Source organism: Pedobacter miscanthi (assembly GCF_003315595.1).
Taxonomy (GTDB): domain Bacteria; phylum Bacteroidota; class Bacteroidia; order Sphingobacteriales; family Sphingobacteriaceae; genus Pedobacter; species Pedobacter miscanthi.
The window spans coordinates 1-230,686 of sequence record NZ_QNQU01000003.1 but is presented as its reverse complement, the minus strand read 5'-3'; the positions used below and the strand labels follow the sequence as shown (position 1 = coordinate 230,686).

General features: G+C 38.9%; 205 protein-coding genes, 3 tRNA genes and 1 pseudogene (1 of these 209 cut by a window edge). 109 read left to right on the top strand and 100 right to left on the bottom strand.

Translation table 11 applies throughout. The features are described from left to right. From atpG to DRW42_RS04720, 8 genes are all read right to left on the bottom strand, one after another. On the bottom strand, window positions 1-284 hold the 5' portion of the coding sequence (gene atpG / locus DRW42_RS04755) for an ATP synthase F1 subunit gamma (RefSeq protein WP_113947681.1). It extends 610 nt beyond the left edge of the window; only the first 284 of its 894 coding nucleotides appear in the window; its start codon is at window positions 282-284; its stop codon lies beyond the left edge, outside the window. Window positions 285-369: 85 nt separating this feature from the next. Beyond that, on the bottom strand, window positions 370-1,944 hold the full coding sequence (atpA, locus tag DRW42_RS04750) for a F0F1 ATP synthase subunit alpha (protein WP_113947680.1): 1,575 nt from the start codon (window positions 1,942-1,944) through the stop codon (window positions 370-372). A gap of 202 nt (window positions 1,945-2,146) precedes the next feature. Then, window positions 2,147-2,686, bottom strand: coding sequence for an ATP synthase F1 subunit delta (gene atpH / locus DRW42_RS04745; protein ID WP_113947679.1), 540 nt, complete (start codon window positions 2,684-2,686; stop codon window positions 2,147-2,149). 61 nt (window positions 2,687-2,747) lie between these two features. Beyond that, complete coding sequence (locus DRW42_RS04740) at window positions 2,748-3,242, bottom strand: F0F1 ATP synthase subunit B (protein ID WP_113947678.1); 495 nt, start codon at window positions 3,240-3,242, stop codon at window positions 2,748-2,750. A gap of 87 nt (window positions 3,243-3,329) precedes the next feature. Beyond that, complete coding sequence (atpE, locus tag DRW42_RS04735; RefSeq protein ID WP_113947677.1) at window positions 3,330-3,545, bottom strand: ATP synthase F0 subunit C; 216 nt, start codon at window positions 3,543-3,545, stop codon at window positions 3,330-3,332. Between the two features lie 42 nt (window positions 3,546-3,587). Beyond that, a complete protein-coding gene (gene atpB / locus DRW42_RS04730; protein ID WP_113947676.1) occupies window positions 3,588-4,757 on the bottom strand; it encodes a F0F1 ATP synthase subunit A in 1,170 nt (389 codons plus the stop codon). A gap of 14 nt (window positions 4,758-4,771) precedes the next feature. Continuing rightward, window positions 4,772-5,161 carry a hypothetical protein gene (locus tag DRW42_RS04725; protein ID WP_167437788.1) on the bottom strand — a complete coding sequence of 130 codons (390 nt, stop codon included), beginning with the start codon at window positions 5,159-5,161 and terminating at the stop codon, window positions 4,772-4,774. A gap of 353 nt (window positions 5,162-5,514) precedes the next feature. Then, window positions 5,515-5,739, bottom strand: coding sequence for an AtpZ/AtpI family protein (locus DRW42_RS04720; RefSeq protein WP_113947675.1), 225 nt, complete (start codon window positions 5,737-5,739; stop codon window positions 5,515-5,517). A 109-nt stretch (window positions 5,740-5,848) separates the two neighbouring features. Here DRW42_RS04720 and porW point away from each other — a divergent pair, with 109 nt between their 5' ends. From porW to DRW42_RS04695, 5 genes are all read left to right on the top strand, one after another. Further along, a complete protein-coding gene (gene porW / locus DRW42_RS04715) occupies window positions 5,849-8,614 on the top strand; it encodes a type IX secretion system periplasmic lipoprotein PorW/SprE (protein WP_113947674.1) in 2,766 nt (921 codons plus the stop codon). Between the two features lie 367 nt (window positions 8,615-8,981). Beyond that, the gene (locus tag DRW42_RS04710; protein WP_113947673.1) at window positions 8,982-11,201 is read left to right on the top strand and encodes a transglycosylase domain-containing protein; all 2,220 of its coding nucleotides are present in this window, start codon (window positions 8,982-8,984) and stop codon (window positions 11,199-11,201) included. A 166-nt stretch (window positions 11,202-11,367) separates the two neighbouring features. Continuing rightward, on the top strand, window positions 11,368-13,170 hold the full coding sequence (gene uvrC, locus DRW42_RS04705) for an excinuclease ABC subunit UvrC (RefSeq protein WP_113947672.1): 1,803 nt from the start codon (window positions 11,368-11,370) through the stop codon (window positions 13,168-13,170). A 130-nt stretch (window positions 13,171-13,300) separates the two neighbouring features. After that, entirely contained in the window at window positions 13,301-13,699 is a 399-nt protein-coding gene (locus tag DRW42_RS04700) for a nuclease A inhibitor family protein (protein ID WP_113947671.1), read from the top strand. A gap of 37 nt (window positions 13,700-13,736) precedes the next feature. Beyond that, on the top strand, window positions 13,737-15,107 hold the full coding sequence (locus DRW42_RS04695; protein WP_113947670.1) for a DNA/RNA non-specific endonuclease: 1,371 nt from the start codon (window positions 13,737-13,739) through the stop codon (window positions 15,105-15,107). Window positions 15,108-15,512: 405 nt separating this feature from the next. Here the strand turns inward: DRW42_RS04695 and porN are convergent, their stop codons facing one another. From porN to DRW42_RS04655, 8 genes and pseudogenes are all read right to left on the bottom strand, one after another. Further along, window positions 15,513-16,427, bottom strand: a complete 915-nt coding sequence (gene porN / locus DRW42_RS04690; RefSeq protein ID WP_113947669.1) for a type IX secretion system ring subunit PorN/GldN — start codon at window positions 16,425-16,427, stop codon at window positions 15,513-15,515. 7 nt (window positions 16,428-16,434) lie between these two features. Then, window positions 16,435-17,967, bottom strand: coding sequence for a type IX secretion system motor protein PorM/GldM (gene porM / locus DRW42_RS04685; protein ID WP_113947668.1), 1,533 nt, complete (start codon window positions 17,965-17,967; stop codon window positions 16,435-16,437). 41 nt (window positions 17,968-18,008) lie between these two features. Next, window positions 18,009-18,812 carry a type IX secretion system motor protein PorL/GldL gene (gene porL, locus DRW42_RS04680; protein WP_113947667.1) on the bottom strand — a complete coding sequence of 268 codons (804 nt, stop codon included), beginning with the start codon at window positions 18,810-18,812 and terminating at the stop codon, window positions 18,009-18,011. A 42-nt stretch (window positions 18,813-18,854) separates the two neighbouring features. Beyond that, window positions 18,855-20,180 carry a T9SS ring complex lipoprotein PorK/GldK gene (gene porK / locus DRW42_RS04675; RefSeq protein ID WP_113947802.1) on the bottom strand — a complete coding sequence of 442 codons (1,326 nt, stop codon included), beginning with the start codon at window positions 20,178-20,180 and terminating at the stop codon, window positions 18,855-18,857. A gap of 225 nt (window positions 20,181-20,405) precedes the next feature. Then, on the bottom strand, window positions 20,406-21,176 hold the full coding sequence (locus tag DRW42_RS04670; protein WP_025143998.1) for a uroporphyrinogen-III synthase: 771 nt from the start codon (window positions 21,174-21,176) through the stop codon (window positions 20,406-20,408). A gap of 14 nt (window positions 21,177-21,190) precedes the next feature. Next, window positions 21,191-22,168 carry a DUF4271 domain-containing protein gene (locus tag DRW42_RS04665; RefSeq protein ID WP_113947666.1) on the bottom strand — a complete coding sequence of 326 codons (978 nt, stop codon included), beginning with the start codon at window positions 22,166-22,168 and terminating at the stop codon, window positions 21,191-21,193. 91 nt (window positions 22,169-22,259) lie between these two features. Then, a pseudogene (locus tag DRW42_RS04660) lies at window positions 22,260-22,811 on the bottom strand (mobile mystery protein B); the annotation flags it as partial. 35 nt (window positions 22,812-22,846) lie between these two features. Continuing rightward, a complete protein-coding gene (locus DRW42_RS04655; RefSeq protein ID WP_113947665.1) occupies window positions 22,847-23,305 on the bottom strand; it encodes a mobile mystery protein A in 459 nt (152 codons plus the stop codon). A 170-nt stretch (window positions 23,306-23,475) separates the two neighbouring features. On the opposite strand from DRW42_RS04655, the gene hemW reads away from it, so the two are divergent. The 3 genes from hemW to DRW42_RS04640 all read left to right on the top strand — a co-directional run bounded on the left by hemW (window position 23,476) and on the right by DRW42_RS04640 (window position 26,436). Next, entirely contained in the window at window positions 23,476-24,600 is a 1,125-nt protein-coding gene (gene hemW / locus DRW42_RS04650) for a radical SAM family heme chaperone HemW (protein WP_113947664.1), read from the top strand. 183 nt (window positions 24,601-24,783) lie between these two features. Beyond that, the gene (locus tag DRW42_RS04645; protein WP_113947663.1) at window positions 24,784-25,566 is read left to right on the top strand and encodes an SDR family oxidoreductase; all 783 of its coding nucleotides are present in this window, start codon (window positions 24,784-24,786) and stop codon (window positions 25,564-25,566) included. Window positions 25,567-25,884: 318 nt separating this feature from the next. Then, window positions 25,885-26,436, top strand: coding sequence for a fasciclin domain-containing protein (locus tag DRW42_RS04640; RefSeq protein ID WP_113947662.1), 552 nt, complete (start codon window positions 25,885-25,887; stop codon window positions 26,434-26,436). Here the strand turns inward: DRW42_RS04640 and DRW42_RS04635 are convergent. Next, a complete protein-coding gene (locus DRW42_RS04635) occupies window positions 26,429-26,611 on the bottom strand; it encodes a hypothetical protein (protein ID WP_113947661.1) in 183 nt (60 codons plus the stop codon). The two genes, DRW42_RS04640 and DRW42_RS04635, sit on opposite strands and share 8 nt — an antisense overlap. A gap of 57 nt (window positions 26,612-26,668) precedes the next feature. Between DRW42_RS04635 and DRW42_RS04630 the strand changes: the two genes are divergently transcribed. From DRW42_RS04630 to DRW42_RS04615, 4 genes are all read left to right on the top strand, one after another. After that, complete coding sequence (locus tag DRW42_RS04630; protein ID WP_113947660.1) at window positions 26,669-27,550, top strand: cupin-like domain-containing protein; 882 nt, start codon at window positions 26,669-26,671, stop codon at window positions 27,548-27,550. A gap of 88 nt (window positions 27,551-27,638) precedes the next feature. Further along, window positions 27,639-28,424 (top strand): DUF3050 domain-containing protein, encoded by a 786-nt coding sequence (locus DRW42_RS04625; RefSeq protein WP_113947659.1) that lies wholly within the window; start codon window positions 27,639-27,641, stop codon window positions 28,422-28,424. Between the two features lie 126 nt (window positions 28,425-28,550). Continuing rightward, window positions 28,551-29,429, top strand: coding sequence for a cupin-like domain-containing protein (locus tag DRW42_RS04620; protein WP_113947658.1), 879 nt, complete (start codon window positions 28,551-28,553; stop codon window positions 29,427-29,429). Window positions 29,430-29,533: 104 nt separating this feature from the next. After that, window positions 29,534-30,148: a sugar O-acetyltransferase gene (locus tag DRW42_RS04615; protein ID WP_244215185.1), complete on the top strand. Its 615-nt coding sequence runs from the start codon at window positions 29,534-29,536 to the stop codon at window positions 30,146-30,148. A 477-nt stretch (window positions 30,149-30,625) separates the two neighbouring features. Here the strand turns inward: DRW42_RS04615 and DRW42_RS04605 are convergent, their stop codons facing one another. Continuing rightward, window positions 30,626-31,051 carry a YybH family protein gene (locus DRW42_RS04605; protein WP_113947656.1) on the bottom strand — a complete coding sequence of 142 codons (426 nt, stop codon included), beginning with the start codon at window positions 31,049-31,051 and terminating at the stop codon, window positions 30,626-30,628. Window positions 31,052-31,145: 94 nt separating this feature from the next. Here DRW42_RS04605 and DRW42_RS04600 point away from each other — a divergent pair, with 94 nt between their 5' ends. The 5 genes from DRW42_RS04600 (at window position 31,146) to DRW42_RS04580 (ending at window position 36,476) form a co-directional block, all read left to right on the top strand. Continuing rightward, window positions 31,146-32,027: a carbohydrate kinase family protein gene (locus DRW42_RS04600; RefSeq protein ID WP_113947655.1), complete on the top strand. Its 882-nt coding sequence runs from the start codon at window positions 31,146-31,148 to the stop codon at window positions 32,025-32,027. A gap of 124 nt (window positions 32,028-32,151) precedes the next feature. Beyond that, complete coding sequence (locus DRW42_RS04595) at window positions 32,152-33,249, top strand: vWA domain-containing protein (RefSeq protein WP_113947654.1); 1,098 nt, start codon at window positions 32,152-32,154, stop codon at window positions 33,247-33,249. A gap of 61 nt (window positions 33,250-33,310) precedes the next feature. Next, window positions 33,311-33,604 (top strand): DUF3861 domain-containing protein, encoded by a 294-nt coding sequence (locus DRW42_RS04590; RefSeq protein ID WP_113947653.1) that lies wholly within the window; start codon window positions 33,311-33,313, stop codon window positions 33,602-33,604. A gap of 21 nt (window positions 33,605-33,625) precedes the next feature. Beyond that, entirely contained in the window at window positions 33,626-35,113 is a 1,488-nt protein-coding gene (locus tag DRW42_RS04585; protein WP_113947652.1) for a MoxR family ATPase, read from the top strand. Window positions 35,114-35,207: 94 nt separating this feature from the next. Next, the gene (locus DRW42_RS04580; protein ID WP_113947651.1) at window positions 35,208-36,476 is read left to right on the top strand and encodes a metallophosphoesterase; all 1,269 of its coding nucleotides are present in this window, start codon (window positions 35,208-35,210) and stop codon (window positions 36,474-36,476) included. 112 nt (window positions 36,477-36,588) lie between these two features. Here DRW42_RS04580 and DRW42_RS04575 read toward each other — a convergent pair whose 3' ends face one another. The 3 genes from DRW42_RS04575 to DRW42_RS04565 form a co-directional block, all read right to left on the bottom strand. Beyond that, entirely contained in the window at window positions 36,589-37,278 is a 690-nt protein-coding gene (locus tag DRW42_RS04575) for a response regulator transcription factor (RefSeq protein ID WP_025143982.1), read from the bottom strand. A 213-nt stretch (window positions 37,279-37,491) separates the two neighbouring features. After that, window positions 37,492-39,165 carry a sensor histidine kinase gene (locus tag DRW42_RS04570; protein ID WP_113947650.1) on the bottom strand — a complete coding sequence of 558 codons (1,674 nt, stop codon included), beginning with the start codon at window positions 39,163-39,165 and terminating at the stop codon, window positions 37,492-37,494. 2 nt (window positions 39,166-39,167) lie between these two features. After that, entirely contained in the window at window positions 39,168-41,051 is a 1,884-nt protein-coding gene (locus DRW42_RS04565) for a S9 family peptidase (RefSeq protein ID WP_113947649.1), read from the bottom strand. Window positions 41,052-41,279: 228 nt separating this feature from the next. Here DRW42_RS04565 and DRW42_RS04560 point away from each other — a divergent pair, with 228 nt between their 5' ends. Continuing rightward, a complete protein-coding gene (locus DRW42_RS04560) occupies window positions 41,280-43,103 on the top strand; it encodes a tetratricopeptide repeat protein (RefSeq protein WP_113947648.1) in 1,824 nt (607 codons plus the stop codon). Window positions 43,104-43,258: 155 nt separating this feature from the next. Here the strand turns inward: DRW42_RS04560 and DRW42_RS04555 are convergent, their stop codons facing one another. Both DRW42_RS04555 and DRW42_RS04550 read right to left on the bottom strand, forming a co-directional pair. Next, window positions 43,259-43,873 (bottom strand): hypothetical protein, encoded by a 615-nt coding sequence (locus tag DRW42_RS04555; RefSeq protein WP_113947647.1) that lies wholly within the window; start codon window positions 43,871-43,873, stop codon window positions 43,259-43,261. Window positions 43,874-44,056: 183 nt separating this feature from the next. After that, on the bottom strand, window positions 44,057-44,320 hold the full coding sequence (locus tag DRW42_RS04550) for a hypothetical protein (protein ID WP_113947646.1): 264 nt from the start codon (window positions 44,318-44,320) through the stop codon (window positions 44,057-44,059). A gap of 106 nt (window positions 44,321-44,426) precedes the next feature. On the opposite strand from DRW42_RS04550, the gene DRW42_RS04545 reads away from it, so the two are divergent. Further along, window positions 44,427-44,729: a DUF4286 family protein gene (locus tag DRW42_RS04545; protein WP_113947645.1), complete on the top strand. Its 303-nt coding sequence runs from the start codon at window positions 44,427-44,429 to the stop codon at window positions 44,727-44,729. A 112-nt stretch (window positions 44,730-44,841) separates the two neighbouring features. On the opposite strand, the gene DRW42_RS04540 is transcribed toward DRW42_RS04545, so the two are convergent. Further along, window positions 44,842-45,168, bottom strand: a complete 327-nt coding sequence (locus DRW42_RS04540) for a nucleotide pyrophosphohydrolase (protein ID WP_113947644.1) — start codon at window positions 45,166-45,168, stop codon at window positions 44,842-44,844. A gap of 108 nt (window positions 45,169-45,276) precedes the next feature. On the opposite strand from DRW42_RS04540, the gene DRW42_RS04535 reads away from it, so the two are divergent. After that, on the top strand, window positions 45,277-46,686 hold the full coding sequence (locus tag DRW42_RS04535) for a hypothetical protein (protein ID WP_113947643.1): 1,410 nt from the start codon (window positions 45,277-45,279) through the stop codon (window positions 46,684-46,686). Between the two features lie 14 nt (window positions 46,687-46,700). Here the strand turns inward: DRW42_RS04535 and DRW42_RS04530 are convergent, their stop codons facing one another. From DRW42_RS04530 to dtd, 4 genes are all read right to left on the bottom strand, one after another. Further along, window positions 46,701-47,189, bottom strand: coding sequence for a hypothetical protein (locus DRW42_RS04530; RefSeq protein ID WP_113947642.1), 489 nt, complete (start codon window positions 47,187-47,189; stop codon window positions 46,701-46,703). Window positions 47,190-47,218: 29 nt separating this feature from the next. Then, window positions 47,219-48,406, bottom strand: coding sequence for a hypothetical protein (locus DRW42_RS04525; protein ID WP_113947641.1), 1,188 nt, complete (start codon window positions 48,404-48,406; stop codon window positions 47,219-47,221). 113 nt (window positions 48,407-48,519) lie between these two features. Then, window positions 48,520-50,061, bottom strand: coding sequence for a glycosyltransferase family 39 protein (locus DRW42_RS04520; protein ID WP_113947640.1), 1,542 nt, complete (start codon window positions 50,059-50,061; stop codon window positions 48,520-48,522). A gap of 91 nt (window positions 50,062-50,152) precedes the next feature. Continuing rightward, entirely contained in the window at window positions 50,153-50,605 is a 453-nt protein-coding gene (dtd, locus tag DRW42_RS04515) for a D-aminoacyl-tRNA deacylase (RefSeq protein ID WP_113947639.1), read from the bottom strand. Between the two features lie 29 nt (window positions 50,606-50,634). Here dtd and DRW42_RS04510 point away from each other — a divergent pair, with 29 nt between their 5' ends. Together DRW42_RS04510 and DRW42_RS04505 are read left to right on the top strand one after the other, a co-directional pair. After that, window positions 50,635-51,660, top strand: a complete 1,026-nt coding sequence (locus tag DRW42_RS04510) for a hypothetical protein (RefSeq protein ID WP_113947638.1) — start codon at window positions 50,635-50,637, stop codon at window positions 51,658-51,660. Then, window positions 51,626-54,076, top strand: coding sequence for a hypothetical protein (locus tag DRW42_RS04505; RefSeq protein ID WP_113947637.1), 2,451 nt, complete (start codon window positions 51,626-51,628; stop codon window positions 54,074-54,076). The genes DRW42_RS04510 and DRW42_RS04505 overlap by 35 nt, the downstream gene beginning before the upstream one ends. Before the next feature lie 290 nt (window positions 54,077-54,366). Here DRW42_RS04505 and DRW42_RS04495 read toward each other — a convergent pair whose 3' ends face one another. After that, window positions 54,367-55,413: a 3-oxoacyl-ACP synthase III family protein gene (locus tag DRW42_RS04495; RefSeq protein WP_113947636.1), complete on the bottom strand. Its 1,047-nt coding sequence runs from the start codon at window positions 55,411-55,413 to the stop codon at window positions 54,367-54,369. A 172-nt stretch (window positions 55,414-55,585) separates the two neighbouring features. Here DRW42_RS04495 and DRW42_RS04490 point away from each other — a divergent pair, with 172 nt between their 5' ends. After that, window positions 55,586-55,867 (top strand): ATP-dependent Clp protease adaptor ClpS, encoded by a 282-nt coding sequence (locus DRW42_RS04490; protein WP_025143968.1) that lies wholly within the window; start codon window positions 55,586-55,588, stop codon window positions 55,865-55,867. Window positions 55,868-56,001: 134 nt separating this feature from the next. Here DRW42_RS04490 and DRW42_RS04485 read toward each other — a convergent pair whose 3' ends face one another. Both DRW42_RS04485 and rsmA read right to left on the bottom strand, forming a co-directional pair. Continuing rightward, window positions 56,002-56,607, bottom strand: coding sequence for a thioredoxin family protein (locus tag DRW42_RS04485; RefSeq protein ID WP_113947635.1), 606 nt, complete (start codon window positions 56,605-56,607; stop codon window positions 56,002-56,004). A gap of 329 nt (window positions 56,608-56,936) precedes the next feature. Then, window positions 56,937-57,722, bottom strand: a complete 786-nt coding sequence (gene rsmA, locus DRW42_RS04480) for a 16S rRNA (adenine(1518)-N(6)/adenine(1519)-N(6))-dimethyltransferase RsmA (protein ID WP_113947634.1) — start codon at window positions 57,720-57,722, stop codon at window positions 56,937-56,939. A gap of 193 nt (window positions 57,723-57,915) precedes the next feature. On the opposite strand from rsmA, the gene pdxA reads away from it, so the two are divergent. The 19 genes from pdxA to ade all read left to right on the top strand — a co-directional run bounded on the left by pdxA (window position 57,916) and on the right by ade (window position 76,828). Continuing rightward, a complete protein-coding gene (pdxA, locus tag DRW42_RS04475; protein ID WP_113947633.1) occupies window positions 57,916-58,995 on the top strand; it encodes a 4-hydroxythreonine-4-phosphate dehydrogenase PdxA in 1,080 nt (359 codons plus the stop codon). A gap of 285 nt (window positions 58,996-59,280) precedes the next feature. Then, window positions 59,281-60,462: an MFS transporter gene (locus DRW42_RS04470; protein ID WP_113947632.1), complete on the top strand. Its 1,182-nt coding sequence runs from the start codon at window positions 59,281-59,283 to the stop codon at window positions 60,460-60,462. 54 nt (window positions 60,463-60,516) lie between these two features. After that, window positions 60,517-61,092: a hypothetical protein gene (locus DRW42_RS04465; protein ID WP_113947631.1), complete on the top strand. Its 576-nt coding sequence runs from the start codon at window positions 60,517-60,519 to the stop codon at window positions 61,090-61,092. Window positions 61,093-61,104: 12 nt separating this feature from the next. After that, a complete protein-coding gene (locus tag DRW42_RS04460; protein ID WP_113947630.1) occupies window positions 61,105-61,947 on the top strand; it encodes a sulfurtransferase in 843 nt (280 codons plus the stop codon). Between the two features lie 305 nt (window positions 61,948-62,252). Next, the gene (locus tag DRW42_RS04455) at window positions 62,253-62,783 is read left to right on the top strand and encodes a YceD family protein (RefSeq protein ID WP_113947629.1); all 531 of its coding nucleotides are present in this window, start codon (window positions 62,253-62,255) and stop codon (window positions 62,781-62,783) included. Window positions 62,784-62,798: 15 nt separating this feature from the next. After that, complete coding sequence (gene rpmF / locus DRW42_RS04450) at window positions 62,799-62,990, top strand: 50S ribosomal protein L32 (protein ID WP_025143959.1); 192 nt, start codon at window positions 62,799-62,801, stop codon at window positions 62,988-62,990. Window positions 62,991-63,091: 101 nt separating this feature from the next. Then, the gene (plsX, locus tag DRW42_RS04445; RefSeq protein WP_113947628.1) at window positions 63,092-64,030 is read left to right on the top strand and encodes a phosphate acyltransferase PlsX; all 939 of its coding nucleotides are present in this window, start codon (window positions 63,092-63,094) and stop codon (window positions 64,028-64,030) included. Window positions 64,031-64,048: 18 nt separating this feature from the next. Then, entirely contained in the window at window positions 64,049-65,047 is a 999-nt protein-coding gene (locus tag DRW42_RS04440; RefSeq protein ID WP_113947627.1) for a beta-ketoacyl-ACP synthase III, read from the top strand. 172 nt (window positions 65,048-65,219) lie between these two features. Then, window positions 65,220-65,696, top strand: a complete 477-nt coding sequence (accB, locus tag DRW42_RS04435) for an acetyl-CoA carboxylase biotin carboxyl carrier protein (protein ID WP_113947626.1) — start codon at window positions 65,220-65,222, stop codon at window positions 65,694-65,696. Between the two features lie 217 nt (window positions 65,697-65,913). Beyond that, window positions 65,914-67,254 carry an acetyl-CoA carboxylase biotin carboxylase subunit gene (gene accC / locus DRW42_RS04430; RefSeq protein ID WP_113947625.1) on the top strand — a complete coding sequence of 447 codons (1,341 nt, stop codon included), beginning with the start codon at window positions 65,914-65,916 and terminating at the stop codon, window positions 67,252-67,254. Between the two features lie 94 nt (window positions 67,255-67,348). Beyond that, window positions 67,349-67,546: a DUF2683 family protein gene (locus DRW42_RS04425; protein WP_113947624.1), complete on the top strand. Its 198-nt coding sequence runs from the start codon at window positions 67,349-67,351 to the stop codon at window positions 67,544-67,546. Continuing rightward, on the top strand, window positions 67,537-67,803 hold the full coding sequence (locus DRW42_RS04420) for a Txe/YoeB family addiction module toxin (RefSeq protein ID WP_113947623.1): 267 nt from the start codon (window positions 67,537-67,539) through the stop codon (window positions 67,801-67,803). Before DRW42_RS04425 ends, DRW42_RS04420 begins: the two co-directional genes overlap by 10 nt. Window positions 67,804-67,919: 116 nt before the next feature. Next, entirely contained in the window at window positions 67,920-68,801 is an 882-nt protein-coding gene (tatC, locus tag DRW42_RS04415) for a twin-arginine translocase subunit TatC (protein ID WP_113947622.1), read from the top strand. A gap of 45 nt (window positions 68,802-68,846) precedes the next feature. Then, window positions 68,847-69,284 carry a ribose 5-phosphate isomerase B gene (gene rpiB / locus DRW42_RS04410; RefSeq protein WP_113947621.1) on the top strand — a complete coding sequence of 146 codons (438 nt, stop codon included), beginning with the start codon at window positions 68,847-68,849 and terminating at the stop codon, window positions 69,282-69,284. 27 nt (window positions 69,285-69,311) lie between these two features. After that, window positions 69,312-70,946: a M28 family peptidase gene (locus DRW42_RS04405; RefSeq protein WP_113947620.1), complete on the top strand. Its 1,635-nt coding sequence runs from the start codon at window positions 69,312-69,314 to the stop codon at window positions 70,944-70,946. Window positions 70,947-71,099: 153 nt separating this feature from the next. Then, window positions 71,100-72,485 (top strand): LutB/LldF family L-lactate oxidation iron-sulfur protein, encoded by a 1,386-nt coding sequence (locus DRW42_RS04400; RefSeq protein WP_113947619.1) that lies wholly within the window; start codon window positions 71,100-71,102, stop codon window positions 72,483-72,485. A gap of 305 nt (window positions 72,486-72,790) precedes the next feature. After that, window positions 72,791-73,096, top strand: a complete 306-nt coding sequence (locus DRW42_RS04395) for a PIN domain-containing protein (RefSeq protein ID WP_113947618.1) — start codon at window positions 72,791-72,793, stop codon at window positions 73,094-73,096. Between the two features lie 23 nt (window positions 73,097-73,119). Beyond that, window positions 73,120-75,096: an alpha-ketoacid dehydrogenase subunit alpha/beta gene (locus DRW42_RS04390; protein WP_113947800.1), complete on the top strand. Its 1,977-nt coding sequence runs from the start codon at window positions 73,120-73,122 to the stop codon at window positions 75,094-75,096. A 94-nt stretch (window positions 75,097-75,190) separates the two neighbouring features. Then, window positions 75,191-76,828, top strand: a complete 1,638-nt coding sequence (ade, locus tag DRW42_RS04385) for an adenine deaminase (protein ID WP_113947617.1) — start codon at window positions 75,191-75,193, stop codon at window positions 76,826-76,828. A 156-nt stretch (window positions 76,829-76,984) separates the two neighbouring features. Here the strand turns inward: ade and DRW42_RS04380 are convergent, their stop codons facing one another. Then, complete coding sequence (locus DRW42_RS04380) at window positions 76,985-77,593, bottom strand: SprT-like domain-containing protein (protein ID WP_113947616.1); 609 nt, start codon at window positions 77,591-77,593, stop codon at window positions 76,985-76,987. 289 nt (window positions 77,594-77,882) lie between these two features. Next, on the bottom strand, window positions 77,883-80,150 hold the full coding sequence (locus tag DRW42_RS29365; RefSeq protein WP_113947615.1) for a helix-turn-helix domain-containing protein: 2,268 nt from the start codon (window positions 80,148-80,150) through the stop codon (window positions 77,883-77,885). A 348-nt stretch (window positions 80,151-80,498) separates the two neighbouring features. Here DRW42_RS29365 and DRW42_RS04370 point away from each other — a divergent pair, with 348 nt between their 5' ends. Then, window positions 80,499-82,082, top strand: coding sequence for a peptide chain release factor 3 (locus DRW42_RS04370; protein ID WP_113947614.1), 1,584 nt, complete (start codon window positions 80,499-80,501; stop codon window positions 82,080-82,082). Between the two features lie 81 nt (window positions 82,083-82,163). Here DRW42_RS04370 and DRW42_RS04365 read toward each other — a convergent pair whose 3' ends face one another. Beyond that, a complete protein-coding gene (locus DRW42_RS04365; RefSeq protein ID WP_113947613.1) occupies window positions 82,164-83,198 on the bottom strand; it encodes a helix-turn-helix transcriptional regulator in 1,035 nt (344 codons plus the stop codon). Window positions 83,199-83,488: 290 nt separating this feature from the next. Between DRW42_RS04365 and DRW42_RS29190 the strand changes: the two genes are divergently transcribed. The 5 genes from DRW42_RS29190 (at window position 83,489) to DRW42_RS04345 (ending at window position 89,226) form a co-directional block, all read left to right on the top strand. Beyond that, a complete protein-coding gene (locus DRW42_RS29190) occupies window positions 83,489-83,779 on the top strand; it encodes a hypothetical protein (protein WP_244215184.1) in 291 nt (96 codons plus the stop codon). Window positions 83,780-83,786: 7 nt separating this feature from the next. Continuing rightward, a complete protein-coding gene (locus DRW42_RS04360) occupies window positions 83,787-85,007 on the top strand; it encodes a TROVE domain-containing protein (RefSeq protein ID WP_244215183.1) in 1,221 nt (406 codons plus the stop codon). 970 nt (window positions 85,008-85,977) lie between these two features. After that, window positions 85,978-86,739 (top strand): nucleotidyltransferase domain-containing protein, encoded by a 762-nt coding sequence (locus tag DRW42_RS04355; protein ID WP_113947612.1) that lies wholly within the window; start codon window positions 85,978-85,980, stop codon window positions 86,737-86,739. Further along, window positions 86,699-87,790, top strand: coding sequence for a DNA polymerase beta superfamily protein (locus tag DRW42_RS04350; protein WP_244215182.1), 1,092 nt, complete (start codon window positions 86,699-86,701; stop codon window positions 87,788-87,790). The genes DRW42_RS04355 and DRW42_RS04350 overlap by 41 nt, the downstream gene beginning before the upstream one ends. Window positions 87,791-87,801: 11 nt before the next feature. Then, entirely contained in the window at window positions 87,802-89,226 is a 1,425-nt protein-coding gene (locus tag DRW42_RS04345) for an RtcB family protein (protein ID WP_113947611.1), read from the top strand. Between the two features lie 299 nt (window positions 89,227-89,525). Here the strand turns inward: DRW42_RS04345 and DRW42_RS04340 are convergent, their stop codons facing one another. From DRW42_RS04340 to DRW42_RS04240, 22 genes are all read right to left on the bottom strand, one after another. Beyond that, the gene (locus tag DRW42_RS04340; protein ID WP_147243664.1) at window positions 89,526-89,810 is read right to left on the bottom strand and encodes a type II toxin-antitoxin system RelE/ParE family toxin; all 285 of its coding nucleotides are present in this window, start codon (window positions 89,808-89,810) and stop codon (window positions 89,526-89,528) included. A 5-nt stretch (window positions 89,811-89,815) separates the two neighbouring features. Next, complete coding sequence (locus tag DRW42_RS04335; RefSeq protein ID WP_113947609.1) at window positions 89,816-90,022, bottom strand: DUF2683 family protein; 207 nt, start codon at window positions 90,020-90,022, stop codon at window positions 89,816-89,818. Between the two features lie 296 nt (window positions 90,023-90,318). Next, window positions 90,319-91,572, bottom strand: coding sequence for a pyridoxal phosphate-dependent aminotransferase (locus tag DRW42_RS04330; RefSeq protein ID WP_113947608.1), 1,254 nt, complete (start codon window positions 91,570-91,572; stop codon window positions 90,319-90,321). A 30-nt stretch (window positions 91,573-91,602) separates the two neighbouring features. Beyond that, window positions 91,603-91,935, bottom strand: coding sequence for a type II toxin-antitoxin system RelE/ParE family toxin (locus DRW42_RS04325; RefSeq protein ID WP_113947607.1), 333 nt, complete (start codon window positions 91,933-91,935; stop codon window positions 91,603-91,605). Further along, window positions 91,935-92,123 (bottom strand): hypothetical protein, encoded by a 189-nt coding sequence (locus DRW42_RS04320; protein ID WP_113947606.1) that lies wholly within the window; start codon window positions 92,121-92,123, stop codon window positions 91,935-91,937. Before DRW42_RS04320 ends, DRW42_RS04325 begins: the two co-directional genes overlap by 1 nt. 20 nt (window positions 92,124-92,143) lie before the next feature. Then, complete coding sequence (gene argH / locus DRW42_RS04315; protein WP_113947605.1) at window positions 92,144-93,475, bottom strand: argininosuccinate lyase; 1,332 nt, start codon at window positions 93,473-93,475, stop codon at window positions 92,144-92,146. A gap of 94 nt (window positions 93,476-93,569) precedes the next feature. Then, on the bottom strand, window positions 93,570-93,902 hold the full coding sequence (locus tag DRW42_RS04310) for a DUF5615 family PIN-like protein (protein ID WP_113947604.1): 333 nt from the start codon (window positions 93,900-93,902) through the stop codon (window positions 93,570-93,572). Then, window positions 93,902-94,126 (bottom strand): DUF433 domain-containing protein, encoded by a 225-nt coding sequence (locus tag DRW42_RS04305; protein WP_208643495.1) that lies wholly within the window; start codon window positions 94,124-94,126, stop codon window positions 93,902-93,904. Before DRW42_RS04305 ends, DRW42_RS04310 begins: the two co-directional genes overlap by 1 nt. Before the next feature lie 310 nt (window positions 94,127-94,436). After that, the gene (locus DRW42_RS28685) at window positions 94,437-94,697 is read right to left on the bottom strand and encodes a hypothetical protein (protein ID WP_113947602.1); all 261 of its coding nucleotides are present in this window, start codon (window positions 94,695-94,697) and stop codon (window positions 94,437-94,439) included. Beyond that, a complete protein-coding gene (locus tag DRW42_RS28680) occupies window positions 94,681-94,830 on the bottom strand; it encodes a hypothetical protein (RefSeq protein WP_158544277.1) in 150 nt (49 codons plus the stop codon). The genes DRW42_RS28685 and DRW42_RS28680 overlap by 17 nt, the downstream gene beginning before the upstream one ends. A 76-nt stretch (window positions 94,831-94,906) precedes the next feature. After that, window positions 94,907-95,971 carry a M20 family metallo-hydrolase gene (locus DRW42_RS04295; protein WP_113947601.1) on the bottom strand — a complete coding sequence of 355 codons (1,065 nt, stop codon included), beginning with the start codon at window positions 95,969-95,971 and terminating at the stop codon, window positions 94,907-94,909. Window positions 95,972-96,081: 110 nt separating this feature from the next. After that, on the bottom strand, window positions 96,082-96,894 hold the full coding sequence (proC, locus tag DRW42_RS04290) for a pyrroline-5-carboxylate reductase (protein WP_113947600.1): 813 nt from the start codon (window positions 96,892-96,894) through the stop codon (window positions 96,082-96,084). Between the two features lie 191 nt (window positions 96,895-97,085). After that, window positions 97,086-97,922, bottom strand: coding sequence for an acetylglutamate kinase (argB, locus tag DRW42_RS04285; protein ID WP_113947599.1), 837 nt, complete (start codon window positions 97,920-97,922; stop codon window positions 97,086-97,088). Then, window positions 97,912-98,964, bottom strand: coding sequence for a PDDEXK nuclease domain-containing protein (locus DRW42_RS04280; protein ID WP_113947598.1), 1,053 nt, complete (start codon window positions 98,962-98,964; stop codon window positions 97,912-97,914). The genes argB and DRW42_RS04280 overlap by 11 nt, the downstream gene beginning before the upstream one ends. 10 nt (window positions 98,965-98,974) lie before the next feature. Then, the gene (locus DRW42_RS04275; protein WP_113947798.1) at window positions 98,975-99,949 is read right to left on the bottom strand and encodes a Rossmann-fold NAD(P)-binding domain-containing protein; all 975 of its coding nucleotides are present in this window, start codon (window positions 99,947-99,949) and stop codon (window positions 98,975-98,977) included. A 171-nt stretch (window positions 99,950-100,120) separates the two neighbouring features. Continuing rightward, complete coding sequence (locus DRW42_RS04270; protein WP_113947597.1) at window positions 100,121-101,251, bottom strand: aspartate aminotransferase family protein; 1,131 nt, start codon at window positions 101,249-101,251, stop codon at window positions 100,121-100,123. A gap of 94 nt (window positions 101,252-101,345) precedes the next feature. Beyond that, on the bottom strand, window positions 101,346-101,702 hold the full coding sequence (locus DRW42_RS04265; protein WP_113947596.1) for a four helix bundle protein: 357 nt from the start codon (window positions 101,700-101,702) through the stop codon (window positions 101,346-101,348). Between the two features lie 126 nt (window positions 101,703-101,828). Continuing rightward, the gene (gene argC / locus DRW42_RS04260) at window positions 101,829-102,812 is read right to left on the bottom strand and encodes an N-acetyl-gamma-glutamyl-phosphate reductase (protein ID WP_113947595.1); all 984 of its coding nucleotides are present in this window, start codon (window positions 102,810-102,812) and stop codon (window positions 101,829-101,831) included. Window positions 102,813-102,814: 2 nt separating this feature from the next. Further along, complete coding sequence (locus DRW42_RS04255) at window positions 102,815-103,285, bottom strand: GNAT family N-acetyltransferase (RefSeq protein ID WP_113947594.1); 471 nt, start codon at window positions 103,283-103,285, stop codon at window positions 102,815-102,817. Beyond that, entirely contained in the window at window positions 103,278-103,628 is a 351-nt protein-coding gene (locus DRW42_RS04250; protein ID WP_113947593.1) for a cupin domain-containing protein, read from the bottom strand. The genes DRW42_RS04255 and DRW42_RS04250 overlap by 8 nt, the downstream gene beginning before the upstream one ends. A gap of 89 nt (window positions 103,629-103,717) precedes the next feature. After that, on the bottom strand, window positions 103,718-104,911 hold the full coding sequence (gene argG, locus DRW42_RS04245) for an argininosuccinate synthase (RefSeq protein ID WP_113947592.1): 1,194 nt from the start codon (window positions 104,909-104,911) through the stop codon (window positions 103,718-103,720). Between the two features lies 1 nt (window position 104,912). Further along, on the bottom strand, window positions 104,913-105,611 hold the full coding sequence (locus DRW42_RS04240) for a GNAT family N-acetyltransferase (protein ID WP_113947591.1): 699 nt from the start codon (window positions 105,609-105,611) through the stop codon (window positions 104,913-104,915). 580 nt (window positions 105,612-106,191) lie between these two features. On the opposite strand from DRW42_RS04240, the gene DRW42_RS04235 reads away from it, so the two are divergent. From DRW42_RS04235 to DRW42_RS04195, 9 genes are all read left to right on the top strand, one after another. After that, window positions 106,192-106,893, top strand: coding sequence for a DUF4397 domain-containing protein (locus tag DRW42_RS04235; protein ID WP_113947590.1), 702 nt, complete (start codon window positions 106,192-106,194; stop codon window positions 106,891-106,893). A gap of 301 nt (window positions 106,894-107,194) precedes the next feature. Then, on the top strand, window positions 107,195-109,630 hold the full coding sequence (locus tag DRW42_RS04230; RefSeq protein ID WP_113947589.1) for a TonB-dependent receptor: 2,436 nt from the start codon (window positions 107,195-107,197) through the stop codon (window positions 109,628-109,630). A 23-nt stretch (window positions 109,631-109,653) separates the two neighbouring features. Continuing rightward, entirely contained in the window at window positions 109,654-112,083 is a 2,430-nt protein-coding gene (locus tag DRW42_RS04225) for a TonB-dependent receptor (RefSeq protein ID WP_113947588.1), read from the top strand. A gap of 61 nt (window positions 112,084-112,144) precedes the next feature. Continuing rightward, window positions 112,145-112,855: a DUF4198 domain-containing protein gene (locus DRW42_RS04220; protein WP_113947587.1), complete on the top strand. Its 711-nt coding sequence runs from the start codon at window positions 112,145-112,147 to the stop codon at window positions 112,853-112,855. A gap of 74 nt (window positions 112,856-112,929) precedes the next feature. Further along, window positions 112,930-114,132 carry a PepSY-associated TM helix domain-containing protein gene (locus DRW42_RS04215; protein ID WP_113947797.1) on the top strand — a complete coding sequence of 401 codons (1,203 nt, stop codon included), beginning with the start codon at window positions 112,930-112,932 and terminating at the stop codon, window positions 114,130-114,132. A 23-nt stretch (window positions 114,133-114,155) separates the two neighbouring features. After that, entirely contained in the window at window positions 114,156-115,094 is a 939-nt protein-coding gene (locus DRW42_RS04210) for a DUF6607 family protein (RefSeq protein WP_113947586.1), read from the top strand. 410 nt (window positions 115,095-115,504) lie between these two features. Beyond that, a complete protein-coding gene (locus tag DRW42_RS04205; protein ID WP_113947585.1) occupies window positions 115,505-116,644 on the top strand; it encodes a M28 family metallopeptidase in 1,140 nt (379 codons plus the stop codon). Between the two features lie 178 nt (window positions 116,645-116,822). Continuing rightward, window positions 116,823-117,899: a DUF5694 domain-containing protein gene (locus DRW42_RS04200; protein WP_113947584.1), complete on the top strand. Its 1,077-nt coding sequence runs from the start codon at window positions 116,823-116,825 to the stop codon at window positions 117,897-117,899. 270 nt (window positions 117,900-118,169) lie between these two features. Continuing rightward, the gene (locus tag DRW42_RS04195; protein WP_113947583.1) at window positions 118,170-120,944 is read left to right on the top strand and encodes an outer membrane beta-barrel protein; all 2,775 of its coding nucleotides are present in this window, start codon (window positions 118,170-118,172) and stop codon (window positions 120,942-120,944) included. A gap of 91 nt (window positions 120,945-121,035) precedes the next feature. Here DRW42_RS04195 and DRW42_RS04190 read toward each other — a convergent pair whose 3' ends face one another. The 4 genes from DRW42_RS04190 to DRW42_RS04175 all read right to left on the bottom strand — a co-directional run bounded on the left by DRW42_RS04190 (window position 121,036) and on the right by DRW42_RS04175 (window position 124,717). After that, window positions 121,036-122,040, bottom strand: coding sequence for an LLM class flavin-dependent oxidoreductase (locus DRW42_RS04190; RefSeq protein WP_113947582.1), 1,005 nt, complete (start codon window positions 122,038-122,040; stop codon window positions 121,036-121,038). A gap of 71 nt (window positions 122,041-122,111) precedes the next feature. Further along, window positions 122,112-122,798, bottom strand: a complete 687-nt coding sequence (locus DRW42_RS04185) for a class I SAM-dependent methyltransferase (protein ID WP_113947581.1) — start codon at window positions 122,796-122,798, stop codon at window positions 122,112-122,114. 226 nt (window positions 122,799-123,024) lie between these two features. After that, window positions 123,025-124,425 (bottom strand): MBL fold metallo-hydrolase RNA specificity domain-containing protein, encoded by a 1,401-nt coding sequence (locus tag DRW42_RS04180; RefSeq protein ID WP_113947580.1) that lies wholly within the window; start codon window positions 124,423-124,425, stop codon window positions 123,025-123,027. Window positions 124,426-124,489: 64 nt separating this feature from the next. Further along, window positions 124,490-124,717 (bottom strand): YtxH domain-containing protein, encoded by a 228-nt coding sequence (locus tag DRW42_RS04175; protein WP_113947579.1) that lies wholly within the window; start codon window positions 124,715-124,717, stop codon window positions 124,490-124,492. A 78-nt stretch (window positions 124,718-124,795) separates the two neighbouring features. Here DRW42_RS04175 and DRW42_RS04170 point away from each other — a divergent pair, with 78 nt between their 5' ends. Then, window positions 124,796-125,419: an HAD family hydrolase gene (locus DRW42_RS04170; protein ID WP_113947578.1), complete on the top strand. Its 624-nt coding sequence runs from the start codon at window positions 124,796-124,798 to the stop codon at window positions 125,417-125,419. Window positions 125,420-125,602: 183 nt separating this feature from the next. On the opposite strand, the gene DRW42_RS04165 is transcribed toward DRW42_RS04170, so the two are convergent. After that, complete coding sequence (locus tag DRW42_RS04165) at window positions 125,603-127,315, bottom strand: DUF6600 domain-containing protein (protein ID WP_208643494.1); 1,713 nt, start codon at window positions 127,313-127,315, stop codon at window positions 125,603-125,605. A gap of 279 nt (window positions 127,316-127,594) precedes the next feature. Between DRW42_RS04165 and DRW42_RS04160 the strand changes: the two genes are divergently transcribed. Next, window positions 127,595-128,296: an SAM-dependent methyltransferase gene (locus DRW42_RS04160; protein WP_113947577.1), complete on the top strand. Its 702-nt coding sequence runs from the start codon at window positions 127,595-127,597 to the stop codon at window positions 128,294-128,296. 210 nt (window positions 128,297-128,506) lie between these two features. Continuing rightward, entirely contained in the window at window positions 128,507-128,686 is a 180-nt protein-coding gene (locus tag DRW42_RS04155; protein ID WP_090765130.1) for a hypothetical protein, read from the top strand. A gap of 90 nt (window positions 128,687-128,776) precedes the next feature. On the opposite strand, the gene DRW42_RS04150 is transcribed toward DRW42_RS04155, so the two are convergent. Continuing rightward, complete coding sequence (locus tag DRW42_RS04150; protein ID WP_208643493.1) at window positions 128,777-129,301, bottom strand: DinB family protein; 525 nt, start codon at window positions 129,299-129,301, stop codon at window positions 128,777-128,779. Between the two features lie 323 nt (window positions 129,302-129,624). Here DRW42_RS04150 and DRW42_RS04145 point away from each other — a divergent pair, with 323 nt between their 5' ends. Further along, complete coding sequence (locus DRW42_RS04145) at window positions 129,625-130,398, top strand: M57 family metalloprotease (protein ID WP_113947576.1); 774 nt, start codon at window positions 129,625-129,627, stop codon at window positions 130,396-130,398. A 77-nt stretch (window positions 130,399-130,475) separates the two neighbouring features. On the opposite strand, the gene DRW42_RS04140 is transcribed toward DRW42_RS04145, so the two are convergent. Together DRW42_RS04140 and DRW42_RS04135 are read right to left on the bottom strand one after the other, a co-directional pair. After that, window positions 130,476-131,147: an NAD-dependent epimerase/dehydratase family protein gene (locus DRW42_RS04140; RefSeq protein WP_113947575.1), complete on the bottom strand. Its 672-nt coding sequence runs from the start codon at window positions 131,145-131,147 to the stop codon at window positions 130,476-130,478. Between the two features lie 90 nt (window positions 131,148-131,237). Next, window positions 131,238-133,373 carry a S9 family peptidase gene (locus tag DRW42_RS04135; RefSeq protein WP_113947574.1) on the bottom strand — a complete coding sequence of 712 codons (2,136 nt, stop codon included), beginning with the start codon at window positions 133,371-133,373 and terminating at the stop codon, window positions 131,238-131,240. A gap of 390 nt (window positions 133,374-133,763) precedes the next feature. Here DRW42_RS04135 and DRW42_RS04125 point away from each other — a divergent pair, with 390 nt between their 5' ends. Both DRW42_RS04125 and DRW42_RS29185 read left to right on the top strand, forming a co-directional pair. Beyond that, window positions 133,764-134,393, top strand: coding sequence for a DMT family transporter (locus DRW42_RS04125; RefSeq protein ID WP_244215181.1), 630 nt, complete (start codon window positions 133,764-133,766; stop codon window positions 134,391-134,393). Continuing rightward, entirely contained in the window at window positions 134,372-134,626 is a 255-nt protein-coding gene (locus DRW42_RS29185) for an EamA family transporter (protein WP_244215180.1), read from the top strand. The genes DRW42_RS04125 and DRW42_RS29185 overlap by 22 nt, the downstream gene beginning before the upstream one ends. A gap of 52 nt (window positions 134,627-134,678) precedes the next feature. On the opposite strand, the gene ppsA is transcribed toward DRW42_RS29185, so the two are convergent. After that, window positions 134,679-137,318 carry a phosphoenolpyruvate synthase gene (gene ppsA / locus DRW42_RS04120; RefSeq protein ID WP_113947795.1) on the bottom strand — a complete coding sequence of 880 codons (2,640 nt, stop codon included), beginning with the start codon at window positions 137,316-137,318 and terminating at the stop codon, window positions 134,679-134,681. Between the two features lie 489 nt (window positions 137,319-137,807). On the opposite strand from ppsA, the gene DRW42_RS04115 reads away from it, so the two are divergent. Beyond that, the gene (locus DRW42_RS04115) at window positions 137,808-139,142 is read left to right on the top strand and encodes an ATP-binding protein (protein ID WP_208643492.1); all 1,335 of its coding nucleotides are present in this window, start codon (window positions 137,808-137,810) and stop codon (window positions 139,140-139,142) included. Window positions 139,143-139,188: 46 nt separating this feature from the next. On the opposite strand, the gene DRW42_RS04110 is transcribed toward DRW42_RS04115, so the two are convergent. From DRW42_RS04110 to DRW42_RS04100, 3 genes are all read right to left on the bottom strand, one after another. Next, window positions 139,189-139,275, bottom strand: a tRNA-Ser gene (locus tag DRW42_RS04110). An 89-nt stretch (window positions 139,276-139,364) separates the two neighbouring features. Continuing rightward, the gene (gene pyk / locus DRW42_RS04105) at window positions 139,365-140,795 is read right to left on the bottom strand and encodes a pyruvate kinase (RefSeq protein ID WP_113947571.1); all 1,431 of its coding nucleotides are present in this window, start codon (window positions 140,793-140,795) and stop codon (window positions 139,365-139,367) included. A gap of 152 nt (window positions 140,796-140,947) precedes the next feature. Continuing rightward, window positions 140,948-141,367: an IPExxxVDY family protein gene (locus tag DRW42_RS04100; RefSeq protein ID WP_113947570.1), complete on the bottom strand. Its 420-nt coding sequence runs from the start codon at window positions 141,365-141,367 to the stop codon at window positions 140,948-140,950. Window positions 141,368-141,525: 158 nt separating this feature from the next. Here DRW42_RS04100 and DRW42_RS04095 point away from each other — a divergent pair, with 158 nt between their 5' ends. The 3 genes from DRW42_RS04095 to rnc all read left to right on the top strand — a co-directional run bounded on the left by DRW42_RS04095 (window position 141,526) and on the right by rnc (window position 143,860). Then, window positions 141,526-141,762 carry an acyl carrier protein gene (locus tag DRW42_RS04095; RefSeq protein WP_008508386.1) on the top strand — a complete coding sequence of 79 codons (237 nt, stop codon included), beginning with the start codon at window positions 141,526-141,528 and terminating at the stop codon, window positions 141,760-141,762. 20 nt (window positions 141,763-141,782) lie between these two features. Continuing rightward, the gene (gene fabF, locus DRW42_RS04090; protein ID WP_025145352.1) at window positions 141,783-143,036 is read left to right on the top strand and encodes a beta-ketoacyl-ACP synthase II; all 1,254 of its coding nucleotides are present in this window, start codon (window positions 141,783-141,785) and stop codon (window positions 143,034-143,036) included. Window positions 143,037-143,131: 95 nt separating this feature from the next. Beyond that, window positions 143,132-143,860 carry a ribonuclease III gene (gene rnc, locus DRW42_RS04085; RefSeq protein WP_113947569.1) on the top strand — a complete coding sequence of 243 codons (729 nt, stop codon included), beginning with the start codon at window positions 143,132-143,134 and terminating at the stop codon, window positions 143,858-143,860. A 347-nt stretch (window positions 143,861-144,207) separates the two neighbouring features. Here the strand turns inward: rnc and DRW42_RS04080 are convergent, their stop codons facing one another. Together DRW42_RS04080 and DRW42_RS04075 are read right to left on the bottom strand one after the other, a co-directional pair. Continuing rightward, window positions 144,208-144,918 (bottom strand): hypothetical protein, encoded by a 711-nt coding sequence (locus tag DRW42_RS04080; protein WP_113947568.1) that lies wholly within the window; start codon window positions 144,916-144,918, stop codon window positions 144,208-144,210. 7 nt (window positions 144,919-144,925) lie between these two features. Then, window positions 144,926-145,645 carry a hypothetical protein gene (locus tag DRW42_RS04075; protein ID WP_113947567.1) on the bottom strand — a complete coding sequence of 240 codons (720 nt, stop codon included), beginning with the start codon at window positions 145,643-145,645 and terminating at the stop codon, window positions 144,926-144,928. Between the two features lie 231 nt (window positions 145,646-145,876). Between DRW42_RS04075 and DRW42_RS04070 the strand changes: the two genes are divergently transcribed. From DRW42_RS04070 to DRW42_RS04040, 7 genes are all read left to right on the top strand, one after another. Then, a complete protein-coding gene (locus DRW42_RS04070; RefSeq protein ID WP_113947566.1) occupies window positions 145,877-146,605 on the top strand; it encodes a lysophospholipid acyltransferase family protein in 729 nt (242 codons plus the stop codon). A 393-nt stretch (window positions 146,606-146,998) separates the two neighbouring features. Beyond that, window positions 146,999-147,862 (top strand): YicC/YloC family endoribonuclease, encoded by an 864-nt coding sequence (locus DRW42_RS04065; protein ID WP_113947565.1) that lies wholly within the window; start codon window positions 146,999-147,001, stop codon window positions 147,860-147,862. 58 nt (window positions 147,863-147,920) lie between these two features. Continuing rightward, on the top strand, window positions 147,921-148,487 hold the full coding sequence (gmk, locus tag DRW42_RS04060; RefSeq protein WP_113947564.1) for a guanylate kinase: 567 nt from the start codon (window positions 147,921-147,923) through the stop codon (window positions 148,485-148,487). Window positions 148,488-148,556: 69 nt separating this feature from the next. Further along, on the top strand, window positions 148,557-148,925 hold the full coding sequence (locus tag DRW42_RS04055; protein WP_113947563.1) for a four helix bundle protein: 369 nt from the start codon (window positions 148,557-148,559) through the stop codon (window positions 148,923-148,925). Window positions 148,926-148,986: 61 nt separating this feature from the next. Then, window positions 148,987-149,580, top strand: coding sequence for a nicotinate (nicotinamide) nucleotide adenylyltransferase (nadD, locus tag DRW42_RS04050; protein ID WP_113947562.1), 594 nt, complete (start codon window positions 148,987-148,989; stop codon window positions 149,578-149,580). A 63-nt stretch (window positions 149,581-149,643) separates the two neighbouring features. Beyond that, the gene (locus DRW42_RS04045; RefSeq protein WP_167437787.1) at window positions 149,644-151,377 is read left to right on the top strand and encodes a glycoside hydrolase family 3 protein; all 1,734 of its coding nucleotides are present in this window, start codon (window positions 149,644-149,646) and stop codon (window positions 151,375-151,377) included. Window positions 151,378-151,570: 193 nt separating this feature from the next. Further along, window positions 151,571-151,777, top strand: a complete 207-nt coding sequence (locus DRW42_RS04040) for a hypothetical protein (RefSeq protein WP_113947561.1) — start codon at window positions 151,571-151,573, stop codon at window positions 151,775-151,777. A 94-nt stretch (window positions 151,778-151,871) separates the two neighbouring features. On the opposite strand, the gene DRW42_RS04035 is transcribed toward DRW42_RS04040, so the two are convergent. Next, complete coding sequence (locus DRW42_RS04035) at window positions 151,872-152,405, bottom strand: thioredoxin family protein (protein ID WP_113947560.1); 534 nt, start codon at window positions 152,403-152,405, stop codon at window positions 151,872-151,874. Window positions 152,406-152,665: 260 nt separating this feature from the next. On the opposite strand from DRW42_RS04035, the gene DRW42_RS04030 reads away from it, so the two are divergent. The 14 genes from DRW42_RS04030 (at window position 152,666) to DRW42_RS03965 (ending at window position 169,196) form a co-directional block, all read left to right on the top strand. Further along, window positions 152,666-153,319: a TatD family hydrolase gene (locus DRW42_RS04030; RefSeq protein WP_113947559.1), complete on the top strand. Its 654-nt coding sequence runs from the start codon at window positions 152,666-152,668 to the stop codon at window positions 153,317-153,319. 154 nt (window positions 153,320-153,473) lie between these two features. Beyond that, window positions 153,474-154,268, top strand: coding sequence for a tRNA threonylcarbamoyladenosine dehydratase (locus DRW42_RS04025; RefSeq protein WP_113947558.1), 795 nt, complete (start codon window positions 153,474-153,476; stop codon window positions 154,266-154,268). A gap of 143 nt (window positions 154,269-154,411) precedes the next feature. Further along, window positions 154,412-154,927, top strand: a complete 516-nt coding sequence (locus tag DRW42_RS04020) for an endonuclease domain-containing protein (RefSeq protein ID WP_113947557.1) — start codon at window positions 154,412-154,414, stop codon at window positions 154,925-154,927. Between the two features lie 73 nt (window positions 154,928-155,000). After that, window positions 155,001-158,219, top strand: coding sequence for a UvrD-helicase domain-containing protein (locus DRW42_RS04015; RefSeq protein WP_113947556.1), 3,219 nt, complete (start codon window positions 155,001-155,003; stop codon window positions 158,217-158,219). A gap of 1 nt (window position 158,220) precedes the next feature. Then, window positions 158,221-161,082: a PD-(D/E)XK nuclease family protein gene (locus DRW42_RS04010; protein ID WP_208643491.1), complete on the top strand. Its 2,862-nt coding sequence runs from the start codon at window positions 158,221-158,223 to the stop codon at window positions 161,080-161,082. Window positions 161,083-161,215: 133 nt separating this feature from the next. Further along, a complete protein-coding gene (gene tnpA / locus DRW42_RS04005) occupies window positions 161,216-161,656 on the top strand; it encodes an IS200/IS605 family transposase (RefSeq protein ID WP_113947555.1) in 441 nt (146 codons plus the stop codon). 2 nt (window positions 161,657-161,658) lie between these two features. After that, on the top strand, window positions 161,659-162,216 hold the full coding sequence (locus DRW42_RS04000; RefSeq protein ID WP_113947554.1) for a GNAT family N-acetyltransferase: 558 nt from the start codon (window positions 161,659-161,661) through the stop codon (window positions 162,214-162,216). A gap of 29 nt (window positions 162,217-162,245) precedes the next feature. Further along, window positions 162,246-162,446 (top strand): hypothetical protein, encoded by a 201-nt coding sequence (locus DRW42_RS03995; RefSeq protein ID WP_113947553.1) that lies wholly within the window; start codon window positions 162,246-162,248, stop codon window positions 162,444-162,446. After that, window positions 162,446-162,895 carry a nucleotidyltransferase gene (locus DRW42_RS03990; protein WP_113947552.1) on the top strand — a complete coding sequence of 150 codons (450 nt, stop codon included), beginning with the start codon at window positions 162,446-162,448 and terminating at the stop codon, window positions 162,893-162,895. The genes DRW42_RS03995 and DRW42_RS03990 overlap by 1 nt, the downstream gene beginning before the upstream one ends. A gap of 334 nt (window positions 162,896-163,229) precedes the next feature. Then, window positions 163,230-164,216: a pyruvate dehydrogenase complex E1 component subunit beta gene (locus tag DRW42_RS03985; RefSeq protein ID WP_113947551.1), complete on the top strand. Its 987-nt coding sequence runs from the start codon at window positions 163,230-163,232 to the stop codon at window positions 164,214-164,216. A 155-nt stretch (window positions 164,217-164,371) separates the two neighbouring features. Next, the gene (locus DRW42_RS03980) at window positions 164,372-164,944 is read left to right on the top strand and encodes a pentapeptide repeat-containing protein (RefSeq protein WP_113947550.1); all 573 of its coding nucleotides are present in this window, start codon (window positions 164,372-164,374) and stop codon (window positions 164,942-164,944) included. Between the two features lie 43 nt (window positions 164,945-164,987). Next, entirely contained in the window at window positions 164,988-165,362 is a 375-nt protein-coding gene (locus tag DRW42_RS03975; protein WP_113947549.1) for an iron chaperone, read from the top strand. 73 nt (window positions 165,363-165,435) lie between these two features. Beyond that, on the top strand, window positions 165,436-166,779 hold the full coding sequence (locus DRW42_RS03970) for a DUF4419 domain-containing protein (RefSeq protein ID WP_158544276.1): 1,344 nt from the start codon (window positions 165,436-165,438) through the stop codon (window positions 166,777-166,779). A 125-nt stretch (window positions 166,780-166,904) separates the two neighbouring features. Further along, window positions 166,905-169,196: a Tex family protein gene (locus tag DRW42_RS03965; protein WP_113947547.1), complete on the top strand. Its 2,292-nt coding sequence runs from the start codon at window positions 166,905-166,907 to the stop codon at window positions 169,194-169,196. A 144-nt stretch (window positions 169,197-169,340) separates the two neighbouring features. Here the strand turns inward: DRW42_RS03965 and DRW42_RS03960 are convergent, their stop codons facing one another. Next, window positions 169,341-170,417, bottom strand: coding sequence for a mechanosensitive ion channel family protein (locus tag DRW42_RS03960; RefSeq protein ID WP_113947546.1), 1,077 nt, complete (start codon window positions 170,415-170,417; stop codon window positions 169,341-169,343). Between the two features lie 148 nt (window positions 170,418-170,565). Here DRW42_RS03960 and pnuC point away from each other — a divergent pair, with 148 nt between their 5' ends. The 7 genes from pnuC to tsf all read left to right on the top strand — a co-directional run bounded on the left by pnuC (window position 170,566) and on the right by tsf (window position 175,864). Further along, entirely contained in the window at window positions 170,566-171,228 is a 663-nt protein-coding gene (pnuC, locus tag DRW42_RS03955) for a nicotinamide riboside transporter PnuC (RefSeq protein ID WP_113947545.1), read from the top strand. Then, a complete protein-coding gene (locus DRW42_RS03950; RefSeq protein ID WP_113947544.1) occupies window positions 171,225-172,190 on the top strand; it encodes an AAA family ATPase in 966 nt (321 codons plus the stop codon). The genes pnuC and DRW42_RS03950 overlap by 4 nt, the downstream gene beginning before the upstream one ends. 44 nt (window positions 172,191-172,234) lie before the next feature. Next, window positions 172,235-172,774: an ORF6N domain-containing protein gene (locus tag DRW42_RS03945; protein WP_113947543.1), complete on the top strand. Its 540-nt coding sequence runs from the start codon at window positions 172,235-172,237 to the stop codon at window positions 172,772-172,774. A 429-nt stretch (window positions 172,775-173,203) separates the two neighbouring features. Further along, complete coding sequence (gene rplM / locus DRW42_RS03940) at window positions 173,204-173,647, top strand: 50S ribosomal protein L13 (protein WP_010602007.1); 444 nt, start codon at window positions 173,204-173,206, stop codon at window positions 173,645-173,647. A gap of 3 nt (window positions 173,648-173,650) precedes the next feature. After that, complete coding sequence (gene rpsI / locus DRW42_RS03935) at window positions 173,651-174,037, top strand: 30S ribosomal protein S9 (protein ID WP_029279076.1); 387 nt, start codon at window positions 173,651-173,653, stop codon at window positions 174,035-174,037. A gap of 18 nt (window positions 174,038-174,055) precedes the next feature. Continuing rightward, window positions 174,056-174,889 (top strand): 30S ribosomal protein S2, encoded by an 834-nt coding sequence (gene rpsB / locus DRW42_RS03930; protein ID WP_113947542.1) that lies wholly within the window; start codon window positions 174,056-174,058, stop codon window positions 174,887-174,889. Window positions 174,890-175,018: 129 nt separating this feature from the next. Beyond that, on the top strand, window positions 175,019-175,864 hold the full coding sequence (gene tsf, locus DRW42_RS03925; protein ID WP_113947541.1) for a translation elongation factor Ts: 846 nt from the start codon (window positions 175,019-175,021) through the stop codon (window positions 175,862-175,864). Window positions 175,865-176,159: 295 nt separating this feature from the next. Here tsf and DRW42_RS03920 read toward each other — a convergent pair whose 3' ends face one another. Continuing rightward, entirely contained in the window at window positions 176,160-177,365 is a 1,206-nt protein-coding gene (locus DRW42_RS03920; RefSeq protein WP_113947540.1) for a metallophosphoesterase, read from the bottom strand. A gap of 85 nt (window positions 177,366-177,450) precedes the next feature. On the opposite strand from DRW42_RS03920, the gene nagA reads away from it, so the two are divergent. The 4 genes from nagA (at window position 177,451) to frr (ending at window position 180,978) form a co-directional block, all read left to right on the top strand. Then, window positions 177,451-178,542, top strand: a complete 1,092-nt coding sequence (gene nagA, locus DRW42_RS03915) for an N-acetylglucosamine-6-phosphate deacetylase (protein WP_113947539.1) — start codon at window positions 177,451-177,453, stop codon at window positions 178,540-178,542. Between the two features lie 10 nt (window positions 178,543-178,552). After that, window positions 178,553-179,515: an MBL fold metallo-hydrolase gene (locus DRW42_RS03910; RefSeq protein ID WP_113947538.1), complete on the top strand. Its 963-nt coding sequence runs from the start codon at window positions 178,553-178,555 to the stop codon at window positions 179,513-179,515. 153 nt (window positions 179,516-179,668) lie between these two features. Further along, window positions 179,669-180,373, top strand: coding sequence for a UMP kinase (pyrH, locus tag DRW42_RS03905; RefSeq protein WP_025145390.1), 705 nt, complete (start codon window positions 179,669-179,671; stop codon window positions 180,371-180,373). Between the two features lie 41 nt (window positions 180,374-180,414). Continuing rightward, window positions 180,415-180,978, top strand: coding sequence for a ribosome recycling factor (frr, locus tag DRW42_RS03900; RefSeq protein ID WP_113947537.1), 564 nt, complete (start codon window positions 180,415-180,417; stop codon window positions 180,976-180,978). Window positions 180,979-181,034: 56 nt separating this feature from the next. On the opposite strand, the gene DRW42_RS03895 is transcribed toward frr, so the two are convergent. Then, window positions 181,035-182,051 carry a LacI family DNA-binding transcriptional regulator gene (locus DRW42_RS03895; RefSeq protein ID WP_113947536.1) on the bottom strand — a complete coding sequence of 339 codons (1,017 nt, stop codon included), beginning with the start codon at window positions 182,049-182,051 and terminating at the stop codon, window positions 181,035-181,037. Window positions 182,052-182,190: 139 nt separating this feature from the next. Continuing rightward, a tRNA-Asp gene (locus tag DRW42_RS28675) sits at window positions 182,191-182,335 on the bottom strand. 348 nt (window positions 182,336-182,683) lie between these two features. Between DRW42_RS28675 and DRW42_RS03890 the strand changes: the two genes are divergently transcribed. Next, window positions 182,684-183,160: an Lrp/AsnC ligand binding domain-containing protein gene (locus DRW42_RS03890; protein ID WP_025145395.1), complete on the top strand. Its 477-nt coding sequence runs from the start codon at window positions 182,684-182,686 to the stop codon at window positions 183,158-183,160. Between the two features lie 417 nt (window positions 183,161-183,577). Here DRW42_RS03890 and feoB read toward each other — a convergent pair whose 3' ends face one another. The 24 genes from feoB to DRW42_RS03770 form a co-directional block, all read right to left on the bottom strand. Continuing rightward, a complete protein-coding gene (gene feoB / locus DRW42_RS03885) occupies window positions 183,578-185,692 on the bottom strand; it encodes a ferrous iron transport protein B (RefSeq protein WP_167437792.1) in 2,115 nt (704 codons plus the stop codon). A gap of 5 nt (window positions 185,693-185,697) precedes the next feature. Next, window positions 185,698-185,913: a FeoA family protein gene (locus DRW42_RS03880; RefSeq protein ID WP_025145397.1), complete on the bottom strand. Its 216-nt coding sequence runs from the start codon at window positions 185,911-185,913 to the stop codon at window positions 185,698-185,700. Between the two features lie 97 nt (window positions 185,914-186,010). Then, on the bottom strand, window positions 186,011-188,782 hold the full coding sequence (locus DRW42_RS03875; RefSeq protein WP_113947534.1) for an outer membrane beta-barrel family protein: 2,772 nt from the start codon (window positions 188,780-188,782) through the stop codon (window positions 186,011-186,013). Window positions 188,783-189,221: 439 nt separating this feature from the next. Further along, complete coding sequence (locus DRW42_RS03870; RefSeq protein WP_113947533.1) at window positions 189,222-192,038, bottom strand: outer membrane beta-barrel family protein; 2,817 nt, start codon at window positions 192,036-192,038, stop codon at window positions 189,222-189,224. Window positions 192,039-192,359: 321 nt separating this feature from the next. Then, a complete protein-coding gene (locus tag DRW42_RS03865) occupies window positions 192,360-192,716 on the bottom strand; it encodes a VanZ family protein (protein ID WP_167437786.1) in 357 nt (118 codons plus the stop codon). Between the two features lie 79 nt (window positions 192,717-192,795). Next, window positions 192,796-193,176, bottom strand: coding sequence for a glycine cleavage system protein GcvH (gcvH, locus tag DRW42_RS03860; RefSeq protein ID WP_113947792.1), 381 nt, complete (start codon window positions 193,174-193,176; stop codon window positions 192,796-192,798). 346 nt (window positions 193,177-193,522) lie between these two features. Next, window positions 193,523-200,725 carry a T9SS outer membrane translocon Sov/SprA gene (gene sov / locus DRW42_RS03855; RefSeq protein WP_113947531.1) on the bottom strand — a complete coding sequence of 2,401 codons (7,203 nt, stop codon included), beginning with the start codon at window positions 200,723-200,725 and terminating at the stop codon, window positions 193,523-193,525. 11 nt (window positions 200,726-200,736) lie between these two features. Beyond that, on the bottom strand, window positions 200,737-201,321 hold the full coding sequence (gene ruvA / locus DRW42_RS03850) for a Holliday junction branch migration protein RuvA (protein ID WP_113947530.1): 585 nt from the start codon (window positions 201,319-201,321) through the stop codon (window positions 200,737-200,739). 6 nt (window positions 201,322-201,327) lie between these two features. Beyond that, window positions 201,328-203,646 (bottom strand): NADP-dependent malic enzyme, encoded by a 2,319-nt coding sequence (locus DRW42_RS03845; RefSeq protein WP_113947529.1) that lies wholly within the window; start codon window positions 203,644-203,646, stop codon window positions 201,328-201,330. A 121-nt stretch (window positions 203,647-203,767) separates the two neighbouring features. After that, entirely contained in the window at window positions 203,768-206,287 is a 2,520-nt protein-coding gene (locus DRW42_RS03840; RefSeq protein WP_113947528.1) for a phosphocholine-specific phospholipase C, read from the bottom strand. 138 nt (window positions 206,288-206,425) lie between these two features. Beyond that, entirely contained in the window at window positions 206,426-207,829 is a 1,404-nt protein-coding gene (locus DRW42_RS03835; RefSeq protein WP_113947527.1) for a lytic transglycosylase domain-containing protein, read from the bottom strand. A gap of 168 nt (window positions 207,830-207,997) precedes the next feature. Continuing rightward, window positions 207,998-209,416 (bottom strand): Asp-tRNA(Asn)/Glu-tRNA(Gln) amidotransferase subunit GatA, encoded by a 1,419-nt coding sequence (gatA, locus tag DRW42_RS03830; RefSeq protein ID WP_113947526.1) that lies wholly within the window; start codon window positions 209,414-209,416, stop codon window positions 207,998-208,000. An 18-nt stretch (window positions 209,417-209,434) separates the two neighbouring features. Further along, window positions 209,435-209,635 (bottom strand): Sec-independent protein translocase subunit TatA/TatB, encoded by a 201-nt coding sequence (locus tag DRW42_RS03825; protein WP_029986031.1) that lies wholly within the window; start codon window positions 209,633-209,635, stop codon window positions 209,435-209,437. 11 nt (window positions 209,636-209,646) lie between these two features. Further along, window positions 209,647-210,009 (bottom strand): Sec-independent protein translocase subunit TatA/TatB, encoded by a 363-nt coding sequence (locus tag DRW42_RS03820; protein WP_113947525.1) that lies wholly within the window; start codon window positions 210,007-210,009, stop codon window positions 209,647-209,649. A gap of 42 nt (window positions 210,010-210,051) precedes the next feature. Then, window positions 210,052-211,347: a murein hydrolase activator EnvC family protein gene (locus DRW42_RS03815; RefSeq protein WP_113947524.1), complete on the bottom strand. Its 1,296-nt coding sequence runs from the start codon at window positions 211,345-211,347 to the stop codon at window positions 210,052-210,054. Window positions 211,348-211,532: 185 nt separating this feature from the next. Then, entirely contained in the window at window positions 211,533-212,324 is a 792-nt protein-coding gene (gene lolB1 / locus DRW42_RS03810) for a lipoprotein insertase outer membrane protein LolB1 (protein ID WP_113947523.1), read from the bottom strand. After that, entirely contained in the window at window positions 212,302-213,963 is a 1,662-nt protein-coding gene (locus tag DRW42_RS03805; RefSeq protein ID WP_158544275.1) for a tetratricopeptide repeat protein, read from the bottom strand. Before DRW42_RS03805 ends, lolB1 begins: the two co-directional genes overlap by 23 nt. Before the next feature lie 196 nt (window positions 213,964-214,159). Continuing rightward, window positions 214,160-214,594 (bottom strand): dUTP diphosphatase, encoded by a 435-nt coding sequence (gene dut, locus DRW42_RS03800; protein WP_113947521.1) that lies wholly within the window; start codon window positions 214,592-214,594, stop codon window positions 214,160-214,162. A gap of 100 nt (window positions 214,595-214,694) precedes the next feature. Continuing rightward, complete coding sequence (locus DRW42_RS03795; protein WP_113947520.1) at window positions 214,695-216,173, bottom strand: lipopolysaccharide biosynthesis protein; 1,479 nt, start codon at window positions 216,171-216,173, stop codon at window positions 214,695-214,697. Between the two features lie 78 nt (window positions 216,174-216,251). Continuing rightward, a complete protein-coding gene (locus DRW42_RS03790; protein WP_113947519.1) occupies window positions 216,252-216,524 on the bottom strand; it encodes an acylphosphatase in 273 nt (90 codons plus the stop codon). A gap of 66 nt (window positions 216,525-216,590) precedes the next feature. Beyond that, the gene (locus tag DRW42_RS03785; RefSeq protein WP_113947518.1) at window positions 216,591-217,547 is read right to left on the bottom strand and encodes an NAD(P)H-dependent flavin oxidoreductase; all 957 of its coding nucleotides are present in this window, start codon (window positions 217,545-217,547) and stop codon (window positions 216,591-216,593) included. Window positions 217,548-217,598: 51 nt separating this feature from the next. Then, window positions 217,599-218,561, bottom strand: a complete 963-nt coding sequence (locus DRW42_RS03780; protein WP_113947517.1) for a D-2-hydroxyacid dehydrogenase family protein — start codon at window positions 218,559-218,561, stop codon at window positions 217,599-217,601. A gap of 347 nt (window positions 218,562-218,908) precedes the next feature. Further along, window positions 218,909-220,075 (bottom strand): amidohydrolase family protein, encoded by a 1,167-nt coding sequence (locus DRW42_RS03775; protein ID WP_113947516.1) that lies wholly within the window; start codon window positions 220,073-220,075, stop codon window positions 218,909-218,911. A gap of 117 nt (window positions 220,076-220,192) precedes the next feature. Further along, a tRNA-Thr gene (locus tag DRW42_RS03770) sits at window positions 220,193-220,265 on the bottom strand. A 406-nt stretch (window positions 220,266-220,671) separates the two neighbouring features. Here DRW42_RS03770 and DRW42_RS03765 point away from each other — a divergent pair. The 4 genes from DRW42_RS03765 (at window position 220,672) to DRW42_RS03750 (ending at window position 223,168) form a co-directional block, all read left to right on the top strand. Then, the gene (locus tag DRW42_RS03765) at window positions 220,672-220,986 is read left to right on the top strand and encodes a hypothetical protein (protein WP_113947515.1); all 315 of its coding nucleotides are present in this window, start codon (window positions 220,672-220,674) and stop codon (window positions 220,984-220,986) included. An 80-nt stretch (window positions 220,987-221,066) separates the two neighbouring features. Then, window positions 221,067-221,378 carry a hypothetical protein gene (locus DRW42_RS03760; RefSeq protein ID WP_113947514.1) on the top strand — a complete coding sequence of 104 codons (312 nt, stop codon included), beginning with the start codon at window positions 221,067-221,069 and terminating at the stop codon, window positions 221,376-221,378. A gap of 74 nt (window positions 221,379-221,452) precedes the next feature. Further along, window positions 221,453-221,767: a hypothetical protein gene (locus DRW42_RS03755; protein WP_113947513.1), complete on the top strand. Its 315-nt coding sequence runs from the start codon at window positions 221,453-221,455 to the stop codon at window positions 221,765-221,767. A gap of 69 nt (window positions 221,768-221,836) precedes the next feature. Further along, window positions 221,837-223,168: a sigma-54-dependent transcriptional regulator gene (locus tag DRW42_RS03750; protein WP_113947512.1), complete on the top strand. Its 1,332-nt coding sequence runs from the start codon at window positions 221,837-221,839 to the stop codon at window positions 223,166-223,168. 44 nt (window positions 223,169-223,212) lie between these two features. On the opposite strand, the gene DRW42_RS03745 is transcribed toward DRW42_RS03750, so the two are convergent. Beyond that, window positions 223,213-225,690, bottom strand: coding sequence for a hybrid sensor histidine kinase/response regulator (locus DRW42_RS03745; RefSeq protein ID WP_113947511.1), 2,478 nt, complete (start codon window positions 225,688-225,690; stop codon window positions 223,213-223,215). 140 nt (window positions 225,691-225,830) lie between these two features. Here DRW42_RS03745 and DRW42_RS03740 point away from each other — a divergent pair, with 140 nt between their 5' ends. The 5 genes from DRW42_RS03740 (at window position 225,831) to rlmN (ending at window position 230,157) form a co-directional block, all read left to right on the top strand. Further along, the gene (locus DRW42_RS03740) at window positions 225,831-226,520 is read left to right on the top strand and encodes a helix-turn-helix transcriptional regulator (RefSeq protein ID WP_113947510.1); all 690 of its coding nucleotides are present in this window, start codon (window positions 225,831-225,833) and stop codon (window positions 226,518-226,520) included. A 311-nt stretch (window positions 226,521-226,831) separates the two neighbouring features. Next, window positions 226,832-227,368 (top strand): DinB family protein, encoded by a 537-nt coding sequence (locus DRW42_RS03735; protein ID WP_244215179.1) that lies wholly within the window; start codon window positions 226,832-226,834, stop codon window positions 227,366-227,368. 177 nt (window positions 227,369-227,545) lie between these two features. Next, window positions 227,546-228,010, top strand: a complete 465-nt coding sequence (locus DRW42_RS03730; RefSeq protein ID WP_113947508.1) for an NADPH-dependent FMN reductase — start codon at window positions 227,546-227,548, stop codon at window positions 228,008-228,010. A 27-nt stretch (window positions 228,011-228,037) separates the two neighbouring features. Continuing rightward, window positions 228,038-229,012: a 23S rRNA pseudouridine(2604) synthase RluF gene (rluF, locus tag DRW42_RS03725; protein WP_113947507.1), complete on the top strand. Its 975-nt coding sequence runs from the start codon at window positions 228,038-228,040 to the stop codon at window positions 229,010-229,012. A gap of 89 nt (window positions 229,013-229,101) precedes the next feature. Further along, a complete protein-coding gene (gene rlmN / locus DRW42_RS03720; protein ID WP_113947506.1) occupies window positions 229,102-230,157 on the top strand; it encodes a dual-specificity RNA methyltransferase RlmN in 1,056 nt (351 codons plus the stop codon). The last annotated feature ends 529 nt before the right edge of the window (window positions 230,158-230,686 follow it).

Below are 230,686 nucleotides of genomic sequence, written 5' to 3'. Positions count from 1 at the left end.
ACGTTCATGTTAAAAGCACCAGCCAAACCACGGTTTGAAGATACAGTAACAATTAAAACCTTATTGGGCTCACGCTCCTGGATAAAAGGCGATGACGATCCCTCTAAACTGGCAGATAGATTACCTAAAATCTCTTTCAGTTTAGTTGCATAAGGACGTAAAGCGATAATTGCATTGGTAGCACGTTTCAACTTTGCCGCCGAAACCATTTTCATAGCTTTGGTAATCTGCTGTGTTGATTGTACCGACGCAATCCGGTTTCTTACTTCTTTTAAATTAGCCATATTTTAGTATCTAGTACTTAGAGTATCAATTATCAAGACAAGATTATATCTTGATACTTGATAATTGATACTCCAATACTTCTATCTAGTATTTACTTGAAATCTCTTTTGCTACAGTATCTAAAACGCCTGTAATGGTATCATCGAATTTACCAGCTTTTAATGCTGCCAAAGTTTCTGGATGACGTAATTCCAATTGGGTTAAGAATTCAGTTTCAAATTCTTTTACTTTATTGATTGGAACACTACGCATTAAGTTTTTAGTACCGGCGTAAACAATTGCAACTTGTTTCTCAACAGTAAATGGAGAGAATTGCGCTTGTTTTAACATTTCTACGTTACGTGCACCTTTATCTAACACTGATTTAGTTGCAGCATCTAAGTCAGACCCGAATTTAGAGAAAGCCTCTAACTCGCGGTATTGAGCCTGATCTAACTTTAAAGTACCCGCTACTTTTTTCATTGATTTGATCTGCGCGTTACCCCCCACACGTGATACCGAGATACCTACGTTAATTGCCGGACGGATACCTGAGTTGAATAAGTTCGACTCTAAGAAGATCTGGCCATCAGTAATTGAAATTACGTTGGTTGGGATATATGCAGAAACGTCGCCTGCCTGAGTTTCGATAATTGGAAGTGCAGTTAATGAACCACCACCTTTAACGATATGTTTAATCGACTCTGGCAAATCATTCATGTTTTTAGCGATATCATCATTAGCGTTGATTTTCGCAGCTCTTTCCAATAAACGACTGTGTAAGTAGAAAACGTCTCCAGGATAAGCTTCACGGCCCGGTGGACGACGAAGTAATAGAGATACCTCACGGTAAGCTACAGCCTGTTTAGATAAATCATCATAAACAATTAAAGCTGGTTTACCTGTATCACGGAAAAATTCACCAATTGCAGCACCTGCAAACGGAGCATAGAACTGCATTGGAGCAGGATCTGCAGCCGAAGCAGCAACAACAACTGTATATGGTAAAGCGCCGTTTTCTTCTAATGTACGTACAATGTTGGCAACGGTAGAGTTTTTCTGACCGATAGCCACATAAATACAGAACACAGGCTGGCCTGCTTCATAAAATTCTTTCTGGTTGATAATGGTATCGATACAAACGGCAGTTTTACCAATCTGACGGTCGCCGATAACCAACTCACGTTGACCACGACCGATTGGAATCATCGCATCGATTGCTTTAATCCCGGTTTGTAAAGGCTCGTTTACCGGCTGACGGTAAATTACACCTGGTGCTTTACGCTCTAAAGGCATTTCGTAAGTTTCGCCTAAGATTGGTCCTTTACCATCCAAAGGCTCACCTAAGGTGTTAACTACACGGCCAAGCATACCTTCACCAACTTTAATAGAGGCAATTTTTTTGGTACGTTTAATGGTATCACCTTCTTTGATCTCGTCTGAAGCACCCAAAAGTACCACACCAACGTTATCTTCTTCAAGGTTTAATACAATACCTTGCAGGCCGTTTGCAAATTCAACTAACTCTCCCGATTGAACTTTAGTTAAACCGTAAACACGGGCAATACCGTCGCCCACTTGCAACACGGTACCAACTTCTTCCAGTTCGGTTTCTGATTTGAAGCCCGCCAATTGCTGTCTGATAATTGCCGATACTTCGTCTGGTCTTACCTCTACCATAATTTTACTTTATATCTTTTTATAAATGTTTAGTGCTTAGCGCATGGCGCTTGGCATTTATTCGCCATCCGCTTATCGCAATACTCTTTGCGTTTGGCGCTTCGCGTTTGGCGTTGTATTGCCCCACACTCACGCTTCACTATGTTTTTTTTCAGGCATTTTGCAAATCAACGCTTAACGCCCTACGCAAAACGCTATTCGCTTATTGCGCAAATTCTTTTTTAAGTTTACTTAAACCACTGGCGATACTCGCATCAAATTGCTTATCGCCAACTTTCAATATAAAACCGCCGATTAATTTCTCGTTAATTTTTTCGTTAACAATAACCTGGTTGGCGCCTAATTCTTTTTTTACAATCGCTATAATCTGCTCTTTAGCTGCAGGGCTTAAAGCACTTGCAGTAGTTACATCAGCAGTAACAATACCTTTAATTAAATTATATTGTTGTATAAACTGTTTTGCTGTGGCAAATAAAATCGCAGAACGACCTTTGCTTACTACAATCTTGAAAAACGAGATGGTTAGTTTGCTTACTTTATCAGCAAAAATTCCGTTTAAAATACCAGTTTTCTTATCTAAAGGTACAATCGGGTTTTTTAATATTGCTTCTAGTTCAGGGGTTTCATCAACCACTTTCTCAAACAAAACCATATCATTATAAGAAGCTTCCAGCGCGTTGTTTTCAACGGCTAAGTCTATTAACGATTTGGCGTATCTGCCTGCAACTTTAATTTCTGACATATCTTTTGGGTTGGCGTTCGGCGTTTGGCGTTTGGCACGCTTACCGCTTTACGCAATACGCTTAGTTTAATTCAACGTCTTTTAATAAGTTAGCCACTAAAGCTTCCTGTTTTGTTTTATCATCTAACTGCGTACGTAAAACACGTTCAGCAATTTCTAATGATAAAGAAGAAACCTGATCTTTAACTTCTGCCAAAGCTGCTTTCTTTTGGTTTTCGATCTCGATTTTAGCTTTCTCGATCAATTTAGCACCTTCAACCTGAGCCTGTTTTTTAGCTTCGTTTAAGATACCATCTTTCAAGGTTTTAGCTTCCTTTAAAATCTCATCACGTTCAGCACGGGCCTGTTGCATCAAATCCTGATTCTGGCTGGTTAAACGTGCCATTTCCTGCTTGGCTAATTCAGCTTTGTTAAGGGCTTCATCAATGTTTTGCTCACGTTCGTGAATTGCACCCATAATTGGGGTCCAGGCAAACTTCCTAAGCAATAATAATAATAGTAAGAAAGCAACAAAGGTCCAGAAAACTAATCCTATACTTGGGGTAACTAATTCCATTTTATCTAATTTTTTTAATCTTGATCTTTTAATAAAGACTGGAAAATAACCAATCGTTAAATTCCAGTCTTATCTCTTTCAGTGTAATTACGCTGGATTGTTTCCTAAGAACGCAACTACAACACCGAATAAAGCAGCACCCTCGATAAGGGCAGCAGCGATAATCATTGCAGTCTGAATTTTTGATGCAGCTTCTGGTTGACGAGCAATACCTTCCATTGCTTTACCACCTACTTGACCGATACCGATACCTGCACCGATTACTGCTAAACCGGCACCAATTGCCGCGATTGAACCTACCATAACTAATTTAATTTATATTAATTTGTAAAAAATAGTTTTCTATTAATGATGCTCTTCTACTGCCATACCAATAAAAAGGGCAGTAAGTAATGTAAAAATAAAGGCCTGTAAAAACGCTACCAGTAATTCCAATACATCCATAAACAATACGAATGCAACTGATACCGGTGCAATCCCGAAGCTTTTGAAAATAAAGATTAGCGATACTAAACTTAATACGATAATGTGACCTGCTGTAATGTTTGCAAACAAACGGACCATTAAGGCGAAAGGTTTAGAAATTACACCAATCAACTCAACTGGAATCATAATGACATACATCCATTTCGGCACATCAGGTAATAAAATGTGTTTCCAATAATATTTATTACCATTGATGTTAACAATAATCATGGTACAAAAAGCTAAAACAAAAGTTACAGCTATATTACCTGTTACGTTAGAACCACCTGGAAAAATCGGAATCAGCCCCAATAGGTTGTTAATCAAGATAAAGAAAAATACACTTAAAAGAAAAGGTAAAAATTTAGCATATTTATGACCAATATTTGGTTTAGCAATATCATCTCTTACAAAAACCATAATTGGTTCTAAGAAAGACTGCAAACCTTTTGGCGCTTTATTAACACGTTTTTTATACGCACCTGCAACTGAAATGAATATCACCAACAAAAGAACAACACCCAAAAATAGAGCAGCTACGTTTTTTGTAATAGATAAATCAATCAGTTTTGCTGTTGCAATTTCATCAACATTTCCATCAGCTCCAACAATTTTAATATTTTTATTAAAGAAATTCTGCCCCATAGCTTGCTTAGAAGCATCAGCTACATAACGATATTTATTATAGGCACCTTGATAATCTTCCTCGCCATGATGAAAATGACCTGAAGAGAAAACCTCTAAGCCATTAGGAGTGTATAATATTATTGGCAGAGGCAATGAAGTATGTCCCCAAAGGTGCCACACATGCGAATCGGCAATGTGTTCCATAATTACCTCTGTAGGCTCGAATTTTTTTTCTTCGTGACCAGATGCACCGTGCTCACCAGAAACTGCGTGGGCAGATTCGGCAACTACACTATCAACAGGTACAACAGCGCTATCAACTTGAGCGAAAGTATCAATTTTGATAGATAAAAACGCGATTAAAAGCGTAAAAACAATAGTTAGCCTTTTAACTTTAGACACAAAAACTCGGTTACAATCCATTTATTGGCAGTTTTTTACTTTAAATTTTGGTGGCGCAAGTTACGTAACAAACAGTAAACTTCAAAGACCGAAAACAATAAATATAAAGAAAAAAAATTAAGCAGAAATACAAGCCCAATTTCCTTTGCTTTTATACTGTAAATCAGCACAAAAGCCATACAAAAAATCATCTTCACTGCAATTGATCCCATAATAGCCATAATACCCACTTCAGGATCGCGTTTTATCCCTATATCAACAACCATGTAAGCGATATAAGTAATACCGGCCAAAAAGCCGAACATTACCCAAAAGTTGTTCACAAGAAGCTGTTTGTCGGGAAATAATAAAGGTAAAACGGCAACAACGCCTATCAATAAGCCTACGAAAATGAAATAGATACTGGTAAATTTGGCTAGAGTCAATGGAATAATTTCTTAGCAGATAAAAACTTTTGCAAAGATAAGGTTTTTAGTATCAAGTAACTAATGAAGATGCTTAATTGTTATTATTGTTTTATTGCTGGATTGTTTGTTGGTTAACTGTTTAAATTGGTTAACCGGTTAACTGGAGCAAGTGCTTAATTGCGCTATTGTTTTATTGCTAAATTGTTAGGTGCTTTAGGCCAACAATAAAATCATCAAACAATTTAACAATACTTTAAAGGGTAAAGAAATGGAACGGTCAACAATAAAACCACCAAACAATTTAACAATGCTTTATAAGGTAAGGAAATGGAACAGCCAACAATAAAACCATCTAACAATTTAACAATGAACTAATTCCGAGTAACCTGCCTAATCGCCTGATACAACGCAATCCCTACCCCTGCCAATGCGAAAGCGGCAGTAATCAAATTGGTTTTACTATTCCGATGTTCATCAATCTTATAACCGATAAAGGTAAGCAGGCCTATTGTTGCGATCATCTGGAAACCAATAGCAGAATATTTAGCTGCCGCATTTACCTTTTTCTTTGTATCTTCTTCTTTTGGATTTTCCATTTTTTATGCAATAATTAAATTAACTTTGGATAATTAAAATTTGTTGCCGGATAAAATATTTTTCTATATATATTGTTTATTGTATATCAACTTAAGAGATTTATCATAATTGAAAAAAAACGCTAGCAAACACTTAAGTCGCTTCACCATCTTTTTTAGTGCCCTCCTCATTTATGGCTGCGTCGCAAATAAAGATACCGCTGTAGACCGCAGGTTCCAGAACCTAACGGCAAGGTATAATTATATCTATAACTCCAATGTTCTGCTTACCGAATACAACGAAAGCCAATTGCAAAGTTATGCAGATAATTATGAAAAAATACTGCCTGTTTATCTCGATCCTGAACCACAGGTAAACCTGGTGCTTACCCCTGGCGTTGCCAACAAACAGCTTGATGATGTAATTACCAAAGGACAAACCATCATTAATGAAAAAAGTTTCAGTAACTATATTGATGATGCCTATATGCTTTTGGGTAAGGCAAATTACCTGAAAGGCAATTATTTTATCGCTTCGGAATATTTTGATTATACCGCAAAAACCTATAATCAGGATCTGAAAACATTCATTATGGCGATGAACTGGAAAGCACGCAGTCAGATGCAGTTGAACAACATGGCGCTGGCCGATAAAATACTTGATACCATGCTGCGTGCTTCGGATGAACTTAAAAAAGACCTCGCCGAACCGCTGGCAACAGCAGCCCAGATGCGTATTTATCAGAAACGCAATAAAGAAGCCATTTTATTTTTAGAATCGGCTATTGGCCTGCCGGCAGAAAAACAGCTGCGTATCCGTTGGAGGTTTATCCTCGCCCAGTTACAGGAAAAAGAAAAAAATATTCAGGATGCTTATGCCAATTTCACAAAGGTTGAAAAAAGTAATGCACCTTTCGAGATGTATTTCCATGCCAATTTGAACCGTATTAAGCTAAAGGCATTATTAAGTGGCGTAAAGCTGAATAAGGAAGATCAGCTGCTTGCTTTATTAAAAGACGATAAAAATATCGATTATACCGATCAGATTTACTACCAGGTAGGAGAACTGTTTTCTGCCGAAGGAAATTTTGTAAAAGCGGAAGAAAATTACAAAAAATCGGTTGCAAAAAGTACGCGTAACCAAACACAGAAAGCATTATCTTATTTAAGGATCGCCGATTTAAACTTTAAAGAGTTTAACAATTACATTAAAGCAAAACTTTATTACGATAGTACGGTAATGATTTTGCCGAAAAATTTCCCGGATTATGATAACATTGTTAAAAAGGCCGATAACCTTCAATATTTAACAGATCGTTATACCATTATTGCCAAAGAAGATACCGCACAGGTCATTGCCAAACTTCCGGCAGGTGAGCGCGAAGCCAAAGTAAAGGCCTATTTAACACCAAAGGTTGAAGTGGCAAATACAAGTGGTGTAATCAACAACCAATTTTTAAATGATCCTGATTTTCCAAACAGAAGTTTAAATACGCCAAACAGTACAGTGGGAAACACCTTTTACTTTAGCAACAATGCGGCGATAAGCAGCGGTTTCGGCGACTTTAAAAAACGATGGGGCAATCGTCAGTTAGAGGATAACTGGCGCCAGAGTGTACGTTCATCTGCACAGGAAACCAACCAGATTTTAGCCGGAGGAAATGTTGCTACCGGAATTACACCTGCAAATGGCGCCACCAGCCAGGCTGCGCTTGACCAGACTTCGCTCGAAAAACAGTTTTTAGACGCTTTGCCTACCACGCCGGCACTATTGGCCACTTCCGACCAAAAAATTATTGATGCCTATTTCGAAATCGCCAGTTTTTATCAGCAGGAATTGAATGATAAGCCTGAGGCAAATAAAATCTACCTGGAGCTGATTAAAAGATATCCCGACAATAACCACCTGGTTGCCATTTACTACAGCTTATACCTTAACTATAAAGGTATTGATGAAGTAAAATCTGATCAGTACAGGCAATTGGTATTGACTAAATTCCCGGAATCTAACTTTGCAAAGAATATTTTAGACCCTTCGTACTCGGCCAAACAAACACAGATGGAAAACCTTGCCATCAACAATTATAATGCGGCATTTGAGGCTTATGCTAAAAAAGATTATCCGAATGTGGTAAAACAGGCTGATGACAACATTACGGCTTTCCCTGAAAATGATCTTGCACCACAGTACGCCTATTTAAAAGCCATTGCTGTTGGCCGTACTGCTAAAGTTGATGCCCTGCTTACCGAATTTAACCTGATTACCACCCGTTATCCGAACGATAAAATTATTACACCGTTGGTGCGCGATCACTTAAAATACATTGAGGCCAACCTTGATGAATTTAAACAACGGCCTGTTGCACTGATCGATTTTGATGCTAACGAACCACGTTTTGTAGCCCAGGCTACTCCGTCTGCCGCTCCAAGCAAACCTTTGGTAGTCGACAATCCTGTAGCAAAAACAGCTGAACCGAAACCAGTGGCAAAACCTGTAGAGGTTAAACCGGCAGACCCAACCAAACCTGTAAGTATTTTCAGTTCCGAAAAATCAGAAGAATATTATTATGTAATCGATGTAGCTGATGCTACTTTAACATTAAGTTCATCGCGTTTCGGGATTGGTCAGTTTAACCGTGGCAATTACCCGGATAATGATTTGGAACATAAATTGGTAGAGTTGGATAACGACCAGTTGATTTATATTACGAGTTTTATCGATCTGGAAGATGCGAAAATTTACGAATCGAGTATTACAGGCCAGTTAAAGAACATTATGAAGGTTCCTGCCAACCTGTATAAAGGCTTTATTATTAGTAAAGAAAACTTCCAGAAGCTTACAGACCGGTCGCGAATTAACGAATACCTGGAGTTTTTAAAAGACAATTATAAGTAAAAGACCAAAGCTGAAAGACTAAAGACCAAAGCTGAAAGACTAAAGACCAAAGCTGAAAGACTAAAGCTGAAAGACTAAAGACAAATGCTTAAAACTTAGATGCTCTCAGGTGACTTAGGTGGTTAAAAAAGGCAGAGGGCTGAAAGACCAAAGCTTAAAACTTAAATGCGCTCAGGTGACTTAAGTGATTAAAAAAGGCAGAAGACTGGAAGGTTAAGGGTTTAAGGGAAGGGCTAAAAGTTTAAGATTCAAAATAACCGCTAGACTTTTATCCAGCTTTATGGCTTAAAATTTGATTCCATAAAAAATTAATAAATTTGCATCCAAAATCGCCTATCCCGGTGGTTTTGGAAAATAACAACACAAAATGAATAAATCCCTTTCTGCACAGGATACAAAAAGATACAGTTTACTCATCTGGAAATTATTGATCGGGGGAATTGCCCTTTTCGCTATTTTTATCTCGATGATTGGCCTGGGCCTGTTCGGTGCCCTACCCTCTTTCAGGGATATCGAACACCCGAAAAGCAACCAGGCTTCAGAAATTATTGCCGAAGACGGTCGCCCTTTAGGTACCTATTTTGTACAGAACAGATCTAACGTTACCTATAAAGATATTTCAGAAAATGTAATTAACGGATTAATCGCTACAGAAGATACTCGTTTTAAAGAACATTCGGGGATCGATTTTAAACGTACTTTTTCCATTATCGGTTACAATTTAATCGGCAAAAAACAGGGTGCGAGTACCATTACCCAGCAATTGGCAAAAAACCTTTTCCCGAGGGAATCTAACCTTAACTTTTTCTCTTTGGTGCTCACCAAGTTTAAAGAATGGATTGTAGCGGTTAAACTGGAGCGTAACTACACCAAGGAAGAAATTATCACCATGTATTTAAATACGGTCGATTTTGGAAACCAGGCTTATGGCATTAAATCGGCAGCAAGGGTTTATTTCAATACTACTCCGGATAAACTGACTTTAACGCAGGCCGCAACTTTAGTGGGCATGCAAAAAGGGATTACCATGTATTCGCCAACGCGCCACCCTGAACGTTCGAGAGACCGCAGGAATACCGTAATGGCCCTGATGGTTAAATCAGAACTATTAACGCAGCAAGAGTTTGACGAGCAAAAGGATAAACCTTTAAACCTTCATTTTAATGCAGCAACTGTTAACGATGGTATTGCACCTTATTTCCGTTCGGTACTAAAGAATGATATCAAAACTATTTTTCAGGAACAATCTATAACCAAACCTGATGGAACACCTTACGATTTAGACCGTGATGGTTTGAAGATTTATACCACATTAAACTACGATATGCAGGTATATGCTGAAGAAGCTCAAAAAGAATATATGAAAGTACTGCAGGCACAGTTTATTGCCAGCTGGAAAGGTAGAAATCCTTTTAAAGATAAAACATTACAGATTGAACAGGGGATTAAAAGGTCCGATCGTTATAAATCATTAAAACTCGAAGGCAAATCGGACGAGGAAATTACCAGCGATTTCAATACTAAAACTGAAATGACCATTTTTACCTGGAAAGGTAATATCGATACCGTAATGAAACCCATTGATTCGGTACGTTATTATAAAATGTTATTACGTAATGCCATGATGACGATGGACCCGACCAATGGACACGTAAAAGCATGGGTGGGCGGAATTAATTACGAACACTTTAAATATGATCAGGTTAAAATGGGAACCCGCCAGGTAGGTTCTACAGCAAAACCATTTACCTATGCCGTGGCCATTGAGAATGGTTATTCACCCTGCTATACCGTGCCGAATGTTCCGGTAACGATTGAAGGTTATGGCGATCCATGGACGCCGAGAAACTCAGGCAAACCTTTACCAGGCAATATTACCCTGCAAAAGGCACTGGCTTATTCGCAAAATTTTGTTACGGCTTATTTAATGAAACAGGTTGGTCCTGTGGCGGTATCTACCCTGGCCACCAAAATGGGGATCCCAAATGTTCCGGCATTTCCTTCTATCTGTTTAGGTACTTTCGATTCGTCAGTTTTTAATATGGTAGGTGCTTATGGTGCATTTGCCAATAAAGGAACTTACACGAAGCCGATTTACCTGTTAAGGATCGAAGATAAAAATGGCGTGGTATTATTCTCTCAAAAGGAAATACCAAAACCGATTATGAGCGAAGAAGTGGCTTATGTAATGACCAGGATGCTAAAAGGTGTGGTAACCAACGGAACCGGATCGAGGCTGAATTATAAATATAAGGTTAATGCACCGATTGGAGCCAAAACCGGTACCACCCAAAATAACTCTGATGGTTGGTTTATGGCCATTACTCCCCAATTGGTAACTGGTATATGGACAGGTTGTGAAGACAGGGCTTTCCACTTTATCAGCACCAATCAGGGTGAAGGTGCGAATACGGCCCTTCCTATTTTTGCAGGTTTTATAAAAAGGGTGTATGCCAATCCGGCTTTAAGAATCAGTCATGCCGATTTCGAAGCACCAAAATCAGGTGTTTCCATCACTTTCGATTGTAACCAGTATCAGCAGCAGGAAGAAGGTACCACTGAACTGGACGAGAAGCTGGGATTTTAATCATCCGCTCCTGTTTGAAAGATAGCAGTAGGAATAAAATTTAGCGTAGCGGAAACGCAGCGAAAGATTGTAACGCCGCCTGCTGTACAGGCACGCCCAAATTATAAACACACTAAATTGGTTCATTATTCAAAATTTTCCCTCTCGAATCCTATTTTTGTAAATAATGAGCAGTTTCGACCATAAAACAGCATTAACCGCAATTCCACATAAACCCGGCGTGTACCAGTATTGGGATGCCGATGGAAAGCTAATGTACATTGGTAAAGCAAAAGATCTGCGTAACCGTGTAGGTTCGTATTTTAACAGCGACAGAAACCAGTTTAATGGCAAAACAAGGGTATTAGTATCCAGGATCCGTAAAATTACCTTTACTATTGTAGATACGGAGATTGATGCCTGGCTGCTGGAAAACAGTCTGATCAAAAAGCATCAGCCGAAATTCAACATCAATTTAAAAGATGATAAAACCTATCCATGGATTATCGTAAAAAATGAAAATTTTCCGCGAATTTACTGGACACGTAAGGTAATAAAAGATGGCTCAACCTATTTCGGGCCTTATGGCTCCATAGGCATGATGCATACCATTCTGGATCTGATTAAAGAAACCTACCCCTTACGTACCTGTAGTTTGCCCCTAACAGAGAAAAATATAGATGAAGGCAAATTTAAAGTCTGCCTCGAATACCAGATCGGAAACTGTAAGGGTCCATGTCAAAACTACCAGACGGAAACCGATTACGATAAAAACATCGCTGAAATCAAGGAAATCCTGAACGGTAAAATCGGGAATGTGATCCGTGATGTAAAGAGCGTAATTAAATCTGCCTCTGAAGATTTAAACTTCGAACTGGCGCATCAGTATGCCCGCAGATTGCAGGTTTTAGAGAAATACCAAAGCAAATCGACCGTGGTAAACAGTGCCATTACCAATGTGGATGTGGTGAGCATTGCCTCTGATGAACGTTATGCTTTTGTGAATTACCTGAAGGTAATGAATGGAACCATTATCCAAACGCAGACCATAGAAGTTAAAAAACAATTGGACGAAAGCGACGATGAGATTTTAACCCTGGCGATGCTGGAGTTCAGGACAAAATTTAACAGTACTTCAAAAGAAATCATTGTTCCTTTTGAGCCTTCGTTAGAAGACGAAAGCTTAAAATTTACCGTTCCGAAACTTGGCGAAAAGAAAAAACTTTTAGAGCTCTCGCAGAAGAATGTGCTGTTCTTTAAAAAAGAGAAGCTCAATCAATATGAAAAGTTAAATCCAGATTTACGTACCGACCGGATTTTAAGTACCATGCAGAAAGATCTGCGGTTAACGCAGCTTCCGAAACATATCGAATGTTTTGATAACTCCAACTTTCAGGGAAAATATCCGGTTTCGGCAATTGTGGTGTTTAAAGATGCCAAACCTTCGAAAAAAGATTACCGCCACTTTAATGTGAAAACAGTAGAAGGACCTAACGATTTCGCGACGATGGAGGAAGCAGTTTTCCGCCGTTACAGAAGGATGCTGGATGAAAATCAGACTTTGCCTCAATTAATCATTATCGATGGTGGTAAAGGCCAGCTTTCGTCGGCAGTAAAGAGTTTAAAGTTATTGGGCATAGAAAATAAAGTTACCGTAATCGGTATTGCTAAACGTTTGGAAGAACTTTTCTACCCAGGCGATTCGTATCCACTATACCTCGATAAAAAATCAGAAACTTTAAAAGTGATTCAGCAGCTCCGTGATGAGGCCCACCGTTTTGGAATTACCTTTCACCGTAAAAAGCGCGATCAGGGTACCCTCAAAACCGAACTCGAACAGATTGAAGGTATTGGTAAAACCACAGCTGATAAGCTGCTTACACACTTCAAATCCGTTAAAAAAATAAAGGAAGCTACAGAAAAAGAACTTTCGGAGGTGCTGAACAAAAAACAGGTTGTTACCCTCCTCGCACATTTCAAGGAAGTGTAAATCCGATATGTAAACAATAACAGACGGATACGTAAAAATGTTAACACTTTATTAATCTTGATTTGGCATAACTTAAATACTTTTTCTATATTTTAGGGTTGTTAATACTCGTAAAAACATCCCTATTTACATGAATAACAACATCCTGGCCACCATTACCAAACTTTTGTTGGGCGTATTGTATTTTACTGAATCGGAAAGCCCATTTATAGGGGCCGATTGGGGCAAAATCACACCTGCAGAACTTTTGCATAAAATTGCAATCCAATATCAGTCTGATCCTTCTAACCTCAAACAAATTGATCAGGCAGCCTTTTTCGACCGCCTCATATCAAAAGTTGATCCTTCCGATGCACCAATGGTCGAAAATGCACGCAAAATAGCAGCTGTTCATGCCTTTTTAAAGCAAAACCTATCCAACATTACGGTAATAAGAGTAGAAGGCTCCAGCAAGATCCCTGTGCTCGTTGCCGGCTATTTGCCAGATGGCACCTGTATCGTGATAGAAACTTTTGCTGTCGAAACCTAAAATTATCCCATCCATTAAATAATCCCAAACCAAAACAATGAAAGCATTAAAAAAACTAAGCTTACTGGCCGTTTTATGCCTCGGCCTGGCTGCCTGTAAAAAAGACAATCAAATACAGCCGGATAGCAACCTGTTTGAACAAAAATTAAACAGTAAAGCAATCGCCGCAAGTGCACAGTCTGTAACCGCCGGTTTCCCGGAAACGTTTGAATCGGGTACCAAAGGTAGTTACACCACAGCATCAGTTACCTTAAGCAGCGGAAGCTGGAGCCTGAACGATGCCCTGATCGGAAACCTGGCTGCAGATGCAAAAAACGGTAATCAATCAGTTCGTATCCGAAACACGGGTATGTTGAGCATGAATTTCGACGTAAACGGAGCGGATGTAGTAACCATTGCCCACGCCAAATATGGTACTGATGCCAACAGTACCTGGCAGCTTTGGTACTCTACCAACGGTGGCTCGAGCTGGCAACAAAGCGGTAGCACTGTTACCAGTAGTTCAACTACGTTAACAACCGCAACCTTTAATACAGCAATTTCCGGAAATGTACGTTTTCAGATCCGTAAAATCAGCGGAGGTACTGCCCGCATCAATATCGATGACTTCAGTATTTCTACAGGTGGTGGCACTACTCCTCCAACAACAACACCTGGTGATAACAGTCACCTTTTGTTGGGTAATCCAAGCAACGCGGTTGCCAGTACATCTTTCCCTGAAAACTACTTAATGGAGCGCACCTATTATACAAGTTCTTACAGCAGAAGCAGGGCTACACCTAACTGGGTAAGCTGGCATGTTGGATCAGCTGACTTAGGCTCTACACCACGTCAGGACGATTTCAGGGCTGATAATACTTTACCTGCAGGCTGGTATCAGGTATCGAACAGCAGTTACTCAGGTTCGGGCTTTGATCGTGGCCATAACTGTCCTTCGGCTGATAGAACGGCTTCAGTGGCATCAAACTCTTCTACCTTTTTAATGAGCAACATGATGCCACAGGCACCTAATAATAACCAGGGACCATGGGCCGATCTTGAAAACTATACGCGCTCTTTGGTAACAGCCGGTAACGAAGTCTACATCATCTGTGGTTCTTATGGTTCGGGCGGAACAGGAAATAATGGAGGTACTACCTTTACCATCGATAACGGCCGCGTTAATGTGCCATCAAACACCTGGAAAGTTATTGTGGTATTACCAAACGGAAATAATGATTTAAGCAGGATTACTTCTTCTACCAGGGTAATTGCGGTAAACATGCCCAATACAAACGGCTTAAATACAAACTGGAAAACATTCCGCACCACAGTTAATTCAATTGAATCGGCCACAGGATACGATCTGTTATCGAATGTGTCTACTTCAATTCAGAATGTAATCGAAGCAACTACTGATAACCAATAAATAGAACTCAGTTCTTTATATCATAAGACGGTAATCCATTGATTTGGGTTACCGCTTTTTGTATGATGTTATTATGTCATTCTGAACGCAGTGAAGAACCTAGTAACCTGAGTTCGATTATTAATTTTTGTTTAAAAGTCTCCTGCGAATACTTTAAACTCACAGTCGTCACCCTGAATTTATTTCAGGTTCTATCTTGCACGAAAGATCTTGACCACGAAGTAGCTATTAGGCAATTAAAAACAACAGAAATAGCTAAGAAAAGAAGTTTAAGGGCGATAATATGCTAGAGAGATCAAACCCTAGACAGATTTCTCGGCTACGCTCGAAATGACGGCATCGCACGAAGAAAGAAACAAATTGAAAACAAAAAAGCTCCGATTTACATCGAAGCTTTTAATAATATTAGTATTCCCAAAGACCTTGTTCATAATCGAGAACAGATTTTTTAATCCTTTCAGATTCGTATAACCTTTCTTTAGGATCTGAAATAATGTCCCTGATTTTGTTATCTCCGGGATTAGATTCTTTAACTATATAGCTGCTGAATAAGCGGCGGATAAAGAAATCATCAAAACTCAATGAAGATGCATCATTATTGGTATTGATTAAACGTTTCTTAGTCAGAATCTCCCTTGCTTCGGGATAATACACCCAAAATACCGGTTGCCACTGTTTAGAAACTTCGTTAAATTTTAAAGGAGCAATCCCTACAATACGTGGTTCGAAAATGGAACGTTTAGTATCAAAAATCCAGTCTTCTTTAATCCTGAATTTCAGGAACAAATCCGCGTTAAAATCATTTACAACTGTGGTAACAGTTCCTGTTTTATTGTTCGAAACCTCTGCTGTTCCTGAAGCTGCTTTATTTGCAGAATCAGCAGACATTGGATTTAAGAAAGCGTCATCTTCATTTAGTGCACTATCGATAGGAGAATAAGCGGTTAACTCATCTTTTTTAATGGCACTGATCAATACATCGATCAATCTTGATTTTGGCGATCTTAAAGGTGAGTTTACAGTATCACGTAAATCAATTTCTCTCCAAATCCTTTTTGCGTAAAAAACATCCTCTTCCCTTACATCGGCCAAAGGCACCATTTCAGTACTGTCAATGTCCTTACGGGCATAAAAACCATCTTTAGGCGGTACTTTCAGTTTCTTTTTAGCCGTTTTCACCGGTGCTTTCACCGTATCAACTGCAGCAGGTGCAGCTACTACAGGTGCAGCTTTTTTGGGCGCTAACTTAGTCGGCTTTTTCTGTGCAAAAGCAAACGAGGTTAACAAAACTAAAATGGCAATACTTAAAATCCTTTTCATCTTCTTATTATTTTACACTAAACGCCAATGAAGGTAAAATCTTCTGACGTCCATCAGGGCCAACAGAAACAATATCTTCAAAAAACACCCTTGTACCAGGTGTAATCGAATTAATAGCACCTTTTACCGCACCTGCAAAACTTCCACCGGAACCCGGAATGGTAACCGCATCAGAACGTGGTTTGATAATGGTTAACTTATAACGCTGAATCTTAAATTTAACATCGAAAGGAAAATCATCCAGATCTGCTTCAATTTCTGATTCGCTTTTCAATTGTACCGAAGCGATATCACCACCAGCACGGCCGCCAACTTTTGCTACCGGTGTAGGAATACCTTTAACCCTGAATTTTTGTGAACCTAAACTCACGGTTTTGCCGGCATTATTTGCAGATACGTTGATTGATACTTCTGAACCAACCAAACTACCTGGTACGTTAACATTAAAGTTTCCGTTACCACCCGACATTGAACCACCCGATATTGAGGCCCGGATGCTCTCTAACGGAAATCCTGCTGCCGATACGGTAAATGGATTTGGGATACCTGCATAAATTACGTTCAACTTAGTTGAAGAAACAGATGCTGAAGGTTTTGCCACCTGATAAGTTTGTGGCTGGGTTTTGTACTCTTTAACCTGTCCATCAGTTTGACGAACACGAACAGTACCAACCCAGGTAAACTGACCAACAGTACTTGTACCACCGGTATAGGTTCCTTTACCATCTTTAACTGATAGTTTACTGCCGTTAACGGTGATATCAGGAGTTGATCTCGAATCACTTGCAGTTAAAAATACTTCAGCGGTATATGGCTGCCCCTGGATGACGTAAGAAGTAGGCGCAACTGCAACTGCTGCAAACTGATCGAGGTTAACCTGTGCTTTATCCATATTCCCGAATAACTTTTTCACTACTTCTGCTTCAGCATTTTTAGTATCTGTTTGTAGTTTGGTTAAAATCGTCATTGCTGCAGTTAATGGGGTTCCCTCACCAAAGTAAGTTTCCTGCCAGTTGCCTTTTCTTTTTCTTTCAGGATCTTTTGCTTCAAGCGAGAAAGAAACGTTAGCCCTATCAGCCGGATCTAATAAAGAAATCAATTTTTCGCGTGTTGCGTTAATTTTTTCCTTTAATTTATCTGCTTCTTTTTGATTGATCATGATATTTTGGGCAATATCCTGATTAGATCTGTTTACCAGGTCACCAGTTTCAGGATCAATTCCATCACCAGCCTGGGTAAATTGTTTTTTAATACCTTCGATATAGTTATTTAATTCATCTGCTGTAGCCTTTGCCTGTTTTGCCTTTTCATAAATAGGCTGTGCACGCGCCGGCTCTTCTTTCAACTTCGAATTTTCGAATGCAGAAAATAACTGGTTAATGCTTGTGTTTACATTATTTTTAGAAGTATCCAAACTATCATTGATATTTTTGAATGCATCCAAAATGGTATCTGATACGTTTAAGGCGAGCATAGCCAACAATACCAAATACATGATATTGATCATCCGCTGCCTTGTTGTTTCTTTTCCGCCTGCCATGTTTGATGTAGCTTTCCTTTAAAAATTAAAAACTAAACAAATTATACACGTGGGCCGTTCATAGCCGATAACATATTACCGTAAATTGCATTAAGTGATGAAAGGTTTTTGGCCAGTTTGTTCACTTCTTCTTTAAACTGTTTCGAATCTTCCATCGATTCGTTAAAGTTCTGCATGGTTAACGATAAGTTTGAATAGAATTTATTCATCGATTTTAGGTGTGCGCTCGAATCCTGCAATTCTAATTCATATACTGCATTTAGAGCAGATAAGTTTTTAGCCAGGTTGTTTACCTGATCGTGGTAAGCCTGCGAATCTACATTGCTTTCGCCCATTGCCTTTAAATTAGCTGTTGCTTTCTCGAAAGATGCACTTAAATTATCAAAACCGGCCGAAGCGGTTTTAATTTTACCCGTTAATTCATTTGTTGCGGAAGAGGCATCAGCAACATTAGAAATTGCCGCTACTTTATCACCAAACGTACGTAAACCTGTACCTAAACTTTCAATCAATTCAGGTCCGATTTTAGCATCTGATAACATTTTGTCTAAAGCCGCAGTATTAGCAGGTGCCACTGCTGCAGGTCTTGCAGTTGCTGTAGGTAACTCTCCTTTGAAATCCGTTCTTAGTTCAGGATAAACTTTTTCCCATGCAGGTTCTGGTTCTGGCGGGAAAAATCCGGTTAAGAAGAATAAAAATGCTTCAACTCCTAGACCAAGCCCAATCATGTAGTTACCTACAATTCCACCGATGTGTAGAATTTTAAATAACGCTCCGATAATTACAATACTTGCTCCCCATGAAATCGCTACGTGTAACCAGCCTGGTTGTTTTTTTGCTGCCATAAAATTTGATGTTTTTCTTGATTTTTTTTTAGTTTGTTTGGTTTATCTTCTTAAATCGGTACCTGGGTAAGATGAAACACATCTAAAACCAATATATGACCTTTGGGTATCCTGATATTCGTATGTGGCTACAGCATTTTGTAAGAAATAGCCGGTATCTTTCCACGAACCACCTTTTACTACTTTACGTTTTTTGTACTTGCTGTCGTTCGCGCCTGCATCGTAAGTAAAGTTAGGATTCAGATCGTGCAATAACGGGCTGGCACCTTTGTTATATGCTGTAATTGTCCATTCGGCAACGTTACCTGCCATATTATATAATCCGTAATCGTTAGGAAAGTAAGATCTTACACCAACGGTATAAATACCACCATCACTTGAATAATCACCACGACCTGGTTTAAAGTTAGCCTGTAAACAGCCTTTGGTATTTCTGATATAAGGCCCGCCCCATGGATATTTGGTTTTGGTATTACCACCCCTTGCTGCATATTCAAATTCAGTTTCTGCAGGTAACCTGTAATCAGATCTCGATCCTACCGGTAATTTTCTTGCAGTAGCTACGCCATCATATAATCTGGTTCTCCAGTGAGAAAAAGCTTTTGCCTGCTCCCAGCTTACACCAACAACCGGATAATCATCATAAGATGGGTGATTGTAATATCCACGAACCATTGGATCGTTCTGCGAATAAGAATAATCCGTTTTCCAAACCATGGTATCAGGGTAGATGGCAACGGTATAACGGTCGATATAATCCTGGCGTTTGCTGTTCGGATCTTTATGTCCGATAGCAGCTTTTTCCATATTTAATTCGGCATAAGAATACACGAATTTACGTACATCAAGTTCTTTTTTTCCTGGAAGCGCATCAAGGCCCGAATAATACATGCCATCTAACTGACTTACCTGGGCAGCAGCAGCGCCTCTTCCTTTATTTCTCCAGATATTAGCCCCGTTAGGTCCAACTTTTTTCCAGTCGATGTATTTTTCGCCACCAACTGCAGCCGCCGCATTACCCCTCGGTGTAACCATAAACTGTTGCGGGTTGCCCATCATTCCGATTGCGATAGAATCGCGCACCCAGTTGGTAAACTGACGGTATTCGGCATTCGAAATTTCGGTTTGGTCCATAAAGAATGCACTAACAGTAGTCATCCTACCCGGCAGATTCTGAGAAAATGTAATATCCTCATCTGCTCCTCCAAGTACTGTATGCCCTGGCGGGACATAAACCATTCCTAAGGGAATTCTATCGTTTTTAAATTTTCGGTTATAAGCACCAACCAGCTCACCTTGACCACCATGGCCGCAGCTCGCTAGCATTACAGTTATACCTACAATAGCTAGAAGGTAAATTTTCTTCATATTTTTTATGTTGTGCAGCGCACGATTAGGAGCAATTTTATCAAAAATCACTGAAATTATCAACAAAAACAAATATTTTACATTAAATCATTACTATCAAGCGGTTAAAGTTACTTTAATGATTTATCAAGCTTCTTCTATTTTGTTAAAAAAAATGCGTAACTCTCTTAATAACAGCAAAGTTACGCATTTATTGTGTTGACTTAAAATAATTTATCGAATGTATTATTTATTAGATATTTTGATATAGTTTTCAATGGCCATAGTCATCGAAGGCACTCCAGGGGTTGGTGCTGCAATATCAACAATAAGATCCATATCGGCACAAGCTTTACTGGTATTAACACCAAAAGCAGCAATACGTGTATTATTTTGTTTAAAATCAGGGAAATTTTTAAATAATGACTGAATGCTTGAAGGACTAAAGAAAGCAATTACATCATAAAAAACTTCAGCCAGATCAGAAAGATCACTCACTACAGTTCTGAATAATACTGCAGGGGTAAAATTATATCCGCTTTTTTCCAAAAATTTCATGGTATCTTCTGTAGCCACATCAGAACAAGGGTATAAAAACTTTTCGCCTGCATGCTTTTTTAACACCTCTGCCAAATCGGCTGCAGTTTGTTTACCGAAGAAGATTTTACGCTTCCTGTATTGAATATATTTTTGAAGATACAGGGCAATCGTTTCGGAAAGACAGAAATATTTCAATTCTGCCGGTACATCATAACGCATTTCCTCACAGATCCTAAAAAAATGATCTGCTGCATTACGACTGGTAAAAATCACGGCCGTAAAATCGGCCAGGTTGATTTTATCCTTCCTAAAGTCTCTTGCCGGCACGCCTTCAACATGAATAAAAGACCTGAAATCAACTTTTAAGTTGTGTTTTTTGGCCAAATCATAGTAGGGAGATTTTTCGGTTTCAGGTTTTGGTAAAGTAACCAAAATACTTTTAACCTTGCGAATTCTAGAGTCGTTCTTTTCTTGCATTTTCCTTTTTCCTGCTACAGTCCTATCGTTTTAATTAGTATAAGGATAGGACATATTTCGAGGGCGCAAAAGTACAAAATTAAATGCATTTTAGAAAACTTATTATTAGAAAGTATTGTAATTCCTGCCCTCAATAGCTGAAAAGCAAAAATTACACCTAACAGCAAGAACGCCAACACAATATAAACAGCCCCATATTTAAGTGGCGACAGCGCAAAAGCCACAACCAGGGGAATAAACAACAGCGATGCATTAAAGTAGCTGAGGTATAATATAGAGATATATTCCCCTACCGGTTTCTGCACATTAAACAGGTAACCTAAAAAGCGTAAAAGCACCAATTTTAATGCATAAAACAATATGATGGTGATGGATATGCTAAAGAAAAACTTAAACCCATCCTTTGCCTGGTACATATCGTTCCACTGCGCCACCAGGAAAAAAAACATCCCAAATACAAACCCAAACTGCACAAAAAGCAGCAAAAAAGGCCATGAACTGAAAAGATTGTCTTCTTTGTTGATATTATTTAGTACCCTGTTGCTAAAAAACGACTGAACAATGGCATATAACTGTTTTGAAAATGCATTTTTCAAAATGGCAAAAATAACCAGCATCCCAAAAATAAACCCCAGTAAACCCACATTGCCCTTGGGTATTTTGGTACCCAGCTGATAAGGATTTGCTTTTTTCTTTAAATGCTGATACTTTTTTTGCCAGGCCAGTAAATCGAGCTTGGGGAAAAGATATTCTTTCTCGATGGTATCCAGCAGGGCATTTTTATTGATCAAACTATCAGGCAAAACCCATGTATGGCGAACCAGCGAGTCGGTAGAGAACTTCTGCCGGACCAATGTAGCCGAATCGGGTTGGTACCTCCTGTACTGATATTGATTGACTACTGCACTATCTGTTTGAACAGGAACCTGCTGCGCTATTGCAAAATCTGCAGACCATAATAAGGCAAACAAAATGAAAATGAATTTCGGCATGCTGTAAATCAAAACTTAAGGATGCAAAAGTAACCGAATAATCATTGTTTACCTAAAGAAAATAAATGGATTGATGAATATATTAATCTGTTTACGACCTTGCAAACAGAAGAAGTTCTTCATAATGGCCTTTGTCTGCCAATTTCAGTGCATCAAGGTAAGTTTTCCTATCCCCACTTTCTTTCGAGAGGCTTGCAGCTCCCCACGTATATACCGGCTTATCAAATAGTTTTTCAATAATAATATCTGCCAATAACCTGCTATGCCTGCCATTTCCGTTAGAAAAACAATGGATGCTCACTATGCGATGTTTAAAGCGGATGGCTATTTCATCAGCAGAAAAAGTATTATTTTCAATCCAGAACCTGGCATCCTCTAATAAATTCTTTAATTCGATAGCTACCTGCCATTTATCAACCCCAATATTTTTATTTGTATTTCGGAATTTCCCTGCCCATGCCCAAACATCTTTGTACATACGCTTATGTATATCTTTAATAAAAGCTTCGGTAAATATTTTTTCAGCTTTAAATCTTCTTCCTATAGTCCACTGTATTGCCTCCTCTATATTTTGTTGCTCAAATTCATCCAGCTCTTCTCTTGTGGAAATGGAAGAAATGATCAGACCCTCTTTTTCTTCTTCATCTAAAGGCGTCTACCCATCAATGTAAATTAAATTTAATCCCATAAAATTTTAGGCACTTCATTTTTAATTTCCTCGGTTCTTTCCCTTATGGCTTTTTCAATCCTTTCTTTAGAATTTTCCTGATCTTCCAATTTCATAGTATTTGATGTACGAAGTACAATTTTTGTGGCAAGTTCATTTGCTTTTTTCTCGATCATGGCATCCAATGAGCCATCTTTGGGCACAAAACCATAAACAAGTTCCATATCTAAAACCCTTCCCAGTTCACGCAGTGATTTTATTGTGATTGAACCATCAGCCTCTCTTTTTTCAATATCTAAAACCCCTTGTTTGCTTATGGATAATTTATTGGCCAATTGCTGCATAGACATGCCAAGGGTATTGCGGATTGCCTTGATCCATCCACTTGCCGGAATTGCAATTCTACCTAAAGTGGCAAAACTTAAAAGCTTACCGTTTAACTGCTGTAACATTAATGATTTCTTTCCCATACCAATATAAGCAAAGCTATTACTTTACTAAAACAATGCAAAAGTAAAGCTATTACTTTACAAAAACAACATTATAGTAAAGCTATTACTTTACTTTTATAAATACAGGGTAAAAGATTGCCAGATATTTATGACAATAAAGAAAAATTAACTTCGCTATCTTTGCAGCAATGTCTGGTATCTATATCCATATTCCTTTCTGTAAAAAGGCCTGTCACTATTGCGATTTCTATTTTAGCACTTCTTTAAAATATGCTGATGAAATGGTTGATGCGATTTGCAGGGAAATTACCATGAAAAAAGACCGGATCACCGGGCAGGTTGGAAGCATTTATTTCGGCGGAGGTACACCTTCTATCCTATCGCAGGCCGCTTTGCAAAAGATTTTCGATACCATTAACCATACTTTTTCGGTTGATGCCGGTGCAGAAATCACCATCGAAACCAATCCCGACGATTTAACCAGCCAGAAATTAAAAGAGCTGAAACAATTGCCGGTTAACCGCTTTAGTGTGGGCATTCAGTCTTTTTATGATGAAGATCTGATCTGGATGAACAGGGCGCACCAGGCCAGGGAAGCGGAAGATTGCATTAAAAGAAGCCAGGATGCAGGTTTTGAAAACTTAACACTGGATCTGATCTACGGCTATCCTTTATTAACTAATCAAAAGTGGTTAAACAACATCCAAAAGGCGATTGAACTGGAAGTACCGCATATTTCTGCTTATGCCTTAACTGTTGAACCAAAAACAGCCTTAGCGCATGCCATTAAAAATAAAAAACAAAGCCCGGTAAGCGATAACCAAAGTGCTGCACAATTTGTAATTTTAATGGACAAACTGGTTGAAGCCGGATTTGAACATTACGAGATTTCTAATTTTGCCAAACCTAACCATTATGCAGTACACAATACCAATTATTGGAAAGGTGTAGATTACATTGGCATTGGTCCGTCGGCGCATGGCTTTAACGGGCAAAACCGTTACATGAATCCGGCAAACAATGCTTTATACATCGAAACCCTGGCGCAGCATAAACTACCCGAAATTGTTGAGGAACTGAGTTTGAACGATCGGTTTAACGAATATATAATGACCTCCTTAAGAACCATGTGGGGCACTGATCTTCAGAAAATAAATGCTGATTTCGGGAAAGATTTTTTAGAAGAAACAAAATACAACCTTAAAAATTTTGAGGATAAAGATTGGCTGATTATAGATGAAGATAAAATCCGGTTAAGTCAAAACGGGAAATTATTTGCCGATCATATTGCTTCGGAATTGTTTGTTGTTTAAAATGAGGAATTTTGAATGACTGAAGGAAGGAATTAGTGAAGGAATGAATGAATTAGTATAGGATTGAATTAAGGAAGGATTGACTTTTGAATATTTTATCATTCTCTCATTCAATCAATCTCTCAATCAATCAATCTCTCATTCAATAATTCTTCCACTTAATAATTCTCAAATTAAAAATATATGTCAAAAATTGTATGGATTACGGGCGCTTCATCAGGTATTGGCGAGGCCCTTGTATACGAATATTTTAAAGCAGGGAATAAACTGATTATTTCAGGAAGAAACCGCGATGAACTTTTCCGCGTTAAAGGAAATTGCCAAAACTCCTTCAATGTACATGTTTTACCATTCGATTTAAGCGAAACTGCAACGCTGGAGAGTAAAGCTGCAGATGCCATTCGTATTTTTGGAAAAATAGATTTACTGATCAATAGCGGTGGTGTGAGTCAGCGCAGTTTAGCCCTCCAAACCAACCTGGAAACTGAACAGCAGATTATGGACACCAATTTTTGGGGAACGGTTGTATTAAGCAAAGCGGTTTTACCATTGATGATAAGCAACGGCGGCGGACAAATTGCCGTAATCAGCAGTTTGGTTGGAAAATTCGGCACAAAATTCCGTTCTGCTTATGCAGCTTCTAAACATGCATTGCACGGTTATTTCGATTCGCTAAGATCTGAAGTTTATGATCAGAACATTGATATTACCATTATATGTCCTGGTTTTATCAAAACGCAGGTAACCTACAACGCACTAACTGCCAACGGACAACCATTGAACATGATGGGCGATGCACATGAAAATGCGATGAGCCCGGCCGATTGTGCCAAACAAATTGTACAAGCCATCAGCAATAAAAAAGAAGAGGTTTATATCGGTGGAAAAGAAACAAAAGGTGTATTACTTAAACGTTTTTTTCCTAAGTTTTTCTCAAAAAAAATCCGGACTGCGAAGGTGAATTAGGAAAGTGTTTTGCGGTTGGCGTTAAGCGTTTACCAGCGATTTTCAAAAGCGCTATGGATCGGTCAAATCGCGAGTCAGGGTAAGAACAGACCTTTTTTAAATAAACCCGATTGAAGCGGTTTCGATTCTTCATCGAAAGTAGCGAAAAGCGGGGCTGCTCTTCCAAAAGAACTACAACAGCACCTTTTCAAAACAAAAAAATAAAAATTAAAAAACTAATAATCAACAAGTTAAATAATAATTTTCATTTCTAAAAACCAAGTATCTGTAAGCCGTCGTAAATGGAATCAAATAACAGAAACTTAAAAATTAGAAATAATGAAAAATTTAATCCTATCAGTTTTTGCCGTAATTACCATGGCATTTACAACCCAAGTTTACGCTCAAAAAAATCCGATGGTTGGTGGCGCAGCTATGTATCCTACCAAAGATATTGTTGATAATGCGGTAAACTCGAAAGACCACACTACATTGGTAGCAGCAGTAAAAGCAGCTGGTTTGGTAGAAACTTTAAAAGGCGCTGGTCCATTTACCGTTTTCGCTCCAACTAATGCAGCTTTCGACAAACTTCCAGCCGGAACGGTTGATAACCTGGTTAAACCTGAAAACAAAGCAACCCTTACCAAAATTTTAACCTACCACGTTGTTGCCGGTAAAATGGATAGCAAAGCAATTGCAGCAGCCATTAAAGCTGGTGGTGGCAAAGCAGAATTAACAACCGTACAAGGTGGTAAACTTTGGGCATGGATGGAAGGTAAAAAATTGGTTTTAAAAGATGAAAAAGGCGGGATGAGCACAGTAACCATTGCAGATGTTTACCAAAAAAATGGCGTAATCCACGTGGTTGATACCGTTTTAATGCCTAAATAATATTTGAGATATCCTTATCATTCATATAAAACGTTCCGGCAAATTGCGGGAACGTTTTTGTTTTAAGCGAATCAATACGCTGTTTAACCATACAAACACAATTGGCAATCATTAAAACGACTATACTATTTGACTTTTTTTGATGAATTGTCAGTTTTTTTTCAAGTTTTGCCATTTCTGCTGCTTACTGTTTTTTAACTATTTAATTTTGCTACATTAATAGTTATTTAACATGAAATTCAATTTATCTCCGATAGATGTAGTTGAAGACATATCTAAATCAGATTTCGAGCTGAACTACCTTAATCCCCGCAAACCTTTGGTAATAAAAAACATGGCCAGAAAGTGGCCGGCTTATCAAAAGTGGACAATGGAATATATGAAGGATGTGGTTGGTGATAAAACAGTTCCACTTTACGACAGTTCGAAAGCCGATCCATCCAAACCAATAAATGCATCTGCTGCCGAAATGAAATTTGGCGATTATATCGATCTGATTAAAGAAACCCCTACAGATCTGCGTATTTTTTTATTCGATCCTATAAAATTTGCCCCGAAATTACTGGAAGATTATATTGCACCTAAAGATTTAATGGGCGGCTTTTTAGACAGCTACCCCAATATGTTTTTTGGCGGAAAGGGTTCAGTAACGTTTTTGCATTACGATATTGATCTGGCACACATCTTCCACACACATTTTAACGGCCGCAAACATGTAATCCTTTTCGATTATAAATGGAAAGAACGTTTGTACCAGATTCCTTATGCCACGTATGCCCTGGAAGATTATGATGTAGAAAATCCTGATTTTGATAAATTTCCGGCTTTAAAGGGTGTGCAGGGAGTAGAAGCATTTTTAGAGCACGGCGATACCTTGTTTATGCCTACAGGTTACTGGCACTGGATGAAATACCTCGACGGATCTTTCTCTATCAGTTTAAGGGCATGGGACAAAAGCTGGGCAGTAAAAGCAAAAAGCTTGTATAACTTAACTTTACAGCGTAAATTTGACGACTTTATGAAAGCAAACTACCGCGAAAGGTATATGCACTGGAAAGAAGAACTCGCCATTAAAAGGGCAAGTAAAGCGTTAGAAAAGAATTTACCAAGATAATAATGATAGAATTATTGAATGATGGAATGAGAGAATAAAGCTCTTAAACCCTTCACTCATTCAAAACTCAATCATTCAATAATAAAATATGCATCCCAACATTATAAAAATACAAGAAAGCATTACTCCGCTTAAGCAGCAAATTATTAACCATAAAGTTTATTCGGCAATCAGCGAATTAGAAGATCTCCGCGTTTTTATGGAACACCACATTTTTGCCGTTTGGGATTTTATGTCGCTGCTTAAAGCCTTGCAGATCAACCTTACCTGTACCAGTTTGCCCTGGTTTCCGGTTGGCGATCCGGTTACAAGGCAGCTGATCAACGAAATTGTAGCTGGAGAAGAATCGGATGTTGATGCGGATGGCGCCATTAAAAGTCACTTCGAACTGTATTTAGATGCCATGGATCAGTGCGGGGCGAATACAAAACCCATTAATGATTTTTTAAATGTCTTAAAAAATGGTAAAAGTTTTAAGGAAGCTTTTGAAATTGCCGATGTACCTACAGCAGCAAAAGATTTTGTAAATGCCACTTTCGAAACCATTAATAGCGGTAAAACACACTTACAGGCAGCCAGTTTTACCTTTGGGCGCGAGGATTTAATTCCAAACATGTTTTACAGCATGGTAAACGACCTTAACAGTACTCAGGCCGATAAAGTATCGATTTTTAAATATTATTTAGAACGCCATATTGAAATAGACGGCGATCACCACAGCCACCTGGCACTCTCGATGACGGAGAAACTCTGCGAAAAAGATATAGCTTTTTGGGCAGAAGCAGAAGAAACCACAAAGCAGGCTTTACAAAAGCGTATCGACCTTTGGGATGCCGTTTATGCCGAAATTGTTAAAAATAAAGTTGAGGCGTAATTATTAAATTGTTAAGTATTTGCTAATTTAGATTACGTGATTTTAGTCACATTTACCTGTTAACTTCAATTTTGTAAAATAAAATTTACACATTTGTTGTTCGGCACAAATAACCGATTTAAGCGCATGAGTTTCATTTTAAAACCTGTTGATATTGTCGAGAATATCACTCCTGAAGATTTTAAGAAAAATTATCTGAAAACTAAACGTCCGTTGGTAATCAGGGGCCTTACCAAAGATTGGCCTGCGAGAGAAAAATGGACGACTGAATATTTAAAAGAAATTGGCGGTGAGCTGGAAGTTCCGCTTTACGATAACTCTAAAGCAGACCCATCGAAACCGATTAATGCGGCTACTGCACACATGAAATTTGGCGATTATCTCGACCTGATCAAACGTGAGCCAACTGAACTTAGGATTTTCTTTTTTAACCTGTTTAAAAAAGTACCTAGTTTAATTAACGATGTAAAAATTCCTAAAGATTTAATGGGTGGTTTTATCGAAAGCATGCCGGCCATGTTTTTTGGCGGTTCTAACTCAGTAACCTTTTTACATTACGATATCGATTTGCCACATATTTTCCATACCCACTTTGGCGGCAGGAAACACATTGTTTTATTCGATAATAAATGGAAAGACAGGTTGTATTGCTTACCAAATGCAACGTATGCTTTGGAAGATTACGACGTTGCCAATCCTGATTTCGAAAAATTCCCAGCACTAAACGGTGTTGAGGGGTATGAAGTTTTCTTAGAGCATGGCGATACCTTATTTATGCCAACCGGTATGTGGCACTGGATGAAATACCTGGATGGTTCATTCTCCTTAAGTTTAAGGGCTTGGGATCAATCAATTACCAGAAAAGTGGCCAGCGTTTGGAGTTTATTTACCCATGGCGCAATTGATAGTTTGATAAAAATGACTTTCAAAGAAAAATATGCCAACTGGAGAGAGAAAAAAGCAGTTAAAATTGCAGAAAGGGCTTTAGCCAAAGGCAGACCATAAAAAAATTAAAAGATAAAAATACAACGGGGCATCGGTTACGATAGCCCCGTTTTTTGTTATTATTGCATACATAGTTTTATTACCGATCAAAAAATAAGATACCCATGGAAATCAACATACTTACCGAAAAACAAAAAATGCTTGCCGGCAAGGCTTATCAGGCAGGCGATACAGAACTGGCAAAAGAAAGATTAAAAGCCCGCGAAATTGTTTTCGAGTTTAACAACCTGGCTCCAAAATTCATAAAACAGCGTAAAGAATTACTAAAAAGGCTGTTCGGTAAAACAGAAAAGATGTTTTATGTAGAACCACCGTTTAGATGCGATTATGGTTACAACATCGAAATCGGTGATAACTTTTATGCAAATTTCAATTTAGTTATTCTAGATTGCGCCAAAGTGAGCATTGGCAACAACGTTTTTATTGCGCCAAACGTAGCCATATACACCGCGGGCCATCCCATCCATGCACATTTGCGTGATCAGGAATATGAATGGGCACAGGAAATTACGATTGGCAACAGCGTGTGGATTGGTGGTAACGTAGTAATCAATCCCGGCGTAAAAATCGGATCAAATGTAGTAATTGGATCGGGCAGTGTGGTTACGAGGGATATCCCGGATAATGTTTTCGCCGCAGGAAACCCATGCAGGGTAATCCGCCAGTTAACCGATGCAGATAAAGATTATTATTATAAGGATTTTAAGTTGGGGGAGTAGATAAATCATTGCTCGTGCCCTTTGACAGACCTTAATAAAAAAACAGCGTCATCCCGACAGAAGCATAGCGGAGTGGAGAGATCTATCTAAACAGATTTCTACACTCCGTTATCATTAACGCTATCTAGTAATTCATTAATAATAAACTATTTATCGACCACATGCATTTCCACTCAGCTAGGCCACAGCAGAGCATCTCCGTTCTGCTTAATTCCGGCCTAACAAATTTTTCGGGCTCCACTGACCCAGCCAACCCAATGACTTCCAAAGAAAAATTTTCAGCCGGCATTTTTTGTTTCTTTTTGATGCCAAAAAGAAAGAGCCCTTCGGCGGCGGCGAGCCGAGGAAAGACTGTGCTACAGGGCAAAAAAATCAATTACAGATGTCACTCATGTTGATTTTTATGCAATAAATTCAGACTCGAAATGACGACAAGGAGGCAACTTTTCCCCCTCATCCATTTCACATCATCCATCTCTAACTGCTATGATCAACAATCACTTTCCACTCGCCTTTTATTTTTTTGATCAGCAAAGTAAAGTAACCTTTTAGTTCATCTTTTTCGCGTTTTACGTTCCAGCTACCCAATACAAAGGCAAGATCAGGTTTTAAAAATTCGACTTTTTTTATTCCGAATACCAAAAAGCCCATGGCAGATTTATCGGGATAGCCACGTTTGTAATTATCCAGTGTTTTTTGCCAGCCATAGGTCGGTCCGCTTTTACCTACAAAAAGTAAACTGTCTGATTTTGCGTAACCCTGCATATAAGCTTCAACATCGCCTTTGTTCCAATCGCTGCGCTGTTTCTCGAGCAGGTTGAGAACAGCCTGTTTATCTTTTGCATTTTGAGCATAAGTGCTGAAAGAAATAAAAAACAGGGCGATAAGCAGTATTTTTTTCATGATTATTACAATTTTGGTAAAAATTAAAGATATGAAACAAATTATTTTGTTCCATCGCTAAAAATTGGTTATTTACATTTTTTATCAAGCTACCATGCAAAATAAGGTAATTACAATTGGCGAAATACTTTGGGATGTTTTTCCCGAGGGAAAAAAAGCTGGCGGTTCGAGTATGAACGTTGCGCTTAATTTACACAAACAAAGTATCGAAAGCAGTTTCATCAGTGCTGTTGGTGATGACGATAATGGCAAGGAATTACTGAGCTTTTTAACCGGCCATCATTTTTCAACAGATCTGATCCAGGTGAACACCGAATTACCGACCAGTACTGTTGTGGTACAGCTTGATGAAAACCATCAGGCCACCTATACCATTAAACAGCCGGTAGCATGGGACGATATTAAAATTACGGATGAAAACGTAGCTGCTGTAAAACAGGCCGATGCTTTGGTTTATTGCAGCTTAACGTGCAGGGAAGAAAAATCTAAAAAAACAATTCTCGAACTTTTAGACCATGCGAAAACCAAAATATTCGACATTAATCTTCGCGCTCCGTTTTATGAGAAAGAATTAATCGGAGCGCTTTTAGCCAAAGCCGATATCCTTAAAATAAATGAAGATGAAATTGTTTGGGTAAAAAAATCATTCGGTTTAACCGGAAATACCGATGAGCAGCTTTTGAAACAACTTTCTAAGCAATTCAATATCGAAATCATCTGCCTTACACTTGGCGATAAAGGCGCCTGTGTTTTAAAAGACGGGAAATTATTTAAACATGAAGGTTACAAAGTTCAGGTTGCCGATACTGTTGGTGCCGGCGATGCCTTTTTAGCTACGTTTATTGCCTGCTATTTACAAGGCTACCCAATGGAAACCACTTTGGATAATGCCTGCAAAGTAGGTGCATTTGTAGCTTCTCAACCTGGTGCTAACCCTGATTATAATAAAAAGATTTACCATATGGCATTGGGATAAGTTTTCATAGACCTTATAGGTTTTTGAAACCTATAAGGTCTGTTGAGTTGTCCCAAATATGACATGGCGCTTAAATTAATGCAAACCGAAACTTTTATCTTCGGTAAATCGTTAATATAAGCACATGAGAGGTTTTCGTTTTTCTGATTATAAGCCGGGCGATGCGCCTAAGGGAGGTTTTGATGAGTTGCTGAAATTATTTAGCGAATTGCTAAACTATACGGCAGGAGATGCAGCAGAGGCTTTAAGCTGGCTGAACGAACTCGACAAACAATATAAATTAACCAATAACGATTATGGCATCGGTAATTTTATCGACGACCTGAAAGATAAAGGTTACCTGACGGAAGACAATCAATCGGGAGAATTTAAAATTACGGCCAAAACGGAACAGACCATCCGAAAATCTGCCCTGGATGAAATTTTTGGTAAACTGAAAAAATCTGGTCGGGGTAACCACAACAGCAACCAATCGGGCATAGGCGAAGAAAAAAATGCCGATAGGCGTGAATATAATTTTGGTGATAGTTTAGACCAGATCGATATGACTGCTTCGATCCAAAATGCACAGATTAATCATGGTATCGGCGATTTCACCCTAACCGACCGCGATCTGGAAGTAGAAGAAAAAGATTTTAAAACATTAACTTCTACAGTACTGATGATCGACATTTCGCACTCGATGATATTGTACGGTGAAGACCGGATTACGCCAGCTAAAAAAGTGGCAATGGCGCTGGCCGAACTGATTAAAACAAAATACCCTAAAGATACTTTGGATATTGTTGTTTTTGGAAATGATGCCTGGCCGATTAGTTTAAAAGACCTGCCTTATTTACAGGTTGGCCCTTACCATACCAATACTTATGCAGGTTTGGAACTCGCAGCAGATTTACTCCGTCGCCGGAAAACCCACAACAAGCAGATTTTTATGATTACGGATGGAAAACCAACCTGCCTGAAAGAAAATGGCAAATATTATAAAAACAGTATGGGTTTGGACAGAAAAGTGATCAACAAAACCTTAAATATGGCGGCACAGTGTAAAAGGTTAAAAATTCCGATTACTACGTTTATGATTGCCAAGGATCCTTATTTGCAGCAATTTGTGCGTCAGTTTACTGAAATTAATGGCGGAAGGGCTTTTTACAGCTCATTAAATGGCTTAGGTGAATATATTTTTGAAGATTACATTAAAAACAGACGGAAAACAGTGAAATAGTCGGGAGTCCGAAGTCTTTAGCCCTGAGTTGGAAGATATAGGGCATTAAAATAAATCAAGCATGGCCAAACGTACAAATAAATATAAATTAACATTAGAAGAAATATCTTTAGCAAAAGAGGATGATGTAAAAAATGATCCTTTAACGCTTGAATTTGACAACCACGACAATATATTTAACATTATCAATGCCATTAAAAGCAAAAACATTTTTGATGATGAAAATCAAAGTACCGAGTTTGCCATTGGTTTGAAAATGTTTACAGAAGTAGTTTTAAAAAACAGAGACCAGGAACTTTTTAAAGAACTTCAACCTGCAATTGGTGAGTTTATGAAAAAACTGAAGAGTAAATAACGAATAGTATACATCCGATATATGCAAAATACAACATTAGGCCAGTTAAAGGCTACAAATTATACACCAAGAAGCGTTAAGCAGGAACTCAGGGAAAATTTGATTAAAGTTCTCCGCGACAAAAAAACCGAATTTGAAGGCATTATCGGTTATGATGAAACGGTTATCCCCGAATTACAGACCGCAATTTTATCACGCCATAACATTTTACTGTTGGGTTTACGCGGACAGGCAAAAACACGTATTGCCCGTTTAATGGTAAACCTTTTAGACGAATATGTTCCTTATATTGCCGGAAGCGAAATTTTTGACGATCCATTGGATCCCATTTCGTGGTATGGCAAAAACGAAATCGCTACAAAAGGCGATGATACCGAAATTGCCTGGTTGCACCGCAGCGAAAGATATACCGAGAAACTGGCCACGCCAGATGTTACGGTAGCTGATTTAATCGGAGATGTTGACCCCATAAAAGCGGCTACGTTAAAATTAACCTACAATGACGAACGTGTAATCCACTTTGGTTTAATTCCGCGTGCACATCGCAGTATTTTTGTAATTAACGAGCTACCCGATTTACAGGCACGTATACAGGTGGCCTTGTTTAACATGTTGCAGGAAAAAGATATCCAGATTCGTGGTTTCAAATTACGTTTACCATTGGATATCCAGTTTGTTTTTACGGCAAACCCTGAAGATTATACCAACCGCGGAAGTATTGTTACGCCACTAAAAGACAGGATTGAAAGTCAGATTCTGACCCACTATCCAAAAAGCATCGAAATTTCGCGTAAAATTACTTTCCAGGAAGCGAAACTTACCCCAGAACAAAAAAGCAACATTGAAGCCGATGGTTTAGTGAAAGATCTGGTAGAACAGATTGCCTTTGAGGCCCGTAAAAGTGAATATATCGATCAAAAATCGGGTGTTTCGGCCAGGTTAACCATTTCTGCCTACGAAAACCTGATCAGCACGGCCGAAAGAAGGATGTTGATTGCTGGCGAGAAAAATACGTTCGTACGTTTATCTGATCTTGCCGGAATTGTTCCGGCCATAACCGGTAAAATAGAACTGGTTTACGAAGGTGAGCTGGAAGGTCCGGCACATGTTGCAACCACATTGATCGGTAAAGCCGTAAAAACTTTGTTTGCGCGGTACTTCCCAGATCCTGAAAAGGCTAAAAAAAGCAAAACTGCCAATCCTTATACCGAAATAACCGAGTGGTTTACCGAAGGCAACAACGTTGATGTTACCGATACTTTAAGCAATTCGCAGTATAAAAAAGCATTGATGCTGGTACCGGGACTTTATGATCTCGTAAAGAAATTCCATCCAAAACTGAGTGAAAACCAAACTTTGCTGTTAATGGAATTTGTATTACATGGCTTAGCTGAGTACTCGCAATTGAGCAAAAACTTTTTAAACGGTGGCTTCGGCTTTTCTGATATGTTTGGCAGCTTATTTAATGCCGAATTTGACGAAGAAGAGGACGAAGACGACTTCAGATAATTATTTTTAGACAATTTTACTAGCTTTGACAATATTCTATTTAAATGAATAGCATATTGTCGAAGCTTTTTTAATATCAACCATCCTGCTTAACATGGGAAGATTACCTTTTATTATTGTCGCCTGCATTTTCATTATTGCATTTGATATTTACTGTTATAAAGCCATTGTTTCTGTTTTTAAAAAATGGAAACCGGGTACAAAAAAAGCATTTGGCATTGCTTACTGGACTTACAGCGCGCTATTAATTATAGGCGTTTTCTGTGGCATTTACCTTAATCTTTTCCTCACGTTAAGGGCAATTATCTTAGTGGCTTTCTTTTTAACGGTAGCCTGTAAACTGGCCATGTTGCCCTTTCTGGTACTGGACGATCTACGCAGATTGTTCATCCACATTTTCAGGAAAAATAAAACGGTTCAACTTTCTAATAATTCTGTACAACAAGAAACAGCGGCAATTCCAGGAGAGCCAATCACACGTTCAGCGTTTTTGGTAAAAGCCGGATTGGTGGCAGCTGCTGTGCCTCTAACCTCGTTAAGCTGGGGCATTATTTCTGGTGCTTACGATTATCAGGTGCGAAGGGTAAATTTAATCCTTCCTAACCTGCCAAAAGCTTTTGATGGCATTACCATGGGGCAAATTTCGGATATCCACTCAGGCAGTTTTTACAACAAAACAGCAGTAAAAGGCGGTGTAGAAATGTTGTTGGGTGAAAAGCCGGATTTTATCTTTTTTACAGGTGATTTAGTAAATAATCTCACGAACGAAGTAAGGGATTATCAGGATATATTTTCGAAGGTAAAAGCACCGCTAGGTGTATTTTCGTCACTCGGAAACCACGATTATGGTGATTATTATTTCGGCAAGGAATCTTCTCCGGCCAAAGTAAAAAACCTGAAAGATATGGTTGATGTGCATAAAATTATGGGTTACGACCTGTTAATGAACGAAAACCGCAGGTTAAAGGTAGACGGAGAGGAAATCGGGATTTTAGGCATCGAAAACTGGGGTATGGGCCGTTTCCCTAAATATGGAAAAATGGAACTTGCTGTTCAAAATACAGATGATTTACCGGTTAAACTTTTATTAAGTCACGATCCTTCACACTGGCGCGGAGAGGTTTTACAAAAATATCCGCAGATAGATGCCATGTTCAGTGGCCATACGCACGGAATGCAGTTTGGCGTTCGCCTAAAAGAATATCAATGGAGCCCTGTGCAATATATCTACAAAGAATGGGCAGGTTTATACCAGGAGCAAAAACAACAGCTTTATGTAAATGTTGGCTATGGATTTTTAGGCTATCCGGGCAGGGTTGGCATTTTACCGGAGATTACGATTTTTACGTTGAAAAGAGCGTAGGCTAAAATGAATGAATTTAAAATGAATGAATTATTGATTTATTGAATGAGAGAATGGGCATTATCCCTAAAAACATTCTCTCATTCACTCATTCTTTCATTCAATCATTAGCCTATCCCGCGTTAAAGCGATAGCCTACTCCCCTAACAGTCTGTAACAACTGCGGATTATCAGGATTCAGTTCTATCTTTTTACGCAAGCGCACAATGTGCATATCGAGTGTACGGGTGTTTACATCAGAGTTATAACCCCAAACCACCAGCATCAATTCGTCACGGTTGATTACTTTGCCCGGATTACGCAGAAAATAAAGCAAAATACGGTTTTCTAATATCGTTAACTCAATTTTCTTTCCATCCCTGAATAACGTATGGATGTTCGGGTGATGTTCCATATTGCCAAAACGATGGATTTCGGCAGAATCTTTATTCACGATGAATTTAACCTTGCTCTCTAACATGGCCACTAAAACGTCCATATTAAAAGGCTTGGTAATATAATCAGATGCACCAAAGTTATAGGCATCGATTTTATCTACATCCTGTGCCTTGGCGGTCATCATAATCACCAGGTTTTCGAAACCTTGCTTACGCACATTTTCGCAAACTTCGGCACCTTGTTTACCCGGCATCATCCAGTCCAATAAAACAATATCGGGCTGATCGGCCAAAATCATTCTTTCGCCTGCCTCGCCATCATTTGCCTCAAGCACAGTATAACCCTCGGCTTTTAAACGGTGGGCCACAAGAAAGCGAAGATTTTCATCATCTTCTACGATTAATATTTTTACTTCTTTAGACATTATGTGTGTGTATTTACATGGTAATGTTGGAAAGTTGCAATGTTATTCAACAGCTTTACTATGATCCAACTTTTTTAATTGTTGCAATATTGAAATGTTTTGAGGTTTAACCTCTCAACGTGTAACATTTCAAGTTTCTATTTATTTTTTTAATGTTAAAATGTTTGAAGATTAAGTCTAACTTTTCAATCTTCCAACCTTTAACCTTCCAACCTAATTATTATATGGCAGTACGATCTTAAACTCCGTACCACTTCCTACTTTACTCTTTACGGTAATTTCTCCATCCATAAAGTTAACCAGTTCTTTGCAGAATGCCAAACCCAGGCCTACACTGCCCATTTGGTTATATTCATTCTGTATCCTGAAAAACTTCTTAAATATATTGTTTAATTCTGATGATGCGATACCAATACCTTTATCGGTAAAACGGAACACCAATACACCTTTGATAAGCTTGGCACTGATATGCAGTTTCTTCTGATCGGGCTTTGAATATTTGTAGGCATTCTCGGCCAGGTTATCGAACAAACTCCCCAATAACACCGGATCGGTAATAAAAGTTTTAAAACCGGCCACCTCGTAGGTAATTTTAAAATCAGGGTGTTTCAAGGTATGCGATTCGATGGTGCTTTCGATAAAATCCACAATATTAACTTCCTCCTGGTTTAATTTAATCGCTTTGTTTTCGATCTGCGTAAAGGCCAGCAGTTTGTTCATTAAACCATTTAATTTATCGGCTTCTTCATCCAATATTTTACCATAAAGCTGCTGTTCCCTCGCGCTTAACGATGGAGCACTTTTAATGTTGTTCCCGGCAATTTTAATCACACTTACAGGCGTTTTAAACTCGTGTGTAAGGTTGTTTACGAAATCGTACTGCAGCTTAAACATTTTGCTGTTGATGTTCAGGTTACGGTAAATTAAAAAGGCCACCAGCAACAATACGCCGTATACCAATAAGAGCAATAGGGCAATGGGCATAAAGTAGATAAAAATCTCCTTTTTGATATAAGATTTAGATGAAACGAGGTATAATTTAAAATCAGAAAATGCACCCGGAAGCGCAATTTCTGTGGTAATGTTTTCATCAGAGGTATCAATCGGATCATAAGTTAATGGTTCGATCCTGATGGTTTGATACAATAATGGCCGGGTATTAACGATTTTTATCTGATTGGCATCGAGCTTAAAAACCAGTACATCCTGCTGGTAAACAGGCGACGGGCTAAGCTTCCGCCTTATCATGTCTTTATAAGTCCTTAAATCATCACGACTTGGAATATTAAGGTAAGTAATTTTATTTTCGTTGGAATTTACAATTGAAAAATTAGTAAACAATTCTTCCTGCTTAGGAACAGATACAGTATCCAAATCTTCTACAAAAGTAGCCAGTTTAATGGCAATGGCATTAAAATCGCTCCCTACATTAAAAGAGCGCGTATCGTCTTCCGAATAGAGTTTTACCGAATCGGGTTTTACCCCTTTTCCGAACTGATAAATTGATTTTGGACCAATCCCCAGGTGGTTTGCATTAATACCATCTTTAACCGGCACATTTTTGACCTCCGTATCGTAAAAAGTAACTTTTGAGATAAAAGGATATTTCAGCATTACCGTATCCACAAACTTAGCGGCTGTAGATGAATCCAGAAAGCCGTTATAATAAGAAACTTCGGGCATTTTGTTCTGAAAAAAATCATTATATGGCTTAATACTCTGTTCGAGCACATTTACCTTCTCCGAAACAAAATCATTCTCGATCGATTTTTTACTGTAATTAAACGCTAAGAAAAGCGAAAGGATAAAAAGAATGGAAATGAGTACAATAAAAGTTATACCAAGTGAGGAATTTTTACGGTAACTGCTTTTTTTATCTAAGGCCATACCTATTTCTTACCTAGATTATCCTGCAAAAATTCTTCAAGGGCTTTGTACAGCGCCGTTCTGCTCTGTTGGCGCACCACAGGATCGGGCCCTTCTTCTTTTTCGATATAGGTAACCTGAACGTTGCGCTTTTTAAGCTCTTTAATAAACTGTACACCCTCTGCTACGTTTACACTTGGATCTTTAGGGTTTTGGGCTATAAAAATAGGTGCCTTAAACCTGTCGGCATGGAATACAGGTGATGCAAAGCGCATGTAATCGGTTTCGGTTATCGGATTGCCTACAATTTCGTAATACATCTGCAGTTTTGCCTTTAAAAAGGGTGGAAAGGTTTTCAGGTAACTAAACAGGTTAATTACACCCGAATTTGATCCGCCACATTTATAAAGATCGGGATTTTTATACAAACAATTTAAGGCAATATAACCGCCAAAACCATTACCATAAATGGCAATTTTTTTAGGGTTGGCAATTTTTTTGGCAATTAACCATTTTACGCCATCATTAACATCTTCCTGTATCTTATCGCTCCATTGTTTAAAACCAGCAGCATAAAATGATTTTCCATATCCGGTAGACCCACGATAATTTACCTGTAAAACGGCATAACCACGGTTAGCGAGAAACTGTACCTCTGCATTATAGCCCCAGCTGTTTCTCGATTTTGGTCCGTTGTGCGGAAATACGACTACAGGCAGGTTGACAGCTTTTTTATTTTTAGGCAGCGTTAAATAACCATTAATGGTTAAACTATCGCGGCTTTTAAAGCTAATGGGTTTCATGGCGCACATATCCTCCGGTTTTATCGAAGGACTTACATCAGTAAGTTTTTTTAGTCTGTTATCACCTGCGGTATATAGATAATAAGAACCAGGGTTTTTATCCGTGAAAGTACGTATTACAAACACTTTATCGGTTTTATCCTTATCCATAATTACCCACTCGGTGCCCGGCAAAAACTGATCTATCCTCGAGTAAGCCGTTTTCGTGCTGTCGTCAAGATAATATTTTTCCCTTTTCCAGGTTTCGCAGGTTGCAAAAAGCATTTTTTTGCGGAAACGCGAATAGGTTGCATCAACTACGTTCAGTGTATCGTTTGCAAAAAGAGCTTTTTTTTCCTTACCAGTTTTTAAATCAAGTGCTACCAGCGCATTTTTATCGCGGTTAATACCTGAAATGGCGTAAAGTACGTTTGGCTCACTTTCTGAAAAGGCAATGGGCTGTAGCGTAGTCTCAAAGTTATTGGTGATGACCGGGGCAAAAGCCTGGTTTTCATTCTCACGATACATTAAGGTTTCGTTTACCCCATCGCTGGCAACGGCAATTTTAAGCACCCCTTTACTATCTGTCATCCACTTGGTAACATTGCCCGGGTTTTTAGCTGCAATTTCCATTGCGCCGTTGCGTACATTTAGGCGATATACATCAAACAGTGTCGAATCGCGTTTATTGGAAGCTACAACAATGTATTTATCATCAATCAGCTGATCTTCAATTACCCTCAGCCTGCTTTTCTCGTTAGCACTTAACTGTACCTGTTTACTTCCATCCTTATTAATAACGAATATATCTGACCTGCGTTCTTTCGATCCGTCTTCGGTGTAATAAATCAGTTCGTTATTGCTGGTCCAGAATTGGAAGCTGATATTTTTTCCGTTTAAATGTGTAAGCTGAAAGCTGTTACCTGTAGCCAGATCTTCTACAAAAAGATTGAGTTTTTTATCCTGAAGTTTTAAATAAGAAAGACTTTTCCCGTCCGGAGAGATTCGGTAATAAGCTTTATCCTGCGTTTTAAAAAAATCATCCACGGGAATAGTATTATTGTTTGAACCATTACAGGCCCAGATCAATACAACCATTAGCAATAGGGAAACTCTCTTCAGCATAAATAAATCCTTCACCGGATGACAAAAATAAGTAACATATCAACTTTACTGCGATTTACACCAACAATGTTACTTATGCAAATAATAATAAGTTGTGGTTCAATTTAGTATTTATAAAATTTACACAAAATAAAATACAGGTAACATTTAAAATACGTTTTATATGCCTGAGCGTTTTAGCTAAAGATGTATTAAAATGTTACATTTAAAACTTATAATTTAGGGTTTATGAACCGTTTGCTTTTCTTCATATTCTTATTGCTAACACTCGGGGCCGGCGCACAAACATTCCGTCCCAACCAGCAGGTTACGCCTGATGAAAGCACTCTGGCCATTCAGTATTACCAGGATGGAGATTATGAAAAAGCAGTTGTGCTGTTAGAAAAACTTTATGCCATCCCCAATAACGAAGCTTATTTCGATATTTACTTTAATACGCTGTTAAAATTAAAGCGTTACGATGTAGCCGAAAAAGTTGTTAAAAAGGAAATTAAAAAAAGTCCGCAGAGCGAGCTTTATCCTATAGCGCTGGGCAAGCTTTACCAGGAAAAAGGCGATGCACAGGCGGCCGGTAAAATCTTTAACGATGTAATAGCCAAACTCCCTAAAGAAGAATTTAAAATCCGTAACCTGGCCAATAGTTTTTACCGTTTCGAAAATTACGATTTTGCCGTTTTAACTTTTAAACAGGGAAGAAAACTGCTGGGCAACGATCAGGCATTTGTTTTCGAGCTGTTGAACATTTACCGTTTTAAAAAAGATAAGCCCATGCTAATGCAGGAATACCTGGATGCAATGGCAACTATGCCGCAGCTTTTGCCACAGGCGGAGGCGGTACTTTCTACCATTTTTGAAGATAAAAATGATTACCAGACTTTTCAGGCAGCTATTTTAAAGAAGATACAGAAAGAACCTGATGCCGAAATTTATATCCAGCTGCTAACCTGGAACTATATCCAGCAACAGGAATTTGACATGGCCCTTCGTCAGTTAATTGCCTTTGATAAACGCACCAAGGCTGATGGCGGAACTTTATTTAATGCCATTTACACTTTTGTAGATAATGGTGCTTACGAAACGGCAATTAAAGCTTATGAATACCTGCTCACCAAAGGGAAGGATAACCAATACTACCTGCAATCAAAGATTGAAATGCTGAATACCAAATATAACCTGCGTACAAACGGGAAATATGCGGTTGCCGACCTCGATCTTTTGGCGAAAGATTATGAAGCTTTATTGGAAGAAAATGGCAAAAACAGAAATACGCTTTTCGCGATTAAAAAACTGGCCAACCTGCAGGCTTATTACCTCAATCAGCCTGCTAAAGCAGAAAAAGAACTGGAAAACGCGATTAAAATGCCGGGAATCAACGATATGGAACTCGGCCAGCTGAAACTTGATTTAGGCGATATTTACATCTTAACCAACCAGCCCTGGGAAGCCTTTTTGGTTTACGAGCAGGTGAGCAAACAGTTTGAAGGCCAGCCGGTGGGAAACGAGGCCCGTTTCCGCAGCGCAAAGCTTTCTTTTTACCAAGGTAATTTCGAATACAGTAACGGGCAATGTTTGGTTTTAAAAGCAGCTACCTCGCAATTAATTGCTAATGATGCGCTAAACCTGAGTTTATTAATCAGCGATAACATCCAAACCCCTGCAGATAGTAATGCCTTAAAAATGTATGCTGATGCAGAAATGCTACTCTTCAGGAACCTGCCCGAAAAAGCGGTAAAAAAAATGGACAGCATTGCAGTTGCCTTTCCGCAGAACAGTTTGGCTGATGCCATTATGATGAGCAAAGCGAGGATTTTTATAAAACAGAACGATTTTCAGAAAGCAGCCGATATCCTTAAAAAAGTAACGGAAGAATTTAAAGACGGAATCTGGACGGATGATGCACTTTTTACTTTAGGCGACCTGTATGAAAAAAAACTGAATGACATTGCCCAGGCAAAAATTTATTTCCAGAAACTGATCACAGATTATCCCGGTAGCATGTTCAGTGCCGAAGCTAGAAAAAGGTTCAGGAATTTACGCGGAGACGGAGTTTGATTCGTTCATTAGTCATTATTTCATTGGTTTATTGGGAACTGCAAATTGTCAACTGAGAACTGCATTGTTGGTTAATCGGTTAACTGTATTGCTCTGATTGTTTTATTGTAATGATTGCTGCCGGCGAAGCGCCAATCGACAAACACCAAACCAGATTAAATATACTTCATAAACTGGTACGCAGCAGAAAGTACTAACGCTAAAATACCTATAATCAAAATTCTTTCGCCATGTGCCCGGTCTGCCGGAGCGTAATTAAATACATGTTCTCCGTTAGGCAATGTTCTTTTATGCGTTCGTAAATAAGCTCCGATAATAATGGCTATTAATCCGCCAACAACAGCCAAAATATAGCCCGCTACAATCAGCACCTTCGGACTTTCTTCAGGTTCAGCTAACGCTTCTAACCTTTTTTCTTTAAGTGTTTGGATTTGACTAACATTTACTTCTACACCACGCTCTTTTAATATTTTCTTTGACAGTAAAAAATCTAAACTGTTCCATTCATCCTGTTTTTCAATAATTTCTTTCAGTTCTTCGTCACTGAAATCAAAAATATAGTACCCCGGATCGATATCTGCTAAATCTTTCTCCGCCAGTTGCAGCAGCAAAGTGTCGGCCCGTTCAAAATCTGCAGGCTTCAACTTTATTCTAAAATCTTTATTGATTTCATTATTGGCAAACGAGACATCAAAATTTTCAGAAACATCTTCCAACCCGCAATATCCCATTTTCTCTGAATGTTTCGGCCAGTGCCAAAGCTGCTGCATTATCATTAAATCGCTGGAAGGTTACAAAATCAGGCATGTAGCAGATTAATTAGTTCATTTGTCATTGGTAACTGCAAATTGCTAACTGAGAACTGCATTCTTGGCTAATCGGTTAACGGTATATCCTTCGGCTACGCTCAGGGGGGTAATTGTGCCCAAACGCTTGTTGCCTAACGCTCAACGCTAAGCATCTAGTGCAATAATAGTCAGTGTTAATAATAGAATGAAACAGATACCGGCTAAAATCAGGATTCTTGCTCCGTGCTGCCGGTCGGTTAACGAATAAGAGAACACTTTTTCACCTGTAATCAGTGTTTTCCGCTTTTTCATTAAATCCCATCCAATTACCAAACCTAAAATACCACCGAAAATGGCAGTAAGGTAACCAGTGTAGATGTAATTGCGCGTAGAGTTATCTATTTTTTGAGAGGCGTTATTGCGTATCATGCTTAAAAAATGGGTGTTACAAATTTAGTTGAATAACACCACTTAAAAGAATAAAAAGCTTAATCCATACATTTTTTAACGTTTATATATTATTTACCTTTGCAGCATGTACTTATATAATGTTACGCTCATCCTCGAAGATGCAGCAGCCGAAGAATGGTTACAATGGATGCAGGATGTTCATATCCCTGAGGTAATGGCAACAGGTTTGTTTGTTTCTAACCGCTTATTAAAGGTGGTAGATTCGCCTAACGAAGGGGTAACTTATTGTGCACAATACGTTGTAGAAACACTCGAACAGTACAATAAATACCAGGAAGAATTTGCACCAGCTTTACAGGCTGTATTAAACGAAAGATACAAAAACCGTTTTGTGGCTTACAGGAGTTTGATGGAGTTTGTTGCTTAAAGTTAAAATGATTGAATTTTAAATGAGTAAAATCTGAATGAAGGAATTTTGAATGAGTGAATTGAATGGAAATAATAACATTCAATCACTCAATAATTCTTTCATTCAATAATTATCTTAACTTCTCGTTATCCTTGTGCCTGTTGGCATCGCGGATACTCTTTTTTTCGAGGTTTTTTTCCAGTGCATCGGTCAGGTTTATACCGGTTTGATTGGCCAAACAGATCAGCACAAACATAACATCTGCCATCTCATCGGCAAGGTTTACTTCTTCATCACTTTTTTTAAACGATTGCTCTCCATATTTACGGGCCATAATCCGCGCTACTTCTCCAACTTCTTCCATCAAAATGGCTGTATTGGTGAGTTCGTTAAAATAACGGATACCTGTAGTTTTAATCCAGCGATCTACTGTCTCCTGTGCTTCGTTAATGGTCATTTTCTTTAAAAAGTTATTTTGCTACCGCAAGATTTGATATATTAGCCATAATGTAATCATCATATCATTACAAACGCTACATCACAATACTAAATAAAAATTATCTAAATGACCTCTATTTTCAGTAATCAGCAGCAAAAAGCCATTAATTTTATTTGGGTATTGGGCATTATTATTGCCATTCTTCAGATTAGCAATTATTTTATAAACAACTACGGTCCTGAAACTCCATTTTACAATTATTTATGGGAAACACAGAACTGGTTTCTGGAAAGCCTGGTTTTTGCGTGGTATTTCTACAGGAATAAACTCATCACTAAAGGAATAATTATCCAAGTATTGTTTATGCCCTACTATATTTTTAAATCAGATTGGGCCGGTTTTTTAGATTATCATCTTGAAATCGAAAATAGCGAGCAGATTTATACCATTGTAAATTTTGCCACGTTTATAATTCCCCTTATTTTATTTACCATTTTTTATTACCGGGCCGAAATCAAACCTGCCGGGACATCGAAAATAAAAGCAATTATTACACAGTTTGTTTTCACATTCATTTTCAGCTATATCCTGTCATCTGATCCCGATTCGCTCTACAACTTCGTCGGCGGTATTGTGGGTACTTCGCTCTATCAGAAAGATATTGCAGTATGTGCAATTTTCTTGTTGATTGCTTTTAAAACTGTTTCTGTTTTAATTGCATTTTTTTACTTGTCAAACCGTATCTATAACTTAAAGGAACTGGTAAACCCGATAGATGTACAACCAATTTCTGCTCATTTCTTTAAATGGGGCTTTTTGATCAGTTATCCGATATTACTTTTATTGATCGTAGAAATGGGCGTTTCGGTTTTCACCATGTCTTTTTCCTCTTCGGGGCTCAAAATCCCGACAGTACTTAACGTAGTTTCGGGTTTAATTTTTCTTTTTATAACCGCGAGGTTCTTCGCCAACCTGATCCAGTTCCGGAATTATACGCTAAAAAATTATTTCGGGGTTATCAATGCTTTCTCGGTTCTACCTGTTCTAAATCTGGCGCCGTTTTTTCTGCTCATTTTCGCTAAAATAAACACGGCACCAATCAGTAATTATATCCAAAGCCTAAAACAGAAGCGTAACATCCATCTGGCTATTTATTGCGCTTTACTGGTGGTTTATTATGTTTATCAATATTTTTCGAAAGAAAAGGAAATACGGGATTTTTCGGTGTTTTACAAACTGATTGTTTTTGTAATTTCGATCATATTACTGGCCAGATTTAAACTAAGCACTAAAATTGTTCCTTTTTTAGCTGTAGCTGTTTTATATTTTTCGGAGATAAAAGACCTTTTTGATTTTACTGATGGCTTTTTATCATTCCTCAAAAACAAAATAATATCTTTTGTATGGCTGGGAACGCTTGCTACTTTTATACTATATTATGTTACCGATTATATCCTTCATAAATGTTTTTATACCGAATATTTTGAACAAAACGATGAGGATAAATTTAAAGCCTATATTGAAAGGTTTCAGTAAATAAAAATTTGCTGCTATTTTGTTTTCCTCAAGATGATCAACATATCGTTATTGAATAATCCATAGTCACCATTTACAAGTTTAAAATCAAAGTTGTATTTGCCATCGTGTGGAATGGTGATTTTTTTGTTCTCGATTTCAAACTGTTTTAAGGTATAATACTTTGTACTATCGCCGGCCGAGCTGCTTTGCGTATAAGATTCGGTAGTTTTTTCGGCATTGATCTTATGATTGCCTTCGTTTACCCTTAAAGTATCGAACACGATGTTTTGTCCGTTGCTTTCTACATTATATTTTATTTTAAACGCTGCCCCGCCCTCTTTATCACTTCTTTCGGCAATTTTAGACCATATCGTAATCACATCACCCTTTTTTAAATCAATGGGATTAGTACTGCCGATTTCACCTGCCGACAAAGGTATTTCGGCAACTTTTTCCCCTATCGGGTTGCATGATGCCAGGCTTAAAATAACCAAAGCGGCAAGTATATTTTTTTTAAACATGTGCATAGTGTTAAGGCGTTAAATGAATTCTATTTAATATCAAGGGTATAGTTTTTACTAAAATAGCTGAACATCTTAACATAGATATCGGTATCAGATGCGGGAACTTCGTCTGCAGTTTGAATAAAGAAACTTTTGTTTTTATAATTTATCGGACAAATGACGGTTACCCCGCTTTTAAAAATTTCACCGCTATATCTTTTTGACGAAAAATCGATCAGGTAAGATCCCTCCTGCTGTTTTACCTGGTAATCTGCCTCCCTGTTAATGCTATATATTTCACTGCCGAAATCGTAACCACTGATCTGGCTAACCTGATTGGTTTTTACGGCATCAACAAACTTATAAAAGTTTTGTTCTTTGGGTTTAGTGGCACGGTATAACGATACGAAAGTGTAATTTCCAGGGGTTCGTGGCGAAACTTTTTCATCCTCGCCTAAAAATATTTTAAGCTCTTTCTCCAGTTTTTTAAATACGCCATTTACTAATTCAGTTTCTATTACAGGGATATTTTTTACATAATCATCCCATGACTTAAATGGTATATTGGTATAACTGTGGTTGGTTAAATTTTTGGCTTGTTTAAGCAAATGTAAACAGAGATCTACTTTTTGCTTTTTAGGGTATTTTTTACTCCAGCTCATTTCCGATTTGTAAAAAATGTAGCTCTTATTTGCTTCGTCGTAATCAAAATGAATGGTGCAAAAACTATCGCCCTGATCGAAAACTAAACTATTATCGTCTTCAAAATAAACAAAGTTGATTTCTCCATAACTTTCCTTAATTTCCTTAATACTTACCTTTTTAGTGTCGTTTTCCTTAAATATCACAATGTATTCGTTGTACAATTCATCGTGGCGGGTAAAAGTATTGTTCAGGGTAACATATAAATAGGGCTCTGCTAGTTTAGTGAGATCAACATTGCCGATTTTACCAATCTTGGTCTCATCGTTGGGTTCTACTTTGCTAACCTCAAAATTTGCAGATTGTGGAATGGTTAAATTATAGATTTTATCTATTGTAACTGTTTTCAGGGGCAACTTCATTGCCATCACCTTTTGCAGCTGGGCATCAGAAACCGCTTCAATATTGTCGCTTTCAGCAGTTTCTTCTCCATCAGTTTTAACTATCCTTTTACAACTTGAAGCAAATAAACATAATAATGCAAAGTACAATAAACTGGTATTCTTTAAGTTGAGATTGTTAATTATGCCCATAATATTCTATTATCTAAATCAAATATATCATTTAACCGATCAATCTCTCTTATTTTTTGGTATCAATCAAAAATGTTAACTAATATATCCGTTCAGAAAATAAACAGCCGAGTTTAATAATCGTTTTTCTCTTCTTCAATTTCCGACTTGATGATCTCCGTTACTTCGGGTTTTGCTTCTTCAAGTAAAAATACGCCTGCTCCCCTTTCTCTCGCATAGGATGTTGTTATTTCCCCGATTTTAGTTATCCTGCCAAAATAGGGCTGCTCCCGCTTGCGTAACGGGTCTTCATCTTTCCATTCGGTAATCATTATTAACACTTTGATCGGTTTGTCGATTTTAAACCAATACAAATAATCGGCATTGTACGATACGGCATTTATATTTTTGTATTTCGAATAATAGTTAATCGCACCAGCTTGTCCGTAATTATCGGCACGTATCACTAGTCCCGATTTATCTTTAACCTTTGCGTATGCGGAATCAACAAGTGCAGCCAGTTCTTTCCAGCCCTGCATATCTGCATAATCCTGAGGTAACTCATGATTTTTGCCATCTTCCCAGCGTAAGGCACCCACCCGCTCGAACCTTTTATGATGGGCAACAATTTGCGCTGGACTGTAAACCGGCATTAAAAGTGGCAGCAGATAAATAAACGAACCTATATTAAAAACGAACAATAATCCGGTTAATACATACTTCTTTGATAAAACCCTGCCCAAATAAGCAGCTCCGAAAGCAAGCAAAACCGGGTATAAACCTAAAGCATAATAATCTTTCGCCTTGAAATAGCTAAATACAATGAGGGTAATGATGTAGGTAATAATAATCCAGCTGTGTTTGCGGAAATCTTTATAAAAAACCAAACTTCCAATTCCTGCTAAGAGAATAAAAATAGAACTGATAAAAAACAGGAACTGGCCGATAAAAAAATCAATCCTATTTACATGCACCAATTGTGTTGCCTGTAAAATTTTCATGTGTGTAAGCACCGGAAAATGATTGTTGATCTGCCAGATTACATTCGGTGAAATAATTAAAAGCGCCAATAAAACAGCAAAATAAAGATGTTTATTGGCAAATACTCTTCTGTTTGAGGTAATAAGTATAGCAGGTAATAAACCAATGATAAGAAAAAGGACATTATATTTATTTAAAAACCCTAATGCCACAAAAATGGCAAATGCATAAAGGTATTTCGCCTCATTTTTATCAAAATACTTTAAAAGATAATAAAATATAGCTGTCCACGCTAAAACATCAAATGAATTGGGTTGATAAAGCGTATTTAACCTAAGCAGAGAGGAACATAAACAGGCCACGGCAACCAAACACTTGGCCAACAGGTTTCCTTTTAAAAAACCGACTATTTTCCAACAGTACCATATCGTTACCGCGCCCATTAAAGCAGGAACAAGCTTTACCACAAAAACGCTATTGCCACAGGCTTTAATAAGCCATGAAAACAATGAAGTTAAAGGCGGAACAGAAGTAAAACCGGCGGCTAAATGACTGGCCTGATCTAAATGCAGAAATTCATCACGATGTAATTCATAAACTGAATTAACCAATACAAAAGATAAAACTAATTTTAAAACCAGGAAAAATATCAGAAAACTGTACTCCGTTAACCTGTTCGGGATTTTATCATTCATATTAGTTTAGTGCAAAATTTATTGAAATAGATTAATTAAGAATTTTGACAGTCCAAAGCCCAATTGGTTACGTCTGTTATTTAAATTTTGCCTATTCCTTATCTTTCGTGTCAATTACTATCGTAACAGGTCCGTCGTTTAAAAGTGCAATTTTCATATCGGCACCAAAAATTCCGGTTTTTACCTCTTTACCCAACAAGGCAGCTAGTTTTTCAATCATTTTTTCATAAAGCGGAATGGCCACATCTGGTCGCGCCGCCCTCGTAAAACCCGGACGGTTGCCCTTTTTTGTAGAAGCAAATAAGGTAAACTGGCTGATCAGTAAAATATCTCCCCCAACATCGGCAAGTGCTTTATTCATCATTCCGTTTTCATCGCCAAAAACACGCATGCCGATAATTTTTTGAGCCAGCCAATCCAGATCTTCAACCGTATCGGCATCTTCGATACCCAATAAAACCAAAAATCCATTTTCTATTGCACCTGTTATTATTCCATCAACTGTGCAACTTGCCTGAGTAACCCTTTGTAAAACTGCCCGCATTTTGTATACTTTTGTTCAATAAAATTGATATGCGCAAGATAAGTATTTTAGCGATTTCTGTATTTCTCCTGATTGGTTGCAAGCAAAAATCGGTTATTCATCCTAACTTTTATTACTGGAGAACAGATTATCAGAATAAGAAGGACGAAACCGCTTATCTCAATCAATTTAAATCAAAATCATTATATGTGCGGATTATGGATGTGGATTTTAATCCCGATCTGCAACTTCCGGTACCTGTTTCGCCCATTAAATTTTCAGATCCCCTGCCCAAAGAGACCGACATTATACCTGTTGTATTTATTGTGAATGAGGTTTTTAATAAAATCGATACCATACAAACAGCAGTTATGGCCGATCGTATTGCCAAATTTGTGAAGGCAAAGGTTAAACAATCGGGAAAACCGGATTATAAGGAATTGCAGATCGACTGCGATTGGACCAAAGGCACCAGAAACAGGTATTTTAAATTTCTGGAACAATTAAAGGCTAATCCACTCTTAAAGGGTAAAAGCCTATCGGTGACTTTACGATTGCATCAGGTTAAAAACATTGTATCAAGTGGTGTGCCACCTGCAGAAAAGGCTATGTTAATGTGTTATAATATGGGTAACCTGCGCAAATTCGGCGATCAGAATTCTATCCTGGATCAACATGAAATGGATACTTATCTTAAAGATTACCTGCCACAATACCCATTGCCCCTTGATGTTGCCTTACCGCTGTTCGAATGGGCAGTAGTATTCAGAAATGGGCAATATGCAGGTATTTCGAAACGGATCAGTAAAGCACAAATCGACGATAAAAGGCTTTTTAAACAAAGAGGAAATTCCATTCTCTACGATTTACAGGTAGATTATCCGGCTGCTGGTTTAAAACAGGGCGATGTGGTAAGGTGGGAACATGTTTCTACTGAAGATTTACTTGCTACCTCTAAATTTTTATCCCGATATTTAGCCCCCAGAGACCGGAATCTCCTTTTCTACCATTTAGACACCGACCTATTAAAACATTTTACCAATGAAAACCTTCAAAAAGTTATCGCTAATTTTTAGTATATTCCTGATTACCTTTTTCGGCGAAATTGCCGTAAATCTTGCCTGTGGTGGCGAGATCGATCCTTACGACTACTACATTTCTTATTTCCATAATAACATCGAAGGAGATGAATATACGCCATTTGCCTACAATGAAATGGTTTATCTGAACAGCGAAACTGATATAGAAAGTGAACCCGATATTAACAGTCGCGAATGGGCAAAATACCTCAATGTGAAAAAAGAGGATGTACTAAAAGTAATGTACAAAACCGATAGCGCCACCAATGTAAAACTGATCAATTTTGATGGCAATCTTTCGCCATTACCCGATAGTTTAAAGCAGAACAGCTTTATGCAGGCTTTGGGCAGACGTAAAGAATCTTTAAAATATTACCTTTTTGCCAAAAGCTGCGAACCATTGGCCAATGTTGAATTCAGCCTATGGGATGCCACTCCCCGCGATACCGCTGCAATGGCTAACCAGGCTAAAGAAGGACTAAAATTAACAGATGGCGAAAAAGACGATTTTCTGAAATTGCGTTACGCTTACCAGACTGAGCGCATGTTTCATTTTGCCGGAATGCACACCGAAAGCAAATCGACCTACGAAAAGTACATTAGAACCAGCAAGGTAAACAGTGCGGTTAAAGGCTGGGCATTGGCTCTATATGCCGGATCAGTCCGCAGATTGGGAAATCCCGAAGAATCGGCTTTCTTATTTTCTAAAGTTTTTGCAAGCAACCCCGAGCGCAGGGTGCAGGCCTATAAAAACTATTATTACACCAGCTCGCCAGTTCAGGGTGCGTTAAAATATGCCAAAACCAATAATGAAAAAGCCAATATATGGGCTATAAACGGTTTCGGCAATGCCGATTCGGGTATAGAAAGCATCAATAAAGTTTACACCTACGAGCCCAAAAGCCAAATGAATGGCACATTACTGGTACGTGAAGTAAATAAGCTGGAGCAGGATCTGATACAGGCTAACGATATTGCCAAAATAGGCTACAATTATTATTTCTCGGATAACGACAAGCCGAAATACAGAGATAGTATAAAAAACATCAACCTGAAACGTTTAAACGAAATCAGGACTTTTGCTGTAAAACTGGCAACCGAAAAGAAATACCCGCAGCCAGAATTGGGTACACTAACCGCAGCCTATTTATCGTGGATGGAAAATAAAGATTTTCTGGCTTCAAACTACCTTGCCATTTTAAAACCTGATAAGCTGCCAGAAAGGTTGCGCGATCAATACCGTATTGTTGATTTATTGATCAAAGCAAAAAACATTAAAAAAGGCAATCCATTTAACGAGAACGACCTATTGCCAACTTTAAAATGGCTGGATGAGAAACGTTTTGCCGAAAATAAAACCCTTCCGGCAGGGCAATATGATTACGACCAGGCTGAAAAGCGTTTCACCAGAACTACCAGAAATTTTTACCAGCAAATATTGGCTCCTGCTTACCTCAATATGGGCGATACAGCCAAAGCAGCACTGGCCATGGTTAAAGGTGATATGGCAAACAAAACAATAAAAGAAAACGCTCTTTTTCAGAATATGAGCTACCAGAGCATTTCTTTCTGGCAGAAAAATTTGAGCCCGAAAAGCATGCAGGGTTTAGCCGTTTATAAAACTAAAGCGGCTGGAGATGATGTGACCGGTTTATTGGCATCAGCCCTGAACCAGCTCAAAAACGACGATTTTTATGAACTTTATGGCACTACTTACCTGCGTACGCACCAATATGATAAAGCGGTACAGATGTTTGCCAAGGTTTCGGCAAGCTATAAATATTTTGCTCCGGAAAACTGGTATGGTGCAGAATCGGAGTCAAAATTGTATGCCAATCCTTTTATCGAAACCATTAACGATTTCCCTAAAAAGTATGTAACGGCCAAAGCATCTGTAAGCAAAAAAGCTTTTGCAGCAGAAATGCTCCGGTTGCAGAAATTGCTGGTTAGCGATAAAAAAAATGCGGCGCTTTATTATTATAAAATGGCCAACGCGGTTTATCAGACAGGTTATTTTGGAAACAGCTGGTTCCTGATCAGTTACGACTGGTCATCATACGACAACAGCAATCCGGCCAAATACGTGTACGATGGCGATTACAAAAAAGCACAGACCGCAAAAGCCTGGTATTTAAAAGCGAGGGCGTTAAGTACCAATGCGGATTTTAAGGCTAAATGTACTTTTATGCTGGCTAAATGTTTACAAAAACAGATCATAATGAACGCCAATCCACTATCATTTTATTATTATGATAAAAAGGATGTGAAATGGAGAAACTTCATCAAGGCAAACTACAATAATCCTTATCTTAAAGAATTGAGATATAATTATGGTAAAACACCTTTTTATGCCGTTGCAGCAGGAGAATGTAGTTATTTAGGAGATTTTATCAGGCCTAACACGCAAAAATAATGTGTTTTAGCATTAAATAATGTTGACCATTAAGAAATTAAGGTAGTTAAGATAAGTGTAAACGTCATCCCTACCGGAACGTTACTTGTACCGATTTTACAGCGGTAGTGTAATGGAGAGATCTATCTCGAGATAGATTTCTCGGCTCCGTTGCACTTCGCTCGAAATGACGTATAATTTATTTTAACTTGCACAGCTATTTTATCAAAAACGCCAAACGCCAAACGCCAAACGCCAAACGCCAAACGCCAAACGCCAAACGCCAAACGCCAAACGCCAAACGCCAAACGCTACCACCTAATCAACGCACTGGCCCATGTAAAGCCTGATCCGAATGCAGCAAGGCAAACCAGATCGCCATCTTTAATTTTGCCGGCTTCCCAGGCTTCGCATAAGGCAATAGGAACAGAAGCGGCCGTGGTATTACCATATTTCTGGATATTGTTAAAAACCTGATCGTCGTTTAAACCCAGCAATTGCTGTACATACTGACTGATACGCAAATTGGCCTGATGTGGTACCAGCATATCAATATCTTTTTCGGTTAAATTATTTGCGGCCAAAGCCTCTTTAATTACTTCAGGAAATTTTATAACCGCTTTTTTGAAAACCGCTGGTCCATCCATATAGGGTAAAGCGGCACCGCTTTCTAAAATCTCATTCGTCATAAACAATCCGCCCAGCTCCTGCTCCGGATAAGCGGGTTTATCTTTAAGCCATTTATTGGCATGCGAACCAGGGTAATACATGGCCAAAATTTCGGCATCAGCACCATCGCTATGTAAGTGTGTGCTTAAAATTCCTTTTCCAGGTTCATCTGTGGGCTGTAATACTACAGCACCTGCACCATCACCAAAAATTACTGATACATTGCGGCTACGGGTTTCGAAATCCATTGCAAAGGAATGTTTCTCGCTCCCCACTACCAGCACATTTTTATACATGCCAGTTTTTACAAATTGATCGGCTACAGAAAGTGCATACACAAATCCCGAACACTGGTTACGGATATCCAATGCGCCGATTTCGCCCATGCCCATTTCGCGCTGTAACAATACGCCGCAGCCCGGGAAATAATAATCCGGACTAAGTGTTGCGAAAACAATAAAATCGACATCCTTAGCAGTTATCCCTGCCCTTTCGATCGCAATTTTGGCAGCTTCAATGCCCATTGTAGTGGTAGTTTCCTCATTCCGATCGGCAAAACGACGTTCTTTAATACCGGTACGCTCCTGGATCCAGGCATCGTTAGTATCCATAAAATGGCTTAAATCATCGTTGGTATATACATTTTTCGGAACGTAGTAACCTATTCCCGCAATTTTAGACTGGTGCATGCTCGTGTTTATTAAATTTGGTTAACAAATGTATTAAAAGAGATGGAAGAATATGTAAAATGTATGATGTAAGATGTTGTATGGACTTATGCTACTGCACCTCATCTATTTTACCTATTCCATCTTACATTAAAACTATTATATCTTACATAAAAATAGTTATTTTTGCACCATGTCTACAGAAACCAAAGAAGAGACCTTTACGCTCGAAGAAATTTTAACTTCCTTAAAAACCGTACATCGCCTTATTTTGTGGAATGATGATATCAATACTTTTGATCATGTAATTTACTGCATGATGAAATACCTGGATTATAACGAGTCGCAGGCCGAAAAAATTGCATGGAAAGTGCATAATGAAGGTAAATGTCCGGTTTTGGAAGGATCTTTTACCGAAATGGAAGTTTACCGGAAAATTTTGCAGCAAGAAGGATTGACTGTTTCTGTTGATTAAAATCTGACTTCTTTCACGAACTATCCTCGCAACAACGTCATTTCGGGCGGAGTGCAAGGTAGTCGAGAAATCTATCTAGGCAGATCTCTCCATTTCGCTTCGCTACAGTCGAGATGACGACTTATTCTCTAAAATTAACTCCCCAACCCCTTCAAAAGCAAGGTTAACTCAGCCTGAGTAGTTTGCGTTTTATCCTTAGCATACCAACCGTGCAGTTTTTCTGCCACTAACATCGAATCGCTAGTTTCTTTTTTCCATTCTTTTAAAAGCGCCTGTAAAATCTGTGGTCGTGGTGCCCAGGTAGCTAAAACCTGATCGGCAGATTCGTTAAGCACAATCAGCACCGGAATAGCCCTGCCACCATTGGTTAAATGTGCATCTATTAACGGAAGGTTTTTATCGCGTAAAACAAATTTCATATCTATTTTACCCAACGATGCCGTAACAATTTTATTAAATACCGGAATAATCTGCGCAGCATCGCCACACCAGCCTTCAGTAATCACCAGGAATTTGTAATTACCTTTTAAATTTTCAACAACTGCAGCTAATTCTTCATTTAAACTAACTGTTTTATCAACCCTGTTCATGCGTTGAACATTCATTTTACTGTAATGCAACATGGCTTCAGAATTATCCGGACCAGTAGTTTTTCCTTCCAGTAAAAGTTGATCGACCAATGCACGGTAAGTGAGGTAGTCAATACCCTGTTCTTCAAATATTTCGCGATAATTAATCATGAGTTTGTCCTAAAAATTACAGCGCAAAGGAAAGGAGAAATTAGGTGAAAATAATCATGATTTTGCAAGAAAACGCAAGTGCAAAATAACACAGATTTTAAGATTGCACAGACTGTAAATTGTATTCGGGCAATGTTCATACTAGTGAACAGAACAGTTTGATTTAATGCAGTATAGGAAATACATAAACCCGATTGAAATGGAAAGCCCGTAAGCGAGGTACGAGTGCGGACTTGTAATGAAAAGCGGGACTGCTGCAGCCGAAATGAGCCGAAGCATGCTTTGCATATTTATAAAAAAATGGTTTTTTAACCAAAAGTGAATGTTAATTACACAGCCATCAACTTACTCACATGCTGCGTTAAGGCTACAAAATCGGCAACGGTTAACTGCTCGGCACGCTTTTCAAAATAAATATGATCATCCATTTTATCTTTGGCCATTACTGCCGAAACGGCATTACGCAGGGTTTTTCTACGCTGGTTGAAACCGGCTTTAACCACACGCCAGAATAATTTTTCATCGCAATCTAAAGTTTCCACTTCGTTACGGGTTAAGCGGATTACGGCCGAATGAACTTTTGGAGGCGGATTAAAGGTTCCGGGTTTAACGGTAATGAGGTATTCGATTTTATAATAGGCCTGAAGAAATACACTTAAAATGCCATACTCTTTACTGCCTGCAGGTGCGGCGCAACGCTGGGCAACTTCTTTTTGGAACATCCCAACCATTTCTACCACTTTATTGCGGTTATCGAGGATTTTAAATAAAATCTGTGATGAAATATTATAGGGGAAATTACCGATAATGGCAAAAGGCCCCGGAAAAATGGTATCAAAATCGAGTTTCAAAAAATCACCATTAATCAGCCTATCGCCCAGCTGGGGATATTTTTCGTTCAAAAAGTGATAAGATTCGGTATCAATATCGATCAGATAAGTTTCCAGATCTTTCCGCTGCAACAAAAAATCAGATAGAATGCCCATCCCCGGACCAACCTCTAAAACCTGGTGGTATTTATCGGTACTTACCAGGGCCTCAACAATGCGGTTGGCAATGCCTTTATCGGTTAAAAAATGCTGACCTAAATGTTTTTTTGCTTTTACTAAACTCATCTTTACGCTTTATTTTGCCACGGAGGCACAGAAACCACAGAAAAACTTTGTTAAGAAAGGGAAAACCTATCCCGGTATCCGAGCAAACTGTGTTTCCGTGGCTACTCTATTTTGTACAAAATAACTAATTTTTATCCGGTAAGCACCTGTTTAAACGAAAATCAGTAATTTGCGCTAAAATTTTCCAGTAATTATGAGCGATAAACTTAAAATTGGCATCAGTATAGGCGACGTAAACGGTATAGGTTTAGAGGTAATTATTAAAACATTATCCAATCCTGCAATTTTAAATTACTGCACACCAATTGTTTACGGACATACCAAGGTTTCATCTTTCCACAGAAAAGCAAATAACCTTGGCGATTTCAGTTTTAATGTGATCAATCATGCGAACCAGGCGCAGGTAAAACGTGCCAACATGATTAATTGCTGGGAAGAAGATGTAAAAATCGAACTCGGTCAGGTTACGGCAATCGGTGGAAAATATGCACTTTTATCTTTGGAGCGTGCCACTTCCGACCTTGTAAACGGCGATATCGATGCTCTGGTTACTGCTCCAATCAATAAACATAACATTCAATCAGATACTTTTGCCTTTCCTGGTCATACTGAATATCTGCAGGAGAAAAGTGGTAGCAGAGATGTGCTGATGTTCCTCATTAGTGAAAATTTACGGGTGGGTGTAGTTACCGGCCATATTCCGGTAAAAGATGTTCCGGCTTCGATTACAAAAGAGAAAATTGTAAATAAATTAAAACTGATTAACGAAAGTCTGAAAAAGGATTTTTGGATCGAAAAACCGAAAATTGCAGTTTTAGGTTTAAACCCACATGCCAGCGACAATGGTTTATTAGGCACTGAAGAGGCAGAAATTATTACGCCAGCCATTCAGGAAGCTTACGATAAAGGCATTGTTTGTTTTGGTCCGTACCCGGCCGATGGCTTTTTCGGAAACGGCAGCTACAAACAATTCGATGCGGTTTTGGCCATGTACCACGATCAGGGATTAATTCCTTTTAAAACACTGGCTTTTCACAATGGCGTAAACTATACCGCAGGCCTAAACTTTGTACGTACCTCTCCTGATCATGGCACTGGCTACGATATTGCAGGTAAAGATCTGGCAGATTCTACATCATTTACCGAAGCTTTATTTTCGGCCATCCACATTGTAAAAAACCGCAGAGAGCAGGAAGAAATGCTGAGCAACCAATTACGTTCAGGTGGTAAGGTGGTAGAAACACAGTTCGATATTAAGGATGATGCTTCTTAGGAGAGCAGAAAGACTAAAGACCAAAGCTGAAAGGCTAAAGCAAGTAATTAAATTATAACAACACTAGCTTCGGACATCCGACCCCGGACATTCTAAAAACTAAGGTGGCTTAGGTGGTCAATATTTTATGTAAAGCAAGGCCTGTTTTTCATCGGCTCCGAAAGCCCTGCTATCCGTTATAATCTTTTTTATGATTGCGATGCTGTGCTGTTAAATTACTGCAACAAAAAAGGATTTCCACTGCTATCAGGTTTATTTTAGTTAAAATTGTGCACCAAACTAAAAATGAGCAGCTCTAAAAAAACCAAACACGTACTCCCAACAATCGTTGTTGCGCAATTTCTCTGCACCTCATTGTGGTTTGCAGGCAACGCCGTACTATCCGATATTGTTAAAAATTTCCCTGCCGAAACCAACCTGTTGGCTAACCTGACCAGCATGGTGCAGTTTGGTTTTATCAGTGGCACTTTAGTTTTTGCCTTTTTTGCTATTTCTGATATCTTTTCACCCTCAAAGGTGTTTTTCATCTGTGGAATTGCCGCTGCATTATTTAACCTGGGTGCCTGCCTTCCAGTATCCGATGTAAATTTATTATTGCTTTTCCGTTTTTTAACCGGTTTTATGCTTGCCGGCATTTATCCTGTCGGGATGAAAATCGCCTCCGATTACTTTAAAGATGGTTTGGGTAAATCGCTGGGCTTTTTGGTAGGTGCTTTGGTATTCGGAACCGCTTTTCCGCATTTATTAAAAACATTCACCGCAAGTTTCCCGTGGCAATATGTAATTTTTGGTACATCTGCATTATCATTAACCGGTGCGCTGGCTATTTTACTTTTGGTACCAAATGGCCCTTTCAGAACAGCGGGACAGAAATTCAACTTCCGTTCCTGTTTTGATGGTTTTAAAAATCCGGGGTTTCGGTCGGCCGCTTTTGGTTATTTCGGCCACATGTGGGAACTCTACACATTCTGGGCCTTTTTACCTGGCATGTTATTACTTTTTAACAGCAAACATCCATCGTCGACTTTAAATATTCCCTTATTTTCATTCCTGGTTATTGCATCAGGCGGAATCTCCTGTATGATTGGGGGCATGTTATCGCAAAAATTTGGTGCAAAAAGAATAGCAACCATTGCATTGGCAATTTCGTGCTCATGTTGTCTGCTCTCCCCTGTTTTCCTGTTCAACGGTTCCGCTTACCTCTTTCTCATCTTTTTATTTTGCTGGGGTTTATCAGGCACGGCCGATTCGCCATTATTTTCTTCACTGATTGCCAAAAATGCTCCCGAAAGCTTACGGGGAACTTCTTTAACACTCGTAAACTGCATTGGTTTTGCCATCACCATTATCAGTATCCAGGCCGTTAACGTTTTATCAAAACAGTTTAATGTTCAATATCTATATATGGTACTGGCCATTGGTCCGGTTTTGGGATTGTGGGCTTTAATGGGCAAAAAATCACATTAGAACTAATTTTGCAAAATCTCTTATATTGCAGAAAATTGAGCCACAACCTAATCTATGGGACTTGACATTCACCTGATCACAGATAACTCCGAAGAATTATCCTCCATTCAAAACCTTAACGATTATCCTGATTATTTTAACCACCATAGCCTAAGCAGAACTTTCTGCAACCTCATGTCGAGGAAGGACGTTATTAATGCAGAAACCGAGCTCGAGCAGATAAGCCGTTTAACCCACACTAACATTTCGGTTTTGTACGATATGGAGCAATATTGGGATGAAGAATATGCAGATTACAGGCTATCTGCCGCCGAAACTGAAGAGGAGAAAAAAACAATCTTTGAACAGATGGCAGCAAATAAAGAAAAACTCAATGGCAATATAGATACTGTACTCGAAACCATAGAAACCCTGATCAAAAAGCTTTCCCATTTTGGAAACCTGAACGGCAAGTTAAATAGTCATGGGCGCGATACCCTGGGTTATGATTACTATTTTACCGACTTTGACCTTGATAAAGGCGAAGGCTATATCGGCAATAATTTTGGACAGGACCTTCGAAATTTCAGGAATTTTTTAGAATATGCTAAAGCCAATGGAGCAAAAACCGTATGGTTTAATTATGGATAAACAAAATTGAATATGGAAAACAAATTATCACCTATTATAAAACCCGAAGAGCTAACCTGGCTAAACCAGGATGAAGAAATTGTGATTATTGATGCCAGTGCAGGCTCAAAAGCCAGGTATGATGAGCAACATTTGGCTGGAGCACTTTTTGCCGACGTAAATGAAGATTTGGCCAATATCGGAGATTTTGCAGTTGGCGGACGTCATCCTTTACCTACTGCCGAACAGTTTTCTGCCGTGCTGCAAAAACTGGGGATTACCAAACACAGTTATGTAATTGTGTACGATGATAAAAATGGTGGTAATGCAGCTGGAAGGCTCTGGTGGATGCTAAAAGCCATTGGACATGAAAAAGTACAGGTAATTGATGGAGGTTTCCAGGGGGCTGTAAAAGCAGGTTTTCCAACTACAGATAAAGTAGAGGTTCCAAAATCTGTTGAGCCATACGAAGTAAAGGCATGGGAGCTTCCTTTATCTGACATTAACGAAGTGGAAAAAGTAGCCAAAACCGATGATTATATAGTAATCGATGTACGGGATGCCAACCGTTTTGCCGGTTTAACCGAACCAATTGATTTAATTGCAGGGCATATCCCGGGAGCAGCCAATATTCCTTTTACCGAAAATTTAGATGCAACCGGTGCTTTTCTTGCGCCGGAAATATTAAAAGAAAAATACGCAGAAGCACTGGCACATGTGAAACCCGAAAATATCATTGTTCACTGTGGGTCGGGTATTACAGCATGCCATACCCTTCTGGCTATGGATTATGCAGGCCTGCCTATCCCGAAACTTTACGTTGGCTCTTGGAGTGAATGGAGCAGGAATAATAAGGAAATGGTACTGGCTGGCTAACCTTATTCCAGACCTCGCAGGTTTCGAAAACCTGCGAGGTCTTAATACCATTTCATTCTCTAATGCCCTGAAAAGCCTGCCCCTTGTGTAGCTTGGGTAAGGCCCATATGAACTGAAGGAAATTTAATTCCTATTCCCGGTTTTAAACACTTTACTACCCTTGCAGCTTTTAAAACCTGCGAGATATTAACAATATATCAGCAAACAATCTGAAAACCTGCTGAGTTAACATCAACAATTTTTAAAAAACATTTTTAATCTAATTATTTTATCCCTACATTTGCAGGCTAAAATTTTACAGTACTTTGAACCCACTAAAACAATTTTCATTACCGTTTACCGGATTAAAATTGGGATCTCATCAGTTTGATTATGAGCTTGATGACCGCTTTTTTAACGCGTTTGAGTATTCGTTAATCAAAAGTGGAAATTTGAAGGTAGACCTGGAACTTGAGAAACAAGAGACCATGTTGATCCTGAAATTCAAAGTTATGGGTACTGTAAATTTAGATTGTGATAAATGTTTATCAGAATTTGCTTACCCGGTAAACCTTTACGAAAGGCAGATTGTAAAGTTTGCTGAAGATGAACTGGAAAGTGATGATGAGGAAATTATCTCATTAAGCCGGAAAGATTCCGAAATTGATATATCGGGGCCTTTATACGAAATGATTAACGTAGCGGTACCTTATATCAAAAACTGCGAACAGGCAGGTAAAGATTGCGATCAGGAAATGATTGACCGCTTAAATCAGTTATCTATCGAAAAGCAGGACGAAGAAAATGAACAAACAAGCGACCCACGTTGGGAAGCCCTTAATAAGTTAAAAAAATAATTAGATTATACAGCAATGGCACATCCAAAACGGAAGATCTCGAAACAGAGAAAAAATAAAAGAAGAACGCACTATAAAGCTGTTACTCCTTCTTTAGCAACATGCTCGGCAACAGGTGCCATCCACGTACCTCACCGTGCTTACAACGTTGATGGTAACTTATACTACAACGGTAAACTGGTTATCGAAAATACTCAGATTGGGTAATTTTCTTAAAAAATTGTTTGTGTTTTCAGCGGCTTTAGTCATACCTTAGTCCACTGAAAAATTCAGGATTACACCTGACTTAACACAAACAGATTTTTTCTATGAAAATAGGCCTCGACATAATGGGCGGAGACTATGCTCCCAAAGCAATTGTTTTGGGAGCAATAGCTGCTCATCAATCGCTTAACGCCGGAGAGCATTTAGTTCTTATTGGCGATACCGAACAGATTAAACCCATACTTGCAGAAGAAGGTTTTAATCCAGATCATTTTGAATACGTTCATACTGATGAAGTAATTGGTATGGGCGAACATCCCACCAAAGCAATCGTTCAGAAACCAAATTCGAGCATAGCTGTTGGTTTTAACCTTTTAAAAGAAGGCAAACTCGACTCTTTTGCCAGTGCTGGTAATTCTGGAGCCATGTTGGTTGGCGCTGTTTTTAGCGTTAAAACCATTCCGGGCATCATCCGCCCTTGTTTATGTACAATTCTTCCAAAAATTAAAGGTGGTACCGGCTTACTGTTAGATGTAGGTGCAAATGCCGACTGCAAACCTGATATCTTACTACAATTTGGCGTTTTAGGCAGTTTATATGCAGAAAACCTTTTGCAGATCAACGATCCTAAAGTAGCCTTAATGAACATTGGTGAAGAAGATGAGAAAGGAAATATGCTGAGCATGGCCACTTTCCCGTTAATGAAAGATACCAATCTGTTTAACTTTGTTGGTAATGTGGAAGGAAGGGATTTATTCAATGAAAAAGCGGATGTAATTGTTTGCGATGGATTTACCGGAAACGTAATGCTTAAATTAGCAGAATCGTTTTATGTGCTTACTATCAAAAAAGGACTTAAAGATGAGTTCTTCGATCGTTTCAATTACGAACAGTACGGCGGAAGTCCGGTTTTAGGTGTTAACGCTCCAGTTGTTATCGGACACGGAATTTCCAGTCCGCTAGCTGTTAAAAATATGGTTCTCCAATCCAGGGAAATGATTACCACCGGATTGGTAGAAAAAATTAGAATGGCATTTAAATAATTTATTAAAATTCTTAAAATGAGTAAAATTCACGCTGCTATTACGGCAGTAAATGGTTACGTTCCCGACTATGTGCTTACAAACGCAGAGTTAGAAACCATTGTTGACACTTCGGATGAATGGATTACCAGCAGAACGGGAATAAAAGAACGTAGAATTTTAAAGGGCGAAGGTTTAGGTACTTCCGATATGGCGGTTCATGCCGTTAACGGTTTACTTAAAAAGAGAGGTATTGATGCAAGTGAAATAGAACTGATTATCTTTTGCACCACTACTCCGGATTTTACTTTCCCTGCTACAGCAAACGTTTTAGCTGATAAAATCGGAGCTAAAAATGCATGGGGTTACGATTTGCAGGCAGCTTGTTCAGGCTTTATTTTCGGTCTTTCTACAGGAGCTTCATTCATCGAATCGGGAAGACATAAAAAAGTTTTGGTAGTTGGTGGCGATAAAATGTCGTCGATTATCAATTACGAAGACCGTACCACCTGCATTATTTTTGGTGATGGCTGTGGATGTGCTTTATTAGAACCAAATGAAGAAGGTTATGGTATTCAGGATTCTATCCTGAGAACTGATGGTGCCGGAAGAGATTTTCTGGGCATGAAAGCCGGTGGTTCTGTTAAACCTGCTACACACGAAACTGTTGATGCAAGAGAGCATTTTGCACACCAGGAAGGCCCAACCGTATTTAAATTTGCCGTAACCAATATGGCCGATGTTGCTGCCGAAATTATGGAACGCAACAGCTTAACTGCCGATGATGTTGCATGGCTCGTACCTCACCAGGCCAATAAACGCATTATTGATGCCACCGCAAACCGCATGGGTGTTACCACCGATAAAGTAATGATCAATATCGAACGTTACGGAAATACAACCAACGGAACCATCCCGTTATGTTTATGGGAGTGGGAAAGTAAACTGAAAAAAGGCGATAATATCGTTTTAGCTGCATTTGGTGGCGGTTTTACCTGGGGTTCAATTTACCTTAAATGGGCCTACGATTCTAAGTAGTGAGTTAGGAGGTTAGAGTTGAGGGCCAATGTTTACTTGAATAAAGTGTCGTAGTCATTAACTTTCAGCCATTAAACCATCAACCTTAAGCGGTTGCAAAGAAAAATAAAACAAAAAAAGTATAACTTAGTTAATTCAATAAACACTATTTTTTACATAACTAGCCTAAAAAATGGATATCAAACAAATACAGGAACTGATTAAATTTGTTTCTCGTTCTGGAGTAAATGAAGTTGCTATTGAGCAGGAAAACTTCAAAATCACGATCAAAACAAACCAGGCACCAACAGTTGTGCATGCTACCGTACCACAAGCTCCGCTTGTACAGGCTGCTGCCCCAGTTGCTACAGCTCCTACTGCTCCGGTTGCAGCAACACCTGCTGTACCTGCCGCAGAAGACACTTCAAAATACTTAACCATCAAATCACCAATGATCGGTACTTTCTACCGTTCAGCTAGTCCGGAAAAACCAATGTTTGTAAACGTTGGCGACGAGATCAGTGCAGGTAAAGTAGTTTGTATTATTGAAGCGATGAAACTTTTCAACGAAATCGAAAGTGAAGTTTCTGGCCGTATCGTTAAAATCCTGGTTGATAACGCATCACCGGTAGAGTACGACCAACCGTTATTTTTAGTAGAACCTATTTAATCGTAACGTCACCTTACGCCTCGGCCTGTGTGCTCACTGACCGAAATACCGTAAAATTATGATGATGTTCAGTTTTGCATTTTAAAAAACTGAAAAATATAAATGGTTCGTGGAGACACGAACCATGACATTTAATTTAAAATTTGGTTATATCAGTTTACATTACGCAAATGATCAGTGTAATCATATCATCGGTGTAATCATCAATTAAAAAATTATGTTTAAAAAAATACTAATTGCCAACAGGGGTGAAATCGCTTTGCGTATTATCCGTACCTGTAAGGAAATGGGCATCAAAACGGTTGCTGTTTACTCTACCGCAGATCGCGAAAGTTTACACGTACGTTTTGCTGATGAGGCTGTTTGTATTGGCCCCCCGCCCAGTAAAGATTCTTATTTAAATATTCCAAATATTATTTCGGCAGCAGAATTAACCAATGCCGATGCTATACACCCGGGTTACGGTTTCCTGTCAGAAAACGCCAAGTTTTCTAACATCTGCCGCGAGTACAATATCAAGTTTATTGGTGCTACACCAGAACAGATTAACGGCATGGGTGATAAGGCCTCTGCAAAAGAAACCATGAAAATTGCCGGTGTTCCAACCATCCCGGGATCGGAAGGTTTACTTACCAGCGTTAAAGAAGGTATTGCTATTGCCAATGATATGGGCTATCCTGTTATCCTGAAAGCAACTGCCGGTGGTGGTGGCCGTGGTATGCGTGTAGTTTGGAAAGACGAAGATTTTGAAAACGCGTGGGACAGTGCCCGTCAGGAATCTGGCGCAGCATTTGGTAACGATGGTTTATATTTAGAAAAATATATCGAAGATCCACGCCACATCGAAATCCAGATCATCGGAGATCAGTTTGGCAAAGCCTGCCATTTATCGGAACGTGATTGTTCTATCCAACGCCGTCACCAGAAACTGGTAGAAGAATCTCCTTCTCCATTTATGACGGATGAACTCCGTAAGAGAATGGGTGAAGCGGCCATTAAAGGTGCAATGGCTGTAAATTACGAAGGTGCCGGTACAATCGAATTTTTGGTTGATAAACACCGTAATTTCTACTTTATGGAAATGAATACCCGTATCCAGGTAGAGCACCCGGTTACAGAAGAGGTAATCAATTTCGATTTAATTAAAGAACAGATTAAAGTTGCTGCCGGGATTCCGATCTCAGGTAAAAACTATACACCAGAGATGCACGCTATCGAGTGTCGTATCAATGCTGAAGATCCGGCGAATAATTTCCGTCCTTCTCCAGGTAAAATCACTAATTTCCATTCTCCGGGTGGACATGGTGTTCGTGTAGATACACACGTTTATGCAGGATATTCAATTCCTTCGAACTACGACTCGATGATCGCTAAATTGATCTGTGTAGCACAAACCCGTGAAGAAGCGATCTGTACGATGGAACGTGCGCTGAGTGAATTTGTAATAGAAGGGATTAAAACGACTATCCCGTTCCATTTACAACTGATGAAAGATCCTAACTTCAGGGCAGGAAATTTCACCACGAAATTTATGGAAACGTTCGAATTTTCAGAATAATAGAAATTACTATAAAATTCAAATCCCATTTTGGTAAAACGAGATGGGATTTTTCTTTGTTAAAAGTTTAAATTTATTTCAGTAAATTTGAATTATGGAAACATTAATTGTACATCCGGAAAACAAGGCCCAATTAAATGCAGTAAAGCAGGTATTAAAGGCCATGAAGATTTCTTTTGAAAAAAAAGAAAAGCCTTATAACCCAGAATTTGTAGAAAAAATTTTACAAGGGGATAAAGATTTCAAAGAAGGAAACTTCACAAAAGTTGACTTAGATAACTTATGGAAATAGTTTTTCTTCCGAAAGCTAACGATGATTTAGATTTTTGGAAGAAATCAGGAAATAGTATTGTACAAAAGAAAATTCATAGTCTTCTGCTTGCTATAAGCGATTCTCCATTTGAAGGCATTGGAAAACCAGAGCCACTAAAATATAATCTAACAGGTAAGTGGTCTAGGAGAATAAATTCAGAACATAGAATTATTTACGCTGTCTCAGAAATTGAACAAATTATTAAAATCTATTCGCTCAGAGGGCATTACAATTAACTTTTAGTTTGAATTTGTCAATATATTCAAGCATTTCTCAGAATAATATAAACTATTTCTATATTTAACACGTAAATACCATTCTATTCAAATAGAATGGTATTTTTGTTTTCAACATGAGCGACACTAAAAAAAACTTACTTACAAAAGCTATCGGACAGAAGAGCACCACATTAGAGGCAGAAATGTCTTTTTTCGATCACCTGGATGTTCTCCGTAAACACTTAATCAGAGCCGTAATTGCCATTGCCGTTTTTACGGGTATCGCTTTTTACTTCAACGAAGAGATCCTTGATAAAATCATTTTCGGCCCCAAAAAACCAGATTTCTGGACTTACCGTATGATGTGTAAACTGGTTGATCATTTTCCATCCCTGGGTAAGGATATGTGTATCACCAAAATTAACGGCGAAATTATCAATACCGAGATGGCTGGTCAGTTTAACCTGCAGTTAAATGTTTGTGTAATGTGTGGTATTGTGGTTGGTTTTCCTTATTTATTGTGGGAAATATGGCGCTTTATTAAACCTGCTTTACACGAAAATGAACGTAAATCGGCCAGTGGTTTTGTATTTTTCGCATCGATACTTTTCATCATTGGTATTTTTTTCGGATACTTCGTGGTATGTCCGCTATCGGTTAACTTTTTAACAGGTTATACTGTAAGTGCTGAAATTAAAAACACCTTTACCGTTGATTCTTATCTTTCATCTGTTGCCACCTTAACTTTGGGTACTGGGATTATATTTGAACTGCCAGTGATCATTTTCATCCTGTCAAAACTGGGATTAATGACGCCAAAACTGATGAGATCGAGCAGAAGATATGCCGCTGTAATTATCCTGATTATCGCCGCAATTGTAACGCCAACACCAGATATTATGACGATGTTGATTGTTGCCACGCCATTATTCCTGCTTTACGAATTGAGTATTTTTGTTTCAGCCTACATTGAAAAAAAGAAGAAAAAAGCCGAGGCTGCTTTCTACGCTAACTAACAAAAACATTACGAACGGATTTCATAATTCTCTATAAATTTGACAATGTCTGATACAAAAATTAAAATTGCTATTGGAGCGGATCACGCCGGGTTTGAATACAAAGAAATATTAAAGTATTTTTTACAGGATTACGAAGTAAAAGATTTTGGCACCTATTCTGAAAACTCGGTAGATTACCCCGATTTTGCCCATCCTGTTGCAGCAGCAGTAGAAAATGGCGAGTTTACTTATGGCATTTTACTTTGCGGATCGGCAAATGGTGTAGCCATCACTGCGAACAAACATCAGCACATCAGGGCTGGTTTATGTTGGGAGAATGAAGTTGCCGCTTTGGTACGTAAACATAACAATGCAAACGTTTTGTGCATCCCTGCAAGATTTGTTTCTGAAGAATTGGCTAAAGAAATTACCACAACTTTTTTAAACACTGAATTTGAAGGTGGCCGCCACCAGAATAGGGTCGAAAAAATTTCGTGCTAACAACAAACTCAACTAACTATTATCATAATGAACAAAAAGTTTTTAACCTTTGGTTTGGCCTCGCTTGTATCAGCGAGTTGTTTTAGCCAAATCACACCCCTTAAGCCTAATCAGGATGCGATAAGGTTCAGTAAGGCGATTAATCCGGAGAATGCTTACAAACACCTTTCTGTTTTAGCTTCTGATGAATATGAAGGTCGCGAAACAGGTACAAAAGGTGCGTGGATGGCTGCAGATTATATCAGCAATTATTTTAAGTCGCTGGGACTAAAAGCACCTGTAAATGGTAGCTATTTTCAAAAAATCGACTTAGTTAATGTCACTTTAAAAGAAAGCCACTTAACCGTAAACGGTCAGCCTAAAGAATATCAAAAAGATTACCTTGTTTCACCTACGTTAATCAGTGATAAAGGTTTTACTTTTTCTACCAACGATATTGTATTTATCGGTTATGGGATAAAAAAGGACACTTATAATGACTTCGCTGGTACGGATATTAAAGGTAAAGTAGTCATGATGTTCAATGGTGGTGATCCAACTTTAAAACCGGGCACCAAGATTGATAGAGCTGCTTATCGTGCTACCATGGAAGCCAGAGCAAAATATTTTGCAGAAAATAATGTTAAAGCAATTATTTTGATCGATCCTGTAGTTGACAGAATAACTGAAAGCACCAAACAAGCCCTTAAAAATGGAAGGGTAATGGTGAAAACCAATGCTGCTTTAGAGGCTCAAAAACAAAACGAAACACCTCGAGTTTCAATTTCGGTAGCTTTAGCAAACGAATTGTTTAAAGCATCGAATACAACTGTTGCAGATCTGCAAAAGAAAATTGTAGACAGTCAGACGCCTGCTTCACAGGTATTAAATGTACCTTTTTCGGCAAGCGCAGCAAAAACAGAAACACCTGTTAGATGCGAAAACGTTTTGGGTTATTTGGAAGGTTCAGACCCTGTATTAAAAAAAGAAGTATTAATCCTTACAGGCCACTATGACCATATTGGTTTGCAAACTGATCCAAATGCTAAAGATAAGGTAAACAATGGCGCTGATGATGACGGATCGGGAACAACCGGCGTTTTATTAATGGCAAAAGCATTTACCGATGCTAAAAAAGCTGGAAAAGGTTCTAAACGCAGTATCTTATTTATGACCGTTGTTGGTGAAGAAAAAGGCTTATGGGGTTCTGAGTGGTATTCGGAGCATCCTGTTTTCCCTGTTGAAAATACCATTGCAGACTTAAATACAGATATGATCGGACGTACAGGAGAAGAGTATTTGGGCAAACCAGATTCTGCAAATTATATCTATTCAGTTGGTTCGAACATGTTAAGCAGCGATTTGGGTAAATTAAGTGAGCAGGTTAATGCAACTTATACCAAAATGAAACTGGATTATAAATATGACGATCCAAAAGATCCGGAACAGATTTACTACCGTTCTGATCATTATAATTTCGCTAAATTAGGTATTCCGATCATTTTCTATTATGATGGAATGTTGCAGCAGGATTACCACAAACCGGGTGACGAGGTAAGCAAAATTAACTTCCCACTTTTATCTAAGCGCGCAAAATTAACTTACTTTACCGCGTGGGAACTGGCCAACAGACCTAAACGTCCGGTAGTAGATATGGATGGAAAAGGCAATCCAAAGAAATAATAAAGTAAAAATACCAGGCCCCGGCAAAATGTTGGGGCTTTTTTGTGGTTAATACTTTTCCCGCCTACATAAATTCCTATCTTTGAATTTATAACGAAATAGCTAAAAACTAAAATCAGTTAATATTCGTTACCTATTACAAAATAATCATTGATGAATATTGCCGAGGAATTTTTAGAGAAATCTGACGAAAAAGCTTTCGATTTACCGCATCGTAAAACCATAAACTATAATATTGGCAAATACAATGCAGCTGTTGAACGGGGCCTGTCAAAATTCGAAAATTTGGAGGCATCCAAAAAAAAGGCACACGTTATCAAATGGCGTGTAATGGAAAACCTCGATAAGTTCCTGCCCGAATTCGAATCTAATTTCCAGCGCCGTGGTGGCAAGGTGATCTGGGCCAATGACGCAGAGGAAGCACAACAGGAAATCCTCAATATCATCAACAGAAATAATGGCAAAACGGTTATCAAATCTAAATCGATGACAACAGAGGAAATCCACCTGAACGATTTCCTGGAAAAAAACAACATCGAATCTTTAGAAAGCGATCTGGGCGAGTACATTGTTCAGTTGCTAGGGCAGGCGCCATATCATATTGTTACCCCTGCCATGCACTTAAGCGCAACCGATATTGCCCAGTTATTTCATGATAAATTTGGCACTCCGTTAGACGCCACTCCACCACAACTTGTACAAAAAGCACGCGAATTACTCCGCGATAAATATTTAAAAGCCGATATCGGTATCAGTGGCGGAAATTTCCTAATAGCCGATACTGGAAGCATTGCTTTAACCGAAAACGAAGGTAATGCACGTTTAAGTACCACTTTTCCCAAAATCCATATTGCTATTGTTGGTATTGAAAAGGTAATCCCTTCTATGGCTGATCTGGATCTGTTCTGGCCTTTGCTTGCTTCGCACGGAACCGGACAGAACCTAACCGTTTACAATACCATTTTAAGTGGTCCACGCCAGCCTAATGAAACGGATGGGCCCGAAGAAATGTATGTGATCCTCCTTGATAATGGCCGGACCAATTTATTGGCCCAAAAAGACCAAAGGCAGGGCCTGTATTGTATCCGTTGTGGAGCCTGCTTAAATGCCTGCCCGGTTTATAAAAATATTGGTGGCCATACCTATAATACAACTTACAGTGGTCCAATAGGATCAGTTATTACGCCCCATTTTAAAGGCATGGAAGAGTTTAAACACTTAAGCTATGCATCCAGCCTTTGTGGCAAATGTTCTGAAGTATGCCCTGTTAAAATCGATATCCATAAAATGTTATTGCTCAACCGCAGAGATGCAGCTGCAGCTCACGACAATGGCAAAAAAGAGGAAATTGGCTGGAGCATGTTTAGCAAAATGATGCAAAAGCGCAAGTGGATGGATTTCTTTGGTGGGAAGTTTAAAAACTTCATGCTCAAAAGCTTCTTCAAAAAGAGCTGGGGCAAATACCGCGAGATGCCAAAAGTTGCTGATAAATCTTTTGCAAAACAATGGGAAGAGTTGAAGAAAGGTAAAGAGTCTTAAGTCTTTAGTCTTTAGTCTTTAGTCTTTAAATGGACTTTGAACGGAAATAGAGTTTAATCAACCTTTATATTTTTGTATATTTGAGTATGGTACGAACAATAATAACACCGGATAAAGAAAACATCTCAATAGATGTTCCTAAGGCTTATATTGGGAGACAAATTGAGGTTTTGGTTTATGCTGTCGATGAGCTTAACGAAATGGAGAAACCTAAAAAAAAAACATTCTGATTATCGTGGTTCACTAAATCTTACCGATAAGCAATACGAAGAATTCCAGCAATATATTATCGATAGCAGGAACGAATGGGAAAGGGATATTTAGCAGATACCAATTCAGTAATTGAGTATCTTGAAAATAAATTACCTGAAAAAACACTGGTATTTATGGATAATCTCGAAATGCATTTGTCTGTTATTTCTAGAATAGAACTTTTGGGCTGGTCCAAGATTACCGAACATCAATTTCAACAATTAAACGGATTCATTTCAGCATCGCTTGTTTATGACCTATCAGAAGAAATTATCCAAAACACTATCAAAATAAGAAAATCATCTGATTTTAAAAAAATTGCTGATCTTGAATCTCTCAACCCATGGGATATTTCTTAAAATCTCAATCAAAAAGCCTGCTAATGCATTTCAACCGAGGAAATAAAGACGACAAATTCTTACTGAATTTATACAAAAGATTGCTTTACCCCCGGATGGTTGAAGACAAAATGCTCAAACTCCTACGTCAGGGGCGGATTGGTAAATGGTTTTCAGGTATTGGTCAGGAAGCCATTGCAGTTGGCAGTACCCTGGCCATGCAAAGTGATGAATATATTTTGCCCATGCACCGCAATCTCGGTGTCTTTACCTCACGCGATATTCCGCTTAAAAAATTAATGGCCCAGTGGCAGGGCAAAATAACCGGTTTTACCAAGGGCCGCGATCGCTCCTTCCACTTCGGTACGCAGGATTATAAAATTGTCGGGATGATATCTCACCTTGGCCCGCAAATGGCCTTAGCCGATGGTATAGCACTGGCTGATGTTTTGGCTAATAAACAACATGCTACCTTAGTTTACACTGGCGAAGGTGCCACGAGTGAAGGTGATTTCCACGAAGCGGTAAATGTTGCCGCCGTTTGGAACCTTCCGGTTATTTTTCTCATTGAAAATAACGGATATGGACTTTCCACTCCAAAATCAGAGCAATTCAGGTGCAAAAACCTGGTTGATAAAGCCATTGGTTATGGCGTTGAAGGTGTTCAGATTGACGGGAACAATATTTTGGAAGTTTACAATACCATTAACCAGCTTGCGATGGAAATCAGAAAGGATCCAAGACCGGTTTTGGTAGAATGCCTTACATTCAGGATGCGTGGGCATGAAGAAGCATCAGGCACCAAATATGTTCCTCAGGAACTTTTTGATGAGTGGGAAAAGAAAGATCCCCTCAGCAATTACGAAGACTACTTAATTGAACAGGGCATTTTAACATCAGATAGTGTAATCGACATCAAAATCCAAATCAAAAGAGATATTGAACTGGAAATTGAAGATGCATTTAATGAGGCTGAACCGGAAGCAAATGCCAATCAGGAAGAGGCTGATATGTATTATCCCTATCAACAGAAAGTGATACAACCTGATCAATCATCCACAGATAAAAGATATTTAGACGCCATAACCGATGGACTGGATCTTGCCATGCAAAAATATCCTAACCTGGTTTTAATGGGACAGGATATTGCAGATTATGGTGGTGCTTTCAAAATTACAGATGGCTTTACCGCGAAATATGGCAAAGCCAGGGTTCGCAACACCCCAATTTGTGAATCGGCCATTGTTGGTGCAGGTTTAGGCCTGTCGATAAATGGCTATAAAGCTGTTGTAGAAATGCAGTTTGCCGATTTTGTAACTGTTGGTTTTAACCAGATCGTAAATAACCTGGCCAAAACACATTATCGTTGGGGCGAAAAGGCCGATGTTGTGGTACGCATGCCAACAGGGGCTGGAACAGGCGCCGGACCATTCCATTCGCAGAGTAACGAAGCCTGGTTTACCAAAACCCCTGGACTAAAAGTGTTGTATCCCGCTTTCCCTGAAGATGCAAAAGGCTTGTTGCTGGCAGCAATTGAAGATCCAAATCCAGTGCTTTATTTCGAACATAAGTATCTTTACAGAAGTTTAACAGCCCCCGTTCCGGATGGTTATTATACTACGGAAATAGGTAAAGCAGTTAAATTAAGTAATGGCGATAAGTTTGCGATTATTACTTATGGTTTGGGCGTACATTGGGCATTGGATTATGTGAAACAACATCCTGAAAGAGATGCCACAATAATCGATCTCCGCTCATTACAGCCCTGGGATAAGGAAACCGTTAGCGCAGCAGTTAAAGCAACAGGAAGGGTTTTAATTTTGCACGAAGATACCTTAACCAATGGTTTTGGCGCAGAAATATCAGCCTGGATCGGAGAACATTGTTTTCAGTATTTAGATGCGCCTGTGATGCGCTGTGCAAGTTTGGATACCGCAATCCCAATGAGCAAGGTTTTAGAGGAAGATTTTTTGGCTAACGCAAGATTAGCAGAAACGATAGATAGGTTATTAAAATATTGAGAAGGTTAATTGTATAAACTGTTTAAATCGGTTAATTGTGGCATTACGCTACAGTTAACCGATTTGTACAATTAACCGGTTAAACAAAAAATACATGAGCAATTTTAAAGTCGAAGGAAATATTATCGACATCACCAAGCGGAATATTTTCTTTGGAGAAGTAGCGGTAGAAGAAGGCAGGATAAAATCCATCACCAAAATTTCTGATCAGCGCGATGGGGCTCATTTTATTTCTCCGGGCTTTATTGATAGCCATGTACACATAGAAAGCAGCATGTTAATTCCAAGCGAATTTGCAAGGCTGGCCGTTGTTCATGGCACAGTTTCTACCATTAGCGATCCGCACGAAATTGCCAATGTTTGCGGCATGGAAGGTGTGAAGTTTATGATTGAGAATGGCAATACCGTTCCTTTTAAATTCAATTTTGGTGCACCAAGCTGTGTTCCGGCAACGATTTTCGAAACTGCAGGGGCTGAACTTAACCACGACGATGTAAAAGCACTTTTAGAACGTCCTGAAATAAAATACCTCAGCGAGATGATGAATTTCCCTGGTGTACTTTATAAAGACGAAGAAGTTTTAAAAAAGATTGCTGCTGCCCACCAATTGGGCAAACCTGTTGATGGACATGCCCCCGGGTTACGTGGCGATGCCGTACAACAATATATCGACGCGGGTATTTCTACCGATCACGAATGTTTTACCGCTGAAGAAGCACTGGATAAATTGCAGCGTGGAATGAAAATCCTGATTCGTGAAGGAAGCGCAGCCAAAAATTTTGAAGCACTGATCGATCTGCTGAACGACTGGCCTGAAATGATGATGTTCTGCAGTGATGATAAACACCCCGATAGTTTGGTCGAAAACCACATCAATCAGCTTTGCGCAAGGGCGGTAGAAAAAGGAATCGATATTTTTAATATCCTTCAGGCAGCCTGTATCAACCCCATTATCCACTATAAACTGGATGTTGGCGCGTTACAACTTCATGATCCGGCAGATTTCATCGTGATCGAAGATTTAAAAAACTTCAAGGTTAAACAAACCTATATTGATGGGTTGTTACTTGCCGAAAATGGCAAAACAGTAGGAGATTGGGTAAAACACGTAGAAGATAAAGAATCGGTAAACCATTTCGATTGCAGCTTAAAAAAGGAAAAAGATTTTGTTTATCCTTTTACCGGACAAGAAGAAATCCCTGTTATCGAAGCCTTAAACGGACAGCTGATTACGAACAGGTTATCTGCTAAACCGAAGGTTTCGGATGGAAATATCATTAGCGACCTGGAAAATGATGTTTTAAAAATGGTAGTGGTAAACCGCTATCACGATGCACCTATTGCCGTTTCGTTTGTGAAGAATTTCGGCTTGAAACAGGGAGCAATTGCCTCAAGCGTTGCCCACGATAGTCATAACATTATTGCAGTTGGTGCCGACGATAAAAGTATCTGTGAAGCCGTAAATTTAGTGATCAAAGAAACCGGAGGTGTAGTGGCGCTCGGCAATGGGAAACAAAAAGTTTTGGGCTTACCAGTTGCTGGTTTAATGAGCAATCAGAACGGTTATCAAGTAGCAGAAAGTTATACTTCAATAGATCAGTTTGCGAAAGATCTCGGCTCAACCCTACTCGCCCCCTTTATGACGCTTTCTTTTATGGCATTATTGGTAATTCCACATTTAAAGCTAAGCGATAAAGGTTTATTTGACGGAGATGAATTTAAGTTTGTATAGATAGAATGTCTCTATAATAAACTTAAATAAAAAGGGTCGTCATCTCGACTGGAACGCAGTGGAATGGAGAGATCCATCTCGAGACAGATTTAGCTTCGTTGGGCACCACGTGGTTCTCGGCTTCGTTGCAACTTCGCTCGAAATGACGATCTTGGGTTATTCCACTACAAAAACCTCTGCCAAAGGATTAAACAGGTACAAACGCTTATCATCCAAACATATACACCGGTAACGTTTCCTGATCCTTTCGCCTTTGGTAAAACGCCGTCCATCTTTGATTTTAAAAGTGGTATTAACCGGAAGTTGTTCTAAATGTAAAGTCTCTGTTTTATTACTATCATACTTTTTTAAAGCCCGCGATAAATGCAGATCGGAACAGCTCGATGCCGCCGGATTAGACATATAATTATCGATTGCTTTATGGATATCATCAGGGAAAATATTTAGTTCAAAAAAAGGAACCATCATGCGCTGGAAATTCTTTTTCCATTCCGAACCGTGTGGCTTTACTTTATTCTTGAAATCGTTCCAGGTAAGCAAATGTGCAAATTCATGTACCGTGGTAACCAAAAAAGCATAATGATTAAGGTTAAAATTTACTGAAATGCGGTGCCCTTTTCCCTGATAAGGGTGACGGTAATCACCCAGTTTTGTAGAACGCGTTTTAGAGATCTTAAATTCGCACTGAAAATAATCTATCCATTTTGCAATTAGCGGCGCCGCAGGTTCGGGCATGTACTGCGCTAAAACTTTAACTTTCTCCATTTAAACGCAAAGTTCGCAAAGTTTTTAATAGAAAACACAATTTTATGATAGATATACCACAGAGCACAAGGAGTTTACACAGAGAAAACAGAGGCAATTTTAATAACCATTCATAATACGCTTGTAAACTAAGTTTGAGAGCGATTTATATCATAATCGTCATCTCGACTGGAACGCAGTGGAATGGAGAGATCTGTCTCGAGATAGATTTCTCGACTTCGCTGCACTCCGCTCGAAATGACGATACTATACTAAACATCAGATCCTAGTCTCAATAATTTAAATAAGCTTAATCCTCTGAAGGAAACAATGATGCCAGCACCATTTTAATCTCCCCAAACGAATAATCTTTTCCTAAAAATTCCCTGATTGTTGCCATTGACTTTGTTTTCTGACTTTCTACAGCATCTGCAATATTTCTGATCTTATTGGCCTTTACCAGTTTGGTTACATCCAGTTGTTGGGTTGAAACATAATAAGCCAGGTGCCCTTCGATGGTACCCACAGAAAAACTACGTTCTTTTGCAATTTCTTCTATTGTTTTTCCTTGCTCATAAAGCTCAAAACTCACCAGTTTGGTATCTATTTTCGGTTCTTTTTTCTTTTTCTCTGAAGCTGATTTTACTTTGAGCGTTTCTCCTTTTAATTGAATGGCTTTTTGGAGCTGTTTGCCTCTTTCAACGGTATTTAATAATGCATCGGTATCTGCCTTGCTAAATTCTTTACCCTCAATTAATGCCTGTAAAAGCGCTTTGCTTTTGTGCATTTTTTTCAATTGTTCATACACCAGGATTTCAAGCTCAAGCAATTCGGTAACATAAGTTTTAATTTGCCTTTCTTCCTTAACTGCTTCAATCTGTGCCAGAAAACGGTCTGAAATTTCCTTAACCAAAGGATTAAAATAATTCAGCGCGGCAACTACCCTTTTCGATACGTTAAAAAAGGTATGCTCCGTTTGTTGTGCGAAGAGGTTTTTTAATTGATTTACGAAGGTATCTGCCGTGGCGGTTATTTTTTGAAAATCGGTATAAACCGTTTGCGTCCAGTCTTCATATTTCTGTTTAGCAGATTTTTCACTTTTATCAAAAGTTTGGCGGTGTTCTTTCAGATAATAACGGATCAGGTTCAGGTCGAAAGCCGCCAGCAGGTAACTGCGGATAAAAGTATAACTCTCCGTACTAATCTGTTCGTTTAGCACTTCAGAAGGCTGCTTGGTTTTAGAAAAATAATGTACGTTCTGATCCTGTTGCAAACCACTTTCGCGCAGGTGAGAGGTTAAAACCAGGCCTTTTAAAGAACGTAAACGCGATAATGCTACATAAGCCTGCCCGGGGGCAAAAGCTTCGCCTACATCAATAATGGCTTTATCAAAGGTTAAACCCTGACTTTTGTGCACCGTAATGGCCCAGGCCAGTTTAATAGGATACTGGATAAAAGAACCTGCAACATTTTCTTTGATCTCGTTGGTTGCTTCATCCAGCTTATATTTCACATTCTCCCAGGTATAACGGGAAATCTCAATGACTGTTCTTTCCTCAGGTAACTCAATTTCGATTGTGTCCTTTTCGATATGGTGCACCACGCCTATTTTTCCATTATAATAACGTTTTTCGGCAGTCATGTCGTTTTTAATAAACATCACCTGCGCACCAACTTTTAACTCTAAACTTTTATCATTCGGGTAAGCGTATTCATTAAATTCGCCCTGTATTTTTGCTTCGAAAAAGTACGATTTAGTATTCAATTGCGCCAATCGCTCGCGGTTAATACTATCAGCCTTATTATTGTGGGTAGTTAACGTAATATAATTTTCATCTGCTGAAGGTTTAAAATCCTGTTTGAAATGCTGTTTCAGTAAAGCAGTATCTTCTGCAGTGATTTTGTTGTTCCGCAGGTTATTTAGCAGATCAATAAAAACTGAATCATCCTGACGGTATATTTTATCCAGTTCGATATAAACCGGTGGATTATCCTGCAGGGCCAGTGCGTCAAAAAAATAAATGCTTTTGTAAAATTTGGCCATAATGCGCCATTCGTCATTTTTTACTACGGGAGGTAACTGGTGCAAATCGCCGATAAACAATAATTGTACGCCACCGAAAGGAAGATTTCTGTTCCTCCGCACATAACGCAAAGCAAAATCAATGGCATCGAGCATATCGGCCCGCAGCATACTTACCTCATCTATCACCAATAGTTCGAGCTCCTGCAACATGCGGCGCTTATTGCCCTGCATGTTTAAATGTTTTACTAAAGTTTTGGGCGTATTAAAGTTGAAATTAATGTTTTCATTGATCAAAGTACCTGCAGCATCAGGAAAGAAAGCACCAAACGGCATCTGGAACAGCGAATGGATGGTTACCCCGGCTGCATTAATGGCCGCAATACCCGTAGGTGCCACAATTAAGGCTTTTTTATGCGTAAGCTGAATGAGTTTCCTTAAAAAAGTTGTTTTACCAGTTCCGGCTTTTCCGGTTAAGAAAACATGTTTCGAGGTGTAATTAACAAATTTAGCCGCAATTTCTGCGGGCATAGAAGTTTCTTCTAGAGTGGGCATCGGCAGTAAAATTTTAGTTAGCAATAAACGGAGGGACGAATAAAGCTAAACATTTTAGCACAAAACTAAACAATGATTGGTAAGAAATTTTAATTTTAAAGGGATAATTTTCGATAAATGCCACTTATATAGCCAAAGAAGTCAAGTTTTTAAAACTTGACTTCTTTAATCCTCTCTTACTACCTGCTTTTCAAACCTTTAACAGTAAAGCTATTTTCAATTAACCAGTTCAAACTTTAACCAAATTACTTATCTTTGCGGCCTGATGAAACAACAATATTCAAATCTTATCGCTGTTAAATTCCTTTAACAAGGTTTCATCGCTTTTTTTACACCCAAAATTTTATGATGCTTAACCCTGAAATAGAAAAACGTAAAACCTTTGCCATTATTAGTCACCCCGATGCGGGCAAAACCACGCTGACAGAAAAATTTCTGCTTTTTGGTGGTGCCATCAACACTGCCGGTGCGGTAAAAAGGAACAAAGCGAATCAAAGTAATACTTCCGATTTTATGGAGATCGAAAAGCAACGTGGTATCTCGGTTGCAACTTCGGTAATGGGTTTCGAATACAGTGGCAAACGCATCAATATTCTGGATACACCTGGTCACAAAGATTTCGCCGAAGATACTTACCGGACTTTATCGGCCGTGGATAGCGTAATTTTAGTGGTCGACTGTGTAAAAGGTGTGGAGGAACAGACTGAGAAACTGATGTCGGTTTGCCGCATGCGAAATACCCCGGTAATTATTTTCATCAACAAAATGGACCGTGAGGGTAAAGAGGCATACGATTTATTAGATGAGATCGAAGAAAAACTGAACATCAGCCTTTGCCCGCTTTCGTGGCCAATTGGCCAGGGGCATACCTTTAAAGGTGTTTACAGCATTTATAACAAACATCTAAATTTATTCAATTCGGATAAAACCAAGGTAACCGATTCGGTTGTGGCGGCTAACGATTTAAATGATCCATCTTTATTAAATTACCTTAAAGAAAACGAAATCAATACCTTAAAAGATGATGTGGAGCTGGTTGATGGCATTTATGGTAAAATAGATAAGGATTTATATACCGATGGTTTGGTTGCACCTGTATTTTTTGGCAGTGCGATTAATAACTTCGGGATTAAAGAGCTTTTAGACACTTTTATCGATATTGCTCCAAGTCCACGCCACAGAGAAGCCGAAGAACGTGATGTATTGGTTGGAGAGAAAAATTTTAGTGGATTTGTATTTAAGATCCATGCCAACTTGGATCCGAAACACCGCGACAGGATTGCCTTTTTAAGGATCTGTTCAGGTAAATTTGAACGCAATAAATTTTATTATCACACCCGTCAGGATAAGAAACTGAAATTCTCTAACCCGATGGATTTTATGGCCAACGAAAAAAGTATTGTTGAAGAAGCCTGGCCAGGCGATGTGGTGGGTTTGTACGATAGCGGTAACTTTAAAATCGGTGATACTTTAACGGAGGGTGAAAAATTACAGTTTAAGGGCATTCCGAGTTTCTCTCCTTCTATTTTTAAAGAGGTAGAAAACATGGACCCAATGCGTACCAAACAGCTGGAAAAAGGGATTGAGCAATTAACCGACGAAGGTGTAGCGCAGTTATTTGTAATGCAGCCCGGAAACAGAAAAGTGATTGGTGCTGTTGGTGAGCTTCAGTTCGAGGTAATCAATTTCAGGTTAGAGCACGAATACGGTGCAAAATGTCGTTTCCGTACCTTGAGTTATACCCGATCGAGCTGGGTAACTTCTACCGACAGAAAAAAACTCGATGAATTTGTAAAGCGTAAGCAACAGCACATCGGTTTCGATAAGGAAGCCAATCCGGTTTACCTTGCCGATAGTGAATACATGATTAATTTAACCAAACAGGATTATCCTGATATCGAATTCCATAAAACAAGCGAGTTTAAGAGCTAGTTTTGAATGAAAGAGTGATTGAATGAGTGAATTTATTAGCACAGTTGCCAATATTCTCTCATTCAATCATTCAAAATTCAATCATTTAATATCTGTCTCCTCTTTACTTTCATATTGTTTAAAAGTCAACTCTAGCCGTCTTTTGATTTTTGAAATCAACAATCGTGGAGAAAGCACTTTAACACACTCTCCAAAACCCAAAATTTCCCGTTCCAGTTCATAATTTAATACCACATCGATCCTGAAAGTGGTGGTTTTATCGTTTTTTGATAAGATTACCTGCGATGAATGCAAAGGCTTCGTTACCACATAAGGTGCATGGTCGTTGGTAAATTCAAGAATCACTTTCTGTGCACGATCTTTCTCATTTTTGGTTACACCGATTAAATCTTCGTAATACCGGTCGAAATCTACCCCTTGATGAGCAAAAAATTCTTCGTTGGGCAGTTCCTGAAATTCAACAATCCGATCTAAGGCTAAATTTAAGATCCCAGGCCTCTTTTTTGCTTTACAGATCAAAAACCAACGGTTCCTGTACTCTTTTAGCAGATACGGAAAATAAATTCCCTGTTGCGATTGCTGTGCTTTGAATGATTTATACTCAATCAATAAAGACCGTTTGTTTAAAACTGCCTGGTACAAGGATGGGATACATTCCAAACCTTTAACTAGCTTATTACTTTCCAGCTGGATATTATTTCCACTTTGTTTGGTTGATTTGTAGAGGTTATTTTCCAAACGGGCAATCATATCGCTCATTTCATCGAAATAATTAAAGGCATTAAACTGCTTCAGTACACCCACAATTTCTTTCATTTTATCTACATCCGCATTATTAATCGGTGCTTTGGTGATACTGAACGCCGGGTCTTCGTAAGCGTAAAAACGTTTATCTTTTACTACAATCGGTGCATTATAACCCAGTTTATCACTCCGCATCAGCTGAATATCGGCCTGGATGGTACGCTTGCTTACTCCTGTGGTAATACCTTCCAGCTCATAAAGCGTTCCCGATACCTTTTCTATAAGATCTTCTAAAGTCCATTTCCGGAAACGGTTTCTCAAACAATCGTCGATGGTTTTATACCTGATGAGCGCTAATTTATTTACAGCCATTTTACAGCGATGTTAAGTTTTTATCAAAAATCTGATGATTTCTTTAACCTAAATATACGAAAGTGCTTAACATCTACGCAATACAATTGCGCAGATCATAATAAAAACAAATATTCTGAGGGAAAAATAAAATTTATTTAATTAACAATCAGTCAGTTAATTAAAAAACCATAAAGTATTTTTCGCTACGCAAATCGGCTGCGTAGTGGTGGTGGCATCTTTGTAATGTCAGAACGGCAAAGATATTTGCACTGATAAAACAAAAGATTAAACACTTAATTAAAACGATTATGAAATTCAATTTTTTTAACAGGAACACACAGGTAACAACAAATCATGAGGGTGCGAAAGCATATCTAATGAGTCCTGAAATGGAACTGTATACTGCAGTTGTTACAACAGGATTGAACGATTCGTTTTACGAGGCAGGCAACAGCAGGCTGGAGAGAATTAAGACTTTAATTGAGAAATGCAATCCTGAATTTATATCAAGATTGGCTGTTTACGCCAGAACTGAGATGAATTTGAGATCAATACCAATGGTTTTATCAGTAGAGCTGGCAAAAAAAAACATCTGGTAATTCGATCGTGAGCAAAACGGTAAACAGGGTTGTTCTACGTGCCGATGAAATTACTGAGTTATTGGCTTACTATCAAATTGCAAACGAGCGGACTCAAACTAAAAAGTTGAACAAGCTTTCCAAACAAATACAAAAAGGTTTGGTGGCATCTTTTAACAATTTTGATGAGTATCAATTTGCTAAATACAATAGAAACGCCGAGGTGAAGCTAAAAGATGCTTTGTTTCTGGTACATCCTAAAGCTAAAGATGCCAACCAACAATTGATATTTAACAAAATAGCATCTGATAGTTTAGCTACACCCTATACCTGGGAAACGGAGCTTTCGGCCCTGGGTAAAAACAGATTTGAAAACGAATCTGCCAGAGCCTTGGCCTTTACCAGGAAATGGGAAGAAATGATCGAAAGCAAAAAAATTGGTTACATGGCCTTGTTGAGAAACCTGCGCAACATTTTGGAAGCCAATGTATCAGGCAGCCATATTGAAATGATCTGTGCTTATTTATCAAATGAAAAAGCAGTTTTAAGCTCGAAGCAATTACCATTCAGGTTTTTATCAGCTTATCGTGAGATCAAGGTGATGAAGTCGAAATACACTTCGGTTATATTGGATGCGCTTGAAGATGCAGTAATGTACAGTGCAAAAAACATTAAAGGTTTTGGCATTAATACTTCGGTAGTGATTGCCTGCGATGTATCAGGTTCCATGCAACATGCCATTTCGCCAAAAAGCTCGGTATTTTTATACGATATCGGATTAATGTTGGCGATGTTATTACAATCGCAATGCAAAAATGTGGTATCAGGTATGTTTGGCGATACCTGGAAAATAATCAATATGCCAAAAAGAAATGTTTTGGCAAACGTTCAGGAGTACTATAGAAGAGAAGGTGAAGTGGGTTACTCAACAAACGGACATCTGGTTATTGAAAGCCTGATTAAAAAGAGAGAAGTGGTTGATAAAGTGATGTTATTTACCGATACACAAATGTGGAACAGTAATCATACCAGTCATTCGTTCGCCACATCATGGACTAATTATAAAAAAATTGCTCCGGATGCAAAGTTATACTTATTCGATCTTTCAGGTTATGGTAAACTGCCTTTAGATATACAAAAGAATGATGTTTACCTTTTGGCAGGATGGTCGGACAAAATTTTCGATATCCTTTCAGCAATGGAAGATACCAAATCTGCTTTAGAAAAAATAAATCAGATTACAATGTAAACCCCTCCCGCAATATTTAGTTGCGGGAGTTTAAAAGAAATTAAAGAAAAAGCAAGTGTCGTAAAGAAGAGTTACTTCGCACTCTTAATGCCCGTGTCGCAGGTTCGAATCCTGCCCCATGAAAATGGGTAGCTCAGTGGTAGAGCAGGAAACAGTCTCTTTTTGCCTTTTACCTTGCTCTAATAAACAAAAAATATTAAAGTATTAAAAGCATGAATTACATTAAAAACCCCTCCCGCAACATTTTGACTGTGGGAATTTGAAAGAAATTTAAAGATCAGCAAGTGTCGTAAAAAAGAGTTACTTCGTATTTAGGGATACCCGGGTTGTAGGTTCGAATCCTACTTCTTATAAAATAGAATAGCTCAATTGGTTAGAGCAGGAAAATAGTCTCTTTTTGCCTTTTACCTTGCTTAATAAAATATTGATAAGTGCCGTAGATAAAAGTTACTTCGGATTCAAGCCCAGGATGCTGATTCAATTCCAGCTTCTGCTAACGCAGAATAGTTTAAGTTTTAGAACATGGGGAAATGTCTTTTATCACTAATTGCCTTATCTATAATAAAAACAGGATGCCGTAAACAAGAGTTACTTCGTCGCAATTGAGGGGAGGAATAATGAAGTTGTAAAACCAGCAAGATTATCCGGTTCGACTCCGGCACGACAAGCCCCATAAACTTTTGTTGCTTTTTGCTTCTGTTAATTAAAAAATTAAGATGCCGTTGTGCAAGTGTTACGTCGATTGATTGAATATAGTGCAGGTTCGAATCCTGCTAGTAAATACACACTTGCCAGTATTGCTCTTAAAATTTACGCGCTCTCAAAAAATGGGTGCCGTTGAAAAATGTTACTTCGTCCAAATTAGAATCAATACATTTTTCCCTTATCGCCTCATTAATTAAAATGAACTAAATTTAGAAACCCCTCGGCCAGGTGCATGTTGCCTGACGGGGATTAATTAGAAAATAAAATGAAAACCACCATCATAAACAAGCTTGCAGAAATAGAACGATCTAACAATATCAAAATATTATTTTCCTGCGAATCAGGAAGCCGTGGATGGGAATTTCCATCACCCGATAGCGATTTCGATGTCCGTTTTATCTATGTACGTCCACTTAATTATTATCTTTCCGTTTCGCAAAAAGACGATCATCTTGGTTTTCCGATCAATGACGAGTTAGATATATATGGTTGGGATATAAAAAAGGTGCTTAAATTAATCCGTAAATCGAACACTACTCCTTTCGAATGGCTACAGTCGCCCATTGTTTACGGAGAACAGGCTCATTTCAGGGATGAATTATGGGCATTGTGCCAATCTTATTTCTACAGGAAAACGAATGTCAACCACTATTTAGGAATAGCACATGGCGCATTGGAAACCGTAACAAATGGCAACGAAATCAAGATCAAAAAGCTTTTTTATGTACTTCGTTCTTTACTTTCGGCAAAATGGTGCCTGGAGAAAAATACAATTTCACCAATGACCATAGGTCCGCTTTTAACCCTGATGCCAGCACAGCTTCAAAAATTGGTAAAGGATTTAATCACACTAAAATCGACTTCTGCCGAAGGATTTGTCATCAAGATAGATCCTGAATTGAGTAAGTATATCGATGATGAATTAAAAAAATGTACCGAAGGAGCCAAAGTTTTACCAAAAGAAAGTTTTGAAAACGAAATGCTCGATGTCTTTTTTAGAAACACAATTAGCCGTTATGACCATTAAAGATTTAAAAGATCAAAACCTGCTTTTATTTGAATGTTTAAGCGGTAGCAAGGCTTACGGATTGGATACGCCACAATCAGACACTGATATTAAAGGAATATATTATATGCCAAAAGAAATGTTTTTTGGTTTGAAGTATATTCCTCAGATCAGTAATGAAAGCAACGACGAAGTATATTATGAAATCGGCCGATTTGTTGAATTACTGATTAAGAACAATCCCAACATTGTAGAAATTTTAGCTACGCCAGAAGAATGCATCCTGTACAAGAATCCGATAATGGATAAATTCAATATAGACCTTATTTTATCCAAGCTCTGTAAAGATACTTTTGGCGGATATGCATTAACCCAGATTAGAAAAGCAAAAGGTTTAAATAAGAAAATTTTAAACCCAATGCCAAAGAGAAGGAAAACAGTTTTGGATTTTTGTTTCATTACGATTAATTACTCTTCAGTAAAAGCTAAAAGCTGGCTTACAAGAAACGGTGTTTCGCAGGCAGATTGCGGATTAGCGAAAATTCCGAACACTAAAAATCTTTATGCTCTATTTCATGATGCAGAAAAGAAATTTAATTATAAAGGGATTGCAAATAAAGAAACTGCTAACGAAGTCTCCGTATCATCAATACCTGCCGGGGAAAAAGAAATTGCCTATCTCTTCTTCAATCAGGATAGTTATTCATCCTACTGTAAAGAGCATAGCGAATATTGGGAATGGGTAGAAAAACGGAATGAAGTACGGTATTCAACAAACAAAAGTCACGGTAAAGATTATGATGCCAAAAACCTGATGCACACCATCAGGCTGCTTCAGGTAGCGCTTGAAATTGTACGTAATGGAAAACTTAGCGTAAAACGGCAAAACCGCGAGGAACTTTTATCTATAAAAAATGGCGGATTTGAATACGATGAAATATTAAAAATGGCAGAGGATCTGATGCTGCAAATAGAAAAAGAAACGGCAAAAAGCAAACTTCAGGAAAAACCGGATGCAACACTGATCGAATCTTTACTTGTAAAGACGAGAACAGAACTATATGCCAATTAAAAAACAAAACAATGAGCAACAACATAACAGGTAACAACCTGATAGAAATAGGTTATGCCGAAGGAAAAATAGTAGGTTTAGCTTTAGATATTCTGAAAGAAAATTTTGCGGATACTGAAGAAAAAGAATTATTGGCCTTATTTAAAAAAGTAAAAGATTATCCCGAAAGTTTTCTGGATGATGAAGTGTTGAATACGTTGGCAACAGCCGTGATGGAAGAAGCCAACCCAAAACCGGATGGAACTATCGAACTGATCAGCGACGCTAAAGATTATTCCGTTTTCGGCGCGGATTATATTGAAGAAGGTGCTCGAAACCAAATGGATATTGCCATGAAACTACCGGTTTCGGTTGCAGGTGCTTTAATGCCTGATGCGCACCAAGGTTATGGTTTGCCCATCGGTGGTGTTCTGGCAACCAGAAATGCAATTATTCCGTACGGTGTAGGTGTAGATATCGGTTGCCGGATGGCTTTGAGTATTTTCGATATTCCTGAAAAACATTATTTCGGGAAAGATGCGATGTACAAAAGAGAGTTAATTGCGTTTACCAAATTTGGTGCAGGTCAGAATTTTAAAGGCAATGAAAGAGCCGATCACGAAGTTTTAGAAGATGAAGCGTTTAACTCTACTCCTTTTCTTAAAAACTTACATGGAAAAGCCTGGGCACAATTGGGTACTTCGGGTGGCGGTAACCACTTTGTAGAATGGGGGATTATTGATTTTGCAGAACGGGATGAAGTTTTGAACATTGATAAAGGCCGTTACGTGGCTTTGTTAACCCACTCTGGTTCGCGTGGTTTTGGAGCTACCGTTGCTGATCATTATACCAAACTGGCAAAAGAGATTTGTAAACTCCCTAAAGAAGCTGTAAACCTGGCTTATCTGGATATGAATAAAGCTGAAGGGCAAGAATATTGGATCGCAATGAACCTCGCCGGGGATTATGCCTCAGCTTGCCATGAAGTGATCCATAAAAGATTAACGAAGGCTATTGGCGCAAAAGTTTTAGCCAAAGTAGAAAACCACCATAATTTTGCCTGGAAAGAGACGTTTGAAGGTGAAGAAGTAATTGTTCACCGAAAAGGCGCTACCCCAGCTGGCAAAGGTGTAATGGGGATTATTCCGGGAAGTATGACGGCTCCAGGCTTTTTGGTGCGCGGTAAGGGCGAAACAAGCGCCACCAACTCGGCGTCGCATGGTGCCGGACGTGCAATGAGTCGTTCGAAAGCCTTTCAATCGATTACGAAATCAGATATGAAAGCGATTTTAAAGGACCATAATGTTACCTTAATCGGTGCAGGTTTAGATGAAGCACCAATGGCTTATAAAGACATTAACAAGGTGATGGCAGCACAAACAGAACTGGTTGATGTGGTGGCTAAATTTGAGCCGAAAATGGTGCGAATGGCCGATGATGGGAGCAGGGAAGATTAGTCTTCAGTCCAAAGTCCTTGGTCTTAAATCTACAGTAAAATCCAATAAAAATGCCGTCATCTCGCCTGAAACGCAGTGGAATGGAGAGATCTAATCTCGCAAAAAAGACCCTGAAACAAGTTCAGGGTGACGACTTGCTTTAATAGTTGTCATCTCGACCGGAGCATCGCGGAGCGCAAAGATTTATCTCGAGATAGATTTTGCTTCGCCGAGCCTTCGGGTTCTCGGCTGCGTTGCACTCCGCTCGAAATGACGATTATTTGCAGAAACCTGTGAGGTTTTTTGTATGAAGATAAAAATTAAAAGAACATCGGTTCCTGTCTATTATCCCAAAAGAAAAGAACTTCTATGCGATCAGGTTTAATCTGGTAAAACACAGAAGAAATCTTTTTAATTAATCCTTGCCGGATATTGGGATCTAACTCCGTTTCTTTATAGATGAATGGCGAATTGCCAATTAATTCTAAAGTTTTAATGGTATTCTTTTTAAAATCACTTACTGCTTTTTCACCTAGTCTTTCACGTATCTGAGCGCAGATCGATTCAAAAGTTTTTAATGCTGTTTCCGATATGATAACGGGCAAGCCCATCAGATCGTTGAAATTTTTTCCTTAAACTCTTCTAAAGAAAAACTTTTTCCCGCTTTGATATCATCTTGTCCTTTTCTTATACCTGCTACCACATGCTCTGGCAAATCATGACCTTTTTTTATCTCATAAGGAACCTCTAAAGCTTTAAGAAATGCCTTTAAAGCTTTTTCTTGTATTTTATCGGGATGTACAAGGTAAGTTTCCATATTAATGCGATTTTAAACTAATATACAAATTTAACGATTATTAAATAAAACCTATACAGGTCGAAGTAGTTTCTGCGCAGAGCGTAAAACGAAAAATCCTCTTCAATTAATTTTGAAGAGGATTTACATGTTTGTCTGACCGATCGGAACAAGCTTAACTTAAATAAACTGATTGACGGGAAAAGCTCCCGATTTTTCATCGGGACTTGTACCAAAAGCAGGGCTGCAACAACCGATGAGCATTGCAATTGCTTTTCAAAAAAAGATTTTTGTTGAACTATAGACTATAAATAACTTTATTTCAACTTACTCAAAGCTGTTTTAATCCTGGGCAACATATCTTTGATATCCTGTAAAGTACAAGCTCCAACCGATGCCCTGAACCATGGCATACTGTCTTCGTTACCAAAGGCCGAAAAAGGTACCAAGGCTGCTCCGGCTTCTTTGATCAGGTAGAAATTAACGTCTGCGCTGTCTTTTAAAACCTGGCCATCTTCAGTCGTTTTTCCGATATAGTCTATTTTAATGGTTAAATAAATGGCACCCATAGGCTCTACGGCATCAACATTAAAACCCTCGTTTTTCAATTCGTTAAAACCATTATAAAGGGCATTTAAACTATCCTGGATCTGGCCTTTAAAACTGATTAAAAAAGCATCAACCTGCGCTTTATCGTTAAAATAGTTAGACATGGCTACCTGCTCGGCTTTTGGCGCCCAGGCGCCCATGTGACCAACCAATGCTTTCATTCTGTTAATAATATCTTCCGGACCAAAACCCCAGCCTACACGCACGCCTGTGGCTGCTAAACACTTAGAGCTGCCATCAACAAAAACGGTAAAAGGCCTCATCCCTGGTCTTAAAGAAACCGGATTTACGTGTTCTTTACCAAAAGTTAAAAGCGAATAAATCTGATCGTACATTAAATACAATGGCTTTTCATCAGCTCCTCGGCTTGCATTTTCTTCTAAAACCGCATCACAGATTTCCGCTAACGATTCTGCATCAAACATCGTTCCGGTTGGATTTAACGGCGAACATAAGGCCAGTAAAGTTGCCCCTTTTAAATGTGGTTTTAATTGTGCCGCAGTTGGCATAAAATTATGCTCAGCATCAGTTTCTACAGCAATGGTTTTTGCTGAAGTTAAATGCGAATAGTGGTTATTGTTCCATGATGGTGCCGGAAAAACCACGGTATCGCCCGGATCGATCAAAGCCAGATAAGTAGCATAAATCAAAGGACGTGAACCACCAGAAACTAGAATGCTGTTGGTGTTATATTCCAGTCCGAATCTATCTTTCAATAATTCTGAAACGGTCTCGCGTAATGGTAGCACACCATCTGCAGGTGGATAATTGGTTTGATTTGCGTTATAAGCCTCTACAATCCCTGCTTTTAATTCAGTTGGGATTGGGTAGATGTTGGCATCGAAATCGCCGATGGTTAAATTGGCAATTGAAGCGCCTTTGCGTTTCATTTCGTTAACCTCGTTACCAATTTTAATAATTTCTGAACCAATTAATGAACTGGCCAATACTGAAACTTTCATATGTATATATTGAAACTGCTTTTAGCAGATTTATAATGCTTTAATTATTTTTTGAAGTTCTTTTTTATCAATATTACTCTCTTCCGATTTATCATATAGGGTTAGCATATTGATAACGACACCATCCTGCATATTTGAAACCAGATAAGTTACTATTCTAAACCCTCCACTTTTACCTTTACCCTTGCTTTTTACTGCCAGTCTAATTTTATATAGCCCTGCACCTAGATCAGTACCCTGTTGCGGATTCTCAAGAAGTTTCTCTTCAAGTTCATAGAGATCTTCAACTAAAGAAAGATATTTCTTTTTGTAGACTTTGGCTTTTTTAATAAAAACATCGGAATAAAGAACTTCATTAGCCATTAAATGTCTTTTAAACTTAAAGACTTCCGTTTTCCTTGCTGCATTTCCTTAATCTCTTTTAAGGCTTGAGCAATTTCAGACGTTATCTGGCTTGTTGGTTCAGATTTAACTTTTGCACCAATTTTGCTAAGGAATTCTTTTACAAAACCTGCGTCTTTATCCTTAATTTCTATTGTTAAAGTTGTCATAATTACAAATTTAGCATAATTTATTTAACCAGATTTTCTATTGCGTTATTCACTTTGCCAAAACCAAACTGAGACAGTACATCCTGCATTGCGGCACTAATCTGTTCATTGCAAAGGTTGCCAATGCTACCTTCGTGTGTATGATGTATCTGGCTAGATGGGGCAAAAGTACCACTTTCTATCTGTTCGCCAACAATTTTATAGGCTTCCCTAAATGGAACGCCTTGTAAAGCCAGATCGTTCACTACTTCAACGCTAAACAGATAATCATATTTTTTATCCTTCAAAATATCATCCTTGATGGTGATGTTCTGAAACATAAAAGTGGCAATTTCCAAACATTCGTTTAAAGAAGTGATCGCCGGGAACAGGTTTTCTTTCAGTAATTGCAGATCGCGGTGATAACCTGAAGGCAGATTGGTAATCATCATGGCAATTTCGTTCGGCAGGGCCTGGATTTTATTGCACCGCGAACGGATCAGTTCAAAAACATCCGGGTTTTTCTTGTGCGGCATAATACTCGAACCGGTGGTAAGTTCTGGTGGAAAACTGATAAAACCAAAATTCTGGTTGATGAATAAACAAACATCCATCGCCATTTTAGCCAAAGTTGCAGCCACTGCGCTCATGGCCTGTGCCAAAATCCTTTCGGTTTTACCACGGCCCATCTGCGCATAAACTACATTATAGTTTAAGCTTTCGAAGCCTAACAATTCGGTGGTTAGGGTCCTGTTTAAAGGAAATGACGAACCATAACCAGCAGCAGAACCCAATGGATTTTTATTGGTAATTTTCCAGGCAGCAAGCATCAGCTCCATATCATCGGCAAGGCTTTCGGCATAAGCGCCAAACCACAAACCAAATGATGACGGCATGGCAATCTGCAAATGGGTATAACCTGGCATTAATTTGTCTTTATGCGTATTGCTCAGCTCGATTAACTGGTTAAACAAGGTTGAAGTCTGATTAACCATATCTTCGATGCAGGCCCTGAAAAACAATTTCAGATCTACCAAAACCTGATCGTTGCGCGAACGGCCGCTATGGATTTTTTTACCTGCTTCACCAATACGCTGGGTTAAGAGCCATTCAACCTGAGAGTGCACATCTTCTACCGTATTTTCGATGGTAAAATTTCCGGCTTCGATTTCAGCATAAATGTTTTTAAGTTCCTGCTGAACAGTTTTTAACTCATCAGCGGTTAACAGATTAATAGTTTCGAGCATTTGCGTATGTGCCAGAGAGCCCAAAACATCAAATTTTGCCATTTGCAGGTCCAGTTCGCGGTCTTTCCCTACCGTAAAACTCTCTACAAACTGATTAACATCTATATTTTTTTGCCAGATTTTCATTATAGTCTTTATTTTTTAATGGCAATGAAGCTTGCTACGCAGGTTTCATATTTAATCTTCGTCATTGCGAGGACGAACTTATTGTATATTATTTTTACTGAAGTTCTAAACAGGAAAATTCATCCTGTTTAACAAAATCGTTTATTAATTCTTTTTTTTCTATTAAAGTTTTTGCGATTCCAGTGGTGGTATTATTTCCAAAACGAAGCCAGACTATTTTGGGAGGATGCCCATATAAGTTCGAAAATTCGTAAAAATCTGCATCGAAGGTTACTATCACATAGCCGTTCTGACCAGCAAAAGTCCAGATCTCCTTATCTGATCTGTTTTCTAATTTCAAACGTCTTATTTGATCACAAGCTGGAAAATCAGCCTCTAAAAGTTTTGTTATCCTATGTGATATGTTTTGATCGAACAATAATTTCACTAGGCAACTCTTATATTATGTTCCCTGTCTGCAGAGTAGGCCAGACATGCTAGTACTTCTTCTTCATTAATTTCAGGAAAATCTTCCAAAATATTCTGAACAGTCATTCCATTAGATAACCAACTTAAAACATCATAAACAGCAATTCTGGTTCCTTTGATACAAGGTTTACCAAAGCGTTTATTTGAATTAATCTCTATGAAATTAGAATAAGTTTTCATCATGTAAAGATAAACAATTTTGATTTAAGATAAGGTAATCTAATTTTTAAAGAGGTGCTAATATCATTAGATTTTGCTTTTACTTATTGTTTAAAACATCTCCTATAGAGTTATATATTTCTAAAATAGCTTTAAGGTTTTTGTTTTCTACATGAAGTAACAAAGAAGTAAATATTTTCATGTTTATATCAATTGATGTTATTTCTATAACATTATCTATCTTATTAATTCTATTTTTAAAAGTTGAATCCTTATACCATCTATTGAATACCCTGAAGCGCTGTTCGGCTTTATCCTCATTGTTAGAACAAACCTATATAACCGAATATTGAGATTGTTCAAAAAACTTACTGATGATATGCTTTATGGTTTCTGAAATCTTTAAATCAAATATTTCTTTTTCTATGCCAATTTTTTCAATGACAATTTGAAAAACATTTGAAATATCTTTTCCAGAAATTTCACTCAGGGTATGATCCTCAACAAAAGCAATGCTGTAGAGTAAACCGTTTTTTGTGGAAAAGTTATATGTATTTGTAATTCCGTCGAATACGTAATTATAATGGTTTTGCAAGTTTAATTCCTTTTTTTGTTAACTGATCCAAAGTAATTTGACCTTGCATGTAGGTACGTACAGCATTTTTCTCTGCAATTATTTTTTGAAGGACAGATATAACTTTTTCTTTACTTGCTTGTACTTTTTTCATTACTACAAATATACAAATTAATCACAAAACCTACAAAACAAGCTGGGCAACAACAATATACAGAAATTTAAATGATTTAAACAATAACCGGTTTCAACATATTTACATAACCTGCAACTCCTTCGGCCACTTCGCGTACATACAAAAACTCATCCGCCATGTGCGATCGGCCTGAAAAACCTGGTCCACATTTTACCGACGGGATATCCAGTAAAGCCTGATCGGACGTTGTTGGGGAGCCGTAAGTAGTTCTTCCCAGTGCCACACCGGCCTGAACTACAGGATGGTTTTTATCAATCGACGAAGGTTTTAAACGGATAGAACGCGGGGTAACATCACAATCAACATTTGCACGGATAATTTCCAAAACTTCTTCATTGGTATAGGCATCGGTAACACGTACATCAACCGTGAAAGTGCAATTTGCCGGCACAACATTGTGCTGCGAACCTGCATTGATAATGGTTACTGTCATTTTTAACGGACCAAAAACCTCAGATACTTTAGGAAACTGATAATTTCTGAACCATTCGATGTCTTTCAGCGCCTTGTAAATGGCATTTTCTCCCTCTTCACGGGCGGCATGACCAGCTTTACCATGAGATACGCAGTCCAACACCAATAATCCGCGTTCGGCAATGGCTAAATTCATTTCTGTTGGTTCGCCTACAATTCCGAATTCCAGTTCGCCTAAATCAGGCAGAACCAGTTCTAAACCGTTATTACCCGAAATTTCTTCTTCGGCAGTTGCGGCCAGACAGATATTATATTTTAAATTTTCCTGTTCATAATAATATAAAAACGTACCGATTAGCGAAACCAGACATCCACCTGCATCATTGCTGCCCAAGCCGAATAATTTATCACCTTCAATTGCAGCATCGTAAGGATCGCGGGTATAACCAGAATTTGGCTTTACCGTATCGTGATGCGAATTTAAAAGCAATGTGGGTTTATTTGCATCAAAATGTTTGTTGTAAGCCCAAACGTTGTTCATTTTACGCTGGGTCTTAATCCCTCTCTCCTCCAAAAACTGCGCAATTAAATTCGCCGTCCGGTCTTCTTCTTTACTAAAAGACTGGATGCGGATTAACTGTCGCAATAAATCCAGACTTTCTTTTTGTATATTTTCTAGTAACATAATATCAAGTAGTTAGTATCAAGTAGCAAGATAAGTTTTATCTTTAACCTGTTACTTTTAATTTTGGTTAGGTATATCATCCATCTTACCTTAACCATTTTACATCGATTTTAACCTTCTTTGGTATATAAATTTCCGGCTTTTAAGGCCGAAAGTTTAATACCTTTTATCAGTGATGAGCTAAAACCATTGTGCTCCATTTCGTTTAACCCGGCAATGGTACAACCTTTCGGCGAAGTTACTTTATCTATTTCTGATTCTGGGTGTGTTCCATGTAATAAAAGCAAATCAGCTGCACCTTTTGCAGTTTGCACGGCCATCTTCAGCGCTTCATCGGCATGGAAGCCAATTTCTACACCACCCTGCGATGCTGCCCTAATTGCCCTCAAGAAAAACGCAATACCACAGGCGCAAAGTGCAGTTGCCGAAGTCATTAAATCTTCGTTTATTTTAACCACAGAACCAACTGTTTCGAACATTTTGGTCACGTTAGTAATATTTTCTGCCGAAGCATTATCGCTGGCCATACAGGTCATTGATTGGCCGATAGCGATGGCCGTATTTGGCATTACGCGGATTACCTCTACATCAGCTCCCAGTTTTTCCTTCACCGCGGCACAGCTCACGCCGGAAATTACCGAAATAACCAAATGTTTAGCAGGAGCAATTGAAGATTGAATTTCATCTAAAACTGTATTTAATTGCTGGGGAAGAACCGCTAAAATCACCACATCAGCATCAACAACAGCTTGTTTATTATTATTACTTACCTTAAAACCGGCTTCGGCATACGATTTTAAATGGTCGATATTTCTACGGGTAAGTGTAATGTCGGCAGCTTGTGCAAAATTGGCTTTTACCAAACCTTTTGCTAAAGATAAACCGATATTTCCACTACCGATTATGGCTATTTTTTTTGTCATGATTACTAATTTTCCTGCGGGTTGATTACACAGATTATTTGATTACACAGATTTTGTTCTTCCTTCGGTTTGACTTCACAGATTAGTTGATTACACCGATTTTCGGGTCAAGTTTATGCGTTGTGTAAAACCTTCAGCCATCCTATCCTCCACTTTCAGCCTTACACCTTCAACCTTCCTGCCTTCTACCTCTATTTAAGCATTTTGGTTCCGAAAGTACCTTCGGCAAGTTCAGCTAATTCATCTGCTTTACCAATGTATACTGCCGAAACACCTTTTTTAATGGCTTCGAATGCATTGTGCAGCTTAGGAATCATGCCACCTTGTACCGTTCCATCTGATTTTAAGCCTTCAAATTCATCAGCTTTGATTTCTCTCACTACAGAAGCATCATCATTAACATCCTTCAGTACGCCTTTTTTCTCAAAGCAATATACCAAACGCGTTTCATATAATCCCGACATCGCCACCGCAACTGAAGATGCAATGGTATCGGCATTGGTATTTAAAAGTTGCGTATTACCATCATGCGTAATGGCACATAAAACAGGAACGAAGCCAGCTTTTAACAAACTATCTAAAGTTGTTGAAGAAACAGAATTTTCATCCAGATCGCCAACATAACCATAATCGATTACGGCACCAGCCAATGGTCCTGGAGCAATACCATGTGTTACGGTTTTTAACGAACGTTTTGTTGCCTTGATCACATTCCCATCAGCACCACTCAATCCGATGGCATTGCTGCCTTTGGCCTGTAACTGAGCAACCATGTTCTTGTTGATCAAACCAGCGTAAACCATGGTAACAATCCGCAGGGTTTCAATATCCGTAATCCGCCGGCCTTCAATCATTTTGGCTTCAATGCCTAACGATTCGCCCAATTCGGTTGCAATTTTACCACCACCATGTACCAGGATCTTATCTCCCGGTAATGCGGTAAAATCCAACAAAAACTGATGCAGGTTCTCTGAATTATCGATTACGTTTCCGCCTATTTTTATGATAGTGAGTTGTTTATTCTTCATTTCTATAGAAAATTTCTGAAAGTTGATTTAATTTTTCTGCAAGCAGTTTTTTATCGATCAATTTAGTTTCGTAATCTGCGATTAAAGCTGGCGACAAGTTTCTGGCCAAGGCGTATTCTACAACCTCAACATCTTTACCTTTGCACAATAAAACACCAATACTAGGATTTTCGAATGGCCGCTTAACATCTCTATCCAAAGCTTCGAGATAGAAATTTAATTTTCCCAAAAATTCTGGCTGAAATTCTTCTATCTTCAACTCAAACAATACCATGCACTGTAAATCGCGATGATAAAATAGCAGATCGGTATAATAATCTTTATTTCCAACCTGCAGCCTGTACTCGCTTCCCATATAGGTAAAGCCTTTTCCCATTTCTAATATGAAATTCTGCAGGTTTTTAATTAAGGCCTGTTGTAAATCGTCTTCCGAATGAATTTCGGGTAGAGCTAAAAATTCAAAAACATACGGATCTTTAAAAATCCCTTCGGGTAAATGCTTGGTTATAACACCGCCAAATTTATTACCAAGCATAGTACGTTCGAAAGTAGCAGAATTTAACTGACGTTCGAGTTCCCGCGTAGATAGCTTTTCTTTTATACTTTGATAAAGATAAAATAATTTCTCCTCGCTTGTTTTTGTTTTAGTTAAAATTAACAAATGATTTGTCCAACTAATTTGTGTCAGCAGTGTTGTCACAAATTTATCATCCTTATTATCAATACCTTGCAATTGTGTCAGCAGTGCTGACACAATTCCTTCGTCGCTGTACATCTCATAAAACTGTTTCATTCTATAAAGTCCACGACGGTTAAATCCCTTTAAAAACGGTTGCCTTTTTATTATATAATCAGCTAAGTCATTTACAGTCCTATCGCCCCAATTACCATTGGCAACTTTTTCAGAAACAATTTGTCCAACGTTAAAATATAACATTACAAGTTCCGCATTCGCTTTGGTGTAAACCCTGTTCCGGGCCTCCGTAATAAGCAAAATAATATGCTCGAAATCTGTTGTAATATTTTTAATTGGATTATCCATTCAGCAAATGTTATTTCAATTCTTCCAGCATTGCTTTAATTACTGCCTGTGCAGCCCACAAACGGTTTCCAGCTTCGTGGATAACCAGTGAATTTGGCCCGTCTAAAATTTCGGATGATAATTCCAGATCGCGGCGAACAGGTAAACAGTGCATTACTTTTGCATCGTTGGTAAATTTCAACTTTTCGTTGTTCATCATCCAGCCATCAGGATAAGTTAATACTTTACCATACTCTTTATAACTGCTCCAGTTTTTCACATACACATAATCTGCTCCGGCCAAAGCCTCTTCTAAATTGTATTGAATATCAGCATTAGTCGTAAAATCTTCCGAAAGTTCGTAACCTTCAGGTTGCGCAATCGTAAAATCGATCATACCCTCTTCCTGTGCTTTACACATCCACTCTGCAAACGAATTAGGCACCGCCTGGGGCAAGGCCTTAACATGTGGTGCCCAGGCTAAAACTACTTTTGGTTTACGTCCATCGGGTTGTTTTGTCCACGTTTCGTGAATGGTAATAATATCAGCAAAACTCTGTAAAGGGTGACGTGTTGCACTTTCTAAACTCACCACGGGTACAGCACAGTATTTCACAAATTTATTAAAGAAATCTTCGCTATAATCCTCTTCACGATTATTCAGTTTTGGGAAAGAACGCAGGCCCAAAATATCGCAATACTGTCCCATTACGGCTGCAGCCTCACGGATATGTTCAACGGTTGTGCCGTTCATTACCACACCATCCTGTGTTTCTAAAGCCCAGCCTTCTTTGTCCATATTCATCACCATTACGTTCATACCCAAATTTAAGGCTGCTTTTTGCGTACTTAACCGGGTACGTAAACTCGGGTTCATGAAAACCAGGCCCAGGGTTTTGTTTTTACCTAAATCCTGGTGCGCATATGGATTTGCTTTTAACGCAAGTGCATCATTTACAAATTGTTTGATGCTTGGAACATCGTGTACGGAAGTGAACAAGTTCATCTTTTCTATGAGGTTAAAGGTTGAGGGCTGAAAGGTTGAAGGTTTGTTCTCCCTCAATATCGCCATCCCTCAAAATTTATAATTGCGATTAATATCGCCTGATTTAATTTTTATTTTATAATTCTTAGCCTTTCTCAGGCTTTCCACCCTTCTACCTTCCCTCCATCTACCTTATTTTACTAATTTTCTAAAGGCAGCTAAAAATTCATCAGCGTGCGCTTTAGTCAAGTTTAAAGCAGGTAATAAACGGATTACGTTAGGTTTAGCTTCGCCGGTAAAAATATGGTATGTAAACAACAGCTCTTTTTTAACATGTGCAAGTTCTTCGGGCAATTCAATACCGATCATTAATCCGCGACCACGTACTTCTACCACCTGCTCAAATTTTTTCAATTCAGCAATCAGGTAATTCCCTACTTCTTCGGCGTTTTTGATCAGGTTATCTTTTTCCATCACTTCTAAAACCGCCAGTGCAGCAGCGCAGGCCAAATGATTACCGCCAAAAGTTGTACCTAACTCGCCATGCCAAGGTTTAAATTTAGGTGCAATAGAAATCCCCGCTACCGGAAATCCATTCCCCATTCCTTTTGCCATGGTATACACATCGGCTTCAACACCCGAATAATCGTGCGAGTAGAAAGAGCCCGTACGTCCGTAGCCACATTGTACGCTATCGGCAATATATACGGCATTATGTTCATCACAAAGCGAACGGATTTTTTGAAGAAAACTTTTGGAAGCTTCTTTAATACCACCAACTCCCTGGATACCTTCGATAATTACTGCTGAAATATCATTGCCCTGTGCTTTAAAAGTTTCTTCTAAAGCAACTTCATTATTAAAAGGCAAAAAGATTACATTTTCGGTCTGGTTAACCGGAGCCACAATTTTAGGATTATCGGTTACAGCAACTGCTAAGGAGGTACGGCCGTGGAAAGCACCTGTAAAGGCAATCACCTTTTTTCTTCCGTTGTAAAATGAAGCCAGTTTTAAAGCATTTTCGTTTGCTTCGGCACCTGAATTACATAAAAACAATTGAAAATCTTTTTTACCAGAAACTTCACCCAATTTCTCTGCAAGCTGAACCTGTAAAGGAATTTTAACCGAATTGGAATAAAAACCAACTTTATTTAACTGATCGGTTAAACGGCTTACATAATGTGGATGGGTATGGCCGATCGAAATCACGGCATGACCGCCATATAAATCTAAATATTGTTGTTCATTAGCATCCCAAACATTGCTGCCTGCTGCTTTTGTTATTTCTATATCGTTAAGTGGGTAAACGTCGAATAAGTTCATTTTTTAATAAGGTTGAAGACCAAAGACTAAAGACCAAAGCTTCCTGCAATATTTCATATAGCATCAAGCCTAATCTATCAGTATTCAATCTTGGTTATTGTCTTAGGTGTTTAATTAAGCCAATTAACATTGCTTTAACTTCACCAGCCATTTTATAAATTTCTAAATATTTGCTTTCTTCAAGATATTCTAAATCTTTTGCCAGAAAACAAGCGTATTCCATTTCTTGAACAGAGCCTAGAGCATTGTCAAGAAAATGTGCAAAATCTTTTTCGGTCCGCCGCCCTGCTCCTTCAACAATATTTAATGGAACAGAATATGCCGCTCTTTTTACCTGACTTTGCAAATCGTATTTTTCATGAGCAGGAAAATCAGGCAAAATGAATTTATAGACATATAGAACCATCAAATGTGATTTCTTCCAAACATCCAATTTCTGATAATCTCTCATTTTCTAAGCTTAAAAGCAAAAAGACTAAGCTTAATGCAATATTTAATCATTATTTACTTTATGTTGGCATCATGCTATATCCTCTTTGGTCTTTGGTCTTTCAGCTTTGGTCTATCAGCCTTCTACCTAGAAATTAGCGGCCTTTAAGCGTAAGCCGGCTGTTTCTTCAAAGCCGAACATTAAGTTCATGTTCTGAACCGCTTGGCCGCTAGCGCCTTTTAACAGGTTATCGATAATGCTGATGATAAACAATTTACCGCCATGTTTTTCTACATGAACCAGTGCTTTATTGGTATTTACAACCTGTTTTAAATCGATATTTTTCTGACTTACATGTGTAAAAGGATGCGTAGCATAATACGTTTCGTAAATATTTTGTGCTTCTTCCAAAGTTAAATCACTATCGAGATACATAGCAGCCAAAATCCCTCTGGTAAATGCACCACGCTGTGGGATAAAATTTAAAGCCTCGGAAAGTGATGGCTGCAGCTGTAACAAACTTTCACTGATTTCGTTCAGGTGCTGATGCTCAAATGCCTTATAAATGGAGAGGTTATTGTTTCTCCAGCTAAAGTGCGAAGTGGCAGCCAAACTCTGTCCGGCACCGGTTGAACCGGTTGTTGCATTGATGTGAACCTCTTTTTTGATCAATCCTTTTGCAGCCAGCGGCAATAAACCCAATTGGATACAGGTTGCAAAACAACCCGGATTGGCAATATTTTTAGCCGTTTTAATTTTATCACGGTTCAGTTCGGGCAATCCGTAAACAAATTCTCGGCTTTCGAATGCCGATTTTTCATTTAACCTGAAATCCTGTGATAAATCGATGATTTTAATGTTTTCGCTGATCGGATTAGCGGCTAAAAACTTTTTCGCATCACCGTGGCCAACACATAAAAATAATACATCGATATCTTGCGGAATATCGCTTACAAATTTTAAATCTGTATCGCCGATCAAATCAGTATGTACATCAGAAATCAGATTCCCTGCGTTACTGGTACTATTTACAAAAGCAATTTCAACATTTGGGTGGTTAACCAGGATGCGTAACATTTCGCCCCCAGTGTAACCTGCACCACCAATTATTCCTGCTTTAATTTTATTCATCTCTATGAGTTTAATGCTATTTTATAAAGAAAAAATTCTTCGTCGTTTCCCTGCTTTACAAAACCGATATTTTCGTACAGGTGCTGCGCAGTAAAATTGTTAATAGCGGTTTCCAATTGTACAAATGTAGACCCGTTGTTTCTGGCAAAATCCATTGCAGTTTTAATCAGGTTTTCGCCGATACCCTGCTTCCGATAATCTTCAGCAACATATAAATCGTTCAGAATCCAGTTTTTACTTAACCTTACTGAAGAATATTTTGGATATAACTGCGTAAAACCAACAGGCTGCTGACTATCATCATCTATGGCTACAAAAATAACCGATTCGTGGTGCTGTAAACGTTCATCAATGAAAGCCTTCGCCATACCGATATCCGAAAACTGTTTATAAAATATACGATACTGGTTAAACAGGCCAACTACCAAGTGGGCATCTGTTAATCCTAGCTGTTTTATCGTTATGTTATTCACAATCGGTTCTGTCGTTTTGGGTTGATGGGTATGAAAAGAGTATAAATTCTAAATCACCAACACCATTGTTCATAATTTTATGTTTATCACCGGCCTTAATCTGCAAACCTTTGCTGGTATCAACTGTAAATGTTTCGCCTTCAACTAAAAAAGTTGCCTGTCCTTTCAGTATAAAGAAAAATTGTTCGGCATAAGTATGAAAATGTAATTTTTCAGCAGTTTTTGCAGGCATCAACTCTTGTTTAATTACTGCCTCAGGCTTGCTTACAAAATTCCATCCATCACAGTTATCGCCCCATTTGTAGTGGCTTAAACAGTTATCTTTTGAAAGGATTTCGCTCATTTTTAGGTATCAAGTATTTAGTATCGAGTATTTGGTATCGACCATTTGGTATCAAGTATTTGGTATCGAGACCTTGGGCCTTCAACCTTTTAGCCTTCCACCTCACCATTCACTTTATGCCAGATCATTACCTGGTTGCCGAATATTTTAGAGAAACCTTTAACATCTTCTCCGCTCCAGGCGTTGTTCATTTCGCCGTAGCTGCCAAATTTATTGCTCATTAAATCATGGTTAGATTCAATTCCGATAATCTGGAAACGGTATGGCAACAGCTCTACAAACACCTTACCGCTCACAAACTTTTGTGTATCGGCTAAAAATGCCTCGATATTCCGCATAATCGGATCGTGGAACTGACCTTCGTGTAGCCAGTTGCCATAAAAAGATGATAACTGCTCTTTCCAGCTTAACTGCCATTTGGTTAAAGTATGTTTTTCTAAAGTATGGTGTGCTTTAATGATGATGATTGGTCCGGCGGCCTCGAAACCCACACGACCTTTAATGCCGATGATGGTATCACCAACGTGGATATCCCTGCCGATACCGAAAGGCTGTGCAATAGCCTGTAATTTCTGAATTGCCCTTACCGGTGCCAGTTTTTCGCCATCAATGGCAACCAGTTCGCCTTTTTCGAAAGTTAATTCTACTTTACGCGATTCTGTTTCGGTAACCTGTGTTGGCCATGCACTTTCGGGTAAAGTTTCGTGTGATGTTAAAGTTTCTTTCCCACCTACCGAAGTTCCCCATAAACCTTTATTGATGGAATATCTTGCTTTTTCGGCACTATATTCAACACCATGTTGTGCCAGATATTCAATTTCCGCTTCGCGTGATAATTTTAAATCCCTGATCGGGGTAATGATTTCAACTCCTGGAATTAGGATATTAAAGATCATATCAAAACGCACCTGATCGTTACCTGCTCCGGTACTACCGTGCGCAACATAATCGGCACCGATTTTTTTAACATAGTTGGCAATAGCTGTTGCCTGGCTTACGCGCTCAGCACTTACCGATAGCGGATAAGTTGCATTTTTCAATACGTTTCCAAAAATCAGGTATTTGATACAATCATCATAATAACCTTCTGTTTCATCTACCACAGCATGCGATTTTACGCCCAAAGCATAAGCTCTTTTCTCAATTTCCTGCAATTCTTCGTCAGAGAAACCACCGGTATTTACAATTACCGAATGAACTTCCAATCCGCGGTCCTGTGCAAGGTAAATACAACAAAATGAGGTATCTAAGCCTCCGCTAAATGCTAAAACAACTTTTTTCATGCTATTTAAATAAAAGGGTAAATAAAAATAAAAGGGCTTTTAAGCCTGATTTAGGCTTTGGTTTAACAACTAAACGTTGTTTAATGCGCATAAAACGCTCGTATAATTTTGGTTTTTTCTGTAGTTCTTCTGCAAACTTTTTGGCGGCATCATGTTTCTGCGTAGCCGGATCGTAAAGCATGGCGGTACACATGCAGTTTTTACGTTCCTTCATTTTTAATATCTCGAAGTTTACGCAACTCTGGCAGCCTTTCCAGAATTCTTCATCCTGTGTAAGCTCAGAATAGGTAACCGGTTCGTAACCCAAATCTGAATTGATTTTCATTACGGCCAAACCGGTTGTTAAACCAAAAATCTTTGCTTTAGGGTATAATGTTCTCGAAAGCTCGAAAACCTTTTCCTTAATGGCATGCGCCAAACCAGCTTTCCTGAATTTAGGAGAAACAATTAATCCGGAGTTGGCCACAAACTGTCCGTGGCTCCAGGTTTCGATATAACAGAAACCGGCCCATGTGCCATCCTTGTGGAAAGCAATTACAGCCTTGCCTTCAATCATCTTGCCTGCAACATAATCCGGCGAACGCTTTGCGATACCGGTACCACGTGCTTTAGCAGATTCTGCCATCTCGGTTACAATTTCTTCTGCAAATACACGATGTTCAGGAAGTGCAACCTGCACTATAAATTCGTTAATATCCATTCGTTTTCTAACGAAAAATTATAAGTATTCTTGTTAATTGGGTTTTTAGAGAGGATCAATTCCTCGTTACGTTTAGCTTGGGTACTAAATACGTGGAGTGAAATTTTGCCGGCTTGTGGGGTAATAAAATACGGGCTGAAAATGATTAATAAACAAACTTTTCCCAGACACTGATTGTGCTGTGGAAACAGAAAGTTTATGTAAAATTTGTTTAATCATTTCTTGCGTATTAAAACGGCTTTAACTCTATTGAGGTGCAAAGGTTTAAATAAAAATCGAGTTACACAATAATATCTCGTTTTTTTTATGTTAAGCTTTCGTTTTTTTTAAACTAATCTGACTTAACCATACACCTAATGGCCTTTCATAATTCCAAAAAAAAATACTTTTTAATCAATTTCAGGATGGCTACCTTTACCCGTGTTAACATTGTTAAAATATAATTTCAAACTTTAACATCTGCTTAACAACATTTAACACCCTTAATATTGTTTTAAATACAATATTTGCATAGCTGTAGCGAATGTTGCGGCGTTACCGTTTTAACATTATTTCCTACTATTAAATCAAATTTAACAATATGAAGAGTTCTACTCCATTTAATTTCAAAGCCCTTACTTTATTTGTGCTGATCGCTTTTACGGCTTTTACTTCATGCAAAAAAACAGAAACAGCCGATCCAACTATATCTTATATCAGGGTGGTTAATACTTCCCCATCTCTGGCTACTTACAATGCTTATTTTAACAGCACCATGCTTAACAGCGCAGCATTACCTTTTGGAGGTTCTGCATCTTACGCCTCTTTTGCAGCCGGTGCCTATACTTTAAAATTTACCACAGCAAGCAGCACCGAAAGTTTATTATCCAAAACCGTATCTTTAAGTGCCAGTTCTTATTATTCAACCTATCTTATCAACAAACCGAATGCATTGGATATTTATACCATAGGCGATGATCTTTCGGTGCCGGTAGCAGATAAAGCTTATATCCGTTTTATCAACTTATCTCCGGATGCAACAGCATTTGACCTGTTTAAAACCAGCGGCACTACCGCTTTATTTACAGGCAAAACCTTTAAAAATGCGAGTGGTTTTATTACCGTAGATGCAGGAACTTATTCACTTGATGCAAAAGAAACTTCATCGGGTACAGTTAAGGCTACAACGGGCAGTACTACTTTTACTGCCGGTTTCCATTATGATGTGATATTAAATGGCCTGGTTACACCTGCAAATGATACCGAACGCGCATTAACCTTACAGGCTATAACAATTAAATAAAACAATACTTTTTTTCTAATTGCCCTATGTTATTGATATGATATGGGGCTTTTTTATGCCCGTATATTTCTTTTTTCGATACTTGTTATCTTCTCTACCAGATAGACCCTGAAATAAATTCAGGGTGACGACCTAGCGTTAAAAATCTGCCAGAGACCTTTTAAACAAAATAATGACCGCACTTAGGTTATAACCTCAATTTTAACATTTTATTATTTAGAATAATTCAAAATAATTTGGATAATAACAATTTCTCCCGTTATTTTGCAGCTCTTTAGAATTAATCCAAATAAATAGTATCATGTTTAAAATCAAACTTTTTAGTTTAACATTTCTTTTAACTTTTCTCAGCTTACTCTCCTTTGCCCAGCAATTTTCTACCGTTAGCGGTACCGTTACCACATCAGATGGTAAACCAGCGGCTTATATTTCGGTAGGTTTGAAAGGAAAAGGTTTAGGGAATGTAACCAATGATAAAGGTACTTTCGAAATTCAACGCGTTAAACCAGGCTCTTATATTTTAAGGGTTTCGGCTGTAGGTGTACAAACAATAGAAAAACCGGTGGTAATTACTGCAGGTGAAAACAAAACGGTTGATTTTGTGATTAGTCAGAATTCTAACCAGCTCAGTGAGGTCAATATCAACAAAGCAAAGGATAACCGGTATTCCACCAAAAAAAGTGAATATATATCGAAAATGCCGCTTAATAACTTAGAAAACCCACAGGTTTACAATACTGTAGATAAGGCGGTGTTGGCCGACCAGATGGTTTTCTCTGTTGATGATGCAACAAGAAATATTCCGGGACTACAAAAAATGTGGGAGCCAACCGGACGTGGGGGCGATGGAGGCAGTTTCTTCAGTTTACGTGGCTTTACCGCACAATCATCATTAAGAAACGGAGTTGCAGGTTTAGTTACCGGAGGCATAGATGCGGTTAACCTCGAAAAACTAGAAGTATTAAAAGGTCCTTCGGGTACTTTATTTGGCAGCGCATTAACCTCTTACGGTGGTGCAATAAACCGCATAACCAAAAAACCTTTCTTCAAAACAGCTGGTGAAGTAAATGTTGCCCTGGGAAATTCGGATTTTAGCCGGGTTAGTGTAGATTTTAATAAACCTTTAGACAGCAACATCGCTTTCAGGATAAATGCAGCATATAATTACATCAATGATTTTCAGGGTGTAGGCTACGACAAAAGTTTTGCCATAGCACCAAGCTTGTTCTTCAAAATCACAAAGAAGCTAACCTTATCGTTAGATGCTGAAATTTTTAATACGCAAGGAACCGGAAAACAGGCCTTCTTTTTCTATTACCCCACTTCAGCGCTGGGCGCTACATCGCCGGCTGAAACCAAGCTGGATTACAACCAACCTTACAGGGGCGATGGATTGTTGAATACATCAAGAAGCACAAACTTTTTTGCTCAGGCAGATTATAAATTTTCTGAGCATTTCAGCTCTAGTACGATTTTTACCAGCAGTCACAGTTTTTCTAATGGTTATGGTCCTTATTTCTATTTATTGCCTGATAATGTAGTTACCGGAAAGCCAGAAGATGCGGGCAAAAGCAATTATCTGGTAAGGGCAGATCAATCTACAGAAAGTTCAAAAAGCCAGCTGTACGGCGTACAACAAAACTTCAATGCCGATTTTAATATCGGTAGTTTGCGCAACAGAACAGTTGTGGGATTCGATTTTTTTAGAAAAAGCCCAACCATCAATTTTAATGGCATCAACCAGTTTGATATTGTGCCTTTAAATGTTGCTGGATTTAATTATAGCCAATTTAATGGCCAAAATGTAGCACAACGCTATTTGCAGCAAAACATGGCACCTCCATATATTGTAAATGTAAAAACCAATATTTATGGCGCATATATTTCTGACGTATTAAATATAACCGACAGGTTAAGGGCATTGGCAGCATTGCGCTATGATTATTTCGATAATAAAGGCGGATTGGAATATAGCCCGGTCGAACCTTATGCCCAAAAGGGATTCTCGCCTAAATTTGGTTTGGTTTATCAACCGGTGAAGGATCAGGTTTCAATTTTTGCGAACTATCAAAATAGCTTTACCAACAAAGGTGCTTACCGTACACAGGTTAACGGCACACTAACTACTGCTATTGCAAAACTTGAGCAGGCAAATCAGATAGAAGGTGGTGTTAAACTCGACGCCTTTAATGGAAAATTATCATCTACCATTAGCTATTACAACATTAAAGTAGAGAACGTACTAAGGGCCGATCCTGTTGACCCGGCAAATTCTCAGATCCAGAATGGTACGCAGTTAAGTAAAGGGGTAGAAGTTGATATTATTGCCAACCCTTTAAATGGTTTAAATATTATTGCAGGTTTTGCTTACAATGATTCGAAATATACCGAGGCCGATGCTGATGTGATAAACAGAAGACCAGGCACCGCAATGTCTCCTTATGTTGCCAATTTCTTTGTCAGCTATCGCTTTACAAGAAATGCATTAAATGGCCTTGGCTTTGGATTTGGTGGTAATTATTCAAGTGATAACAAAATCGTGAATAGCGTTAGTATGGGCATATACACCCTACCTGCCTACACCGTTCTAAATGCATCTGCATTTTACGACCTTAAAAAAATTAGATTTTCTGCAAAGGTTGACAATTTAACCGACGAAAAATACTGGATAGGTTATACTACCCAAAATCCACAAAGGTTAAGAACTTATGCCGCTAGCGTTACCTACAAATTCTAATAAAATTTCTTATCAATATTAAAATGAATCAAATTAAAACCATTGGCTTAACGTTCTTACTCTCTCTTTTTAGTTTATTTTCTTTTGCACAACAATTTGGAACTATAAAAGGTAAAGTGTCTACCTCCAATGGAAAACCTGCAGCTTTTATCTCCATCGGATTAAAAGGAAGAGGTTTAGGAACTATCTCTGATGAAAATGGTTTATATACCATCAACAGGGTTAAAGCTGGCACCTACACCATTAAAGCATCGGCTGTGGGTATTGATCCATCAGAAAAAAGCATCACCATTACTGCCGGACAAAACCTTGTGGTAGATTTTACTTTGAAAGAAAACGATCAGGTACTGGAAGAAGTTACTGTAGCTGGCAAAAACAGCCGTTATAAAATCAGTCTTCCTTCGGCATCATTAAGATTGAATGAGCCATTGCTGGAAGCGCCTCAAAATATACAGACTGTTAGCGATCAGGTAATCAAAGATCAGCAGATCATCAGCATGAGCGATGGCCTGATCAGAAATGTGAGCGGTGCAGTACGTTTGGAACACTGGGGCGATATGTACACCAACATTACCATGCGCGGTTCGCAGATCCAGGCCATGCGCAATGGTTTTAATGTGGTATCATCATATTGGGGACCATTAACTGAGGATATGAGTATTGTAGACCATATCGAATTTGTAAAGGGTCCGGCAGGTTTTATGCTGGGCAATGGTGATCCGAGCGGAATGTACAATGTGGTAACCAAAAAGCCTACGGGATTTAACAAAGGCGAGGTTTCTTTCACCCTGGGAAGTTATGATCTTTACAGAACAACTGTTGATTTCGATCGTAAACTTACTGCCGATGGCAAATTCTTGTTCCGTTTAAATGCCGCAATGCAAAGCAAAGGTTCTTTCAGGCCTTATGAAAAAAACGACAGGTATACCTTTGCTCCGGTATTGAGTTACCAGATATCAGACCGCACCAAATTCACAGCTGAATATACCTTACAAAATGCAAAAATGACTGAGGTAGGTTCTTATTATATTTTTTCGCCGGCAGGTTATGCCACTTATCCAAGAGAATTAACCATGACCCAGCCAGGGCTTCCGCCAACCCGGATGAATGATCATAGCTTATTCTTAAATCTACAACATAACTTTAGCGATACCTGGAAATTAACAGCACAGGCAGCATATTTTAAATACCTGCAAAACGGATATAGTTCGTGGCCATCAGCAGTAAATGCAAATGGCACCTTAATCAGAAATGTAGGGATCTGGGACGCAGAGAGCAGCATGAAACTGGCCCAGTTATTCATCAATGGCCAGGCCAAAACTTTCGGCATTAACCACCGTATTTTAGCCGGGTTTGATGGTGGAAAGAAAAACTATATGGCAGATTGGGGCCAATCGCACGATCTGGATCTTCCAACTTCTCCTTTCAACCCTAATCATCCTGATTATGGCTTCCCAACCAATGGATTTCCAGACTTCGACCGCGCCACGCCACTAGCGCAAAGGGCTGTTGCAGCCGGAGGTTTAATGGATTCTAAATACCTGAGCGGTTACATCCAGGATGAACTCGGCTTTTTTAATAACATTGTGCGTTTAACATTGGCTGGCCGTTATACTTATGTAAGTCAGTCGGCCTGGGGCGGCGCACCAGATAAGGCAAAACATATTACCCCAAGGGTTGGTTTAAGTGTATCGGTTGATAAAAGCATGTCAATTTACGCTGTTTACGACGAAGCTTTTACCCCTCAATCGGGCTTATTGCGCAGTGGTGCCACCCCGAAACCCATTACCGGAAACAACAAGGAAATTGGCATTAAAAAAGACTGGTTTGATGGCCGCTGGAACACTACCCTATCTGCTTACAGGATAACCAAACAAAACGAACTGACCACAGATCCAAATAATGCTTTTATTCAGGATCCGAATTTCCCGAACGATCCTACAAAACAGATTAAAGAAAACTTTAGCGTTGTTTTGGGCGAAAAAAGAGCACAGGGTATCGAATTCGATTTAAGAGGTAAAATTGTGGAAGGTTTAACGCTGATTGCTAACTATGCCTACACCGACGCCAAAGTAACCAAAGTAACACCTGGTGTTGAAGGTATAAATGCTGGCGATATCATCCCAGGTTTTGCCAAACATGTATCAAATGCATGGTTAACCTACACGCTGCAGAACGGTGCACTTAAAGGTTCAGGGATTTCGGCAGGTTTTACCCACCTGGCCGGACGTGCAACCGACACCTGGAGTGTTGGTTTACAGAAACTGCCTAATTATTTTAAACTGGATGGAGGCATATTTTATGAGCAGCCGAAGTTTAAAGTAACAGCCAATGCATTTAACATTTTGGATAAGTATCTGTTTAGCGGATCGTATTACCAGTACTTAAATGCCTATTATTATCAGGCAGAAGCACCAAGAAACTATAGATTAAGCATTGCTTATAAATTTTAATAATACCAACCTGGAGCAGCTGGATCAGATCAGATGCTCCAGGTTTTAAAAAACCGAAAACATGAAAACTAAAATCTCATTACTAGCACTATTCCTTGCCTTTAGCATCTCGAATGTATTTGCACATGCCTTATGGATAGAAACATTGGCCACAGGAAAAAAAGGACAGCCTCAGGACGTAAAAGTTTTTTTTGGTGAGTATGAACACAATGAACCTGATACGGCAGTAAAATGGTTCAGCAATCTGAAAGATTTCAAACTGGTTTTAACTGCTCCAAATGGTACTACCAAAGTTTTAACAGCTTCGCCCGATGTACTTTTTTATAAAGCCAGTTTCACACCGGATCAGGATGGAACCTATAAACTTTCTATTGTACACGAGGTAGCGGCAGTTTACGAGAAAGCAAAAATCGAATATTATGCTTTTGCTGATGTTGCTGTAAGTACCTTAAAAATAAATACAGTTTTCCCTGCAGATGCAGCTTTAACCATCAGACCGGATAAACATGCCCTAAAAGTTGGTGAAACTGCCGTACACGAAGTTATTTATAACAAAGCACCTTTTGCAAACCAGAAGCTAACCGTTGTTGGTCCTGATAAAAAAGGCCAGCCTACCGCAACAGATGCCCAGGGCAAATTCAACTTTAAACCGGCTGCAAAGGGAAATTATTTTCTTGAAGCTTTTACAGAAGAAAAAAAACCTGGAAAACTGAATGGAAAGGATTATGAAAAAACCTGGCATTTAGTAACCTACACAACCGAGGTTAAATAACCTTATAGTTTCAAAATTTTTAACCAATTGATGGTTTTAGCCATCAATTGGTTCTTTTATTAAATAAAGCTTTAATGGCGCTAACAAAACCTAATCAGAAAAAAACAAAGAAATCGCAGATAAGAAGAATCAGCGATTGGCTGCACCTGTGGTTGGGTATCGCATCAGGTTTGGTGGTTTTTCATTTGGGTGTTACGGGTTGTATTTTCGCTTTTCAGAAAGAAATTACTGAGTTTATCCACAGAAAACAGTTTTTTGTTGAAGTACCGGCAAATAAACAAACTATTGCCTTAAGTAAATTAAAAGCAACCGCAGAAAAAGCTTTGGGCGGAAAGAAAAAAGTAACTTTTATCTCAAGTTATAGCCAGGCCGACCGCGCCTGGGAGTTTGGCACCTATAAACCCGGCGATCCTAAAGCTTTCTGGTATTTCGATTCGATAGATTATTATGACCTCGTACTCATCAATCCGTATACAGGTAAAGTCACAATGGTTACCGATTATAAATACGAGTTTTTCGGTATCATTAAAATGCTGCATTGGAGTTTCCTGATCAATCATCCTATCGGGCAACAAATTATAGGCTGGAGCACCATTATATTTGTTTTCCTCTTAATCTCCGGAATGGTGATGTGGTGGCCTAAAAACCTCAAAAAATCAAACTTTGATAAGAGTTTCAAAATTAAATGGAAGGCCAAGTTTAAACGCATCAATTACGACATGCACAATGTATTGGGCTTTTATGTGATGACCATCTGCCTGATGCTGGCTTTAACCGGATTGGTTTGGGCATTTCAATGGTTTCAGGCAACGGTTTATGTAGTGGCCTCGGGCAGCACTACGCCGCCAAAAGAAGTATCAGCTAAATCAGATTCGACCAAAACCATAAACGCCATCCCGTTTGATGTGGCTTTCGAAACGGCAAAAAAAACCTTTAAAAATGCTGAACGCATTGGCATGTCGCCGGCAGAAGGTGGTTCAGCAACCATTTATGCAACAGGTTATAAAGGGGCCGAAACCTACTGGAACTTCGATGTGCTGTTATTCGATCAGTATACAGGGAAATTACTGGCACGTAAAAACCAAAGCGACAAAAATGCCGGCGAAGCACTAATCGGCATGAATTACGATATCCATGTGGGCGCTATTTTGGGCCTGCCCGGAAAAATTATGGCATTTTTTGCAAGCCTTATTGCAGCAAGTTTGCCCATAACCGGATTTATCATCTGGTGGGGCAAAAAGAAAAAGAAGAAAAATCCCGCAGTTGCGGAAAACTAAGTACATCCTAATTAATCATAAAAATGAAGTTTTTAAACCTAATTTTAGTGTTAACCGGTTTGATTACCCTTAATGCTACAGCACAAACAAAAACAGATTCTCAGGAAGAAAAACTGGAAAAAGATAGAAAAGCCATTAAATCTTTAGCAGGTTTTTACGAAGTGAATTTCAATTATGGCGAAGTAACTGCTCCGGATCCGAATTATAAATTCAGCAAACCTTACGAAAGCCACGGCAACGAATGGGCCGAAATTATTGTTGATGAGCCTAAAAGGATCGTAATTCAGCACATGCTGGCCATTAACGATACTACGGTAATTAAACACTGGCGCCAGGACTGGACGTATGAGGATACTGATATTATGCTTTATACTGAAGGTAATGCATGGAAAAAAGGTAACTTAACCCCTGCCGATGTAAAAGGGAAATGGACGCAGAAAGTTTATCAGGTAGATGATAGTCCACGTTACCAGGGTTACGGAACATGGAGTCATGTTGGCGGTCATGATGCATGGCAAAGCGAAACAGATTCTCCACTGCCAAGAAGAGAATCGACCGTACGTAAAGATTACAATGTATTAAACCGCGGCAGCAGGATTACCATTACTAAAGATGGCTGGATGTTTGAGCAGGACAATAAAAAAATTGTGCGTTCGGCCAGCGGTGATAAATTATTGGCTGTTGAAAAAGGTTATGAGGAATTTACCAAAATAGACCCTAAAACTTTTGCCAATGCACAAAAATGGTGGGCAAGCCAAAAATCTTACTGGGCAGATGTACGTGGTGTTTGGGCCGATATCATCGGATCGCAAAATACCTTTAAAGTACAAACCATGGCGAATGGCAAATTGCTTTACGAAACCCTATTTAGCTTAGGCGATCAGTCTATCAAAGAAAAATGGACTGCAGCACAGAACAAAGAAAAAATTAAAACCGCTTTGCAGCCTTATCTGGTAAAGTAAAAGAATCTTATTTTATATTAAAAGGTTGATGATTAATGGCCATGCTGTTAATCATCAACCTTTTTTTTTGCTTAAACATGAAAATGTTTGCGCTCGTTTCCAAACGAGTGCGTAAATAGCTATACGATTCTATCGTTTGTAAACGATAAATTATTCAACGCTCGTTAGAAACGAGCGTTAGCAGAATTCAGGGTGACGAAATGAGTTAAAAGGTTGATGAATAATGGCTATGCTGTTAAACATCAACCTTTTTTTTTGCTTAAACATGAAAATGTTTGCGCTCGTTTCCAAACGAGTGCATAAATAGCTATACGATTCTATCGTTTGTAAACGATAAATTATTCAACGCTCGTTAGAAACGAGCGTTAGCGGAGAAATTCAACAGTAACTTTATTTTACTAAATTTCGGCATGAAAAAACTTTGGGCTATTATTTTTTTGTTTTTGGCTATCAACACCTTTGCGCAGGATTCTACCTATACACGTCAGGTAATAAATACCCTTACTTCAAAAGCTTTCTGGGGCAGGGGTTACACCAAAGATGGCATGAAAAAAGCTGCCGGTTATATTGCTGATGCGTACCATAAAATGGGCTTATTACCCATGGGCACAACCTACACACAGGATTTTAGCTTCCCGGTAAATACTTTTCCCTCGAAAATGATGGTTGCTATAAACGGGCAAAAACTCATTCCAGGTAAAGATTTCATCATTAACAACGAAAGTCCCGACATCAAACAAAAAGCGAATTTAACCCCTGTAGATAGCCTTAATTATCAAGCCAAGCCTTCGTTAACTGTTTCATTAAAAGATAAACTTACCTGGTCTGTAGCTACCGAAGTCGGAGAAAAAACAATCATTCAGGTTAATAAAAAATATTTTACAGCCACACCAAAAGAAATCAATGTTGATATCGAGAATAAATTTATTCCCGATTTTCAGGCAGCAAATGTTTGTGCTTTTGTTAAAGGAACCAAATTTCCCGATTCACTTTTAATCATTACTGCGCATTACGATCATCTGGGTGGAATGGGTGCTGATACTTATTTTCCGGGAGCCAATGATAATGCTGCCGGAGTGGCTACTTTATTAAGCCTGGCCAAATATTATGCCGCCAATCCTCAACCTTATTCTATTGGTTTTATCTGTTTTGCCGGGGAAGAAGCCGGCTTGTTAGGCTCCGGATATTTTGTAGAAAATCCACTGGTACCTTTGAGTAAAATTAAATTTCTCCTTAACCTCGATCTGGTTGGAACAGGTGAGGCCGGAATGACGGTAGTTAATGCATCGGTTTATCCAAAAGCTTTTGCACAGCTCAACACTATTAATGATGAACATCACTACATTTCCAAAATCAATTCGAGGGGAAAAGCCGCCAATAGCGATCATTATTTCTTTACTGAAAGAGGCGTTCCTGCTTTTTTTATCTATACGCAGGGCGGTCCGTCAGCTTATCATGATATATTTGATAAACCAGAAACTTTACCTTTAAACAAATACAACAATCTCTTTAAGTTAATTGTGGGCTTTAACCAAAAACTGATGCAATAAGCTCATTTTTAGGACAAAAACCTTAATCTGCTATCCCAACATTCAATTTTAACGGATCAACATCTAACTGCCTCTTTTGCCGTATTCGGATAATATAACCGACCATTGGGATAATTAAATTTAGTGGCCAAATGTGTATGCTCATCTTTGAATCAACAAAAACAAAACTAGATTCATTATGAAAACTATACTAAAACTTAGCCTTGCATTTTTACTGTTAACCACAGCTGTACTTAAATCGAATGCCCAAAACCAGATCGAAATTGTGATCGTTGGTTCCAGTCATGATAATGCTAAATCTACCCAGAATTTTCAGGTCATCATCAATAAGCTGAAAAACTTTAAACCCGATATGGTTTTTGGCGAATATTTACCAGAAAGTGATTATACTAAGCTCGAATCAGGCAATTGGGCAGTTAAAGCTTTTAAAAAAGGTCACGATTACATCGAAAAATATAATCCTGAAACACTCAAAAACATTGTTTCACAAATTAAAAAAGATCAGAAAGCACTTTCTTCTTTTGCTTACTACCATAAAACCCGTATGGATTTAGCTGTAAATTATGCTAAAAACCTTGACAGGGGAAATGCAGAATACCAGATTTTCGTACTCGAAAATTATATGAAAGATAAATTTGGCAAAGAGGAACTGGCTCAATATGCAAAAATGTTCGGTGGCTTAGATTCTTTAAAAAAAGCTGGCTTATACAGACCAGGAAGCGAATACAGCAAAATTTATTTTCCGTTGATTTATCAGTTGGGCCAGGATCAGATTTACAAGATGGACTGTCAAACTTATGATCAACCATGGAGCGTAGCCTGGACCAAAACAGATTCCTTATACAAAATCATGATCAACAAAGCCAAAGCAGACAGCACTTCAGCCGAGGCGGCTACAGTTAAAGCCATTGAAGCGTATTGGAGTTATAGTGAAGAGGAATCTAAGGTTTTTAATGCCGATCAGTATACCGGAATGAATACCGCAAAATATGGCGTATTGGATGAAGCCTGGAATTTTTATGGTGGCAGTCACTTTTATGGTTATGCAGGCTTCCCCACCGAATCGGTTAAAGCCATGATTGCCCAATGGATGTTAAGGAACGAGGGCATGTGCAAAAACATCATTGAGCAGGCAAAAGCAAAAAATGCCAAAAGGATCGTTGTAGGCGTTGGTGCTTCGCACCGCAAGTGGATGGAAGAAATTTTAGCTAAAAATCCTGAGGTAAAAATTATCAGTTATAACGATCTACACTAAATTAATTGCGCCTCAACCCGGCCTCACTATGTCATGTGGTGAGGCTTTTTTGTTTTAACCAAATATTCTAAAAGTTGTCTTTGTAAAAGTAAAGTGACCAACCAGTTTAAACTATTTTTTTAGTTTTACATTACATGCAACATTTAAGAGCTTTATGCGTCAGCTTATTAAACAAACATTAAATCCGTCACATTTTTTATGTGCTTCATCACATTTATTAATCCGGTAAAAAAATAGCCGATAAATTTAGGCTCCTTATTTAAAACATACATGAAGAAAATCTTACTCTCGTTTGTCTTTACTTTAACTATTTTTAACCTGTTTGCGCAAAAAAACGGAAGTATCACCGGAATTTTAGCAGATAGTGCCAACCATAAAACCACTTTAAATTACTCAACCATTTCCGTTTATAAAGTGGGCGATAGTGCATTAACTACTTATAAATTATCGGACGATAAAGGTGTTTTCAAAATCAACAATTTGGCTGTTGGACTAAAATACCGATTGGTGGTGACTGCATGGCAATATGGAACTTTTAGAAAAGAGGTAGAAATAACCGCAGCTAATCCGGTTTTAAACCTGGGTACACTTTACCTTTCTACGAAAGCAAACGATTTAAACGAGGTGGTAATTTCGGCAGAGCGCCCTCCGGTAATTGTGCGCAAAGATACCATAGAATTTAATGCCGAATCGTTTAAAACGCTTCCATCAGCAGTGGTGGAAGATCTGTTAAAAAAATTACCGGGTGTTTCTATTGCAGCAGACGGTTCTATACAGGTTAATGGAAAAGCTGTAAGCAAAATTTTGGTGGATGGAAAAGAGTTCTTTGGTGGCGACCAGCAGATAGCAACTAAAAACCTGCCTGCAAATATTATCGATAAAGTACAGGTGGTGGATGATAAGCAGGCCAAAAGGCGCGATCCGGATTTAACCGCAGCTGAAATTCCACAGATTATCAATTTAAAACTGAAAAAAGCCATTAAAAAAGGTGCTTTTGGTAAATTGTATGCAGGCGGAGGCTTAAAAGAACTCTATCAGGCGGGAGGTTTGATGAACTTTTTCAGGGATACCACCCAAGTGAGTGTACTGGCCTATGGCAACAACATTAATCAGCCTGGTTTTAATCCAAACGATGTGCAGCGGATCGGTGGTTTTAACAGAAGTGGTATAAACTCAATGATGATGAACACCGGCGGTTACTTTGAATTTAACGGTATTAATTTCGGAGGAACTTACAGCGGTGTTCAAACTTCATCGGGCGGTGGCTTTAATTTTAATACCATCAATAAAAAGGGCATCAAATTTAATACACAATACTTTTTTGGCCGGTCAGACAATCTGCTGGAGAAACTGACCAATACTAATCAGACTCTGGGCACCGACAGGTTGATTACAAATGCCAACGAAAACACGACTTCATTAATACTCAAACATAATATCGGTGGAAAATTAGACTGGCAAATCGACTCGTTAACGCAATTAACCATTGAGCCGGCAGTTGTATTAAATTCAAACAATTCGGTAAGCAAAATTTCTTCAAGCAATAATAATGCGAATAACCAATTGATTAACACGCTCGAAAATTTAAATGATAGAAACACATCAAGTAATAAATATCAGTTAAGGGCCGATTTTCATCAGGATTTTAAGAAAACAGGAAGATCGTTTAACGTAGGCACTGATATTTCGGCAACGCCAAATCCGATTGTAAACTACAACAGGAGCAACAGTATTTTTTACCTCACGCCTTCCACTTCAGAAATTGATCAGTTGAGGGATAATACCATCGACAATTTCAGGGCTTACATTTATGCCAATTATATGGAACCGGTTAGCAAAAAACTGAACTTTAAGGTTGATGTAAGCGGAAATATCATTAATAATGAGAATGCATTGAATACTTTTTACCGGAATCCGGCCAACCAGCTGTATGATATTGTGGTACCTGGTTTATCGCAAACCGTTAAACAGTCGGGTTTTAAAACCAATGCCAATATCAGTCTGAGGTATAAAATAACTAAAGATCTTTATATTCAGCCGGGTTTGGTGCACAATTATATCTCGCTTAATAACAGTTTTACCAATGCAGCAGATATCGATCAGCGGTATAATTTTATCTGGCCAACATTTCAGTTAAAATACAAAATCTTATCATTTAATTATTCGGCAGGCTTTGCAGAACCAAATGTAAGTTATCTGCAGCCTGTGGCCGATAATACCAATGCTTTTTATATCCGGAATGGCAATCCTAATCTTTTGCCTGCCAGAACACAGAATTTAAGCTTGAATATGTACAAATACGATCCGAAAAGCCTGATTAACTATAATTTATATGGTTACGGAAATTTCACCAAAAATGGAATCGTTAATGCCATTACCATTAACAATGGTGTTCAAACCGTTAATCCGGTTAATATGAGCGGCATCTATAATTTTCAGGGAGGCGCCAACATCTCAAAAGATTTCAGGAAAGACAAAAACAGTTTAAAAATCGGACTGGGTTTCTGGGGAAATTTTGACCATAGACCGGTTATTATTAACAATATTCAAAGTAATGCCGATGTTTTTTACATTGGGCCGAATGGCAATATAAGGCTTAACCTGAATGATAAAGTAGAGATCAGCCAATCATATTCCATCAATTTAAACCGAAGTAAATACGACGATAGCTTTTATACCAACATTAGCTACAATACCCAGCAAAGTGCTTCGGAACTTATTATCCGTTATCCTAAAAAACTGGTTTTCGAAACCAACTACGCCATAACCATCAATACACAAACCATTGCCGGATATAATAACAATATTAAATTCTGGAATGCAGCGGTTACCTATTTATTTATGAAAAACGACAGGGCGCAGCTGAAATTTTCGGTGAATGATATTTTGCAGAGCAATGTGCGAAGGAATATCCAGATTACAGGAAACAGCATAATCGATACGCAAAGCAATAATCTGGGCAGATATGGCATGCTTACACTCACCTACAACATTCAAAACTTTGGACAAAAAGTAGGCGGAAGACAAACCTTTTTTAATTTTTAATGCCGCGGTCTGTATTCTCACAGACCGCAATTAGAGTTTAATAAATGATTTGTAAGGACACAAACCATGGGGACACAAACCATGGACTTTTTTATTTAAAAATATCAGCAAGCAACTCATACGATCGTATCCGGTCTTCAAAATGTTCGGTAATGGTAACTGCCATTAATTCATCTACATCATAATCAGCAGCCAGTTGGGTAAGCTGTTCTTTAATTACTGTTGGCGTACCATAAATCATCCGTTGTTTATTGGCTTTAATTTGTTCCAGTTCTGCCCCGGTATAACTTACATTTTTAATGTCATCCCAGCCAACAGCAGGCAACCCTTTACCTTTTGCCAGCTGTAAAAACCTGTAACTCATTAAAGCTTCCTGCTGTTTTACCTTTTCTTCATCTTCTGAACAGAAAATATGAAGGGCTACATTTTCTACAGGCGCAGCCAGATCCAACGAAGGTTTAAAGTGCTCCCTGTAGTATTGAACAGCCTGCGCACCGCCAACAGGATTAATAAAATGTGCGAAAGAAAATCCCATCCCAAAATGAGCCGAAAATAAGGCGCTTTGTCCGCTGCTGCTTAACAACCACTGTTGCGGAACAGTCTCCGAAATCGGGATCGCTTTTATTTTTGCCTGGATACCGCCATCAGAAGTATCGTGTAAATAGTGATGCAGTTCGCGCAGCTGTTCTACAAAATCCTGTTCGCTCCAGGTATTTGATGGGTTTAACATAGATGCCGTAATGCGATCGGTGCCTGGCGCACGGCCCATTCCCAGATCGATACGGTTAGGATGCATTACCTCCAGTAACCGAAAACTTTCAGCCACTTTTAAAGCACTATGGTTGGGCAGCATAATGCCTCCAGAGCCAATCCTTAACGTTTTAGTATGGTTGGCCAGATGGGCAATTAAAACCTCAGGGGTAGAGCCAGCTAAACTGGTGGTGTTATGGTGTTCGGAAACCCAGAAACGATGATAACCTAATTTTTCAGCTTCCTGCGCCAGTATAGTGGTTTCTTCAATCGCCCTTCGGGCAGTAACGCCTTTACGTACCGGCGACTGATCTAAAACGCTGAGTTTAATTTTAATATTGCTCATAATTCGTATATAACAAATGTATGCGCCTGTTGATTTAAATCAGTGGAATGAAAAGCTTTATGACTTTTAAATTATTGCGATAACGTCAATTTTACCAAATATTGATCTTCTCCGTCATCAAAAATCAGTTCAGTATCCCAACCGGTTTCTTTAGCGGTGCGTTTGATGGTTTCTTCATCTATATAAATCCAGTTAAACCAGTTCCCCTTTTCGCCTTTGTATTCGTACTGATAGGATACTTCGCCGTAATATTGGTTTTCAGGTTTTGGCATATCCTCATATAAATAAGCAATATCCGAAGAATCGAAAATCACTTGTCCGTTAGGATTGATGAGGTCTTTTAATCTGATCAGGAAATCTTTAAATCCGGGCAAAGTTCCGGTAAGACCAATACCGTTCATGAGCATGATAATGGTATCAAATTTCTCCTGATAGGTAAAAATATCCTGTACAAATGCTTTTTTCACCCCACGGTCTTTCATAATATTTACCGCAGCTTCCGAAATATCAATAGCGGTAACATCAATATTAAAAGCCTGTAAAAGCAAAGCATGACTGCCTACACCGGCGCCAATATCCAACACCTTACCACTGCACATGTGCAAAGCCTGTAATTCTAAAACTGGCATATCTTCATCATCACGGAAGAAAAATTCCAGCGGCATTTCTTCAGGTTCGCCGTACGAATTGTGCAGCCAAAGTGTATCTGCCTCGCCAGTTCTGTAAATATCTGTTAGCGCTTTACCAAAAACATCCATAAGGGCAAAGATAGGGAAAATGGATGATGGACGAGGTAGGAGGTAAAATGGATAATGGAAGATGTATAATGGATGGCGCACCATTGAAAGGGTAGCTAGGTAATAAGTTAGTCGGGATTTGTAATCCCGTCTTATGAACTAAGGATTTTCAATCCTTACAAAACAGATTAAAAATCTGGAGTACAGGGGTCCGGATTACAAATCCGGACCAACGCCAATAACAATTTTATTCTATCTCAAATACCTGATGATATTCAGGAATAGCCACATGTTTAAAGCCTGTATCTTTTAGCCTTGTGGCAAAATGCTGTTGTACATCATATTCACCGTGAACCAAAAACAGCTGTTTCACTTTAGCGGGATCCTGGCAGGATAAAAAGTGTAATAAATCTTCGTAATCGCCATGCGCACTCATCGATTTAATCGATCGCACTTCAGCCTTCACTTCGTAATCATCACGAAAAATTTCGACTACTTTTTGTCCGGCAAGTAACCTGCCACCAAGCGAATTTGGTTCGCAATAGCCTACCATTAAAATGGTGTTTTTCTGGTTGCTGATATTATTTCTGATGTGGTGTTTTACGCGACCAGCCTCTGCCATCCCCGATGCAGAAATAATTACGCATGGCCTTGGGTCGGCATTTAATGCTTTCGATTCTTCTACACTTTCGATAAAACGCAGTCCTTTAAAGTTAAATACATCGTGATCAACTTTCAAAGTTTCTTTTACCCCGTTATTATACACTTCGGGATGGTTTTTAAGAATTTCGGTCGCTTTTGATGATAAAGGGCTATCTACATAATATGGAACATCCGGTAATTTACCTTTCAATTCTAAATCGTTTAAAGCATAAAGCAGCTCCTGTGTACGGCCAACAGCAAAAGCAGGGATAATTACTTTACCTTTTTTTACTTTACAGGTATTGTTAATGATTTCCATCAGCATATTTTCGATCGGATCGAGGTCTTTATGCAGCGAATCGCCATAAGTAGATTCCATTAAAATATAATCAGCCTGATCGAATTGCTGCGGACTTTTTAAAAGCAGATCTCCATAGCGGCCAACATCGCCCGAAAAGGTAATACGCGTTGGTTTCCCATCTTCGGTAATGCTGAGGTGAACTGCGGCACTGCCTAAAATATGACCTGCATCGGTAAATTTAAGCTGTATTCCTGGTTCAATTTCAAAATCTTCTTCATACTCTACGATCTTCATCTGACTAACCGTTTTGATAACGTCTTCTTCCGTGTAAAGTGGTTCTTCCATTTCCTCACCATGATGGAGGTGACGGTTAGCATATTCGGTATCCTGCATCTGGATTTTTGCCGAATCCATCATTAATATGCGTGCAAGATCCATAGTTGCCGAGGTACAGAAAATCTTTCCTTCAAAACCTTCTGCAACAAGCTTGGGCAATAAACCGCAATGATCGATATGAGCGTGGGATAAAACGAGGTAGGTAACTTTTTTGGCATCGAAACCGAAATAATCGTTTAATTTATCGGTAACACGTCCCATTCCCTGGAACAAACCGCAATCTAATAGTATCTGGGTATCGTTTTTTAAGGTAATAAGGTGCTTACTCCCCGTAACCGTACGGGCGGCACCATGAAAAGCAATGTTCATCTGGAATAGTGGTTAGAAAATATTTAGAATAAAAATGCCGGATATTTCCGGCACTTCCAATTCTTTAAGCATTTATTTCTGCTGCTTTATCTTTAACCTTATCTACAACGCTGGTGGCTTTGTCTGCCAGGCCTGCTAATTTATCCTTTGAGGCATCTAAAAGATCAGCAAAAAAGTCTGAAACTTTACTTTTAAGATCGCTGGTAGAATCTGATGATAATGCCAATGCGATGGTTGCTCCTAATGCGGCTCCGGCTAATACGCCTACTATAATTTTTGTCTCTTTTTTCATGATCTTAGTGATTTACTTATTAAACATATTTTATCCATAGGTGTTTTACTTTTTTCATCTTACAAAAACCAATCCACAATGAAGCATGTCTTTTTTATAGATCTTGATAATACCATTTATTTTACCAAACCAAACGAAGAACAGCTTATGGGTGAACTTTACCGCTTTTTAGAAAGTATTGATTTAGGAATCAGCGATAAAGATTTTAAGTTGGCTAAACAGGAAATGTTGAGAACACCCTTTTTAAAAGTGGCAAAAAAATATGGTTTTAAAGAAGAAGCAATGCCAGAAATAATTTCCTATCTGCATAACAGGGAAGTTACCAAACCCTTGAAGCCGAGCGATGATTACCATTATATTAAAAGCCTCAAAGGGCGGAAATTTATTGTAACAGCGGGTTTCGAAAAGCAACAGCTTTCGAAAGTGAAAATGCTGGGTATAACCGATGATTTTGAGGACGTACGTGTAGTTGATGTTTCGGTTAGCAATAAGAAAGAAGTTTTTGAAGAGTTGATCGATCAGCATAATCTTAATGTTGACGATATTTTAATTATTGGCGACGATGCAGAATCTGAAATTAAGTTTGGATTGGAACTGGGAATCAGTACTTTTTTACTCGATCCCGGAAATTTACATCTAAACGCAGAGAGCACTTTTAGAGGGAATGATTTGAGTGGTTTGCATGTAGCAGCAAGGCAGTAAATATAGCGATCGTCATCTCGACTGAAGCGCAGCGGAACGGAGAGATCTACATTTATAGTGCTCCCGAGATAGATTTAGCTCCGCTGAGCCTACGGGTTCTCGACTCCGCTTCACTCCGCTCGAAATGACGGCAATTAAATTATTAAATAAAAAAAGTCCCGATTTTCATCGGGACCTTTCCATCTATCCTCTACCGCCTCTTGATGGTCTTCCGCTTTCACCACCACCTCTTTGTTGTGGCGGAGCTTCTGATCTTCTCTGTTCTTGTCTTTGTTGCTGCTGCTGTTGTTGCTGTTGCGCCCTTTGTTGTTGCGCCTGGGCATCACGTTGTGCTCTTTCCTGTTGTTGTTGCTGTGCCTGTTGTGCACGTTGCTGTTGCATCTGCTCATTACGTTGTTGTTGAGCCTGCGCATCACGTTGTGCCCTTTCCTGCTGCTGTTGCTGTGCCTGTTGTGCACGTTGTTGCTGCATTTGCTCATTACGTTGTTGTTGCACCTGAGCATCACGTTGTGCTCTTTCCTGTTGCTGCTGCTGTGCCTGTTGTGCACGTTGTTGCTGCATCTGCTCATTACGCTGTTGTTGAGCCTGACCATCACGTTGAGCCCTTTCCTGCTGTTGCTGCTGTGCCTGTTGTGCACGTTGTTGCTGCATCTGCTCGTTACGTTGGTTCCTTTGCTGTTCCATTTGAGCACGTTGCTGATCGTCCTGGCCACGTTGTGGTTGCATATCGCGTTGTGTACGTTGCTGATCCTGGCTCATGCGGTCCTGGGTACGTTGCTGCCTCATCTGCTGTAAACGTTGCTGATCCTGACCGCGGTTTGCATTTTCCTGTCTGTTGCCATTATCAATACCATTGGTACCTCCGCGGCTAACACGTCCGTTTGCATCCCTGTTATAAGCTTCGCCCCTGTTATTTGGCTGGTTGTTATCTCTGCCTACAGTACCGTTATTTCTGTCGGGTTGCGTTGCATTACGGTTATCCCTTGATCCAAAACGATTATCGTTATTGCCTGGGTTGCCGCCTCTTTGATCCCGGTTGGTATAACCTTCATTACGTCCACCCCTGCTGAAACCCGCATTGCCCCTTTCAAAATTTCTTGGTGCTGCATTACGGTTATCAACCGCGTTACGCTCAGGCCTTGGTCTGTAAATCGATACTTCTCTGCCACCAACCCTGCTTGCGCCTGGCCTGCTGCTTTGTGCATACCTGTAAACAGTTACATCCCTGTTGGTTGCGCGTCTGATATCTTCAATTCTTGGTCCACCATAATACGTTCTTCTGTTATACACATAAGTATTATTGATAATGGTGGTATTGCGGATGTATATGTTGTTGCGTCCGTAATCATATCTTGGGAAAACGTTGATATAAATATTACGTTGCGGAATAAAATTCCAGCAGAACTCAGGCACTACGTAACGGCGGCCAAAGCTTAAATTAATGCTGATGCTTGGTGCCATTGGCGCCCATCCGTAATAACCATCACCGCTTCTCCAGTCAACCCATGCTGGTCCCCAGGTGGTATCAGGTAACCAGATCCACTGCCTGTAACTGTTAATTACCCAACGGCCATAGTGGAAAGGTGCCCAACCCCAGTCGTAGTTCGAAACCCAGGTATTTCCATACTCTGTCATCGCCCAACGTCCGTTTGAATAGTACGGGCGAAATTCGCTCTGATCTACATCCGGACGCCAAACATAACCATATTGCGGATCCTGAATCCAGGTACCATAAGGTGAAAGCTCGTCGTAAAATGTCTGTAAGGAAATATTGCCGGTGCTGTAACCATCATCCTGGTAATCATTTTGATAGTCTTGTGCCCTGACAAGGGTTGTGGTTCCGGCAAGGAGCCCAACGAGCCCCAGCACAAGTGCCGTAGTTTTCAGTGTTTTCATTTGTGTGTTTTATTTTAATAACCTAATCTGTGTGTATCAATTAGAGAACCAAAAATTCAGAAGGTTTAATATGCATGCATAGTTTTTATGTTTTCCCGCAAATATTGTCCTGCAGGGCATATTTAACTAATATTTAACGTTTTATATCCGTTTTAATTGTGCAGAAAATAAGTCAGTCAGGAATAAAATTTGCTACACCTTTGCATCTAAAATAGATTATATTGTAAGTACCCTAAATTTTAAAACTTAAATTCTATTTATTGTGAGTATTTTTGTGGCATGCAAAAAGGCACCTTATACCTTATTCCCGTACCATTGGCCGAAGAGGTAGCACACAAAACGTTTACCCCTTATCTGGTTGATACCATTAACCAGATCGACACCTACATTGTAGAAAATAGTAAAACTGCACGCCGCTTTTTAAAAGAAGCTGGTTTAAAAACCCCGCAGAAAGATCTGATTGTACACGATTACGGCAAACATAACCGGACTGATTTAGGCCAGTTTTTTGTTGAGCTTAATGCCGGAAAAGATGTTGGGCTAATGAGTGAGGCAGGCTGCCCGGGTATTGCCGATCCGGGTGCAGATATTGTAGCTGAAGCACATAAACGGGGTATTAAAGTAGTACCACTGGTAGGACCAAGTTCGATATTGCTGGCTTTAATGGCTTCGGGTTTTAACGGACAGAGTTTTGCTTTCTGGGGATATCTGCCTATCGATAAGGAACAGCGCACAAAGAGGATTAAAGACCTGGATTTATCGGCCAGCCGTTATAAACAAACGCAGATTTTTATCGAAACCCCTTTTCGCAACAACCAGCTTTTTGAAGAGGTATTAAAAAGCTGCAAGCCAAATACACAGATTTGCGTGGCAAGCAATCTTACTGCAGAAGATGAGTTTATTAAAACACAAAGCGTTTATAACTGGCGCAAAGAAGAAATAGATCTGCATAAAAAGCCTACGATATTTTTGATGTATTAAAAGGGGTTAATTGGTTAACTGTTTAAATTGGTTAACTGGTTTTTGCAACTTCCACGCTTCGGTCATCTCGACTGGAACGAAACGGAACGGAGAGATCTATCTTAGATAGATTTTCTTTGACTACCACAACTTTCAAAAAATCAAAACTTATCCAAAGCCCATTGGTTGTAATTATAGCGCTCTGCAATTTATTCACTAAATTTTACAGTTATGAAAAATACAGGCACACCAAAAAACAACCCTACGGTTCAGGGCAGTTCAATCGCAGATCGGGCAAATCATGATGTTAAAACGGATAAAAAAATCCAGGGCATTACCAATGGTGGTGGCCAACGCTCTGATCAGACATCCAACAAAGACAATCAAAGAAAGTACGACAATAAAAAGTAATCAGAAACTTAGTTCATATAAAAAGCCTGTTAAACACTCATTGACGATGCATGTTTAACAGGCTTTATTTTTTTTTACAGGAAATAGATTCTATTTCGCCATCACATTATAGAAATTATAATCCGTCATAGGCGCTCCGGTTATCCCCAGGTTATGGCAAATGGTAATGATCTGGCCTCTATGATACGTACTGTGGTTAAAAACGTGCAGCACGTATTCAAAATTCTGGAAATCGGAAGTAAACCAGGGACTCTGGATTTCTGTAGTTTCATTAAACCTTTCTTCACTGATTGCGGTAACATAAAGCGCCAGATTTTCTGACTGTTTCAACAGGGAATCAAAAATATCGTTCAGATTTCCATATTCGCGATGCTCAAATTCGGTTTTGGCCAGGATTGAGTACCAATATTCCTGTGTCTGTAAAATGTGGGCGAGCGTTAATTTAATACTTTTAAAACTCGATAATACTTCTTGCTCCAATAATTGCTCAGGATGTTTTTTTAACCAGTTTATCAAAGTTAAATTTGCCCAGAAATTATAGTTTGCATAATTTTTCATTAAATAAACAAGAGAAGTTTCTTCCATTGTTTCTGCGAATAATTGTTCCTGTACCATGTCTTTTTGTTTTAGTTACACAAAGAAAATACAGGCAACTGACAACCCTATGGCAGTCTAAAAACCAGGATAAAAATAAATTTTTTAAAACTTTTTTATTTCCGTTATCCATATAAATCAGCTTCTACAACTCCGGTTTAATTAAAATATTATCTTTAATACGGATTGTTCGTGTAAATTTTTAAATACAAATGCAGTTTTAAACTTTTACAACGCATACTAATTAAGTTTTCGTGTAAAATTCCATCCGCCACAAAATTTAATGTAACAGGTTCTGTTACATTTGTTTCATCAGCACTTAAGGATTAACTAACCTAAACCTCATGAAAAAAAACCTAAAAAGAATCGCAATCGTTGCGATGGTTGCACTGGTAATTGCAGCCTGTAAAAAAAACCAGGAATCAGCAGAAACAGCGCCCCAGGAAACTGTAAAAAATGCGGACAAAGTTTTGCAATACATTAAAGATCTGGGCTTCCCTGCCTCAAGTATTGTGGATAACGGAAATGAATTTGTTGTAGAGGAAGATATTCTATTTCCTAAAGACATGCAGATACCAGCTGGCGGCGCTGGAACAAAAATCGAACAATATTATACGGGAAGTATTGTAAGCGCCACAAAAAAACTGAATATCAGGATTTTTGTAGATCCATCTATGACATCCATGAGCAGCGAGATCAACAGTGCAATTGCTCAATGGAATGGCGTACCAAATTCTACATTGCGTTTTAGTATTGTAACCACAGCTCCGTACGATATTTTAATTAAAAACGAAGCTTTAGCAGCGCCTCCGGGATTCGTGACCTGCGGCCAGGCCCAATTTCCTTCGGGAGGAAGTGCAGGTGCACTTGTCCGCATCAATAAAACCGCTATCGCAAGTAATTCATTTGCCCAGCGCGCACGAACCATTTGTCACGAATTTGGTCACTGTATTTCGTTCAGGCATACCAACTGGGCAGCACAGGGCGAATCTACTGCAACAAATGTTCCTGGTGTTACCGGAACCGACGCCTTATCGTTGATGAATGGTGGCCAATGCAATTCGGGCGCAACGGTATTGTCGCAAAAAGATAAAGACGCAACAGCAGCCTTATATTAACCCAAAATAATCAATTAACCAAAACCAAATCCTTAACCAGTTGAAGATGAGCTCGGGTGCCTTAACGGTATCTGAGCTTATTCTTTAGCCAATGCAATGATGTCTTTTCCTTCTACTATTCGCTTTTCATCATGATGGCTTAATGTATTGATCATCGCCTGGCCTAATTCTGCCATGGTACAAAAACCATTGGGATAAATGGCCCTTCCTAAAGGAAATAACCAATTGATGTACCTGTAGAATTTATGTGCATATTTTTGTCCCGGTAAAGGTTTAATAAAACCCGGACGGAAGTTAAAAACCTGTTCGAAAGGTAATTTCATCAAATCATTTTCCGTTTTGCCTTTTACCTGAGCCCATTTTAACCGGCCGTTCTCATTCGTTCCCCCGCCCGAAACATAACAAAAAGTCATATCATTATTGAGTTTACTTAATTTTTCTGCTACATGCATAGTTAAGGTATAGGTCATCTTATAATACGTGTCAGGATCAACGCCTACCGAAGTAATCCCCAAACAGAAAAAACAGCTATTATAGCCCGCCAGCTGATTCTCTATACTGGAAAAATCAAAAAAATCAGCGTGGATAATCTCTTTTAATTTTGGATGCGTATAACCATTCGATTTGCGGTTAATCACCAGAACGCTGTCAATTTCGGGGTTGTTGAGGCACTGCATCAATACACCTTCGCCAACCATACCGGTAGTGCCGGTAATGATTACGTTATTCTGATCTCTGGATTTTCCCATGATTATTGTTTACGAATTAAACCACCCAAAAGGAGCTTTGTTTAGTACAATATACAAAAAGAGCAACCGGTTAAAGTTGCTCTTAAAAAATTATCTTGCTGAAGGGCCTTTCATCTGGTAATCTTTAGGCGGCTCTGCACCTAAGAGATGTTGTACAAAGTAATCCCAGCGGCGGCGCATCATGTATGGCGAATAGGTGCCATAACCATGTGCACTGTTCGGGAAAATAACGAGGTCGAAAGATTTATTCGCTTTTTCCAATGCCTCTACTACCAATAAAGTATTGTACGGCGGTACGTTATCGTCCATCATACCATGTACAAGCATCAGTTTTCCTTTAAGGTTTTTAGCATAATTCTGGTTGGCCTGTGCTTCATAATCCGAATTTTCTACCAAACCGTTATAACGTTCGCCCCAATCATCCTCGTAGTTTCTGTTATCGTGGTTACCCGATTCAGAAATACCCACTTTAAAAAAATCAGGGTAACGGAACATGGCCGCAGCAGTGGCAAAACCACCACCTGAGTGGCCCCAGATACCCACTTTTGTAGTATCGATAGGATATTTTGCAGCAAGCTGCCTGATGGCTGCAATCTGATCAGGTAAAGTATTTTCGGCCATGTTGCCATAGCTCATATCATGAAAACTTTTAGACCGGTCGGGGTTACTTGTACCCTCAATCACCACCACAATGAAGCCTAATTCGGCCAGCGATTGATTATCGCCTCGCGAAGCTGCAAATGCCCAGCTGCCAACGCTACCACCCTGCGGACCTGGGTAAATATAATCGATAACGGGATATTTCTGACTGGCATCCATTTTTGTGGGTGTAAAAACCAAACCATAAATATCGGTTTTGCCATCTTTGGCTTTAAGCGAAACCGGGGTTGGGGCTTTCCAGCCAGTAGCGGTTAAGCGCGAAACATCCGCTTTTTCTAAAGTATTGATCAGTTTTCCGTCGATGCTCCTTAATACAGTAACTGCTGGTACATCAGGTTGCGAATAACTATCTACAAAATACTTGAATGATGGAGAAAATACCACCTGGTGATTTCCCGCTTCAGGGGTTAAAAGGGTTAAATTTTTTCCGTCGAAACCGATTTTATACAGGTAACTGAAATAGGGATTGCCTTTTTCGCGTCCGTTAGCGTAGAAATATAATGTACGTGCTTTTTCGTCAACTTTAACTAAACGCGAAACCACGAAATCACCTTTGGTGATCTGGTTTTTTACTTTTCCATTTGTAGCGTCGTATAAATAAAGATGTCCCCAGTTATCCCTTTCCGAATACCAGATAATTTCTTTGGACGCCGGAAGATAACGCCAGTTAATGGCTCCCTGGCCAGATTCAAACTGTGTTTTTACTGTTTCTTCGAAAACTTCCCTTACCGCTCCGGTTGTGGCATTGGCAATACGGAATTTCTCGTTTTTATGATCACGTGAGGTAGATAAAAAAGCGACTTCTGATCCATCTGCTTTCCAATCGATATCGTCGAAAGTACCGCTGCTCGAAATATCATCGCTCAAAGTTGCACGGTGCTGATCGGCCGGAATATTTAGCGAAATTACTTTCGGGTTTTCTACATCAATAATTACCCTTCTAATGGTTGCAATCTGTTTATCGCCTGGCAAGGGATATTTCCATGCCTTTAGTACCGGTGCGCCTACATTTGTGGTAACCAGGTACATGTCTTTCGAATTGCGTTGATCCTGCTGAAAGGTTGCAATCTTTTTCGAATCCGGCGACCAGCGTAAAATAGGGGCATCGCTATGTTTCCAGCCGGCATTGTCGGTAGCATAACCGTAATCCTTAATACCATCGGTAGTGAGCTGTGTTAATTTTCCAGAAGCTATATCCTTAACGAATAAATTATAGTCTTTAATTAAAATGGCTTTTTTTCCGTCGGGTGATAAAACTTCATTTCGGCCACCCATGCGGCGCGACGGAGTTTCGCCTCCTTTATATTCGGTAGTTGGGGTTTTGGTTTTCTTTGCCGGATCGACCAGAAAAGTTTGTTCGTTACCATTGGTTTTGGTACTGTACCAAAATTTATCGCCTTCGAGCCAGTTTGGTTGTACGTTGGCATTGTCGATATACTTTGCGGTGTTATAGCTCATAAAACTTTCCGCCCTCTCGTAATCGCTTACGGTTAAAGCCTTTTGCTGAGCATTTGCCGCAATGGCCAAAGTACAAGCCGTTACGGTAAGCCAATATTTATTTATCATGTTAGTTAATCTTGCGATAAAAATAATACTGTTTTGGGAAATGATTGGTATTAATCGTGATACAAAATTGGAGCGGGGAGCGTGGGGCGCTGAGTGGAGGGCGATTCTACTTACTTCAGACTTTCGGACATCTGACCTCCGACTAATTAACACAAGCAAAAAGCAAACTTTAAACGCTTATCGCCAAACACCCCCACTTTTTCAGTTAAATTTACTACTTTAGCATAAACAACAGATATGAACAGAAAGAGCTGTCTTCCTCCTCCAACACCTTAATAAATAGCATTGCTATATAGTGGCATGGTGCTGGTTTATTACCGGTATTTAAACTTTGCCCAAACAATTTATTTATTAATTTCTGCCCTCTTGGGCCGACAGCTAGTTTTTTTTATGAAAAAATCATATCTGGTATTACACTTTGCGGTAATACTTGCAGGTTTTACCGGCATCTTCGGTAAACTTATTTCCCTTAACGAAGGTCTTTTGGTTTGGTATAGGGTATTCTTCTCGACTATTATTTTATTGCTGGTTTTAAAACTGTTTAAGGTTGCAACCAATATTAAGCTCAAAGAAAAGTTTGATATCGCTAAAATCGGGATGTTTATTACTGTACACTGGGTGTTTTTTTACGCCAGTATCAAGTATTCGAATATTTCGGTTGGTGTGGTGTGTTATTGTTTAACCAGTTTTTTCACTGCAGTTTTTTCACCAATAATCAACAGGCAAAAGTTTAACCTATCCGAACTTTTATTGAGTTTGCTCACCCTTTTCGGCATAGCCCTGATTTTCCATTTCGATTCTTCTTTTCAACTGGGAATTGGTTTAGGCGTGATAGCATCAGCATTTGCAGCGCTTTATACCATTTATAACGAAAGACTGGTTAAAGTGTACGATAGCAGGCTGATTAACTATTACCAGATGCTTGGTGGTACAATTGGTTTAGGCATTTTACTTCCGGTTTATCTGCATTTCTTTCCGGTTGAAAGCATCATTCCAAATTGGAAAGATACAGCTTACTGATTTTACTGGCTTCTTTTTGCACCGTTGGCCTGTACGTTCTGTTTGCCGAATCTTTGAAAAGGATTTCTGCATTTACAGTAAACCTGAGTTTCAACCTCGAACCTGTATATTCCATTATACTGGCTTTTTTATTTTTTAACGAGGGCAAAGAGCTGAATTTATCTTTTTATATCGGCTTAGCTTTTGTAATGACATCTGTTATTTTACAAACGTTTATTTCGATCAGAAAATAGTTAGAATCTAATACCCAAAAATGCTGATTGCGCTTTTGGGTATATTTTAAAATTAGAGTAGTTCGATATAACCCTCCGAACCATTTACCCTGATCCGCTGTCCATCCTTAATCAGTTTGGTAGCATTTTCTACTCCCACAACTGCAGGCAGGCCATATTCGCGGGCAATAACAGCACCATGCGTCATTAAGCCGCCAACTTCGGTAACCAGACCTTTTATGGCTACAAATAATGGCGTCCAGCTTGGGTCGGTAAAAGTAGTTACCAATATATCCCCATCTTCTAAATCGGCATCTTCTATATTATGGAGTACACGGGCCCTACCCTCTATTATTCCGGAAGAAACGGCTAAACCTGCAATCGCTCCCGCAGGAAGGTTTTCATGTTTGTATTTCCCGGTTATAATTTCACCATCCGATGTAATTACACGTGGCGGATTCAGTTTTTCGAAGAGCCTGTATTCTTCTTTTCGCTCAGTAATCAACTGTAAATCAATTTTATTCGTCAGCACAACTTCCCTTAATTCTTCAAAAGTAAGGTAATAAACAGTATCTTTTTCCTGAATAATACCAGCTTGCACCAGTTTTTCCGTTTCTTTCAATAAAGCCTTTTTATAAACGAAGAAACGCCTAACAATTCCATATTTAGGATATTCGCGATAACCCGCAAAATTACGGAGCAAGCTGATCATTTCTTTTGTTTCACGGATTTTTTGCGCTGCATCCGGCAGTTGGGCAAGCTTATCTACCAGCTGTTTTTCTTTTTTTAAAGCTTCTTCCAGCCCTTTTTCGAATTTTCGTTTTGCGGCACCGGATTCAAAATTTTTGATATTGCTCAGGATAACCGGAATCAATATGGCCGGTTTTTCACTCCAGCGTGTATTGGTAATATCGATTTCACCGGCACAGCGCATACCGTATTTGTCCAGATAGGTTTCAATGGCATTTTTAACTATCGCACCACCATCAAACTGAAGCAGTTTATCCAAAAAATGATCGTCTTTTACCTCTTTTAAATAACTGGTAATTTCGGAATAAGGGCGGAGTATATCTGCAACATCGAGTAGCTCCAGTCCCATTTCTGAAGTAATATTGTTTGATACGGACTGGGAAAGGACGTCAGCTACGTTTTTTTCACCAAGCCATTTATCCATTTTTTCATTGATCCACGAGGCAGCATTCATTGCAGCGATGATCACGCCCATGTGCTTAGCATCAAATATCATCTTTTTTGATTTTTCGATATCCTCCACAATAAAATCAAATAAATCAGTTCCCGATTTCGTTTGGATCTTCTGCTTTAATAATGCTAATGATGCTTCACTATTTTTGATCAGCTCAGAAACAAGGGCCGGATCATTTCCCACCTGTGCTAAAATATCTACTGAAGATAAGCCCTTAGTGCTTTTAACAAGAGCAGGACCTTTTCTATCATCAGGTAATAATTTTATAAAACCACGTGCTGCAATATTGATCAATGCATCTTTGATCAGCGGATCGTGTTGCCCCATGGCTTCCAACAGGTTTTCTGTACCTGTAGGCGTGGTCAGGCTATCTGTTACATCTACAAACAACCGTCCGGCTGCTTTAAACATGGGCCTTGCTGCTCGTAATTGCCATAAAGATAAGCCTAAGGGTTTCATCGGGTCGGTCATCATCTGCTGGTGACCAACAGATATATAAACGTGATTTTCCTGGTCATCAGCTTCAGGCCGGCCCGGATAATCAGGTCGGAAGGGAATTGGATACAATGTAGTAATCGGCCTGCTTTGTACAATATAAAATAAACCATTAGCCAGGCACCATTCAATATCCTGTGGCCGGCCGAAATGTGTTTCAATTTTTCGTCCTATATTTTCGAGGCGTAAAATCTGTTCATCTGTTAACGCTTGCTGATTTTGTTGTCCGGCTTTAATCTCTTTCGAAACCGTACCGCCACTTTTAATAGCATAAACAGCCAGTTTCTTGGCAGATATTTTCTTGTCGATAATATGGTGATGTTGAACCCGATAATTATCAGCATTTACCAGACCTGAAACCATGGCCTCTCCGAGTCCGAAACCGGCATCTATAGACAATACCTTTCGATTACCGGTAATTGGATCGGCTGTAAACAGAATTCCTGCTGCTTCGGGAAAAATCATTTTCTGCACCACTACCGAAAGCTGAACTTTGTGATGATCGATATAATTCTGAATGCGATAAATAATAGCACGATCGGTAAACAGAGATGCCCAGCATTTACTGATATGGGATAAAACAGATTGTACACCAATAATATTCAAATAAGTATCCTGCTGACCTGCAAATGATGCTGCAGGGAGATCTTCTGCTGTGGCACTTGATCTTACTGCAAATGCTTCATTTTCGTCAAAACTCCTGATGTAATCTTCAATTTCGATAGCTATATCTGTCGGAACCGTTATATTTTGAATAACATCCCTTATTTTTCTGCCAACTTCAGCAATCTCAACCCGATTTTCGGCTTTAACATCTACCAGTTGACTGAACAAGGTTTTAATTTCCTGATTGTTTTCTATTATCTTTTGGTAAGCTTCGGTGGTAATGCAAAAACCATCAGGTACGGTTATACCTTCAATTTTGGATAGTTCTCCTAAATTGGCTCCCTTCCCTCCAACTGTTAAAATATCTGACCTGTCGATTTCCTGAAAACCAATTAAATAATTGCCCATATTATTGCTGTTTTTATCTTGAAGAAATCTGTTTCTATTAATCACTTTTTTTAAAGGAACAAATCCAAAAGTATAAGCTAAAAACCACGAAATCAATGTTTTTAGGGTATATTTTTCAAAACGCAATATTGATATGAGGATCGGCGTTATCCTTACAACGAATGGGTTATTTTTATAAGCAAATGCTAAGCTAATCCATTCACAACCGAAGGTATCAAATGCTTAAAACCTTATCTTCATACCTGATGAAAAGTATTCTTACCTAAATTAAATAAGCGATAAATTTCAATTAAAGCTACTTATAATTACATTTATGTAAAAATAAGCTATTATTTATATTCTTATTTTTACATTTACGTATAAATAAGAATATTTATGAACTTCAATAATACTATTCCAACAGAAAAAAGAATTGAGCGTCTTCAGTACGAAAATCCCTGGTGGAGAACAAATGAGGTGCAGGAGATTTATAAAAAAATGTCGAGACGTTTGTATTTTAATCTCTTCTATCCTCATGTTAAAGAAACTGATATAAAAAGAGCTGTTGTGCTTATGGGGCCTCGACGTGTGGGGAAAACGGTAATGATGTTTCATACCATTGAACAACTGATAAAGGAAAAGATAAATCCACAAAAAATTTTTTTCATAGGAATCGATAATCCGATATACATGCAAATGGGGTTGGAAGACCTGCTGATTTTGGCAAAAGATGCTGTTCAATTAGATTCTTTAGCTGGTTGTTTTGTTTTCTTTGATGAAATACAATATCTTAAAGATTGGGAGCGACATTTAAAAGTGTTAGTAGATCAATATCCTGAAACCAAATTCGTTGTTTCGGGTTCTGCAGCCGCAGCCTTAAAACTCCAAAGTTCGGAGAGCGGAGCCGGGAGATTTACCGATTTCATGCTCCCTCCATTAACTTTTCATGAATATATTCATCTTAAAGGATTAAGCAATTTAATCCAGCAAAAGGAAATCCTGTATAGCGGAAAAAAAATCCCTTACTATACTACACACGATCACAGGGCACTTAATAAGGAATTCTTCCATTATCTGAACTTTGGGGGATATCCTGAAGTAGTACTTTCAGAAAAAATCCAAAGTGATATGGGCCGTTATATTAAGAATGATATTGTTGACAAAGTTCTTTTAAGAGATTTGCCAAGCCTGTATGGGATCAAAGATGTTCAGGAATTAAACAGTTTTTTTAGCTATTTGGCATATAATACAGGGAACGAGTTTTCATTTGAAAGGCTATCTAAAGACAGTGGAATACAAAAAGAGACGATTAAAAAATATCTTGAATATCTTGAAGCAGCTTTCTTAGTAAAGGTTATTAACAAGGTTGATGATAATGCAAAAAAATTCAAAAGGATCACAAGTTTTAAAGTTTACCTTACCAATCCATCTTTAAGAACCGCCTTGTTTTCTCCAATTGAAGAATCAGACCAGGAAACAGGTAATATGGTTGAAACAGCAATATTTTCTCAATGGATGCATAGAGATAATATGAACCTAAAATACGCCAGATGGAAAATGGGGCGCTCAGAAGGAGAAGTAGACATGGTATCTATCGATGATAAACTCTTTAAACCACAATGGTGTGTGGAGATAAAATGGAGCAACCGATATTATGATAAACCGCGCGAATTAGAAAGCCTTTTATTTTTCTGCAAAAGAAATGACTTTAAGGCATCGGTAGTAACCACAATTGATATTCTGGGAAATAAAACAAACGAAGAAATAGAGCTTACTTTTTTACCAGCAGCAGTTTATGCTTACAATGTTGGCGCAATTACCCTTGATAAAAAAGCAATTTGGTAACTATATTTCATTTGCAATTATGCTATTGAAGTGAGTTAATAATTTGCGGAGAGGGAGGGATTCGAACCCTCGATACCGTTGCCAGTATACAAACTTTCCAGGCTTGCTCTTTCGACCACTCAGACACCTCTCCGTGTTGGGTTGCAAAAATATATTTTTTATTGGTAAAAAAAATGCTCCCGATGCAAAACCGGGAGCATTTCTTAAAATATCTGTCAGAAATTAATCTATAACCGTAATTTTTAACATGTTGGTTTTACCTTTTGCTTCCATTGGGATAGCAGCAGTATTGATCACAATATCGCCTTGTTTAACCAGTTTCTTGCTTTTTAAGAATTCGTTAACCTCAATAATCGTGTTATCAGTACTTTCCCACTTATCGTAATAGAAACCCCTAACACCCCAAAGTAAACTTACAGCATTTAATAAGGCCCTGTTACTGGTAAAAATGAATGTTAAAGCTTCTGGTCTGTGGCTCGAGATTTCGAAAGCAGTATAACCGCTCAAAGTCATCGATACGATACCCACAGCATTGGTTTGTTTCGCTAAGAAACAGGCCGAATCGCAAATCGCATCGCTTAAAAAAGATGGAGATTTTGGTTTTAAAAATTTATCAGGATTGAACGGATAATTGTTCTGCTCAATGTTCTGAATAATTTTCTGCATGGTTTCGATAACGATCAATGGAAATTCTCCTACCGAAGTTTCCCCACTTAACATTACCGCATCAGCACCATCTAATACGGAGTTGGCCACATCATTTACCTCTGCACGCGTTGGGCGTGGGGTAGTAATCATGCTTTCTAACATCTGTGTAGCCACAATTACAGGTTTAGAAGCTGCCCTACATTTGGCAACTATCATTTTCTGTAACAATGGTACTTCTTCCATCGGACATTCAACACCCAAATCGCCACGGGCAACCATAATACCATCGGTTGCGGCAATAATTTCGTCGATGTTGGCAATAGCCTCTGGTTTTTCTATTTTAGCAATTACGCGGGCAGTTTTACCACGCTCAGCAATAATCTTTTTAAGTTCGATAATATCTTCGGCCTTACGCACAAAAGATAAACCGATCCATTCTACATCATTTTCTAATACAAACTCTAAGTTTTCGCGATCTTCAGGGGTTAAAGAAGGGATAGAAACTTTAGTATTTGGAAGGTTTACACCTTTTCTTGAAGTTAAAATACCACCGTGAACAATTTCGCAAACAACCTCATCTTTTAAGTTGGTAGATAAAACTTTCATCTGCAGTTTTCCATCATCCAAAAGGATAATTTCGCCTGCCTGAACATCCTGAGGGAAGTTTTGGTAAGTGATGTAAATACGCTCTTCGTTACCAATACATTCGTTGGTTGTAATTATGGTAGTTTTGCCGTTGATGAGGTTAATGCCACCTTCTTTTACTAAACCAATACGGATTTTAGGACCTTGTAAATCGGCAAGGATACCTACATTATAATCGTATTTTTTGTTTAAATCGCGGATGGTATCCAAAACCGCCTGGTGATCTGCCTGCGATCCGTGTGAAAAGTTTAACCGGCAAACATCCAACCCAGCATTAAACATACTATATAATACATCTGGTTTTGCTGATGCAGGCCCAAGCGTTGCAACAATTTTAGTTCTCGAATGAAAAGGTTTCATTTAATTTAATTGATTTTTAGCAATGCAGTTTAAGAAAGCATTAATTATTATCTAAAATAATCAAACTGCATTAAATTTTATATATTTTGTTCTTTTGTTCTTTGTTTGTAACCGTCAAATATAGTGTATTTAATACACCAAGTATATAATTTTTATATTACCAAATTCTCCCTGTTCTTTAACTTAGCAGGATCTATTTTTGCAGCCACCTGAATATCAGGCAGTTTATTCAACCCATTGATCAGATAATCAAGATCTTCCTTATCGATAAATTCTTTAATGATAATAAAAAAATCTACCTTATTCATCTCCGGAATTAAAAAACCATCGCTGCTTTTATTGCATATCAGGTAGTATTCTACCTCGCCCTGCTCTACAAAAAAGTAATATTTAGAGAAAGACCAGGCTGGTTCGTCGATATTAAAAAATATTTCGTGATCTTCTATTTTTTCAAATTGTGTGTTAAGCCGGGTATTAATTTTGTGGCAAAGCACATAGTCTTTTAGGGGCGCTGTGATCGCAATTAGTATAAAATCAAGGTCTAAGGTAAGTTTTAGGTAAGTCTTATTCAAAGCGAAATAAATTATTTACAGAACGAAATTAAAAAACTAATTCTATATTCGCTGTGTTATTGAGATACCAAAATTACGTATCGAAATAAAAACATTTGAAAATTGTAAGAATTTATTTTTCTTTGCACAGAATTATTTAACCATTAAATTATAAAATTATGTCTGATATTGCTTCAAGAGTTAAGGCTATTATCGTAGAAAAACTAGGTGTTGACGAAAGCGAAGTTACGCCAGAGGCTTCATTCACCAACGATTTAGGTGCAGATTCTTTAGATACCGTAGAGTTGATTATGGAATTTGAAAAAGAATTCAATGTAGCTATTCCTGATGATCAGGCTGAAACCATCGGTACAGTTGGTCAGGCGATTGCTTATTTGGAAAAAAACGTTAAATAGAATACGCTTTTTCAGTATAAATGGAATTAAAAAGAGTAGTAGTAACAGGGTTGGGTGCGCTCACTCCTATAGGCAATAATGTTCCCGATTTTTGGGAAGGATTGACTAACGGGGTGAGTGGCGCTGCTCCTATTAAGGGTTTTAACACTGAAAAGTTTAAGACTAAATTTGCTTGCGAAGTAAAAAACTTTAATCCGGAAGATTTTTTGGATAAAAAGGAAGCCCGCAAATTAGATCCGTTTGTACAATATGCCCTTGTATCAACAGAAGAGGCTGTAAAGGATGGTGGTTTTGATTTTGAGAAACTAGATACCAACCGAATCGGCGTAATCTGGGGTGCGGGTATAGGTGGACTGAAAACTTTTCTGGATGAAATTTCGAATTTTGCCAAAGGAGACGGCACACCAAGATACAATCCGTTTTTTATTCCAAAAATGATCGTGGATATCGCTCCAGGGCATATCTCTATCAAATACGGCCTGCGTGGGCCAAATTTTGCAACTGTTTCGGCATGTGCTTCTTCTACAAACGCAATGATCGATGCATTTAACTATATCCGTTTGGGTATGGCCGATGTTATCATCAGCGGTGGTTCTGAAGCAATTATTAACGAAGCAGGTATGGGTGGTTTTAATGCCATGCATGCATTATCTACACGTAACGATGATCCGGCAACTGCATCACGTCCTTTTGATAAAGACCGTGACGGATTTGTAGCTGGTGAAGGTGCAGGAACCATTATTTTAGAAGAACTTGAACATGCTAAGGCAAGGGGTGCAAAAATTTATGCAGAACTTGTTGGCGGTGGTATGAGTGCCGATGCTAATCACATCACAGCACCACATCCTGAAGGTTTAGGTGCCCGAATGGTAATGACCAATGCACTAAAAGATGCTGGTTTAACAACTGCTGATATAGATTATATCAATGTACACGGTACTTCTACGCCACTGGGCGATATTAGTGAAACCAAAGCCATTGGTACATTGTTTGGTGAAGATGCTTATCGTTTAAACATCAGTTCTACCAAATCGATGACGGGTCACCTTTTGGGTGCAGCCGGAGCTATTGAAGCTATTGCAGCAATCCTTTCTGTTAAAAATGATATTGTTCCTCCAACAATTAATCACTTTACAGATGATCCTGCATTTGACCCTAAATTGAATTTTACTTTTAACAAAGCGCAAAAACGTACCGTTAGGGCAGCTTTAAGTAATACATTTGGTTTTGGTGGCCATAACGCTTCTGTGATTTTCAAGAAATACGAAGATTAATTTAAAACAGCGCTGCTATATAATTTTGTATGCTAATTAAAAATAGATAACTTAGTTAAATATGCTAATTAGCCGTTAATTGTGTTATTTATTTAATGCCGATATTAAAATTATATAAACTCTATCTCTCTCCTGAAAAGGAGTTTGTTAAAAAGCTGAGAAATATTTTAGGCTTTGTTCCAGGTAATGTTACGCTTTATAAAATGGCGTTCAGGCACCGTTCTGTTGCAAAAGTTTTAAAAAACGGAAGCAGGAGCAGCAACGAGCGACTTGAGTTTCTCGGCGATGCAGTTTTAGGCTCGGTAATTGCCGAGCTGCTTTTTAAGCACTATCCGTACAAAGAAGAAGGTTTCCTTACCGAAATGCGTTCGAAAATCGTAAACCGTGCTAATTTAAACCAGTTGGCAAAAAAAATCGGTTTCGATAAACTTATTCAGTTTGACCAGCGTTCGGTAAGCATTCAAACCAAGCATAATTCGATGCTGGGCGATGCTTTCGAAGCAATTGTAGGCGCCATTTACATGGATAAGGGCTACAACTTTACCAAAGAGTTTTTATTGCGCAGGATCGTAAAACCGCATATCGATATCCACACCCTCGAACTTACCGAAACCAATTTCAAAAGTAAACTTATCGAATGGTGCCAGCGCCACGGCAAAGATGTAATGTTCGAATTGGTACAAAACGGTGAAGGCGAAAGTGCCAAACTGTTTACCATCAGTGCCATTGTAGAGGGCGAACAATATGGTACCGGAAGGGATTACAACAAGAAAAATGCAGAGAAATTAGCCGCAGAGAAGGCTTGCGAAGCGTTGAGTATTTAGAAGTTCATTAGTTCACCTGTCAATTGTTTATTGGGGGATTTGGTTAACTTTATACCCTTCGACTACGCTCAGGGGGTTAAGCGGTTAATTGGTTAATTGTTTGTAAGCCTAATTTTATTTCAACTCGTCTATTAGCAATTGCTTTATTGCTGGGATTGTTAAATTGTTGGGTAGCTATTAAAGTTTGTCGTCACCCTGAATTTATTTCAGGGTCTTTCATGCTAAAAAAGATGTTGGCCAGATTAACAACTTAAACTTCGGACCGCCTGACTCTCAACTCAAAACTCCCAACTCAAAACTGATCTTAAGTCGACTCAGGACTAAATACTCTGGACTGAGGACTAAACCTACTTCCCCTTTCCCAACGTATCCGTAAATTTCTTCGAAGATTCTTTAATGTATTTAATATAATCGTAGCTGTTCCAATATTGGGCTTTATCAAATTCAGGACGGCAGTTTAGCATATATTTCTCAAGTGTATCACCTCGTAGTTCGGTATTGTTTTTAATCATGGTTTGATTGAAGTAAACATCAATCTGCGATTGTTTGATTTCGTTATCAGCGTATCGGCCAAACCTACGGGCATTTTTAGGATCGGTACCAATCAGATTATACAAGGCATTTAACGGACTGAATATCGCCGACAAAAAAGTTGTTTTTCCTCCATTATAAACGCCTTTATTTCTGAATTCACGCTTAATATCGTCCAAATCCTGCTTTTTCGTATTACCAACGATGGTTACATCTGCTAAAGTGGTACTTCCCCTAACCAGGTAAATTACGAGGTCTTTTTCGCTGTTTACTACCACTCGCTGATCAATCAAATCCCTTTTAATTACCAATAAAGTATCCCCTATTTTAGCTTTTAGCTGAAACATACCAATATCATTACTACCTACACCAACGCCAGTACGCAGGTTAGTAATTTCTGATAAGGCAATCCTGATATTCGAACCTTTTTCAATCACTACACCTTTAATGATAAATTCCTGTGCTTTCGATATAAAGCCGATTGAGGTAAGAACGAGAAGTATGATGGCAAATTTAAAGTTTTTCATTGTGTAGCTAATTTGTGTGTTTCAAGGTATCGGTGTATTGCTTAGCCGATTCTTTGATGTATTTAACGGCATCGTAGTTGTTCCAACTGTTTACCATGCTTCGGGTTGGGTAATAATCGAGCAAAAATTTGTCGAGGTCTTTCCCTGTTAATGTTGTATTATCTGTAACCAGGGTTTTGTTAAAGAATTTATCCACTTCGAGCAAACCCAGTTCCTTTTTGTAATACCGGTTAAAGTTACGAGCCCTGGTTGGTGTTTTCCCAAATAATTCGTAGAAAAATGTAAGTGGACTGCCACCAAATGGACTTAAGAGAATTAATGGTGGTTTACCTTCGAAAAACGAACCATTTCGTCTAAAATCTCTCTTAATCCCTTCCATCTCCTGTTTTTTCGTCTGGCCTTTAACCGTAACTTCTTCGAGCATCGTACTTCCCCTTACAAGGTATATTACCAGGTCATTACCCGATTCCACAACCAATTTTTGGTCGGTTAGATTTTTCTTGGTAACCAATAAGGTATCGCCAATACCTGCTTTCAATTGAAACATCCCTATATCGTTACTACGCGCGCCCATTTTACTGTGCAAATTCGTAATTTCTGCTAAAGCTACACGTACATTCGAACCTTTTTCTATCACAACACCTTTCAGCACAAAATCCTGTGCTTTAATGGTTAATCCCTGTATGAGGATGCTGAGGGTAAGAATTATTTTCAAGTGCTTCATCATTGAAGTGCTCAATTAGTAATGGAAATGTGCTTTTTGCAATAAAAATAAATTCCTGAAGCTTTAATAAGCAACAGTTAACCGGTTTTGTTGTTTCTGTATGCTTTAATTGTTACATCACAATAACATTTGAGATGTTTAAGATCAAGAGCATTAAATATTTATCTATCGAATATTTTTTTGTAAAATTAACATTTGTTAACCTTGCAAACTGTTAAAGAAACGTTAATCCCTATGAGAAAACTACTTGGCGGGTTTTATTTATTGTATTCGGCAATTATATTTTTCGTGCTCATGATTATCGTTTGTCCATTCATTATCATCAGTACGGCTACATTTAATGAAAAAACGGGAAGAAAAATTTCATTCTATTTTTTAAAATCCTGGGCATGGGGTTTTAGCCTGTTAACCTGCCTCTGGTTTTCGGCCAATGGAACAAAAATTGATACTTCCAGATCATACATTTACGTGGGTAACCACAGTTCTTTTTTGGATGCCGTGGCCATTGTAATCTGTATCCCACAGGCTTTTAGTCCGCTGGGGAAAATCGAAATGCTTAAAATTCCTGTGTTTGGGTGGATTTATAAGCGTTTGGTAGTAATGATCGACAGGAGCAGCAGGGAAAGCCGCGACAATTCTGTTGCCGAGCTGCGAAAAGATCTCGCCGACGGACAATCGATTTTGATTTTTCCGGAAGGAACGATGAATAAATCTGATCAGCCTCTAAATCCGTTTTACGATGGGGCATTTCGTTTGGCGATAGAAACACAAACGCCGATTTTACCATTTGCAATATTGAACAGCAGGGCACATTTGCCCCGTACAGATCCGTTTTTGCTAAACCCGGGATTGATTAAAACTCTGTTTGGCGAAGCTATTGAGGTAAAAGGTTTGGTAGCAGAGGATTTAGAAGAATTGAAACGAAAAACGTTTAATGCGATTTTACAGATGCTCGAAAAATGACGTCATATTTCTTTCTATTGGAAAATGAGAGCTCCAGCACTTTTGGCTTAAACCAGCCCTGCTGTCCGTTTTATCCCGATGAAAAATCGGGGATGCTCACTCCCATCAGGTTTAAACACATCGGTTGGCACTTTGTGGGGAATAGGCCCGAGCCAAATACCCCCCACTTTGTACCTAAACCCGATTGAAATGAAAAGCCCGCATCCCGATTTTCATCGGGAGAGGACTTGTAATGAAAAGCGGGGCTGCAGTTCCCGAAGAAATTGAGAACATTCGTTTTCAAAATGTCAAGAAGATAGTTTTCGCATCTTTAGCCTGTCGCAATTCCATCCCCTTGTGCAATATTATTTCTCCTTTCCGCTTAAAACCCTATCTTTGCACATGATAAAATCCATGACAGGATACGGCTTAGCAACAGCCGATTATGCAAATGCAAAGTATAGTGTCGAAATCAAATCGCTCAACAGTAAATTCCTGGAGCTTAATTTAAAATACCCTAAAGCTTTTTCTGATAAAGAACTGATCCTGCGCAACATCTGCAGTAAAGATATCGAACGCGGAAAAGTAAGTTTAAGCATCAATGTAGAACGCACCAACGGTGAAGTTACGGGCGCTACGATCAATACCGCACTACTAAGCCACTATTACAAGCAACTTATTGCCGTTAATAACGAATTGGGAGCCGAAAGCAGCAACCTGTTGCAAACGGCTTTAACTTTTCCTGATGTGATTAGTTATAAGGAAGAAAGTGTAAGCGAAGATGAATGGAATCATTTATTTGAGATTTTTACTTCGGCGCTGGCCAATTTCAATAAATTCAGGGAAGATGAAGGTGCTGTTTTAAAGGCCGATTTAGAATTGAGGATCAGGAATATCCTGTCTTATTTTAAATCTGTTGAGGAACTCGAACCTAAAAGGATTTCGGCTATCCGCGATAAATTTACCCAGTTTTTGGATGATGCAGTTGGCAAAGTAAACATCGATCAGAACCGTTTTGAGCAGGAATTGATCTATTACATTGATAAAATAGACATCACCGAAGAAAAAACACGTTTAAAAAGCCATTGCGATTATTTCCTGCAAACTTTAGCCAGCAAAGAAGCGAACGGCAAAAAAATGGGTTTTATTTCACAGGAAATCGGACGGGAAATTAATACCATGGGTGCTAAAGCGAACGATGCCCAGATGCAGCAGTTTGTTGTAGGGATGAAAGAAGAATTAGAAAAGATTAAAGAACAGTTACTGAATGTGTTGTAGTGTTAGGCGGAGAGCGATAAGCGCTTAACGCCAGACGCCAATCGCAAAAATTTTAAAAATGCAAGGCAAATTAATTATATTTTCGGCACCATCAGGAGCAGGTAAAACCACTATAGTACACCACTTATTAAAAAAGTTTCCTGAACTGAGCTTTTCTATTTCTGCCACAACACGCGAGTCGAGAGGAACCGAACAACACGAAAACGATTACTATTTTATCAGTAAGGAAGAGTTTTTACACAAAGTTGCTCATCAGGAATTTGTAGAGTTTGAAGAGGTTTATAACGGAACCTTTTATGGCACTTTACGTTCGGAAATCGAACGCATCTGGAACGACGGAAAACATGTAATTTTTGATATTGATGTTGAAGGCGGTATCCGTTTGAAGAGAAAATATGAAGAAGATGCACTGGCTATTTTCGTTCAGCCACCCTCTTTAGAGGTATTAAAGGAACGCTTAAGCGGCCGGGGAACGGATAGCGCTGAGAAGTTACAGGAGCGTTTTATCAAAGCTGAAAAAGAACTGCTTTACGCGGATAAATTTGATGTGATTTTAAAAAATTACGACCTGGCTACAGCCTGTGCAGAGGCTGAGCAGTTGGTTGGGGATTTCTTGAAAAGTTAACAGTTTGCAATTCTCAGTTTTCAGTTTTGGGTGTGTAAGAAAATTATTCGATAAAATATAAGAGTCAATATGGGCGACTTTTCTGATTTATTAGTTTATAAGAAGTCGTTTGAATTGGCTATGGATATTTTTGAGATTAGTAAAACTTTCCCCAAGGATGAAACCTACTCTTTGACTGATCAGATTAGAAGATCGTCCCGATCTACCAATATTTGTCTGGTTGAAGCATACAGAAAACGCAGATACAAAGCTCATTTTATCAGTAAACTATCTGATAGTGATATGGAAAATAGTGAAACGAAAGGCTGGTTAAAATTTGCATTCGAATGTAAATACATCCTTAAAGACAAATACGAAAAACTAGCGTTACAAAGCGACGAAGTTGGAAAATTATTAAACCACATGATAAATTTCCCCGAAAAATATGGTGTTGTTTAAGCAACTGCTTATTGGCGTAATGCAACTGAAAACCGCAAACTGTTAACTGAAAACTGAATAAATGTGGACAGAATATCGTAAACTTAAAACCGGTCTTTTCTTCGGTTCGTATAACCCAATCCACACCGGACATTTAATTATAGCCAATTACATGGCCAATCATACAGCGCTCGACGAAGTATGGCTGGTGGTTTCTCCACACAATCCATTAAAAGATAAAAGTGGTTTAACCAATATGTACGACCGTTTGGAAATGGCAAAACTGGCGACAGAAAATGCAGAACACATCCGTGTGAGCGACATTGAATTTGCATTGCCCCAACCCTCATATACTATTGATACCTTAACCTATCTCCACGAGAAATACCCTGAAAAGGAATTTGTACTCATTATGGGTGCAGATAACCTGGTATCCTTCAAAAAATGGAAAAATTACGAAGTACTGTTAAAAAACTACCAGATTTACGTATATCCTCGTCCTGGGGCTGATGTAACTGAGTGGGAAAACCATCCTGCAATTACTTTTACCAATACCCCATTAATGGAAATTTCTTCAACCTTTATCCGTAAGGCTGTAAAAGAGAAGAAAAATGTACAGTTTTTTCTGCCTGATAAAGTTGTCGATTTTATCGAAGGTAAGGGCATGTACAGGTAAAGATTCACAACATATTGTATTAAATCGATTACTTGGATTGGTTTTTGTTTTATTAAGCCTTAGATGATTAATTTAGCAGCTGATACAACAAAACACGTGAGAAAAAATTTATTTATACTTATTGCCCTCTGTGGCACTGCATTTTCTGTAAGTGCACAACAAAAAACCTATTTAGAATTACTGGCCAATCAACCGAAATGGGTAGATTCGGTATTTAACAGACTTAACCGTAGAGAACGCATTGCGCAGTTATTTTTTGTGCGGGCACATACCAATCTGGGTAAAAAATATACCGATTCGGTTGGTCAGGTGATCAAAAAAGAGCAGCTGGGCGGGGTAATCTTTTTTCAGGGAGGCCCGGGCCGGCAGGTTTTAGCCACCAACGCCTATCAGAAATTAAGCCGCGTACCGCTTATTGTAGCAAACGACGGAGAATGGGGCTTAGGCATGCGTTTGGATAGCACTATTTCTTACCCATATCAAATGACGTTGGGCGCCATCCAAAATAAGGAACTATTATATAAAATGGGCCTTGAAGTAGCTAAAGATTACAAACGCATGGGCATGCAGATGAACCTGGCCCCTGATGCGGATATCAATAACAACCCCAAAAATCCTGTAATCAATTACCGTTCTTTTGGCGAAAACAAATACAATGTTGCCACCAAGGTTGCCGCCTATATGAAAGGTATGCAGGATGGCGGTTTATTAACCACGCTTAAACACTTCCCTGGTCATGGAGATACCGATGTAGATTCGCATTACGATCTTCCGCAACTTACTTTTTCGGCTACGCGTTTAGATACTTTAGAGATGTATCCTTTTAAAGAGCTGATTAAACAAGGTGCCTCCGGGGTAATGATTGCCCACATGAACATTCCTTCGTTAGATGCGACACCAAATTTGCCTTCTACCTTATCTAAACCTATTGTTACGGGCATTTTAAAGCAGAAATTAGGTTTTAAGGGGTTAATTATTTCTGATGCCATGGATATGAAAGGCGTGGTAAAATATTTCAAGGATGGTGAAGCCGATTTAATGGGCATCATTGCCGGTAACGACATTATAGAACTTTCGGAAAATAGCGATAGGGCCATAAAACTGGTTCGTAAAGCCGTAAGGCAGGACCGTGTAAGCATGGCAGAAATCGATCAAAGTGTGCGTAAAATATTAACCGCCAAATACTGGGCTGGTTTAGCTAAACGCGATACAATTGTAACCCAAGGCGTGGTTGCAGGTGTAAACCGTAACTCGAGCAATGCTTTGGTACAGGAGCTGGCCAATGCATCAGTAACCTTGTTAAAAGGTAAGGATTATATTAAACGTTTAATTCCGATCAGGAGAACAGCCATTATCAGTATCGGCGTTCCTTCTGTAACTACTTTCCAGAAAGAGATTTCGAAAGGTTATTACAACTCTGTTTACTATGTGCTTGATAAAGACGCAAGTGCTACACAAATTTCGAACATTGCCCGCGAAATCGGTGCATTTGACCAGGTTATTGTTGGTATTCACGATAGCAGATCAAGACCTGCGAATAACATTCCGCTAAATGCTGGTGTAAAAAACTTTATTAAAGAATTATCGGCTAAAAATGCAGTTTTTGCTTTATTTGCAAATCCATATAACCTCGCAGGCTTATCTGGTTTAGAAAACAGCAAAGGTTTAGTTGTGGCTTACCAGAAAGAAGATTTCATGCAAATTTCTGCCGCAGCGGTGATTAACAACCGTTTAATACCAACAGGTAAATTGCCGGTAATTGTGGCACCGTTTTATAAATTTGGAGAAGGTCTGTAATTGTTGACCACAAAGGCACGAAGACACAGATTTGCACAGATTAATATTTTGCATTAGTTTCAATCGTGCCGTCACCCTGAATTTATTTCAGGGTCTATAATATTTTCTTTGGTCTTTGCTCTTTCTCCTTTAAGCTTTTTCCCAAAACAATTTCGCTTTTAAAACGATTATCTAATGATAAAACCTTAAAGTTATGATAGATCCAGAAGACGATAATTATTCAAACGATCCGAACGACGCTTTACGCAGAGAAGACGACGTAGAAAACATCAACGAAATTAGTGGCGATGATACCAGTATTGAACATGACAAGGATCTACTGGAACAAGCCGACAGGGCATCAAGATCATCTTACGAGCTAAATCTCGATGATGAGGAAGAAGATGAACTGGATGATTAAAAAGAAAGCCGTTCTGATTTTATATCCGAACGGCTTTTTTATTTTTTCAGACGAATAGGTTTTACCTTACGCCTTAAACCTTCCACCCTCTACCTTACTTCGCTTTCGCCTTATAAGTTTCTGGATTTACTGCTGTAGTAGTCCAACCTTTCAAAAACGAAGTGATTTTCTTTACATCATGTCCAACTTTCTTTTTACCATTGGCTGCTATTTCATCCGTTTCCAGGTAAGACGAATTTTCAATATGTAATACCTTTCCTTTGCCGTCTAAAATTAAAAATACCGGAAAGCCAAAACGTTGAGGATATCCTAGGCTTGCCAAAACACTTTCATTTTTATTTTCAGGGCTGTAATTAACCAAAACGGTTTCAAAATTATCGTTGATGTATTTTTTTAATGTTGCAGTACTGTCAACCAAATTATGGAAAGCAATGCACCAGGTACACCAATTTCCCCCAACCTGCAATAAAACATGTTTATTTTCTTTAGCTGCCTTTGCAACCGCAGCCGCAATTTCTGCCTTGGCATCGGCTTGTGGGTTATAGATATGAACGCCTTCTTTTTTCGCCTGACTAAAAGCCGCAGTCGAAATTAATACTGCCGTAAACAGGATAATTAATTTTTTCATGATTTTCGATGAATAATAATAGCAAATGTAATAAAGTCTAGTAATGTTATAGATGATTTAGCAAATTCTTTACAGAGTGGAAACATTGGTCATTGGTCATTGGTCATTGGTCATTGGTCATTGGTCATTGGTCATTAATGGATTTGCACCTGGGAGTAAGGTTTAATTGATCGCAGTTTATTTTTCCATCATCCATCTTACATCCCACATCATCCATCACATATCTACATCATCCACCAAAACATTATCTTTGCTGTGCAATGGATTTCCTAGACATACATACGCATAAAGTTGCCACTCAGCCTGGAGTTATCAGCATTCAAAGTTTATCCTTAACCAGCGATATCTTTTTGGCCATGCCTAAAACAAAGCCGATTTCAGTTGGTTTGCATCCCTGGTTTGCTAAAATCGATCAATTGGATTTACAGATGAAATATTTGAGCGTAGTGGCCAATCAAACCAATGTTAAACAGATTGGCGAGTGCGGTTTAGATTGCTTAAGGGGCGAAAACCTCGAGAATCAACTCATTATTCTGGAAAAACAGATTGAATTGGCAGAAAAAATCAATAAACCGCTGATTTTACATTGTGTTAAATGTTTTTCGGAATTAATTGCGCTTAAAGATCGGTTAAAAGTTGAAGTACCAATGATTATCCATGGTTTTAATAAAAATGAGGCACTTGGCCAGCAATTACTAGATAAAGGTTTTCTACTTTCTTTTGGAACAACTGTTTTAAAAGAAAATTCGGGTGCAGCAAAGTTAATTCAAAATACGGATCGCTTTTTCCTGGAAACGGATGATGCAGATGTTTCTATACAGGAAATTTATAAAGCTGCAGCCATTTTAAAAAAATGTACAGTAGATGAACTCAAAGCTCGTATTTTTGCGGATTGGAACAACTTAAAAAGTTAACCACCGAGATAGAAACCACGGAAAAATATTTCCGTGTTAATCCGTGTCTCCGTGGCAAAAATATAGTAAAACTAACCACAGATTAGCACAGATGAACATAGATAAATAAACATCTGTGTTCATCCTTTTCATCCGTGGTAAAATAATATATAGTATGTCTGACGTTAGCTGGCTTTCGCGCTCTGCCCTCTTGGTTGGGAATGATGGAATAGATAAACTCCAATCAAAGCATGTTTTAGTAATTGGCCTAGGCGGTGTAGGTTCTTTTGCTGCTGAATTTATCTGCCGGTCAGGTGTTGGCGAAATGACCATTGTTGATGGCGATGTGGTTGATCCGACCAACCGGAACAGGCAATTGCCTGCTTTGGCTACCAATCACGGCGTAAGCAAAGCTGCTATTATGCAGGATCGTTTATTAGCCATTAATCCCGAATTAAAACTCCACGTGGTGAATACCTTTCTTACACCCGAAAAGTGCAGGGAAATTTTGGAAACAGGTTTCGATTACATTATGGATTGCATTGACAGTGTGATGCCAAAAATCACTTTGTTATCTACCGCATTAGAAAAAAACATTCCGATTGTAAGTTCGATGGGTGCTGGTGGTAAAATGGACCCAACACGGTTAAGGATAACACTCTTGCCCAATACTTATCAGTGCGTTTTTGCCAGTTATGTGCGAAAAAGACTAAATAAACTGGCCAATGCTGAAAAAATCAAGGCGGTTTTCTCCACAGAAGAAATGGATAAAAACTCCATGATTATGACCGATGGAAGCAATTTCAAGCGTTCGGCTTATGGCACAGTATCTTATCTGCCTGCAGCATTTGGTGGTGCATGCGCATCGGTGGTCATCCGCGATTTGCTTGGCCTTCCCATCGAAATGGCCGAACGCCCTGCGAGAATAAGCCATAAAACACTCAATAAAAAGAAGAAGAAAAAAGCGTAAACCGGATGGAATGTTGATATCATGATTTCGGGAAGATTTTAAATTGTTGTAAGTTAGGGTTGGATAATAAGTAGTTGTAATAATAACCACCACGCCCTGTGGGCATTTCCCGATTTTATCGGAAGAAAAAACCAAAACAAAAAATGCAGAAAAAAATTAACGCCCCTGCCGGTTTAGGCACCCAGCATTCCCCTCTTCCAGAGGGGTGTCCGCAGGACGGGGTGTTAAAAAACATCTTGCAAAAAGATATCATAATTAACGGAATAACTTTAAAGCTAACACCAATTACAAATTTACCTTATCAGCTCCGTTTAAAAGAACGAGCAAAAGCACTTCGGCAAGCTGGAAATTTGCCAGAAGTTTTATTCTGGATGCAGGTAACCAAAAAGCGATTTCATAAAATAGATTTCGACAGGCAGCGCATTATTGGAAATTACATCGTTGATTTTTATATCAAGCAACTTGGTCTCGTATTCGAAATTGATGGATGTAGTCATGACGATAAACAAGTTTATGATAAATCAAGAGAAGAATATTTAATCTCATTAGGATTAAAAGTATATCGGATTACGGTTGACGACGTAATGAAACAAATGGATTTTGTAATTATGGGTTTGGAAGAGTATATTATTAAAGAATATGGGAAACAACTATCCTAAACATTAATTAAAAGAGATTAAACCACCCCGCCCTGCGGGCACCTCCCGATTTATCGGGAGAAATAAAAACACTATGCCCCAACCCCTCAAAATTCTTCAAGCCTCCGCAGGTTCAGGTAAAACGTTCAGTTTAACGGCGCATTACCTCACCCTGCTTTTTAGCGGCGACAATAAATACCGCGAAATTTTAGCGGTAACCTTTACCAATAAGGCCACCGAAGAAATGAAAACCAGGATTTTGGAGGTACTATTAGGACTGGCAAAAGGCAATACATCAAAAAAAATAGACGATTATCGGAAACTCATTTTACAGGCCTATCCGATATTAAGCGGACAGGAATTACAGTTTAAAGCAGATAAAATTTACCGTAAAATCCTGCACGATTACAGCCGCTTTTCGGTAAGTACCATCGATGGTTTTGTGCAAAAGGTTATCCGCGGTTTTGCTTTCGAACTGGGGCTGAATGCCGATTATAATTTAGAAATGAATTATGATAAGGTGAAAGATGATCTCGTAAACAAACTCGACGAGGCTTTAGATCATAACAAACAGCTTCTGCAATGGATCATTGATCTGGCCATCGAACGTATTAGTGATAATAAAAGCTGGAACTATAAATTTGAACTCTATAACCTGATCGGTGAAATATTTTCGGAACGTTTCCAGATTTTCGAAGATGCCGTAAGTGCATTAGGTTTAGAAAACATCGACGAATTATTTAAAAAATACATCAGTGTTACCAAAGCAGAAATTAAAAACTTTGAAGAAGAACTGGTTTCGCTGGCAACCGAAGCGAACGAAGCTTTGAATGTAATTGGGGTAGAAACCGAACACCTAAAAGGGAAATCAAGAAGTCCGCTGGCGAAAATTATTCTGGTGGCGAGGGGCGATTTTTCTAAAATTGAACCGCTTTTTAATTTAATCGACGAACCTGAAGAGTGGTTTAAAAAAAATGCCAGTTTCCCTGAAGCTTATGATACAGTAAATCCAATTCTTCAGAAGTTAAAAACACATTACTTAAGTCATCTTCCAAATTACAGTTTGGCCATCGCCTTTAATAAAAACTTGTATTATTTAAGGTTAATGCAGGAAATTGCTGTGCTTTTGAAAGAATACAGGGCAGAAAACGATAACCTCCTGATCAGCGATGCACAAAAACTGATTTCAGGGATTACAGAGGATGCAGGCGATAATCCATCCTTTATCTGGGAAAAAGTAGGCAACCGATACCGTAATTTCCTGTTCGATGAATTTCAGGACACCTCTACCAGCCAATGGGGAAGTTTTAAATCGCTCCTGACCAACGCCATGGCTACACCAAGCCAGGACCTGATCGATCACCTGATTGTTGGCGATACCAAACAATCCATTTACCGCTGGCGTAATGGTGATTGGAATATTTTACATAAACATGCAAAATTTGATGTTGGTGCAGAAAATGTCCTCGAAGAAAGTCTGGAAGAAAATTACCGGAGTACCGAAAATATCATCAGTTTTAATAACTTTCTTTATAAAGCCATTCCACTTACGCTGCAGAACGAGTTGAATGAAAACCTGGCCACCAAACCCGAAAGTATCTCAAAATGGTGGCAGGAACAGCATTATCAACAGATTATAACCGATATTTATGGTGGATCGACTCAAAACTTCGCAACTAATACGCTAAAAGGCGGAACAATAAAGATCAAAAAGTTTGGTAAAGATCATGCCCCTAACGAAGCGCGTTTCACCGAAACCGTTTTTAGGGATATTGCCCTTGATGATATTGTTGAAGAAATAAATTACGTCAAAAATGAGCAGCAATACGCCCTGAAAGATATTGCCATTTTAGTAAGATCGAACAGTGAAGCTTTATTAACCGTTAAAAAATTAATGGAGCACAAATTGCCGGTTTTATCAGGCGATGCCTTATTGATTTCGAACAATTCGGCCATACAACTTATCATTAATACTTTGAAAGTGCTGATCGGTTTAGAAACCCAAACGGCGCTTTACAAAGCCAACTGTATTGCCCTTTATCACTCTTTGCACGAAAAGGAAATTGATGCCAATTATTACCTTAACCTCACCAATAAACCTTTAAGTACGCTAACATCGGTTTTACCCGCTGCTTTATGCGAAAACTGGCAAAGTTGGTTGCAGCTTCCATTGCCCGAGCTGGTAGAAATTTTAATTGAAAGTTATGGTTTAAAAAACTTAACTGCCAACCTACCTTACCTGCTAGCCTTTAGAGATCTGACCGCTTCTGCCGGAAAACTCGGCGAAAAAGGTATTATTTCATTTTTAACCTGGTGGGAAGAAGACGGCATCAAAAAATCATTGCCCTCGCCCGAAGGAGCCGATGCCATACAGATTATTACCATCCATAAATCGAAGGGCTTAGCCTTCAGGGCTGTTTTTGTCCCGTTTTGTAACTGGGAAATCAAGGGAAAACCCAATGGGACTTTCTGGGTTTCTTCAGAAGAAACGGTTTATAAGGAGCTGAAAGGTATTCCATTAAAATATAATGAAGCCCTGGCCGATTCTGCAATTGCAAAAGCTTATTATGAGGAGTTGCTTTACAACAATATGGATGCGCTTAATATGCTCTATGTAGCCACCACACGTGCTAAAGATTACCTGTACATCGCAACAATGGCTAAAAAAGAATTGAAATTATCCAACATGGGCGATGTAATCAATTTCACTTTTGATGAACAGTTTGATGAAAACGGTGTGTACGAAATTGTAGAGTATGTAAACGTCGAAAATAAGGCTGAAGAATCGAATTTTATCAATTTAAATACTTATCCTACTACTACCCGCTTATCAGAGCTTTATATTCCTTCAGAAGAAAAGCATTTAAAACACCTGGTTAACATCGAAAAATCGGGTAGAAAAGGCTCTTTATTACACGATATCCTGGCTAGTGCCGGCAACCAGAAAGAAGTTGACGATTATACCACTAACCTCGTGCTGCAGGGCATTATTAAAGAGGAAGAAAAGCAGAAATTAATCGGATCGGCGCTTGAGGTATTGAATAATCCCGAGCTTAAAGAGATTTTAGGTAAAGCCAGCGAAAGTATTGTAGAGAAAAACATTATTGATGCCAATGGAAAACTGCACCGCCCCGATCGGGTGTTGATCAATGCCGATGAAGTGATCATCCTCGATTATAAATTTACGCTGGAAGAAAGCGACAAACACATCGAACAGGTAAATAATTACAGGATTTTACTTACAGAAATGGGTTATCAAAATATCAAAACCTATCTTTTCTACGCAGTTAAAGGCAAACTGAAATTAGTATAATATGCAAGTGAAACCATTTTTACAGGAAGTTGCCGAAGATTTAGTTGCCCGGTTTGGAAATCAGTTGGAGAACTGCGCCATTGTTTTTAATAACAAACGCCCATCGGCCTATTTACAGAAACACTTTGCCGATATTATTGGCAAACCATTTTTCAGTCCTTCTTTTTTTACCATACAGGAATTTTTTGCCAGCTCTACCAGTTATAAAATAGCCGATTTTTACCTGCAGTTTTTTACCCTTCACAGGATTTACAACCAGCTCCTGGCAGAAGAAAAACTCGAAAATATATCCAGTCATAAGTTTTTTCCTTTAGCAAAGATTATTCTGAGCGATTTTAACCAGATTGATGCCGATCTGGTAGATGCAGAAAAATTATACCGCGATCTGGAAGATATTTCCGTAATCAATAAAGATTTCGATTATTTAAGTGCCGAGCAATACGAGTTCCTTGCACAATTCTGGACTTCCTATTCCGAAGGAAAGCATAAAAAACAGCAGGAGCTTTTCATTAAGATGTGGCGCAGAATGCCTAAACTTTACCATAAATATCATGCTACACTTAAAGAGCAGGGTTATTTAACCAATGGTTCAGTTTACCGCTATCTGGCTGATGATATTACCAACCACCAGGGATTTATCTCTAATTTTGATAAAGGAAAGATAATTTTTGTTGGTTTTAATGCTTTGAGCAGTGCGGAGGCCAAAATATTTACCCAGCTCCAGGAAGCCGGTATAGCATTGTTTTATTTTGATGCCGACACCTATTATTTAGACGATGTTTCGCAGGAAGCAGGTTTGTTTTTGCGTAAAAACATTAACCAGCTTGGTTTGATAAATGAATTTGCCAATCAGGTAAGTTTAATGAAATCTGCACCGCACCATGTAAATGTATATAAGGTTCAGGGACAATCTGCGCAGGCTAAAATCCTGAATAATATTTTAGCAGAAGATTACAACTCAGCAGAAACCGTTGGTAAAACAGTAGTGGTTTTGGCCGATGAAAGTTTGTTGATCCCTACTTTGCAAACCATTCCTACTACGCTAAATGGAAAAGAAATCGACCTGAATGTAACCATGGGTTTTGCCCTTTCTACTTCAAGTATTTTTGGTTTGGTTGATTTGTGGTTGGGTAGTCAGCTGGAGATTTTACAACGCGATAAGGTGAGCTATAAAAATGTAGAAGCTTTTTTAACCCATCCTTTAACAGGCCTCAGCCAGAAAATGCGGGATAAAATTTTAACTGCATTGCTGGAAGAAAATCAGGTGGAAATCGACCATAAACGTTTATTGCGCCAAAGTGGATTATTTGAGGCTTTTTATAAAAAAATCGACGATCCGCAGCATGTGGTTACCAATTTACTCGATGTACTGGACTATGTGTTAACCCGTTTATCGAATGCTAAAACACTCAAAAAAATCGATGCAGAATTGTTTGTAAAAACCATACAGGAATTAAACAGGCTGCACGATACTTTTAGCAACCACATTGGCAAAGAGGAAATTCCGTTTGTAATTTATCTGGTCCAAAAGTCGTTGCAAGCCATTGCTGTTCCGCTTTCAGGCGATCCGCTCAACGGCATACAGGTAATGGGATTACTCGAAACGCGGAACTTAAATTTCGACAAAGTAGTGATTTTGGGTTTTAACGAGGGCATTATCCCAAAATCATCAATCGGCAATAGTTTCATTCCTGATTCCATCCGCCGTGTTTATGGATTACCTGTATTAGAAAATCTGGATGCCATTTCATCTTACATGGTATACCGTCTATTACAGCGGGCAAACAATATCAATTTTGTCTATAACAGCTTAACAGATGAATCTACTTCGGGCGAAGCCAGCAGAATTTTAAAACAGCTGGAGTACGAAAGTGGTTTCGATTTTACCTATAACGAACTTAATCTCGAAGTAAAAACCGAAGCTTTTAAAGAAATAAAAATCGAAAAAACCAATAACGCCTTTATTCAGGAAACCCTCCAGAAATACCTTGATAAAAAGAAGGTACTTTCGCCATCGGCACTTACACAATATATCTCCAACCCGATTGATTTCTTTTTCAATTACATTGCAGGCATTAAAGAACCCAAGGAAATAAGTGCAGTGGTAGAAGCCAACGAAATTGGTTCCATATTGCACAAAGTGATGGAGTATTTCTATGAGGATTTGAGGTCTGCCGAAATTACAGCAGAACGGATCAAGGAGAAACGAAAACAGATCCCGACATTGATCCAGAAAGGCTTTAACGCGGTAATGTTCAAAAATCCAGATACCATAATGGAATATAAAGGCATGCAAAAGGTAATTTTATCAATTGTTGATGCCTATGTAAACATTATTTTAAATCAGGATGAAGCCCAAACTCCTTTCAACATTATAAGTCTGGAACAAAAAGTAGAGGCCGAAATCAGTTTTCCACTAAAAGGGAAAGAAGCCAGCGTTAAAATATTCGGATTTATTGATCGGGTGGATGTAAAAGATGGGGTGACCAAAATTATTGATTATAAAACCGGGAGCGATAAATTAACCTTTAAAGATATTCCCGAACTGTTCAATTCAGACGGTAAACACATTAACAAAGCACTAGTTCAAACTTTGCTGTACACTTATGCCTACGAACAATTTTCGGGCAAAAGCTTTGTAGAACCAAATTTATATGTGGTCAAAACCATGAGTGTAGATGGCGTTTGGTTTAAGTCTGGCCGACAAAATTTATCAGGAGCCTACTTAGAAGAAATTAAACCAGAATTTCTTGCCGAATTAAGAAAAAAACTGACAGAACTTTTCGAAGCTCCATATTTTTTAGCCAGCGCGGTTGAGGATAACTACAAATATTCTATTTATAAAACGCTGTTTGGGAAATAAGAAAAAGAATAGCGAGATGTTAAATAGGCATTTCCCATTTCCTGGCAGCCTGCTTCATCTGGCTGCCCTAATAAATCCGATATAATGGCTTTAGCCAAAATTTCTTATCTTAGGTTAAATCAATCTATTAATTATGTCGTATGTAAGAATTTGGGTTCACTTAGTGTTCTCAACCAAAAACCGACATCCCTATTTAACAAAAAATATCCGCTATAAAGTTCAAAACCATATCATAGAAAACTGCAAGCAAAAATCGATCTTTTTACAGGTCATAAATGGGTATACAGAGCATATGCATTGCTTAATATCATTAGGGAGGGAACAAACAATTGCAAAAGTAGCCCAGCTCATAAAAGGTGAGTCATCATTTTGGATCAATAAAAATATGCTAACAAAAACTCCCTTTATGTGGCAAGATGACTATTTTGCTGTGTCCGTTAGCGAATCTGGCTTGCAGGCCGTTACCAGCTATATCAAGAATCAGGAAATCCATCATGCAAAAAAATCATTTGATTTTGAAGTGAAAGAATTTGTAGATAAATATGGTTTTACATTGGAAAAAGAAGATATTTAAAAATGCTAACCTTAAATTTCACAAATTTCCCCATACTCGAAACCGAGCGTTTAATTCTCCGCGAACATGAACTTGCCGATGCCGATGCGCTTTTCGCCATGCGCACCAACGAAAGGGTAATGAAATATATCGACAGGGAAAGACCGAAAGATATTTTCGAAATCAAAGATTTTATATCCCGTTTCAGAAATGGTTACGAAAATGGCGACAATCTGGCCTGGGTAATCGCATTAAAAGAAAACCCTAAACAAATGATCGGCTCGGTAGGCTACTGGCGCACCGATTTTGCCAACCACCGTGCAGAGATTGGCTACATGCTGCATCCCGATTTTTGGCGACAGGGAATTATCTCAGAGGCACTAAAACGATCTATCGATTTTGGTTTCAAGGAAGTTAACCTGCATACCATCAGTGCAAATATTAATGTAGGAAATGATGCTTCGAGACAGATGCTGATTAAACACGGCTTTGTAAAAGAGGCACATTTTAAACAGGACTATTATTTTAGAGGCCAGTTTTTGGATAGTGAGATTTATGGATTATTAAATCCAAATCATTAAATCAAGCTAAACATTTTTTATATTTGGGTATGTACCGTTTAGATAGAACTGCATTTAGTGCACAAACAGCAAAAGAAGCTAGTAAAGCTGATCAGATTTATTATAAAAATCTGTCCTGGCAAGAACGTTTAAAGATTGCTAACTATTTAAATAGTGTTGCCTATAATTATCCTGAAAATGCTCCCCCCAGGATCGATAAATCAGTATTTTCTGTCAGAAGTAGAAAATAATGGGAAATATTTTCAACGAGGACTTCCGTGAATTTATTCAAGCTTTAAATAATCAAAGCGTGAAATACATTCTAGTGGGAGGATATTCTGTAATCCTTCACGGATATTCACGAACAACTGGGGATATGGATATTTGGGTTGAGAGAACTGAAGATAATTATAAAAGGATATTTAATGCTTTTTTTCAATTTGGCATGCCTGTATTTGATATGACCAAAGAAAATTTCCTTCATCACCCGGATTGGGAGGTATTTAGCTTCGGACGGCCACCTATATCAATTGATTTGATGATTATTGTAAAAGGATTAAATTTTGATGAATGTTATTCAAACTCAATTTTTTTTGAAGAAGATGGGTTAAAGATCAGAACAATAAATTATAATGACCTTTTAGTTGCTAAAAAATCTGCTGCACGGGCAAAGGATATTAATGATTTAGAGAATCTATAAGAATGATAAAACTACAACACTTATTCTTGTTTCAATAAACGGAAAGTTAAATAGATATTTACAGTGCATCAGATTTCTATTTTAGATAATAACATTAATAATATCTGTTTTGACGAATATATTTCGAAAAAACACCCTGCTCTAGTACAAAAAGCTTAACAAAAACACAATTGCCCAATATTATTTCATCTTTAACAGAATTAGCAAAAAATACGGCTTAAAAATCGTCGAATAGTTAGTCAAAACACTTATAATTATTACAAAACATAGGCATTTTAGCCTTTGGTTTCAAAGCGATTAATAATTATATTTGCCCCCGTTATAAAAATTTACAATGAGAGAAATCCAATTTAGAGAAGCACTACGCGAAGCCATGAGCGAAGAAATGCGTAAAGATGACCGCGTTTTTTTATTAGGTGAAGAAGTAGCAGAATATAACGGAGCGTACAAAGTAAGTCAGGGTATGCTTGACGAATTTGGTGCGAAACGCATTATCGATACCCCAATTGCCGAATTAGGTTTCGCAGGTATAGCAACTGGTGCCGCAACAGCAGGCCTTATTCCGATTGTTGAATTTATGACCTTTAACTTCTCATTAGTAGCTATCGACCAGATCATCAACGGTGCTGCTAAAATTTTATCAATGAGCGGTGGTCAGTTCTCATGTCCTATGGTTTTCCGTGGTCCTACAGGTAACGCAGGCCAATTAGGTGCACAACACTCTCAAAACTTCGAAAACTGGTTTGCAAACACACCAGGATTAAAAGTGGTAGTTCCGGCTACACCTTACGATGCAAAAGGTTTATTAAAACAATCAATTATAGATCCGGATCCGGTTATTTTTATGGAATCGGAAGTAATGTACGGCGATAAAGGCGACGTTCCTGCAGAAGAATACTATATCGAATTAGGAAAAGCAAAAGTAACAAAAGAAGGTACTGATGTAACCATCGTAACTTTTGGTAAAATGTTAACCCGCGTGGTAAACCCTGCTGTAGAAGAATTAACTAAAGAAGGAATTAACGTTGAAGTAATCGATTTACGTACGGTACGTCCTATTGATTACGATACCATTATTGCTTCTGTTAAGAAAACTAACCGTTTGGTAGTTGTAGAAGAGGCCTGGCCTTTGGCATCTCTTTCAGGAGAGATTGCTTTCATGGTACAAAAACATGCATTCGATTATTTAGATGCTCCGGTTTTACGTATCACTTGTGCCGATGTACCACTTCCATATTCTCCGACTTTAATCGCAGCCAGCTTACCAAACGCTGAGCGTGTAGTTAAAGCAGTGAAAGAAGTAATGTACGTTAAAAAATAAATTACTCGTCTTAGCATAGTCGAAGACCAAAATCATATAAATCCTCCAATTCATTTTGGGGGATTTTTTTTTGCAATTAAACCTCGCAGGTTTTAAAAACCTGCGAGGTTTGGAAATAAATATTTTTATCTTAGTCATATCAACTCCCCTTACCCATGTCCGAATACATAGCCGATCAAACATTCGAAAAAACCAATTTTACCTTACGCCCACTCCCAAAAGCAGAGTACGAAAACTGTAAATTTATCAACTGCGATTTTTCTGGTTCAGACTTAAGCGGTGTTAAATTTTTAGACTGCGCATTTATTTCCTGCAATTTAAGTTTGGCTGGTTTAACCAAAACTTCGCTAATTGATGTGAATTTTCAGGACTGCAAAATGCTGGGGTTAAAATTTGATAGTTGTAACGATTTCGGATTGGCATTCAGTTTTAACAACTGTAAACTGGATCATTCTTCTTTTTACAAATTGAAACTGAAGAAAACTGATTTCAGAACCTCACAACTACATGAGGTCGATTTTTCGGAAAGCGATCTGGCCAATTCGACCTTCGATAACTGCGATTTATTAAACACCACTTTCGATAGAACAATCCTTGAAAAAGCAGATTTCAGAACAGCTTACAATTATTCCATAGATCCGGATAATAATAGAATCAAAAAAGCAAGATTTTTAAAATCCGGAATTGCCGGGTTGTTGCATAAATACGATATCCAGATCAGTGAGTAGTTTTTGAGATTTTTTGTAAATTCAGCTTACAAAAGCATAAGCTATGGAACAGCCAAAACCCGAAAACATCGATCAATACATTGCCAATTTCCCTGCTGAAACACAAAAACTCCTGCAACAGATCCGCGAAACCATTCATAAGGCAGTTCCAACCGCAAAAGAAGTCATCAGTTATGGCATGCCGGCCTTTAAACAGCATACGGTTCTCGTATATTTTGCAGGTTATGCCAAACATATTGGTTTTTATCCAACCGGATCAGGTATCGAAGCATTTAAAAATGAATTTGCCGATTATAAATGGAGCAAAGGCGCGATTCAGTTTCCTTTGGATAAACCTTTACCATTAGAACTGATTACAAGGATAACAAAGTTTAAAGCGGAACACGATCTGGAAAAAACAAAGAAAAAGAAAGCATAAGTTTTTTAAAATGATTTATGGAAACAGGCTAATCAGGCATCTATTCTATAAACCCTTTCTAAAAAACTCTTTCATGAAGAAAAACATACTTTTACTCATCCTTATTTTTATATCCACCAAAACGTTTTGTCAAAATGCAACGATTGTAGAAATCGAAACACTCTCTAAGCCTGCAAAACTGATCAAAGTTGTTCCCAGCAACGAAATACTCAAAGTATTGACGGCCGATGTTGAAAAAAATGTCGAAAATTTACCCGATAGTTTGGTTTCGTATGGCGAACATCCGTTTTTAACCGGCATATTAAACTCCTACATCGATCATAGGCCATTTGTAATCTCTCCCGATATTTTCTGGTTACTCATCAGTCAGGGTTTTGCCAGGCACATCACCCAAAATGCCGAAGAACTGAGGTCTAAAATGGTAAATTTTGAAGGAAGGAAAACCTTAGCTGTAATTTCAGATAACATTCAGATCGGAAATCCAAAATCAGATTGGGCATCCATTTTTCCGCAGTTTAACGAACAGGTTAATGATTATACCGGCAAAAAATTAGTAAAGGTTTTAACTTCCGATTTCAGTACCACCACACCTACCTCAAAAATTGTAAGCCAGGTTACCATTATGGAAACTGTAAAATCTTATTTCGAATTTAAAGTATTTTTTATTGGTTGCGGAATCCCAAGAGTAACCATAGAAGGCACAATCCAGGACTGGAAAAAACTATTGGAAAAAACCAAGTACCTTTCTCAATATAAATTAGAGTGGTGGACAAACGAACTTATCCCAATTATCGAAGAGATTATAGCAGCGAAAAAGGGAAAAGTAAATAAAGATTTCTGGATGAATATGGTTAAATACCATACCGAAAAGAAATATGGTACGATCACAAGTATTGACGGCTGGATTGTAAAGTTTTTCCCTTATACCAAAGAAGGGAATAAAACCGGATTAAAACCGATTACAAATGTTAATAATTTAGCTTCAGAGATTGTAAAAGTGCCATTTGTTTTACAAGATGACGTAAACCACACTTATAATAACATGGAAATCTGGGCAGGATTTATCGGCCTGTCGCAAAACAATAAAGATTTTACCATGAAACCCGAAATGAGCTGGGCAATTATCAATAAAAACAGTACACTTTCAGAAACCGCTGCTTTCGATAATAAAACTAAAGCTGACGACCTTTCCATGAGCAACATCACCGAAATTCCGAAAGCATTATTTAGGTTAAAAAGTATTGGTACTTTAAGAATCAAGTTCACAAAGAATATTGTTATCCCTGATGAACTGAGCAAAATCGACATCAGAAGATTGGAGCTTACTGGAGCCATTACCGAAACAGAAAAACAAAGGGTAATAAAACTGTTCCCCAACAACTGGCTTATTATAAATGATAAGATGATCGAGCGCTAGGGTACGTAATTACCGTTTTTTTCAAAAACTTACTCACAAAATTCGGTGGAAAACTTCATTTTAAAAATCCTTAAATCCCGCAAATCCTCATTAGCTTTGCTTCCTTTAATTTTACCCTTTAGGATATGTTAAGCCACCATAAAATAATTGCAGCCGAATTAAAAGTTGCAGAAAAACAAGTAACCGCAACCGTAAACCTGTTGGATGAAGGTGCAACTGTACCCTTTATTTCCCGTTACCGTAAAGAGGCAACCGGCAGTTTAGATGAGGTTGAGGTAGCCGCAATCCGCGATAGGGTTTTGCAATTGCGCGATCTTGACAAACGCCGCGAAGCGATTTTAAAATCGATGACAGAACTTGGCAAGTTAACGCCTGAACTCGAAAAACAGATTAACGAAGCCGAAACCATTTCGCTCCTCGAAGATATTTACCTGCCTTATAAACCGAAACGTAAAACACGTGCATCAGTTGCAAAAGAAAAAGGTTTAGAACCTTTGGCTTTGCAGATTTTTGATCAAAGCAGTTTTGATCTGGATGCTGTAGCAGATAAATTTATCGATACCGAAAAAGGGGTAAACTCCCTTGATGAAGCTTTGGCAGGTGCCAGGGATATCATCGCCGAAATGATTTCTGAAAATGCCGAAGCACGTACTAAAATGCGTACTTATTTTCAGGAAAAGGCCGAGTTTAAAGCAGAAGTGATTAAAGGAAAAGAAGAAGAAGGCATTAAATACAAAGATTACTTCGAATGGAGCGAACCGGTTAAAACCGCAGCATCGCACCGTGTTTTGGCCATGCGCCGTGGCGAAAAAGAATTGATTTTAAGGTTAGATGCACTTCCACCGGCAGAAGATGCAATTGCTATTTTAGAAAACCAGTTTATCACAGGCAATAATGCTGCTTCGAAACAGGTTCAGCAGGCTTTAGAAGATGGTTACAAACGTTTATTGGAACCAGCAATGGAAACCGAGCTCCGTGTTTTCACTAAACAGAAAGCCGATGAAGAAGCTATCCGTGTTTTTGCCGAAAATGCACGTCAGTTGTTATTGGCAGCCCCAATGGGACAAAAAAATGTATTGGCCATCGATCCGGGTTTCCGTACAGGCTGCAAAGTAGTATGTTTAGATAAACAAGGTCAGTTGTTAGAAAACACGGCGATTTATCCGCATACCGGGCAGGGTAATGTAAAAAATGCCGAATTCACCATCCAACAGCTTTGCGAAAAATACGAAATTGAAGCCATTGCCATTGGTAACGGAACAGCAGGAAGGGAAACTGAGGCTTTTGTACGTGCGTTAAATTTACCGCATATCACCATTGTAATGGTTAACGAAAGTGGAGCTTCTATTTACTCAGCATCGGAAGTGGCAAGGGAAGAATTCCCTACGCAGGATATCACTGTTCGGGGAGCCGTTTCAATCGGTCGCCGTTTGATGGATCCTTTAGCCGAATTAGTTAAAATCGATCCAAAATCTATAGGTGTTGGCCAGTATCAGCACGATGTTGATCAGAATAAATTACAGGCAAGTTTGGATGATACCGTAATCAGCGCTGTAAATGCTGTTGGAGTAGAATTGAATACTGCTTCTAAACAAATTTTGGCTTATGTTTCAGGCCTCGGACCAACGCTGGCGCAGAACATTGTCGACTACAGAAATACCCACGGCGCTTTTAAAAACCGCGAAAGTCTGAAAAAGGTACCTCGTTTAGGCGACAAAGCTTACGAGCAGGCGGCAGGTTTCTTACGCATCCGCAATGCAGAAAATGTTTTAGATACCAGTGGTGTGCACCCTGAGCGTTACGCCGTAGTAGATAAAATGGCAAAAGACCTCGGCACCACTGTTTCGGCCCTGATGAAAGATACACAACTGCAAAAACAGATCAAACCGCAACAATATGTAACCGACGAAATTGGTCTGCCAACTTTAAACGATATTTTAAAAGAGCTGGCAAAACCCGGCCGCGACCCGCGTGAGCAGTTTGAGGCATTTAGCTTTACCGACGGGGTAAATGAAATTGCCGATTTAAGAACCGGCATGAAATTACCAGGCATTGTGACCAATATTACCAATTTTGGTGCTTTTGTTGATATCGGCGTTCACCAGGATGGTTTAGTACATACCAGTCAACTGGCAAACCGCTTTGTGGCTAACCCGAACGACATAGTAAAAGTGCATCAAAAGGTAGAAGTTACAGTAATGGAAGTTGATGTGGCCCGCAAAAGGATTTCGTTATCGATGAAAACAGAGGTCGGTCCAAAGTCCGAAGTTCGCAGTCAGAAGCCTAGGGAACAGAAACCAAAGCAGGATTATAAAGCAAACAATAATAAGCAAAACTTCAAGCCGCGCAATGAGCCCAAAGATGCGGATGGCGATCTACAGGAAAAATTAGCAAAGTTGAAAGGTATGTTTAAATAATACAAGAGAGCGTCATTTCGACTGAAGTGCAACGAAATGGAGAAATCTATTAAGCCTTTACTTATAGATTTCTCCACTACGGTCGAAATGATAACTTTTTCCATACCTTGGCTGTATCCCCACAAAACGAAGAAGCATGATTTTCTACATTGTTCCCGTATCCCTAAACTCCAACCTTTTCTTCGGCAAACTTTTGGGATAATGGTTTTGGATAAAAGCAATCATGGCTTCCCTTACATAACACCTTAAATCAAAAGCCCTTGAAGAATTGGAAGCGCTCATTAAAAAACGGACTTCAATTGCGCCATCTTTTGTACTATCGGTAACCTGTACTACATTAACCCGTTTATCCCATAATGAATTTGCATTTAACAGCCTGGTTAATTCCTGCCGCATAGGCTCAATAGGAATGGTATAATCGAGGTATAAAAAAACGGTTCCCAACAAATCTGCCGAAACACGCGTCCAGTTTTGAAAAGGTTTTTCGATAAAATAAGTAATCGGTAAAATCAGTCGCCGCTGGTCCCAGATGTTTACCACCACATAGGTTAAAGTTATTTCTTCAACCTTTCCCCATTCACCTTCTACAATTAAAACATCGTCAATCCTGATGGGCTGTGTAAAAGCGATCTGAAAACCTGCCAGTAAATTCCCCAGCGATTTCTGCGCGGCAAAACCAATTATAATTCCACCTATACCAACACCAGTAAGCAGCCCTGCTCCTATTTTACGCATACTCTCAAAACTCAATAAAATAATGGCTGCAGTAATCAAAATGATGAGCGAGACAATAAATTTTCGCACAAATTGAAGCTGCGTACGGATTTTACGCTCTTTAAGGTTATTTTCTTTATTCAGATCATATTTCAGGTAGAAATAATCTTCCAAAACATTGATTAAACGGACTAATATTAACGCAAAAGTGATGGTTAAGGCAATTTCCAATGCTTTTGTAATCGGTAACCTGAATACTAAAGACATTTCCATCAGCGTTAATGAAAAATTGAGCAACAATAGCGGTATAAAAACTGCAACCGGCCTTCTTAAATGTTTAATGGTTGATTTTATAATAATAGAATCCCACCAGCGCGAAAGCAAAATAAAAGTTTTATGAATGATAAACTTAATCAAAATACCAAGCAATATCGCTGCTAAACCGATAATCAGGTTCTTAAAAAACAAAGGGATTGGATAACCGAAAATCTGGTCGAAATATTGCATACAAGAAATCTGCTGGTTAATAAATACGGCGCTAAGCCAATAGATATTCTTATAACAGCTATATTTTTGGATTGTTTGCCAACAGAAAACCGATAGCAGCAAATAAATTATTTACATTAGCTTTTTGTAGATTTTCAAAAAGGAAAAGATGGATTTTTTCGATGCCCACAGTATATTTTTCACGGTTCTTGGCTATAAAATGAGTTATCTCGAATTTTCTGCTGTAATTACAGGAATTATTTCAGTTATACTTTCAGCAAAAGCAAGCGTTTGGAGCTGGCCCGCGGGTATTGTTAATGTATTTTTATCGGCCTTTTTGTATTACCAGAATCAGCTTTACCCTGATATGTTTCTGATGGTTTTCTTTTTTATAACCAATATTATGGGCTGGTGGCGGTGGACAAACCCTAAACCCGGGGAAGAGGATAAAAACAAAGAACTCAAAATCAGTTTTATGCCCCTAAGGCAATTTTTAATGCTATTGGCTGTAGGCATTGCCGGCACATTATTAATGGGCTTGCTGGCAAGTCAGCTTCACAACTGGCTCCCATTGCTGTTTAATTTACCAAGTGCCTACCCTTTTGTTGATTCGTTTATTTTTGTAATGAGTGTGATCACTACCTTTTTAATGATTCAGAAAAGGGTAGAATGCTGGATTATCTGGCTAATTATCGATGTTGTGGCCACTTACCTTTATTTTTTAAAAGGCATTAAATTTATGGGAGTCGAATACCTGGTTTTTACCATCATTGCTGCTTTTGCATTGTGGCATTGGATAAAAGAATACAGGAGTTACGCTAAAACGACATGAAAAGAGGGCTAGTAATCGGCAAGTTTATGCCGATCCATAACGGGCATATCGCATTGATTAACTTTGCGGCTGCACATTGTGAGGAGCTGATCGTCTCCATGAGCTTTACGCCTGATGACAAAATTGATCCGCTTTTACGTTTCGGATGGATCAGGGAGATCTTTAAAGATCAGCCCAACATCAAACCGGCCATTATTGCTGATGATTTTGATAATGAAACCTTACCTTTAAAAGAACGGACAAATATCTGGGCAAATAAGATGCGCGAGGTTTATCTAAAGATCGATATACTTTTCAGTTCCGAATGCTATGGCGCACCTTTTGCCCTTAATCTACAGGCCGAACATATCCTGTTTGATGAACCAAGGAAATTTACACCCATTTCTGCTACGCTGATCAGAAATAACCCGTTTCAATATTGGGAATTTATCCCTGAACAGGTAAGGCCATATTTTGTAAAGAAAATTTGTTTCTACGGACCAGAAAGTACGGGAAAATCGACCATGGCCGAAAAAATGGCTTTACATTTTAATACTGTTTTTGTTCCTGAAGTTGCTCGCGAATTAATTACTTCAAATGATATAACAGTTAACGATATCATCAACATCGGAATAGCACAAACGGCAAGGGTAAAGGAGAAGACCAGTATTGCCAATAAAATCGTTTTTTGTGATACCGATTTAATCACCACAAAAATATATTCGCAATATTATTTAAATGAGATTCCTGATATACTTAGTGATCTTGAAAACGAAATCAGATACGATTTATATTTCCTGATGGATATTGATGTGGAATGGGTAGCCGATCACCTGCGCGATTTTGGCGACAGAAGGCTAGAGATGTTTAACCTTTTTAAATCTGAACTCGAAAAACGTGATATTAATTATTTCCTGATCAGCGGAAATTATGAAGAAAGGGAACAAAATGTAAAAAAATATATTACTTCAATTTTAACCTAGGTATATCCATTTTTGTACCTTAGGTTAAATCAAATTTAAATGATATGACAGCTAAACAAGTGCTTCCTATCATCCCTGACAATCTTGTAGTTAATAAAATTTACGAGCTAAGAGGCCATAAAGTGATGCTGGATAGTGACCTGGCCGAACTTTATGGTGTTGATACTAAGGTTTTAAATCAAAGTATTCGTCGAAACATTGAGCGTTTCCCGGATGATTTCATGTTCCAGCTAAGTACCGAGGAATGGGAATCTTTGAGGTCACAAATTGTGACCTCAAAAAAAGGAAGGGGTGGAAGAACCTATTTACCCAATGTTTTTACCGAACATGGCATATTAATGCTTTCGAGTGTATTAAACAGCAAGCAAGCCATTCAAGTGAATATCCAGATTGTTCGGATTTTCTCTCGCATCCGTCAATTTATTATTGATAGCGGCGAACTTAAACTCGAAATTGAGGAAATCAAACAAAAAGTAAGCAATCAGGATAGAAATATCGAACTGGTTTTCACTTATCTGGATAAACTAATCGATAAGAAAATTGGGCCAAGGAAAAGAATTGGCTTTATGCCTGACGATTTGTGATATTAATGGATTAGAGAATCATAAAAATCTTTGAGGTAACAAATTGCGACCTCAAATTAGGTTGTAAATCTTTAATTAACCATTAATAGTACCACCTTACTCAAATTTTCTAAACGGGATTGCAGCGATATCCTTTTTTGTTTTTTACTTGGACAAATTAATAGCACTGTAGAAAGAAATTTGTCAAAGCTTAAAAAAAGCAAAAAAGATTTAGCGCAAAGCCCGACTGAACCAACCGAAGAACTGCAGGTTCTGCTTTACAGAAAAATAACGAGTTAGATTGCCACATCGCTGCGCTCTTCGCAATGATGACAATTTTATATCAAAAATTTTCTCTTCAACTATTTGATAATAAAAGTTTTCTATCTATCTTTGCAGTCCCAAATTTAATGGGAATAATAAATTGTTTAATAAATTAAATACAAGCAAGTGAATACGTTAAGTTACAAAACTGTCTCGGCCAATGCGAAAACTGTTAACAAACAGTGGATTGTTGTTGATGCGCAAGGCGAGATTTTGGGGCGCTTGTCATCGAAGATCGCTATGATCATCCGTGGTAAAAACAAGCCTGAGTACACCCCACACGTAGACTGCGGTGATAATGTAATCGTTATCAATGCAGACAAGGTTAAATTGACAGGAAACAAATTCAGCGAAAAGCAATATGTTTCTTACACTGGTTATCCAGGTGGTCAACGTTTTATTTCTCCTAAGGAGTTAATGGCGAAACACCCTCAACGTGTAATCGAGAAAGCGGTACGTGGTATGTTACCGAAAACTAAATTGGGTAAAAAACTTTACACCAATCTTTTTGTGTATGCTGGTGAAACCCACCCTCATGCAGCTCAATCTCCAAAAACCATTAAACTTTAAGAAATGTCAGTTACTAACACTTCAGGAAGAAGAAAAACAGCTGTTGCACGTATCTACTTAAAAGATGGTGCTGGCGCAATTACCGTTAACGGTAAAGATCACAAAGTATATTTCCCAACTTTACCTTTGCAATATATCGTAAACCAAAGTTTAGAGGTTTCTGAACTTGTAGGTCGTTATGATATCACTGTAAATGTACAAGGTGGTGGAGTAAAAGGACAAGCAGAAGCTGTTCGTTTAGCTATTGCTAAAGCGATTGTTGAACTAGATGCGGAGAAAAAACCTGCATTACGTGCTAAAGGCCTAATGACGCGTGATATGCGTATGGTTGAGCGTAAAAAACCAGGACGTGCAAAAGCCCGTAAGAAATTCCAATTCAGTAAACGTTAATCACAGGAGGCAAGAACAATGGCAAGAACAACTTATCAAGACTTATTGGATGCAGGTGTACACTTTGGTCACCTTACCCGTAAATGGAATCCAAAAATGGCTCCTTACATTTTCATGGAGCGTAATGGAATTCACATTATAGATTTAAATAAAACTTTAACTAAAACTGAAGAAGCTGCGGCTGCGATTAAACAAATCGTAAAATCAGGACGTAAAGTATTATTCGTTTCTACAAAGAAACAAGCAAAAGGAATCGTAGCTGAACAAGCTAAAAAAGTAAATATGCCTTTCGTAACCGAGCGTTGGTTAGGTGGTATGTTAACCAACTTTGCTACTGTTCGCAAGTCAATCAAAAAGATGTCTAACATCGATAAAATGACTAAAGACGGTACTTATGCGATCTTATCTAAAAAAGAGCGTTTAATGATTCAGCGTGAGCGTATTAAATTAGAATCACTTTTAGGTGGTATTGCTGATTTAAACCGTTTACCTGCAGCTTTATTCTTAATTGATGTTAAGAAAGAGCACATTGCAGTAACTGAAGCGTTAAAATTGAACATCCCAACTTTTGCGATGGTTGATACAAACTCTGATCCTTCAAACATCGATTTCCCAATCCCTGCGAATGATGATGCTACTAAATCTATCTCTTTAATTACTGATGTAATTATCAAAGCGATCGAAGAAGGTTTAGACGAGCGCAAACGCGAAAAAGATGATGAGGCAGAAAAAGAAGCAGTAGCCGCTAAAGCAGCAGCTGATGCTCCTGAATCAAAAGAGCCTAGACGTAAAAAAGCTGCTGAGGCAGAAGTTGAAGCGTCAGCATCAGAAGAAACTAAAACAGAAGAATAGTAATATTTTTTAATTGCAGGTTACTGGTTTCAGGTTTTAAGTTGGCTTAACATGAGTTTAACTTGACGCTTGTAACTTGTAACCTGTAATTGTTATAACAAGATTATAAACTTTAAAAAAGAAAATAAAATGTCTACAGTACAAATTACTGCCGCAGATGTAAACAAACTACGCCAACAAACTGGTGCTGGTATGATGGATTGCAAAAAAGCATTATTAGAAGCTAATGGCGATTTCGAAGCTGCTGTTGATTTATTACGTAAAAAAGGTCAAAAAGTATCTGCAGCCCGTTCTGGTAATGCTACTTCTGAAGGCTTGGTATCAATCGCTGTTTCAGCGGATGGCACAAATGGTAAATTAGTTGCTTTAGCTTGCGAAACTGAACCAGTTTCTAAAGTTGAAGATTTCCGTAATCTTGCTCAGGCTGTTTTAGCTGCTGCAGTTGCCAACAATCCTGCTACTGCTGAAGAATTATCAGCAATTACTTTGGAAGACGGACGTACAGTTGCCGAAACTATCACTGAATTAACCGGTAAAATCGGAGAGAAAATCGTTATCCAGGAGTATGCAAATATATCTGGCGAAAAAATCGTTTCTTATATCCACTCTAATGGTAAAATGGGCGTTTTAGTAGTATTTGAAGGTGCTAATGGTGCTGATATTACTGAGGCTGGTAAAGATGTTGCCATGCAGATTGCTGCAATGAACCCGGTTGCTGTTGATAAAGATGGTGTTGATCCTGCTACTATCGAACGTGAAATCGAGATTGCTAAAGACGTTATCCGTCAAGAAGGCAAACCAGAAGAAATGGTTGAGAAAATTGCTGCCGGTAAATTAAATAAATTCTACAAAGACAGTACTTTATTAAACCAGGAGTTTGTTAAAGATGGCTCTATCGATGTTCGTAAATACTTAGATAACACATCTAAAGGTTTAACTGTAACAGCTTTCAAACGTGTACAATTAGGTGCATAAGCAAAAAAACATATTTAAAAAAGCTCCAGGAAACTGGGGCTTTTTTTATGCGCTTTACTTCAATAATATCCATCATCTCTCCATTCCATTTACTTCAATAAAAGACGTCGTCATCTCGACTGAAGCACAGCGAAATGGAGAGATCTATCGTACATAAAAGACCCTGAAACAAGTTCAGGGTGACGATATGCAGGAGAGAGTTACCTAAATAGATTTCTCGACTGCGTTTAACTGCGCTCGAAATGACGGTATGAGGGGGAACCTTGCTATCAATGGACAGCCGCATGCAATTCTCCTACCTCCTCAAAGCAGTATAAGCCCCAACTTCTTTCCCCGAATCATCAAGCATGCTCACCGTTACTTTACTTTTATCAGCTTTTATTTTTGTGATGGTTCTCGCACCGGTTTTAGGCCCGCCGCCAATAATTAAAGGATAACGGTTTAAGTTTTTATCTGGCTGATGAACCATATATTTATGCGTATGGCCGCTTAGAACCAGATCTACCTTTCCCTGATTTAATAAAGGTTCGAACAGCTCAGTACAGTGCTTAGGCCCATGTGCATCGCCCGAGAAACGTGGCGGAATATGCATCATTACAATCCTGAATGGTGCCTTTTTAAATTCTTTCGAATTAATTTCCGATTTAAACCATTCGGCCTGCTGAATGCGGTAATCATCGAAGTTTACAATGCCGGCGTAAACCGGGTGTGCATCTTCTTTATCCTCGCCGGTATCCAAAATTACAAAACGTACAGGCCCTAAAGTAAAAGCGGCGTGACCAACATGCATGTAATATTGGGGAAATTCACGGGCAAACTTACCCCGGGTTTCGTGGTTGCCCCTTACATAAATAAATGGCGTGTGCTTCGCAAAATTATCTACACAGGGCTGCAACATGTGCTCAATAATCTGTTTTTCATCTGTCTGGTAATCGAATATATCGCCATTAAAAAAAATAAAATCCTGCTTTTTATCCGGGACCAATGCCAACAAGTGTGGAATAGATTCAGGCCTGTCGTGCGTATCATTCAACATTAAAAACGAAACTTCTTCTTTATTCAGATCAGCGTTAACAAATTCTTCAACCGAACTATTCACTGTTTCACCATAAGTTAATTTATATGGCTGAAAATCTTTGATTTCTTTCGAAACAATTTTATAATAATATTTTGCTCCTGGCTTAAGGTTGCGAAGTGTAACAGCATTGAGTTTACTATTGGCCTGCATCAGGCCCAGTTCAGCTTTTCCATAAGCTTTTTGGTTTAACTGATCGGCATGCTCGCCATATTCTACCCAACCCGCAGCATTTTTATTGGTTAACCAAAGAATGGTCATTTCGTTATTGAAATTAGTTTGGAGATAAGGGCCAACTGCAATCTTAAATGCATCTTCTCTTTCAGTTACCTCAGCGATTGCCATTGTTGGCGCCACCAGTGTAGCTGCACTTAAAGTGAGTCCGGCCTTTAAAAAACTTCTTCTATTAGGTTGATTTTCATTCATTTGGTTATTTCATCTTATTACCCAAATATATAGCCACAATATTTAACTTTGACCGTGTAAGATTAAATTTACTCAAACGTTTGATATGTCTAAAGTAATCCCCAATACCTCCTATTTTCAGGGCAACGATTTAAAAAAGAACCAGGACATCACAATCAGCGGTGCCATCATTTCAGATATTAAAGAAAGCAGCAATAAAGAAAACAGTCATTCGCTCGTTGTACCGGGTTTTATAGATTTACAGATTTATGGTGCGGGCGAGAGGTTGTTTTCTGCCGATCCAAGTGTCGAATCTTTGACTATAATGGAAGAAGATTTGCTAAAAAAAGGAACCACTGGCTTTCTGGCCTGTATGGCAACAAATTCTGCTGAAGTTTTTAACGAATGTATTAAAGTAGCAAAAGAACACCGCCGAACGGCTAAAAATTGCCTGGGTTTACATTTAGAAGGACCATTTTTAAACCCCAAACGATTGGGTGCACATGTACCTGAATATGTACGCAAAGCCTCTCTGGATGAAATTAAAAAACTGATCGATTTTGGTGATGGTGTGATCAAAATGATGACCATTGCACCCGAACTTCAGGATGATGAAGTGATTGAATACCTACTGGATAACGGTGTTGTTGTTTCTTTGGGACACAGCAATGCAACTTTCGAAGAAGCCACTGCTGCCTATAATAAAGGCATACAAACCACTACGCATCTTTTTAATGCCATGAGCCCCATTCATCACCGCGAACCGGGTATACCAACCGCTGTTTTCAGTCACGATAAGGCAATGGCCAGTATCATCGCCGACGGGCAACACCTGGATTTCGAAGTAGTTAAATTTGCACAGAAACTATTACAGGAGCGCTTATTCCTGATTACCGATGCCGTTACGGCGTGTAGTACAGGTCCTTATCAGCACATCCAAAAAGGGAACAAATATGTAATGCCCGATGGCACGCTTTCAGGCTCCTCACTTACCATGCTCGAAGCTGTTAAAAATTGTGTAATGCATTGCGAAATCAGTTTAAACGATGCGGTTAAAATGGCAACCGGTTATCCTGCAAAATTAATCGGGATTGAAAATCTTACCGCAAACATAGCAAGCGGCGAATTAGCAAATTTAGTAGTGCTCGATCATGAATTAAATTTAAAAGAAGTGATTTTTAAAGGCGAAACGGTATAATTTATTCAATATGTTTAGAAGAATTCTTCCGGCAATTATTTTATTTTCCATTTATGCTAGCAACTTATCGGCGCAGGAAACGAATAAAGGCTTTACCATTATCCCTCTTGGTGTTAAGGGTGGTGATGATGAAAGTAATTTATCATCTTACATGATTGCACCAAAAGGAACCGAAAATTACGTCTGCTTTGATGCAGGCACCATAAATGCGGGGCTCCAAAAAGCAATCGACCTAAAATCGTTAAAAGGAATCAGCGAAGAAATACAGCGGAAGCAGATTAAAGGTTATCTGATATCACACGGACATTTAGACCATTTAGCTGGTCTGATTATCAATTCTCCTGCTGATACTGCCAAAAACATTTATGGCTTGCCTTCCGTACTCAACATTTTAAGAGATAAATATTTTACCTGGGATGCCTGGGCAAATTTTGCCAACGAAGGTGAAAAACCACAGCTAAAAAAGTATACATATTTTCCATTACTGGAGGGCAATACGTATCCGCTTGAGGGTACAGAAATGAAAGTAAAAGCTTTTGAACTTAGCCATGGCAACCCTTATAAAAGTACCACTTTCCTGATCAGTGATAATGATAGCTATGTGCTTTATCTGGGAGATACCGGGGCCGATGAAATTGAAAAATCGGATAAACTGGCCAAGTTGTGGCAAAACATAGCACCTTTGATTACAGCAGGGCAACTAAAAGCTATCTTTCTAGAGGTTTCTTTTCCTAACGAGCAACCTGATAAACAATTGTTCGGTCACCTTACACCAAAACTTTTCTTTAGCGAGCTGTCGAAACTTGAGGCTTTAACAAATGAAAAAGCATTTAAAAAAGTCTCTTTTATTGTTACCCATACCAAACCTCCGCAACAAACCGCAGAAAAAGTAAAGCAACAATTAATTTCAGGAAATATAAATGGACTAAAATTAATCTTTCCAGAGCAGGGCAGGCGCTTAACAATCAACTAGCAGTTCTTTTACTTTAGCTAAACGGTTGTGATTTGAAGATTTATATTCAATAATTCCTTCTTTTTCTTAAAACCACTATTTCTATTTAAATATTTACATCAATTATTAAAAAGCATAGCTCGGTATTAAAAAAATGTTAATATTTTTGAGGTCATGAAATACAAGCGCATCCTACTCAAGCTTAGCGGAGAATCGCTAATGGGCGACAAACAATACGGTATTGATAATGATCGTGTTAAGCAATATGCAGAAGACATTAAAGCAGTACACGATAAAGGATTGGAAATCGCTATCGTAATTGGCGGAGGAAATATTTTTAGGGGCTTAAGCGCCGAAAAAAGTGGGATGGACAGGGCTCAGGCCGATTATATGGGGATGCTGGCAACCGTGATCAATTCCATGGCACTGCAAGATGCACTGGAGAAAGTGGGCATCAAAACCCGTTTGCTTACCGCAATTAAAATGGAGCAGATTTGTGAGCCATTTATCCGCAGAAGAGCGGTACGCCATTTAGAAAAAGGCCGTGTGGTTATTTTTGGTGCCGGTACCGGAAATCCATATTTCACAACCGATTCTGCAGCTGCTTTACGTGCAATCGAAATTAAAGCCGATGTGGTTTTAAAAGGAACACGTGTTGACGGGATTTATACTGCAGATCCGGAAAAAGATCCGTTAGCTACAAAATATGGCGAAATTTCGTTCAGGGAAGTTTATGATAAAGGCCTGAATGTAATGGATATGACGGCATTTACCCTTTGCGAGGAAAACCAAGTGCCAATTATTGTGTTTGATATGAACAAACATGGCAACTTTATGAAAATTGCCAATGGCGAGCCAATCGGTACATTGGTGAAATAAGCATTAAAAAAAATATTATTTTTGTAGATATACATACAATTATGAACGAACTCATACAATTGCAATTAATGGATGCGCAATCCTCTATGGATAAAGCGATCGATCATTGTGAAGCTGAATTAACTAAAATAAGGGCTGGTAAAGCATCAGCCGGAATGCTGGATGGTATCTTTGTTGACTATTACGGAGCTTCTACAGCCTTGGCGCAGGTAGCGAGCATCAATACACCTGATGCAAGGACAATCGTAATCCAACCTTGGGAAAAATCACTTTTAACCACTATTGAAAAAGCTATCCAGGTAGCCAATATTGGTATCAATCCTCAAAACGATGGTATTGTGATTCGCCTGGTTGTACCTCCCCTTACCGAAGAGCGCAGGAAAGACCTGGTTAAAAAAGTAAAAGAAGAAGCAGAAAGAGGCCGTGTTACCGTTCGTAACATCCGTAAAGATGCCAATTCTAAAATCCAGAAATTAAAAGGCGAAGGTGTATCAGACGATGAAATTAAAACCGGCGAAGGTGAAGTACAAAAACTAACCGATGCCTATATCATTAAAGTTGATAAACACGCAGAAGCTAAAGAAAAAGATGTAATGACAGTTTAATCTGCATTGAACATGATAAAAAGGGAATGGATTTAAATCTGTTCCCTTTTTTAATGCTATTTTTTTGCACTTGATGCACGCACATTCAAAATGGTAGGGAGCGATACCTGCGCATTTCCGACGTTTTTCCCGGCCTTTTTTAGCTTGTTCAATAAAATCTTCATAATGTTCTCGGCAATGGCTTCAAGCGGCTGCGCAATCGCCGTAACAGGTGGATCGCAGAACTCCAGGATCTCGAAATCATCAAATGATACCACTGCAAGGTCTTTATGGATATGAATTCCTTCTTTTCTGAAAGTCCTTAACCCATCCAAACAGATATAATTGGCCGCAAAAATTACGGCATCGAGTTGTTTTTCTTTCTTAAAGAATTTTGCCATTTCTTTTATCGATTCGGCAGAATTTACATAACTGATCTTTTTTACAATCGCTGGCAGTTGATGTTTTTTCACGGCAGTTTCATACCCTGTTAAACGATCAACCATTTGTTGCTGTATGGTATCTATGGTAACAAAACCTATATTTTTGTAGCCATTGTTAATCAGGTGTTCAGTGGCTTCTAAAGTGCTGTTCTCATTGGCAATAATTACATAATCGGCATTAACATCCTGTACATAACGGTCGAACAGTACTACCGGCGCCTCGGTTTGGATCAGTTTTTTTACTTCTTCTTCCAAACCTTCGGGCAAGGCCATAATGTACCCATCAACATGCCTGTCTTTAAAAATCTGCAATAGTTCTATCGCTTTTTCGGTATCGTTACGGGTACTGCTAAAAAGTATTTTATAACCAAGGCTGGAGGCAATTTCATCAATGCGGCGGGCTATACCCGAGAAAAAGGGTTCAGAGATATCATCAACCAGGAAACCAATAATTTTTGTTTTGCCGGTACGTAAACTGGTAGCAAGGGCATTAGGCTGGTAGTTTAATTCGGCAACAAGGTCCAAAACCTTTTTGGTAAGCGATTCGCTGATGTTCTTTTCTCTCGCTTTTCCATTGATTACGAACGATACAGTTGTAATGGAAATATTTAATTGTTTGGCGATATCTTTTATGGATACACGTTTTTTCATTACAGGCATTACACAGTTAGAATAAATTGAACTGGTAATATAGGAATATATCTACAAAAATGTAAAAATAGCCTTAAAAAGAAAAAGAGCAACCTATCCAGGATTGCTCAATTAACTAACTTATTATTCATAAAAAATGCTGTTGGGGAAGGAGTCGAACCTTCAAGGGGTAGTTAGCTACAGTTCAAAAAATTAATTTGTGGTCAACCCAATAAACTGCGTTTGTCCCATTATTCCCCACCACCGAGACAAGGAGGCGTGTCTGCCAATTTCACCACCCAACATTTCAAAAGTTATCAGTAAGCAGTTTTCAATTCTCAGTTATCGCTAACTGTATACTGGCTACTGCATACTGAAACAGCTGTAGGGGAAGGAATCGAACCTTCAAGGAGTGGTTAGTACTGTTGCCAGTATATTCCCATTATTCTCCGCCACCGAGACAAGGAGGTGTGTCTGCCTGTTTCACCACCCTACATTTTTGTTAAACAATTTTGAAAGAACGTTTCCTTTTTGTTAATTGCTTGATACAAATGTAAAGGAACATCCAATACCTTGCAAATATTTTAAACATTTAATTTTATTTTTATAATATTGATAAATATTTGTAAATTCGCTTATCATAATTCAAAAATATGCTTAAAAAAGACAATTCCAATTTAGAAATTGACAACCTCGACATCGATATATTAAAGCAATTGATGCAGGATGCCACTAAACCCTATACAGAAATCGCTAAAGATCTGATTGTTTCGGGCGGAACGATACACGTGAGAATGAAGAAACTTCAGGAAATGGGCATTATAAAAGGCTCTCATTTAATTATCGATCCACAGAAAGCCGGTTACGATATCTGTGCTTTTTTAGGCATCTACCTCGAAAAGGGAATCCAGTATAAGGATGCCGTGGCGCAGCTGAGCAAAATTAAAGAAGTGGTAGAACTTCATTACACTACCGGTGCCTACAGTATGTTTGCCAAAATTATCTGCAGAGACACCAACCATTTACGCCACGTGTTAAACGAAGAAATACAAGCGGTGAATGGCATCCAGCGTACTGAGACCTTAATTTCATTAGAAGAGAGCATTAAGCGGCAGATTGAGTTGGGATAGAGAAAGACCAAAGCAGAAAGACTAAAGCTGAAAGACCAAAGCAGAAAGACTAAAGGGAAGTGACTAAAATAAAAAATTAGGTGCCCTATTTGAAAATGAACGTTTAGTAGCGTTTTGGGAACAGCAGTCCCGTTATTCGCTAATTCCGATGCTAATTTAGTGCCGATTTATCGGTAAAGAATCGGAACCGCTTCTACCGGGTTTATTAACAAAGGCAAGTGCAATAATAGCGATCGCCTATTAATTTAAACGTGAAAACCTATAATCTGTGTAATCTAAAAATCGGTGCAATCATACCGAAGGAAAAGACTAAACAATAAACATCGTCATCTCGACTGAAACGCAGTGGAACGGAGAGATCTATCTCAAGACAGATTTCTCGGCTTCGTTACACTTCGCTCGAAATGACGAGTTCAATTATTTCAACAACTGATAAGCAACCAATGCAGCAATATATGCCATAGCCGTCATGTAGCCCAATTGGATTACCGGCCATTTCCAACCTTTTGTTTCGCGGTAAACAATGGCTACTGTACTCATACATTGCATGGCAAAAGCATAAAAAAGCATTAGCGAAATCCCCGTGGCAAAAGTATAAACAGGCAAACCTGTACGGTTGTTTCTGGAGGCCGACATACGCTCCCTGATCGTGCTGGTATCTTCATCGCCACCATCCACACTGTAAATGGTTGCCATGGTACCCACAAAAGCTTCGCGCGCCGCAAAAGAGGTAATTAAACCAATTCCGATCTTCCAATCGTAACCCAGCGGACGGATAGCAGGTTCAATGGCATGACCAAGAATCCCGACATAAGAGTTTTCCAGTTTCTCGGTAGCCACCAGGGTTTTAATGTGATCGGTATTTTTTGTGGTGTCGGCTAAAGCCGCTTCATATTTTTTATCAATATTTTCGAAACGGTTTCCCGGACCAAATGAGGCCATTACCCAAAGAATAATGGATATGGCAATAATTACTTTGCCAGCTTCGAAAACAAAGGTTTTCGATTTCTCGTACATGGTATAAAATACGTTTTTCCACCTTGGCATGCGGTAAACGGGCAGTTCCATGATGAAATACGACCTTTCTTTGGTTTTAATGATAAATTTCATCACCCAGGCCACTAATACCGCAGCAACAATTCCTACCAGGTACATTACCATCAGCGCCAGACCCTGCAAATTAAAAACACCTAAAACCGTTTCCGAAGGAATAATTAATGAGATGATTAAAATATAAACCGGGAGCCTTGCCGAGCAGCTTACCAAAGGGGTAACCATAATGGTAATCATGCGGTCTTTCCAGTTTTCGATGTTCCTGGCGGCCATGATAGAAGGAACGGCACAGGCCAAACCACCGATCATTGGTACTACCGATTTTCCATTAAGACCTACCTTGCTCATCACCTTATCCATCATAAAGGTAACGCGTGCCATATAACCGGTATCTTCCAAAATGGATATAAAAGCAAAAAGAATGGCTATTTGTGGAATAAATACAAAAATACCCCCTAAACCAGCAATTACACCGTCTAACAAAAGATCAGTTAGCATACCCGCAGGCAGATATTCGTGTCCTATACTGGTGATCCATCCAAATCCACTTTCAATCCAATCCATGGGATAAGATGACCAGGCAAAAATGGCGTTGAAAATCACAAATAGGATCAACAAGAAAATAGCAAATCCCCACACTTTGTGGGTTAAAATACCATCTAATTTATCACTGAAAGAAAATTTCTTTTCGGTTCCTTTATCCACCACCACATCAGACAGGATTGTACTCAAGTGTTTATAACGTGCAATGGTTTCGGCCGCCTGGATTTTAGACGATTCGAAATGATGCGATTGCTCTATTTCCTCAATTTCTTCCTGTTCTTTTTCGGTAAAAAAAGTGAGGTACTCATGTTGGTGCAATACCTGCAGGGCATAATAATCGTTATCGGAATTCAGTTTCGATTTAATGGCATTAATGGCTTCGGGCGCCAGAAAATTTACATCGACATCCTGAAACTGGGTCGCAATTTTATTGGTATTGGCAATGGCCTGTTTTAACTTATCGATACCAATATTGTTCCTTGCAGAAATGGAAACCACCTGGATGCCCAGTTTTTCGGCAAGTTTATCCAGATCAATTTCAATACCCTGTTTGGCAGAAAGATCGATCATGTTTAAAGCCAAAATCATCGGGATGCCAAGATCGGCAACCTGCGAATACAGCAGCATGTTACGCTTTAGGTTCGAAGCATCTGCAATAAGCACAATTACATCGGGATGGCTATTGTTGTTTTTATCGGCAAGCACCTGAAAAACGATACTTTCGTCGGAGCTTTTCGGATATAAGCTATAAGTTCCGGGTAAATCGATAATTTCGGCTTCCCTGCCACCGGCAAGTTTGGTAAAACCGGTTTTCTTATCTACAGTAATACCTGGAAAGTTTCCTATTTTTTGATTTAACCCTGTTAAACGGTTAAATAAAGTAGATTTACCTGTATTGGGATTACCAACTAACGCAACTTTAATATCCAAACCCAGCTTATTTATTGTATAATGATCACATCGGCCTCACTTTTACGCAAGCAAAGCTGATAACCAGCAACACGGATTGCCATGGGGTCGCCCAGTGGAGCAAAGCGCTCTACTTCTACTACCTCGCCCGGCAAACAGCCCATCTCCATTAACTTTACAGACATATCTAAATCTGTAAATGCTACAATTGTTCCTTTTTCTCCAATTTTAAGGTGCGACAGTTTCATGTGCTAAATTTGGCGCAAGTTAGCCTTTCTTTAGATTTATTCCAAATAACAAACCTGATTTGAAGCTATAAATTGTATAGGTTTACCCTAATATGATTTAGTTCCGCTGCCTGCCACCGCCAAAGCCACCACCACCATTGCCGCCACGGTTTCTACCACCTTCTTCGCCTCCCCTGATCCGGTTTTTGCCGCCCATCCGGTTTAGTGAATAGGTAAATGAAAACATAAAATAACGCTGCAATACATTGTAACTTACATCCTGAATGGTATTGTTGTTGGCTGTACGGCTAACACCCTGGTTTTCGTTCAGCAAATCGTTTACCGAAGCTTTAAAAGTGCCCCTGTTTTTAAAAAACTGTTTGCTGATGTAAGAATTAACCAATGTAAAATGGGTATCGAAAGCCTCGCTCCTTCCGGTATTCTGGTTGTAATCAGCATCAATGGCCCAGCGGATATCAAAAGGAAATAAATAACTTACACTGATATTGGGACTAAAGGTATAAAAGCGGGTATTGGAATTTGGCTGAACAGAATAAGTTGCACGGTTGATCGATCCGTTAACACCTGCGGTTAAATCGAGTTTATCCAGATTGGAAACCAAACGGTAACCATTGGTGATGGACCAGCTATTGGTGATATTTTTAAGTGAGTTGGTAAAATTTACATCGCGATCGTAATTACCGCTTACATTGATGTGGAAATTTAATTTATTCTCGGCCATAATTGGCAGGCTTAACGATGAGGAAATAGATCCTGAATAAACACCATTAACGTTTACCGGCGTAACGGCAAGCTTTCCCTGATCGGGCCCGCTCTGGATCAGGCTGGTGCTATTTGCAAAACGGTTGGAGGTTTGCGTAAGGTTTAAATTTACGAACAGCGACCTGTTTTTGCCAACGGTAAAGGTATTGTAGGCTACACGGAGGGTATTGTTAAATTCGGGTTTCAGATCGGGATTACCCACCGGGATACTCTGCGTGTTGGTATTGTTACGAATGGGTTGTAATTGTTGGATACTTGGCTGATTGGTACTGCCACGATAATTAAACACCAAACGTTTGCTGTTGCTAAAATTATACCTGAACATGGCCGATGGGGTATAGTTGAACACATTTTGCTTGAGCACAAAACCACCGCTGAGATTATTATTTGTCCTGTCGGTATTTTGAACAGCCATCCCCACATTCCAATTGTATTTTTTGGCCATTTTATTGAGGCTGAAACCCGCCGAATTGGTTAAGATGGTATTCTCGTATGAATTACTAAAAGTCTGATCCAATAAATCGTAAGCCAAAGTAGCCGGATTAAAGTTATAGGTAAAACGATCGGATGTATTGTGGTTATAACCGTTCTGATAATTAAATTCCAGGCTCAGGGTTTTATCTAATGGCTCCGTATAAACCAAACGGGTATTCTGGTTAAGCGATTCGCTTTCCTGATCGTTAAACTGATCTGTCGTTTTCTTGGTACTTACCCCATTTTCTATCCTCGTTTCAGGATTGGTATTGTAATTATCGGCATCGCTGTTGTTGATACTGGTATTGAAGTTTAAAGATAACGTTCTGCCCCTGCGCATAAATTTTTTCCGCAGCAAAATATTATTGCTGATAGATGGTGCCGTACTGTGGTTTCGGAGCGATTGCGTACCGTTAATCATGTAAGTATTATAATCGCGGGTGTAGGTGCTGCTGTTTAAACTTTCGTTATCGGTATAGCTTAAATTGGGCTGAACTTTAAGCGAGGTTAGCGAATCGAGCTTAGTATCAATCATAAAGTTTAAACGGTGGTTTAAACGATCGGAATTGTTGGTTTGGTTATTATTGAAAACCGTAGTTACATTGCCAAGCAAGTTTTGGGTTACACTGTTCCTTAAAATAAGGTTATCGGATTTATTAACGAAATAACTTAAACTCACTTCTGTTTGATCGGCGTATACATCCGAGAAATTAAATCCACCGGCCTTGGTATCGGTAATCCCGCCACGACCGCCATTGCTCCCACCATTTCCACCGCCTAAACCACCACCAAAGTTCTGCTTGTTTACATTATTGAACTGTGCAATTACACTCAGGCGTTTATCCTGGTTAAAATGATTAATATTTGCGTTTACATCATAACGGTCGTTTGAGCCGTATCCGCCGGTACTGTTCCCGAAATAGCCGTTCTTCTTGTCTTTTCGGGTGGTAATGTTAATGATCTTGGTACGCGAACCATCGTCGATACCTGTAAACTGCGCCTGATCGGAAAGCTCATCAATGATCTGAATTTTATCAATCATATCGGCCGGAAGGTTTTTGGTGGCCAGTAAGGGATCGTTACCAAAAAACTCTTTACCATCCACTTTTACTTTGGTAATGGTTTCGCCCTGGGCTTTAACGGTTCCTGCTTTATCAACTTCTACGCCTGGCAGTTTTTTCAAAAGATCTTCTACCACAGCATTTTCTACCACCTTAAAAGAACTGGCGTTAAACTCGAGTGTATCTTTTTTCACCACAATCGGCGGAACTTCGGCCTTGATATCAACGGTTTGAAGATCAATGGCACCACCTTCCAGAACAATATCGCCTAAAGCTACATCTGTTTTATCAGCGGTGATGGTAAAATCTTTTGTGGTGTTTTTTAAACCTAAAAATGCCGCATATAATTTGTAATTACCGGGTTTTAGGTTTTTGAACACAAATTTTCCGTCTTCGGTAGTGCTTATCGCACCAACCATGCTCGAATCGCTGAGGTTTTTGATGGCTATTGAGGCATAATCAATCGGTTTTTTGTCTTTCGACTGAATTACCCTGCCACTTACCGACCCGGTTTTTTGGGCGTAAACATAAAATGATGATAAAATAAGGAAAAGCGTAAAAATTTGTTTCATTCGGTTAGTTTGATTGTTGAGATAAAGACTGCCAACCGAGTTAAAGGTTTATTTTTGAGAAGGTAACATTTGGAATACATACAAATACAGAAGTGCTAAATTAAGCTATCCCCCGATACGTCATCTCGAGCGAAGTGTAACGCAACCGAGAGATCTATCTCGAGTTAGGTCTCTCCATTCCGCGTTGCTCCAGTCGAGATGACGATGCTTTTTATAAAGTTTATGGTAACGCATCGAATTGAGAATCCAATTCTTAAAGAGCTAAGAATATCATATTTAAAAATTAAATGCCGTTTGGATTAAATAAAAAAAGTCCTGGTTAAAAACCCAGGACTTTTTTTTATTAGTTTAATTTATGGTTGGTGAGCCACCGACCATTAGAGAAAATCATATTTTAGATTTCTCCACTACGGTCGAAGTAATGGAACGGTGCCGGAGATTACATCCTCATGCGGCCACCGCCACCGCCGTTACCACGTTGACCCGGCATCTGCATATCTCCGCCCATGTTTCTTCCGCCAATGCGGGTTAACGAGTAAGTAAACGAGAACATGTAATAACGTTTTAATACATTATAACTTAAATCGGTAATGGAAGTACCAGTTGCTGTTCTGCTTACGCCGGTATTCTGATTAAGGGCATCGTTTACAGAAAACTTAAATGTTCCTCTGTTTTTAAAGAACTGGCGGCTGATGTAAGGATTAAGAATGGTATATTCCTGGTTATATAAATCGCCACCACCAAAGTTCCTGAAATAATCGATATCGATGGCTAACCTGATGTTTGCAGGCAATACATAACTCACATCAAAACTTGGGTTAATGGTATAAAACTGTGTATTGGATGATTGTTGCGCCGAAAATGTAGAGTTGGTATAACTACCGGTAATTCCCCCGGTTAAATCAAACTTGTCAACATTGGTAACCAATTTATAACCGTTTGAAATGGTATAACTGTTGGTCACATTTTTTACCGGAACGGTACCACCCTGTTGAACAATAAAATTCACGTTTCTGTTATAAGATCCATTTCCTGAAATGTTCAAAGTTAATTTACGTTCGGCCATTAAAGGTAAAGACCAGGTTGCGTTGGCGTTACCAGCGTAAACACCATCAACATTGATATAACTTACCTGCTGAATACCTCCCGCTAACGGAACAATACTATTTCCGATAGAATTAAATGTTTGGGTAAGGTTTAAGCCTGCAAAAAAGAACCTGCCATTTTCGATATTAAAATTATTAAAATTAATCCTCAATTGGTTATTAAATGAAGGTTTCAAGGCCGGATTACCTACATAACGGGTTTGAGAGTTGGTATTATCCGGAATCGGCTGGATTTGATCTATACTTGGTTGTGTGGTAGAACCGCGGTAGTTAATAAATAGACGTTTACGATTACTAAAATTATACCTGAACTGTGCAGATGGGGTAATATTGATAAAGTTTTGAGTACGTTTTAAACCAGTGGTTAAATTGGTATTTACCCTGTTGGTTTGCTGAGCGGCTACACCAATATTCCAGTTATACTTTTTCTCAGTTGTAGTTAAACTTACACCTGCAGCATTGGTTAAGGTACGGTTGTTATAAATATTTGAAAAAGTGTTATCTACCAAATCATACTGCAGGGTTAAGGGATTATAGTTAAATACATCCCTCTGCGAATCGCTGTTCGAATAACCATTCTGATAGTTAAACTCCACACTTAAAGTTTTATTTAAAGGCTCTGTATAAACTGCTCTTGTGGTATTACTTATCGAATGACTGTTGGTATTATTCAACTGGTTTGTAATCGTGTCTCTTGATGCAAGGCCTTCAGTAATTGTTTCTTTTCTGTAGTTCAGATTTGTACCGTCATTATCGTTAATGCTGGTATTTACATTTAATGATAGTGTGCGCCCCCTGCGTTTAAAGCTCTTACGGATTAGTAAATTATTACTAATGGTAGGTGTAGCAGCAGTTGTAGTATTGCGCTGATTACCAATAGTTGAACCATCCGTAAGCGTTCTTGTATAATCATTTAAATTATTTCCATCAGTTTCGGTGTAAGCCAGGTTTGGCTGTATTTTAATAGATAATGATGGATCAATCTTGGTATCAACCATAAAGTTAAAACGATGGTTAATACGATCGGTAGTATTGTTTATAGCCTCGGCAATGTTATTGGTACCTCCGGTAAGATTCTGGATATTAGAATTCTGGATGCTTTCTGAACTTGCTTTATTAAAGAAATAACTGGCCTGAAACTGGGTACCATCTTTATAGGTATCGGCAAAGTTTAAACCTGCAGCATTGGTATTGGTTATACCACCGCTACCGCTCGAGCTGCCACCGCCGCCCCCACCGCCAAAACCACCACGACCACCGCCGCCGCCTCCACCAAAACCATTACCAACGCCACCGCCCTGGCCAAAGTTCTGTTTGTTTACGTTGTTAAACTGGCCGATAAAACTGATCTGCCTGTCGTCATCAAACTTGTTTACGTTTAAGCTGGCATCATAACGGTCGTTAGAACCATAACCAACGGTACTGTTTCCGAAATAGCCATGTTTCATTCCGTTTTTGGTAGTAATATTCAGAATTTTATTTCTTGTTCCATCATCAATACCGGTAAACTGTGCCTGCTCTGAAAGTTCGTCAATAACCTGGATTTTATCTACCATGTCGGCTGGAAGGTTTTTAGTCGCTAGTAACGGATCATTACCAAAAAACTCTTTACCATCTACCTTTACTTTGGTAATGGTTTCGCCCTGTGCTTTTACGCTACCATCTTTAGCAACTTCTACGCCGGGTACTTTCTTCAAAAGATCTTCTACAACAGCATTTTCGCGTACCTTGATCGATTTGGCATCAAATTCTATCGTATCTTTTTTCACCACAATCGGAATGGTTGCAGTAACATTAACCGTGTTTAAATCAACTCCATCGTCGCTCATTGCAATATCACCCGCATTTACGGCAGCTTTTGCCACCTCAACATCTTTGGTTGCGGTTTTTAAGCCTAAAAAGGCTGAATAAATACGGTATTTACCGGGTGCGATGGCCTTGAAACTAAAAGTTCCATCCGGATTGGTCTGACCAGAAGCCACAACACTCGAATCTTTAAGGCTTTTTACTGCAACAGTAGCAAAATCGACCGGCTTTTTATCTTTAGCGTTAATCACTTTACCGCTTATCGAGCCAGTATTTTGAGCCTGCGCGATATAACCACAAAATAGGAGCACCACAAATATTGCCCTCTGAACGTTTCTTTTCATCAAAAAATTAGATATTATTATATAAAACTAAGCTATCAGACTATAGAAAAGCCGAAAGGTTTGTTAAGGTGTGTTAATTGCTTGGTAACATTTTAAATACAGCCTGATGGTGGGGCAATCAAAATATAAGAAAGAATACCGCAATAGGGATTATCTGCGTTGTGATGGATAACTTTTATAGTATACTTTAGGACAATGACAGTCTTTTTTAAAAACACTGCATCCGCTTAAAGCAATGGCTACAACTACACAGATGATGTTAATTTTACTTTTCATTGATTTAATTTTCTTTTCAATTGCAATGAAGCTATTCCGAATAGATTAATTGTTTTTGGTAAGCGACGAATCCGTAATGGTTTCGTTAAAATTTAATTTATGGAGGAGCACGTAACTAAAAACGGCCATGCATGCACCTAACATATCGCAACCAAAATCCCACCATTCGGCAGAGCGGTAGGTAAAAACTTTCCACTGTAACAATTCAATTCCGCCGCCAATGATGGCATTGATCAGTAAAACCTTAAAAATAGTTAACGTCCGGAAAGCGTAATTATGTTGGTATTTTATTTTTCCAAAGAAAAGTAATACTGATAACACAAAGAAAAAACCCAAATGGGTCATCTTATCGAAGCCTTTAAAGAAAAAACCGCTCTCGCTAACAGAATGGGATATTTTCATATTACAAAACACTAAAACAACAGCCGTCCATAGAACAGCCCATTTTTGATGTTTTAGTGTTTTGTACAAAATATATTTACTAAGCTCCTACCAGTTCCTGGTAAGCTTCTGCTGACAATAAACCATCCACTTCTGATAAATCGGCCAAAGATACTTTTACCATCCATCCGTCACCATAAGGATCAGAGTTAACCAATTCAGGATTATCATTTAATTCAGCATTAACTTCCAATACTGTTCCGGTAACCGGCATATACAGGTCGGAAACAGTTTTAACAGCCTCTACAGTACCAAAAACTTCTTCTTTTGCCACTTCGCTACCTACTGTGTTGATATCAACGTACACGATATCGCCTAATTCGCGCTGAGCGAAATCGGTAACACCAATAAATGCTTCGTTACCTTCAACCCTAACCCACTCGTGGTCTTTAGTGTATTTTAATTCTGATGGAAAATTCATTGTTCTGTAAGTATTTGAATATAAGTTATTTATTTTATTGTTTTCAGCAGATAAGCAATATAAATGCAAAAGGTTAAAAGGTTTTCTGCGCTTTATGCACCAAAAATACAATTTAGTTTGACCAATCGCAATGGCTGGGAAATTAACTTTTAGCTTATCGTTAAACATCCCTAGGGCTAATCCAGTTGATTTAATGTCTTTACATAAAAGCGCCGTCATCTCGACCGGAGCATCGCGGAGTGGAGAGATCTATCCAGACAGATTTAGCTTCGCTGAGCACTACGTGGTTCTCGACTGCGTTGCACTCCGCTCGAAATGACGGCCATGTTGACTTTACTTCAGCCTGTTAATTCAACGTAAACCTTAAACTAAACCCAAAATTACTGAACGAAGTATTAAAGGTTTGCGAGGTATATGGTTTTGTAATGTTCGAATCGTAAAATAATTTAATGTTAAACTTCTGGTTCAATACATAATCAACACTTGGCCGTAAGGTAATATTTTTGGCCCCTGATGAAACTTCTGCTTCGGCAACATCGGCACGATAAATAACTGTTTTATTATCGCGGATGGCTACATCAAGTTTAAAGTCCATATTGTTATCCATTTTCAGGCTTTTAAACCATCCAAAAGGGAAACGGAATTTGTTGGTACGGTAGCCCAGCCCTAAAACCATATTATTTTCTGATAACTGCGCCAATTGACTGTTAGCCAAACTGAGACCAAGCAACCTTGACCGGTTTAATTCGAAAGATGCAGTAAGGTTGTTTTTAAACCTGGTATCTACCCCAACTAATGGAGCGAAATACTCTGAAACGGTTACCTGTGCAAACTGATACTCGGGCAGGAAATTGTTGTTTACATCTCTGCTGCTTACAGCCCCATTGGTTTCCTGGTAACGTAACAAGGAGTTAAAACCATTAATATTATAGCTCGAACGGTAACCGTGCCTGATATCTACCGACGAAAATTTATCGGCAATAAAAGGAATACGGGTTAAACCGCTGTAGGTTAAATTCCAGTTAGGAAGCGGAATTTTAGGAAAAGCATTCATGCTCGCCTTACCTGCATCCTTACCTGAATAGGCGGCCATAAAAGCAGAAATAATTACATCCTGACTTTCTTTACCATAACCATCGGCAAAGCCCCCGTTTAAACCCGATGAATTCGGATTCTGAGCGCCCAACCTTCTCGAAATAATAATCCGGTTAGCCATAAACTGGTTAAACAGCGCAGAAACAGTGCTCGAATTACTTTCTTTAAATGCAGTACCCAAAGCAATGTACGAAACACTGTAATCGCCGGTGGTAATGGCGCTTAAATTTTCGAAAGAGGAAACAGTGGCCACATACCTAAAATTGGTAGAGAAATTCCGTGTTTGTGCTTTATTGGCCTTCAAGGTAATCCGTAAATCTTTAAACGGTTCTAACTGTCCGGTAAGCTGGAAATCTTCGCGCAGTGTATTTACATATAACTGGTTCTGCAGGGTATCGGTTGTTAACCAGCCATTGCCAAGTGCCATTTCACGGATATCCCGCTGACTACCAAAAACAAAGCCTAAACCTGGTGCACCGGTTGCTTTATCAATACCAAAAAACTGTGTTGTAGGCATGTAGCCCGGCAAGAAAATACCCTTTGTTTGTACAAAACTGGCATTCACATTTTTTAAACTGGTTAAGAGGTTAATGAAAAACTTCTTGGCTCCACCTCCATCCTGATCATTGCCCGCATTCCTGATAAAACCAAACTTATTGTAAAGTGTGGTTAGGGTTAAGGTAGGATTGATCTGAACGGTTCTGCTGTTCTGAATGGTATTTCCCAAATTAATATTAGGATCGCGAAGGGTAGAAAGCGGTTCGGTTTGCCAGTTAAAGTTGGTGCCGTAACGTGTTTTTACCGAAACCCAGTTTAAACCCGGAATTTTATCGATCGGCAGGTTATAGGTTACGTTTAAATTGTGGTTATAATCGGTGGTACGGCCCAAACGTTTTAAATTCTCCCAAACGGTATCGCGTTTTAAACCTTCAATCCTTCCGTCCGGTTCGTCGATGATCGAATAGTTTGTGGCATTAAAATCAAGCTGTAACGAGCGGGTTAGGTTCCATGCAATACCATAAACCCTGCTCATGGTAAAGTTTTTATTAAAGGTGGTTCCATAACCGCTGCTATAAAGTCCGATGGTATTGTTCGGATCATTATTTCTTAATGTATTTTCAGAGTACAAACGGTCTACATCAATCCTGAAATTAATTGCACTCGGGAAAATACTAAAGTTGAAATCCTTTAGCAAAGCAAGCATGTTCGATTTGATGATTTTTTCGAACGGCGCTATGGTTTTAGCCTCTTTAGAATAGCTATACTGTAAAGATGCCCGGTATGTATTTTGTAAACTGCTCTGATTAATAAAATCGCGGTGATTATATTGCGTATACGCATAACTTGCAGAGAAATTTTCGATATCCCACAAGTGAACCGGTTTACTATTGTTTACCCGGTCTTTCCTTACATTGGTAAAGTTGATACCCCTTCTTACGGTATAATCCTGCGCAAAATTCAGGATCGAATCTTTCTGGGCTTTGGTTGATTGCTCTAAAGCATTTTTCAGTTCGATATCCGGTGTCCGCGGATTATACTGAGGCGTAGAAACCTGCTTCGAATAATTGACGAACATCGGAATTTTTACGCCCGATTTCTGTGGAAGGAATTTACCCAGTTCTACTGATGAAGAAACATCAAGCAGTACATTATCGGCACGGTTTCTTTCACTCACTTTCGAATCGATAGAACCGAAACCAACTGTTGATTTACTGCCTGATATATTGACATCGGCAAAATCAGCCAGTTTTAAATTCAATCTTCCTGTTGCAGCCCAGCCACCTTTCTCATCAAACTCAGTTAACCTTAACTCGTTGAACCAAACCAATGCACTTTTATCCTGACCATCATCACGGATACCTTCATCGGTTGCAGCGCGCAACGGATTTTTAATACCTACCATATAAACCCTTACCTTGCTCATATCAGGCTGACCTTTTACCACAATGGTTCGTTCGCCATCGGTATAGGTAAATGGAACATTTATTGGCCATGGTTGTCCGTTAGCCTGTTTAGCTACATTACGGGCCAGTTTTGCATTTTGGAAAAGGGTTAACTCGATATCCATCCTGTTGGCTTCGGGCCAAATCGCATCAGGATCGCTGGTGCCCGGATTGGTTACCTTTAGCGGCATTACATATTCGTAATAGTTATCCTGGTTATCCGTTCCGATCCTCAAAAAGGCAGCAACATCATTATTATTCAATACCTGGTTGTTCACCGCCTCAGCGTGGACAAACATTTCCAGGTGTTTATAAGACCTAAAATCGCTATAGGCCGTTTTAAATGCTGCCCTGCCATAACCATCCCTTAATGATTTAACGGTAACCGATAACGATTGCTCGTTCAGCCTGGTATCGCCACGGTAGTTGCTGTAATCACGCTCACGCAAAATTCCCGGAGGGGTAACATAAGGGATAGGGGAACGTTTACCATTTTCTTCAATATTTACGGTCGATACTTCAATGGTCGAATTATCTGGTGTAAGTGCCGGTAAAGATGGGTCGACGATTACCTGTGCAGCAAGGTTAGAAGCATTGTACTCCCTCCACTCTCCACGGATGAGTTGTAATTTTGCAAAACGCAATACCGCTGTATCTGCAAAATTGGTCATAAACATTCTGAAGAAACGGATCGATTTAAAATCCTGGATACCGCCAACACGATCCTGGTATTGACCAATCGGAATCCTGAACTGGTACCAGGTAACGGCCTGTGTATTTCCGTTAGCCAGTTTTACCTGCGAGGTAACTTTATCAGTAATAAAGTTCTGTCCAACATTTAAATCACCCGGACGCATAGAAACTTTGTACTGAAAGTATTCATCGCTTTGGGTCATGTTGTTATCGCGGTTGATATCCTCGCCATCAGGCAACGAAGTAGATGCCGAATTTTCGAGCCCCAGTTCTGCCTGCGATTGTTGTGAGGTTTTTGAGTTACCCTCTGTTCCGTTATATTTTTCGTAACGTTTAAGGATACCGGCGTTGATCTGGTCTAAAGCCGGGCCTCTGAAATAAGCATAATTATCTGACGATGGATCGGCATCAATTGCGGCAGCAGCAGTAGCGTTTAACTGTCCTTTGATTTGCGTAATCGCCGCAGCAAATTTTGTTTTTTCATCTGCATCCGATAGTCCATCCAAACCCACATCCTGTGCACGGCGCGAATCGGGATTGTTATCGAAAGCCTGTACAACCGGCTGCAATTTAGGTACCCGGCCCCAGGCGGTTTCATCGTATTTAGTTGGATCGTTGGTTGCCGGCAAACCGTTTTCCAATGATTTTCTTCCATCTTTAAGGATATCTTCAGAGATATTACCCAGGTTGAAATACATATCACCACCGGCAGAATTTGGCTTATAGATAAATGGATCCAACACCCAAAACTCGATAAAGCCAACATTCAGGGCTTCGAAATCGTTGGTTTCAATTTTCCGCTGGAAACCACCCCAGCTATTTTTAGGCTGCAATAAAGATCCGTCGGGTCTGAAATCGGTTGTACGATAGTTATATGGTCCCCTTACTGTAGGATAGTAAGCCACATCAAGTGTTGTAATATTCAGTGCCTGTCCGGTGGCTGTTTCTTTAAACGGGAAAACCTCCTGCTCAATTACTTCCCTTACATAATGATTAGAAAGTTCGTTTCTGTTTCCCCTGATATTGGCAGGAGTAGTTGATGCGGCAGAATTATAAAAGGTAGGATCGATATTATAGAAAGCAATTCTTGCACGGTTAAAGCCATAAGATAAATCGTTAGACCTATCCGACTCGGGAAAAAGTTGCGGCGTGCCCGAAAGCTGCCAGGCAATGGCACTCTTTAAATCAATCACCGATCTCGATGCTTCGAAATCGTCGAGATAACTAACTCCGTTTTTACTTCCGGCAAAATTTAATGCCCTCGGATGACCCGGGATCAGTTGGGCAAACTCACCGTAAAAGGTTACACTTGATGGTGCTTTGGTTGAAATGAACGGGAGTTTATCAACCAGTTTGGTTAAAAATCGTGAAGGCGAGCTATAATTGATATCGGCTCCCCAGATGGTATTCGAAATCGGTTCTTCACCAAGATTTACCTTTTGGGTTAAAGGTTTCTCGGTAAGGTTCATAATAGTACCCCCAAGGTTTAGCTTATTGTTAACGCGATAATCTAAACGGGTTCCGAAAAGTGAACGCTGCTGCAAACCAAAAAGTTCATTATTTTCAGTAGTAATCCTGATCGGCTGACCAGAAATTAAAAGTGCCTGGTTGATAATACTCACACGGCCACCCTGGTAATCGACGGTAAAATCGACACCTTCCGTTAACGGCATGGTTCCGGCGAAAACCTTTACCGATCCCTCTGGAACGTTAATGGCATTTAAGCTAAATTCTGAAGAAATATCTGACTGATAGTTTACCTTAATCACATACCTGTTCTGGTTCTGGAACAATTGTTTGGCGATGGTTTGGGTAGAATCGTAAAGTGCGGTAAAAGTATATTTATTGATTAATGCCTGCTCACTCGGTAAAAACCTTGCAGCCAAATCTTTACCAAAAGGTTCGATTACCGGAAAAATAATCCTTCCGTTTGCCGGATCGATGGTAATATAACCCGAATTGGTATTGGTTATCAGCGAAGTTTGTCCGTTGCTCCCCACCCCGAACATACTGGCCTGGTTGGCATTACTCGCGGTAGAGTAAGAACCAAAAGCATTATTGGCAGCAACAAAGTCGAAAACTCCATCAGGCCTCCGTTCATTCTGCTGGTTTAAACGGTCAAACTCGGTCAGGGCAATCCATTGTTTATTTGCAGTATTCTGCCCCTCGGTCATTACCGGGTTATCAACGCCGGTTTCGTTATCAATGCGGTAAATATCAAGTTTAAAATTCTGACTGCTGATCTGGTATCCACCTATCGAATAGATGTTTTTCATCATCAGATCCCAGGTGGGCAATTGGATTTTTGTAGTTTCGTTCTTTAATAATTTGGCATAAAGTACCTTTGGGTTTGCCGCATCAAAAGGGATATCGGTAGAAAACTCACCCACCTGGTATTCCACACCATTATAGGTATAGCGGTAAGCCACAGCCAAAACCTCATCGGCATTTAACGGGTTGTTTAATGAAACATACCCCAATTGCGGCTGAAAGGTAAATTCGCGCTCGGTAAGTTTACGGGCGTAAATCAGTTTAGCAAAGTTATCGGTATTACTGCTGTTAGCAGGTGTAGTTTGGAAGAAAGACAAAACTGCATTAGAATTGGTTTGCCTAATCGCCCCGCCCTGATAAGCATTTAACTGTGAAATTAAGTTATTTGATTGTTGAGGAAAACCTGTTGCGGTGGTTCCTGCAGGAAGACCCGAAGTTCCGCCCGTGAGCAAATTATTGTTAAAAGGGGCATTTTCGCCCAAATCCATTAAACCCAGTACATCCCTCGAATCGGTTGTGTTACCTGCTTTGTTTGTAATCCATACCTCTATTTTGGTAATCTGGATAGGTGAGGTAATAATCGGTGCGTTGGCCAGGTTTTTATTGTAATTGTTCCTGAAATATTGCGATAGGAAATAGTGTTTATTAGCCTCGTAACTGTCGATATTTACGGTTGTGGTATTCTGCTGCGCACCGTTAGTAATTTTAATTTCCCTCGATTGCGATTTTTGCTGGGTATAAACACTGGTTACATTTAAACGGCCAAATTTTAACTGGGTTTTGATACCGAAAAGTGCCTGTGTACCGGTAATTAACGAGGTATTTAAAGGTAAACTTACGTTACCCGCTTCAATTTTCTGGATGATATCATCCGGCCCGCCGGTATAATCAAGTTTAATCTGGTTTTCGAAATCGAACTGTGCTTCTGTATTGTAATTACTTTTGATTTTCAATTTCGTTCCGATGTTTCCAACCAGGTCCATCTGGATTCTCTGGTTAAAATCGAAATTGGTCTGCACCCTTTGCCTTTCGTTAAAAAGCGGGTTTTCATTTTTATTGATCCGGCCTAAAAAAGTAAGCTCTGCTTCCCCACGTGGCTGAATATCAATGGTTGTACCGCCAAATAGTTTTTCGAAAGCTTTACTGTTTACCTGGATCTGCGGAATAATACCTGTACTGCGGTAATCGCTTACTTCGGCGTTTGAAATGCTGCGCCAGTTACCACGCTTAATCTCACTGTTAACCAGACGCTGATATTCATCAATGGTTAAATACTGGGTATTTAAAACAAATTTTTCTCCGATGAGTTCTTTAACGATATAACGTTTGTTTTTGGCATCGTATTCTACCACGCGCTTTAAATTATTTGGCGCAGGGTAAAATGGATTAACCGCCGGACTAAGGCCCAGGCGTTCTTTTTCTTTTAAACCGAAGTTATTTTTCGGGGCAATAGTATCCGCTTTGCTTGGAACTACTTGTGAGAAAGCGTTTTGAGAAGCAATTAGAAAAAGTGAGATGAGAAACAGAAATGTAGATATTCTCTTCAAAGGCAGTGGTTCTATAAGGTTTTTAAAGCTTGTTTAATTAGTTGCTCTACCGAAAGTGTTCCCTCTGTCACTTTTAAAATCTGGTCTATAGTTTTTTCGGCGGTTTGTTTGGCGAATCCGAGCATTACCAATGCTGATAACGCTTCATCTTTAACAGTATTGTGTTGAGGCATAGAAATTAATGAATCTGCCCCTTCTTTTTTCAGTTTATCCTGTAATTCTAAAACCAGGCGTTGTGCGGTTTTTGCACCAAGGCCCTTAATTCTTTGAATAAGAGGTAAATCTGCTTTAACAATTGCGGTCTGGATTTCTACAGGTGTGATAGACGATAAAATCATCCTGCCTGTGTTTGGTCCAATGCCCGATACCGATATTAGGTGTAAAAATAAACGGCGTTCGCCCTCATCAGCGAAGCCGTATAGTGTGTGTGCATCTTCTTTTACATGCAGCCAAGTGTAGAGTTTACACCTTTCTGCATCGCCCAAAGCGCTGTATGTATTTAAAGAAATGTTGATATGGTAGCCTATACCTCCGGCTTCAACCACAACATAAGCTGGGTTTTTGAATGTCAATTTACCATCAATATAGGCGTACATGCAATTCTACTTTTTAGTTGTTTTTCCAAATATACCTTTTCGTTTTGATGTTTCAATTTCTTCTTTTGCCTGAACATCTACAACAGCAATGGTAACCATATTTACAATTTCGCGTACCGAACTGCCTAATTGAACAATATGAACAGGTTTATTCAAGCCTAAAAGGATTGGACCAACTGCTTCTGCGCCACCAAGCTCTTGTAACAATTTGTATGCAATATTGCCCGACTCCAGATTTGGAAATACCAACGTATTTGCCGGAGCATCAGCTAATGTACTAAAAGGGAAATTATCTTTTAACAATTCGTTATTAATGGCAAAATTTCCCTGCATCTCACCATCAACCACAATTTCGGGGTGGTTTTTATGAAGCAGGTTAACGGTTTCCCTTACTTTATTCGGGGTTACGCCATCGTTCGAACCAAAATTAGAATAAGATAAAAGTGCAATGCGTGGCTTGATATTAAACTGTTTTACCGATTTATCAATCAATAAGGTAATATCTACCAATTCTTCGGCTGTTGGATCAACGTTTACGGTTGTATCGCCAAAGAAAACCGGACCTTTTTTAGTCATCATCATGTACATGCCTGCTACACGCTTTACACCCGGTTTAACACCAATTACCTGTAGCGCAGGTTTAATGGTGGCTGCATAATTTTTGGTCAGGCCTGAAATCATGGCATCGGCCTCCCCAAATTCTACCATCGATGCACCGTAGTAGTTACGGTCTCTCAGTAGTTTAGTCGCATCGCGCATAGAAGAAACCCCTTTACGCTGACGCTTATTGAAAAGTGCCTCGGCGTACTGTTTGGTTTTATCCGGATTTTGCATCTGGTCGATAATTTCGACACCTTCCAGTTCTAAAGCATGCTCATCAATAATGGCCTGAATTTTATCTTTATTACCCAAAAGGATCGGAATAGCGATATTATCGTCTTTTACAATCTGGGCGGCTTTTAAGATTTTGTAGTTATCAGCCTCTGCAAATACCACACGTTTAGGAGCCATTTTTGCTTTGGTGGTTACAGCCCTCATAATGGCATCATCCAAACCTAAACGCTTTCTTAATTCTTCGTTATAGGCATCCCAATCGGTGATGATTTTTCTGGCCACACCACTTTCTATGGCAGCTTTTGCCACTGCGGTAGAAACCTCGGTAATCAACCTGAAATCTACCGGTTTAGGAATGATATAATCTTTACCGAATTTTAGGTTACGTGCGTTGTAGGCCAAGTTAACCGCCTCCGGAACCGATTTTTTAGCCAATTCGGCAATGGCTTTAACCGCAGCAATTTTCATGGCTTCGTTAATGCTGGTTGCCCTAACATCCAATGCTCCACGGAAAATATACGGGAAACCCAATACGTTGTTCACCTGGTTGGGATAATCAGAACGGCCGGTAGCCATAATGAGATCTTTACGGGTTTTAATGGCCAGTTCGTAGGCAATTTCGGGATCTGGATTGGCCATGGCAAACACAATCGGGTTTTTGGCCATGCCGGTTAACATCTCAGGCGAAATTACATTTGCTGCCGAAAGTCCGATAAAAACATCTGCACCTTTCATCGCTTCGCCGATATTGGCAATTTTTCTGGTAGTAGCGAAACCCATACGGATATCGTCAAGGTCGGTACGGTGGATATCAATTAAACCATTGATATCGAACATCACCAGGTTTTCTTTTTTAACCCCTAAACTCAGGTACATTTTTGAGCAGGAAACCGCTGCAGCGCCAGCGCCACTTACCACAACCTGTATTTTATCAATTTTCTTTTTCTGGATTTCGCAGGCATTTAATAAAGCTGCACCAGAAATAATGGCTGTTCCATGCTGATCATCATGCATTACAGGGATATTCATTTCCTGTTTTAAACGGCGCTCGATTTCGAAACATTCCGGGGCCTTGATATCTTCGAGGTTGATCCCCCCGAAAGTTGGCTCCAATGCTTTAACGATTTTAACAAAATCATCAACATTTTCGGTATCAAGCTCTAAATCGAATACATCGATATCCGAGAATATTTTAAATAAAAGGCCTTTACCTTCCATTACGGGTTTACCGGCTTCGGGGCCGATATTACCAAGACCTAAAACGGCCGTTCCATTACTGATTACTGCAACTAAATTACCTTTGGCGGTATATTTATAAACATCTTCTTTGTTGTTTGCTATTTTTAAACAGGGCTCTGCAACTCCCGGAGAGTATGCTAAAGTTAAATCCCTTTGTGAGGTTGTTGGTTTTGTGGGTACTACCTGTATCTTTCCCGGACGCCCCTGCGAGTGGTAATCCAACGCATCTTGCTTTCTATTCGTATTACTCATTAAGTAACTTATTAGTGACGGTGCAAAGGTACAATTCTTTTTATGAGGCTTAAAATAAAAAGCCTTTCAAAAAAAGTTAAATAAGAACTAAACGGCTCCCCCAACGAAAGCTTTAAAAGGCTTATACTTTGCCCATAACCGGATCGGTATAACTTTCTTTACCTGTTTCTACCCTCCCTGCAAAACGTTGCGCAAATAAAGCATCTGCATCACTTTTCACTTCGAAATCGTACCAGCCGTAACTTGTTTTGAGATCGAGTATAATAATTGCTTCTGTGTTTGGAGCAATGCTTTTTTGCTGATTGTTGTTTTTATAACCGAGATCGTTCAGGTTGATTTTGATGGTACTTTTACCATTGTTTTTAACCGTTAGCTTTAAATTTCCTGTTGCTGCTTTGGTTAAACGGTTTAAGTCGGTATCAGCGGTGATGGTTAATAACGGATCATTGGCAGAGCCGATAAATTCGCGGTAAAAACCATTCGGACCGTTTAAACGCAGGTGGTATTTATTTCCTTCGAAAGCATTAACTGGCCAGTCGTATCGCAGTTCGTCGTTAACTTTAACGGCAAAGGACCAGTTTCTGCAGATTTCTTCTTTACCGCCATCTGTTTTAAATTTTACCGGTGCATACACAGTGAAAGGCGAACCCATAGCCTGAGCGCCAAATAACTGATTACTTGCAGACATGCTGATCTGAAAAACTTTTTTATTATGATCAAATAAACCATGCGCAGCTAACTGGTATGGCAGGGCACTAGATTTCCGTATGCCTTTTTCCTGTTGCGACATTAAACCCGGTACATTTGAACCACTGATTTCCTGATCGGAAATGGCCTTAAAACCTTTTGGTTCTTCTTTAAATTTAGCGCTGAAAATCTTTTCTACAAATGTATCGCGGTTTAAAAAAGGTAATTTTTCCGAATTGGGGTCGAAAGGGGTAAATGCAGAAGTTAAATTACCTGAAATGGTTCTACGCCACTCGCTGATGTTTTCCAGACGGATATTCTTTTTATATTTTTTGTTTACAAACTCCTCTAAAAACTGTAAGGTAGATGTATGCTCAAAAAGCTGCGAACAAACTTTACCGCCGCGGCTCCACGGCGAAGCAATTAACATTGGTACACGGAAACCCAAACCAATTGGTGCTTCCCTTGCTCCTTTTTCGGGCACGCCTTGTTTAAGCTCGTTGGCTAAACGCACATGCTCAATTTCGGTATCAATTCCTTTCGAAACTTTTCCGGTTTCTGGTTTATTTTCATCTGGTATTGAATATGGCGGAACATGGTCGTAATAACCATCATTCTCATCGTAGGTAACAATGAAAATCGTTTTTTTCCACACCTCAGGATTTTTAGTCAGAATGTCCATTACCTCCGAAATGTACCATGCACCATACCACGGGGCACTTGGATGATCAGAAAAGTTCTGCGATCCGGCAAGCCACGAAACCGTTGGCAGTTTACCGCCATTTACATCAGCCCTGAACTGGTGCAGCACATCTCCTTTTGGTACGGTTGCTTCACGACTTTGTCCGTTGTCGTCGTATTTAATGGTAGAAATACTCCTGTAATCGGGATCATTCTGATTGACCACAAAAGCGTTGTAGAACAAACTTTTTTCCTGATTGGAAAGTTTATCGAAGTTTTTCCTGCTCCATTGCTCCAGCTCAGATGCCGCATCATCCAGCGCTTTCATTTTATTTTTAAGGTCACTTTGGATTTTCTTGGCAGCAGCATCACTGGATGGACTCGCCTCCTGCAGTTTGTTAATTTCGGCCGGCAAAGTATCAACCAGTTTCTGCAGGTTTTCTACATATTTATCTTTAAACTTTACGTTATAAGCTTTAAAAAATTCTAACAGGTTACAACCAAAATTGGCCAACCAGGCCCGTTCTTCTCCTTTAAAACCACCGCCACAGCTGGTTTCGTTCTGGTAAAATTTCCAGGCAATTTTGTTTTCTTCCAATAGCTCAGGAAAAGTTTTCCAGGGCTGTTTTCCATAAGCAAAATCATCGTTCCGGATATTCGCCTTCGGAATTCCATTTTCATCATGGGTGATTTTTCCTGTCCAGAAGAACGAGCGGTTTGGCGTAGTGCTGGTCATTGCCGAGCAAAAATTCTGATCGCAAACGGTAAAGGCATCGGCCAAAGCATAATTGAAAGGGAGATCTTCGCGGGTGTAATGGCCCAAAGTAAGCGGCATGTGCGCGTAACTTTTATTGCCCGATTTTTTCGCAGTAAGCCATTGGTCGTATTTGCCCCCGTTATTGGCATCAACCTGACTGGCGCGCGAGTGGGGCAAAGAACCCATCCACGTTACCTTGGTATCTTTAATATTTAAACGGAAAGGTGCATAAGTATTTCCTGTGGCATCAGTTTGGAACCATACAGGTTTTTGGTTAGGAAGCGTTATAGCCCTTGGATCGTTAAATCCGCGCACACCCTGCAAAGTACCAAAAGTATGATCGAAGGAACGGTTTTCCTGCATTAAAATCACCACGTGTTCGGCATCCAGAAAGGTACTGCCGGCAACCGGATCAATAGCCAATGCACGTTGAATTGATGATGGCATTACAGTAGCTAAGCCTGTTGCACCTGAAAGTAACAAAGATTTGCGGAGAAACTCCCGTCTGGTATCCATTATAAAATAATTTGAGGCAAGTTTAGCTTGTATTAAACTATTTTAAGTTAAGCAGATGTTAACTAAATGTAAACCGATATTATTGTTACAGGTGTTTTAGGATGACCATCAAACAAACAATAATATTTAAAATTAATCTTATCCTTTACTAATCTTCAGTACCATGCCTACCTGTAAACCAGCTTTTGATAAACGGTTATCGCGACGAATGCTCTGAACGGTAGCACCGTCGAATTTCTCTGCAATTTCTGATAGGGTATCGCCGGTTTTTACTTTATAACTCAAAAATGAGGCTGGAGCTTTTAAAGGAGTACGGTTTTTAGCGTAGATTTTTAATTTCTGTCCGGGCACCAGCGTTTTGCTCTTCAGTCCGTTCCAAACCCTAAGATCCTGCACTTCTACGCCATATTTATCAGCAACGGTAGTCAGATTTTGTCCGGCGGTAACTTTATGATAAACAATGGATGACGTTGATATACTTTTTGCTTTCTTTTTTCTTAAATCCCTTGCATCATCTGTACTGGCCTCAATCACCTTCATGCTCACATCCACTTCCTGATCGTTTAACACGTCGTAAATGCCTGCATAATCGGCATCCTTTAATTTGGGCATCACAATCCGCTTGGGTTCATCATCGGTACCATTTACAATCTTCTTCTTATAAGATGGATTTAGGGCCATCATGGCGCCTTCTTCAATATTAAGCACTTTGGCCAATGTAGATAAAGAAACGAAACGGGTAGTTTGAACGGTATCGGTTTTAAGGAACATGTTCGAAGCCTGCGCCGTGATCTGGTGTTTGTTAGAATAATTCATTACATACACAGCTGCAATAAAAGCCGGCACATAATTTCTCGTTTCTTTAGGCAAAAACTGCCTGATTACCCAAAAATCTCTCGAATTAGCTTTTTCTATTGCCCTGTTTACGTTGCCTTTGCCACAATTATAAGCTGCAATGGCCAGCAACCAATCGCCCAGTTCTTCAAAAGCATCCCTGAAATAAGCTGCTGCAGCATAACTGGCTTGTATGGGGTCTTTACGCTCATCAACAAAGTTATCCATTTTTAGGCCATAAGCCTTGCCTGTACCGAACATAAACTGCCAGATGCCCGTTGCACCCACCCGCGAAATGGCGTGTGGATTCATCTGCGACTCCACAATGGTTAGATATTTTATTTCCTGCGGAATATTATAATCTTTTAGTGCTTTATCAAAAATCGGGAAGTAATAGCTGGATAGGCCGATCATTTTCCCGAACATATCCTTACGCTTGGCATAAATATCAATATACTGCTGAACGTACTCGTTATAAGGAAGTGGAACGGTTTTGGCAATAGAATCGAGCCTGAGTTTGTAGATAAAGTTCTGTCCCATGGTTAAGGGATTTTCAGAAACTACGGGTACGGCTACGGTATCGGTATTGATGAAGATGTTGTTGTGTACCTTTGGTAAACTATCTAATTTGAGGGTTTGTTGCGCGGAAGCGGAAGAAATGTATCCTAAGCAAGCACAAATTGAAGCAAAAAGTATTTTTTTAATCATGGGCTATTGGTTTACTCAGTCCCGTCAATACCGAACTTTATTCAGCGTCTGTTTTAAGCTACTGAAATAAAATTAAGCTGCAAAGCTCGGTTACCGATCAAAAATCAGTAAAAGTTTTGCTACAGTGTTTTTTTAACGGCTACTGCACACAGCTCAATGAGCTTATGCCTATTTTAAAAATGCCTGAGAAAAAGCTAAAAGCTGGTCTTCTCCAAAATGTTTGGCTGTAAATTGAATACTTAACGGCAAACCTTCCACATTATTGCCCAAAGGCAGCGCAATGGCCGGATTTCCGCTTAATGATGGCAGCACGGTAAAAATATCAGCCATGTACATTACCAGTGCATCCTGCACGTTATCGCCTATTTTAAAAGCTGCTGTTGGTGCTACCGGAGAAAGAATTAAATCATAATCCTGGAATAAAGCATCCATTTTTTCTCTAATGAGGCGGCGAACCTGCTGTGCTTTCTGATAATAAGCATCGTAATACCCGGCACTTAAAACAAAAGTACCTAAAAGGATACGGCGTTTTACCTCCTCGCCAAAACCTTCGGCGCGGGATAATTTATAGAGCTCGTTTAATGATTTTGCATCGGTATTGCGGTGACCGTAATGTACACCATCATAACGGGAAAGGTTAGAAGAGGCTTCGGCGGTAGTTAAAATGTAATAAGCCGGAACCAGGTAATCTAAAAGATCAAAAGAAACATATTCAACGGTATGTCCATCTGCTTTTAGTTTTTCTATCGAAGCTAAAATGGCCGATTTGATTTCAGGATCAAGGGCATCGCTCTCGATGGTTTCTTTTAAAACCGCTATTTTTTGTTTTTTACTTTCGTTTAAATGGGCAGGATAATCGGGAACAGCCAAAGGCGAAACAGTCGAATCGTGCTCATCGGCACCGGCCAAAATCTGTAAAAGTAAGGCTGCATCTTCAACCGATGAAGTAATTGGGCCAACCTGATCGAATGATGAGGCATAAGCGATAACACCATATCTCGAAATACGGCCGTAAGTAGGTTTTAAACCAATCTGTCCGCAAAAAGCTGCCGGTTGCCTCACCGAACCACCTGTATCGGTACCCAGGGCAGCTAAACACATATCAGCCTGAACGGCAACAGCCGAGCCGCCTGAAGATCCGCCTGGAACAAGGTCGGGATTTGCCGCATTTTTAACGGCGCCATAATAAGAAGTTTCGTTAGAGCCGCCCATAGCAAATTCATCACAGTTTAAACGGCCAATAATAATGGCATCTTCCTGTAACAAACGTTCAACAACGGTTGATGAATATGGGGATACAAAGCCATCGAGCATTTTTGAAGATGCGGTAACAACATGGTCTTTATAACAGATATTATCTTTAATACCAATAACCATTCCTGCAAGTTTACCGGCAGTACCTTCTTCTATCTTCTGCTGTATCGCTTTTGCCTGAACCTCGGCCGAATAAAAAAACACCTCGTTAAATGCATTGAGGTGTTCTTTATCTTTAATCTGCTTAAAATAATAAGCCAATAAATCGGGTAAAGTTAATTGCTTTTGCGAAATGAGTGCCTGAATCTCTTTTAGAGCGCTGTATTTCTTCAAAACTAAAAATTATTGCAATTAAACGGTTTTATCACGGTTAGATGGATCTACCTGATCGCCATCAACACCATCCTTACCATCTTTAAATTCTTTAACACCTTTACCTAAACCTCTCATCAGTTCAGGGATTTTTTTTCCACCAAATAATAACAAAACCACTACCGCGATAATGATAATCTCTGGTGTTCCAAGCATTGCTGCTATTGTTGTATTTAACATAACTTTTTTGTTTAAACTTTTTGATTGTCTGCTACAATTTTTTCGTCAGTAGGCTTTGCCAGATCAATGTGTGACTCACTTGCCTCTACTTTTTCATCAACCGGTGATTCTTCTGTTGGATGGTGACGCTGATTATGGTTGTTTACCGCTGTTTCTTCCGCTTCTTCTTTATCTAAGTCCATTGCGTTAATATTCCTGTGGATCTCACGCTTCACCCCTTCCGATGCGTCTTTAAACTCTCTGATCCCTTTTCCAAGCCCTCTTGCAAGCTCAGGCAGTTTTTTACCACCGAACAACAACAGAACTACCACTAAAATGAGTACGATCTCCGATCCACCCATGTTTAAAAACTCTAATAACGTGCCTTGATACATCACTAATATAATTTATACAAATATAAACATTTTAAAAAACTTCTATTTACTAATCCAGGCTTCAGGATTTAAAGCCGCCTGGCCCCTCCTGATCTGGAATTTAAGGATGGCATCATCCCCGGTATTGGCTACTACGCCTATTGCCTGTTTGGTATCTACATCATTACCAACGCTTACACTTACGGATCTTAGATTCTGGTAAACAGTAAAATATTCACCATGGTTGATCAGTACCACTGTTCTACCCATAAATACCTGTACAGCTGCAACCTTACCTGAAAACACTGCCCTAACTGTAGCGCCATCACTTGTGGTAATATCTACTCCATCGTTGGTGTAGGTAGCCTGGTCTACCTTATGCATACCAAATCGCTCGGTAATGGTTCCTGTAGCAACCGGCCAAGGTAACCTGCCCCTATTGTTTTCAAATCCTGCGGATAATTTAGCCGCTTCAGGCGTTGCGGTAAGCAATTCTGCTGTCGATTTTGCTTTAGCAGCAGGCGCTGTTGGCGTTGCAGGCGCAGGCTTGTTTTCGGCTTTGGCTTTTGCCGCAGCAAGCCGTGCTTCTTCTGCAGCTTTTCTCCTGGCCTCTTCGGCTGCTTTTCTTCTGGCTTCTTCAATTGCCCTCTGGATAGCTGCACTAATGGCCCTGTCTATCTGTGCCTGTTGTTTTTTACGGGCAACAATATCCTGTTTAAACTGCTTTTCGTCTTTGCTTAATTTATTTAATACAACAGACTGCTCGTTTTTATCTTTACCCAAGCGTTCCCGTTCTCTTTCCTGTTCTTTTAACAGATCGCTTTTTTCCCTGAGTGTTTTATCCAAAACCTTGATTTTTCCATTCAGGTCCTGCTGGGTATTTTCTATATAACCCGCCTGTTTTTTCCTGTACTGGCTAAACTGCTGTAAATATTTTATCCTTTTATAGGCCTGGTTAAAATCTTTTGAGGCGAAAATGAACATCATCTTATCGTACGAGTTCCTGTTCCGCTGTGCAAAACGGATCATGCCTGCATACTCTTTTTTAAGATCGCCCAACTGACCCTGCAATGTATGTACGGTATTGGTGTTCTGAGAGATTTGGTTATCCAGATTTTTTATTTCAGAGTTGATTGTACCGATTTTATCCTGGCGCAACCTGATCTGTGCATTTATGGTGTTAATCTGCTGCAGGGTAAGTTTTTTACCACTGGCAGTTTTGTTCAGATTTTTCTGAAGCTGTTCGATTTCACGCTGTATAGCTTCTTTTTTCCTTCTGAGCTGACTTTCAGTTTGTGCAACCGCAGAAAGGGTTAACACGCTTAAAAAAAGGATAAATAGGAGTTTGTGTAGCTTCATTAAGCCAAAAGTATAAAAATTTTATAGTAAAAAATATTAAAATCGAGATACTAAAGTCATAATCACTTCTTACAGAACCGTCTTCACTCAATCTTCATATAATGCAAAGATTGCCAAAGGTACCTTGTTTATGCAACAGCTACCTTTGGCAAATCACTTATTAAAATAATAATTTTAAGAAAAACTTATTTTACAACCGTAAATCTCTTTGGAACATTAAACGGAAAATCGACCGGAACATTGCCATCAATTTTAACAAACTGAAGATCGATGTTTATTTTTTTTGCTTTTGATAAGGTTTTGATCTGTAATGAACTCGGGAATAAAGATTCGTTCAGTTTTTGATAATCGGCATAGGTTACTTTTAGCGCCTGACCGTTTTTGGCATCGTTTAAATTGGTTTCGGCAACTTTAAACAGGGTATTAAAAAGCAATTTATAATCAAGCTCGGCTTTACTTCCGGATACTACCCAAACACCATTCTCTTGCTTAAGATCCGATTGCTGGGTTAAAAATTCGCCCATGGCATTGCCGGTTAAAATGGCCTGCAAAGTATTAAAATTAACCTGTTTGTTGGTAAAATTATAAACGTAACTGAAAGGTTTTTTAAGGTATTCGCTTTTCATGCGGTTCATAATTTTGATGCTATCAGGCGTAATCAATGCCCTGGCTACTTCGGCCATGCCACCCAAAGCCGTAATACTTACCCAGATGGTTTCCTTGTCTTTCATTTTGAAATTCATGGTTACATCGTTTGCATCGCCACCAATATCAAGCGTTGCTTTGGCTTTTAAAGAAAGGGTGTTAAATTTAAGCTGTTTGCTATTTAACAACGTCAGGGTTTCTGCCTTCGAATTATCAGTTTTGGTTTCCGTTTTGGTAGGAGGAGCCACAATAATTTCTTTTTTAGGCTTACATGCCGAAACAAAAATCACCGCTCCCAAAAGGAATACGCTATTTAAAATATTTCTTTTCATTGATCTTTTTTATTAATACTTCTGATCCGTTTCCGGCCTGTTTTGCTTTTTGCCACTGAATTACCGCTTCATCCTTTTCGCCTTTCATAAAAAGGATATCTCCATACCGCTCCAGGTAAACACCATTTTTATTGCTATTGTTTTGCAATGCCTTTTCTATCCATGTTTTTGCCAGATCATACTTCTGCTGTTTAAACAGGATGAAGGCATAAGTATCGATAACCGAAGGGTTATTGGGCATACCATTGGCTGCTGTTTCGGCATATTTTGCGGCCTTTACCAGATCTTCGTTTTTTAATGCCAGATAATAGGCATAATTATTCATGATGAGGTAATTATCCGGTTCTGTTGAAATGGCTTTTTCGAATGCGGTTTTTGCTGCCTGAAAATTATTCTGGTTGATATAGATATCGCCCTGTAAAGCGTAAATCTGCGCCTGTAAACTTTTATTCTCTACATCCAGCTGCAATGAAGTTTTTAAATTGCTTTGTGCAGATTCATACTTCCCGGTTTTATAAAGCGCGTAAGCCATATAATAGTATAAACTGGCCTGGTTTGGATAAATGGTTAAAGCCTCATCACCAACTTTTACTGCGTCTTCGTAATGGCCCAGCAAAGTTTGAATATTGATTACCTGCTCCCAAACGGCATAAACCTGTTCGTTAAGCTTTAAAGCTGCCTGATATTGTGCCAGGGCCTCTTTCAGCTTATTTTGCTGATAAAGTACATCACCATAAAGTGCCAAAGCCTTAGCATCACCTGGATTTTTTTCGGCAACCAACTTACTCATTTCGGTTACATTTTTGGCAACAACAGGTTGATTCAATTTCGGGAATAATGCGGCTATGATTTTAACTTTTTCGGTCAAGGGCATTTCAGCACTTTCGAAAGCAAGCTTTAATGAAGCGAAAGCGGCTTCATCGTTTTTCTGTTTGCGGTAAATATCGGCAAGGGCAAGATTTATCTCAAAGTTATTGGGTTCTAGTTGCTGTGCTTTAACCAGTACTTTTAAGGCTTCGGGGTCGTTCCCTTTTTGTAAAAGTAAACCCGCAGCATAGAGGTAATTTTTTACATCGGCCTGGTTACCTTCTAATAATTTAACAATATCGCTATCAGAAGCACTACCATTTGAGGTTAAGCGCTTTTTGGCATTGATCAGGTCGCGGGATTCGCCAAATTTAGCTTCAATTTCATCATAAGTTTTTTTAGCGGCATCGAGCTGATTGGCTAAAAACAGTGCGTTGGCTTTATCAAAATAATAGCCGTCATTTTCGGGATCAAGCCTGATTAACTGATTAAACACACTGATGAGCTCGGGCATATTATTGTTACGTTTATACACTTCGCCAAGTAAACGCCAGTACCATAAATTATCGTTATTTAATTTAATGGCCTGTTTTATATTTTGCTCGGCTTCGGTAAGCTTATCCAAACGCAGGTTTGCATTGGCCAGTTCGAAATAAGCCGCGTGATTATTGGGATCTAAACCAACGATTTTATTAAAACTGGTAGAGGCCACAACATAATTCTCAGACATTTTCTCACGTAAACCGGCAAAAAACAACTGTTTTACCACATTGCTATCGCGGTTGGTAGCTGGCGTAACTGCCCCCTGACCAAAGGCCACCTGAGAACACATAAATCCTAATATAAGAAAAATACTACCTCTAACCATAACAGTATATTTTTGAATGATTGAATGAATGAATTTTGAATGATTGGATATTGAATGAATGGATTTTAGCAAGAGTAATATTAAATCGTAACACCTTAAATTCACCTATTCTATCACCCATTCTATCATTCACTCATTTTATCATTTATTAATTCAATCCTTAAACTTTCCCCGTGTGTCCGTAGCCCCCTTCGCCACGTGCTGTTTCGCTTAGTTCTTCAACAGCTTGCCAGCTTACGGTTTCGTGTTTAGCCACAACCATTTGCGCAATCCTATCGCCATTAATAATTTTAAAATCTGTATCCGATAAATTTACCAATAAAACTTTTATTTCGCCACGGTAATCGGCATCAATTGTACCCGGAGCATTTACAATACTGATGCCATGTTTATAGGCCAGCCCGCTACGAGGCCTGATCTGTGCTTCAAAACCTATGGGCAATTCGATAAATAAACCTGTGGGTACCAGTAACCGCTGCAAAGGTTTTAAAGTAATTTCTTCGGTGATTGCCGCCCTCAAATCCATTCCTGCTGCATGGGCAGTTTCATATTGTGGAAGCGGATGCCCTGATGTATTGATGATTTTTATTTCCATTTAATTAGATGTGAGACTTTAGATATGAGATGTTAGATAAGAGATTTGAGACACAAGATATGAGATTTGAGATGCAAGATATGAGATGACCATTGGCAATTTATTTCTTCAGCATTTTCATTACATTATTCTTCTCAAAATAAAATATACCCGCCAGAAACAGGATCAAGATACCATTCCCGATGTAAATGTTGCGTTTAAAAACCCAGAAAGATAAATAAACCATCACAATAGAAACCATGATATATAATCCCATTGCTTTAAGTTTATAAGGTATTGGATAATGTTTTTGTCCGAGTAAATAAGAAATTACCATAATGATAAAGTAGGCAAGCATAGATACCCATGCCGATCCCATATAGCTAAATTTCGGAATGAGGATAATGTTCATTACAATAGTAAAAACGGCACCGATCATAGAAATATACAATCCGTATCTGGTTTGATCGGATAAGCGGTACCATACTGATAAATTCATATAGATACCGAGGCAAACATAGCCAAACAATAAAAACGGAACGGCATTTAACCCAACCCAGTACCTGGAGTTAATAAAGTATTTAATGATTTCGATATTGGCAGTTAAGCCAACAAACAGAATTGATAAAGCGAGTACAAAATAATACAGGATGTTGGCATAGGTTTGTTTGGCATTTGCATTTTTAGCGTGACTAAAGAAAAACGGTTCTGCCCCTAACCTGAAAGCTGTATTAAAAATACTGATGAATATTGCCAGTTTGCATACAGCTCCATAAATACCTACATCATGATTGGCAATATTTTCCGGCAGGTACTTTCCCAATAAAATTTTATCTAAATTTTCGTTGATAATAAAGGATAAGTTAGCCACCAAAACCGGCCAGCTGTAGCCCAGCATATTATTGAACAAGCTTTTATTGAATTTAAACTGGATTTCTAAAAACTGAGGAATAAGCATGAGCAAAGTAACAATACTTGCTATTAAATTGGCTACAAATACATAGCCCACCCAACGGCCTTTGTACCATGGAGTAAACCAACCACTTAGGATATCATGTTTGATGAGGAACGGGATAACATAAATAAATACCAAATTTAAGCCTACGAACGTACCAATGTTCAGAAACTTGATTAAGCTGTATTTAAATGGCTTTCCATCGGCCCTTAATTTGGCGAAAGGAATAACACTGATCGCATCTACAAATAAAATCCATGCAAAATAGTGCACATAAGATTTTTGGTCGGCCAGTTCAGCGATGTTCCCATCCAAAGTATACCTGGCCAGGTAATCTGAAAAAATTAATGCGGTGATTAAAAAGAGGGTAGATATAAAAGCTATTGTTAAAAAGCTATTGTTGTACACTTCCTGCTTCCTGTCTTCATGTTTATTCAGGTATCTGAAGAAAGTGGTTTCCATCCCAAACGCCAAAATCGGATTGATGATAGATACATAACTAAACATTTTGGTAAACACACCGTAAACGCCAGGAGCGAAAACACCAGTGTAAACAGGCGTTAAAATAAAATTGAACAGTCTGGAGAAAATGGTACTGATACCATAAACCATGGTTTGTCCGAGAAACTTTTTATATACAGACATTTAGTATTGAGATTTGAGCATTGCGTATTGAGATAAGCTCCCTAACGGAACAGTATAGCAATCCAACAATTCAGCAATTTATTTTCTTAAGACTTCAAAATTACGATAGTTTTTTACTTCGCCATCGCTTACCGTTACATTTTCTACGCGCGAACGGTCGGGACCTTCGTGGCACCAGTTTACAAATTCTTCGAGGAAAATGTCTTCGCCTTCTGCTTCGATGTAAACCGATCCGTCTTTTTCGTTCCTTACAAAACCATTTACCATCATTTGGTTGGCAATAATTTTGGTGGTTTCCCTAAAGCCAACGCCCTGCACTTTGCCGGTTATTACTATGTTTAAATGTTTCATTAATTGTTATAAGGTTGAAATGTTTTAATGTTGCAAAGTTAATAATCCAATCGTATACCATATTGGCTATAAGTCCAATTCGTGAGATAAACTGTTAAATCTTTCTAGTTCGGATTTAAATTCAGACCAAATTTCGTCGAGAATGGTTTTAGCAGGTTTAATTTCTTTGAGCATTGCAGAAACCTGGCCAATTTCGAGTTCGCCATTTTCCATATCTCCTTCAAACATCCCCAATTTTGCCCGTGCCCTGCCTAATAGTTCCATTAAACGGCTTCGGTCTGCGCCTTCAGCTTCTGCGATGGAAACTACATCAGCAAATTCGTTTTTTAACAACCTTACCGGAACGAGCTTTTTCATGGCCAGTTTGGTATCCCCTTCAGTTGCTGAAATAATTTTATTTTTAAAAGCCGGGTGAGCTGAAGATTCTTCTGCAACCGCAAAAGCAGAACCTACCTGAACCGCATCGGCGCCTAAAGCAAAAGCAGCCAACATGGCTTTTCCACTCCCGATACCACCGGCCGCAATAACCGGAATCTGCACTGCCTCTTTAATCATCGGGATTAAACATATTGTTGTGGTTTCTTCCCTTCCGTTATGTCCACCGGCTTCAAAACCCTCCGCAACTATAGCATCTACACCGGCTTCCTGAGCTTTTAATGCAAATTTTGTGTTCGCAATTACGTGAACGACAGTAATCCCTTTTTCTTTTAAGGCACTGGTCCAGGTGGCAGGATTACCGGCAGAAGAAAATACAATTTTCACACCTTCTTCAATTACTACGTCAATAATCTCCTGAATATTTGGATAAAGCAACGGAATGTTTACTCCGAAAGGTTGATCAGTAGCTGATTTACATTTTTGGATATGCGTTCTTAAAACTTCGGGATACATGGAACCTGCACCGATAATGCCCAAACCACCGGCATTAGAAACTGCCGAGGCTAACTTCCAGCCGCTACACCAAACCATTCCGGCCTGGATAATGGGATATTTAATATTGAAGAGTTTACAGATTGGGTTCATAAAAAACTTTTTAGTGCTGGTACATGGTGACACGTACCATTGCGCTTTATATTAAAGTATTTCGGGGTTGGCAATATTTGTTGGTTTTCTGTTGATATAATTGATGATGTTTTCGAATGCTTTGCCAAAATAGAGCTCGTAACTGTTCTTTTCTACATAACCAAGGTGTGGGGTACAAACCACATTCGGCATATTGAGCAGTTCGAAACCGGTATCAAAAACAGGCTCACTTTCATAAACATCTATACCGGCAAAACCAGGCCTGCCTGCCTTTAAGGCTTTAACAAGACTTCCTTTTTCTATCAATTCTGCACGTGAAGTATTGATCAGCACCGACGAAGTTTTCATTAAACTTAAATCTTCCTGCTTTACAATACCGGTGGTTTCTTTATTTAAACGGAGATGAAGCGAAACCACATCAGCAGTTTTAAAAAAGGCTGTTTTACTTTCGGCAGCTTCAAAGCCATCATTAACAGCGTTTGCTTTCGAATGTTCACTGCCCCACACCAAAACCTTTGCACCGAAAGCTTTTGCATAACTGGCAATTATTTTACCGATTTTGCCATAACCCCAAATCCCGATTATTTTTCCGCTCACACTTTCACCGATATTCGTTTGCCATTTGCCTTTTTTCATCCCTTCAATCGCATTGGGTAGCTGCCTTAAAACATTCATTAACAAAAGCCAGGTTAATTCGGCAGGAGCAATTGGCGAACCAACACCTTCGGCTACCGCTACTTTATATTTAGTGCACGCATTTAAATCAAGGTGATTAGAAATTTTCCCTGTTTGACTGATTAGCTTTAGGTTAGGCAATTTTGAAAGCAGATCATTAGTAATTGCTGTCCGTTCTCTGATCAAAACCAGGGCTTCTGCATCTCTTATTTTTTCGGCCAAAACATCAGGATCTCTCTCAGTTTGATTAAGAATAACAACTTCATGCTGCTTTAATAAATTGAAACATGCCAGTTTTCTAACCGCATCCTGATAATCGTCTAATATGGCTATTTTCATATTATTAACATTGGTTTAAAAGACCTCCTATGGATATTTTTGCCTCAGAGTCATCACCCTGAATTTATTTCAGGGTCTATCTAGCAGGAAAGATGCTGATCCTGATGAATCGGGACGGCATAACGATCGTGTTAGGAAAAGTAGGCAAAAACTCATCAGAACGCACAAATATTAATCGAAGTCAAATTAATGATCTTTTTTAGCATTAAAAATTGTGTTTTTTAATGTCATAATACAAAATGACATCAAAGTGTATCAAAATAAACTTACTTCACATTAAACTTTAGAGTGAAACAGGAAAAACAATTAAACCATATCAATTTTAACATTAAAATATAAGGTTTTTATTAAATCAATTTCTCTACCAGATCACTTTCAATTATAAACTCGGCTGATAACTGGATCAGATTCAATCCTGGTTTTTTTCCAATTTCTATAGTTCCCAAATGATCGTCGAGTGCTAAAAATTCGGCACCGTTTATCGTTGCCCAACTCAATAGTTTTTCAAAATCGACCTGCTTATTTTTTTGTAGCGTAATCATCTCCGACAGGATGTTAAGCTGGTGGTTGCTCGCCAAACTATCGGTACCCAAAGTAATTTTTACATCTTCTTCTATCAGGAGATCAACATTGGGTAAAGCATTTTCAATATATAAATTAGCCTGCGGACAAAGGCACCAATATAGATTTTGATTATGTGCTTGCGCAAATTCAATATCAGCTTTATCTGATACCGTATTGTGCACCAATAAAGTTTTTTGCTCCTTAATATAAGGTAGCCAGCTTTGTAATGATGTTTTTAGTTTAGGCTCGAAAAAAGAGATATCCAGTCCTAAAAATTTGTACAAGTCTAAAAATCCTCCCGTTTTACTTTCAAAAAAAGCATTTTCATTATCTGTTTCCTGATTATGCACACTGATAAAAGCATTATCTTTTTCGGCTTCTTGCCTGATTAATTCAAATAATTCGGGAGATACAGTATAGGGTGCATGTGGAACGATAGATGCCGGCAATGGTCCAAAATCCTGTTTGATACCTCTAACATGCTCCATTATGGCACCTGCGCGTTCAGGATTAAAACCTAACGCTTCTATAAAGTTATGGTAATGAATTTTGCTTTTTTCTTTTACCACTTTGGAAGAAACCTGATTAGAAATATCGCCAACAGCTACAATACCGTTTTCGAACATTTTTTGATCAGCATCGTACATGGCAATGGTAATCTGCTCTGCATTAGCCTGCCGGTTTGCAATAATGCTCCGTACAAACTCCACCAACCCGGTGCGCTCGGGGATTTGCCCCAGCATGTGCGAAAGTTCTAAATGGCAATGGGTATTGATAAAGCCCGGAACAATGGCTCCTTTGTGTTTTTTGATATCCTGACCAAGCTTTGCGGTCTCTCCTTCCGTTAAGATTTTTACAATTTCGCCATCGGGATTTACGGCAACAGCACCATTTTTTACCGGAGCCGAAGCAACAGGAAAAATCCAATCGGCTGAAAAATATTTTAGCATGATGCAAATTAGCGCAATAACAGCAGCAAAAAAAATATTTTTCGGGACTTAGCTTATTTTGAAGATGAAATGATTTTTGTTCTTTCTAATGAAAATAGAAACTTGGGAAAGAAAAAGAGCCTCCTATCGGAATCGAACCAATGACCTACTGATTACAAGTCAGTTGCTCTACCAGCTGAGCTAAGGAGGCTTTTAATCGGGCTGCAATGATAGAAAAAAATCTTCTTTTTTCAAATACATAAAATTATTTTTTATGATCTTTTTCATTTAGACTGTATCATAAACCTAGTCTATCTAGAATTTGTCACGTTGAGCCTGTCGAAAAGCCTTAAGAGTTATGGTTGGCAGATCCTTCGACAGGGTCAATGTGACAATTTATCGAATGAGAATATCCAACGACACACTATACATTCAATAAAATAACTGCAAAACTTGTAGTCATTCGCCACAAAGTGTGGAGAAATTCCCCAGTCACAAAACTTTGGCACACAAACAAATATCTGAAAATCAATATTTTAAATATTTTTTTTTCTTTTGGCATCATTATGAAACATTAGCAAGTATTGTTACACAAATTAAATTTTAAAATATATACCATGAAAAAATTCGTTTTAGCAGCTACAGTATTAGCATTCGCAGGATTCTCAGCAGTACAAGCAAGTGAAGTAAAAGATTTTAAAACTACTGCAATCGTTGCAGTTCAAGATAGTGCAGTGAAAACTCCGGTTAAACTAGAAGAATTACCTGCCCCAGTAACAACCGCATTAAAATCTGACGCATATAAAGGTTGGACCGCTACAGAAGCTTGGTCGGTTAAAGAAGGTACCAAAGAGTATTATTTAATCAACGTGAAAAAAGAAGCTGAAACCGGTTCAGTTAAAATCGATAAAGACGGTAAACCAGTTCAATAATATCAGAAATAGTTAGCCCTCCATAATTAACAAGTATTTAATCAGTAACGAAAGTTACAACCATATTAAAATATAATATCATGAAAAAGTTCGTTTTAGCCGCTACATTAGCATTCGCAGGATTCACAGCAGTACAGGCAAGTGAAGTAAATACAATCAAAAATGCTGCAATTGTTGCAGTTCAGGATAGTGCAGTAAAAACTCCGGTTAAACTGGAAGAATTACCTGCCCCGGTAACCACAGCATTAAAATCTGATGCTTATAAAGGTTGGACCGCCACAGAAGCCTGGTCGGTTAAAGAAGGTACAAAAGAGTACTATTTAATCAACGTAAAAAAAGAAGCTGAAACCGGATCGGTAAAAATCGATAAAGACGGTAAACCAGTTCAATAAGCTAAATAATTTTTAGCAATTACAATTAAATTAAATATTAACGCAACGAAAGTTGCATATAAAACATAAGTCCCATGAAAAAGATGATTTTATCAGCTGCGTTCTTAGCTTTTGCAGGATTCTCAGCAGTACAGGCAAGTGAAGTAAATACAATTAAAAATGCAGCAATTGTTGCAGTTCAGGATAGTGCAGTAAAAACTCCGGTTAAACTGGAAGAATTACCTGCACCGGTAACCACAGCATTAAAATCTGATGCTTACAAAGGATGGACTACTACTGAAGCTTGGTCTGTTAAAGAAGGAACAAAGGAATACTACTTAATCAATGTTAAAAAAGAAGCAGAAACTGGTTCGGTTAAAATTGATAAAGACGGTAAACCCGTACAATAAAAACCCAAATATTACATCTACCTATTATAAGAAAGCCGGATTATGTCCGGCTTTTCTTATTTTTGTTATATGGCGAGAATCCTGATTTTAGAAGACGATACAACATTTGCTCAATTACTTGAAGGTTTTTTAACGAAAAACGGTCATGAAGTTACCCTTGTAACCCATGTAAAGCAATCTTTTAAACAAGTAGAGAACAACGAATACGACCTGCTGTTAATCGATTACCGTCTTCCAGATGGTACAGGATTTGAAGTACTTACACACATCCGCGATCTGGGGCTTTCTATCCCGGTAATCATCATGACGAGTTTTAATGATGTACGTACAGCGGTAAAATCTATCCAGCTGGGTGCTTTTGATTATATCACCAAACCGGTTAATCCTGATGAACTGTTAATGGTGATTAAAAATTCTTTAGCTAAAAAGGATTTAAAAAGTACCGAACCCAAAGAAACCAACAGTGATTTTATTAAAGGCAAAAGTGCCATTGCCGATAAATTATATGGACATATTAATCTGGTTGCCCCCACTGATATGTCGGTAATTATACAGGGAGAAAGTGGAACAGGAAAAGAATTTGCCGCCCGAACGCTCCACCAGCAAAGTAAACGTGCTGATAAACCTTTTGTAGCAATAGATTGTGGCGCTTTATCCAAAGATTTAGCCGCCAGCGAACTATTCGGACATGTAAAAGGTGCTTTCACAGGTGCATTAAACGATAAAAAAGGGCAGTTTGAAGCAGCAAATGGTGGTACATTATTTTTGGATGAAGTAGGAAACCTGAGTTACGAAGTGCAGATTAAACTGCTCCGTGCCCTACAGGAAAGGGTAATCCAGCCTTTGGGCAGTACCAAACAGATTCCGGTAAATGTGCGCATTATTACCGCCACCAATGATGACCTCGCCAATAGCATGCAACAAGGCGAATTCAGGGAAGATTTATACCACCGGTTAAACGAGTTTAAAATTCAGTTACCACCATTACGCGACCGAGGTGGAGATTTAGAACTGTTCATCAACCACTTTATACAGTTATCGAACCGCGATCTGGAACGGAATGTTAAAAGTGTATCTGCAGAGGCAAAATCGTTGTTATTGAGTTACGACTGGCCGGGTAATCTGCGCGAGCTGAGCAATGTAATTAAACGTATGGTTTTATTAAGCCCCGGTGAGGTTGCACAGGTTGAAGCTTTGCCAGACGAAATGATGATCTCTGTTCAGCACCAGTCGGCACCGGGTAATTCATCGGATCTGAAAGCTGTAAATGAACAAAATGAGAAAGCCCTGATTACCGAGACGCTCATCAAGGTTAGACACAATAAATCGAAAGCGGCAAAAATTTTAAATATCGACCGCAAAACGTTGTATGCTAAAATGGAACGTTACGGCATTGAGTAGGATTTATTGATTATCCATCATCCATTTTACATCTTACATTTTCCTTAAACGGTACTGGCATAATCCATTTGCCCTATAAAGGCAATCAGTGCATCGAGTTTTTTGATCTGTAATAGTACTTCAGATTTTGCATGATCGGTTAAGCCTTTTTCAGCAATTTCGATTTCCAGCAGACGGAATGCATTGGCCATGGTTTTAGATCCCATCTGCGCCGTTCGGCCAGCAAGGCGGTGAACCAGCAACCTGCTTTTTTCCTGATCATTATCATTTATATGCGCTTTAAGCGATGCGGCATCATCAATAGAATCCTGTTTAAAACGGTTCAGGATTTTTTCAAGCATCTGATGATCACCAAAGGTCATTTTTTCGATAGACGAAAAATCAAATTCCGGTTGTTCAGTTAAAATTTCTGTTTTATCAAAGATCGAGAGAATATCAACTGCCCTGAATGGTTTCATAATCAGTCCGTCAAAACCACCGCTTAAAACCATTTCACGCTCTTCGGGTAAAACCTGAGCGGTAATGGCATAGAATTTAATATTATTCGGCAGTTTCTTTTTGAGTAAATGGCATAGTTCGAAGCCAGTCATTTCGGGCATGCGCATATCAACCAGTACATATTTTAAATCAGCGTCGGGTTCGGTATGTAAAATGTCGGCCACCTGAGTAAAACTTTTAAACGGAATTTTATTTTTTTCGAAAATCACCCCGCATAAATCAAGTATCAGTTTATCATCATCAATTACCCAAACGGTACCTGGATTTACAATGGCATAATGTTCCAGATCGAGTGCATCATTTACACGTTCGGAAGTATTTTCATATTTCATATAAATATTAAAGGTAGTACCAATGCCTGGTTTACTTTTAACATGGATCCGTCCGCCCTGAGTTTCAATCAACGATTTTACAATAGGCAAGCCCAAACCTGTACCCGCCTGATTAATGATATATTTTTCAGGAGATTCTATCTGTTCGAATTCGTTAAAAATTTTCGGAATGTCTTTTTCGTCGAAACCGATTCCGGTATCTTTAATGGTGAAATGAAAATGCAGATCTTCCCCTTGTTTTTTATAGGATACCGACAAGCTGATCTCACCTTTTAAGGTAAATTTTACTGCATTACCCAAAAGATTGAACAAAATCTGCTTTAACCTGAAGGCATCGCCTTTTACAAACTCCAGATTAGCCAGATCAAGCGAAACATTTAACTGAAGTGATTTTTGTTCAGCCAATGGCCGCATTACCGAAACTACCTCATCTAAAGCTTTCCGGATGTTAAACACCTGGTTATTGAAACTAAACTCACCCGAAATGATCCGGTTATAATCCAATACTTCATTTACAATCTGCAGTAAATGGATGGAAGACTGGTAAATGGCATCAACATCTTTTTTATTGGGTGTTTCCTGTTGGGTAATCAGTTCGGCATAACCCAAAATAGATTGTAAAGGTGTGCGGATTTCATGGCTCATGTTCGAGAGGAACCGCTGCTTGGCCTTACCATGATATTCAGCCTCATCTTTCGCCAGCTCCAGGGCTTTTCTGTATCTATTGCTTTTGGTAATATCTGCCAGGATCAGGTAGAGCAGGATCACGGTTAACAAAAAGAAAATAATGATGATGGTAGTGATCTGGGTAATACCGTCGTTAACCACCTCTTTGGCCTGAATGCCATTTAAATCTACCTGAGCTACTGCTTCTCCCTCCACTTCGCGTAAAATCTGCAGCATTTTAGCGGTTAAAGCGTTACTTGCACTTGATAAATCGGCCTCCCTTTTTAAAAATTTCTGGCTTTTCTGACGTTGCTCCTGTTCGATATTTTTAAGCGAACCCGTCATACTTTTCATGATGCTGTCTTCCGCTTTTGCATTTAAAGTATCACGTTTAACTTTAAACTCTTCGTTGATAATTTTATAAACGTCGGATTTTTTCTTTCCAAAAAGTTTACTCAAAAAGCCTCTTGATTTTTGCTGTTCTTCTGGTGCAACTGTTGTGGTCGAGGTAGTGGTTTCGGTGGTTAATACGGCGCTATCCGTTTGCCTGGCCCTGGTAGCCACCAGCTCGTTCAGTTTCTGCACTTCATCTGAGAAAGATTTGGTATTAACCAGTGTTTCCCTCACTTTCAGATAGTTTACAAACTGTTTATCCCGATCAGAAAGTAAATTTTTGATTGATTTTATCCTGGCCAGCTGTGCTGAATCGCCACGGTATAATTTCCGGAGGGTATCTAAACTAGACCTTAATTTACGCGATTCTTTTAAAAAGCTATAAGTTCCCTGTTTATTAAAAGCTTCATCGCGCTGCAATTGGTCTAACCGCGCAATTTTGTGCGAAAGATCGTTAACAATCCTTAAGCGGTCGTTCGGTGCCGAAATTTCTTCTACAGTATCAAGCATACGCGTAAAAGCAAATTTACTGATGCCCCATGCCAGTAAAAGTGCAAAACAGGCAAACAGGAAGCCTATAATTACTTTACTTTTTATTGCCCGGAAGAAACGCTTTTGGATAACAGCCGCCATTTAACTCAGATTATTTGTCCTAAACCTCTATCATAACGGTTCAGGGCCTGAAATTGATATTCATTATCTTTTACAAATAACGTACCACAAGAAAATTGCTTAAAAAATTTTAATTTTAGCATCGCCTAACAAAACTACTCATGAACCGTATCGACCGTCTTTTCGGAATTTTAACCTTACTTCAGTCTAAAAAATACATTACTGCCGAAAAAATTGCAGAAAGGTTTAACATGAGTGTCCGTACTGTTTATCGCGATGTTAAAGCGTTGGGCGAACAGGGCATACCCGTAAGTTTCGAACAGCACAAGGGTTATTACCTCGTTCAGGGCTATTTTCTGCCACCGGTTTCTTTTAATATGGAAGAGGCCAATGCACTTTTGTTGGTAGAAAGTTTGGTAAATGGCTTTGCCGATAACTCTATCCGGTCTCATTATTCTACTGCACTTACCAAGGTAAAAGCAGTGCTGAAAAGCAGCCAGAAAGAAAAACTGGAGTCTTTAAATCAGCATATCAAATTACAGATTCCGGAAAGATTAAGTTTTAACTTCGAATACCTGTCCCTTATTCAGCACGCTATCGGCGAGAAGAATCTGATAGAACTCGATTATAAAAACAATAAAGAAGAGGTGAGTAAACGAGAAGTAGAGCCCATCGGTCTCATTTTCTATGCATTTAGCTGGCATTTAATAGCCTGGTGCCATTTCCGGAACCAATACCGCGATTTTAACCTTACAAGGATCATCTGTCTTAAAAATCTGGACATCCCGTTCAGAAAAACACAGCACATGCCACTGAGCGATTACATGCATTTGCTGCCGGTAAATTATTAAGCTTACATTTCAATTGACTATTTTTCTTTATAAGCTATCGTCATCTCGACTGCAACGCAGTGGAATGGAGAGATCTACCTCGAGATAGATCTCTCGGCTGCGTTGCACTTCGCTCGAGATGACGTATCTGGGAGGATTTAGCTTAATTTAACTCATCTGTCAGTAATATCTATTTTATGCAAATAAACTCAAAATCGAAATGACGCCCTCTTGTAAATTATTTTTTTACACTGCCATAGGGTTGTCAGTGGTCCATATTTTCTTTGTATAAACCAACATCAAAAATCATGAGCATTGCTGATTTATTACTTATGGAATTACACACAGTAGAAAAAACAAAACAGAAAAATATGGAAATCATTAAATTATTATTGAAAGAGTATGAAGCGGAATTTAATACCACAAAAAAATTCCTGGCACTGGTACCGGCTGATAAATTTGACTGGGCACCACATGAAAAAAGCATGAAAATGAAATCTCTTGCCGTTCATATCGCTGATTTGCCACGCTGGATTTCACTGGCTTTAACAACGGATGGATTGGATTTCGAAACCACACCCTACACAGAGCCGCATGTAGAAAGTGCTGACGACCTGGTTAAAATTTTAGAGGAAAATTTTGCGGCAGGAAAGGCAGACTTAGAAAAAGCTACAGAAGAAAATTTGAATGGCCGCTGGATACTGAGCATGGGTAAACAGGTTCTGGCCGATTATTCTAAATATGAAACCATCCGCCATTCATTAAGCCAAACCACCCACCACCGTGCACAGTTAGGTGTGTATTTGCGACTATTAAACATTCCAATCCCGGGAAGTTACGGCCCAAGTGCCGATGATCAGAGTTTTTAGTCTGTTCTCAATGTTAAATGAACCATTGAAACCTGTTACTTTTCAATGGTTCATTTGATATGACGATTTGATTACCCGCCAAGGCTTTTTAATCCATCCTTACTTTGCTATTTTTAGCAATGAAAAAAATATTGGCAATTTCAGGCAGTACAAAATCTTCATCAACCAACGGACTGTATCTTTTCAGCCATCAGCGAGCTTTTAGGAAAGGATTTCGAGGTAACCATCTTTGATTCAATTGCAAATCTTCCGCACTTCAATCCTGATTCAGATCTGGAGAATCCAACAAAGTCAGTTCAAAACCTTCGTTTAGCAATGCATCAGGCCGATGGCATTGTAATTTCCACTCCCGAATATGCGATGGGTTTACCAGGCTCGTTAAAAAACCTGATTGATTGGACTGTAAGTTCTGCGTCATTTGCGGGCAAGCCGGTGTTAGCGCTTGTTGCCTCCACACAGGGCGAAAAAGCTTATCAATCAATTATTGATATTTTGACTGTGCTCGAAGCTAAAATATCTCCCCAGCTCATTCCATTTGCAAAAGCAAAGATTAACAATGATGCAGAAATTACCGATCAGGAAACTTTAGCAAAGCTAAAAAGTACCATCCGGACATTTGTTGCCGCTATGGAGAATGGATAACACAATTTATTTCCGTAAAATTGCAGCATGAACAATAATTCTGCAACCCGTTTAAATAAATTCATCAGCGAAAGTGGATTATGTTCACGCCGCGAAGCAGATCGTTACATCGAAAAGGGCAATGTTTTCATCAATGGAAAAAGAGCGAAGGTAGGCGATCAGGTTTTTGCAGGCGATAAAGTAATGGTAAATGGCCACAACATCGAGCCTAAAGAAGAAAGCAATTTCATCCTGCTGGCATTTAATAAACCTGTTGGTATTACCAGTACAACCGAAGCCAGCGTCCGCGATAATATTGTAGATTATGTTAACCACAGTGAAAGGATTTTCCCTATTGGCCGATTGGATAAAGACTCATCAGGATTAATTTTCCTGACGAATAACGGTGATATAGTTAACAAAATTTTAAGGGCAGGGAACAAACACGAAAAAGAATACGTAGTAACGGTAGATAAACCCATCAACGAAAATTTTATTTTCGAAATGAGTAATGGGGTTCCTATTTTGGGCGTAAATACCCGTAAATGTAAGGTTAGACAAATCAGCACTTATGTTTTCAACATTATCTTAATTCAAGGTTTAAACAGGCAGATCCGCAGAATGTGCGAGCATTTTGGTTATGAGGTAACCAAACTCGAACGTACACGTATCATGAACATCAGCCTTAAAGGTATCCCAACCGGAGAATTCAGGGAACTTACCGAAGAGGAAATGAAAGCCATTACCAAAAGTGTCGAAAACTCTTCTTCAGAAGCTAAGCCCAAATCTAAAAGTACCACAAAGAAAAAAACAAATACCTGGGAGGAAATTCCTGAGCTAAGAGAAGAACAGCCTAAAAAGGCTTTCAAACCAAAACCGGCAGGTCAAAAATCTTCAGGCAAAAAACCAGGGGCTCATTCAGGCGCAAAACCCGTGGGTAAAGGCAATACCGGTAACAGAAATTCGAGGCCGGCAAAAGGTAAACCTGCAGGCAAGTCAAACACAAGAGGCAGAGGAAGATAAAGCCAAGCAATTGTAAAATTATGCGCTGATTAATAGCCTTTTAGCTTTAGTCTTTCAGCTTAACCTCTTTTTAAGTACCTTTGCAACAAATGGTAACAGCAAAGAAAACCGATATCCGTGCATTAGATCTTCCTCAATTGCAACAGCACCTTGTAGCAATGCAACAGCCTGCGTTTAGGGCAAAGCAAATTTACCAGTGGCTTTGGGAAAAATCGGCTACGAGTTTCGAGCAGATGAGTAATTTATCCAAAGATCTTCGTAAAGCTTTGGATGAGGCTTTTGCCATTAATGCTGTTCAGGTTAACAACTCCCAGTTCAGTAACGATCATACTATCAAAAATACTTTCCGCTTAGCCGACGGTAATATCGTTGAAGGTGTTTTAATTCCTTTAGAAGATCGTATGACGGCCTGTGTAAGTTCGCAAGTAGGCTGTAGCTTAACCTGCAAATTCTGTGCAACTGGTTATATGGACCGTAAGCGTAATTTAAACGCCGACGAAATCTACGATCAGGTTGTTCTTATTGATAAGCAGGCTAAACAGAATTATAATAATCCCCTTACCAATATCGTGTATATGGGCATGGGAGAACCATTATTAAATTATGCGAATGTATTAAAGTCTATCGAACGCATCACTGCTCCTGATGGCTTAAACATGAGCTATAAACGCATAACGGTATCAACTGCGGGTATTGCCAAAATGATCAAGAAACTGGGCGATGATGGCGCTAAATTTAACCTAGCACTTTCGCTTCATGCTGCCAATGATGAAAAACGTAACGAAATTATGCCTATCAATGAGGCTAACTCTTTAAAAGCTTTGGCAGATGCCCTTAAATACTATTTTGCTAAAACCAAAAATCCGGTAACTTACGAATACATTGTTTTCAATCATTTTAATGATGAAATTTCGGATGCGATGGATTTAGCTAAATTCTGCAAACACATTCCATGTAAAGTAAACCTGATTGAATATAACCCGATTTCTTTTGCCGATTTCACCAATGCCGAAGGCGATAAAATTGATGCATTTTCAAATTATTTGAAAAGCCAGGGCATTAATACCAACATTCGCCGTAGCCGTGGGAAAGATATTGATGCCGCCTGCGGACAATTAGCCGTTAAAGAAGAAGCGAACGCTTAATCTATTCAATAAATATTCCTTAACACAATTTCTCTATTTCTTGGAGCGCAGTTGCTGTGCTTATAGGTTGGGGTCTATCCTGCTGTACGCTTAATCCTTTTGGAAACTTATCCTGTAAAACAATTTATTTTTGCCCAAAAGGGATAACGCTTCCATCAGGGCTATTTAATCTGGGATAGAAGTGTGATGGAAGATGGAAAACGGATGATGGAAGAAGGAAAGTTTCTGCGGCGATCTGCGGGATAAATAATATAATGTAAGGTGTAAAATGGATGATGGAATGTTCTCTGCGGCGATCAGCGTAATCTGCGGGAATAAATAAACAAGCTACCCGTCACCCTGAATTTATTTCAGGGTCTATCATACCAAAAAAAGGACCTAAAATAAACCAGAGCCATCGAATCTGGACGATGGACTGTATGGGATGACGGTTGCGAAAGTATTGTAGGCTGTGGTGCCTTAAACCTTAAACCAAACCGCCATAAACAAAGAAAACCCTTCAACATTTCTGCTGAAGGGTTTCTTTTAA

Coding starts and splice junctions, on each gene's coding strand:
- atpA (WP_113947680.1), bottom strand. CDS start 1,944: ATGGTAGAGGTAAGACCAGACGAAGTATCGGCAATTATCAGACAGCAA.
- atpH (WP_113947679.1), bottom strand. CDS start 2,686: ATGTCAGAAATTAAAGTTGCAGGCAGATACGCCAAATCGTTAATAGAC.
- DRW42_RS04740 (WP_113947678.1), bottom strand. CDS start 3,242: ATGGAATTAGTTACCCCAAGTATAGGATTAGTTTTCTGGACCTTTGTT.
- atpE (WP_113947677.1), bottom strand. CDS start 3,545: ATGGTAGGTTCAATCGCGGCAATTGGTGCCGGTTTAGCAGTAATCGGT.
- atpB (WP_113947676.1), bottom strand. CDS start 4,757: ATGGATTGTAACCGAGTTTTTGTGTCTAAAGTTAAAAGGCTAACTATT.
- DRW42_RS04720 (WP_113947675.1), bottom strand. CDS start 5,739: ATGGAAAATCCAAAAGAAGAAGATACAAAGAAAAAGGTAAATGCGGCA.
- DRW42_RS04710 (WP_113947673.1), top strand. CDS start 8,982: ATGAATAAATCCCTTTCTGCACAGGATACAAAAAGATACAGTTTACTC.
- uvrC (WP_113947672.1), top strand. CDS start 11,368: ATGAGCAGTTTCGACCATAAAACAGCATTAACCGCAATTCCACATAAA.
- DRW42_RS04700 (WP_113947671.1), top strand. CDS start 13,301: ATGAATAACAACATCCTGGCCACCATTACCAAACTTTTGTTGGGCGTA.
- DRW42_RS04695 (WP_113947670.1), top strand. CDS start 13,737: ATGAAAGCATTAAAAAAACTAAGCTTACTGGCCGTTTTATGCCTCGGC.
- porN (WP_113947669.1), bottom strand. CDS start 16,427: ATGAAAAGGATTTTAAGTATTGCCATTTTAGTTTTGTTAACCTCGTTT.
- porM (WP_113947668.1), bottom strand. CDS start 17,967: ATGGCAGGCGGAAAAGAAACAACAAGGCAGCGGATGATCAATATCATG.
- porL (WP_113947667.1), bottom strand. CDS start 18,812: ATGGCAGCAAAAAAACAACCAGGCTGGTTACACGTAGCGATTTCATGG.
- porK (WP_113947802.1), bottom strand. CDS start 20,180: ATGAAGAAAATTTACCTTCTAGCTATTGTAGGTATAACTGTAATGCTA.
- DRW42_RS04670 (WP_025143998.1), bottom strand. CDS start 21,176: ATGCAAGAAAAGAACGACTCTAGAATTCGCAAGGTTAAAAGTATTTTG.
- DRW42_RS04665 (WP_113947666.1), bottom strand. CDS start 22,168: ATGCCGAAATTCATTTTCATTTTGTTTGCCTTATTATGGTCTGCAGAT.
- DRW42_RS04655 (WP_113947665.1), bottom strand. CDS start 23,305: ATGGGAAAGAAATCATTAATGTTACAGCAGTTAAACGGTAAGCTTTTA.
- hemW (WP_113947664.1), top strand. CDS start 23,476: ATGTCTGGTATCTATATCCATATTCCTTTCTGTAAAAAGGCCTGTCAC.
- DRW42_RS04645 (WP_113947663.1), top strand. CDS start 24,784: ATGTCAAAAATTGTATGGATTACGGGCGCTTCATCAGGTATTGGCGAG.
- DRW42_RS04640 (WP_113947662.1), top strand. CDS start 25,885: ATGAAAAATTTAATCCTATCAGTTTTTGCCGTAATTACCATGGCATTT.
- DRW42_RS04635 (WP_113947661.1), bottom strand. CDS start 26,611: ATGGCAAAACTTGAAAAAAAACTGACAATTCATCAAAAAAAGTCAAAT.
- DRW42_RS04630 (WP_113947660.1), top strand. CDS start 26,669: ATGAAATTCAATTTATCTCCGATAGATGTAGTTGAAGACATATCTAAA.
- DRW42_RS04625 (WP_113947659.1), top strand. CDS start 27,639: ATGCATCCCAACATTATAAAAATACAAGAAAGCATTACTCCGCTTAAG.
- DRW42_RS04620 (WP_113947658.1), top strand. CDS start 28,551: ATGAGTTTCATTTTAAAACCTGTTGATATTGTCGAGAATATCACTCCT.
- DRW42_RS04615 (WP_244215185.1), top strand. CDS start 29,534: ATGGAAATCAACATACTTACCGAAAAACAAAAAATGCTTGCCGGCAAG.
- DRW42_RS04605 (WP_113947656.1), bottom strand. CDS start 31,051: ATGAAAAAAATACTGCTTATCGCCCTGTTTTTTATTTCTTTCAGCACT.
- DRW42_RS04600 (WP_113947655.1), top strand. CDS start 31,146: ATGCAAAATAAGGTAATTACAATTGGCGAAATACTTTGGGATGTTTTT.
- DRW42_RS04595 (WP_113947654.1), top strand. CDS start 32,152: ATGAGAGGTTTTCGTTTTTCTGATTATAAGCCGGGCGATGCGCCTAAG.
- DRW42_RS04590 (WP_113947653.1), top strand. CDS start 33,311: ATGGCCAAACGTACAAATAAATATAAATTAACATTAGAAGAAATATCT.
- DRW42_RS04585 (WP_113947652.1), top strand. CDS start 33,626: ATGCAAAATACAACATTAGGCCAGTTAAAGGCTACAAATTATACACCA.
- DRW42_RS04580 (WP_113947651.1), top strand. CDS start 35,208: ATGGGAAGATTACCTTTTATTATTGTCGCCTGCATTTTCATTATTGCA.
- DRW42_RS04575 (WP_025143982.1), bottom strand. CDS start 37,278: ATGTCTAAAGAAGTAAAAATATTAATCGTAGAAGATGATGAAAATCTT.
- DRW42_RS04570 (WP_113947650.1), bottom strand. CDS start 39,165: ATGGCCTTAGATAAAAAAAGCAGTTACCGTAAAAATTCCTCACTTGGT.
- DRW42_RS04565 (WP_113947649.1), bottom strand. CDS start 41,051: ATGCTGAAGAGAGTTTCCCTATTGCTAATGGTTGTATTGATCTGGGCC.
- DRW42_RS04560 (WP_113947648.1), top strand. CDS start 41,280: ATGAACCGTTTGCTTTTCTTCATATTCTTATTGCTAACACTCGGGGCC.
- DRW42_RS04555 (WP_113947647.1), bottom strand. CDS start 43,873: ATGCAGCAGCTTTGGCACTGGCCGAAACATTCAGAGAAAATGGGATAT.
- DRW42_RS04550 (WP_113947646.1), bottom strand. CDS start 44,320: ATGATACGCAATAACGCCTCTCAAAAAATAGATAACTCTACGCGCAAT.
- DRW42_RS04545 (WP_113947645.1), top strand. CDS start 44,427: ATGTACTTATATAATGTTACGCTCATCCTCGAAGATGCAGCAGCCGAA.
- DRW42_RS04540 (WP_113947644.1), bottom strand. CDS start 45,168: ATGACCATTAACGAAGCACAGGAGACAGTAGATCGCTGGATTAAAACT.
- DRW42_RS04535 (WP_113947643.1), top strand. CDS start 45,277: ATGACCTCTATTTTCAGTAATCAGCAGCAAAAAGCCATTAATTTTATT.
- DRW42_RS04530 (WP_113947642.1), bottom strand. CDS start 47,189: ATGTTTAAAAAAAATATACTTGCCGCTTTGGTTATTTTAAGCCTGGCA.
- DRW42_RS04525 (WP_113947641.1), bottom strand. CDS start 48,406: ATGGGCATAATTAACAATCTCAACTTAAAGAATACCAGTTTATTGTAC.
- DRW42_RS04520 (WP_113947640.1), bottom strand. CDS start 50,061: ATGAATGATAAAATCCCGAACAGGTTAACGGAGTACAGTTTTCTGATA.
- dtd (WP_113947639.1), bottom strand. CDS start 50,605: ATGCGGGCAGTTTTACAAAGGGTTACTCAGGCAAGTTGCACAGTTGAT.
- DRW42_RS04510 (WP_113947638.1), top strand. CDS start 50,635: ATGCGCAAGATAAGTATTTTAGCGATTTCTGTATTTCTCCTGATTGGT.
- DRW42_RS04505 (WP_113947637.1), top strand. CDS start 51,626: ATGAAAACCTTCAAAAAGTTATCGCTAATTTTTAGTATATTCCTGATT.
- DRW42_RS04495 (WP_113947636.1), bottom strand. CDS start 55,413: ATGCACCAGTCTAAAATTGCGGGAATAGGTTACTACGTTCCGAAAAAT.
- DRW42_RS04490 (WP_025143968.1), top strand. CDS start 55,586: ATGTCTACAGAAACCAAAGAAGAGACCTTTACGCTCGAAGAAATTTTA.
- DRW42_RS04485 (WP_113947635.1), bottom strand. CDS start 56,607: ATGATTAATTATCGCGAAATATTTGAAGAACAGGGTATTGACTACCTC.
- rsmA (WP_113947634.1), bottom strand. CDS start 57,722: ATGAGTTTAGTAAAAGCAAAAAAACATTTAGGTCAGCATTTTTTAACC.
- pdxA (WP_113947633.1), top strand. CDS start 57,916: ATGAGCGATAAACTTAAAATTGGCATCAGTATAGGCGACGTAAACGGT.
- DRW42_RS04470 (WP_113947632.1), top strand. CDS start 59,281: ATGAGCAGCTCTAAAAAAACCAAACACGTACTCCCAACAATCGTTGTT.
- DRW42_RS04465 (WP_113947631.1), top strand. CDS start 60,517: ATGGGACTTGACATTCACCTGATCACAGATAACTCCGAAGAATTATCC.
- DRW42_RS04460 (WP_113947630.1), top strand. CDS start 61,105: ATGGAAAACAAATTATCACCTATTATAAAACCCGAAGAGCTAACCTGG.
- rpmF (WP_025143959.1), top strand. CDS start 62,799: ATGGCACATCCAAAACGGAAGATCTCGAAACAGAGAAAAAATAAAAGA.
- plsX (WP_113947628.1), top strand. CDS start 63,092: ATGAAAATAGGCCTCGACATAATGGGCGGAGACTATGCTCCCAAAGCA.
- DRW42_RS04440 (WP_113947627.1), top strand. CDS start 64,049: ATGAGTAAAATTCACGCTGCTATTACGGCAGTAAATGGTTACGTTCCC.
- accB (WP_113947626.1), top strand. CDS start 65,220: ATGGATATCAAACAAATACAGGAACTGATTAAATTTGTTTCTCGTTCT.
- accC (WP_113947625.1), top strand. CDS start 65,914: ATGTTTAAAAAAATACTAATTGCCAACAGGGGTGAAATCGCTTTGCGT.
- DRW42_RS04425 (WP_113947624.1), top strand. CDS start 67,349: ATGGAAACATTAATTGTACATCCGGAAAACAAGGCCCAATTAAATGCA.
- DRW42_RS04420 (WP_113947623.1), top strand. CDS start 67,537: ATGGAAATAGTTTTTCTTCCGAAAGCTAACGATGATTTAGATTTTTGG.
- tatC (WP_113947622.1), top strand. CDS start 67,920: ATGAGCGACACTAAAAAAAACTTACTTACAAAAGCTATCGGACAGAAG.
- rpiB (WP_113947621.1), top strand. CDS start 68,847: ATGTCTGATACAAAAATTAAAATTGCTATTGGAGCGGATCACGCCGGG.
- DRW42_RS04405 (WP_113947620.1), top strand. CDS start 69,312: ATGAACAAAAAGTTTTTAACCTTTGGTTTGGCCTCGCTTGTATCAGCG.
- DRW42_RS04400 (WP_113947619.1), top strand. CDS start 71,100: ATGAATATTGCCGAGGAATTTTTAGAGAAATCTGACGAAAAAGCTTTC.
- DRW42_RS04395 (WP_113947618.1), top strand. CDS start 72,791: ATGGGAAAGGGATATTTAGCAGATACCAATTCAGTAATTGAGTATCTT.
- DRW42_RS04390 (WP_113947800.1), top strand. CDS start 73,120: ATGCATTTCAACCGAGGAAATAAAGACGACAAATTCTTACTGAATTTA.
- ade (WP_113947617.1), top strand. CDS start 75,191: ATGAGCAATTTTAAAGTCGAAGGAAATATTATCGACATCACCAAGCGG.
- DRW42_RS04380 (WP_113947616.1), bottom strand. CDS start 77,593: ATGGAGAAAGTTAAAGTTTTAGCGCAGTACATGCCCGAACCTGCGGCG.
- DRW42_RS29365 (WP_113947615.1), bottom strand. CDS start 80,150: ATGCCCACTCTAGAAGAAACTTCTATGCCCGCAGAAATTGCGGCTAAA.
- DRW42_RS04370 (WP_113947614.1), top strand. CDS start 80,499: ATGCTTAACCCTGAAATAGAAAAACGTAAAACCTTTGCCATTATTAGT.
- DRW42_RS04365 (WP_113947613.1), bottom strand. CDS start 83,198: ATGGCTGTAAATAAATTAGCGCTCATCAGGTATAAAACCATCGACGAT.
- DRW42_RS29190 (WP_244215184.1), top strand. CDS start 83,489: ATGAAATTCAATTTTTTTAACAGGAACACACAGGTAACAACAAATCAT.
- DRW42_RS04355 (WP_113947612.1), top strand. CDS start 85,978: ATGAAAACCACCATCATAAACAAGCTTGCAGAAATAGAACGATCTAAC.
- DRW42_RS04350 (WP_244215182.1), top strand. CDS start 86,699: ATGTCTTTTTTAGAAACACAATTAGCCGTTATGACCATTAAAGATTTA.
- DRW42_RS04345 (WP_113947611.1), top strand. CDS start 87,802: ATGAGCAACAACATAACAGGTAACAACCTGATAGAAATAGGTTATGCC.
- DRW42_RS04335 (WP_113947609.1), bottom strand. CDS start 90,022: ATGGAAACTTACCTTGTACATCCCGATAAAATACAAGAAAAAGCTTTA.
- DRW42_RS04330 (WP_113947608.1), bottom strand. CDS start 91,572: ATGAAAGTTTCAGTATTGGCCAGTTCATTAATTGGTTCAGAAATTATT.
- DRW42_RS04325 (WP_113947607.1), bottom strand. CDS start 91,935: ATGGCTAATGAAGTTCTTTATTCCGATGTTTTTATTAAAAAAGCCAAA.
- DRW42_RS04320 (WP_113947606.1), bottom strand. CDS start 92,123: ATGACAACTTTAACAATAGAAATTAAGGATAAAGACGCAGGTTTTGTA.
- argH (WP_113947605.1), bottom strand. CDS start 93,475: ATGAAAATCTGGCAAAAAAATATAGATGTTAATCAGTTTGTAGAGAGT.
- DRW42_RS04305 (WP_208643495.1), bottom strand. CDS start 94,126: ATGATGAAAACTTATTCTAATTTCATAGAGATTAATTCAAATAAACGC.
- DRW42_RS28680 (WP_158544277.1), bottom strand. CDS start 94,830: ATGAAAAAAGTACAAGCAAGTAAAGAAAAAGTTATATCTGTCCTTCAA.
- DRW42_RS04295 (WP_113947601.1), bottom strand. CDS start 95,971: ATGTTACTAGAAAATATACAAAAAGAAAGTCTGGATTTATTGCGACAG.
- proC (WP_113947600.1), bottom strand. CDS start 96,894: ATGACAAAAAAAATAGCCATAATCGGTAGTGGAAATATCGGTTTATCT.
- argB (WP_113947599.1), bottom strand. CDS start 97,922: ATGAAGAATAAACAACTCACTATCATAAAAATAGGCGGAAACGTAATC.
- DRW42_RS04280 (WP_113947598.1), bottom strand. CDS start 98,964: ATGGATAATCCAATTAAAAATATTACAACAGATTTCGAGCATATTATT.
- DRW42_RS04275 (WP_113947798.1), bottom strand. CDS start 99,949: ATGAACTTGTTCACTTCCGTACACGATGTTCCAAGCATCAAACAATTT.
- DRW42_RS04270 (WP_113947597.1), bottom strand. CDS start 101,251: ATGAACTTATTCGACGTTTACCCACTTAACGATATAGAAATAACAAAA.
- DRW42_RS04265 (WP_113947596.1), bottom strand. CDS start 101,702: ATGAGAGATTATCAGAAATTGGATGTTTGGAAGAAATCACATTTGATG.
- argC (WP_113947595.1), bottom strand. CDS start 102,812: ATGAATAAAATTAAAGCAGGAATAATTGGTGGTGCAGGTTACACTGGG.
- DRW42_RS04250 (WP_113947593.1), bottom strand. CDS start 103,628: ATGAGCGAAATCCTTTCAAAAGATAACTGTTTAAGCCACTACAAATGG.
- argG (WP_113947592.1), bottom strand. CDS start 104,911: ATGAAAAAAGTTGTTTTAGCATTTAGCGGAGGCTTAGATACCTCATTT.
- DRW42_RS04240 (WP_113947591.1), bottom strand. CDS start 105,611: ATGGATATTAACGAATTTATAGTGCAGGTTGCACTTCCTGAACATCGT.
- DRW42_RS04235 (WP_113947590.1), top strand. CDS start 106,192: ATGAAGAGTTCTACTCCATTTAATTTCAAAGCCCTTACTTTATTTGTG.
- DRW42_RS04230 (WP_113947589.1), top strand. CDS start 107,195: ATGTTTAAAATCAAACTTTTTAGTTTAACATTTCTTTTAACTTTTCTC.
- DRW42_RS04225 (WP_113947588.1), top strand. CDS start 109,654: ATGAATCAAATTAAAACCATTGGCTTAACGTTCTTACTCTCTCTTTTT.
- DRW42_RS04220 (WP_113947587.1), top strand. CDS start 112,145: ATGAAAACTAAAATCTCATTACTAGCACTATTCCTTGCCTTTAGCATC.
- DRW42_RS04215 (WP_113947797.1), top strand. CDS start 112,930: ATGGCGCTAACAAAACCTAATCAGAAAAAAACAAAGAAATCGCAGATA.
- DRW42_RS04210 (WP_113947586.1), top strand. CDS start 114,156: ATGAAGTTTTTAAACCTAATTTTAGTGTTAACCGGTTTGATTACCCTT.
- DRW42_RS04205 (WP_113947585.1), top strand. CDS start 115,505: ATGAAAAAACTTTGGGCTATTATTTTTTTGTTTTTGGCTATCAACACC.
- DRW42_RS04200 (WP_113947584.1), top strand. CDS start 116,823: ATGAAAACTATACTAAAACTTAGCCTTGCATTTTTACTGTTAACCACA.
- DRW42_RS04195 (WP_113947583.1), top strand. CDS start 118,170: ATGAAGAAAATCTTACTCTCGTTTGTCTTTACTTTAACTATTTTTAAC.
- DRW42_RS04190 (WP_113947582.1), bottom strand. CDS start 122,040: ATGAGCAATATTAAAATTAAACTCAGCGTTTTAGATCAGTCGCCGGTA.
- DRW42_RS04185 (WP_113947581.1), bottom strand. CDS start 122,798: ATGGATGTTTTTGGTAAAGCGCTAACAGATATTTACAGAACTGGCGAG.
- DRW42_RS04180 (WP_113947580.1), bottom strand. CDS start 124,425: ATGAACATTGCTTTTCATGGTGCCGCCCGTACGGTTACGGGGAGTAAG.
- DRW42_RS04175 (WP_113947579.1), bottom strand. CDS start 124,717: ATGAAAAAAGAGACAAAAATTATAGTAGGCGTATTAGCCGGAGCCGCA.
- DRW42_RS04170 (WP_113947578.1), top strand. CDS start 124,796: ATGAAGCATGTCTTTTTTATAGATCTTGATAATACCATTTATTTTACC.
- DRW42_RS04165 (WP_208643494.1), bottom strand. CDS start 127,315: ATGAAAACACTGAAAACTACGGCACTTGTGCTGGGGCTCGTTGGGCTC.
- DRW42_RS04160 (WP_113947577.1), top strand. CDS start 127,595: ATGCAAAAAGGCACCTTATACCTTATTCCCGTACCATTGGCCGAAGAG.
- DRW42_RS04155 (WP_090765130.1), top strand. CDS start 128,507: ATGAAAAATACAGGCACACCAAAAAACAACCCTACGGTTCAGGGCAGT.
- DRW42_RS04150 (WP_208643493.1), bottom strand. CDS start 129,301: ATGGTACAGGAACAATTATTCGCAGAAACAATGGAAGAAACTTCTCTT.
- DRW42_RS04145 (WP_113947576.1), top strand. CDS start 129,625: ATGAAAAAAAACCTAAAAAGAATCGCAATCGTTGCGATGGTTGCACTG.
- DRW42_RS04140 (WP_113947575.1), bottom strand. CDS start 131,147: ATGGGAAAATCCAGAGATCAGAATAACGTAATCATTACCGGCACTACC.
- DRW42_RS04135 (WP_113947574.1), bottom strand. CDS start 133,373: ATGATAAATAAATATTGGCTTACCGTAACGGCTTGTACTTTGGCCATT.
- DRW42_RS04125 (WP_244215181.1), top strand. CDS start 133,764: ATGAAAAAATCATATCTGGTATTACACTTTGCGGTAATACTTGCAGGT.
- ppsA (WP_113947795.1), bottom strand. CDS start 137,318: ATGGGCAATTATTTAATTGGTTTTCAGGAAATCGACAGGTCAGATATT.
- pyk (WP_113947571.1), bottom strand. CDS start 140,795: ATGAAACCTTTTCATTCGAGAACTAAAATTGTTGCAACGCTTGGGCCT.
- DRW42_RS04095 (WP_008508386.1), top strand. CDS start 141,526: ATGTCTGATATTGCTTCAAGAGTTAAGGCTATTATCGTAGAAAAACTA.
- fabF (WP_025145352.1), top strand. CDS start 141,783: ATGGAATTAAAAAGAGTAGTAGTAACAGGGTTGGGTGCGCTCACTCCT.
- rnc (WP_113947569.1), top strand. CDS start 143,132: ATGCCGATATTAAAATTATATAAACTCTATCTCTCTCCTGAAAAGGAG.
- DRW42_RS04080 (WP_113947568.1), bottom strand. CDS start 144,918: ATGAAAAACTTTAAATTTGCCATCATACTTCTCGTTCTTACCTCAATC.
- DRW42_RS04075 (WP_113947567.1), bottom strand. CDS start 145,645: ATGATGAAGCACTTGAAAATAATTCTTACCCTCAGCATCCTCATACAG.
- DRW42_RS04070 (WP_113947566.1), top strand. CDS start 145,877: ATGAGAAAACTACTTGGCGGGTTTTATTTATTGTATTCGGCAATTATA.
- DRW42_RS04065 (WP_113947565.1), top strand. CDS start 146,999: ATGACAGGATACGGCTTAGCAACAGCCGATTATGCAAATGCAAAGTAT.
- gmk (WP_113947564.1), top strand. CDS start 147,921: ATGCAAGGCAAATTAATTATATTTTCGGCACCATCAGGAGCAGGTAAA.
- DRW42_RS04055 (WP_113947563.1), top strand. CDS start 148,557: ATGGGCGACTTTTCTGATTTATTAGTTTATAAGAAGTCGTTTGAATTG.
- nadD (WP_113947562.1), top strand. CDS start 148,987: ATGTGGACAGAATATCGTAAACTTAAAACCGGTCTTTTCTTCGGTTCG.
- DRW42_RS04045 (WP_167437787.1), top strand. CDS start 149,644: ATGATTAATTTAGCAGCTGATACAACAAAACACGTGAGAAAAAATTTA.
- DRW42_RS04040 (WP_113947561.1), top strand. CDS start 151,571: ATGATAGATCCAGAAGACGATAATTATTCAAACGATCCGAACGACGCT.
- DRW42_RS04035 (WP_113947560.1), bottom strand. CDS start 152,405: ATGAAAAAATTAATTATCCTGTTTACGGCAGTATTAATTTCGACTGCG.
- DRW42_RS04030 (WP_113947559.1), top strand. CDS start 152,666: ATGGATTTCCTAGACATACATACGCATAAAGTTGCCACTCAGCCTGGA.
- DRW42_RS04025 (WP_113947558.1), top strand. CDS start 153,474: ATGTCTGACGTTAGCTGGCTTTCGCGCTCTGCCCTCTTGGTTGGGAAT.
- DRW42_RS04020 (WP_113947557.1), top strand. CDS start 154,412: ATGCAGAAAAAAATTAACGCCCCTGCCGGTTTAGGCACCCAGCATTCC.
- DRW42_RS04015 (WP_113947556.1), top strand. CDS start 155,001: ATGCCCCAACCCCTCAAAATTCTTCAAGCCTCCGCAGGTTCAGGTAAA.
- DRW42_RS04010 (WP_208643491.1), top strand. CDS start 158,221: ATGCAAGTGAAACCATTTTTACAGGAAGTTGCCGAAGATTTAGTTGCC.
- tnpA (WP_113947555.1), top strand. CDS start 161,216: ATGTCGTATGTAAGAATTTGGGTTCACTTAGTGTTCTCAACCAAAAAC.
- DRW42_RS04000 (WP_113947554.1), top strand. CDS start 161,659: ATGCTAACCTTAAATTTCACAAATTTCCCCATACTCGAAACCGAGCGT.
- DRW42_RS03995 (WP_113947553.1), top strand. CDS start 162,246: ATGTACCGTTTAGATAGAACTGCATTTAGTGCACAAACAGCAAAAGAA.
- DRW42_RS03990 (WP_113947552.1), top strand. CDS start 162,446: ATGGGAAATATTTTCAACGAGGACTTCCGTGAATTTATTCAAGCTTTA.
- DRW42_RS03985 (WP_113947551.1), top strand. CDS start 163,230: ATGAGAGAAATCCAATTTAGAGAAGCACTACGCGAAGCCATGAGCGAA.
- DRW42_RS03980 (WP_113947550.1), top strand. CDS start 164,372: ATGTCCGAATACATAGCCGATCAAACATTCGAAAAAACCAATTTTACC.
- DRW42_RS03975 (WP_113947549.1), top strand. CDS start 164,988: ATGGAACAGCCAAAACCCGAAAACATCGATCAATACATTGCCAATTTC.
- DRW42_RS03970 (WP_158544276.1), top strand. CDS start 165,436: ATGAAGAAAAACATACTTTTACTCATCCTTATTTTTATATCCACCAAA.
- DRW42_RS03965 (WP_113947547.1), top strand. CDS start 166,905: ATGTTAAGCCACCATAAAATAATTGCAGCCGAATTAAAAGTTGCAGAA.
- DRW42_RS03960 (WP_113947546.1), bottom strand. CDS start 170,417: ATGCAATATTTCGACCAGATTTTCGGTTATCCAATCCCTTTGTTTTTT.
- pnuC (WP_113947545.1), top strand. CDS start 170,566: ATGGATTTTTTCGATGCCCACAGTATATTTTTCACGGTTCTTGGCTAT.
- DRW42_RS03950 (WP_113947544.1), top strand. CDS start 171,225: ATGAAAAGAGGGCTAGTAATCGGCAAGTTTATGCCGATCCATAACGGG.
- DRW42_RS03945 (WP_113947543.1), top strand. CDS start 172,235: ATGACAGCTAAACAAGTGCTTCCTATCATCCCTGACAATCTTGTAGTT.
- rpsI (WP_029279076.1), top strand. CDS start 173,651: ATGTCAGTTACTAACACTTCAGGAAGAAGAAAAACAGCTGTTGCACGT.
- rpsB (WP_113947542.1), top strand. CDS start 174,056: ATGGCAAGAACAACTTATCAAGACTTATTGGATGCAGGTGTACACTTT.
- tsf (WP_113947541.1), top strand. CDS start 175,019: ATGTCTACAGTACAAATTACTGCCGCAGATGTAAACAAACTACGCCAA.
- DRW42_RS03920 (WP_113947540.1), bottom strand. CDS start 177,365: ATGAATGAAAATCAACCTAATAGAAGAAGTTTTTTAAAGGCCGGACTC.
- nagA (WP_113947539.1), top strand. CDS start 177,451: ATGTCTAAAGTAATCCCCAATACCTCCTATTTTCAGGGCAACGATTTA.
- DRW42_RS03910 (WP_113947538.1), top strand. CDS start 178,553: ATGTTTAGAAGAATTCTTCCGGCAATTATTTTATTTTCCATTTATGCT.
- pyrH (WP_025145390.1), top strand. CDS start 179,669: ATGAAATACAAGCGCATCCTACTCAAGCTTAGCGGAGAATCGCTAATG.
- frr (WP_113947537.1), top strand. CDS start 180,415: ATGAACGAACTCATACAATTGCAATTAATGGATGCGCAATCCTCTATG.
- DRW42_RS03895 (WP_113947536.1), bottom strand. CDS start 182,051: ATGAAAAAACGTGTATCCATAAAAGATATCGCCAAACAATTAAATATT.
- DRW42_RS03890 (WP_025145395.1), top strand. CDS start 182,684: ATGCTTAAAAAAGACAATTCCAATTTAGAAATTGACAACCTCGACATC.
- DRW42_RS03880 (WP_025145397.1), bottom strand. CDS start 185,913: ATGAAACTGTCGCACCTTAAAATTGGAGAAAAAGGAACAATTGTAGCA.
- DRW42_RS03875 (WP_113947534.1), bottom strand. CDS start 188,782: ATGAAACAAATTTTTACGCTTTTCCTTATTTTATCATCATTTTATGTT.
- DRW42_RS03870 (WP_113947533.1), bottom strand. CDS start 192,038: ATGAAAAGAAACGTTCAGAGGGCAATATTTGTGGTGCTCCTATTTTGT.
- DRW42_RS03865 (WP_167437786.1), bottom strand. CDS start 192,716: ATGAAAATATCCCATTCTGTTAGCGAGAGCGGTTTTTTCTTTAAAGGC.
- gcvH (WP_113947792.1), bottom strand. CDS start 193,176: ATGAATTTTCCATCAGAATTAAAATACACTAAAGACCACGAGTGGGTT.
- ruvA (WP_113947530.1), bottom strand. CDS start 201,321: ATGTACGCCTATATTGATGGTAAATTGACATTCAAAAACCCAGCTTAT.
- DRW42_RS03845 (WP_113947529.1), bottom strand. CDS start 203,646: ATGAGTAATACGAATAGAAAGCAAGATGCGTTGGATTACCACTCGCAG.
- DRW42_RS03840 (WP_113947528.1), bottom strand. CDS start 206,287: ATGGATACCAGACGGGAGTTTCTCCGCAAATCTTTGTTACTTTCAGGT.
- DRW42_RS03835 (WP_113947527.1), bottom strand. CDS start 207,829: ATGATTAAAAAAATACTTTTTGCTTCAATTTGTGCTTGCTTAGGATAC.
- DRW42_RS03825 (WP_029986031.1), bottom strand. CDS start 209,635: ATGTTAAATACAACAATAGCAGCAATGCTTGGAACACCAGAGATTATC.
- DRW42_RS03820 (WP_113947525.1), bottom strand. CDS start 210,009: ATGTATCAAGGCACGTTATTAGAGTTTTTAAACATGGGTGGATCGGAG.
- DRW42_RS03815 (WP_113947524.1), bottom strand. CDS start 211,347: ATGAAGCTACACAAACTCCTATTTATCCTTTTTTTAAGCGTGTTAACC.
- lolB1 (WP_113947523.1), bottom strand. CDS start 212,324: ATGAAAAGAAATATTTTAAATAGCGTATTCCTTTTGGGAGCGGTGATT.
- DRW42_RS03805 (WP_158544275.1), bottom strand. CDS start 213,963: ATGTGTTCTCAGGTGGCCTTTGGTCAGGGGGCAGTTACGCCAGCTACC.
- dut (WP_113947521.1), bottom strand. CDS start 214,594: ATGGAAATAAAAATCATCAATACATCAGGGCATCCGCTTCCACAATAT.
- DRW42_RS03795 (WP_113947520.1), bottom strand. CDS start 216,173: ATGTCTGTATATAAAAAGTTTCTCGGACAAACCATGGTTTATGGTATC.
- DRW42_RS03790 (WP_113947519.1), bottom strand. CDS start 216,524: ATGAAACATTTAAACATAGTAATAACCGGCAAAGTGCAGGGCGTTGGC.
- DRW42_RS03785 (WP_113947518.1), bottom strand. CDS start 217,547: ATGAACCCAATCTGTAAACTCTTCAATATTAAATATCCCATTATCCAG.
- DRW42_RS03780 (WP_113947517.1), bottom strand. CDS start 218,561: ATGAAAATAGCCATATTAGACGATTATCAGGATGCGGTTAGAAAACTG.
- DRW42_RS03775 (WP_113947516.1), bottom strand. CDS start 220,075: ATGCTAAAATATTTTTCAGCCGATTGGATTTTTCCTGTTGCTTCGGCT.
- DRW42_RS03765 (WP_113947515.1), top strand. CDS start 220,672: ATGAAAAAATTCGTTTTAGCAGCTACAGTATTAGCATTCGCAGGATTC.
- DRW42_RS03760 (WP_113947514.1), top strand. CDS start 221,067: ATGAAAAAGTTCGTTTTAGCCGCTACATTAGCATTCGCAGGATTCACA.
- DRW42_RS03755 (WP_113947513.1), top strand. CDS start 221,453: ATGAAAAAGATGATTTTATCAGCTGCGTTCTTAGCTTTTGCAGGATTC.
- DRW42_RS03750 (WP_113947512.1), top strand. CDS start 221,837: ATGGCGAGAATCCTGATTTTAGAAGACGATACAACATTTGCTCAATTA.
- DRW42_RS03745 (WP_113947511.1), bottom strand. CDS start 225,690: ATGGCGGCTGTTATCCAAAAGCGTTTCTTCCGGGCAATAAAAAGTAAA.
- DRW42_RS03740 (WP_113947510.1), top strand. CDS start 225,831: ATGAACCGTATCGACCGTCTTTTCGGAATTTTAACCTTACTTCAGTCT.
- DRW42_RS03735 (WP_244215179.1), top strand. CDS start 226,832: ATGGAATTACACACAGTAGAAAAAACAAAACAGAAAAATATGGAAATC.
- rluF (WP_113947507.1), top strand. CDS start 228,038: ATGAACAATAATTCTGCAACCCGTTTAAATAAATTCATCAGCGAAAGT.
- rlmN (WP_113947506.1), top strand. CDS start 229,102: ATGGTAACAGCAAAGAAAACCGATATCCGTGCATTAGATCTTCCTCAA.